The 230686-nt window shown below is 55.7% G+C and carries 199 protein-coding genes, 2 tRNA genes, 3 pseudogenes, 1 CRISPR repeat array and 1 riboswitch (2 of these 206 only partly in view); of the genes and pseudogenes, 80 read left to right on the top strand and 124 right to left on the bottom strand.

The features are described from left to right. On the bottom strand, positions 1–2001 hold the 5' portion of the coding sequence (locus SELIN_RS03845; RefSeq protein ID WP_013505384.1) for a molybdopterin oxidoreductase family protein. The gene continues 381 nt to the left of window position 1, outside the view; only the first 2001 of its 2382 coding nucleotides appear in the window; the start codon lies at positions 1999–2001; the stop codon falls past the left edge of the window. A gap of 563 nt (positions 2002–2564) precedes the next feature. Here SELIN_RS03845 and SELIN_RS14490 point away from each other — a divergent pair. The 14 genes from SELIN_RS14490 to SELIN_RS03925 all read left to right on the top strand — a co-directional run bounded on the left by SELIN_RS14490 (position 2565) and on the right by SELIN_RS03925 (position 15569). Next, entirely contained in the window at positions 2565–3098 is a 534-nt protein-coding gene (locus tag SELIN_RS14490; protein ID WP_198007118.1) for an AtpZ/AtpI family protein, read from the top strand. Continuing rightward, complete coding sequence (locus SELIN_RS03860) at positions 3064–3471, top strand: ATP synthase subunit I (protein ID WP_013505387.1); 408 nt, start codon at positions 3064–3066, stop codon at positions 3469–3471. The genes SELIN_RS14490 and SELIN_RS03860 overlap by 35 nt, the downstream gene beginning before the upstream one ends. After that, complete coding sequence (atpB, locus tag SELIN_RS03865; RefSeq protein ID WP_013505388.1) at positions 3471–4142, top strand: F0F1 ATP synthase subunit A; 672 nt, start codon at positions 3471–3473, stop codon at positions 4140–4142. Before SELIN_RS03860 ends, atpB begins: the two co-directional genes overlap by 1 nt. A 150-nt stretch (positions 4143–4292) precedes the next feature. Next, a complete protein-coding gene (gene atpE / locus SELIN_RS03870; protein ID WP_041726484.1) occupies positions 4293–4544 on the top strand; it encodes an ATP synthase F0 subunit C in 252 nt (83 codons plus the stop codon). Between the two features lie 192 nt (positions 4545–4736). Beyond that, positions 4737–5306, top strand: a complete 570-nt coding sequence (locus SELIN_RS03875; protein ID WP_198007120.1) for a redox-sensing transcriptional repressor Rex — start codon at positions 4737–4739, stop codon at positions 5304–5306. A 35-nt stretch (positions 5307–5341) separates the two neighbouring features. Beyond that, positions 5342–6307, top strand: a complete 966-nt coding sequence (locus SELIN_RS03880) for an NAD(P)H-dependent flavin oxidoreductase (protein WP_013505390.1) — start codon at positions 5342–5344, stop codon at positions 6305–6307. Positions 6308–6398: 91 nt separating this feature from the next. Next, a tRNA-Val gene (locus SELIN_RS03885) sits at positions 6399–6473 on the top strand. 433 nt (positions 6474–6906) lie between these two features. Next, positions 6907–6982, top strand: a tRNA-Phe gene (locus tag SELIN_RS03895). A 159-nt stretch (positions 6983–7141) separates the two neighbouring features. Next, positions 7142–8278 carry a succinyldiaminopimelate transaminase gene (dapC, locus tag SELIN_RS03900; protein WP_013505391.1) on the top strand — a complete coding sequence of 379 codons (1137 nt, stop codon included), beginning with the start codon at positions 7142–7144 and terminating at the stop codon, positions 8276–8278. A 134-nt stretch (positions 8279–8412) separates the two neighbouring features. Next, positions 8413–9240, top strand: a complete 828-nt coding sequence (locus SELIN_RS03905; protein ID WP_013505392.1) for a 2,3,4,5-tetrahydropyridine-2,6-dicarboxylate N-succinyltransferase — start codon at positions 8413–8415, stop codon at positions 9238–9240. Positions 9241–9268: 28 nt separating this feature from the next. Then, positions 9269–10345, top strand: coding sequence for a winged helix-turn-helix domain-containing protein (locus SELIN_RS15405; RefSeq protein ID WP_013505393.1), 1077 nt, complete (start codon positions 9269–9271; stop codon positions 10343–10345). Between the two features lie 139 nt (positions 10346–10484). Then, positions 10485–11591: a class II glutamine amidotransferase domain-containing protein gene (locus tag SELIN_RS03915; RefSeq protein WP_013505394.1), complete on the top strand. Its 1107-nt coding sequence runs from the start codon at positions 10485–10487 to the stop codon at positions 11589–11591. Beyond that, complete coding sequence (locus SELIN_RS03920; RefSeq protein ID WP_013505395.1) at positions 11579–13219, top strand: glutamate synthase-related protein; 1641 nt, start codon at positions 11579–11581, stop codon at positions 13217–13219. Before SELIN_RS03915 ends, SELIN_RS03920 begins: the two co-directional genes overlap by 13 nt. 10 nt (positions 13220–13229) lie before the next feature. Further along, the gene (locus SELIN_RS03925) at positions 13230–15569 is read left to right on the top strand and encodes an FAD-dependent oxidoreductase (protein ID WP_013505396.1); all 2340 of its coding nucleotides are present in this window, start codon (positions 13230–13232) and stop codon (positions 15567–15569) included. Positions 15570–15655: 86 nt separating this feature from the next. Here SELIN_RS03925 and SELIN_RS03930 read toward each other — a convergent pair whose 3' ends face one another. From SELIN_RS03930 to glmS, 9 genes are all read right to left on the bottom strand, one after another. After that, positions 15656–17443 carry a chloride channel protein gene (locus SELIN_RS03930; RefSeq protein ID WP_049871081.1) on the bottom strand — a complete coding sequence of 596 codons (1788 nt, stop codon included), beginning with the start codon at positions 17441–17443 and terminating at the stop codon, positions 15656–15658. 92 nt (positions 17444–17535) lie between these two features. After that, positions 17536–18891, bottom strand: coding sequence for a ComEC/Rec2 family competence protein (locus tag SELIN_RS03935; protein WP_013505398.1), 1356 nt, complete (start codon positions 18889–18891; stop codon positions 17536–17538). Between the two features lie 123 nt (positions 18892–19014). Further along, entirely contained in the window at positions 19015–19686 is a 672-nt protein-coding gene (locus tag SELIN_RS03940; RefSeq protein ID WP_013505399.1) for a tetratricopeptide repeat protein, read from the bottom strand. 21 nt (positions 19687–19707) lie between these two features. Then, complete coding sequence (rlmN, locus tag SELIN_RS03945; protein WP_013505400.1) at positions 19708–20736, bottom strand: dual-specificity RNA methyltransferase RlmN; 1029 nt, start codon at positions 20734–20736, stop codon at positions 19708–19710. Positions 20737–21739: 1003 nt separating this feature from the next. After that, positions 21740–22210: a transcription elongation factor GreA gene (gene greA / locus SELIN_RS03950; RefSeq protein ID WP_013505401.1), complete on the bottom strand. Its 471-nt coding sequence runs from the start codon at positions 22208–22210 to the stop codon at positions 21740–21742. Further along, complete coding sequence (xseA, locus tag SELIN_RS03955) at positions 22137–23546, bottom strand: exodeoxyribonuclease VII large subunit (RefSeq protein WP_013505402.1); 1410 nt, start codon at positions 23544–23546, stop codon at positions 22137–22139. The genes greA and xseA overlap by 74 nt, the downstream gene beginning before the upstream one ends. A 29-nt stretch (positions 23547–23575) precedes the next feature. Continuing rightward, entirely contained in the window at positions 23576–24961 is a 1386-nt protein-coding gene (hemG, locus tag SELIN_RS03960) for a protoporphyrinogen oxidase (protein ID WP_013505403.1), read from the bottom strand. Beyond that, positions 24954–25907, bottom strand: coding sequence for a ferrochelatase (hemH, locus tag SELIN_RS03965; RefSeq protein ID WP_013505404.1), 954 nt, complete (start codon positions 25905–25907; stop codon positions 24954–24956). The genes hemG and hemH overlap by 8 nt, the downstream gene beginning before the upstream one ends. Positions 25908–25973: 66 nt before the next feature. After that, entirely contained in the window at positions 25974–27782 is a 1809-nt protein-coding gene (glmS, locus tag SELIN_RS03970; protein WP_013505405.1) for a glutamine--fructose-6-phosphate transaminase (isomerizing), read from the bottom strand. Between the two features lie 294 nt (positions 27783–28076). Here glmS and scpC point away from each other — a divergent pair, with 294 nt between their 5' ends. Both scpC and rodA read left to right on the top strand, forming a co-directional pair. Continuing rightward, on the top strand, positions 28077–29636 hold the full coding sequence (gene scpC / locus SELIN_RS03975; RefSeq protein ID WP_013505406.1) for a succinyl-CoA:acetate CoA-transferase ScpC: 1560 nt from the start codon (positions 28077–28079) through the stop codon (positions 29634–29636). 173 nt (positions 29637–29809) lie between these two features. Continuing rightward, positions 29810–30979: a rod shape-determining protein RodA gene (gene rodA, locus SELIN_RS03980; protein WP_013505407.1), complete on the top strand. Its 1170-nt coding sequence runs from the start codon at positions 29810–29812 to the stop codon at positions 30977–30979. A gap of 57 nt (positions 30980–31036) precedes the next feature. Here the strand turns inward: rodA and SELIN_RS03985 are convergent, their stop codons facing one another. The 4 genes from SELIN_RS03985 to SELIN_RS04000 form a co-directional block, all read right to left on the bottom strand. Next, positions 31037–31807 carry a nitrilase-related carbon-nitrogen hydrolase gene (locus SELIN_RS03985; protein WP_013505408.1) on the bottom strand — a complete coding sequence of 257 codons (771 nt, stop codon included), beginning with the start codon at positions 31805–31807 and terminating at the stop codon, positions 31037–31039. Between the two features lies 1 nt (position 31808). Then, positions 31809–32468 carry a fumarylacetoacetate hydrolase family protein gene (locus tag SELIN_RS03990; RefSeq protein ID WP_013505409.1) on the bottom strand — a complete coding sequence of 220 codons (660 nt, stop codon included), beginning with the start codon at positions 32466–32468 and terminating at the stop codon, positions 31809–31811. An 86-nt stretch (positions 32469–32554) separates the two neighbouring features. After that, positions 32555–35212 carry an aconitate hydratase AcnA gene (gene acnA, locus SELIN_RS03995; protein ID WP_013505410.1) on the bottom strand — a complete coding sequence of 886 codons (2658 nt, stop codon included), beginning with the start codon at positions 35210–35212 and terminating at the stop codon, positions 32555–32557. Positions 35213–35263: 51 nt separating this feature from the next. Further along, on the bottom strand, positions 35264–35956 hold the full coding sequence (locus SELIN_RS04000) for a DUF2231 domain-containing protein (protein WP_013505411.1): 693 nt from the start codon (positions 35954–35956) through the stop codon (positions 35264–35266). 238 nt (positions 35957–36194) lie between these two features. Between SELIN_RS04000 and ppdK the strand changes: the two genes are divergently transcribed. The 3 genes from ppdK to SELIN_RS13785 are packed head-to-tail and all read left to right on the top strand — an operon-like array spanning position 36195 to position 41887. Continuing rightward, positions 36195–38819: a pyruvate, phosphate dikinase gene (gene ppdK / locus SELIN_RS04005; protein WP_013505412.1), complete on the top strand. Its 2625-nt coding sequence runs from the start codon at positions 36195–36197 to the stop codon at positions 38817–38819. 60 nt (positions 38820–38879) lie between these two features. Continuing rightward, positions 38880–39677 (top strand): tRNA pseudouridine(65) synthase TruC, encoded by a 798-nt coding sequence (locus tag SELIN_RS04010; RefSeq protein WP_041725916.1) that lies wholly within the window; start codon positions 38880–38882, stop codon positions 39675–39677. A 59-nt stretch (positions 39678–39736) separates the two neighbouring features. Continuing rightward, positions 39737–41887, top strand: a complete 2151-nt coding sequence (locus SELIN_RS13785; protein ID WP_013505414.1) for a PAS domain-containing sensor histidine kinase — start codon at positions 39737–39739, stop codon at positions 41885–41887. 48 nt (positions 41888–41935) lie between these two features. Here SELIN_RS13785 and SELIN_RS04020 read toward each other — a convergent pair whose 3' ends face one another. Next, the gene (locus SELIN_RS04020) at positions 41936–43081 is read right to left on the bottom strand and encodes a GNAT family N-acetyltransferase/peptidase C39 family protein (protein WP_013505415.1); all 1146 of its coding nucleotides are present in this window, start codon (positions 43079–43081) and stop codon (positions 41936–41938) included. 265 nt (positions 43082–43346) lie between these two features. Here SELIN_RS04020 and SELIN_RS04025 point away from each other — a divergent pair, with 265 nt between their 5' ends. Beyond that, complete coding sequence (locus SELIN_RS04025) at positions 43347–44459, top strand: glycoside hydrolase family 3 N-terminal domain-containing protein (protein WP_013505416.1); 1113 nt, start codon at positions 43347–43349, stop codon at positions 44457–44459. A gap of 378 nt (positions 44460–44837) precedes the next feature. Here SELIN_RS04025 and recJ read toward each other — a convergent pair whose 3' ends face one another. Both recJ and SELIN_RS04040 read right to left on the bottom strand, forming a co-directional pair. Beyond that, positions 44838–46514, bottom strand: coding sequence for a single-stranded-DNA-specific exonuclease RecJ (recJ, locus tag SELIN_RS04035; RefSeq protein ID WP_013505417.1), 1677 nt, complete (start codon positions 46512–46514; stop codon positions 44838–44840). After that, entirely contained in the window at positions 46511–47821 is a 1311-nt protein-coding gene (locus SELIN_RS04040) for a hypothetical protein (protein ID WP_013505418.1), read from the bottom strand. The genes recJ and SELIN_RS04040 overlap by 4 nt, the downstream gene beginning before the upstream one ends. Before the next feature lie 136 nt (positions 47822–47957). Here SELIN_RS04040 and tsaB point away from each other — a divergent pair, with 136 nt between their 5' ends. Next, positions 47958–48599: a tRNA (adenosine(37)-N6)-threonylcarbamoyltransferase complex dimerization subunit type 1 TsaB gene (gene tsaB, locus SELIN_RS04045; protein ID WP_013505419.1), complete on the top strand. Its 642-nt coding sequence runs from the start codon at positions 47958–47960 to the stop codon at positions 48597–48599. Then, a complete protein-coding gene (rimI, locus tag SELIN_RS04050; RefSeq protein WP_013505420.1) occupies positions 48596–49033 on the top strand; it encodes a ribosomal protein S18-alanine N-acetyltransferase in 438 nt (145 codons plus the stop codon). Before tsaB ends, rimI begins: the two co-directional genes overlap by 4 nt. Positions 49034–49077: 44 nt before the next feature. Here rimI and SELIN_RS15560 read toward each other — a convergent pair whose 3' ends face one another. From SELIN_RS15560 to SELIN_RS04065, 4 genes and pseudogenes are all read right to left on the bottom strand, one after another. Then, positions 49078–49404 (bottom strand): hyaluronate lyase N-terminal domain-containing protein, encoded by a 327-nt coding sequence (locus SELIN_RS15560; RefSeq protein ID WP_198007149.1) that lies wholly within the window; start codon positions 49402–49404, stop codon positions 49078–49080. Positions 49405–49539: 135 nt separating this feature from the next. Then, complete coding sequence (locus SELIN_RS04055; protein ID WP_041725906.1) at positions 49540–50385, bottom strand: IS3 family transposase; 846 nt, start codon at positions 50383–50385, stop codon at positions 49540–49542. Continuing rightward, complete coding sequence (locus tag SELIN_RS04060) at positions 50382–50699, bottom strand: transposase (protein WP_198007093.1); 318 nt, start codon at positions 50697–50699, stop codon at positions 50382–50384. Before SELIN_RS04060 ends, SELIN_RS04055 begins: the two co-directional genes overlap by 4 nt. Before the next feature lie 91 nt (positions 50700–50790). Then, a pseudogene (locus SELIN_RS04065) lies at positions 50791–50892 on the bottom strand (transposase); the annotation flags it as partial. Positions 50893–50973: 81 nt separating this feature from the next. Here SELIN_RS04065 and SELIN_RS15565 point away from each other — a divergent pair. From SELIN_RS15565 to SELIN_RS15330, 5 genes and pseudogenes are all read left to right on the top strand, one after another. Continuing rightward, positions 50974–51114: a rhodanese-like domain-containing protein gene (locus SELIN_RS15565; protein WP_425481174.1), complete on the top strand. Its 141-nt coding sequence runs from the start codon at positions 50974–50976 to the stop codon at positions 51112–51114. Between the two features lie 73 nt (positions 51115–51187). Then, a complete protein-coding gene (locus SELIN_RS04070; RefSeq protein ID WP_013505421.1) occupies positions 51188–52402 on the top strand; it encodes an ISL3 family transposase in 1215 nt (404 codons plus the stop codon). A gap of 290 nt (positions 52403–52692) precedes the next feature. Then, on the top strand, positions 52693–53010 hold the full coding sequence (locus SELIN_RS04075; protein ID WP_198007093.1) for a transposase: 318 nt from the start codon (positions 52693–52695) through the stop codon (positions 53008–53010). A 23-nt stretch (positions 53011–53033) separates the two neighbouring features. Continuing rightward, positions 53034–53852, top strand: a complete 819-nt coding sequence (locus SELIN_RS04080) for an IS3 family transposase (protein ID WP_232218762.1) — start codon at positions 53034–53036, stop codon at positions 53850–53852. Positions 53853–53912: 60 nt separating this feature from the next. Continuing rightward, positions 53913–54545, top strand: a pseudogene (locus SELIN_RS15330) (IS3 family transposase); the annotation flags it as partial. Here SELIN_RS15330 and SELIN_RS15480 read toward each other — a convergent pair. Continuing rightward, positions 54518–55096, bottom strand: a complete 579-nt coding sequence (locus tag SELIN_RS15480) for an RHS repeat-associated core domain-containing protein (protein ID WP_083805916.1) — start codon at positions 55094–55096, stop codon at positions 54518–54520. The pseudogene SELIN_RS15330 and the gene SELIN_RS15480 overlap by 28 nt on opposite strands. Positions 55097–55328: 232 nt before the next feature. Between SELIN_RS15480 and SELIN_RS04095 the strand changes: the two genes are divergently transcribed. The 6 genes from SELIN_RS04095 (at position 55329) to upp (ending at position 62332) form a co-directional block, all read left to right on the top strand. Next, entirely contained in the window at positions 55329–57686 is a 2358-nt protein-coding gene (locus SELIN_RS04095) for an endonuclease MutS2 (RefSeq protein ID WP_013505422.1), read from the top strand. 116 nt (positions 57687–57802) lie between these two features. After that, positions 57803–58552, top strand: a complete 750-nt coding sequence (locus SELIN_RS04100) for a Tim44 domain-containing protein (protein WP_013505423.1) — start codon at positions 57803–57805, stop codon at positions 58550–58552. 3 nt (positions 58553–58555) lie between these two features. Continuing rightward, positions 58556–59593 (top strand): N-acetyl-gamma-glutamyl-phosphate reductase, encoded by a 1038-nt coding sequence (gene argC / locus SELIN_RS04105; RefSeq protein ID WP_013505424.1) that lies wholly within the window; start codon positions 58556–58558, stop codon positions 59591–59593. 13 nt (positions 59594–59606) lie between these two features. Continuing rightward, complete coding sequence (locus tag SELIN_RS04110) at positions 59607–60401, top strand: septal ring lytic transglycosylase RlpA family protein (protein ID WP_013505425.1); 795 nt, start codon at positions 59607–59609, stop codon at positions 60399–60401. A gap of 84 nt (positions 60402–60485) precedes the next feature. Beyond that, positions 60486–61700, top strand: a complete 1215-nt coding sequence (locus tag SELIN_RS04115; RefSeq protein WP_041726510.1) for a solute carrier family 23 protein — start codon at positions 60486–60488, stop codon at positions 61698–61700. A 2-nt stretch (positions 61701–61702) separates the two neighbouring features. After that, positions 61703–62332: a uracil phosphoribosyltransferase gene (gene upp / locus SELIN_RS04120; protein ID WP_013505427.1), complete on the top strand. Its 630-nt coding sequence runs from the start codon at positions 61703–61705 to the stop codon at positions 62330–62332. Between the two features lie 76 nt (positions 62333–62408). Here upp and SELIN_RS04125 read toward each other — a convergent pair whose 3' ends face one another. The 4 genes from SELIN_RS04125 to SELIN_RS04140 all read right to left on the bottom strand — a co-directional run bounded on the left by SELIN_RS04125 (position 62409) and on the right by SELIN_RS04140 (position 66296). Continuing rightward, positions 62409–62984: a D-sedoheptulose-7-phosphate isomerase gene (locus tag SELIN_RS04125; RefSeq protein ID WP_013505428.1), complete on the bottom strand. Its 576-nt coding sequence runs from the start codon at positions 62982–62984 to the stop codon at positions 62409–62411. A gap of 19 nt (positions 62985–63003) precedes the next feature. Beyond that, positions 63004–63561, bottom strand: coding sequence for a TlpA family protein disulfide reductase (locus SELIN_RS04130; protein ID WP_013505429.1), 558 nt, complete (start codon positions 63559–63561; stop codon positions 63004–63006). 123 nt (positions 63562–63684) lie between these two features. Beyond that, the gene (locus SELIN_RS04135; protein WP_013505430.1) at positions 63685–64866 is read right to left on the bottom strand and encodes a cation:proton antiporter; all 1182 of its coding nucleotides are present in this window, start codon (positions 64864–64866) and stop codon (positions 63685–63687) included. Then, positions 64863–66296, bottom strand: coding sequence for an NAD-binding protein (locus SELIN_RS04140; protein ID WP_013505431.1), 1434 nt, complete (start codon positions 66294–66296; stop codon positions 64863–64865). The genes SELIN_RS04135 and SELIN_RS04140 overlap by 4 nt, the downstream gene beginning before the upstream one ends. Before the next feature lie 377 nt (positions 66297–66673). Between SELIN_RS04140 and SELIN_RS04145 the strand changes: the two genes are divergently transcribed. Next, positions 66674–68212: a cytochrome ubiquinol oxidase subunit I gene (locus SELIN_RS04145; protein ID WP_013505432.1), complete on the top strand. Its 1539-nt coding sequence runs from the start codon at positions 66674–66676 to the stop codon at positions 68210–68212. After that, complete coding sequence (gene cydB, locus SELIN_RS04150; RefSeq protein WP_013505433.1) at positions 68212–69342, top strand: cytochrome d ubiquinol oxidase subunit II; 1131 nt, start codon at positions 68212–68214, stop codon at positions 69340–69342. Before SELIN_RS04145 ends, cydB begins: the two co-directional genes overlap by 1 nt. A 255-nt stretch (positions 69343–69597) precedes the next feature. On the opposite strand, the gene SELIN_RS04155 is transcribed toward cydB, so the two are convergent. From SELIN_RS04155 to SELIN_RS04170, 4 genes are read right to left on the bottom strand one after another with little or no spacing between them, the layout of a single operon-like run. Then, positions 69598–71076 (bottom strand): flagellar assembly protein A, encoded by a 1479-nt coding sequence (locus SELIN_RS04155; protein WP_013505435.1) that lies wholly within the window; start codon positions 71074–71076, stop codon positions 69598–69600. 14 nt (positions 71077–71090) lie between these two features. Then, positions 71091–72335, bottom strand: a complete 1245-nt coding sequence (locus SELIN_RS04160) for an EAL and HDOD domain-containing protein (protein ID WP_041725921.1) — start codon at positions 72333–72335, stop codon at positions 71091–71093. Between the two features lie 56 nt (positions 72336–72391). Continuing rightward, entirely contained in the window at positions 72392–73066 is a 675-nt protein-coding gene (locus SELIN_RS13790; protein WP_013505437.1) for a LexA family transcriptional regulator, read from the bottom strand. A gap of 54 nt (positions 73067–73120) precedes the next feature. Continuing rightward, positions 73121–74350 carry a sensor histidine kinase gene (locus tag SELIN_RS04170; RefSeq protein ID WP_013505438.1) on the bottom strand — a complete coding sequence of 410 codons (1230 nt, stop codon included), beginning with the start codon at positions 74348–74350 and terminating at the stop codon, positions 73121–73123. A 359-nt stretch (positions 74351–74709) separates the two neighbouring features. Between SELIN_RS04170 and SELIN_RS04180 the strand changes: the two genes are divergently transcribed. The 5 genes from SELIN_RS04180 (at position 74710) to SELIN_RS14510 (ending at position 79859) form a co-directional block, all read left to right on the top strand. Then, positions 74710–76011 (top strand): homoserine dehydrogenase, encoded by a 1302-nt coding sequence (locus SELIN_RS04180; RefSeq protein ID WP_013505440.1) that lies wholly within the window; start codon positions 74710–74712, stop codon positions 76009–76011. A 2-nt stretch (positions 76012–76013) separates the two neighbouring features. Further along, positions 76014–77075, top strand: a complete 1062-nt coding sequence (gene thrC / locus SELIN_RS04185) for a threonine synthase (protein ID WP_013505441.1) — start codon at positions 76014–76016, stop codon at positions 77073–77075. After that, entirely contained in the window at positions 77072–78286 is a 1215-nt protein-coding gene (locus SELIN_RS04190) for a cofactor-independent phosphoglycerate mutase (RefSeq protein ID WP_013505442.1), read from the top strand. Before thrC ends, SELIN_RS04190 begins: the two co-directional genes overlap by 4 nt. After that, entirely contained in the window at positions 78287–79519 is a 1233-nt protein-coding gene (locus tag SELIN_RS04195) for an aspartate kinase (RefSeq protein ID WP_013505443.1), read from the top strand. Between the two features lie 169 nt (positions 79520–79688). After that, the gene (locus SELIN_RS14510; RefSeq protein ID WP_013505444.1) at positions 79689–79859 is read left to right on the top strand and encodes a 4Fe-4S binding protein; all 171 of its coding nucleotides are present in this window, start codon (positions 79689–79691) and stop codon (positions 79857–79859) included. 107 nt (positions 79860–79966) lie between these two features. On the opposite strand, the gene SELIN_RS04200 is transcribed toward SELIN_RS14510, so the two are convergent. The 15 genes from SELIN_RS04200 to SELIN_RS04270 form a co-directional block, all read right to left on the bottom strand. Next, the gene (locus tag SELIN_RS04200; protein ID WP_013505445.1) at positions 79967–80746 is read right to left on the bottom strand and encodes an IclR family transcriptional regulator; all 780 of its coding nucleotides are present in this window, start codon (positions 80744–80746) and stop codon (positions 79967–79969) included. A 167-nt stretch (positions 80747–80913) separates the two neighbouring features. Then, positions 80914–81561, bottom strand: a complete 648-nt coding sequence (gene fsa / locus SELIN_RS04205; RefSeq protein ID WP_013505446.1) for a fructose-6-phosphate aldolase — start codon at positions 81559–81561, stop codon at positions 80914–80916. 13 nt (positions 81562–81574) lie between these two features. Then, on the bottom strand, positions 81575–82294 hold the full coding sequence (jag, locus tag SELIN_RS04210) for an RNA-binding cell elongation regulator Jag/EloR (protein ID WP_013505447.1): 720 nt from the start codon (positions 82292–82294) through the stop codon (positions 81575–81577). Positions 82295–82320: 26 nt separating this feature from the next. Next, entirely contained in the window at positions 82321–83880 is a 1560-nt protein-coding gene (gene yidC, locus SELIN_RS04215) for a membrane protein insertase YidC (protein WP_013505448.1), read from the bottom strand. An 11-nt stretch (positions 83881–83891) separates the two neighbouring features. Then, positions 83892–84104, bottom strand: coding sequence for a membrane protein insertion efficiency factor YidD (gene yidD, locus SELIN_RS04220; protein ID WP_013505449.1), 213 nt, complete (start codon positions 84102–84104; stop codon positions 83892–83894). A 3-nt stretch (positions 84105–84107) separates the two neighbouring features. Next, positions 84108–84461, bottom strand: a complete 354-nt coding sequence (gene rnpA / locus SELIN_RS04225) for a ribonuclease P protein component (RefSeq protein ID WP_013505450.1) — start codon at positions 84459–84461, stop codon at positions 84108–84110. Continuing rightward, a complete protein-coding gene (gene rpmH, locus SELIN_RS04230; RefSeq protein ID WP_013505451.1) occupies positions 84461–84598 on the bottom strand; it encodes a 50S ribosomal protein L34 in 138 nt (45 codons plus the stop codon). Before rpmH ends, rnpA begins: the two co-directional genes overlap by 1 nt. A 117-nt stretch (positions 84599–84715) precedes the next feature. Continuing rightward, entirely contained in the window at positions 84716–85654 is a 939-nt protein-coding gene (locus tag SELIN_RS04235; protein ID WP_013505452.1) for a DHH family phosphoesterase, read from the bottom strand. 19 nt (positions 85655–85673) lie between these two features. Further along, positions 85674–85982 (bottom strand): MTH1187 family thiamine-binding protein, encoded by a 309-nt coding sequence (locus SELIN_RS04240; protein ID WP_013505453.1) that lies wholly within the window; start codon positions 85980–85982, stop codon positions 85674–85676. 22 nt (positions 85983–86004) lie between these two features. After that, positions 86005–87783, bottom strand: a complete 1779-nt coding sequence (gene aspS, locus SELIN_RS04245) for an aspartate--tRNA ligase (RefSeq protein ID WP_013505454.1) — start codon at positions 87781–87783, stop codon at positions 86005–86007. A 76-nt stretch (positions 87784–87859) separates the two neighbouring features. Further along, positions 87860–89116 (bottom strand): histidine--tRNA ligase, encoded by a 1257-nt coding sequence (gene hisS / locus SELIN_RS04250; protein WP_013505455.1) that lies wholly within the window; start codon positions 89114–89116, stop codon positions 87860–87862. Between the two features lie 20 nt (positions 89117–89136). Then, complete coding sequence (locus SELIN_RS04255) at positions 89137–89643, bottom strand: hypothetical protein (RefSeq protein WP_013505456.1); 507 nt, start codon at positions 89641–89643, stop codon at positions 89137–89139. After that, entirely contained in the window at positions 89636–90262 is a 627-nt protein-coding gene (rdgC, locus tag SELIN_RS04260) for a recombination-associated protein RdgC (protein WP_013505457.1), read from the bottom strand. The genes SELIN_RS04255 and rdgC overlap by 8 nt, the downstream gene beginning before the upstream one ends. Positions 90263–90382: 120 nt before the next feature. Further along, entirely contained in the window at positions 90383–91480 is a 1098-nt protein-coding gene (locus SELIN_RS04265) for an Mrp/NBP35 family ATP-binding protein (RefSeq protein WP_013505458.1), read from the bottom strand. Between the two features lie 60 nt (positions 91481–91540). Next, on the bottom strand, positions 91541–92332 hold the full coding sequence (locus tag SELIN_RS04270; RefSeq protein ID WP_013505459.1) for an SHOCT domain-containing protein: 792 nt from the start codon (positions 92330–92332) through the stop codon (positions 91541–91543). Between the two features lie 222 nt (positions 92333–92554). Here SELIN_RS04270 and pyrF point away from each other — a divergent pair, with 222 nt between their 5' ends. Both pyrF and SELIN_RS04280 read left to right on the top strand, forming a co-directional pair. After that, entirely contained in the window at positions 92555–93256 is a 702-nt protein-coding gene (gene pyrF, locus SELIN_RS04275) for an orotidine-5'-phosphate decarboxylase (protein WP_013505460.1), read from the top strand. A gap of 7 nt (positions 93257–93263) precedes the next feature. After that, positions 93264–93611 (top strand): hypothetical protein, encoded by a 348-nt coding sequence (locus tag SELIN_RS04280; protein ID WP_013505461.1) that lies wholly within the window; start codon positions 93264–93266, stop codon positions 93609–93611. Between the two features lie 10 nt (positions 93612–93621). Here the strand turns inward: SELIN_RS04280 and SELIN_RS04285 are convergent, their stop codons facing one another. Further along, on the bottom strand, positions 93622–94161 hold the full coding sequence (locus SELIN_RS04285; RefSeq protein ID WP_013505462.1) for a DUF192 domain-containing protein: 540 nt from the start codon (positions 94159–94161) through the stop codon (positions 93622–93624). Beyond that, positions 94140–96047 carry a c-type heme family protein gene (locus SELIN_RS04290; RefSeq protein ID WP_013505463.1) on the bottom strand — a complete coding sequence of 636 codons (1908 nt, stop codon included), beginning with the start codon at positions 96045–96047 and terminating at the stop codon, positions 94140–94142. The genes SELIN_RS04285 and SELIN_RS04290 overlap by 22 nt, the downstream gene beginning before the upstream one ends. Positions 96048–96190: 143 nt before the next feature. On the opposite strand from SELIN_RS04290, the gene msrA reads away from it, so the two are divergent. Both msrA and SELIN_RS04300 read left to right on the top strand, forming a co-directional pair. Then, positions 96191–96757 carry a peptide-methionine (S)-S-oxide reductase MsrA gene (msrA, locus tag SELIN_RS04295; protein WP_013505464.1) on the top strand — a complete coding sequence of 189 codons (567 nt, stop codon included), beginning with the start codon at positions 96191–96193 and terminating at the stop codon, positions 96755–96757. A gap of 153 nt (positions 96758–96910) precedes the next feature. Then, entirely contained in the window at positions 96911–97213 is a 303-nt protein-coding gene (locus SELIN_RS04300) for a J domain-containing protein (RefSeq protein ID WP_013505465.1), read from the top strand. Positions 97214–97215: 2 nt separating this feature from the next. Here SELIN_RS04300 and SELIN_RS04305 read toward each other — a convergent pair whose 3' ends face one another. Then, positions 97216–98931, bottom strand: coding sequence for an ABC transporter ATP-binding protein (locus SELIN_RS04305; protein ID WP_013505466.1), 1716 nt, complete (start codon positions 98929–98931; stop codon positions 97216–97218). An 83-nt stretch (positions 98932–99014) separates the two neighbouring features. On the opposite strand from SELIN_RS04305, the gene SELIN_RS04310 reads away from it, so the two are divergent. Together SELIN_RS04310 and SELIN_RS04315 are read left to right on the top strand one after the other, a co-directional pair. Continuing rightward, a complete protein-coding gene (locus tag SELIN_RS04310) occupies positions 99015–99899 on the top strand; it encodes a hypothetical protein (RefSeq protein ID WP_013505467.1) in 885 nt (294 codons plus the stop codon). A 177-nt stretch (positions 99900–100076) separates the two neighbouring features. Beyond that, entirely contained in the window at positions 100077–101807 is a 1731-nt protein-coding gene (locus SELIN_RS04315; protein WP_041726520.1) for a sulfate permease, read from the top strand. Here SELIN_RS04315 and SELIN_RS04320 read toward each other — a convergent pair. After that, on the bottom strand, positions 101769–102440 hold the full coding sequence (locus tag SELIN_RS04320; RefSeq protein ID WP_013505469.1) for a metal-dependent hydrolase: 672 nt from the start codon (positions 102438–102440) through the stop codon (positions 101769–101771). The two genes, SELIN_RS04315 and SELIN_RS04320, sit on opposite strands and share 39 nt — an antisense overlap. A gap of 801 nt (positions 102441–103241) precedes the next feature. Here SELIN_RS04320 and SELIN_RS15080 point away from each other — a divergent pair. Further along, complete coding sequence (locus tag SELIN_RS15080) at positions 103242–103442, top strand: hypothetical protein (RefSeq protein ID WP_156788018.1); 201 nt, start codon at positions 103242–103244, stop codon at positions 103440–103442. A 23-nt stretch (positions 103443–103465) separates the two neighbouring features. Further along, positions 103466–104923: a cyclic nucleotide-binding domain-containing protein gene (locus SELIN_RS04330; protein WP_013505470.1), complete on the top strand. Its 1458-nt coding sequence runs from the start codon at positions 103466–103468 to the stop codon at positions 104921–104923. A 111-nt stretch (positions 104924–105034) separates the two neighbouring features. Here the strand turns inward: SELIN_RS04330 and SELIN_RS13795 are convergent, their stop codons facing one another. Both SELIN_RS13795 and SELIN_RS04340 read right to left on the bottom strand, forming a co-directional pair. Next, a complete protein-coding gene (locus SELIN_RS13795; RefSeq protein ID WP_013505471.1) occupies positions 105035–105403 on the bottom strand; it encodes a hypothetical protein in 369 nt (122 codons plus the stop codon). A 233-nt stretch (positions 105404–105636) separates the two neighbouring features. Next, positions 105637–105831, bottom strand: coding sequence for a ferredoxin (locus tag SELIN_RS04340; protein ID WP_013505472.1), 195 nt, complete (start codon positions 105829–105831; stop codon positions 105637–105639). Positions 105832–106837: 1006 nt separating this feature from the next. On the opposite strand from SELIN_RS04340, the gene SELIN_RS15415 reads away from it, so the two are divergent. Then, a complete protein-coding gene (locus SELIN_RS15415; protein WP_013505473.1) occupies positions 106838–108328 on the top strand; it encodes a methyl-accepting chemotaxis protein in 1491 nt (496 codons plus the stop codon). 177 nt (positions 108329–108505) lie between these two features. Then, on the top strand, positions 108506–109120 hold the full coding sequence (gene folE / locus SELIN_RS04350; protein WP_013505474.1) for a GTP cyclohydrolase I FolE: 615 nt from the start codon (positions 108506–108508) through the stop codon (positions 109118–109120). Between the two features lie 9 nt (positions 109121–109129). On the opposite strand, the gene SELIN_RS04355 is transcribed toward folE, so the two are convergent. The 4 genes from SELIN_RS04355 to SELIN_RS04370 are packed head-to-tail and all read right to left on the bottom strand — an operon-like array spanning position 109130 to position 118968. Next, positions 109130–110428, bottom strand: a complete 1299-nt coding sequence (locus SELIN_RS04355; protein ID WP_013505475.1) for a 3-deoxy-D-manno-octulosonic acid transferase — start codon at positions 110426–110428, stop codon at positions 109130–109132. Between the two features lie 20 nt (positions 110429–110448). Then, positions 110449–111471 (bottom strand): pilus assembly protein PilM, encoded by a 1023-nt coding sequence (pilM, locus tag SELIN_RS04360; protein ID WP_013505476.1) that lies wholly within the window; start codon positions 111469–111471, stop codon positions 110449–110451. Next, positions 111468–114161: a [protein-PII] uridylyltransferase gene (gene glnD, locus SELIN_RS04365; protein ID WP_013505477.1), complete on the bottom strand. Its 2694-nt coding sequence runs from the start codon at positions 114159–114161 to the stop codon at positions 111468–111470. The genes pilM and glnD overlap by 4 nt, the downstream gene beginning before the upstream one ends. A gap of 1 nt (position 114162) precedes the next feature. Next, on the bottom strand, positions 114163–118968 hold the full coding sequence (locus SELIN_RS04370; RefSeq protein ID WP_013505478.1) for an NAD-glutamate dehydrogenase domain-containing protein: 4806 nt from the start codon (positions 118966–118968) through the stop codon (positions 114163–114165). Between the two features lie 382 nt (positions 118969–119350). Here SELIN_RS04370 and SELIN_RS13800 point away from each other — a divergent pair, with 382 nt between their 5' ends. Continuing rightward, a complete protein-coding gene (locus SELIN_RS13800) occupies positions 119351–120901 on the top strand; it encodes an ATP-binding protein (protein WP_013505479.1) in 1551 nt (516 codons plus the stop codon). A gap of 58 nt (positions 120902–120959) precedes the next feature. On the opposite strand, the gene SELIN_RS04380 is transcribed toward SELIN_RS13800, so the two are convergent. Further along, positions 120960–121418, bottom strand: coding sequence for a hypothetical protein (locus SELIN_RS04380; RefSeq protein ID WP_013505480.1), 459 nt, complete (start codon positions 121416–121418; stop codon positions 120960–120962). 86 nt (positions 121419–121504) lie between these two features. Then, positions 121505–123400: a motility associated factor glycosyltransferase family protein gene (locus tag SELIN_RS04385; RefSeq protein WP_013505481.1), complete on the bottom strand. Its 1896-nt coding sequence runs from the start codon at positions 123398–123400 to the stop codon at positions 121505–121507. A gap of 146 nt (positions 123401–123546) precedes the next feature. Between SELIN_RS04385 and bioB the strand changes: the two genes are divergently transcribed. Beyond that, positions 123547–124551, top strand: coding sequence for a biotin synthase BioB (gene bioB, locus SELIN_RS04390; RefSeq protein WP_013505482.1), 1005 nt, complete (start codon positions 123547–123549; stop codon positions 124549–124551). 31 nt (positions 124552–124582) lie between these two features. On the opposite strand, the gene SELIN_RS04395 is transcribed toward bioB, so the two are convergent. From SELIN_RS04395 to gdhA, 7 genes are all read right to left on the bottom strand, one after another. Then, positions 124583–127693 (bottom strand): efflux RND transporter permease subunit, encoded by a 3111-nt coding sequence (locus SELIN_RS04395; protein ID WP_013505483.1) that lies wholly within the window; start codon positions 127691–127693, stop codon positions 124583–124585. Positions 127694–127696: 3 nt separating this feature from the next. Next, positions 127697–128770, bottom strand: coding sequence for an efflux RND transporter periplasmic adaptor subunit (locus tag SELIN_RS04400; RefSeq protein WP_013505484.1), 1074 nt, complete (start codon positions 128768–128770; stop codon positions 127697–127699). 952 nt (positions 128771–129722) lie between these two features. Beyond that, positions 129723–130304: a peroxiredoxin gene (locus tag SELIN_RS04405; protein WP_013505485.1), complete on the bottom strand. Its 582-nt coding sequence runs from the start codon at positions 130302–130304 to the stop codon at positions 129723–129725. Between the two features lie 66 nt (positions 130305–130370). Further along, entirely contained in the window at positions 130371–132533 is a 2163-nt protein-coding gene (gene ptsP, locus SELIN_RS04410) for a phosphoenolpyruvate--protein phosphotransferase (RefSeq protein ID WP_013505486.1), read from the bottom strand. A 14-nt stretch (positions 132534–132547) separates the two neighbouring features. After that, positions 132548–133567, bottom strand: coding sequence for a tRNA preQ1(34) S-adenosylmethionine ribosyltransferase-isomerase QueA (gene queA, locus SELIN_RS04415; protein ID WP_013505487.1), 1020 nt, complete (start codon positions 133565–133567; stop codon positions 132548–132550). A gap of 1 nt (position 133568) precedes the next feature. Beyond that, positions 133569–134663, bottom strand: a complete 1095-nt coding sequence (locus tag SELIN_RS04420; RefSeq protein ID WP_013505488.1) for a 6-phosphofructokinase — start codon at positions 134661–134663, stop codon at positions 133569–133571. Between the two features lie 158 nt (positions 134664–134821). Continuing rightward, positions 134822–136168 carry an NADP-specific glutamate dehydrogenase gene (gene gdhA / locus SELIN_RS04425; RefSeq protein ID WP_013505489.1) on the bottom strand — a complete coding sequence of 449 codons (1347 nt, stop codon included), beginning with the start codon at positions 136166–136168 and terminating at the stop codon, positions 134822–134824. A gap of 284 nt (positions 136169–136452) precedes the next feature. Here gdhA and SELIN_RS04430 point away from each other — a divergent pair, with 284 nt between their 5' ends. From SELIN_RS04430 to aat, 3 genes are all read left to right on the top strand, one after another. Beyond that, positions 136453–139062, top strand: a complete 2610-nt coding sequence (locus tag SELIN_RS04430; protein ID WP_013505490.1) for a PEP/pyruvate-binding domain-containing protein — start codon at positions 136453–136455, stop codon at positions 139060–139062. 161 nt (positions 139063–139223) lie between these two features. After that, positions 139224–139997, top strand: a complete 774-nt coding sequence (locus tag SELIN_RS04435) for an MBL fold metallo-hydrolase (protein WP_013505491.1) — start codon at positions 139224–139226, stop codon at positions 139995–139997. Between the two features lie 28 nt (positions 139998–140025). Further along, positions 140026–140763, top strand: coding sequence for a leucyl/phenylalanyl-tRNA--protein transferase (aat, locus tag SELIN_RS04440; RefSeq protein WP_013505492.1), 738 nt, complete (start codon positions 140026–140028; stop codon positions 140761–140763). 23 nt (positions 140764–140786) lie between these two features. On the opposite strand, the gene SELIN_RS04445 is transcribed toward aat, so the two are convergent. The 25 genes and pseudogenes from SELIN_RS04445 to SELIN_RS04570 all read right to left on the bottom strand — a co-directional run bounded on the left by SELIN_RS04445 (position 140787) and on the right by SELIN_RS04570 (position 167547). After that, on the bottom strand, positions 140787–141641 hold the full coding sequence (locus tag SELIN_RS04445) for a peptidoglycan DD-metalloendopeptidase family protein (RefSeq protein ID WP_013505493.1): 855 nt from the start codon (positions 141639–141641) through the stop codon (positions 140787–140789). A 6-nt stretch (positions 141642–141647) separates the two neighbouring features. Continuing rightward, positions 141648–144575: a motility associated factor glycosyltransferase family protein gene (locus SELIN_RS04450; protein ID WP_013505494.1), complete on the bottom strand. Its 2928-nt coding sequence runs from the start codon at positions 144573–144575 to the stop codon at positions 141648–141650. A gap of 84 nt (positions 144576–144659) precedes the next feature. After that, positions 144660–145715: a pseudaminic acid synthase gene (gene pseI / locus SELIN_RS04455; protein WP_013505495.1), complete on the bottom strand. Its 1056-nt coding sequence runs from the start codon at positions 145713–145715 to the stop codon at positions 144660–144662. After that, positions 145705–147240, bottom strand: coding sequence for a UDP-2,4-diacetamido-2,4,6-trideoxy-beta-L-altropyranose hydrolase (pseG, locus tag SELIN_RS13805; RefSeq protein WP_013505496.1), 1536 nt, complete (start codon positions 147238–147240; stop codon positions 145705–145707). Before pseG ends, pseI begins: the two co-directional genes overlap by 11 nt. 2 nt (positions 147241–147242) lie before the next feature. Beyond that, on the bottom strand, positions 147243–148532 hold the full coding sequence (locus SELIN_RS04465; protein ID WP_013505497.1) for an aminotransferase class III-fold pyridoxal phosphate-dependent enzyme: 1290 nt from the start codon (positions 148530–148532) through the stop codon (positions 147243–147245). 4 nt (positions 148533–148536) lie between these two features. Continuing rightward, positions 148537–149310 (bottom strand): cytidylyltransferase domain-containing protein, encoded by a 774-nt coding sequence (locus SELIN_RS04470; protein ID WP_013505498.1) that lies wholly within the window; start codon positions 149308–149310, stop codon positions 148537–148539. A 3-nt stretch (positions 149311–149313) separates the two neighbouring features. After that, on the bottom strand, positions 149314–150204 hold the full coding sequence (locus tag SELIN_RS04475; RefSeq protein ID WP_013505499.1) for an aldo/keto reductase: 891 nt from the start codon (positions 150202–150204) through the stop codon (positions 149314–149316). Next, positions 150201–150734, bottom strand: a complete 534-nt coding sequence (locus SELIN_RS04480) for a GNAT family N-acetyltransferase (RefSeq protein ID WP_013505500.1) — start codon at positions 150732–150734, stop codon at positions 150201–150203. The genes SELIN_RS04475 and SELIN_RS04480 overlap by 4 nt, the downstream gene beginning before the upstream one ends. Beyond that, positions 150725–151435 carry a pseudaminic acid cytidylyltransferase gene (gene pseF / locus SELIN_RS04485; protein WP_013505501.1) on the bottom strand — a complete coding sequence of 237 codons (711 nt, stop codon included), beginning with the start codon at positions 151433–151435 and terminating at the stop codon, positions 150725–150727. The genes SELIN_RS04480 and pseF overlap by 10 nt, the downstream gene beginning before the upstream one ends. An 8-nt stretch (positions 151436–151443) precedes the next feature. After that, complete coding sequence (pseB, locus tag SELIN_RS04490) at positions 151444–152439, bottom strand: UDP-N-acetylglucosamine 4,6-dehydratase (inverting) (protein WP_041725924.1); 996 nt, start codon at positions 152437–152439, stop codon at positions 151444–151446. A gap of 217 nt (positions 152440–152656) precedes the next feature. Then, on the bottom strand, positions 152657–152998 hold the full coding sequence (hypA, locus tag SELIN_RS04495) for a hydrogenase maturation nickel metallochaperone HypA (protein WP_013505503.1): 342 nt from the start codon (positions 152996–152998) through the stop codon (positions 152657–152659). Positions 152999–153075: 77 nt separating this feature from the next. Then, complete coding sequence (locus SELIN_RS04500; RefSeq protein WP_013505504.1) at positions 153076–154563, bottom strand: NADH-quinone oxidoreductase subunit N; 1488 nt, start codon at positions 154561–154563, stop codon at positions 153076–153078. Further along, positions 154560–156068 carry a complex I subunit 4 family protein gene (locus SELIN_RS04505; protein ID WP_013505505.1) on the bottom strand — a complete coding sequence of 503 codons (1509 nt, stop codon included), beginning with the start codon at positions 156066–156068 and terminating at the stop codon, positions 154560–154562. Before SELIN_RS04505 ends, SELIN_RS04500 begins: the two co-directional genes overlap by 4 nt. 15 nt (positions 156069–156083) lie before the next feature. Then, positions 156084–158000: an NADH-quinone oxidoreductase subunit L gene (gene nuoL, locus SELIN_RS04510; RefSeq protein ID WP_013505506.1), complete on the bottom strand. Its 1917-nt coding sequence runs from the start codon at positions 157998–158000 to the stop codon at positions 156084–156086. Between the two features lie 31 nt (positions 158001–158031). Further along, a complete protein-coding gene (gene nuoK, locus SELIN_RS04515) occupies positions 158032–158343 on the bottom strand; it encodes an NADH-quinone oxidoreductase subunit NuoK (protein ID WP_013505507.1) in 312 nt (103 codons plus the stop codon). Next, a complete protein-coding gene (locus SELIN_RS04520; RefSeq protein ID WP_013505508.1) occupies positions 158344–158850 on the bottom strand; it encodes an NADH-quinone oxidoreductase subunit J family protein in 507 nt (168 codons plus the stop codon). It lies immediately after the preceding gene. Next, the gene (locus SELIN_RS04525) at positions 158850–159371 is read right to left on the bottom strand and encodes a NuoI/complex I 23 kDa subunit family protein (protein ID WP_013505509.1); all 522 of its coding nucleotides are present in this window, start codon (positions 159369–159371) and stop codon (positions 158850–158852) included. Before SELIN_RS04525 ends, SELIN_RS04520 begins: the two co-directional genes overlap by 1 nt. 24 nt (positions 159372–159395) lie before the next feature. After that, the gene (locus SELIN_RS04530; protein ID WP_013505510.1) at positions 159396–160682 is read right to left on the bottom strand and encodes a complex I subunit 1/NuoH family protein; all 1287 of its coding nucleotides are present in this window, start codon (positions 160680–160682) and stop codon (positions 159396–159398) included. Further along, on the bottom strand, positions 160679–162250 hold the full coding sequence (locus SELIN_RS04535) for an NADH-quinone oxidoreductase subunit G (RefSeq protein ID WP_013505511.1): 1572 nt from the start codon (positions 162248–162250) through the stop codon (positions 160679–160681). Before SELIN_RS04535 ends, SELIN_RS04530 begins: the two co-directional genes overlap by 4 nt. A 14-nt stretch (positions 162251–162264) precedes the next feature. After that, positions 162265–163551 (bottom strand): NADH-quinone oxidoreductase subunit NuoF, encoded by a 1287-nt coding sequence (nuoF, locus tag SELIN_RS04540; RefSeq protein ID WP_013505512.1) that lies wholly within the window; start codon positions 163549–163551, stop codon positions 162265–162267. A 13-nt stretch (positions 163552–163564) separates the two neighbouring features. Then, the gene (gene nuoE, locus SELIN_RS04545) at positions 163565–164050 is read right to left on the bottom strand and encodes an NADH-quinone oxidoreductase subunit NuoE (RefSeq protein ID WP_013505513.1); all 486 of its coding nucleotides are present in this window, start codon (positions 164048–164050) and stop codon (positions 163565–163567) included. Positions 164051–164070: 20 nt separating this feature from the next. After that, positions 164071–165812 (bottom strand): annotated as a pseudogene (locus SELIN_RS04550) (NADH-quinone oxidoreductase subunit D). An 8-nt stretch (positions 165813–165820) separates the two neighbouring features. After that, complete coding sequence (locus tag SELIN_RS04560; RefSeq protein ID WP_013505516.1) at positions 165821–166372, bottom strand: NADH-quinone oxidoreductase subunit B; 552 nt, start codon at positions 166370–166372, stop codon at positions 165821–165823. Continuing rightward, positions 166363–166722: an NADH-quinone oxidoreductase subunit A gene (locus tag SELIN_RS04565; protein WP_041725925.1), complete on the bottom strand. Its 360-nt coding sequence runs from the start codon at positions 166720–166722 to the stop codon at positions 166363–166365. The genes SELIN_RS04560 and SELIN_RS04565 overlap by 10 nt, the downstream gene beginning before the upstream one ends. A gap of 162 nt (positions 166723–166884) precedes the next feature. After that, a complete protein-coding gene (locus tag SELIN_RS04570; protein ID WP_013505518.1) occupies positions 166885–167547 on the bottom strand; it encodes an HAD family hydrolase in 663 nt (220 codons plus the stop codon). A gap of 151 nt (positions 167548–167698) precedes the next feature. Between SELIN_RS04570 and leuS the strand changes: the two genes are divergently transcribed. Genes leuS through SELIN_RS04615 form a run of 9 tightly spaced genes read left to right on the top strand, consistent with a single transcriptional unit; the run spans position 167699 to position 177797 of the window. Then, on the top strand, positions 167699–170167 hold the full coding sequence (gene leuS, locus SELIN_RS04575; RefSeq protein WP_013505519.1) for a leucine--tRNA ligase: 2469 nt from the start codon (positions 167699–167701) through the stop codon (positions 170165–170167). Continuing rightward, positions 170164–170628, top strand: coding sequence for a hypothetical protein (locus tag SELIN_RS04580; protein ID WP_013505520.1), 465 nt, complete (start codon positions 170164–170166; stop codon positions 170626–170628). Before leuS ends, SELIN_RS04580 begins: the two co-directional genes overlap by 4 nt. After that, a complete protein-coding gene (locus SELIN_RS04585) occupies positions 170615–171526 on the top strand; it encodes a DNA polymerase III subunit delta (protein WP_013505521.1) in 912 nt (303 codons plus the stop codon). Before SELIN_RS04580 ends, SELIN_RS04585 begins: the two co-directional genes overlap by 14 nt. A 47-nt stretch (positions 171527–171573) precedes the next feature. Then, positions 171574–172947 carry a ribosome biogenesis GTPase Der gene (gene der, locus SELIN_RS04590; RefSeq protein ID WP_013505522.1) on the top strand — a complete coding sequence of 458 codons (1374 nt, stop codon included), beginning with the start codon at positions 171574–171576 and terminating at the stop codon, positions 172945–172947. After that, positions 172922–175081 carry a LysM peptidoglycan-binding domain-containing protein gene (locus tag SELIN_RS04595; RefSeq protein ID WP_013505523.1) on the top strand — a complete coding sequence of 720 codons (2160 nt, stop codon included), beginning with the start codon at positions 172922–172924 and terminating at the stop codon, positions 175079–175081. Before der ends, SELIN_RS04595 begins: the two co-directional genes overlap by 26 nt. A 31-nt stretch (positions 175082–175112) precedes the next feature. Beyond that, positions 175113–175964, top strand: a complete 852-nt coding sequence (locus SELIN_RS04600; RefSeq protein WP_013505524.1) for a hypothetical protein — start codon at positions 175113–175115, stop codon at positions 175962–175964. A 1-nt stretch (position 175965) separates the two neighbouring features. Then, a complete protein-coding gene (locus SELIN_RS04605) occupies positions 175966–176631 on the top strand; it encodes a protein-L-isoaspartate(D-aspartate) O-methyltransferase (protein ID WP_013505525.1) in 666 nt (221 codons plus the stop codon). After that, a complete protein-coding gene (locus SELIN_RS04610; protein WP_013505526.1) occupies positions 176628–177134 on the top strand; it encodes a SixA phosphatase family protein in 507 nt (168 codons plus the stop codon). Before SELIN_RS04605 ends, SELIN_RS04610 begins: the two co-directional genes overlap by 4 nt. Before the next feature lie 21 nt (positions 177135–177155). Continuing rightward, on the top strand, positions 177156–177797 hold the full coding sequence (locus tag SELIN_RS04615) for a 3'-5' exonuclease (protein WP_013505527.1): 642 nt from the start codon (positions 177156–177158) through the stop codon (positions 177795–177797). Between the two features lie 68 nt (positions 177798–177865). Here the strand turns inward: SELIN_RS04615 and gltX are convergent, their stop codons facing one another. From gltX to rpsU, 9 genes are all read right to left on the bottom strand, one after another. Then, entirely contained in the window at positions 177866–179308 is a 1443-nt protein-coding gene (gene gltX, locus SELIN_RS04620; RefSeq protein WP_013505528.1) for a glutamate--tRNA ligase, read from the bottom strand. Positions 179309–179566: 258 nt separating this feature from the next. Next, positions 179567–180181, bottom strand: a complete 615-nt coding sequence (wrbA, locus tag SELIN_RS04625; protein WP_013505529.1) for an NAD(P)H:quinone oxidoreductase — start codon at positions 180179–180181, stop codon at positions 179567–179569. A 101-nt stretch (positions 180182–180282) separates the two neighbouring features. After that, positions 180283–180945, bottom strand: coding sequence for an ABC transporter ATP-binding protein (locus SELIN_RS04630; protein WP_013505530.1), 663 nt, complete (start codon positions 180943–180945; stop codon positions 180283–180285). Continuing rightward, the gene (locus SELIN_RS04635; protein ID WP_013505531.1) at positions 180942–182108 is read right to left on the bottom strand and encodes an ABC transporter permease; all 1167 of its coding nucleotides are present in this window, start codon (positions 182106–182108) and stop codon (positions 180942–180944) included. The genes SELIN_RS04630 and SELIN_RS04635 overlap by 4 nt, the downstream gene beginning before the upstream one ends. After that, on the bottom strand, positions 182105–182473 hold the full coding sequence (locus tag SELIN_RS04640; protein ID WP_013505532.1) for a DNA-binding protein: 369 nt from the start codon (positions 182471–182473) through the stop codon (positions 182105–182107). Before SELIN_RS04640 ends, SELIN_RS04635 begins: the two co-directional genes overlap by 4 nt. Before the next feature lie 820 nt (positions 182474–183293). Then, on the bottom strand, positions 183294–184583 hold the full coding sequence (locus tag SELIN_RS04645; protein WP_198007127.1) for a trypsin-like peptidase domain-containing protein: 1290 nt from the start codon (positions 184581–184583) through the stop codon (positions 183294–183296). A gap of 109 nt (positions 184584–184692) precedes the next feature. Next, on the bottom strand, positions 184693–185184 hold the full coding sequence (locus tag SELIN_RS04650; RefSeq protein ID WP_013505535.1) for a hypothetical protein: 492 nt from the start codon (positions 185182–185184) through the stop codon (positions 184693–184695). Between the two features lie 16 nt (positions 185185–185200). Beyond that, positions 185201–185815, bottom strand: a complete 615-nt coding sequence (yihA, locus tag SELIN_RS04655; protein ID WP_013505536.1) for a ribosome biogenesis GTP-binding protein YihA/YsxC — start codon at positions 185813–185815, stop codon at positions 185201–185203. A 262-nt stretch (positions 185816–186077) separates the two neighbouring features. Further along, a complete protein-coding gene (gene rpsU, locus SELIN_RS04660) occupies positions 186078–186290 on the bottom strand; it encodes a 30S ribosomal protein S21 (protein ID WP_013505537.1) in 213 nt (70 codons plus the stop codon). Positions 186291–186452: 162 nt separating this feature from the next. Here rpsU and SELIN_RS04665 point away from each other — a divergent pair, with 162 nt between their 5' ends. Continuing rightward, positions 186453–188945 (top strand): heavy metal translocating P-type ATPase, encoded by a 2493-nt coding sequence (locus SELIN_RS04665; protein WP_013505538.1) that lies wholly within the window; start codon positions 186453–186455, stop codon positions 188943–188945. 7 nt (positions 188946–188952) lie between these two features. Here the strand turns inward: SELIN_RS04665 and SELIN_RS04670 are convergent, their stop codons facing one another. Continuing rightward, positions 188953–189825, bottom strand: a complete 873-nt coding sequence (locus SELIN_RS04670) for a ParA family protein (protein ID WP_013505539.1) — start codon at positions 189823–189825, stop codon at positions 188953–188955. Positions 189826–190131: 306 nt separating this feature from the next. On the opposite strand from SELIN_RS04670, the gene SELIN_RS04675 reads away from it, so the two are divergent. Beyond that, positions 190132–190533: a hypothetical protein gene (locus SELIN_RS04675; RefSeq protein WP_041725926.1), complete on the top strand. Its 402-nt coding sequence runs from the start codon at positions 190132–190134 to the stop codon at positions 190531–190533. A gap of 1 nt (position 190534) precedes the next feature. Continuing rightward, positions 190535–190795 (top strand): GSU3529 family protein, encoded by a 261-nt coding sequence (locus tag SELIN_RS04680; protein ID WP_013505541.1) that lies wholly within the window; start codon positions 190535–190537, stop codon positions 190793–190795. A 186-nt stretch (positions 190796–190981) separates the two neighbouring features. On the opposite strand, the gene SELIN_RS04685 is transcribed toward SELIN_RS04680, so the two are convergent. The 3 genes from SELIN_RS04685 to SELIN_RS04695 are packed head-to-tail and all read right to left on the bottom strand — an operon-like array spanning position 190982 to position 194744. After that, positions 190982–191845 carry a UbiA-like polyprenyltransferase gene (locus tag SELIN_RS04685; RefSeq protein WP_013505542.1) on the bottom strand — a complete coding sequence of 288 codons (864 nt, stop codon included), beginning with the start codon at positions 191843–191845 and terminating at the stop codon, positions 190982–190984. After that, positions 191830–193812: an NAD-dependent DNA ligase LigA gene (gene ligA / locus SELIN_RS04690; protein WP_013505543.1), complete on the bottom strand. Its 1983-nt coding sequence runs from the start codon at positions 193810–193812 to the stop codon at positions 191830–191832. The genes SELIN_RS04685 and ligA overlap by 16 nt, the downstream gene beginning before the upstream one ends. Next, positions 193809–194744 (bottom strand): DUF2232 domain-containing protein, encoded by a 936-nt coding sequence (locus SELIN_RS04695; RefSeq protein WP_013505544.1) that lies wholly within the window; start codon positions 194742–194744, stop codon positions 193809–193811. The genes ligA and SELIN_RS04695 overlap by 4 nt, the downstream gene beginning before the upstream one ends. 370 nt (positions 194745–195114) lie before the next feature. Between SELIN_RS04695 and SELIN_RS04700 the strand changes: the two genes are divergently transcribed. The 3 genes from SELIN_RS04700 to SELIN_RS04710 are packed head-to-tail and all read left to right on the top strand — an operon-like array spanning position 195115 to position 197615. Then, a complete protein-coding gene (locus SELIN_RS04700; protein ID WP_013505545.1) occupies positions 195115–196449 on the top strand; it encodes a phenylacetate--CoA ligase family protein in 1335 nt (444 codons plus the stop codon). A gap of 3 nt (positions 196450–196452) precedes the next feature. Then, entirely contained in the window at positions 196453–196857 is a 405-nt protein-coding gene (locus tag SELIN_RS04705) for an ATP-binding protein (RefSeq protein WP_013505546.1), read from the top strand. Next, positions 196854–197615 carry a TlyA family RNA methyltransferase gene (locus SELIN_RS04710; RefSeq protein WP_013505547.1) on the top strand — a complete coding sequence of 254 codons (762 nt, stop codon included), beginning with the start codon at positions 196854–196856 and terminating at the stop codon, positions 197613–197615. Before SELIN_RS04705 ends, SELIN_RS04710 begins: the two co-directional genes overlap by 4 nt. A 134-nt stretch (positions 197616–197749) precedes the next feature. On the opposite strand, the gene SELIN_RS04715 is transcribed toward SELIN_RS04710, so the two are convergent. From SELIN_RS04715 to SELIN_RS04760, 9 genes are all read right to left on the bottom strand, one after another. Continuing rightward, on the bottom strand, positions 197750–197995 hold the full coding sequence (locus tag SELIN_RS04715) for a hypothetical protein (RefSeq protein ID WP_013505548.1): 246 nt from the start codon (positions 197993–197995) through the stop codon (positions 197750–197752). Positions 197996–199081: 1086 nt separating this feature from the next. Then, positions 199082–201389: direct repeats of the CRISPR family, unit length 28 nt; unit sequence TTTCTGAGCTGCCTATGCGGCAGTGAAC. Positions 201390–201517: 128 nt separating this feature from the next. Next, on the bottom strand, positions 201518–202066 hold the full coding sequence (gene cas6f, locus SELIN_RS04725; protein ID WP_013505549.1) for a type I-F CRISPR-associated endoribonuclease Cas6/Csy4: 549 nt from the start codon (positions 202064–202066) through the stop codon (positions 201518–201520). 10 nt (positions 202067–202076) lie between these two features. Beyond that, positions 202077–203075, bottom strand: coding sequence for a type I-F CRISPR-associated protein Csy3 (gene csy3 / locus SELIN_RS04730; protein WP_013505550.1), 999 nt, complete (start codon positions 203073–203075; stop codon positions 202077–202079). Positions 203076–203112: 37 nt separating this feature from the next. Beyond that, positions 203113–204099, bottom strand: a complete 987-nt coding sequence (gene csy2 / locus SELIN_RS04735) for a type I-F CRISPR-associated protein Csy2 (protein ID WP_013505551.1) — start codon at positions 204097–204099, stop codon at positions 203113–203115. Then, positions 204096–204293: a hypothetical protein gene (locus SELIN_RS14540; RefSeq protein WP_083805924.1), complete on the bottom strand. Its 198-nt coding sequence runs from the start codon at positions 204291–204293 to the stop codon at positions 204096–204098. The genes csy2 and SELIN_RS14540 overlap by 4 nt, the downstream gene beginning before the upstream one ends. A 104-nt stretch (positions 204294–204397) precedes the next feature. Then, positions 204398–205243 carry an IS3 family transposase gene (locus SELIN_RS04745; protein WP_041725906.1) on the bottom strand — a complete coding sequence of 282 codons (846 nt, stop codon included), beginning with the start codon at positions 205241–205243 and terminating at the stop codon, positions 204398–204400. After that, a complete protein-coding gene (locus SELIN_RS04750) occupies positions 205240–205557 on the bottom strand; it encodes a transposase (protein ID WP_198007093.1) in 318 nt (105 codons plus the stop codon). The genes SELIN_RS04745 and SELIN_RS04750 overlap by 4 nt, the downstream gene beginning before the upstream one ends. Positions 205558–205586: 29 nt before the next feature. Then, positions 205587–206750 carry a type I-F CRISPR-associated protein Csy1 gene (csy1, locus tag SELIN_RS04755; protein WP_013505553.1) on the bottom strand — a complete coding sequence of 388 codons (1164 nt, stop codon included), beginning with the start codon at positions 206748–206750 and terminating at the stop codon, positions 205587–205589. A gap of 14 nt (positions 206751–206764) precedes the next feature. Beyond that, positions 206765–207046 (bottom strand): hypothetical protein, encoded by a 282-nt coding sequence (locus SELIN_RS04760; RefSeq protein ID WP_041725928.1) that lies wholly within the window; start codon positions 207044–207046, stop codon positions 206765–206767. Between the two features lie 189 nt (positions 207047–207235). On the opposite strand from SELIN_RS04760, the gene SELIN_RS04765 reads away from it, so the two are divergent. Beyond that, positions 207236–207553 (top strand): transposase, encoded by a 318-nt coding sequence (locus SELIN_RS04765; protein ID WP_198007093.1) that lies wholly within the window; start codon positions 207236–207238, stop codon positions 207551–207553. A 23-nt stretch (positions 207554–207576) separates the two neighbouring features. Further along, a complete protein-coding gene (locus tag SELIN_RS04770) occupies positions 207577–208395 on the top strand; it encodes an IS3 family transposase (RefSeq protein WP_232218762.1) in 819 nt (272 codons plus the stop codon). 16 nt (positions 208396–208411) lie between these two features. Here SELIN_RS04770 and cas3f (SELIN_RS04775) read toward each other — a convergent pair whose 3' ends face one another. Beyond that, complete coding sequence (gene cas3f, locus SELIN_RS04775; protein ID WP_049871086.1) at positions 208412–209935, bottom strand: type I-F CRISPR-associated helicase Cas3f; 1524 nt, start codon at positions 209933–209935, stop codon at positions 208412–208414. A 71-nt stretch (positions 209936–210006) separates the two neighbouring features. Between cas3f (SELIN_RS04775) and SELIN_RS14545 the strand changes: the two genes are divergently transcribed. Then, positions 210007–210844, top strand: a protein-coding gene (locus SELIN_RS14545; protein ID WP_156788070.1) for an IS5 family transposase whose coding sequence is annotated in 2 segments (ribosomal slippage) — positions 210007–210411 and positions 210413–210844 — 837 coding nt in all. Because the reading frame shifts where the segments join, the coding sequence is not laid out codon by codon here. On the opposite strand, the gene cas3f (SELIN_RS04790) is transcribed toward SELIN_RS14545, so the two are convergent. From cas3f (SELIN_RS04790) to SELIN_RS04800, 3 genes are read right to left on the bottom strand one after another with little or no spacing between them, the layout of a single operon-like run. Next, positions 210810–212312, bottom strand: coding sequence for a type I-F CRISPR-associated helicase Cas3f (gene cas3f, locus SELIN_RS04790; RefSeq protein ID WP_049871087.1), 1503 nt, complete (start codon positions 212310–212312; stop codon positions 210810–210812). The two genes, SELIN_RS14545 and cas3f (SELIN_RS04790), sit on opposite strands and share 35 nt — an antisense overlap. Continuing rightward, positions 212309–213286: a type I-F CRISPR-associated endonuclease Cas1f gene (gene cas1f, locus SELIN_RS04795; RefSeq protein WP_013505555.1), complete on the bottom strand. Its 978-nt coding sequence runs from the start codon at positions 213284–213286 to the stop codon at positions 212309–212311. Before cas1f ends, cas3f (SELIN_RS04790) begins: the two co-directional genes overlap by 4 nt. A 1-nt stretch (position 213287) precedes the next feature. Then, positions 213288–213797, bottom strand: a complete 510-nt coding sequence (locus SELIN_RS04800; protein WP_013505556.1) for a 3'-5' exonuclease — start codon at positions 213795–213797, stop codon at positions 213288–213290. A gap of 373 nt (positions 213798–214170) precedes the next feature. Between SELIN_RS04800 and SELIN_RS04805 the strand changes: the two genes are divergently transcribed. Together SELIN_RS04805 and SELIN_RS04810 are read left to right on the top strand one after the other, a co-directional pair. After that, the gene (locus SELIN_RS04805) at positions 214171–214500 is read left to right on the top strand and encodes a winged helix-turn-helix domain-containing protein (RefSeq protein WP_013505557.1); all 330 of its coding nucleotides are present in this window, start codon (positions 214171–214173) and stop codon (positions 214498–214500) included. Beyond that, on the top strand, positions 214497–215039 hold the full coding sequence (locus tag SELIN_RS04810; protein ID WP_013505558.1) for a hypothetical protein: 543 nt from the start codon (positions 214497–214499) through the stop codon (positions 215037–215039). The genes SELIN_RS04805 and SELIN_RS04810 overlap by 4 nt, the downstream gene beginning before the upstream one ends. Before the next feature lie 235 nt (positions 215040–215274). Here the strand turns inward: SELIN_RS04810 and SELIN_RS04815 are convergent, their stop codons facing one another. After that, on the bottom strand, positions 215275–216240 hold the full coding sequence (locus SELIN_RS04815) for a helix-turn-helix transcriptional regulator (RefSeq protein ID WP_013505559.1): 966 nt from the start codon (positions 216238–216240) through the stop codon (positions 215275–215277). Between the two features lie 152 nt (positions 216241–216392). Further along, positions 216393–216496, top strand: a riboswitch (SAM riboswitch). 59 nt (positions 216497–216555) lie between these two features. On the opposite strand from SELIN_RS04815, the gene metX reads away from it, so the two are divergent. Further along, complete coding sequence (gene metX, locus SELIN_RS04820) at positions 216556–217668, top strand: homoserine O-acetyltransferase MetX (RefSeq protein WP_013505560.1); 1113 nt, start codon at positions 216556–216558, stop codon at positions 217666–217668. 106 nt (positions 217669–217774) lie between these two features. Here metX and SELIN_RS04825 read toward each other — a convergent pair whose 3' ends face one another. The 6 genes from SELIN_RS04825 to SELIN_RS04850 all read right to left on the bottom strand — a co-directional run bounded on the left by SELIN_RS04825 (position 217775) and on the right by SELIN_RS04850 (position 227086). Then, positions 217775–218587, bottom strand: coding sequence for a tRNA (5-methylaminomethyl-2-thiouridine)(34)-methyltransferase MnmD (locus SELIN_RS04825; protein WP_013505561.1), 813 nt, complete (start codon positions 218585–218587; stop codon positions 217775–217777). Positions 218588–218597: 10 nt separating this feature from the next. Next, positions 218598–218900, bottom strand: a complete 303-nt coding sequence (locus SELIN_RS04830) for a hypothetical protein (protein ID WP_013505562.1) — start codon at positions 218898–218900, stop codon at positions 218598–218600. Between the two features lie 71 nt (positions 218901–218971). Continuing rightward, entirely contained in the window at positions 218972–220357 is a 1386-nt protein-coding gene (locus SELIN_RS04835) for a sigma-54 interaction domain-containing protein (protein WP_013505563.1), read from the bottom strand. An 8-nt stretch (positions 220358–220365) separates the two neighbouring features. Next, positions 220366–222333 carry a response regulator gene (locus SELIN_RS04840; RefSeq protein WP_013505564.1) on the bottom strand — a complete coding sequence of 656 codons (1968 nt, stop codon included), beginning with the start codon at positions 222331–222333 and terminating at the stop codon, positions 220366–220368. 196 nt (positions 222334–222529) lie between these two features. Next, positions 222530–225256: a PAS domain S-box protein gene (locus SELIN_RS13810; RefSeq protein ID WP_156788021.1), complete on the bottom strand. Its 2727-nt coding sequence runs from the start codon at positions 225254–225256 to the stop codon at positions 222530–222532. Between the two features lie 165 nt (positions 225257–225421). Continuing rightward, positions 225422–227086: an ExeM/NucH family extracellular endonuclease gene (locus tag SELIN_RS04850; RefSeq protein WP_013505566.1), complete on the bottom strand. Its 1665-nt coding sequence runs from the start codon at positions 227084–227086 to the stop codon at positions 225422–225424. Between the two features lie 84 nt (positions 227087–227170). On the opposite strand from SELIN_RS04850, the gene SELIN_RS04855 reads away from it, so the two are divergent. Then, positions 227171–227515: a DUF2023 family protein gene (locus tag SELIN_RS04855; protein WP_013505567.1), complete on the top strand. Its 345-nt coding sequence runs from the start codon at positions 227171–227173 to the stop codon at positions 227513–227515. A gap of 7 nt (positions 227516–227522) precedes the next feature. Here the strand turns inward: SELIN_RS04855 and SELIN_RS04860 are convergent, their stop codons facing one another. Continuing rightward, positions 227523–227792 carry a GSU3529 family protein gene (locus SELIN_RS04860; protein WP_013505568.1) on the bottom strand — a complete coding sequence of 90 codons (270 nt, stop codon included), beginning with the start codon at positions 227790–227792 and terminating at the stop codon, positions 227523–227525. A 2-nt stretch (positions 227793–227794) separates the two neighbouring features. Next, positions 227795–228937, bottom strand: coding sequence for an aminotransferase class V-fold PLP-dependent enzyme (locus tag SELIN_RS04865; RefSeq protein ID WP_013505569.1), 1143 nt, complete (start codon positions 228935–228937; stop codon positions 227795–227797). Between the two features lie 301 nt (positions 228938–229238). Here SELIN_RS04865 and SELIN_RS04870 point away from each other — a divergent pair, with 301 nt between their 5' ends. The 3 genes from SELIN_RS04870 to SELIN_RS04880 all read left to right on the top strand — a co-directional run. Then, positions 229239–229649 (top strand): RrF2 family transcriptional regulator, encoded by a 411-nt coding sequence (locus tag SELIN_RS04870; RefSeq protein WP_013505570.1) that lies wholly within the window; start codon positions 229239–229241, stop codon positions 229647–229649. Positions 229650–229658: 9 nt separating this feature from the next. Next, positions 229659–230582, top strand: coding sequence for a cysteine synthase A (gene cysK, locus SELIN_RS04875; protein WP_013505571.1), 924 nt, complete (start codon positions 229659–229661; stop codon positions 230580–230582). Between the two features lie 100 nt (positions 230583–230682). Next, positions 230683–230686, top strand: the 5' portion of a protein-coding gene (locus SELIN_RS04880) for an AI-2E family transporter (RefSeq protein WP_013505572.1). It continues 1097 nt past the right edge of the window; 4 of the gene's 1101 nt are visible here — the first part of the coding sequence; it begins with the start codon at positions 230683–230685; its stop codon lies beyond the right edge, outside the window.

Below are 230686 nucleotides of genomic sequence, written 5' to 3' on the forward strand. Positions count from 1 at the left end.
CACCGTTCGACCGGTGGTGAAGAAGAAGGGATATTCGCGATCAGGCATTTCCGCCGCCTCCTGATAGGGGCGCACAAAGATGTTGGCCTTGCCTTCCTTGCGAGCGTCCTCATAAAAGTAGACGGTGGCTTCAGACGGGATGGTCCCTGCTTTCTGCAAACGCTCCATGTGGGGATCCATGCCCTTGACGTAGCGCTTGTAGGTGCCGGGGTGATCGATGCTGGGTACAGGCCACTGCAGGCCGGTTTTCGACTCACGCAGCCGCTGGTAGGTGGCGCCCAGGAGGGTGTGGCCAGTGTCCTTGGTTATCTGTACATAGTCATTCCAGGCCTTTTCGCCAGCTTTCATGGTGTCTGCCTCATTCCAGGGAAGCAGCTTCTCGTGGCCCATGCGTTTGGCCAGCTGGGCCACGATCCACAGATCGGCCCTGGCCTCTCCGGGAGGGTTGACCGCTTTCTCCGTGAACTGGCTGCGGCGTTCGGAGCAACCATAGACGCCGCCCTTCTCGTACAGGAAGGCCGCTGGCAGGATGACATCGGCAAACTGGGTGGTGCGGGTGGGGAAAATATCCAGCACCACCAGGAAGGCGTCATCCATGCCCTTCAGGTATTTGTTGAGGTTGGGCAGACTCTGGGCAGGGTTGGTGGTGCAGACCAGCATGGCTTTAATGGGCTTGTTCGGGTCGTTTTCTGCGCCCAGGCTTTCAAACATCTTCATGGTGGGGAAGCCGGGTTTGGGATCGATAGTGCCAGGGGGGACCTTCCACATTTTCTCCACATGGGCACGCCAGGCGTCGTTAGCCACTGGCTTGGTGCCGGGCAGCAAGTGGGAAAGGGCACCAGCTTCGCGCACACCACCACAGGCATTGGGCTGACCGGTCATGGAGAAAGGATCCGCTCCCGGCTTGCCGATATTGCCCGTCAGCAGGTGCAGGTTGTGGATCAGGTTGTTGGCCCACACGCCACGGGTGCGCTGGTTCAGGCCCATGCACCAGACTGACATGGAGGCACCACTGGTGGCAAACCACTGGGCGGCCTGGCGGATATTTTCGGCAGGGCAGCGGGTAATTTTCTCCACCGCTTCTGGATTGAACTGCTCCAGGAACTTGCCATACTCTTCTAAGGTCAGGGCCTTGCTGCCATCGGTAATGCGAGTGTGGCGCTCCACGAAGCCCTGGTCAATCCAGTTGTTCTTGATGATCTCGTGGGCCATGCTGTGGAAAACGGCCAGGTCTGTGCCCGGATCAACGGGAAGCCACAGATCGGCAATGCTGGCTGTTGAGGTCTTACGCGGCTCGCAGACAATGATTTTCACATCAGGGTTATTGCGCTTGTGGCGCATGATGCGACGAAATCCCACGGGATGGCACTCGCTCATGTTGGAGCCAACAATGAACAGGCACTTGGACTTTTCAAAGTCGGCATAGGCTCCGGCGGGCTCATCAGCTCCATAGGTACTGATGTAGCCGCCAACGGCGCTGGCCATACACAGGCGGGGATTTCCTTCTACCATGTTACTGCGGAAACCGGCTTTCCAGAGCTTGTTGAATGAGTAGGTCTCTTCGGTGGTGCACTGGCCCGAGCCGTAGTAGGCCACGGAATCCTTACCATGCTTTTCGTGGAAATATTTGAACTTGCTGGCGATCAGGTCGAGGGCCTCATTCCAGGAGGCGCGCTTGAAGTTGCCATCGCTCTGACGGATGAGGGGATGGGTCAGGCGGTCGGGATGGTACATGGACTTGTAGGCCAGGAAGCCCTTGACGCACAGGAAGCCGAAGTTGGTCTGGGCATCGGGGTTGCCCTTGATGGAGACAACCTTCTCGCCTTTGACGCCCACATAGACGCCGCAGCCGTAGCCGCAGAATCGGCACACGCCCTTGACCCACTTTTCCACGCCATCGTCCTGCATGGTCTGAGCCAAAGATGAAAAAGATACACCTGAAGCAGCAACCGCGCTGGCTGCCATGGACATCTTGAGAAAATCTCTGCGTTTCAGTGACATAGGGAACTCCTTGTAGATTTTCCTGGTGAGCGTCAGCGCAGGTAGTGGGTGCGGTGCGCCCTGTAGCTGTGAGTGGTGTGGCATGACGTGCAGTTTCGACGCTCCGGGGCGGTTGCTACCTCAGCCGGGTGACAGCCTCGGCACGACTGGACAGGTGGGCTGGATTGAAAATTCGCCTCGTCACCGTGACAGGTGGCGCAGGTGACTCCCGTCATTCCGTGGGCGCTGGTTTGCCATTCTTGTACCACCGCTGGTGAAGATTTCTCGTGGCAGCTCATGCAGTCCGTGCTGTTCATGGGGACCGGGTGCCTGGAAGGGGTGCCTTGGGCCCATGCCATGCCTGCCGCGAGCAGTACAAGGGCACAGGCCAGTCCTACAGTCTTTCTCATTATCTCCTCCTTGGAAACTGTGCATGCGCTTGGGAATGTGCATGCATTCACAGCCTGGTAGAGCATTTCTGATGCCAATTGAAGACGATACGCCCTGCCCTCGCCCATGAGGCTCTGGGAAAGCTTTCGCGATGGAAGGACCCTTGACGCTTGATGTCTGATGCGGGAGAAAATGTGGCAGGCGAGAAAAAAGGTGTCGGTGAATTTATTCACAAGACCCATCGCGTTTTTTTCTTCATTGCGCTGGGGAAATTTTGTATACTGTATACAGGTATCTTCTTAAGCTGGCCATTTAGCAGGGGTAAGAGTGCTGTGTGTGCTCTGAAAGGGCCTGTGGTGGTATTCAATGGCTCTATTATGGGGTTGACAGTTTTTTTGCGGCTATGGTACAAGCCGTATGTTTGTGAAGGAGAAGACAGGCTCTCAAAAGGTGGTTTTGTCATGAATAAAAACCATCAGGGTTCAGGTCGGGGGGCATTCGCCAGGCAAATGGCCCAGGCCAGCTCCATTGGCATTTCCTTCATACTGGCATTCGCGCTCTGTGTTTTTCTGGGGTATCAGGCAGACCTGTGGTTTGGTTGGCATCCCTGGGGGAAAATCGCGGGTGTCCTTTATGGAGTGGCCGCGGGAGTTCGCAATATGTGGGTGCTGGCAAAGCGCTATGGCGGAATGGATGATCACAAGAATGAAACTCCCAAAGACCCTTGAGGGGCAGGCGGAACTCTGGTTGTGGCTCAGTGCGCTGCCAGCTGGTGCGCTTCTTTTTTATTCGCCGCAGGCGGCCCTGAGTTTTGGTATAGGAGCCTATACCTTTACCTTCTTTTTTCGACAGATCCGGCTGCAGGTGCAGAAGGTGTTTGTCGATGAGGGGTGTGGCGCCGCCGAAGGGAAGGCCAGCCTGATCGGGGGTTTTTTGTTGCGGTACGCCCTGTTGGGGATTTTCCTGGTTGTGGTTCTTGTTACCAAGGTGGTTTCCATTGCATGGGTGCTCGCTGGCCTCTCTTTCTGTGTCGCTTTTTTGCTTTCATGGTCTGCATTGTATTTCTATAGAGAGAAAAATACGGTTAGGGGAGATGGTTAATGAAGGAATATCTCTTATTGCACAGTGAAGCTTTTCCCGCTTGGCTCAGCAAGGACGTCGTATATACATGGGCGGTTATGGTGATTGTCCTTGGGCTTTCCTGGCTTGCTACCAGAAAAATGGCGGAAGTTCCCCGTGGCATTCAGAACGTTTTTGAGACGGTTATTGAACTGCTGCAAGGAGCTGTGCGTTCCAGTATGGGTGCGCGCGGTGACTATTTCCTTCCTCTGATAGCCGGTTTTGCCTTCTATATATTCACGTCGAATATTGTTGGCCTGCTGCCGGGCTTCCATCCCCCCACGGCTGGTCTGAATACCACGGCCTCGCTTGCCATTATCGTCTTTGTTCTTACCCACTACTATGGAGTGAAAACCCAGGGCGCGTGGAATTATATCAAGCACTTTGCGGGCCCTATTCCCGCCATGGCCCCTCTTATGTTCCCCATTGAAATTGTCGGGCATCTGACCCGCCCCGTCAGCCTGAGCCTTCGTCTGTTTGGTAACATGATGGGTAAAGAAAAAGTTCTGCTGGTTTTGCTTATGCTGGTGCCCTTTTTTATACCCATGATTATCATGGGCCTTGGAGTGCTGGTAGCTGTCATTCAGACCGTTGTTTTCTGTCTGCTGGCTATGATATACATTGGCAGTGCCATGGAAGATGCCCATCACTGACAAATCAGTTTGTTATGCTTTGATCATAAAATCATTGATTATTTTTAAGGAGGACTTTTATTTATGCTGAAGCGAATTCTGTTTACCGTTGCTTTCGTAGCAATGGCCTCTTCTGCCGCCCTGGCCGGTGAAGGTGGAAGTGGAAGCGCCATGGTATTGACGGCTATCATGATTGGCGCTGGTATTGGTATGGGTCTTGGTGCACTGGGTACCGGTATCGGTATGGGTAATGCTATTCAGGGTGCGACTGAGGGTATTGCGCGCAACCCCAATGCTTCCGGTAAAATCATGACTGCCATGATCATCGGTCTGGCCATGATCGAGTCTCTGGCGATCTATACTCTGGTTATCGCCCTTATTCTCCTCTTTGCCAACCCTTACTCAGCTGCATTTTTCGGTTAATCTCTCATTTAGCCGTTTTAGTACAGGTCAGGGAAACATCAGCGACAGTGTTCACACTGTCGCTTTTTTTCTTTTGAAAATTCCCCGAACATTGTATTATTTGTGAATACATTAACCAAGAGCAGGAGGGCCGCAGCATAATGAAAATTCCCGAAGCCACCATAAGACGACTCTCCACCTATATTCGAGTCCTTGATTCTCTGGAAAAAAAAGTCAACGGAAGTCATTTCCAGTGGGGAGCTCTCGACACTGTGTGGCTACAACTCTGCCCAGATTCGCAAGGATCTTGCGTATTTCGGTGAAATGGGAGTGCGTGGCGTTGGGTACTATGTCTCCGAACTCAAGCACGAAATTGAGCACATCATGGGGCTGAAAAATATCTGGAATGTCGCCCTGATTGGCGTCGGTAATCTGGGTCACGCCCTGATTTCCTATAATGGTTTTCGGAAGTCCGGTTTCCACGTGCGGCTGGCCTATGACCGTGATGAGAACAAACTGACCGGGCTGCCCCCGGAAATTCAACCCGTGACCTGCATGGAGCAGCTGGGGGAAGCGCTTAAAAAGCAGAAAATTCAAATAGGCATTATTGCCGTTCCGCCCGACTCGGCCCAGAATGTGGCGAACCTTCTTACCAGCAATGGAATTCAGGGAATTCTGAATTTCACGCCTATGCGCATCAAGGTTCCCGAAAATGTGAAAGTCAAGTACGTCGATTTTACCATTGAGCTGGAAACCCTTGCATTTTACCTGTCAAAGAAATAGAAATATGCCGTGAATTTCTCAGTAAAGGATATCCATTGAAAACAATACCAGAACTTGTTATCGGAAAATTGCGTCCACGCTATCCCTTGCTTCAGGGTGGCATGTCGGTTCTCGTCTCGAATCCCTCGCTCGCCGCTGCTGTCAGTAATGCAGGCGGCATAGGTACACTTGGCGGGACCGGGGTCAGCCCCGAGCTTCTCTATAAAATGGTGCAGGAGACAAAAAAACTGACCAGCGGTATTGTCGCGGTCAACATCATGGTTGCAGCGAACCATTTTCTTGAGCTGGTGCAGGCCGCCATTAAAGGTGGTGTGGATATGGTGGTTGCAGGCGCAGGTATCTCCAAGCAACTGTTCCAGATCTGCCGTGAAGCCGATGTGGAAGTGGTGCCGATTGTGTCGAGCCTGCGTATTGGGCAGTTTGTGGAAAAAATGGGTGCCAGTGCCATTGTTGTGGAAAGTGTCGAAGCCGGTGGTCACCTGGGTACGGAACTGACCCTGGACGAAATGTTTGCTGAAATCAAACAGGGAATGAAGATCCCCGTTATCGCTGCCGGTGGACTAACTGATGGCAAGGATGTTGCCCGCATGTTCCGACAGGGTGCCGATGGGGTCCAGCTGGCAACCCGCTTTGTGCTCAGTGATGAATGCGACGTGCATGAAAACTATAAGAAAGTCTATCTGAATGCGCGCGAAGAGGATATTACGACGATTCTCAGCCCGGTTGGCTATCCGGGGCGGGCCATTATTACCCCCTTTGTCGAGCGTTTTCTGCGCGATGGCAAGGTACCGGTGAAATCCTGCAACCAGTGTCTCAAAAGCTGCAGTCACACATTCTGTATACGGGATGCCCTGATCAAGGCGCGCGATGGAAATATTGAGGAAGGCCTTTTCTTCGCCGGGAAAAATGTGCACCGTATCAAAGAGATCAAGCCGGTTGCCCAGATCGTCGAAGAGATAATGGGCGAAGCTCGTGATATCCTCGCTGCCGAGGCGCAGTGATTCAGAACCATTTTGGCTCTGGGGCAGCTGGCAAGCAATATTTTTGCTTTACAAAGATCTTCGTCTTTGCTAGCTTCCCTCTGTTTGCAAAGGGCGATTAACTCAGCGGGAGAGTGCTACCCCGACACGGTAGAAGTCACTGGTTCAATCCCAGTATCGCCCACCATGAAAGAAACAACCGTTCACACGTTCTGTGTGGGCGGTTTTTTTATTGCCGATACCCGAGGTTCAGCGCAAGCAAGTGCAGGCTGGAAAGCGTGTGGGTATATTTTGCACAGGTGTGCAAGGTGGAAACAGGGTGTGCAGGCGGCAGATGCGCTTTGTGGTGTGTTTTTCAGCGGTTTCGTTTTGGCACGCAGTATGCAAATCAAGCATGGTATCTCTCTCCTTCTCTTCATAGATCTCCTTTTTCCCCCTTGCCTCGGCAAGGGGGCTGTTTTTTGGCGAAGCGCACTGACTGAGGCTAACTTCTGCTGGAATAGATGTCCCTTGTGCGGAGCTCATGGCGAGCGCTTGCGAAGCCACATTGGCGGGAATTATTCCCTTGACACCCCCGTGCTGATTTGTATATAAAGTCCCCCGAACGCTTGAACCGAGCTGCCCAGATAGCTCAGTCGGTAGAGCAGAGGACTGAAAATCCTCGTGTCGGTGGTTCGATTCCGCCTCTGGGCACCATTTTCTTTTTTTCCCCTCCCGTACGATATACGCCCATCATCTTAATGTTGATCGTTGGCATGACGATATAGATCTGGCTACGGCCTTCCACACTTCTGCAAATGCGCTTACTGGACTTCAAATCAGAACAGCTGAGCAAAATGCGCCTCAGAGGAAATTTTGAATCAACAACTTCTGCAGCTCAAGCCTTATCCAATGGAAGAGCTCAATCGACGCAAACAGGAACTGCACTGCCAGGGTGTCAGGATTTTTGACTTCGGTACAGGTGATCCAACTCTTCCCACAGAGCCGTTTATTATCGATGCCCTGCGCGACGCGATTCCTCGTGTAAGCCAGTATCCTACGGTCATGGGTGAGCCTGCTCTGCTTGATGCCTGTGCTTCCTCTTTATGGCGACGTTTTGGCGTTGTGCTCAGCGTTGAACAGATTCTGCCGACCGCAGGTTCCAAGGAAGCCGTGTTTCACTTTCCCCAGGTTTTCCTCAATGTCGACAGCAGCAGGCGGCACGTTATCTATCCCACGCCTGGATATCCGGTATATGAGCGTGGCACACTCTTTGCGCAGGGCACGCCCTGGCCGGTGGTTTTGACCGAAGAAAATGGCTTCCAAATTGACTTTTCCACTCTTCCTGAAAGCGTTCTGCAGCAAACTGCCATTGTCTGGATAAACTCTCCCCATAACCCCACGGGCGCAGTGGCCAGTGGAGCTTATTTTGAAGAGATTCTTGCCTATGCGCGAAAGTATGATTTTATCGTCTGCTCCGATGAGTGTTATTGCGATATCTATACCCATGAGCCGCCAGCCAGTATTCTGCAGCATGCCACAGAGGGGGTTCTGGCATTTTTCTCACTGTCTAAGCGCAGTGGCATGACCGGTTACCGCAGTGGCTTTGTGGCGGGTGACAGCAGCCTCATTGCCAAGTACCGCAAGTTCCGGGCTTCCATGGGAGTGGCTTCACCTGTGTTTATTCAGGCGGCGGCGACGGCTGCCTGGAGTGATGATGCCCATGTGCAAAGGCGTCGGTTGATCTTCCTGGAGCGCCGCAGGCTTTTTGAGCAGTTTTTTGCTGAGCATGGCCTGCACTGTGCCAGTGGCCCGGGAACATTCTTTCTCTGGGTAAGGGTGCCAGCCGGGTACGATGGCGAGTCCTATGCTCGCCTGCTGCTGGAGCAGGGGATTGTCGTCAGTCCCGGCAGCTTTTATGGTGAGGGATCCGAGGCGTATATTCGCCTGGCAATGGTTCCTGACCTTGAGGAGTGCCAGGAGGCGCTTTCAATCTGGAAAACTATTCTGTAATTTCACGCCGCATCATGTTCCAGCAGCCCGCGCACACGCTCACTGCTGAATGATCAGCGTTTTTTATCCCCTATGCCTCGGGTTGCTTTGTGCAGCCGTGTCCCGATCCACCCTGAAGAAATAAAGGAGAAATGATGAATTTGCAGTCCATGGAAAAACTGGTTACAGAAGCCTTTGGAGATCGTCAACTGCTCAAAAAGGATGCTTACGCTCAGGCCGTGCTGGATACCATTGCTGCGCTGGACAGTGGCATGGTTCGCGTGGCTGAGCCACAGCAGGGCCAGACCCAGTGGAAAGTGAATATCTGGGCCAAACAGGCCATTCTGCTCTATTTCTCTCTGACCCAGATGGAAGTCATGGAATCAGGGCCCTTCGAGTACTACGATAAAATGCCCCTGAAAAAAGGCTATCAGGCTGCTGGAGTGCGTGTTGTTCCTCCCGCCACGGTGCGCTATGGAGCGCATATTGAATCCGGCGCCATCCTGATGCCTTCCTATGTGAATATTGGTGGTTATGTCTCCGCAGGCTCCATGGTTGACACCTGGGCCACCGTTGGCAGCTGCGCGCAGGTGGGCAAGGGGGTGCACCTTTCCGGCGGTGTTGGACTCGGTGGCGTTTTGGAGCCCCCGTCAGCACTGCCCGTGATCATTGATGATGGTGCTTTCCTGGGATCACGCTGCATTGTGGTTGAAGGAGTGCATGTGGAAAAAGAGGCAGTGCTTGGGGCAAATGTCACCATTACGGCATCAACTCCTATTATAGATGTGACTGGACCTGAGCCTGTTACCTACAAAGGTCGTGTCCCCGCACGTTCGGTCGTTATTCCCGGCAGCATGACCAAGTCTTTTCCCGCTGGTGATTTCGGAGTGACCTGTGCCCTTATCATCGGCAAGCGCAAGGAATCAACGGACCAGAAGACCAGTCTCAATGACGTGCTGCGGGAATTCAATGTTCCCGTGTGATGAGCAGTACTAACGGAAAGGTGTCAAGATGAGCACAGCCAATATCCTTATCCTTGATAGTGCCGATGCGCGACGACTTGATATGATGGTGAAGTACTTCAGCAAGTATGGCTATCATGCCCTGCCAGCTTCTTCCGCTCCCGAGGCGTGTCAGTCCCTGAAAAACAACGACAATCTGCAGATGGTCGTCTTTGTCGCGGTGTCTGATCCGGGCGATGTACGTGAGACCTACAACCTTTTCCAGGAAATTCGACCGGTACCGGTGGTGCTTCTGGAAAACCAGCCACGATCTGTCGATTTTATGTCGGAAATGGATGAAGTGGTAACAGGACCCCTCAAAATGAGTGAAGTTCTGCCAAACCTGGTGCAGAAAGTAAAAAATGTGTCTCGCAAATTGCGCTATGGTAGCCATTCCCTCATCCAGACAGCAGTAAAGGAGCGTAACGGAGCGCCAGAGGCGCTCACCCCCGTGCGTTCCGAAGAGCAACCCGCTGAACGGAAACCCCAGAACCGCAAGCAGTCAAAACAAAAGAGCGCTCCCGAAGCCAATTCCCCAAAACCGGTGTCGGCTCCTTCGGAGCTGCGTGGCGAGGGCAAGGGCAAAGGAAAAAAGGGAGCGGCGGCCCAGGTGCAGGTGGCGGAAGTGAAAAAGCCTTCATCACCGCTGTACACAAAAAACAACACGCCAGCGCCGCAATCACCGGCAGCGGCGCCAGCGCCGCAGGTTGTCGATGATAAAGCGGAAGTTCCTCGCCAGCCGGAGCCCCAGCGCAAGGAACCGAAACTGATTCTGGTGGAGCAGATGAAGTTCGGCGACATGCGTGTGACCATGGATCGGCAGACCGAGCAGATCCTTGTCAATGGGCAGGATGTCAGCTTCACCGCGTCGGAGTATATTCTCATGAAATACCTGCTGGAAAACCGCAATCGGCTGCTCAGTCGCGAAGATATAATTCAAAGCAGTAACGCCATGAGCAAGGAGACGTCAGCTCGCAGCGTGGACGCGGCCATACGAAAACTGCGCCGGAAAATTGGTGACGATGCCAAAGAGCCTGTTATCATCAAGACGATCTGGGGCAAAGGCTATATTCTTGAAGAAAACTGATGTTGCACCTGCTGGCAGCGGGTATGCACTACTGAAATCGGCTGCCATCTACCCCGCAATTCTCTCCTTCTGTTGAATAATGCTCGCAAACAAGGGCATTATGCGATTTTATCCTGTTATCTAACCTGGAGGTAATCCTGTGTGTCGAATTGGAGCTATTAAATCGAAAGACTACCTGCACCCCAGCTGGGCACTGCGACTGATGCGGTCCCAGCAAAAAGGGCATGACAACTCCGGCTTTGCCATGGTTATGCAGGATCTGGGGGGGGTGTTTGAAAACTACAAGAAATATCCCATCCTCTCCATGGCCTGCACCGAGCAGGGAATGAAAATTGCCGAAGACATCCTGCACTCCCTGGGATTCAGCCGCATTGGCCAGTGGAACCCGGAAATCCGCCCTTCTGATGACTTGAATATCGAACCCATGCCCCTCTACGTCTTTCAGCTCTTTCATTATCCCAAGCATCTGCGTAACGCCACCGATGAGGAAAAAGAAGCCCTGCTGGTGGATACCCGCATCACCTTGCGCCGCGAACTGGAAAAAACCGGTGATGGCTATGTCTACTCCTTCTGGCCCGATACCCTGACCCTGAAAGAGATCGGCGATCCCACTGATATAGGCACCTACTTTAACCTGTGGGAAGAATCTAAAGACTTCACTGCCCGTAATATCACCGCCCAATGCCGTCAGAATACCAACTATGATATCGTGCGTTACGCGGCGCACCCCTTCTTTCTCCAGGGCTATACCGTACTGGCCAATGGCGAGAATACCTTCTACGAAAAAAATCGTCATCTGCAGAAAAGCCTGAACAAAGGCTATATCGGTTTTGAATCCGACTCGCAGTGCTTTCTCTATACACTCCACTATGTGCATCGTGAGCTGAAATGGCCACTGCAGTACTACAAGCACACCATCACTCCGCTGCCCTTTGAGGAGATTCAGCAGCGTGAGGATCGCGATGTTCTGCTGCGTATCCGCTCTTCGCTGTCGCACCTGGAAATCAATGGCCCCAATACCATCATCGGCGTGCTGCCTGATGGCACCATGTTCACGTGCTGTGACTCCAAAAAACTGCGACCCGTTGTTATCGGCAAAACCGATGACATGGTGGTCATCAGCTCTGAAGTCAATGGTGTGAACGAGATCCTGCCCGATCGTGACTGGAGGCAGGATATCTATCCCCATGAGCGTGAAACCATTGTCATCCATGACAGCCTGGAGGTGAGCCGATGGCAACAATGAGAGTCAACGCCATTGCCAGGGATGACCTGTTCTGGCGCATAAACTACAAACATGATCGCTGCACCATGTGCGGCAAGTGCCTGGCCTCCTGCCCCTTTCGGGCTATCGAGGCTGGGGTGGAGAAGCGCCGCCGTGTCATCAGCGACCACCTGACCCCAAAACCCAAGGTGCTGTTTCAGACTGTGCCGGTCATCCGTCAGGTGCTCAACCACCACGAAGCGTGCCGCGGATGCGGGATCTGCGAAAAAGTCTGCCCCAACGAGGCCATTGCCCCATACTTCAACAAGGACAATCGCCTGGCCATCAAGTATCGCAGTGCCACTGCCGATGCCTACAAACGGGGTGGCCGCTCCAACCTCAATCCCATGGGCAGCACCCTGGATAAAATTACCGTGGGTCGCATCTCCCAGATGACCGACCCCTCCCTGGACGCCCAGCGCCACACCTTCGATATTCTGGCGCCCCTGGGTCGCGTATTGCCGCCCCAGAGCCTGCCCCTGAGCATCAAGGAGGGTCGTCTGGATATCACCAGACCCCTGCCGCCCCTGAACTGGATGTACCCCATCATCATCGGCGACATGTCCATAGGTGCCCTTTCCACCCGCATGTGGGAAGCCCTGAGTATTGCCACGGCGTATCTGAACGAGGAAGCGGGTATTCCCATACGCATGTGTACGGGTGAGGGCGGAATTCCCGGCCGACTGCTGCGCTCACGCTATGTGCGCTATATGATCCTGCAGATCGCTTCCGGGCACTTCGGCTGGAACCGCATCGTCAACGCCATGCCCAGGATGCAGGATGATCCGGCTGGTGTACTCATCAAGATTGGTCAGGGAGCCAAGCCCGGCGATGGTGGCATGCTGCAGGCCAAGAAAGTGGCCCGCCACATTCAGGAAATCAGGGGTGTTCCCAAGACCGACCTGCTCAGCCCCCCCAACCACCAGGGCCTCTACTCCATTGAAGAGAGTGTGCAGAAGATGTTCCTCTCCTTCAATTCAGCATTCCAGTTCCGCGTCCCCGTGGCCATCAAGGTGGCGGCCAGCGCTACCAGCGTTTCGGTATACAACAATCTGCTGCGCGATCCCTATAATATTGTTGGCGGATTTTTCCTGGATGGTATCAGTGGCGGCACCGGCGCGGCTCAGGATATCTCACTGGATCACACCGGTCACCCCATCGTATCCAAACTGCGGGACTGCTATCTGGCGGCGGTGCACCAGGGCAAGCAGGGGCAGATTCCCCTGTGGGCCGGCGGTGGCATGGGCCAGGGCTGGAATCTGGCGGCCGATGCCTTCAAAATGATCTGCCTGGGCGCCAATGGTGTTTTCACCGGCAAGCTCATGCTGCAGTTGGCAGGATGTGTGGGGCTGGATAACGGCAAATGCAATGCGTGCAATACCGGTCTGTGTCCGGTGGGCATCTGTACCCAGAACCCGATTCTGGAAAAACGCCTGGATATCGACCGCGTGGCTGAGGGAATCGTCAACTACTTCATCGCCACTGACCAGGAACTCAAGAAGCTCATGGCTCCCATCGGCAACAGCTCACTGCCTGTAGGACGTTCCGACGCCCTCATATCCACAGATACCGCTGTTGCTGAAAAACTCAACATCCCCTATTCATGCTGAGGAGTGAACCATGACACAGAATACCTCCATTGCGCGTATCGACGGCATCGTAGATGGCAAACGCATCTCCACCCAGGAGCTGCTGCAGAATATCTATCGTGAAGTTGGCCGGGGTGTGCGCTCCTTCGAAATTCACGCTTCTGGTCAATACAATATCGGCGGACCCCTGTGGTGTGAGGGCGATGACCCCATCCACTTTACCGTCATCAATCCCGGTCAGCGTCTGGGTTCCATGGGCATGAGCGGAACCACCATCGTCGTGGAAGGCTCCGCGCCTGCTGATGTGGGCTGGCTGAATGCTGGTGCCGACATCACCGTCAGGGGCGACAGTGGTGATACCACCGCTCATTGCGCCGCCACTGGCAGCATTTATATTGGCGGGCGGGTGGGAACCCGTTCCGGTGCCCTCATGAAGCACGATCCCAAGTTCTCCGCACCCCAGTTCTGGGTTCTGGAGAGCACCGGCTCCTTCTCCTTCGAATTCATGGGCGGTGGTATCGGCGTGGTGTGTGGCTACGGCTGCGAACATCTGGAGTCCGTTCTGGGCCACCGCAGCTGCGTGGGCATGGTGGGCGGAACCGTGTATGTGCGAGGGCCCGTTGCTGATGTTGCCGATGATGTCTGGATCCTCGATCTTGATGACTCCGACCGGGCTTTTCTTCAGGAGGGCCTGCCGCGATTTGCCACCAAACTGGAGCGTCCGGAGATTCTTGATCAGCTCATGGATTTTTCCCAATGGCGCAAGATTGTCGCGAAAACCTATGAGGAGCGCATTGTCCGCTCCCTGATGCCCATTGCCCGCTTTCGCCAGGAGAAATGGGTTGAAGGGGGGATTTTTGGCGCCCTTTATGAAGACGACTACTTTGTGGCTGACTATGTGGAGCGCGATGAGCTTCGCCTGCGCAGCCCCCAGTGGCTCAATGCCACCTACAGTGCACCCTGTGAACACAATTGCCCGACCTATATCCCTACCCAAAAACGCATCGCACTGTTGCGCCAGGGCAAGGTTCAGGAAGCCCTGGAAATGGTTCTGGACTACAGCCCCTTTCCGGCGTCAGTGTGCGGCCAGGTCTGCCCCAACCTCTGTATCGACGAATGCAACCGCCGCCATGTGGATATTCCCGTCAAAGTGGATGGGCTGGGCACCCTCAGCCGCCATATCAGTGTTTCCCCTCCCCGGGAGGAGCAGGAACAGCGCATAGCCGTCATCGGCAGCGGCGTGGGTGGCCTGACCGCTGCCTGGCATCTGCGCCGCAAGGGCTATGCGGTCGATGTCTTTGAGAAGGACAGCGCCATCGGTGGCAAGCTGCGCCAGGTCATTCCCGCTGAGCGCCTTGATCAGGATACCCTGGAGGCGGAACTGCAGCGTCTGCAGACCATCGGCATTGGCATTCACTGCAACAGTGCCGTCAATGCCCAGCGCTTTGCGGAAATCGTCAGTCAGTATGACGCGGTTGTCGTGGCTGTGGGGGCCCATAATCCCGTTGTGATCCCCTTCCAGGGTCATGAGCGCCTGGTCAGGGGACTGGATTTTCTCAAGGACATCAACCGGGGCAAGCAACCCGCCGTGGGTCGCAGCGTTGTCGTCATCGGAGCGGGCAATGCCGCCATGGACGTGGTGATCGGCGCCTACCAGTGCGGAGCAACTGAGGTTACTGCCATCGATATTCAGAAACCGGCCGCTTTTGACAAGGAAATCGAACATGTCACCGGGCTGGGTGCCCGAATCCTCTGGCCGGTGCATACCGAAAAAATCACGGAACAGGGCGTACACCTCAAGGATGGACGCATTCTTGAAGCAGATACCGTTATCATCGCCGTGGGCGACCGCCCCGATTTCTCCTTCCTGCCTGACGACTACCGTGACGAAAAGGGCTTTGTGAAGCTCAACGACACCCTGCAGTGCCTGGAGAACCAGAAGGTCTTCGTCATCGGCGACGCGGTCAGGCCCGGCCTCTTTACCCATGCCATCGGCGATGGACGTAAAGCCGCCCTCAATATTCTGCGGCAGCTGGCAGGTCATCCCCTGGACACCTTTGCCAAGGCGCCCATGATTCCCCAGGATCGCGTCAGGGATGAGTACTATCACCCCATGAATCCCCAGCGCGTCAGCGAGCAGGAGGCGGACGCTGAAGCAGATCGCTGCATGAGCTGTGGCTACTGTCGCGACTGTCACTTCTGTGAGGATATCTGTCCCGAGCAGGCCATCGTGCGCCGTGAGAATGGCGACGGTACCTTTGAGTACTGCAGTCTGGACGAAAAATGTATTGGCTGCGGTATCTGCGCCGGTGTCTGCCCTTGCGGCATCTGGGTCATGGAAGACAACCTGGAGAAGTACCTGGAAGACTGAGCCGGGAAATCTGATGCCGTACACAGAGCAAAAGGGGGAGCGCCATCGCATGATGGTGCTCCCCCTTCTTTATGGCTGAAAAGCCCTCACCCCTCCTGGAGGGCGATACGCTGGACTTCGTTGTTGTAGGCCTGCAGGATTTTCTGACGCGAAATCATACCGTGGAGCTTCCCTTCGTCATCAACGACAGGCAGATGGTCGAAGTCGCGGATGGTGAATTTCTCCAGGGCATCCTGCAGGTTGTCATTCACATGGACGGTGATCAGATCCGTGCTGGCAATATCACGGGCTACGATCAGGTCGTCAAGCCCCTCTTCAAAGATAACCTTGCGGATATCCTGGAAAGAGATGATGCCCACCAGTTGCCCCTGGTGGTTCAGGACGGGAAAGTCCATCTGAGCGCTCTTGGCAATCAGCATCTGTATCTGCCGGAAGGGCAGCGACTCCGGGATGGCGTCGCAGTTGCGGGTTTCCACATCCCTGACGCTGAGGCGCTGCATGATGGTCACATCCTTGCCGCCGGAGAAGCGGTACCCCTTGCGGGTCAGGGGAACCATGTCGATGGAATCCTGTTTGAGAATCTTCATCAAGGAGACGCTGATCATGCAGGCAAACATGGTTGGCAGCACGATGTTGAAGTCTCCGGTCATCTCGAAAAGCAGGAAGATAGCGGTCAGGGGAGCCTGACTGGCGGCGGCCACCATGGCACCCATGCCCACCATGGCATAGGAAGGCATATCGATGGTGCCGGGAAGCAGCATATTGGCGATGCTGGCGAAGGAGCCCCCCAGCATCAGACCGATGAACAGGGAAGGGCCGAAAACTCCACCCGAAAAGCCACTGCCCAGGGTAACCGCGGTGGCTACAATCTTCAGCAGCACCAGGCTGAGCATCAGGTACAGGGGAATGTGGCCCATGAGCGCTTCGTTCATCCACTTGTAGCCGATACCGAACACCTGTGGGAAGGCGACGCCAATGGCGCCCAGCAGCGCCGCACCTATGAGCAGCCTGACACCGATATGCACGTTCAGCCGTTCAAAACGGTCAGTAATATGATAGTACAGGCGAATATAGCCCACCGCCACCAGTCCGGCCACCAGCCCCAGCAGGCAGTACAGGTAGAACTCCTGCAGGGATACCATGGTGAAGGCGGGCAGGAAGAACTCCACCTCCTTTTCAAAAATTGCCCGGGTGGTAACGGTAGCGACGCCTGCCGAAATGACGATGGGACTGAAGCTGTATACGGCCAGATTTCCCAGAAGCATGATCTCCAGCGCGAACATGGCTCCGGCGATAGGGGCGTCGAAGGCAGCGGATATGCCACCGGCGGCCCCGCAGGCCACCAGGATGCGCATGCGGTTGCCACTGATTCTGAAGAGCTGGCCAAAGGCGGAACCGATAGCGGCGCCAATGGCGACAATGGGCCCCTCGCGACCCGCGCTGCCACCGCTGCCCAGGGTCACGGAAGTGGTGAAGGTGCGCAGCAGGATCGTCTTGGGGGCGATGACGGCGTTCTTGAAAATGACATTTTCCAGCAGTCCCGGCAGCCCGTATCCGCTGGACTCCTTCGGATAGCGGATAATGACAGGCATGATGATCAGCGCGCCGATGATGGGGATGAAAAAGAGCAGCAGGCGTCCCGGGAAGTCGTAGGAGACACCAAAGTAGTGGAAGATATCTTCAAAGAAGAGTTTTTCCATGGCGGTAATGGAGATACGGAAAAAGGCATTGCACAGGGCGCTGAAAACCCCGATGCCAGCAGCCATGAGAATCAGGAAGGTATTGTCATTCAGGTTGATGCGCTCAATGAGCTTGAGCAGGCCCATATGGCCCTTGCCCAGAATTTTCAGATAGGTGCGTTTGCTGTGTGGCATCTCAAACCCATTCTTCCCTATGCAAGTCAGTCGGAGCACCAGGTGCCTTCGGGTTACTTGTATGCCAAACTGCAGCGGGCTTCAATGCTTTCCTACTCGAAATTCGTATTCTCTGCCCGAATGTGTTGAAACCGGCTCTTTCCCGCATTGCGGATGTGCAGTTCGCCGACTTTGACTACCCCCCTCTGCAGAAGGGAGCGTTCGGCGTAGATGGTGTTCTGGGACTGATACTGTCGGTGTTCGAAGATCAGGCGATCCCTTTCGGGGTCGTACTCTATGCGGTAGTTGCGATTTTCCAGGGTGATCGCCTGAGGCGAAGCGTTCAGGGAGAAATACACCGCCACAGGGAGCAGGGCCAAGAGGGCTGGCCGATAGGGATGGACTTTTCGCCACAGTGCTGCTGTCAGCAGTCCGAATATCAGAAGCGTGGAGATGGTGCTGAAGCGCACGGGTACGACCCAGGTCACCTGATTGAGCCACCCCAGTGCCGTGTGAAGGGGGTCAATGATGAGAGCGGCGGGCAGCAGCAGGTGCAGAAAGAAACTGTAGAGCAGGGCCGAAAATACTGGTACTGCCGCAAGATTCACCAGGGCAGACAGGAGATTGACATAGCCGAAGTGCCACGCGGTGATCGGCAGGCTGGCAAAAAAACACAAAAAACAAACCCAGACGTACTGCCAGCGGCGGAACAGCCCTGCAAAGAGGATGAGGGAGCCGGTTACCAGGTAGGAGAACTGAAAACTGGCTCCCATGATGGAGCCGGGCCAGATCAGCAGAGATATGGAAGCCGTGAGAAAAAACGTCTGCAGCGCATCGCCTTTACGACGGAACAGGTAGCCACCGGCATAAATCAAGGTAAAAATCATGGCACGGGTAGCCGGAATGGGAAATCCGACCATGGCGGTATGCAGCACCACCGTGAGCGTAGCCAGACCGATGCGGATTCCCATATTCCGCGTGAAAATGCCGGTCAGCAGCCATACCATCAGGAAAATGAAACCGATATGCAGGCCGCTGATGGCCAGCAGGTGGGCCGTACCGGCATAGGCGAAACCAGCGTGGTACTGGGGCGAGTACTCGCGGAACCCCGTAAACATACTGACAAACAGGGGGGCGACATCGGGGGGAAGCGTGTAGGAGCGTTCACGGATCCACTGGAGGTAGCGCAAACGCCAGGATGGCCCTTGCAGCGCGTCTGTGCTGATATAGAAGGGGTTGATAATGCCCTGATATCCCTGGGAGGCCAGCCAGGTCACATAACCGGAGTTGTCCGCGCTCAGGCGAGGGAAGTAGACACTGCCACGCACAAAGAGCAGACCGCGATCCCCCTGACTGACCACCCGATGCATCTGTGCATTGGTGAGGTGCAGCAGATAGCGCCCGCCCTCTTCATCACGGACTTCAACCCGCCCGCCTGCGTAGCGCCAGTCCAGTTTGGTTATGTACACATGCGCTTCCAGGCTGCGCGAATAGGGCTCAGGGATGGTGAACTGGATCCACGCACACAGGGCTACCCCGGCAAAGAGTGCAGCCGCTACCAGATGGTGGCGGTACAGTTTCTGTTGGAAGGCCTATCGCTCCAGGGTTCTGAGCAAAGTACCCGCGGTGCGGTTGCCCGGGTCAATGCGAAGCACTTCCTGCAGCTGAACCCTGGCATCTTCTCGTAGATTGTTCTGGGCCAGCATACGGGCATAGGTCATGCGGTAATCCACATTGGCCGGTTCCATCTGTACGGCCCGCGCCAACGCGCCCATGGCCTCCTGGCGCTGGCCAAAGTCGTAGGCGATAACCCCGTAGCGATAAAATGCCTCGGAATTGGTCTGGTCGTATTGCAGTCCAAGCTGATAGGCTTCCATGGCATCGCGGAATTCGCCAGACTGGTCATGCTCACGGGCTTTCTGGAAGTAGGCCCGTGCCAGGGCCGGGTCATAAGCCTGTTCCAGTGGGGGTTCCTCTGGGCGCTGGGGGGGAGTGGATGGAGTTCCGCGCAGCAGGTTGCCAGGACTGAAGGTGCGCGATGATTCCGGTCGTTCCGGTGCTGCTGTTGTACCATCCCGGTAGCGCTCCGGGATTTTCATGGTGGCGATGATCTCTTCCGGGGATTTGCTCACATGGTGGTCAATGAAGGCAAAGTTCCCACCGGACAGAAAATTCTTCAGGAACTCCCATTGGGTAATAGAGACAAGGGCAGAAAAAATGAAGAAGAGCAGTGCTCCAATGATGATTTTATGTTTACGCTCCATGGTTGCCCCCTCGATAGGTTATCAGGATGATTTTCCCGCCAGTTGACCGCAGGCTGCGTCAATGTCGGAACCACCACTTTTTCTGATAAATGTCATTACTCCTTTTTCGGCTAAAATGCGTTGAAACTGGAGTACTCTTTTTTCGTCCGGAGCATGATAATCCGCATAGTCATGTGGATTGTAGACGATAAGGTTAACCTTGCAGCGTAATCCGCGCAGCAGTTGCAGAAGTTTCTTCGCATCATCAGTGCTGTCATTGAAGTCTCTGATGAGAAGGTACTCGATAGTGATAACTTTTTTGGAACTCAGGGGAAATTCCCGCAGGGTCTGCATGAGGGCGTGGAGCCCGTCAGCACGATTGACCGGCATCAGGAAGCTGCGCTGTTCGTCATTGACGGCATGCAGGCTGATGGCCAGGTTGCAGGGCAGCTCTTCACGGGACAGGCGCCGGATTCCCTTCAGAATGCCACAGGTGGAGAGGGTGACGTGGCGGTGGCTGTAGCCCATCATCTGGGGGTGTATGATGGTTTTTATGGCAGCAATACTGTTCTCATAGTTATCCAGCGGCTCACCCATGCCCATGAAGACAAAATTTCCCACTCTCTCATGGGGCTCAATGATTTCGCGGGCGGCAAAGGCCTGAGCCAGGATTTCCGAGACGGACAGATTGCGTTTGAACCCCATGGAGGCAGTGGCGCAGAAGGTGCAGCCCATCTTGCAGCCCACCTGGGTGGAAAGGCACTGGCTGAGTTTGCTGTGTACGGGAATCAGAACCGTCTCCACCGCGTGACCGTCGGGGAAGCGCAGGAGAATCTTGCGCGTGTTGTCGACGCGGGAGTGCTGGACAGACTCAATGGTATAACGGGGAAAGTGGATCGTCTCCCTCAGGAGCGAGCGCAGTTCTTTGGACACATTGGTATAGGCGTCCATGTCCAGGCATCCTTTGGCGTAAACCCATGCCAGGAACTGGTCTACACGGAATTTTGGCTGACCGAGATCGGCGAAGAGCCGCTGGACCTGCTGATAGTTCAGTGAGCAAAAATCAATCAAGGAAATGACTCCTGAAGGGTGCTGATGTTGCCATATGGTAAATTGCAAGTTGGCTCTCAACTTTCGCACCTTGTTGTCTTGAGCTAAGCTGTTATTATACTAGTGTTTATTTCGCGGAAACCGTATTGATTTTGAATGCTTGACTTATCTGGTATTCCATTTTTCGTCTCTGGATATTGTCCTTTTTGACCGCGCAAAAAGGACACAAAAACGCGCCCCCCGAACGCCCGTTTTTCCGGCTCATTGCTCGCCTGTTCTGGAGATCCGGCAGACACTGCCTCCCTGCAGTGCTGCCGGACCACTCACTTCCTGTGAGTGTCCCGTTTGGGTCTTGCCAGCCAGGCGTCGCACTCACCGGACGGGCTCAGGGGGGACTCTCTGCTGTTCCCCCGTGTGCTGGCCCAGCCAGGACGCGCCGACTGGAACGCTATGGACCCGCAGGGTTGCCGCCACGAGGGCGGCAACCGCAAACCAAAAGCCACGGAGGGCGGTTGTTTGCGGTCCCCAGTTCCAGGCAAGCGGACGGCTGAAAAGGACAGCACTGGGGGCCGCTTCCCAGCCACTTTTTGCGGGTAAAAAGTGGCAAAAGAAACTCGTATCTATGGTGAGGATAATGTCAAGCGACGCCGTCTGTGTAGAACCATTTCGGCCATTGCAGCGTGACATCAGGGTCAGCGCTGACAACCTGCCGTTTCGGGGATGCGAAACTTCAGTTAATTATTCAGCTGACAGGGATTGCGTGAATATGCCACAAAATCCCGCGCCCTGGTTCGGGTAATTTGTCGCGGTGTACATGACTTTCGCCGGAAAAAAACTGCATTTCAGCGGAAAAGACATGTCGGTAAGCTGACAATATCATAGTATTCGTGGTGAAGGATATGATCCTTCCTCCCTCCCCCAAGGGAGCAACCCCGGTGACGCAACAGGTAAACCCTCCCCTGTACGTCAGCATAACCTCCTATTGACCGTTGCCCGACCTCCCCCAAGGTCGGGCATTCTTTTTTTACTGACCGATCTTCAGGATTTCGTACTCCACGGCGCCTTTGGGCGCGTTGACGACCACTTCGTCCCCGACGCGTTTTCCGATAAGGCTCTGGGCCAGTGGGCTCGAAACGGCAATCAGATTGCTTTTATAGTCAGCTTCGTCGTCGCCGACAACCGTGTATACCACTTCGCTGTCAGTTTCCAGGTTCAGCAGAGTGACCTGTGAACCGAAGAGGACCTTGTCGCTAGCCAGGGTGGACGGGTCGATGACCTCGGCCCGCAGCACTTTGTCTTCAAGCTCAGCGATGCGCCCCTCAATAAAAGACTGCTTTTCACGGGCGGCATGGTATTCGGCGTTTTCTTTCAAGTCACCATGGGCGCGGGCAACGGCGATTTCTTCCTTCACCTGATGGCGTTCATTTTTTTTGAGGTGCTCCAGCTCTTTTCTGAGATTTTCCAGGCCGGTTTTGGTCATGGGAATTCGATCCATCAGTATCCTCCAGAATATGCGTAATCGTAAGTTTCAATGTGCCCCGGTGCAGGATACCTGTCAGGGGTTCGCCCGGATGCAGATCGCGGGCGTTATGTGCCACGGTTCCGTCGGCTTGCAGCAGCACGCTGTAGCCCCGTTGCAGGACTTTTCGTGGCGAAAGGGTTTCCAGAAGATCGCAGCAGCGCCCCAGGCGGTGCTGCGATATATCCAGCGAGGCTTGCATCCGGTTTTCCAGCCGGTGACGCAGCAGGGAACACTGGTGTTCCAGGTGTTCGACCCTGCTTTGGGGGCTCAGGCGGTGCAGGTGATTCCCCAGGTATTCCGTTTTCTGCTGCAGGTGTGTCACACGTCTCTCCAGAATTTTATCGAGTTTGGCAGACAGGGATTCCAGGCCAAATGTGCTGCGGTCCAGTGTTCTGCGCAGAGCCAGGGTGATATCGCGTTCGTGGCGCTCCAGAATCGCTGTGTTGCGGGTCAGCTGATTCTGTTGTAGCCAGGTCATGCGCTGCTGTGCTCGTCGCAGTCTCTCCTGGATCTGGCGAAATGGGGTTGCCAGCAGGTGGCCAAAAGCCGTAGGGGTTTCCACACGCAGATCTGCCACCAGATCACAGATGCTGAGGTCAGTTTCATGGCCGACAGCCGAGATGACAGGCAGCCTGCTGCGGAAAATCGCTTCGGCAATCTCCTGGCTGTTAAACGGCTGCAGGTCAAGGGCTGAGCCTCCACCACGACACAGTACCAGCAGGTCGTAGTCTGCTGACTGTGCGGCTGCGATGGCCTCGCATATTTGGCCAACCGCCACCTGTCCCTGGACGCTGACATGGTGGATGGTGATGTCCAGACAATACAAAACATCGGATGCCGTTGACAGAATATCCTGCAGCGCGGCACCCGATTCACTGGTAATTAACGCGATTCTTTGTGGGAAAGCCGGGATGGCTTTCTTATGTATCTTATCAAAGTAGCCTTTTTTTTCAAGCTCGGCTTTGAGTTTTGCAAAAGCTTCGAAGAGTCTGCCATCCCCCTGCACCTCTACGCGGCTGGCAACCATTTGAAACGTACTGTTATAGATATCCACATAGCCCTGACATTCCACCAGGTCTCCCCGGGAAATTTTTGCCAGGCCGTGGTGGTGGTTGCGGAAGTAGGCCACCTGGAGAGACTCATTGCCTTCCTTGAGGGTGATGTACAGATGACCGGCCGCTGAGCCATTGCAGGCAAACACTTCTCCCCTGACCCGTATGTTGCGGAATTCGCGCTTCAGGCCGAAGCGTACCCGGGTGAGGAAAGCGCAGACGCTGTAGACACTGGTGGATTCAACGGATGGCAGCATGGCAGAATGCACTCCTGGAGGAGCGGGCCTCAGGGAGTCCTGCCTTCGCGCAGCAGCAGCTCGCTTATGCTGCGCGCGTCCACAACGCAGTCGTTGACGGAGATACCACGGTATGAGTTACCGGTGAAGTACAGCCGAGGTGTGTGGCGACGCAGCTCTTCAATGTCACTGAGTATCTGGCTGTGGCCCATGTTATACTGGGGGATTCCGGCATCCCAGCGGAAGATTTTGCGGTAGATGGGCTCTGCGGCAATGCCCATGGTGATGCGGAGTTCGTCGCGCACCAGCTGCACCAGAGCATCGTCATCCAATAGCGCCAGCTCAGGCTGGCGGGCTCCGCCCACCATGCACTGGGTCAGGAAGGTGCCTGCCGGGGCGCGATGCTGGAAGATGGAACTGCTCCACAGGGAACCCAGCAGTTTGCGTCCTTCCCGTCCTGGCACCAGAAAGCCAAAGCCGTTGGTGTCCACGCCGGATAAGGAAGGCGTATCATAGGCCAGAGCCACAACGGAAATGGGGGACGATTGAATTGCCCTGAGCTTCCCGGCCAGCTCGGCGAAGCCGGAGTGCAGGATGTCGGCGCTGTCCCAGGCTGGCGTGGCGCATACGACGGCGTCAAAGGTCTCTTTACCGGCGGAAGTCCAGACTTCCCACTGACTGTCCTGGGAGCAGGTGAGGTTGAGCACAGGGCAGTTGGTGCGGATGGTGGCTCCACACTGCTCCTGCAGGGCTTCTATCATTTCGTAAAGTCCACCCTTGAAGGAGGTCAGCAGTCCGGCGGGCCCTGCCGGGCCGGAGGATGTTTCACCCTGCTGCTTTTTCTCTTTCTTAATGGCAAAGAGGGCGCGGGTCAGGGAACCATACTGCCGCTCCATCTGGTAGATTCTCGGGAAGCAGGATCTGACGCTCATGTGCGCGGGGTTTCCGGCATAGACACCGCTGGCCATGGGGTCGATCAGCCGCTCAAAGGCTTCGCGACCGAGCTTGCGGCAGCCGAATTCCTCCAGGGTCTCATCCTCAGCCCGTGGCTTGGGGGCAAAGTGCTCCAGGCACAGGCGCAGCTTGCCAAGGGGGCTCAGCAGCGGACTTGCCATGAACTTCAGCGGGTGAGCGTGGATTTCATTGAGCCTGGCGCTGGAATAGATAAAGCGGCGGGCGCTGTTGGCGTTGGCGGGAAGCAAGGTTGCGGTCAGTCCCAGCTCGTGGCTGAGCTGGACGATCTCCGGTCGACTGTCCAGGAAGCCGTTGGGCCCGGACTCACAGGTGAACTCCCCGCGGGATGTCTGTATCTTTCCGCCGGTTCTGGGTGCGGCTTCGAAAACGGTAATCCTGGCATCCGGTGCACCCTGATGCAGGTAATAGGCGGTACCAAGGCCGCTGAGGCCGCCGCCGATAATGGCAATACGTTCAGTCATGGTTGAGCTCCCGGCTGATCATGTGGGCAATAGCGTGGGCGAACAGGTCAGAGTCATTCAGGCACTCGACGACAGCATACTCCTTGACGCCCACCACTCCGGCCAGTTCCCGGTGCTCCATCTCAAGTTCGTAAACGGTTTCAACATTGTCACAGGTGAAGCTGACGGGCACCACCAGCATGTTTTCATGCCCCTCATCCACCAGCTCGGGCAGGCGGTGGTCGATATCCGGCTCCAGCCACTTGCCACGGGTGGCGCGGCTCTGGAAGACCACATCGTGGGCGTAGTCGGGGTAGAACTCCAGCAGCGCCTGAACCGTGCGGTAAATGTGGTCGCGATAGGGGTCGCCACTGCGGATAAGCTTTTCCGGCAGGGAGTGGGCGCAGAAGAGCAGCAGGGGCTTGTGCTGGCATTTCTGCAGCGCCTGATCGATTTTCTGACGCATGGCAGCGATATAGAAACGCTCGTCAGGGTAGGATTCCACCAGGTGGGTTTGGACGCCCTGAATGTCCTGTGTCGCCTGCTGGAAGTCTTCCACGCTGCTGCCCGTGGTGGAGAGGCTGTAGTGGGGGTACATGCTGAAACCGATTATCCGCGAGCAGCCCTTTTCCACCAGCTGCTGTACCGTTGCCGGTGTGCGGGGCTCCAGATAACGCATGCCCGCAGCCACCATGGCCTCAATGCCCAGCTGTGCCAGCTCCTGTTCCACCTTGGGGGCGAGCTTTTCCGTGTGCTCCAGCAGGGGGCTCTTGCCGCCGATGAGCTCATAGTGGCTGATGGCCGTAGGCAGGCGACGGGATATGATGTAGCTGGCCAGGGCCTTGCGCACCAGGCCATTGCGTATTCCAAGGATGCGCGGGTCGTTAAAAAGGCCGGTCAGAAAAGGCAGTACCTGCTCCAGGGAAGACGGGCCTCCCATATTCAGCAGTACGACTCCTGTTTTCATGAAGTACTCCTCGCGAAAATTTTTTGATACCAGATGCGCCACCTTTAAGGGGAGGAACGCTCAGAGTTATTCCACCGTAACCGACTTCGCCAGGTTGCGGGGCTGGTCCACGTCGCAGCCCTTGTAGTCGGCGATATGGTAGGCCAGGAACTGCATGGGAATGGCATTGACAAGCGGGCTCAGCTCTTCGTCGACTTCCGGGACCACGAAGTTCTCCACGGCTCCGCTGAGCTGGTTGTCCGGATTCGTGATGGCGATGACCAGTCCGTTGCGTGCCATGACCTCCTCTATATTGGAGATGGTCTTTTCGTAGACCTCTGACGCGGTGGCGACCACCACCACGGGCATTTCCTTGTCTATCAGGGCGATGGGCCCGTGTTTCATTTCACCGGCAGCGTATCCCTCGGCGTGGATATAGGATATCTCCTTGAGCTTCAGCGCGCCTTCCAGGGCGATAGGGAAGTTATAGGAGCGGCCGAGAAAAAGGAAGTCCTGGTGATTATGAAAGTTGCGGGCGAACTCAGTGTACCTTGGCTCGTCGCTCAACACCTGTTCCATCTGCTCGGGCAGCGCCTCGATGGCTTTAAATTTGCGTTTGATGTCCTTGGCTTTGAGATGGCCGCACTTCTGCCCCAGGAACAGTGCCAGCAGGTAGAGGGCTGCCAGTTGTGTGGTGAACGCCTTGGTGGAGGCGACGCCGATTTCCGGCCCGGCGTTGGTGTAGAGGACGCCGTGGGATTCGCGGGCAATGGAGCTGTCCACCACATTGCAGATGCAGATGACCTTGGCGCCGAGTTGCTTCGCATCCTTTAGTGCCGCCAGGGTATCGGCGGTCTCGCCGCTTTGACTGACGGGAACGACCAGGGTTGTGGGGTTGATGATTTTCGGGCGATAGCGATACTCGCTGGCAATATCAACCTCGACGGGAATCGCGGCATATTTCTCAATATAGTATTTTCCGATCATGGCGGCGTGCCAGCTGGTTCCACAGGCGACCAGCTGAATGCGCTCCACCGCGGCCAGGTCTCCATCGCTGAGGTGAATGTCACTGAGGAGTATTTCACCATCATCGTGCTTCCCCATGAGGGTGTCGCGAATGGCCCGTGGCTGCTCGTATATTTCCTTGAGCATAAAGTGCTTGTATCCACCTTTTTCCGCAGCGGATGGGCTCCAGGATACGGTTTTCACCGGCCGCTCAACCAGGACTCCGTTGTGATAAATCTGCACGGAGCCGGGAGTGACCAAAGCGATGTCTCCGTCTTCGAGGAACTGGAAATCGCGGGTGTGGGAGAGTACAGCGGGAATATCGCTGGCGATAAAGTGCTCATCTGCGCCTGTACCGATGACCAGAGGCGACTCTTTTTTGACGCAGACGATGGACTGGGGCGTCATGGTGTCCATGGCCACAATGGAAAAAGCTCCCTTGAGCTGTTTCACCGCAGCCATGACGGCTTCCAGAAAGTCGCCCTGATAGTGTTTGCGGATAAGGTGAGCGATGACTTCTGTGTCAGTCTGAGAGAGAAAGGTGTAGCCCTCTTTCTCCAGAGATGCCTTGAGTTTTTTGTGGTTTTCAATTATGCCATTATGGACCAGGTAAATGTTGTCGGACTGGTGGGGATGGGCATTGCTGACCGAAGGTTTTCCGTGGGTGGCCCAGCGGGTGTGGCCGATTCCCATGGAGCCGGGAAGGTGGCTGCTGGCCAGGAGTTTCTCCAGGTTCATCAGCTTGCCCTTTTCCTTGATGGTGGAACAGTTGCCGTCCTGCATGGTGGCGATACCGGCAGAGTCGTATCCGCGGTATTCCAGGCGCTTGAGTCCTTCCAGTATAATGGGCATGGCCGCCCGCGAGCCGGTATATCCGACGATTCCGCACATAGTGAACCTCTTTCTGGTCAGTCTGGTGCGGAGTATAGCATTACGGTGTCTTTTCAGGAACAGCAAATCTCGGGATGGTGGGTGCATGTGTCCGGAGCCGCTCCGGGACTCTGTTTGCAGGGAGGCGGGCGTGAGGAAGATTGTGTACAATGGACACTTCCAGTAGAAACCCGTTTTATTTCTTCGGGATTTCCTGTTGACAACGCAACGGTTTTCTGAGTAAATAACGAGATATTTTCGGCTTCTTCGAGTACTTATTCGAAAATATAACTTATTTTATTTTAAGGAGGCACCATGTCTGACCTGAAGTCAAGAGTGCGCGACGCGTCCCTTCATCACCTCTTCATGAAGCCCGAGGACACCATTCCCTTTTTCAAGCAAGCTGAAACCAAGCCCATGAACCTGGGTTGGTCCGGTTTTACTCCCGTTGGCTACCCCAAGGTGGTCCCCATTGCCATAGCCGAGCACGTAGAACGCAACAACCTGCAGGGGAAGTGGAAATTCAACCTGTTTATCGGTGCTTCCGTTGGTGCTGAAACCGAAGATCGCTGGGCAACCCTTGACATCATCGACCGCCGCTGGCCCTACCAGACCGGGAAAAACCTGGGCAAAGCCATCAACACCGGCAAGATCCGCATGGGTGACAAGCACCTCTCCATGTTCGCTCAGGACCTGAAGTACGGATTCTACACCAAGGATTCCGGTGGAAAGCTGGACGTGGCCATTATCGAAGCCTCCGGTATCACCGAAGAAGGTCATATCATCCTGGCCGGCTCCATCGGTGCCGCCCCTGAAATCATTGACATCGCGGAAAAGATTATCGTCGAAGTCAACACTGGCCTGCCCTCTTTTGAAGGTATGCACGATATCCTGATGACGGACCTGCCCCCCTACCGCAAAATTCTGCCTATTACTGACGTGCGTCAGCGTTGCGGCACTCCCTATGTTCCCACTGACAAGAGCAAAATCATCGCCATTGTCGAGTCAAAAATGCCTGATAACGGCCGTGCCCTGAAGGGAACCGATGAAGTTTCCCAGGCCATCGCCGATCATATCGTCGATTTCTTCCAGGCCGAAGTGAAGGCTGGACGTCTGCCCAAAAACCTGCTGCCCCTGCAGTCCGGCGTGGGTAATATCGCTAACGCCGTTGTCGGCGGCCTGACCGCTTCTCCCTTTGAAGACCTGGTGGTATTCACCGAGGTTCTCCAGGACACCTTCCTGCCCTTCCTGGACTCCGGCAAGTGCAAGTTCATCAACTGTACATCCCTGTCCCTTTCCAACGAAGGCTTCGCGGAGTGGTGGAGCAAGTACGACAAGTACAAGGAAATGGTTCTGATGCGTCCACAGCAGATATCCAACAACCCCGAGCTCATCCGTCGCCTTGGCGTTATCGGCATGAACACGCCGGTTGAGTTTGATATCTACGCCCACGCCAACTCCACCCTGGTGGGCGGAACCCGCATGATCAACGGTATCGGCGGTTCTGGTGATTTCGAGCGCAACGCGTATATCTCCATGATGCACTGCCCCTCTGTGCGCCCATCCAAGACCGACGAGTTCGGTATCTCCGGCGTGGTGCCCAAAGTACCCCACGTTGACCACACTGAGCACGATATTGACGTCCTGGTTACTGATCAGGGTCTGGCTGACCTGCGTGGGCTGGCTCCCAAGGATCGTGCCCGCGAGATCATCAACAAGTGTGCCCACCCCACGTACAAAGACTACCTCATGGAGTACCTGGAGCGCGCCGAAAAAACCACGGGCTACCACCACGAGCCCCAGCTCCTCGACGAGTGCTACAACATGCACATCAGCCTGGAGAAAAACGGAACCATGCGCTTCTGGGAAAAGTAACTCCCGCTTTGAGAACACACGGCAAGCCCCACGAAAGTGGGGCTTTTTTTATTGCATATCAGGCGTGATGTTTTCGATATGACATGGCAGCTGGATTTTCCGGGAAAAAAGAGGTAGAAAGGAGCGTTGCAGAAGCCATATCCGGGTTCGTATTTTTTTTGGTGAAGGTTTGCATGTATCTGAATGGCCAGCAGAGTATCGGGAAGCGACAGCAGTTTTTCATAGAGTTTTTTGGGCGTCTGGACTGGCTGCTGATATTTTTTACGCTCTCCCTTTGCGCCTATGGGATCCTGATGATATACACGTCATCCTATGACGCCCTGAATCAGCAGCCATCGGCGATGTTCTACAAACAGCTCACCTGGATCTGCATTGGTATTGTCGTCATGTTCGTCATGGCTTTTGTGGACTACCACTTCCTGGTGCGCTATGCCTATATCTGGTATTTGATCCTCCTGCTGATCCTCCTCTACGTTCTGATTCACGGCAGTGTTGGCATGGGTGCGCAGCGCTGGATACGCATTGGCGGGATTGGCATTCAGCCCAGTGAAATCGGCAAGCTGGTCATCGTGTTTACCATGGCCAAATATTTCTCCGATCTGCGCAAGGTTGGCAATCTCGCCCTCTTTGACCTGTGGAAGCCATTTGCCCTGGTGCTGATCCCCTTTCTGATGATCGCCAATCAGCCTGACCTGGGCACTTCCCTGATGTTTATCATGCTCTTTGCCATCATGGTTTTTGTGGCGGGCATTAACCTGAAACTGCTTTCGGCGGTGTTTGTCTTTACTCTGGCATCTCTACCGGTTTTGTGGAGCGCCATGAAACCCTATCAGAAGCGGCGTGTCCTGACGTTTCTCAACCCCGAGTCAGATCCCCATGGTGCGGGGTATCACATCATCCAGTCAAAAATTGCCATTGGTTCCGGCGGAATCTGGGGTAAAGGTTTGCTGGAAGGAACCCAGAGTCAGCTGCGCTTTTTGCCGGAGCGTCATACGGATTTCATCGGCAGCGTTATGGCGGAGGAGCTTGGGATGGTGGGTATGCTCATCTTTTTCGCGCTCTTTTTTCTGCTGATCCTGCGAGCCTTTGAGATAGCCCAGAGCTCCAAGGATCGCGAGGGGACCTTCCTGGCGGTGGGCATTATCTCTATTCTGGTGCTGCATGCGTTTGTCAATCTGGGGATGATCATGGGACTGCTGCCGGTGGTGGGAGTTCCCCTGCCCTTTATCTCCTATGGAGGCTCCAGTATGGTTGCGGTGCTGGCAGGCATCGGCATTCTGTTGAATATCCGCATCAGGCGCTTACGCCTGAATGCGGAAAGTGAAAAGTCACTGTTGATTTAGTTCAGTGAGCCCTTGTCTTCCATGGTATGGCCAAGCTCTTCTTGTATCGCACTCTTTTTACTGGTAGAGCTCAGGCTTGCGATCCCGGAAAACGGGGATCATCTGGCGCACTTCGTCGGATTTGGCGGGGTCTACCAGGCATATCAGCAACTCTTCCTGCTCTCCTGAGCCTTCAGCCAGCACCTTGCCCCAAGGGTCAACCACCAGAGAATGTCCCGCGAACTGCATCTTCTCGTGCAGGCGCCCCACATTATTGCAGCTGATGAAAAAAGCCTGGTTTTCAATGGCCCGAGCGATGCACAGGGTTCTGAAGTGATCCAGGCGCTCCATGGGCCACTGGCTCGGCAGAAATATCATGGCAGCCTTATCTACGGCCAGGGCGCGGAACATCTCGGGGAAGCGCAGGTCGTAGCAGATTCCCGCGCCATAGATGCCATTATCAGGGCTGTGTGCCAGGCCGCGGCTGTTGCCGCCGATCAGGTAGCGCTCCTCGCGCAGCAGGGTAAAGAGGTGAATCTTGTTGTATTCCAGCTCCTTGACCCCCCGGTTGTAGGAGCTCAGGTGATTATGGATGCCGGCCGGGGATTTTTTGAGCATGCTGCCGATGATGGTGCAGTTGTGTTGTCGGGAAAGTTCCGCGATCTGTTCCTCGATTTCGTCACACACCGGTGCCAGTTCCGCGAACTGTTTATTACAGAAGCCAGTGCTCCATAATTCAGGCAGCACATAGATCTGACAGTCGTTGGTGCGCAGGATGTGGCGCACCTTTTCCAGATTCTGAAAGGGTTCGGCTGTAACCACTTCCATCTGAAAGACACCAATTTTCATACTACGCCTCCTGGATGGTCAGTTGAAGATCCGCGACGCCTGCCACCGCAGCGTACACCAGGTCACCGGGCACCAGGGTGCCGACTCCGGCCGGGGTGCCGGTCAGAAGTACATCACCGGGATGCAGGGTAAAGTAGGTGCTGGCATGGGCCACCAGTTTCGCGATATCGTGAATCATCTGCTGTGTCGTCCCCTGCTGGCGGCGCTGGCCATTGACGTCCAGGATCAGTTCCAGGGGAAAGTGCGGGTTCACCTCTGCTGCGCTGACAAAAGGGGAGAGCGCGCAGGAACCATCGTAGGCCTTGGCCTTTTCCCAGGGAAGCCCAGCGGCCTTAAGTGCGCGCTGCACATCACGGGCTGTGAAATCAAGACCCACAGCATAGCCGTCAACCATGGCGAGGGCCTTATCCACGTGGACGCGTGAGCACTGGTGTCCGATTCGCACTGCCAGTTCCACTTCGTGCTGCAGGTCGTTGGTCCAGGCGGGTTTGGGTACTGCAGCCCCCGCTGGTACCAGTGCGGAGTTTGGTTTCAGGAAGAAGACGGGTTCTTCGGGCACGCCATCTCCCATCTCTTTGGCATGCTCCAGGTAATTTTTGGCAACGCAGAGGATTTTTTGCGGGATGAATGAGCGTCCGTCTTTCCAGTGGGCCGATATCATAGAAACTCCTTTCGGATAAGTATTTCAGGAAATCGAAAAAGCCCCCCGAAGCCGGGGGGCTCAGATGTACATGCACCTGTTGAGGCTTATCCCATACGGCGCAGGACATAGGTCAAAATACCGCCGGCCTGCAGATACTCTACTTCGATCTGGGTATTTACCTTGGCGATGGCCTGGAATTCCTTGCGACTTCCATCGGGACTGACGGCAACCACGGTCAGTTCTTTTCCGGGGCTCAGGCTGGATATACCCAGAACAGAGCACACTTCATCGCCCTTCAGGCCCAGGCTGCTCCAGCTCTGACCCTCTTTGAAGACCATGGGCAGCACTCCCATGCCCACCAGGTTGCTGCGGTGGATGCGTTCAAAAGACTCGGTGATGACGGCCTTGATACCCAGCAGCAGGGTGCCCTTGGCAGCCCAGTCGCGGGATGATCCAGTGCCATACTCCTTGCCACCAAGGACGATCAGGGGGATGCCTTCCCACGCGTATTCCATGGCAGCATCGTAGACATAAGCCAGCTTTCCGTCAGGGTACTTGCGGGTCCAGCTGCCCTGCTTCTCGGGAGCCAGGGCGTTTTTGATGCGCACATTGGCAAAGGTTCCGCGCATCATGACTTCGTGGTTGCCGCGCCGTGAACCGTAGGAGTTGAAGTCCTCAAAGTCCACCCCATGGCTGATAAGATATTTTCCTGCCGGGTAATCCCTGGGGATGCTGCCGGCGGGAGAAATGTGATCGGTGGTGACGGAATCTCCCAGGGCCAGCAGGATGCGGGCTCCCTCAAGGTCAGCCAGTCCCTGAGCAGCTTCACCCACATTATCAAAGAAAGTGGGTCGGCGGATGTAGGTGGACTTCTCATCCCATTGGAAGGTTTCGCCTTCTGGAACTTCCAGGGCGCGCCAGAAGTGGTCACCATCAAGAATCTGACTATACTCCTGTTCAAAAACAGCGGGGGAAACGGTGCCAGCCATGGCATCCTGGATCTCCTCGCTGGTTGGCCAGATGTCCTTGAGGTACACGGGCTGACCATTGCTGCCAGTGCCGATGGGCTCGGTGGTAATGTCCATATCCACCCGGCCGGTCAGCGCATAAACCACGACCAGAGGCGGTGAGGCGAGGAAATTGGCCTTGACGCTCTGATGGACCCGTGCTTCGAAGTTACGATTGCCAGAAAGCACGGAAGCCACCGCGAGATCCTTATCCTTGATGGCCTGCTCAATGTTCGCATCCAAGGGGCCGCTGTTGCCGATACAGGTGGTGCAGCCATAGGCAGTGACGCCAAAGCCCAGCGCTTCCAGGTGTGGCAGCAGGCCGCTGCTGCTCAGGTAGCGGGTCACTACTTTGGAACCGGGCGCCAGTGAGGTCTTGACATGGGGTTGAACCTTGAGCCCCTTTTCCACGGCTTTTTTGGCTACCAGCCCCGCGCCGATCATGACCGATGGGTTGGATGTATTGGTGCAGGAGGTAATGGCGGCGATCACCACGCTGCCATTATCTATTACCGCCTTCTTGTCCTTGACGGTGAGTTCAACTGGCTTTTTCTCGCTGCCGAACACGTCGGCAAAACGCTGGGCAACACTTTCCAGGTTTACGCGGTCCTGGGGACGGGAAGGCCCGGCCATGGAGGGGACTATGGTGTCCAGGTCCAGCTCCAGGGAAGAGCTGTACTCCGGCTGCTCATGCCCTTCATAGAAGAGCTTCTGGGTTTTCGTGTAGTACTCGGTGAGCAGAGCAGCTTCACTGCGGTTGGTGAGATGGAGGTATTCGATGGTCTTCTCGTCCACGGGGAAGAAGCCCATGGTAGCGCCGTATTCGGGGGCCATATTGGCGATGGTGGCCCGATCAACGACGGAAAGGGCTTTGACGCCAGGGCCATAAAATTCCACAAACTTCTCAACCACTTTGTGCTTGCGCAGCATTTCGGTAATGCGCAGCACCAGGTCCGTGGCAGTGACGCCTTCGCGCAGGCTGCCGTGGAGCCTGACGCCCACCACTTCGGGAATGGGCATGTAATAGGGTTGACCCAGCATGACCGCTTCCGCCTCGATGCCACCCACGCCCCAGCCCATGACGCCGATGCCGTTGATCATGGTGGTATGGGAGTCGGTGCCCACCAGGGAGTCAGGGAAAACCTCTGTCTCGCCAGCGTTGTTGGTCTTGGTCATGGCCACCCGACCCAGGTATTCCAGGTTCACCTGGTGGCAGATGCCTGAGTTGGGCGGGACGATGCGGATATTCTTGAAGGCTTTCTGGGCCCACTTCAGCAGACGGTAGCGCTCGGAGTTGCGCTCGTACTCCTTGGCAACATTTTTTTCCAGGGAGTCATCTTCACCATAGTAGTCAATCTGTACAGAGTGGTCGACGATCATCTCTACGGGAACTATGGGGTTGATCAGGGAAGGATCTTTGCCCAGGCTCTTCATGGCGTCGCGCATGGTAGCCAGGTCGACAATGCCTGGTACGCCGGTGAAATCCTGCATCAGGACGCGACCGGGGTAGTAGGCGATTTCACGCGGCGTCTCGTAAGCGGGTTTCCAGTTGACGATATCCCGCAGCGCTTCTTCGTCAATGGTCTTGCCATTATCGTAGTTGCGCAGGAGGTTTTCCACCAGAATACGAATCGAGAATGGCAGGCGATCCAGTGAGCCGATTCCGGCGGCTTCCAGATCTCTGATGCCATACATGACGTAGCTTTTGCCTTCAACCTGAAAATGTTTCTTCATGGATGCGTAGTTGATGCCCATAGTCTGACCTCCTGAGGAAAGTGTAGAGTGTGATATGCTTTCAGCGTACTGTCAGGTCCATGTCAGCTTGCCACCCTTGTAGCCGATGGCTGCGGAAAAGGGAATCTGTCCGAAGAACAGCAGCATGTAGATCCAGAAGAGTCCGTCGCGGTTCAGGGCGATGTCCGGTACGCTCAGACGCAGGAAAACCACCAGCGTGGCGAGGATAAACAGAATCGCGGTGCAGATGATTTTCACGGCGAAGATGCTGTTCCAGGCACTGTTGTAGTTGATCTTCCAGCTGAACCAGCCTGCCGCGCTGGTGGGGATAATGCTCAACACCATCACTGCCATGGCATGGAAGGCGGTGGTTTCAAAGGTGGGCTGTCCGGTGACCAGAAAGAGCAGCTGCATGAGGATGGCGAAGTTCAGCAGGCCGATAGGGAAGTGGATGAGCATAGGGTGGGGATGGTATTTCCGGTACCACTGCTGCCACTGGGCCAGGGGGTCCGCACTGCCGGAAACCGTTGATGCCGGCGGAGCTCCTTCCAGGGAGTCCACCTCCGTAAAGCGTTTCAGGACTTCGGCACCGTGGGGGGCGTTTTTCATGGCTTCGGTGAGGTCTTCTCCCGCCTTGTGGACGCGGGCGTGGACGCCGTTTTTCCACATGCGGCTTGTGCTGACGTCGTAAATTTTCCCGTCATACGCCACATAGGCCGGCTTGCCATCTTTGCCGTCATATTCCTGGAGCTTCTGTTGTTCCATTCGGTTCTCCTTGCGGGAAATAGTTCCTGATGCCGAATATACATCAGATTCCATGTCAGGTAAACGAAAGCTGTCGAAATTCCTGTTTCGGGTCAATGGTACATATTGGCGACAAATAGCAAATATCAGCTCGCCAGATGCGCAATTCTCCTTTACGTCTCCGATGAAAAGTTCTAAGGTTGAGGCACGTCCTGCCAGGCGCAGGCGTGACAGACATGATTGATGCCGGGGAGGTTTCATGGCACACAAATACGTATTCTTTTTTGGTGATGGCAAAGCGGAAGGCGACGGTTCCGACAAGGGACTGCTGGGTGGCAAGGGTGCCGGGCTGGCGGAAATGACCAACCTGGGTATTCCCGTTCCTCCGGGATTTACCATCTCAACAGAGGCCTGTATCTCCTATTATACCAATAACTCACAGTATCCTGCGGGCATGTGGGATCAACTGCTGGAAGCGTTGAAGAAGCTGGAAGTGGCTACGGGAAAGGGTTTTGGCCGTGTGGAAAATCCCCTGCTGGTATCCGTGCGCTCCGGCGCCCGTGCCTCTATGCCCGGTATGATGGATACGGTTCTGAATCTGGGTCTCAACGACGAGACCGTTCTTGGTCTGGCGAAAAAGTCAGGGAATGAACGCTTTGCCTGGGATTCCTACCGCCGCTTTATCTCCATGTTCGGCGATGTGGTGCTCGACGTTGCCCACCACCACTTCGAGGCCATTCTGCGATCCATGAAAAGCGAACGCAATGTGCAGGTGGATACCGACCTGACGACAGCGGACCTCAAGGAGCTGGTGGGCAGGTACGAAGACCTTGTCAAAAAAGAGACCGGCGCCCCCTTTCCCCAGGAGCCGCTGGAACAGCTCAAATACTCTATCAATGCCGTGTTCGGTTCCTGGAACAACCCCCGTGCCAAAACCTACCGCCGTATCAATAAAATCCCCGACGACTGGGGCACCGCTGTCAATATTCAGGCTATGGTCTTTGGGAACATGGGTGATACTTCCGGCACCGGCGTCGCCTTTACCCGGAACCCCTCCACCGGTGAGAAGGCATTTTTCGGGGAGTACCTCATCAATGCCCAGGGAGAGGACGTGGTGGCCGGCATTCGCACTCCCGAACCCATTGCCAGCCTCAAGGACAAGATGCCCGAAGTCTATGGGCAGCTCGAAGAAGTCTATCTGCGTCTGGAAGCCCACTACAAAGACATGCAGGATATCGAGTTCACCGTGGAGCAGAATGTGCTCTATATGTTGCAGACCCGCACCGGAAAGCGCACGGCACGCTCTGCTATCAAGATAGCCCATGACATGTTCAACGAAGGTCTTATTGATAAGAAAACCGCCGTGCTGCGGGTGACCCCTGAACAGGTGGACCAGCTGCTGCACCCCATGATCGACCCCAACGTGCAGTATACCGCCCTGGCCAAGGGGCTGCCCGCCTCTCCCGGTGCGGCAGTTGGGAAAATAGTCTTTCAATCTGAACATGCCGAAGACTGGGCCGGGCGTGGCGAAAAAGTCATCCTCGTGCGGGTGGAAACTTCGCCCGATGATATCGGTGGCATGAACGTGGCCCAGGGCATTCTGACCGCTACCGGCGGTATGACCAGTCACGCCGCCGTGGTCGCCCGTGGCATGGGCAAGTGCTGTGTTGCCGGCTGTGGCGCGCTGCAGATTGATGCCGCGAAAAAGGAACTGCGCATCGGCGACACGGTGCTCAGGGAGGGAGATTTCATCACCATTAACGGTACCACCGGTGAAGTAATCAACGGCCAGGTGGATCTGGTGGAGCCGGAGCTCTCCAGTGAATTTGCCGATATTCTCGACTGGTCCGATGAATACCGACGCCTGGGTGTGCGCACCAATGCTGATACGCCCCATGATTCCACCGTGGCCCGTGAATTCGGAGCCGAAGGCATCGGCCTGTGTCGCACCGAGCATATGTTCTTTGAAGGAGACCGCATTGACGCTGTGCGCGAGATGATTCTGGCCGAAAGCCCCGATGCCCGTCGCCGTGCTCTGGCGAAAATCAAACCATATCAGAAGGAAGATTTCCTGGGCCTCTTCCGCGCCATGGATGGCCTGCCCGTGACCATTCGCCTGCTGGACCCCCCCCTGCACGAATTTCTGCCCCACACCGAGCAGGATATTCAGAAAGTGGCCAACGCCACAGGGCTCTCCGCAGCCCAGCTCAAGCGCAAGGCTGAGGAACTCCACGAGTTCAACCCCATGCTGGGCCACCGTGGCTGCCGCCTGGGCATCTCCCACCCCGAAGTCTATGAGATGCAGGTGGAGGCCATCATGGAAGCCGCCTGTGAGCTCAAGAAAGAGGGTCTTGACGTGAAGCCCGAAATCATGATTCCCCTGGTGGGCCATGTGAAGGAACTGGCAGAGCTGCGGGAGATGACCGTCAGCGTCAGCGATGAAATCATTGCCCGCTACGGCGTGGAAATGCAGTACCTGGTCGGTACCATGATTGAGCTGCCCCGCGCCGCCATCACGGCCGATGAAATCGCCCGCGAAGCAGACTTTTTCTCCTTTGGCACCAACGACCTCACCCAGACCACCCTGGGCATCAGTCGTGACGATTCCGGCAAGTTCCTGCCCCTCTACGTGGAGAAGAAGATCTTCCCCGAAGACCCCTTCGTTTCCATTGACGAAGCCGGTGTGGGCGTGCTGGTGCAAATGGGTGTTGACAAGGGGCGTCAGACGCGGCCCGATATCAAGACCGGCATTTGTGGTGAGCACGGCGGAGATCCTGCTTCTGTCTTTTTCTGCCATCGCATTGGCCTTGATTACGTCAGCTGTTCGCCCTACCGTATACCCATAGCGAGGTTGGCTGCGGCCCACGCGGCCTTGAGCGAATAATCAAAAATCCCCCTCCCATCGGGAGGGGGATTTTGCTTGGATCGACTCGTGAGGGAACCCATGCCCCTTGTCATTGTGTATCGCGATGATCATCTGATTGCTATCCATAAACCCGCTGGACTGCTGGTGCATCGCAGCTCCATAGATCGCCATGAAACCCGCTTTGCCATGCAGCTGCTGCGAGATCAGATCGGACAGCCGGTCTATCCGGTTCACCGCTTGGACAAGCCCACATCCGGGGTGCTGCTTTTTGCCCTGAATCCTGAGGTAGCCCGCCTGCTCGGGGCACTGTTTGTCAGTGCAGCTGTGGCAAAAACCTATCTGGCCGTGGTGCGGGGTGTGCCGCCCCGGTCCGGTATTATTGATTCCCCTTTGCGGGAGGAGCGCAACCGTTATGACGACCAGCGCACGGCTTTGGAGAAAGCACCTCAGTCCGCAGTGACCCGCTTCCAGACGCGGGCAACCGTGGAACTGCCCTTTGCTGTCGGGCCTTACCCCACCAGCCGTTACGCTTTGGTGGAAGTGCAGCCGCAAACGGGCCGCAGGCACCAGATACGCCGCCACTTCAAGCACCTGTGCCACCCCCTGATTGGTGATACAAAGTATGGCGAAGGGCGGCACAACCGGTTTTTCCGCGATCATTTCGGCTGCCAGCGCCTGCTGCTTGCCGCCGTTGAGTTGCAGCTGAATCATCCGGTCAATGGCATGCCTCTGGTTATCACGTCCCCGCTGGAAGAGAATTTTCGGGAATTAGTGACGGCCCTTGGTTGGGATGGAGCAGTGGCGTCGCCCTGCCGTGATGGCGTCGCGGCGAGTGAAAGGTGCCTGGACAACCGTCGCGATTTCTCCATACTCTGATTGGTGAGAATTTCCTGTGAGGTGCGCGGAAGAAAGGCCATGACGCGGAGGACACTGCCATGAATCTGTCTCATCTTTATCGACTGCAGCGCCGTATTCTGCTGCTGGCAACTATCGGCGTCATGATCACTGGTCTGGTGGTGGGAATTGTCACCCTGGGACATCTGCACCTGCAGAGCCGCAATTATAATGAAAATGCCATGGCCCTTCAGGTACACGGGCAGGCGCAGGCAATGGCGCAGTTGCTGGACAGATATTGCGATGTTGCCCGGCAGATCAGCAGCCGCAGCCAGATCCGGGATCAGCTTGAACGCTATAACAGCGGTACCGCCAGCCTTGACAGCGTGCGGGATTTTTCTGTCCCTCGCCTTGTGGATGCTCTGGCCTATACGCCGGATCTTGCGGGAATGCTGCGCCTGAGTCGGGGTGGCGCTGTGGTGGCTTCACTAGGCGCGGTGCCCCTGGAGGAACTCTGGCAGTCCTGGCACTTTGATCCCTCCTGGGTGCAGATCACCGGTCCATACACCTGGGAGGACACCCTGTTTGTTCTGGCAAGCAGTCCGATTGTGAATCGCGCAGGCGATGTGGTGGGTATGGATCTGGTCGCCTTTGATACCAGTGGCTTGTCGGAACTTATGGGAGCCCATGAAGCGTTTCATGATGATGACACTTTTCAATACCTTCTGCATCGTCAGGGGTCACTGCCCATGGTTCTGGGGCAGAGTTCGCGCCTTCAGGTGGCTGCGGGAGTGCCGGCGGCAGTGGAGTCGATTTCTCCCAGCTCCACTGTGCAATCCTTCCGGCTGCAGGAGGACGCTGGCCGTTTGGTGTATATTCAGCCTCTTCCCGGACAGGATCAGTGGGTGCTGGTGATCTCCATGCCTGTGCGCAGCATACATCCCCCCCTTTTTCCGCAGCTTGCGACACCGCTGCTTGCCGTGCTGCTGATGATGAGTCTTGGTGTGCTGGTCACCAGCAGTGTCATGCGTCCGCTTTTTCTGCGCAGTTCCAGGTGGTTGCAGCGTTTCGGCAGGCTTAACGAGGAACTTGACCGCTCCCACAGGCGTTTTACTGCAATACTGAACAGCCTGGATGCTGCGGTGTATGTTGCGGATATGCAGACCCATGAACTCCTCTTTGTGAACGAATATATCAAACGGCAGCTCGGGGATGTGACTGGCCAGAAGTGCTGGCAGGTCCTGCAGGGGCTGCAGGAGCCCTGTGCCTTCTGCAATAATCATCGCCTGCTGACCGAAGATGGGCGCAGCGCGGGCGTGGTGCAGTGGGAGTTTCAGAACCTGTGGACGCAGCAGTGGTTTGACTGTCGCGACAATGCCATCCAGTGGACCGATGGCCGTTTTGTGCGCATGGAAGTGGCAACGGATATCAGCGAGCGCAAGCGCATTGAGCTTGAGCTGCAGCAGACACTGGCCGGCATGCGCAGCGAAATTGAGGCGGGTATTGCCAAAGCCCGTGAGCAGGATGCCATTATCGCGGAGCAGAACCGGCGCGAATCGGTGACCCGGCTGCTGGTCAACCTGGCCCATCAGTGGCGCCAGCCACTCAATGTGGTGGGGATCATGGTGCAGAATACCGAAGAGCACATCGAAAACGGGGTCATAGACAAGACCCAGGCGCTCGCTGACCTGCGCATGGCCATGGATCAGCTGCAGGAAATTTCCAGCGTGATTACCCGCCTGACACGGCTCTATCAGTCTGAAGCCCAGGCAAATCCACTGCGTGTGCTGGAGGCCTTTCACTTTGCTGCCCACTCCGTGCGGTTTGACTATCGCAAAAGAGCACGGATAGACGCGCGTATTTCGGAGGAACTTTCTTTTGAGGCAGTGGAGAGTGACCTGATCGAAATTTTCCATGAACTGCTCAGCAACGCTTTAGCTGCTGGCTTTGCCAGAGATATGTCCGAGGTGCGCATTGAGGTGGCAGCACATCCCATGAGCCCTGACGGGCTGCAGATCTGGTGTCGGGATAATGCTGGCGGCGTTGATGCTCAGCTGTTGCCTGTGATCTTTGATCCCTATACTACCAGTGGTTTTCGTGGGCGGGGCAAGGGAATGGGGCTCTATCATATCAGGCGCCTGGTCGAGGAGCGTTATGGTGGCTCTGTCTCCCTGCAGAATGAAGAGGATGGTGTCCTGGTTATCGTCTGCCTGGCGAAGTATCGCGCCCATCCTCGCTATGGTTCGGTATGAGGAGTTGGTGTCGGTTCATGCCAGGCGCTTGCGCGTTCGCAGGGCTTGTCAGCGATCCTGCCTGGATGCTGCGGGAAACACTGCCAGTGCCGTGCGCAGCTTCTCCTGACCAAAACAGGCCATACGGGAAAATTCCAGACGAGAAACCGGTACGTGCTGGGTATCCACGCTGGTCTTCTGATCCTCTTCATCCACCTCCGGATCGTGCAGGTAGATGAACTGCTCGTCCATGGCTGTCACCACCACCCAGTGGGGGCTCTTTTCACGGCTGAAGCGCCAGGAACTGATCAGCACCAGGGGAACTCCACCCGCCTCAAGTACCTGTTGCAGGTCAAACTGGGTGACTTCTGCCAGGTGCTCCCGCACCCCGGTTGCTTCCAGCTGCTCCTTGAAGTCCTGGTGTACCATGGTCAGGACCTCTTTTTTCACGGGATTACGCACACCGTTGACGAAAAGGGGGCCCTCCACGTTCAGCCACAATTCCACATCAAAACCACGTTTCCAGGCTGACAGAGCCAGTCCGCGCGGCCCGCAGCCGCCGTGACCGGTGGTCATGAATATCGTCGTCGCCTCACGCCAGATCTGCAGTTCGTGCTGGCGCGTCATCTCTGTGCGCTCGTCCAGGGCCCGCATGGCCATCAGCAGCGATGCCGGCCCGCAGGTGAAGGGCAGGGTCTGCTGATAGTAGGGGACTTCGCGCACCTGGGTGGCAGGCGTTTTGCGCAGTCGCTTCTGAAAGCGCAGGGCATCGGTATGGTCTTCATAGTAGTCGGCATACTGGCCGAACTTGCGGTACCCCATTCGCTCATAAAGTTCGATGGCCCTGCTGTTGTCGGTACGCACTTCCAGCCGCAGGGTTGAACAGCCCTTGGACAGGGCCAGCGACTCCGCTTCCTGCATCAGGCGTTCACCAAAACCGCACCCACGCCAGGCGGGATCGACGGCGATGGAGTAGATGCGCGCCAGGGCTGTTCCCCGGTGGAAGAGCAGCAGCAGATAGGCTGCCAGGGCGGGGCTGTCCGGTGGCGTGACTTCAAGGAGCTGGATTGCCGAATGGCCCTTCTGCATCAGCCAGCGGAGCTGGCGGCGGCTGAGTTTATCGGCAGTGAAACAGCGATTTTCAAGTTCAACCAGCGCGCTCAGATCGTCCAGATCGGCACGGCGCAGATGAAACGGCGGAATTGTTTTTCCCACAAGACACCTGTATGAATGAAATGCGCAGAGGCAACCTTTGCCAGGTTCAAGAGTATGCCAAAACAAACTGCTTGTCCACGGGGAGCTGACGTGGGGGGCGTCGTGATTCCTGGTTTCTGTCAGAGTCCAGCGTATCTGTGGTACCCTTTCCTGAGAGTTCGCGCCCCGGCAACGACAGTCTGTCGGGGCCGACCCTGATGTGGTGCAGGAGTGAAGGGGTGCTGCTGAAGGCAATATCGCATTTCTACAGGAAAATGGAGACCTTATGAAACGGTGGCTTCGCTTTGGGATTATCGGACTGACACTGCTTGGTGGGGCCCCTGGCCCTGTTTCCGGCAGTGACATTTCCCTGGAACGGATGGTCGGGCAAATGGTGCTGGCTGGTTTTCGCGGACTGGAAGTGCAGCCGGACGATCCCATCATGCAGGATATCTCCCATGGCTTTGTGGGCGGGGTGATTCTGTTCGATCGGGATGTGCTCACCGGCAGTCGGGAGCGCAATGTGCGTGACCGGGAGCAGCTTTCCCGGCTGATAGCTGATCTGCAGGAACATGCCTCCACGGTTCTGTTCATCGCCATTGATCAGGAAGGGGGGCTGGTCAGCCGTCTGAAGCCGGTTCATGGTTTTGAGGCGCTGGCCTCCCACCGTGAGCTGGGCGAGGGGAGCCCGAGCAGCACCTTTGCGGCGGCCAGCGACATGGCACAGGCCCTGGCCGGGCTTGGTGTCAACCTGAACTTTGCACCGGTGGTGGATGTGAATATGAATCCGGAAAACCCGGTTATCGGCAGCCTGGGACGCAGTTTTTCCGCCGATGCTTCTGCGGTGGCGCGCCATGGGGAGCAGTTCGCCCGGGCCATGGATGCTGCTGGCGTGATTCCTGCCATCAAGCACTTTCCCGGGCACGGCAGCTCTCTGGCGGATTCCCACCTGGGGTTTACGGATATTACGCAGACCTGGAATCCCCATGAGCTCCTGCCCTTCCGGGAAATGATCGCCAATGGATTTGGCGGCATGGTGATGACCGGACACCTGTTCCACCGGGAGCTTGATGCAGAATATCCGGCAACGCTCTCCCGGGTGGTACTCCAGGATCTGCTGCGCCAGGAGCTGGGTTTTACGGGGGTGATTGTCTCCGATGATATGCAGATGAAGGCCATAACCGACCACTTCGGCTTTGAAGAGGCTCTGGAGCGGGCTGTTTATGCCGGGGTGGATATTCTGCTGCTGGGCAACAATCTGGAATATGACCCTCTGGTGGCCCGGCGGGCAGTCAAAGCCATTGTGGAGATGGTGGAGCGGGGAACTCTTCCCCGTGAGCGCATTGAAGCTTCCTACGAGCGAATTCAGGCGCTGAAACGGCAGCTGGAAAAGCCGTGAATATCCCCTGGACTCAAAACTGAAGTTTCGCACCCTCCCCCCTGAGCCCGTCCGGTGAGTGCGACGCCTGGCTGGCAAGACCCGAACGGGACACTCACAGGAAGTGAGTGGTCCGGCAGCACTGCAGGGATGCAGCGTCTGCCGGATATCCAGTCCAGGCGAGCAAACGATCCGGAAAAACGGGCGTTCGGGGGGCGCGTTTTTGGGTCCTTTTTGCGCGGTCAAAAAGGACAATATCCAGAGACGAAAAATGGAATACCAGATAAGTCAAGCATTCAAAATCAATACGCTTTCCTCGAGATAAGCGCCAGTATAATAGCGGTTTAACTCAAGGCAGCAAGGTGCGAAAGTTGAGTCAAAAGACGGATCTGCTCCTGCTCAGTGGTAGCTGTGATCTTCAATTTGCATCTCCAGGGAGTCCTTTCCCCGGAAGTGGTTCACGCGCAGTTTGAAGCAGAGCTTCACCTGTTTTCCCACTGCCGCCTGCAGATTGTTGGAGAAGGCGATGGCCTGGTGGCGTTTTCCTTCGGAGTCCTGGATGGTCAGTCGGCAGTGGCTCCCTTCGCGACCGCACTGGTAGCTGTCCAGCACGGTGAAGTCACCGGAGAATAATGGTTCCGGGTTGCCATTGCCAAAGGGCTCAAGGCGGTTGATGGCATGGGCGGTATCCATGCTGAGCAGAGGTGCTGGCAGGCAGGCGTCGACAGTGCACTTTGCCTTGAAGAGATCTTCCGGAAACCGGGAGAGGTTTTTGAGCAGGTTCTGGCGAAAGGCCTCCAGGTTGCTCTGCTGTATCTGCAGGCCAGCGGCCATGGCGTGGCCACCGAATTTTACCAGGTGGTGGGCGCACTGCTGTAGTTCGTGGTGCAGGTCGATGCCGTCAACGGAGCGGCAGCTGGCCTTGAGCGTTCCGTCTTCAAGCTGACTGTAGACGATGCAGGGCCGGTGGTAGCGGGACTTGAGGCGACCGGCCACAATGCCGATCACCCCTTCGTTCCAGCCCCTGGAGCCGACGATGATAGCCCGCTGCTCATGCAGCTTGTGGCGCTGAATCTGCTCCCGGGCCTCTTCCACCATGGATTGCTCCACTTCCTGACGCTGGCGGTTGAGGTCGTCCAGCTGTCGGGCGATGGACAGGGCCTGCTCCCGTTGCGGCTCATCCAGCAGGAACAGCTCCACGCTGTCGCGGGCGTTTTCCATACGCCCGGCGGCATTGACGCGGGGCCCCAGCTGGAATCCCAGCCCGTACACAGACATTTTGCCGGGATCAATTCCGGCCACTTCACACAGAAGCCGCAGTCCGGTGACCGCCTTGTCGGCGAAGAGGCGCAGCCCCTGCTTCACCAGTACACGGTTTTCGTGACGGATTTCCATGACATCGGCAACGGTGGCCAGGCTTGCCAGGGGCAGGTAGGGGGCCAGGCTGAGCTCAGCGCGCCCTATGGTCCGGCGCAGGGCGGTGATCAGCTTCAGCACCACGGCGGCTCCGCAGATGGCATGGGGGTAAGGGCAGTCGGGCCGATGGGGATCCACGATGGCATCGGCTGGTGGCAGCTGGTTTCCGGGCAGGTGGTGATCAGTGATGATGACCTGCTTTCCCAGGGACTTGAGGAAGGCAACTTCATCAATGGCGGTGATGCCGCAGTCCACGGAAATCAGCAGGTGGAAGTCCTGGCTTCTGCTCTCCAGGGCGGCACGGTTCAGGCCGTAGCCTTCGGTGAAGCGGCTGGGGATAAAGTAGTCAACACGGGCTCCCAGTTCACGCAGAAAGCGTACCAGCATGGCGGTTCCCACCGTGCCGTCCACATCAAAATCGCCGTAGACAAGGATGGGAAGCGACTGCTGTATGGCAGCGTCAAGAAGCTCCACCGCTTTTGCCATATCCCGCAGCAGAAAAGGATCCGCCAGATGGCTGAGGTCAGCCTGCAGGAAGAGGTTACGGTCGTCGTCGCAGCGGTCTGACAGCAGGAGCTCAAGAAGTTCCTCACTGTTGGCGGGTCTGCTGGCATGGGCTATCTGCCACTGGTATCTGGCTCCCTGAATGAGTCTGGTCACAGGTATCCCTCCACAGGTGTGCGTTGTCTCCAGCCGACCCACAGCAGCACGGCCACTTCAGCCAGTTCCCCCAGTATCAGCAGCGCCACACCCAGCAGTGCACCATTGCCCTGAATGCCCAGGCTGAGCATGGCGAGGCTGGCAAGCATGACGCAGAGGATCTTTATGGTGCTTGAAGCGCCGATTCGCAGGGTTTTGAGTTCCCGGGTGGTGGTCGCCTTCAGCAGGTGGTTGGTGCAGTAAAGGATACCATATCCTGTGGTGAGCAGCACGGGCCAGCGCAGATACTCCACCAGGTGCGCTTCTATGGCCATCCATCCGGTCAGCACCGTATGATGAAAGAGAAACTGGATGCTGAGCAGAGCCACGGAAAGCCCTGCCAGCAGGGCGATGGCAAAGAGAACGATCCGGCGCAGGGTTTCGCGGTTTTCTGCCAGGGTGATGACGGTCTGCTGCAGGCTCTGGAAGGGGCCGTAAAAAAGGAAGATAAACCCCCGGACGATGGTGAAGGCGGCCAGGCCCAGGGCGCTGTCGGAAAGCCGTGCCACCATGCCGTTGACCAGCAGGGTGCTCAGGTGCTGCATACTCATGGAGTACATGAGGGGCAGGGCGAACCCAATGAGCCGACCGTAACCCATGGGGTCACCTTCCTCAAGGCGGTTCAGCCTGCGCGCAGGCTGCCAGCAGAACAGGACAATGGCTGCAGACTCAATGGCTATGCCACCCAGGAGGCCCAGGGCTCCCACGGCGACACCGTCCAGAAAGTGCAGCAGCATTGGCAGCAGTACCAGCAGGGACCCGATGCGGATGATGACCCCTACAGTGATCAGGGTCGGTTTGCGGCTTTTGGCCAGAATACCCTGCAGGCTGCCGCGCAGCGACGTGAAGAGGGAGAGGGGAATCAGGTAGAGCATGGTATGTACAGCGTATTCGGCGATGTGCCATGGCACCTGGAAGACTTCCACAAAGAGAAAGTTCGCGATTCCCGAAATACTGATCAGACTGACGATGGCGGCAATGAAGACGCCCAGCAGTATCGAGAAGCTCAGCACTGTGCGCAGGCTCTGCCGTCCCCGCACGTAGCTGGCGGCAATATGGGAGTTTGCATAGCTCAGCGACGCGATGAACAGGTAGAGAGTGATGCCCAGGCCGAAACCGGCCAGGATCTCCACCTGGTTCTCCTGGCGTGCCAGAAAAGCGTTGATGAGCGTGTGGCTGATGCTCATGAACTGCGTGGTGAAGAGCAGGGGTATGGAGAAGAGAATGATTTCCCGATAGGATACGGTTTTTTGCGTCTGGGGATTCATGATTGTGTTATGCTGAGCGCTCCTGATTTTGTGCCGCTACGGCCAAATGTCAGCCATTGTGGAGCAAGGAAGGTTCTTTTGCAAGTCTGTGCTCTGGTCTTTTGCGGACCAGGAATTTCCCTTTGCAGGTGAATATATGATTTTTGCGCTGGATACCACGGGTGAAGTGTTCTCGGCCTGCCTGATGGAGAAAGCAGGTGGAGAGTACCTGCTGCAGGAAGTGGATACGCGCCGTAAACACGGAGAACTGCTGCCAGCTGCTCTGGAGCAGCTCCTCGCTTCGTCGCAATGCCAATGGGATGATGTCACCGCGGTAGCTCTGGTGAATGGTCCCGGCAGCTTTACCGGTGTGCGGGTGGGAGCGTCTTTTGTGAAGGGCCTGGTTTTCGGGGGTGCGAAGCCGGTATACACCTGCTCGCGCCTTGAGGCGATGCTCCACGGCCTTGATGAGCTGCCGGGGCCAGTGCTGGCTGCTGTGGACGCCAAGCGTTCCCAGGTTTACTGCCGCGGTTTGCGTATTCATGGTCTTGAGGAAGACTGCGCCCTGGATGGCGCTGAGCTGGTGAGACGGACACCCTCCGAGTTTTTTTTCTCCGGTGAGTTGCCAGCAGCATTTCCTGCGGCACTCCGGGATAAACGCATCCACCGGGTTCCCAGCGTGCCGGCTGCCCTCAATGCGGCACGGCTGGCAGTTGCCGGCCAGCTGCCCCGGTATGACGAGTCTGACAGTATTCCCCTGCACTATCTGCGCAAATCCCAGGCAGAGGAGGAGCGATGAGCCTGAAGGTTCGCCTGCTGGATCAGAGTTTTCTGCGGGATATCCATGCCATCGAAGCCTCCCGCTTTACCCACCCCTGGAGCGAGCAGCAGATTGCCGAAGAGATGCGTCACCCCAGAATCATCGCCCTCGGAGCCTTTCATGGCGAATCACTGCTGGGGTACCTGTTTGCCTACCTGCTGCCGGAAGAGCTGCAGCTCAATAATGTTGCGGTTCACAAGGAATTCAGCCGGATGGGCATCGCCACACTGCTGCTTGAGTATCTGGAGCAGCTGGGGAAGGGGGAGGGCTGCCGCGAGATCCTGCTGGAAGTCAACGAAAAGAACTCAGGCGCCATCGCTCTGTATGAGAAGCGCGGCTTCAAGGTCACGGGGCGTCGCCGCAAATACTACCGGGATGGCGGCGATGCGGTTCTCATGCAGAAGAAGCTGTGACTGCCGGCGCGAAAGTGACGTTATAACTGAAGTTTCACACCTTGTCAGCCACCTGTATCGTGGCTCTTGCCGTGTTTTTGATTCTGAATATAGCCAGATAGTTCAGTGCCTCGTTGATGTCTGCATAGTCGGAAGGCACATTCAGCGTCATGTCCTCCGCAACAAATGGTGTACCCCCCCATAGGGATACTGCCTGCCGTGGCTCCGTCACCGATGTACAGTCTCTTTGTGTCGGTTGCGTACAGGAGTTCCCCTTCAGCGGGTATTACCGCTGTCCTGTCTGCCTCAATAAGTCTTCTGTTCTGAATAAGCGATTCAGCTATCTTTATCCTCCTTAAATCAGCACCTATTTGAATAGAGCGATGACGGATATTACATGAAGAAGACGGCCGCTATGTTCCAGTATTTAAAACCTCTTGGATTTAATAAGAAAAAAAGAGAGCAGATTAAAGTGGGCCCAGTTGTCCAGACATATTTCGAGGAAGTTTAAGTTTTCTTATTGCAGCCTATGCCGCAAGCTTTTCCTCCTTTATTCTAAATACTGACATGTACATTTTGTCTGGTGTTCTGTAGTCAAGAGACTGATGAAACCTTCTGCTATTGTAGAAGGTGAAGTATCGCTTTACTCCTTCCTTGAGTTCGGTCATGTTCTCATAGCATTTGATATAGATGTTTTCGTATTTCACACTGCGCCAAAGGCGCTCTACGTAGACATTGTCAAGGGCTCTGCCTTTGCCGTCCATGCTGATTCTGATGCCGTGACTCTTGAGTCTTTGCGTAAATGCCTCTGAGCTATATTGGCTTCCCTGGTCGGTGTTGAATATCCCAGGGACTCCATAGCGTCTGATGGCTTCATCCAGTGCTTCGAGGCAAAAGCAGGTATCCATGGTGTTGGAGATGCGCCAGCTCAGTACTTTGCGGCTGAACAGATCTATGATAGCTGTCAGGTACACCGTCTTGGCGCCAAGCTTCAAGTACGTGATATCAGTGGCCCAAACCTGGTTGGGAAGCCAGATATTCAATCCTCGCAGCAAGTACGGATACTTCTTGTGCTGCTTGTTGGCCCGTGAAAGATTGGGTTTGGGGTAAATCGCACGCAGCCCATGCTTGTGCATAATGCGCCGCACCTGTTTGGAACTCACGGCCATATCATGTTCCTCATTGAGCTGTATGGCTATCTTGCGATAACCGAAGGTGGGAATGTCTTGCAGCACCCTGAGAACAACCTTCAGTATTTCAAGATCAGATTCCTCCAGCGCCGACGAACGTGACTGGTAATAGTAGGTCGAGTGGCTGATGCCAAGCAACTTGCACTGCATCCGTATGCTCAGGTTTTTATGGCCTGGCTCTATGGCATTTTTGGCTCGTGACCGTAGAGTTGCACATACTTTTTTTTTAGGAAGTCCTTCTCAACCTGAAGCATGCCAATTTGCTTGTAAAGGGCGTCAACATTGCGATCCTCTTTGTCCTTGCCCTTCTTCTTGTTGGGACGATCGAATATATCAGGCATGGCTTCCAGAGCACGCTTCTTCCACTCCTTGATCTGCTGGGGATGAACCTCATACTCCTGAGCCAGCTCCTGAACAGTCTTTTCTTCACGCAGCGCCTCAAGGGCTACCTTGGCTTTGAACTCATTGGTAAATGTCTTACGTTGCACTATAGTCACTCTCCAGGTGATGTTTGGATCAGGTCAATCTACGCCACTTCCGATGACTTTGCCAAACTTAAACCCCTGTCCGATTTACTGGGCCCATTATAGATATGCCGTGCTTGCGACATACCTCCTTCACCGGCAAACCGGATTCCACTTCCTTGAGAATAGACACTATCTGCGATTCACTGAAACGGGACTTTTTCATCTTGAGCCTCCTGGGGAATTCCAGAATACTCTAATTTCTACCTGTCGGGTATAGGGGGAAGCTTACATCATCCTTATCAGTATGCAGAGTGCGGAAGATTATGCCAAAGGACATATCCTCGGAACGATTAATATTCCTGGTGCTGATTTTTTAAACGGCGATAAGCGTCTTTTGCAGCTTCCGAAAGATAAAAAGATAACCGTTACGGCTCTTCCGTATTGAGGATACATTGACAAAAAAGTGAGCATGGTGCCACTTATCGGGATTACAACCAAATAATTCCGGGAGAAGCACCATGCTCACCAGTGTTCTTTACCATGCCTACGGCCTTGCTGGCTACGATTACATCCGCACAGAGTATTGCGGCAATACCATCAATTTCCATGTCCGGCCCCGTAAAAAGCTGATTCGCTGCCCTGCGTGCCTTGGCCGTTCTGTCATATTACGCGGCAGTAGCATTCGTCGGTTACGAGGTTTGCCTTTGGGGATCAAGTCCACTTGGTTGCACGTCCACGTTCCACGCATCCAGTGCCTTCAGTGCGGTAGTGTCAGGCGGGTGAGTCTGAAAATAGCCTCTCCACGGTGTTCCTACACCCATGCATTTGCTCGGTATGTGGTCTCCCTTGCCCAAGCTATGACCCTCATTGATGTAGCACGGCTTCTTGGTATAGGCTGGGACCTGGTCAAGTCCATTTTCAAGCAGTATCTGCATCATCACTACAGTAGCCCTTCACTTGCTGGGCTTGAGTATATCGCCATTGATGAGAAATACACAGGACGCAAACATGGCTTCATTACTCTCGTCATTGACCTTGGTTCAGCCAGGGTCGTATACGTTGGAGCAGGCAAACAGGCAGAAGCGCTTGATGGTTTCTGGAAACGCCTTGGTCGTCGCAAGTCATCTATCAAAGCCGTTGCTGCTGACATGAGTCCGGCTTACCGGTCGGCAGTGCTCGAACACCTTCCATCTGCTGCGTTGGTGTTTGATCGTTTCCATGTCGTCAAGCTTATGAATGAACGCCTTACCGATATTCGCCGCGAGCTGTACCATGAGCTCACAAGTCAGCATGACAAGAGCATTCTCAAAGGCACTCGCTGGATGCTTCTCAAAAATCCGCAGAGCATTGGCGAGCAAACCAGTGATCATGAACGCCTTGAACTTGCCCTGCAGGCCAATCGACCATTGGCGGTTGCCTATTACATGAAAGAAGATCTCCGCCAGATATGGCAACAAACTGACAAGGTAACTGCCACGGTATTCCTCGATGACTGGATCAACAGGGCTCAAGCATCAGCTATCAAAGGATTGAAGAAAATGGCCAAAACGCTGGAGAAGCACCGAGAGGGAATCCTGAACTGGTATGATCACCCCATATCAACAGGACCACTTGAGGGGATCAACAACAAAATTGATACCCTCAAAAGGCAAGCCTATGGATACAGAGATATGGAATTCTTCGAGCTCAGAATAAAGGCCCTCCATAATTCAAAGTACGCTTTAACCGGATGAACCGTTACCTGCTATCTTGGACACTACTCAAGTATGGGAGCGATGCTCCTTAACCAGATGAGTTATGAAGCCTACAGTCTTCGCTGGGGAGCATCCGGCTGGAATATAAATCTGACAGAAGATATTTCAGCTATGCTTACCGCAGGATTTGGGCTGGATGTAGAAAAACAGACTAAGGGTTAGAAAACAGGGTACATCTATAATGGGCCCAGTAAATCGGACAGGGGTTTAAGTTTGGCAAAGTCATCGGAAGTGGCGTAGATTGACCTGATCCAAACATCACCTGGAGAGTGACTATAGTGCAACGTAAGACATTTACCAATGAGTTCAAAGCCAAGGTAGCCCTTGAGGCGCTGCGTGAAGAAAAGACTGTTCAGGAGCTGGCTCAGGAGTATGAGGTTCATCCCCAGCAGATCAAGGAGTGGAAGAAGCGTGCTCTGGAAGCCATGCCTGATATATTCGATCGTCCCAACAAGAAGAAGGGCAAGGACAAAGAGGATCGCAATGTTGACGCCCTTTACAAGCAAATTGGCATGCTTCAGGTTGAGAAGGACTTCCTAAAAAAAAAGTATGTGCAACTCTACGGTCACGAGCCAAAAATGCCATAGAGCCAGGCCATAAAAACCTGAGCATACGGATGCAGTGCAAGTTGCTTGGCATCAGCCACTCGACCTACTATTACCAGTCACGTTCGTCGGCGCTGGAGGAATCTGATCTTGAAATACTGAAGGTTGTTCTCAGGGTGCTGCAAGACATTCCCACCTTCGGTTATCGCAAGATAGCCATACAGCTCAATGAGGAACATGATATGGCCGTGAGTTCCAAACAGGTGCGGCGCATTATGCACAAGCATGGGCTGCGTGCGATTTACCCCAAACCCAATCTTTCACGGGCCAACAAGCAGCACAAGAAGTATCCGTACTTGCTGCGAGGATTGAATATCTGGCTTCCCAACCAGGTTTGGGCCACTGATATCACGTACTTGAAGCTTGGCGCCAAGACGGTGTACCTGACAGCTATCATAGATCTGTTCAGCCGCAAAGTACTGAGCTGGCGCATCTCCAACACCATGGATACCTGCTTTTGCCTCGAAGCACTGGATGAAGCCATCAGACGCTATGGAGTCCCTGGGATATTCAACACCGACCAGGGAAGCCAATATAGCTCAGAGGCATTTACGCAAAGACTCAAGAGTCACGGCATCAGAATCAGCATGGACGGCAAAGGCAGAGCCCTTGACAATGTCTACGTAGAGCGCCTTTGGCGCAGTGTGAAATACGAAAACATCTATATCAAATGCTATGAGAACATGACCGAACTCAAGGAAGGAGTAAAGCGATACTTCACCTTCTACAATAGCAGAAGGTTTCATCAGTCTCTTGACTACAGAACACCAGACAAAATGTACATGTCAGTATTTAGAATAAAGGAGGAAAAGCTTGCGGCATAGGCTGCAATAAGAAAACTTAAACTTCCTCGAAATATGTCTGGACAACTGGGCCCACTTTAATCAGATGCCACGTACTATAACTGGAAATCCAAGTATGGTGGCATGCAGGCGTCAGATCTTCGTCGTATGAAGGAGCTTGAGCGAGAACTTTCCAAACTTAAGCGAATGTATGCGGATATGGCTCTTGAGAATCACGCTCTTCGTGGCTTGATCGAAAAAAGCTCTGAGGCCGAGCGCGCAGCGTGATGCTGTAGAGCACCTTATCAGCGAACACCGTCTTTCTGTGCAGCGCAGCTGTCAGTGTGTCGGTCTGTCGCGCTCGGCCTGGTATTACAAGCCCAAAGAGAAGCCCTCTGATGATGCTGTGATCGAAGCTATTCATAAGGTATTGGAAAGCAAACAACAGTGGGGGTTCTGGAAAGTATGCCAGAGTCTTCGTAGAGAACACCCCTGGAACCATAAGCGCATTTACCGCGTATATCGCCTCCTGAAGCTGAACTTTCGAAACAAGGGGAAAAAGCGTCTGCCCGCTCGTGTGAAGATGCCACTGCTTGCTCCGCCACAGCCAAATCAGACCCGTCTGCTGATTTCATGAGCGATGCGCTGTGCTCTGGACGGCGTTTTCGGACATTGAATGTCCTTGACGACTGTAACCGCGAAGTGGTTCACATCGAAATTGATACCTCAATAACTTTTCCACTCCCAAAACTTCCCCGCATCCCTTCAGCCGTATTTGTCGTGGCGTCCCACATGTAGGCATGGTTGCCAAAAAAGGGAAATCCGTCTACTTTGCGATTGCAGATAAGTACCTGTAACCCCATCGGATCAACCAGGCTCACCGGATTCCCGTTGACATACGAATACGTATTCAACCCACCCGCCAGCCCAATCGGGTCACTCTGAGTATATCTTCCAGTGGTGGCGTCATAGTAACGGTGCCAGTTGCACCACAGTCCGCTTTCCTGATCGTAGTACTGGCCAGGAAAGCCCAGATACAGCCCGCCGATCTGGTCAATCTGCACGGTGCGGTCAAAGGCCCTGTTGTCAGCTTGCCAGACCACGGCTTTGCTGTTGTTGGTCACCACTTCGGGCCGGCCCAGGTGATCGTTGTGGATGAAGGAGAGTGTACTGCCCTTGATCAAGCCGATGGGCTGGCCGTGCAGCCCGATATACTGGGTGGTGAGTGCGGTGCCGTTGGCCGACGTCTCGCCCAGCAATGCGCCATGGACAAGAAGGACAATCACCGCAAGATAGCTATATAATTTTGTTTTGAATTGCTAATGATCTGCAATCGTATTGATCTACTGCAAAATGTCAATATATATTTCATATCAGGTCGCGCTTGCTCCACGCAGACATTCTTGACTAATAGCTGCTGACACGGCATAGTTCGCAGATCGGTTCATGGAAACATATCGCTGCCGTGGCTGCCATATGTCTCCATGCTCACCAGCACGCACTCCGGAGTATCTGAATATGACCACAACCAACCACGCCCTGGCGGTGCTGGAATACGCCAGGCTCAAAGAGCTGCTCAAGGAATTCACGGTTTCCAGCCTTGGCAAGCGGGAGCTTGATCGCCTGGAGCCTGCCCATTCCTATCTGGATGTGCGTTCGCGCCATGCCATCAGTCTGGAGTTCTATCTACTGAACCGCGACCACGGCGGTATTCCCTTTGGGCCTCTTTACGATCCACTGTGGTTGTGGGAGAAGATCGGGCAGAAGGGGGAGCTGCTGGAGCCGGGTGAGCTTTTGCAGGTGGCCCGTTTTCTGCTGGTGGTAAAGGGCGTCAAGGCCTTTCTGGCGGAGCTGGCGGGCGATACCTTTGTGCGCAGTCGCGAGATGGGGGGCGATCTGCATCCCTGCGCGGATCTGAAGAGCCGCATTGAGCTGTGCATCGAAGAGGGTGGCCAGATCAGCGACAGCGCTTCCCCCAATCTCAAGCGCATTCGGCGGGAGCTGCGCACGGCGCGCTCCAGGGTCAAAAAACAGATGGAGCGCTACCTGAGCGATGCCCAGTACAAGGACATCATCATCGACCCCATTATCACCATTCGCCGCGACCGTTACGTCATTCCCCTGCGCTCCAACTTCAAGGGCAAGATTGACGGCATCGTGCAGGATCACTCGGCCAGTGGCGGCACCTTTTTTGTGGAGCCCAAGGAGAGCGTGGAGCTGAATAACCGTCTGGCGGAGCTGCAGGCGGGTGAGCGCGAAGAGGAGTACCGCATTATCCGCGAGCTGGGCGAGCTGGTGCAGTCGCGCCTGCGGGCCTTGCAGGAGAATACGGCGCTGCTGGCGCGCATGGATATGTACACGGCCTTTGCCCGCTACGCCATCCGTTACCATGGAACGTTCCTGGAGCCTTCCCAGCACAAGGGCTGCTGCCTGCCCAGGCTGCGCCATCCCTTGCTGAAAAATCCGGTTCCGGTGGACGCGTATCTGGGAGGCGAGCACCCCTCCATGCTGCTGATCACCGGCCCCAACACCGGCGGCAAGACTATCGCCCTCAAGTCCCTGGGGCTGGCGGTACTGAGCCACAACAGTGGCATGCCGGTGCTGTGCAGTGAGGTGGAAAGCTTTATGGGCTATTTTGACAGTGTCTTCGCCGATATCGGCGACGAGCAGTCCATCGAGCAGAACCTCTCCACCTTCAGCGGCCATATCGTCAACATCGCCCATGTGGCGGGCAATGCCACGGAGCGCTCCCTGGTGCTGCTGGACGAGTTGGGCAGCGGAACCGACCCTGAAGAGGGCGGCGCCCTGGCGGTGGGGATTCTGGAATACTTCCGTCAGCGCAAGTGCAGTGTGGTGGCCACCACCCACCATAATGCCGTCAAGCGCTACGCCTTCACCACGGGCGGAATCGGCAACGCCTGCATGGAGTTCGACCTGCAGACGCTGCAGCCCACCTATCGCATTCTCTATGGCTATCAGGGGGAATCCAGCGCCCTGGCCATCGCCCAGCGCCACGGCTTGCCCGGGGAAATCCTGGAAACTTCCCGAAACTTCCTGGAAAGCCAGTCCGGCGAAGAGGCCAAGACCATTGCGGCCCTGGAGCGCAAGTTGGAGAAGTTTGCCCGTCGCAGCGACCAGTTTGAGCGCGAGTCCAGGGAACTGAAGGAGAAGTTGCGCACGGTGACCCTCCAGCAGCAGAACCTGGACAGCGAGGCCCAGCACATCCTGCAGCAGGCCACCATGCAGGCGCGGGACATTCTGCGCCAGGCCCGCCGCGAGGCCGATGGCTATATCAAAAAACTCAAGGACACCTCGGTGCGCCAGCACGCCGAAGCCCAGGCTGAATTCAACCAGCTCAGCCGCCAGGTCTACGCCGAAGCGGACCGCATGGAGCGCTCTCACCTGGAAAAGCCCCTCTCACTGGAGCCGGGGCAGCGGGTCTTTGTGGCAAAGCTGCAGCGCGACGGCACCATTGTCAGCCGCAGTGGCAAGAGCGTGCAGGTGGAAGTGGGGGGCATGACCATCAAATCCCGCGCCGATGAGCTGTTTGCGCCCCGCGATACGCAAAGTCCAACGCCGGCAGCCAGTGAAGGCAGGAAGTCAGTGTCAAACTACCAGGCACCTGCCACCAGCGTGAAACCCGAACTGTTACTGGTGGGCAAGCGGGTGGAAGAAGCCCTGGACGAACTGGAAAAGTACATCAGCAGTGCCGCCGTGGCCGAGCGTGAATCAGTGCGTATCGTCCACGGGCTGGGCAGTGGACGCCTGAAGCGAGCCGTGCGGGAGTATCTGCAGCAGAGCCCCCTGGTGAAGGAGTTGCGCGACGGCGAGGCCTTTGAAGGTGGTCTGGGCGCCACGGTGGTGCAACTCACCTGATCCCGGCACGCTTGCGCGCCTTGCCTGATGCCTTTTTCCACGGCACGCTAATTCTTTACTTTTGACGGTCATGTCAGTATTCTGTGACCACAAACTTTCCCGGAGGATTCCAGCGAATGAAGCGTTTTCCCTTTGTACTCCTGCTCATCTTTGTGTTCATATATTCCATTTCCACATCCCATGCGGCACCATCCTCCAATTCCGCCACATTCAGTATTTTTGATATTCTCTTTATCGGCGCGATCATCTTCTTCATCGTGCGCGCCCTGCGCGGTCGCACTTCCCGCAACAACAACCCCAAGGACGACTGGACCCTCGGCGGCAAAGACCAGGACAGCTATTCCCCTACCGCCAGCAACGAACCGCGCACAACACCCGGTGCAGACAAGATTACCTCCCTGTATCCTGAACAGACAACCCACAAAGGACTGCGCCCCATTGAGATGAGCGACCCCAACTTCACGGAAGGTGACTTTCTGGCTGCCGCCCGCGAGGTTTTCAGCACAGTGCAGCAGGCCAAGGCCAACGAAGAGCTTGAACAGATTGAGTTCCTGATGGACAAGGCTATGCTCAACCAGCTTCAGGAGGACATTGCCACCTGGCGCAAAGAGGGCAAGCGCGTTCAGCTGGATTCCGCCACCATCCACTCGGCACTGGTGGCCGATGCCATTCAGCAGATGGGAACGGACTGCATTACGGTGAAATTTGAAGCAACCCTGGACCGCACTTTCCTGCCTGTCGATGTTGAGGGTGAACCTGAGCCGGTACACGAAACAGTCACGGAATACTGGCGCTTCATGCGCAATATCGGCGAAGCCGCCTGGCAGCTGATAGGCGTGTATGACGCCGACGAGTACGAGGAGTAAACAATGATACGGGCCGCCATTATCGGGGCTACCGGCTACACCGGCGCGGAGCTGATGCGTATTCTGCTGCTCCATCCGGAAGCAACCCTGGAAGTCGCCACCAGTCAGTCCAGCTGCACAGAGCGCGTCACCGACCACTATCCGGCCCTGCATGGCCTGTGCGATCTTCGCTTCGAAGAGAACATACCGGAGTCCATAGCCAGGCGCATCGATGTGGTCTTTCTGGCGCTGCCCCATGGCGAGGCCATGGAAGCGGCCATTGCCTACCACCAGCTGGGGGTGAGGGTTATCGACCTGAGCGCCGATTTCCGCATTGATGACGCCGGCGCCTATCGGAATATCTACGGCAAAGACCACCTGGCCCCCCAACTGTTGCGTCAGAAAGTCTATGGCCTCAGTGAGATCAATCGCACCGCCATTGCCGCCAGCTCTCTGGTGGCCAATCCCGGCTGCTATCCCACCTGCACACTGCTCTCGGTGGCTCCCTTGGCGCAGAAGGGCCTTCTCTGCAATCCCGTCATCGTCGACGCCAAAAGTGGTGTCAGTGGTGCTGGCAAGAAGCCCGGCCCCCGCACCCACTTTGTGGAAATCAACGAAGGTTTCTCTCCCTATGGCGTGGGCACCCACCGCCACCAGCCGGAGATCACCCAGGAGATGGACAAGCTGGGCACTCTGCAAAGTGACGTGATATTCACCCCCCACCTGCTCCCCCTGAGTCGTGGCATGCTGACCACCACCTACCTGGGACTGCAACCCGGCACCACGGTGGAACAGGTTGTGACTGCCTATGAACAGTTCTGCCAGCACGAACCCTTTGTGTACTTTCTGGGCCTGGACCGTTTCCCCAGTGTGCGCGACGTGCGTGGCTCCAATAACTGTTTCATCGGCATACACATCGACATTGCCCATCAGCGGGCCATCGTGATTGCTGCCATTGATAACCTGATGAAGGGTGCGTCGGGGCAGGCGGTGCAGAACATGAACATCATGTTCGGCCTTCCCGAAGACTGCGGCCTGAAGGGTATGCTTCAAGTGCTCTGACGGAGTCGTATCCATGCGCATTGTGCTCACGCTGCTGCTTCTGGCCTCCACTCTGTGGCTGACCACCGCCTGCGGACCACGGGATCCACGGGCTTCCATGCCACCCATACGCAAGGACTTCGGCACCCCCGCCGGACACGCTCCCGGCACCTTGCGATCCTATACCATCGACGGACAGACCTATCATCCCGTTGAAACTGTCTCCACGGGCTTTCGTGAGCGGGGCATCGCCTCCTGGTACGGTCACCCCTTCCACGGACGCAAGACCAGCAACGGCGAGACCTACGACATGTACAAGTTCACGGCCGCCCATAAAACCCTGCCCATGAACGTCTATGTGCAGGTGAACAATCTGGAGAACGGCAAGTCCACCATCGTGCGCATCAACGATCGTGGACCCTTCGCGCCACGCCGGATCATCGATCTTTCCAAGGCTGCGGCAGAGCGTATCGACATGGTCGGCCCCGGCACAGCTCCCGTCGAAATCATCGTGCTGGGCTACAACCTGCGCGATCCCCGCGCGCAGACGACCCGCCACCAGACCGGTGATTTTTTCCGCTCCCGGGAAATGATCCAGCAGGGTAATTTCACCCTGCAGGTGGGCGCTTTCCGCAGCCGTGAAAACGCAGAACAGCAAGCGCAACAGCTCCGTACCCAGTACCAGCACGTGAGTGTCACTCCCCATGACTCACCCCAGGGAACACTTTACCGGGTCAGGGTCGGCAGGTATACTACCCTCGCGACAGCCGAACTGGAGAGCGAGCGGCTGCAGCGCCGCGGTGTGGACAACGTCGTGGTGGCTCAGTAGCTCTGTACCAGACCAACACTGTTTATCGCCTGTAACGGGCATAGAATACTTTCTCTGGAGGAATGTTTGGAATCCCTGTCACCCATCCGGAAAACCATTACCGGCGTACAAATGCTCTTTGTCGCTTTTGGCGCCCTGGTTCTGGTTCCCCTGCTCACCGGCCTTGATCCCTCGGTCGCCCTCTTCACCGCCGGCATCGGCACCCTGCTCTTTCAGTTTATCACCAAACGCACAGTGCCCATCTTCCTGGCCAGCTCATTTGCCTACATCGCCCCCATCATCGTTGCCACAGAGCTCTATGGCCTGCCCGGCACATTGGGTGGTCTGCTGGCCGCCGGTCTGGTGCAAGTGGCCCTCTCCTTCGCCGTGCGTCTCAAAGGTGACGGTTTCATCCACAAGTATCTGCCCGCCATTGTAGTAGGGCCAGTCATCATGCTGATCGGGCTGATTCTCGCTCCAGTGGCCGTGAACATGGCCCAGGGAATGACTGGCGACGGCAGTTACCAGCTGGTGCCGCTGCCCCAGGCCATTACGGTTGCCGCTGTATCTCTGCTGACCACCATTGGAGTGACCCTGTGGGGACGAGGCATGCTGCGTTTTATTCCGATCCTGATGGGCGTCGGCAGTGGTTACGCTACTGCTTTGATTCTGGGTATCGTCAGTTTTGACCCCATTCGCGAAGCCCAGTGGTTCTCAGTACCGGCCTTCACCATGCCCGAATTCCACCTGGCTGCCATTCTCTTTATGATTCCCGTGGTCATTGCACCGACCATTGAACACATCGGCGATATGATCGCCATTTCCAAGGTCACCGGCAAAGACTATCTGAAGGAGCCGGGTCTGAAGAATACCCTGCTGGGTGACGGCCTGGCCACCTCCACAGCCGCCATGTTCGGCGGACCACCCAACACCACCTACTCTGAAGTGACCGGCGCTGTGGCCCTGCTGCGCATCTACGATACAACCATCATGACCATCGCCGCCATCACAGCCATTACCCTCGCCTTTGTGGGCAAGCTGGGAGCCATACTGGCGACGATTCCCGTGCCCGTCATGGGTGGTATCATGATCCTGCTCTTCGGCATGATCACCGCCATCGGCATTGGTTCCCTGGTACGGGCCAAGGTGGATATGGCCAACGGACGCAACATGATCATCGTCGCCGTCATTCTCGTCTTCGGCATCGGCGGTATGGCGCTGAATATCGGCCAGTTTCACCTGGGCAGCCTGGGGCTTGCCGGACTGGTGGGCGTCATTCTGAACATTGTGCTGCCACAGAACCTGGGCAAGGAGAGCTGAGCGTGCAGGATGTCTTTATTGTGGATCATCCGCTGATCCAGCATAAACTTACCTATATCAGGGACAGGAATACTTCCACCAAGATGTTCAAGGAGCTGCTGGAAGAGGTTTCCATGCTGATGGCCTATGAGATCACCCGCAACCTGGAGCTGGAAGATACTGATATCGAAACTCCCCTGGTGCCAACCAGGGGTAAGGTGCTGGGTGGCAAAAAGCTGGCGGTGGTACCCATTCTGCGGGCAGGCCTTGGTATGGTGCGCGGCATTGAAAACCTGATTCCCAATGTGCGCATTGGCCACCTGGGTATGTATCGCGATCACGATACCCTGCAACCGGTAGTCTACTACAACAAGCTGCCCCAGGATATGCACCAGCGGGATGTTATTCTGGTGGACCCCATGCTGGCGACAGGTGGCAGCGCTGTCATCGCCGTGGATGAGCTGAAAAAAGCCGGAGCACGCAGTGTCAAGTTTATGGCGCTGATCGCCGCGCCAGAGGGCATCCGTCACTTCTTCGACCATCACCCCGATGTGCCGATCTATGTGGCCGCTGTAGATGAAAAGCTCAGTGAGCAGGGCTACATTCTTCCCGGGCTCGGTGATGCGGGAGATCGCATTTTCGGGACCAGATAACGCTGATTTTCTACACACAAACGCCCCCGCAGGAGATTCCCGCAGGGGCGTTTTCTGTTATCACGAACGGGAGAAGCTACCCGAACTCCATACGTTTTTCGATCAGATCGCACAGGATGTGGATCACCATGATGTGCATCTCCTGGATACGCGGTGTATGGGGTGAGGGAATGATGATAGAGTGGTGGGTCATGGCGGCCAGCTTGCCACCATCGCGACCACTGAGGCTGATGGTGACGCCGCCTTTGCGATGGGCCTCTTCCATGGCGCTGATCACGTTGGGGGAATTGCCGGAAGTGCTGATGCCAAAGACAATATCACCTCCCTGACAGAGCCCTTCCACCTGGCGCCGGAAGACATTTTCATAGCCATAGTCATTGGCGATGGCCGTCATGGCGGCATTGTCAGCGCACAGGGCAATGGCGGGATAGGAGTGGCGCTCCAGCAGAAAGCGACCGAGCAGCTCACCGGCCATATGCATGGCATCACTGGCCGAGCCGCCATTGCCCATCAGCAGCACCTTGTGCTTGTGGCGCAGGGCGCCGGCTATCACATCGGCGATGGTGGCAATGGTGGGGATCAGCTGCTCCATCTGATCAAGCAGCTGACGGTGTTCCTTCAGCTGGCGGCTGATGATATCATAGGTATCCACTGACTTTCCTCCTGGGCACTCAGTGTGCCATAAGCCTTTCAATCAGGTCATCCATTTCGGTGCCACGGGGAATGCCCACAAAGCGGCGCACGGGATTGCCTTCCTTATCCAGGATGTCCGACGTCGGCGTTGAGGATATGCGGGTGTTTTCAATAACATAGCCCGCGCTGGTATGCACCACGGGGAAGGTGATGTTGTTCTGCTGCAGGTAACGCTCAAGCTCTGCCGCCGAAATGCGGTCCAGGTTGAAGCTGATAATGTCAAAGTCGCTGCCGTAGTGGGTGTCATAGAGCTTCTGCAGGTGTGGCAGCTCCTGCACACAGGCGGGGCAGTCCTTAGACCAGTAGTTCACCAGCAACACATTGCCTTTGTTATTGCCGATGCTCACCGAACGTCCGAAAACATCCGTGAAACTGGCCTGCTGGATGTGCGCGGAAAGGTGTACCGCTTCGGCCTGGATGGTTTGCTTGTCTCCCGAGAGGCCGATAAAGAGGATCAGGCCGACGATTATGGCCAGTGCCAGGCCGGAGCCAATCCAGAAGGTGCTGCTGCTTTTCTTCTTCGTATTTTTTGCCATGAAAAACCTCGTATTCTGTCATGAAGTCAACAAGTGAGGAAACTAGCATAAAACCCGGCGAAGCCCAAGGAGATTTCATGCCGGAAACCAGCTGCTTGCCACCAGGATCATCCGGAGCTCTGCTCAGAATTTCGGCTGGGAGGGTATCAGGAGTCGCTGCCCAATGAAACGCATCAGCGAAGGATAGACCAGAGCACAGATCATGGCCGCCAGGACGATGGTCACCGTGACGCGGTCGCTGATCATGCCAAGGCTCTGCCCCAACTGGCCAAAGGCCACCAGCAGTGTCAGGGGAAACGATGTTGCCAGGGGAATGATCATGACCTCGCGCATGTTGCGTCGGGAAAAGAAGAAGGGGAACAGCCCGAAAATGCGGATCAGCAGAAACACCAGGGAAAAGGCCAGAGCGTCCAGAACCACCTGCACCTGTGAAAGCATGGTGTGATCAAACTGGAAACCCACATAGATAAAAAAGATCGGTATCAGAAATCCATTGCCGAAGGTAGAGAAACTTTCACGGATATTCTCTTTTTCTTTGAAGATGGCCGAGAAGAGGATGCCACCGATGAAAGCGCCGATAATCGGCTCAATACCCAGGGCCATGGCAAGGGCAACAAATGAAAGCATGATGACAAAGTTACTGCGGATGCCGGACTCGCTCAGGTTGCCGGTTTTGACAAAGACAGAAATCAGCGAAGGGAACCACCAGAGCCATAGCTGTAAAAAGCGCAGAAAAAGGTAGGCGGCAAAGGAAAACAAAAACACATAGAGAATTTGCATGGCCGCCACTGGTGTAAAGCCAAACTTGTGCTGCACTACAAAAAACGTAAAGGCCAGAAGAACATAGATTTCCGCGACACTGGCGAGAATCAGTATATTCTTGCCGAACTCCCCATGCAGCAGGCGCATCTCCCGCAGCACCGGATACAGCAGGCCAATAGCCATCGTGCAGTAGAGCAGGAGAAAGAATGGCGGCTGATTCAGAAGGAGAACTGCCAGGATCGCGAAGAGAACAATGCACGCAAAATACGCGTGCATCACCACGATCTCGCGGGTTGGTAGACTCTTCATCTCCTCAAGGTCAATTTCCAGACCTGCCATGTACATGAGCACGATAAAACCAAAGCTGGCCAGAAAGCTGATGGCATCACCATCGGCAAGGGAAGAGGCGAAAAAACAGCCTATCAGAATGCCATACAGGATCTCGCCCACAGAGCCGGGGATGCGCAGAGCCCTGCTGATATTGGGCATGATAAACGCGCCCGCCACAAACAGCAGCAGGGTGAAGGCATCCTGCTGGCTCATACCCGGTCACCATGCACAACTACCAAAGTAGAGAGGTGCGTCTTGCGGGTCAGCAAAAAGGGAACATTGGGACGAAAGAAGGAGAGGGGCGACGTGGAATCGTGGGCCGTGATCAACAATCCGCTCCTGGCGTCTTTCAGTGCTGCCAGAGTCTGCAGAACAGGATTTCCCTCCAGCACCCGATAGTCAATTTTGGTCTTGTAAATATTCCCGAAGTCCGAAACCAGCTCCTGGCGCTGTTGCACCTCTTCCACCTCTTCACGACCACGCAACTCACGGGGCAGCGCGACAAAAAGCACCCTGAGAGGTATCTGCAGCATCTGCGAAAGTTCCATGCCAACTTCAAGGGCGTATACGGGCTCATTGCAGTTCAAAGATATGTAAATACTGGTGAAAGGATGCGTTCCCCTGGAAATAAAGAAGGGCTTGCGCGCCATGCGGAAAATTTCTTTGCCGGTAAAGCTCCAGAAAAACCAGCTTTGATTTCCTGGAATACTGAAGAGCCCTGTCTGCTCTCCACTCCCCACAATTTGCATGATATGCGGAATTGAGGGCTCAATAGAAAAGGAGATGTCACGGTTCTGCCGCACTTTCTCAGTGAGTTCAGAGCTTAAACGATCCCGCAATGGGTAAAAATTCAGGCGATTTGCCTTGAGGTGGCGAAAGAGGTACACCACTTCATCAACTGTGGTCGGAAAGTTTCTATCCAATGGTGCCGCAATGGCGTTTCCATACTGAACGGGAAACTGTGGAGTTCCCTGCAGGAACGTATTGGCGAGACTTTCGAGGATCTTTGGCTCCCCGAAGAGCACCACCCGATCACCAACCTGAACCACCTCCTCACCCACCGGCAGAACAATTTCGTTATTGCGGTATAAAGCCGCTATAAACCACTTTGAGGGTCGCAGGGTGCGGATCTTGCGATCGGTCAGATGGGATTTTGCCAGAACAGAGAGTTCGATAATCTCTCCGCGCTTCAGGCCAATGTCAATTGCTTTGGAGTAGTTGCGCTGCAGTTTATTGAGGATGATATTGATGGAAACGCTGAAGGGCTTGATGGGCACGACATTAAAAGGAAGGTAGGCATCTTCGTCAGAATCTTCGTAAATCAACACCATCAATGGTACTTCCAGATGGAAAAATTCCCGTACCAGACGGCAGATTTCCAGACTGATATCCGACTCCTTGACGGCGACGATAATGGAATCAATGCTGGCTAGTGGGAGTTTTTTCCAGGTCACAATACTGCTGGCATCGCCGGTAATAAACTCTGTACCGGGAAAATTGTTTGCAAGCAACCCTGTCTTGCGTTGATCAAGATCTATGACAATAGGATTCCAACCCTGGTCCAGTTCCGCCAGCAGCCGTTGTTCAAAGTAACCAAGGCCACATAATACCACACGGCGATCTGTCTCCAGCATTCGTATCATGCACCCTCCAGTAAAGTGTATCCCGGCGCTGCACCCCACTGCAGCAAAACATAACAGCAGTCTCAAGCAACGCACATTTGCGAAGCTTGCCCCGACGCTGCTGATGTGCTGTTTTACTCTATTTGCACAGAAAAACGAAGCGAAAAGCTCCAATCTGCTGCCTTGTTCACACAGCAGCGAGCTGCGTTAGAAATGAAAATTATTCTTGACTGAGTCGGTAAACAATATCATAATCGCCAATGTGATTCGGGAAAATAATCACAATTCGCCATCTGCTCTTTCTCAGTACAGTGACACGTGATAGGATGCGCCTGTCAGCTGAAATGAGAAAAGCGCAGGCACTTTAACGCGGAAAAGACTTACACAAGGAGTCGTCTATGGAGTTGGCTACCGGAATAGGGTACGTGGACTGGTCACGTCTGCAGTTCGCGGTTACCGCAATGTTTCACTTTATTTTTGTTCCGCTCACGCTCGGTCTTGCCTTTATCGTGGCTATCATGGAAACCATCTACGTCAAAACCGGTGATGAATACTGGAAGATGGTGACAAAGTTCTGGATGAAGCTCTTTGCCATCAACTTCGTGGTCGGTATTTCCACCGGGCTCATTATGGAATTTCAATTTGGCACCAACTGGTCCAACTACTCCTGGCTGGTGGGCGATATTTTTGGCGCTCCTTTGGCCGTGGAGGGTATTGTGGCCTTCTTCCTGGAGGCGACTTTCTTCGCCGTCATGTTTTTTGGCTGGGACAAGGTACGCCAGGGAACGCACCTCTTCGCCACCTGGATGGTTGCCATCGGTTCCAACCTTTCAGCATTGTGGATTCTTATCGCCAACGGCTGGATGCAGTATCCGGTGGGATCGCACTTCAATCCCGACACGGCACGCAATGAAATGCTCAACTTCTGGGAGATTCTCTTTTCGCCAGTGGCCATCACCAAATTCCTGCACACGGTAGCCAGTGGCTATGTGGTTGCCGCTCTCTTTGTGGTGGGCATCAGCGCCTGGTATCTGCTTAAAAAACGCGATGTGCAGTTCGCCAAGCGCAGTATGGCCATCGGCGCGGCCTTCGGCCTGATGATGTCCATATTCCTGGCCATGAGCGGCGATGAATCCGGCTACGAGATTGCCCAGAAGCAGCCCATGAAGCTGGCTGCCATGGAAGGTCTCTATGATGGCGAGCGTCAGGCTGGCGTCGTGGCCCTGGGGATGCTGACACCAGGAAAACGACCTGGTGACGACCGCGACCCCTTCCTCTTTGATATCCATATTCCCTATGCTCTCTCCTTCATGGGCTATCGTGATGTCAATGCCTTTGTGCCTGGCATCAATGATCTGGTCTACGGAAATTCCACCGAGGGAATTGAATCGGCCAGCACCCTGATTGAACGTGGCAAGACCGCGCAGTCAGCCCTGGCATCATACAAGCAGGCCCAGGACAACGGCGACTTTGTGGCAGCGGCACGGTACCGTGCGCTCGTGGAGCAAAACGCTCCCTACATCGGTTACGGCTACCTGGAAAACCCCACTGACATTGTTCCGCCGGTGGCTCTGACATTCTACAGCTTCCGGGTCATGGTAGGCCTTGGGGTCTTCTTCATTGCCCTCTTCGCCGGTATTTTCTTCTTCCTGCGACGAGGGACCATAGAAGACAAGCCCTGGTTCCTGCGCCTGTGCGTCTTCTCCATCCCCCTTGGCTTTATCGCCGCCCAGGCCGGCTGGCTGGTAGCTGAAATCGGGCGTCAGCCCTGGGCCATCCAGGATCTGTTGCCGGTACAGGCTGCCGCAACCTCTATTGGCGCGGGCGCGGTGCAGATCACCTTCTGGCTCTTTGTCCTGCTGTTTATCATCTTCTTCATTGCCGGTCTGCGGGTTATGCTGCAGCAGATCGTCATCGGACCACAGGGAGGCAAGTGATGTTTGGAAGCTTTGAACACCTGACACTGCAACAATACTGGTGGATCATCCTCTCACTGCTGGCGGGTCTGCTGGTCTTCATGATGTTTGTCCAGGGCGGTCAGACACTGCTGCGCACCCTGGCCAGGGACGAAGAGGAAAAGGGCCTGATGATCAATTCCCTGGGACGCAAGTGGGAGCTTGGCTTCACCACCCTGGTGCTCTTTGGTGGCGCTTTTTTTGCCGCGTTTCCGCTTTTTTATGCCACCAGCTTCGGCGGTGCCTACTTTGTGTGGATGGCGATTCTCTACTGTTTTGTCCTCCAGGCGGTATCCTATGAATTCCGCAGAAAACCGGGCAACCTTCTGGGTGCTGGCACCTACGAAACCTTCCTGCTGATCAACGGCAGCATCGGGGTCATCCTGATCGGGACTGCCGTGGGCACTCTTTTCAGTGGAGCGGCCTTCAGCCTCAATGAGTACAATCTCTCCCAGTGGCAGAACGACCTGCGCGGGCTTGAAGCGGCCTTCAACCTGTTTAATGTCTCCCTGGGCCTTGCCGTGTTCTTCCTGGGTCGCATGCTGGGTGCCATGTACTTTATGAACAATATCGACCACCAGGGGATCCGCGAACGGGGCCGCAAGTCGGTGCTCATCAACACCATCCTGTTTCTGCCGTTCTTCCTGATCTTCGCCGTGTGGCTGCTGCTGCGTGACGGCTACGCCTACGACCCTCTCAGCGGCGTTGTCTTCCTGGAGAGCTACAAGTACCTGAAGAACTTCCTGGCCATGCCCGTGGTACTGGTCATGTTCCTGGCTGGCGTGCTGCTGGTTCTCTACTCGGTATTCATCACCGTGTTTAAAAAATCCCTCAGCGGTATCTGGTTCGGTGGGCCAGGAGCAGTGCTGGTGGTCATGAGCCTGTTCCTGAATCTGGGGCTCAACAACACCGCATTCTACCCTTCCTACTACGACCTGCAAAGCTCGCTGACCATCGTCAACAGCTCTGCCAGCCACTATACGCTGACAGTAATGAGTTACGTCTCCCTGGTGGTTCCGGTGGTGCTGGGATACATTATCCTGGCCTGGCGAGCCATGGACCGTAAAAAAATCACGGCTGAAGAGATCAGCCAGAACAAAGAAGCGTATTAAGGGGGAGCATATGTCTGAACTGGTGAAATCGGCCGTCATGCTGGCCGTCTGGCCGGTGTTGATCTACGCCAGCTACCGTTTCTGCTTCTGGAGCCTGAAGAGCTATCTGAAAAAAGAGCAGTAACCGAAGGGGGAACTGTATTGCCCCTGCTGCCAAGGGCACAAAACGCACACCTCCGAAGTGTTCACACATAACAAAAGCGGCGAGGCCTGAAGGCCCGCCGCTTTTGCCTTGTTTCAGCTCTGCCTGCGTTCTCAGCGGCCCAGCTTCTCGATGATGCAGTTGTTCTCAAAGTCGTAGGTAAAGGTGCAGCGGCTGCGGGTGGAATTCAGGTATTTTTCTACTCCATACATGTCGATGACGGTATCGCGATCGCAATGGGAGAGAATGCGAATGGTACCCGGCGTACGCTGAATCATCGTCTTGATAACCTCCTTGAAGCGAACCAGCAGCTCGCGCACCTGGGCAAGGCGTTTGGCTTTCTGGGATGCGTCGGGAGGGATAAACCAGGCATGGGGATCCGTGGAGAGAATGTTGCCACCTTCGTCAAGTTTGATGGCGTATCCGGGGGGAACCAGGTGTACATTGTGACTGCGCCGGGCTTCGCCCAGCAGGGATTCGCTTTTGATGCCGATATTGGCAAAATAGCTTTCCAGCAGCTCCATTTCGAAACTGAGATTGGAGTACTGGCTGCGAAACTGGTTGATCACTTCCAGCGCGCAGGGATCATAGGCGATGATGAAGCTGGGCATATTCAGTGAGGAATTGATTTCGGAGATGACCAGTTCATCGTAAGCGGTGATGCGACTGGATATCACCGAGTTCACCATGACGTTGGTGCCAATGACTTCCGTGCGGGCGATGGACTTGATGACTACTTCGCGTTCGCTGGTTACCCTGGCGTTTTCGGCGAAATCCATTTGCGCCAGCCTGCGCGCCTTGATATTCCCGTAGCAGCCACCGTTTATCACCACACTTTCACCCTTGATGACGGCATTCTTCTCCACATGGCCTTCAATGGTGACATCTCCGGTGGCTTCGATCTCAAAGCCGGCCTTCACGGTGCCGGTAATGGTAACAGAGCCATCAAAGCGGATATTGCCCGTTGCATAATCCACATCGCCTTTCAGGGCGAATACTTCACTGACGATAATGGTCTGTTCCTGCTGCAGGACAACACCATCGCGCTGGGCAATGAACAGGGTACGTTCATTATCGGGATAGTGCTGCTCCCGCACACCGGCACCTGCCTTGAGCTTCAGGCGGTTCTCTCCATTGCGGGCGGCGATGGTTTTGCCGAAAATGGTAAAACCCTTCACTCCCTTGGTGGCCCACTGAATCTCCAGAATCGTATTGCCGGACTTGACCTCTTTGACCAGCCCCCGCTCCCGGAAGTTGATGGCACCGGTCTGTTCGTCAATTTCACCGGGGCTACGCTCCAGGTCAATGGAATAGTGGACCGATGAGTCTTCACCATGAACGGGAGGAACTCCGGTGGCAATGGTAATGCGCAGGGGAAATCCCATGGCGCTTTTGGCGTGCTCACGCTGTATCTGTCGGATCTGCTGCGTGACGTCAATCACATAGGGTTCGGCAATGTGCGCCACATCCACCGCGTCGCGCCAGACGGTATCGCTGAGGTTGCGCAGGCTGTATATCAGCAGCGTCGCTTTCAGCTTGTCATCGGATATCTCCAGGGACACGGTTCTGGTAACAGGAATCTTGCTGCTCACCGCGGCCCTCCTGTTCAGCGTTCCAGGGTTCGGATAAAGTTCTGCAGAAACTCGTAGGTATTGATGCGCATATTCTCCAGCGCATCAAGGTCAAGACCAAGCCCGGCGGCATAGCCTTCCACGGTATCCGTGGTCTGCTTTTCCATGGCCTCTACCAGCTGCAGCATGGTGCCGATACGCCCCTCATAATGAAGCACGGCCTCCGACACCACTTCACTGAGTTTCAGGCTGCTGATGATTTCAGTTTTGTCCATCTGGAAGATCACGTCCACCAGGGAGAGAATGCCCACCAGAAAGCTCTGATCTTTTTCGGCACTGGCGGAGCCGTACAGATGGGCTGCAATTTCCTCCATCAGCTTGGCGCGAAAGATGGCCGACTCAAAGACTGGCCCGCGCAGTCCACCATTCTGGGGATCAGAGTAGCAGAGCAGGAGCAGCCAGTTCTGGAGCTTGATGCGCCCCATCAGGGTGATGGCATGGTGCAGGGAGGCAATATTGCTGCGCAGGTAGAAGGCACCGGAGTTGATGTATTTGAGGAGATTGACGCTGAGTTCCGGGCAGAATTTCAGCTCGCTTTCGATTTCCTGGGACGTGCTGGTTTCCGAATTCAGCAGCTGAATGGTTTTCAGCACTGTCAGTTTCGAGGGCTCGTAGGCATGGCCTTCAATGACTTCGGTATGGGCGAAGTAATAGCCCTGGAAAAGCGAGAATCCCAGCTTGCGGCACAGTTCCACATCGCGGCGATTTTCCATTTTCTCGATAATCAGCGTGGTGTAGAACTGCCGGTAGGTGTGGGCCATGCGCACCAGTCGACGCGGGCTGTTCAGGCTGAAGTCCACCTTGATAAACTCCACCTTGTCCACCAGGTTCTTGAAGCGGGTCAGGTACTCCCGCTCGAATATCACCTCATCCAGGGCAAAACGGTATCCCTTGAATGACAGGTCGCGCACCCGCTCCACCAGCTCATCGGAAATAGTGCTGTGTTCAAGGATTTCAAAGACAATCCGGTCCTGGGGCAGAGCTTCAATGGCATCGGTCATCAGAAAACGATCATCGATGTTGACAAAGCCAAGCTTATCGCCGATGAGGTTGTTGATCCCGAAATTCATGAGAAAATTCACCAGGGTTCGCGCAGAGGCCTGAACAGAATCTTCATACACCGTAAAGTTGGCTTTTCCATGGCGGAAAAACAACTCATAGGCAACAATCTGGTTATCGGCATCCAATATGGGTTGTCTTCCGATATATATCTTGTGCATGGTGTGTACCCCAGTCGTAATTTTTTCCGTCAATGTCTCTCCACATTGCTCCAAACTCAGATACGTCCGCCTTTCCACACCACCAGACCAAAGATATCTTCAGCAGACAGCTGCTCTGGATGCACCCTCTCGGAGGGATAGGCCGGGTTATCGCTGAAAAAGCGTAAAAATCCATTCAACAGGAGCTCTACTCTTTTAATGATCAGGTTCTGTTTCGCCTGAAAAACATAAATACCATTGGTTTCAATAGCGGTACAGCTCCTGTCCACGACCATCAGATCCCCTTTGCGTATAGTCGGTTCCATGCTGTCACAATGGGCGCGCACGATGGCCATGGTCTCTGTTGAAAACCCTATGGCCTGCAGCAGCTGATCCTTGCTGTGGGGAGACACAACTGTCTCAAGGGTTCTGTCATCAATCGGGCTGTGCTCATATTCATAAAGCAGTTCATTCTCTTCGCGGGAGGGCTTACCAGAAAGAATTGCCGCTGTTTTTGCCTGAAAAGCAGATACTCCCACCATCTGCCCGTGTTCAGAGATACCGATAAGCGCATCCATGCTGACCTGATAATCCAGCGCGATCTTCAGCATCCACTCCAGAGGAAAAAATCCCCGTTTCTTGGCCCCGGAAACCGAGGCCGGGTTAATTCCCAAGGCATCCGCCAGCTCTGCCTGGGTGGACAAGCCGGTCAGCTGCTGTATTCTGCTCCATGCACCGTTAAAGGGAACCATGGCTGCTCCTGTTTGCCTGTGGGATGGGTAAACCCGGATATGCGCCGTGTGGAATCACTGCACCTCAATACTCAGGGGCAGCCGGATCGTCGTTCGCGTACCTTCGCTGGTATTTTCCACACTGATGACTCCCGCCATCTTTTCCTCTATGACAATTTTCGCCAGATACAGCTCTGTACCCGTCCCTCGCACCACTCCACTGCCAACCCCCCGCTCACGGGTAGTGAAGTAGGGGTCGAATATCCGCGCAAGAACAGACTCGTCAATACCTCCACCATTATCACTGATGGCGATAATCACTTCACCCGCTGTCTGCTCCACATGAATGAGAATCCTGCCTGGCTTGCGCGCCAGAATAATCGCATCGCGAGAGTTGCCGATAATGGACAGCAGTACCTGTTGAAACTCACGGGGGTAGCCGAACAGTGAAACATGAGAGCTGGTGTCTTCGAGGGTGATGCGGATATTGTTGTCCTTGAGCTGTGGCCAGATAAAGATCAGCACACTCTTAAGCGCCTCTTCCAGCTCAAAACGCACCTTGCTGGCATCAGGCTTGAGGATATTGCGAAAGGTGTCTATCGTGCCCGAAAGCATCTTCAGCTCATTGATAATGTCTTCGGTATACTGCTGCAACCCGGTACTGCTCAGAGTGCCTTCATCGTAGTCCATTCGCAGGCTCTCCACCAGCAAGGACACAACCGTCAGAGGCTGCCGCCAATGGTGCGCAACGGCACTGAGCATCTCGCCCATGGCGATAACACGGGTGCGCTGCAGGATAATATGCTGCTGCTGAAGACAACGCTCAGACTCCTCCTGGACACGTTTATTCAGGTAGGTATTCGCTTCACGCAAATCATCAAGGCTTTTATCCACCTGCGATTCCAGGGAAGACACCTTCTCCTCAAGACCACGAAAGCCTGAGCGCAGATGCAGCAGATTCCGCAGGCGACCCAGCAGCTCGACCTTGTCTACAGGCTTTGTAACCACATCGTTCAGGCCGGCATCGAGGGCTTCGTAGAGAGCCCACTTATCCCCTTTTTCCGTAACCAGAATGCCCACAACATGTTCTCGTCCCGGCACCTGACGGATCTGACGAAATATATCCAGCCCACTGGCTCCGGCCAGTTCGGCGTCCACCACCAGGACATCCACCGGATTCTCGACACACCAGGCGAACCCCTGAACTTCACAGGCAAATCGCTCAGCGCGACTGTGCAGCTTTTCTGCAGCGGCCTGCGTCAATTCTGCTGTGGTAATACTGCCGATGCTGACTACCGTGTTCATGGAGCACCCTCCTGCAGGTCGTACACACTATCCTCTGGAAGCAGCCACAGAGCCGGTGAGCCGGCACCTGCGACCGCCTGACATTAGCCTCTTATTAATCCATACTGTCAATATGTATACTTCAGGCTAATTTTGTCAAGGCACTTCTCCTCCGTAGCTACATTGACATTCATTATGCGACATATCGACCCATTAATTTGCACAAAGCTAATCGCGGCACTCCCGCCAGCTCCACTCCCCTGACTGCCCTTCAGGCAGAGTGCCACCCCTTCTTCTGTGCCGCTCACCATGCATGAGCCTGTTGACATAAATCATGAAATTGTCGTACATTCCCACCACTTGGAACTCAGGAGATATTCATGAAACAGGTCAATGTTGGGTTACTGGGATACGGTGTTGTCGGAAAAGGCATTGCCGATATTCTGGAGGCCAACCACCAGCTTATTGCACAGCGAACCGGGGTCGACATCCGGGTCACCAAAGCCCTGGTTAAGGATCTGGACGAAGTCCAGGAAAAACCACCCCATATAGAAATCACTGTCGACCCTTACGCCATTTTTGATGACAGCTCCATTGATATCGTCGTCGAGGTCATGGGCGGTTATGAACCGGCCCGGACCTTTTCCATAGAAGCGATGAAGCGCGGCAAGCACGTGGTCACTGCCAACAAGGCCTGCATCGCCGCCCACTACTGCGACCTGCTTGCTGCTGCCCAGGAGAATGGCGTTTCTTACCTCTTTGAAGGGTCTGTCGCCGGAGGCATTCCCATTGTCCGGGCCATCCGTGACAGCCTGACCGCGAATAATGTCCGCAGCATCAGTGGCATTATCAATGGCACCGCCAACTATATCCTCTCCAAGATGACTGACGAGAAGATCTCCTTCTACGAAGCCCTGGCCCAGGCCCAGAAACTCGGCTATGCCGAGGTTGACCCCACCTTTGATATCGAGGGCATCGACGCCAGCCACAAAATCTTCATCCTGGCCCTGCTGAGCTGGGGGGTAGAGCTCGACTTCAACGCTATCTACACCGAGGGAATTTCCAACATATCACCCATTGATATTGAACTGGCCCGCGAGTTGAATAACAAGATCAAGCTGCTGGCCATCGCCAAGGAATGCGACGGCGATATCGACATCCGCGTTCACCCCACCATGGTGGGTGAGGATCACCCTCTCTACAGCGTTGACGGCGTCTTCAACGCGGTGTACCTGGAAGGTGACTACCTGGGACCGGCCATGTTCTACGGACAGGGGGCCGGACGCTACCCCACCGGTAGTGCCGTGGTGTCTGATATTATCGAGATCGCCAGAGACATGGCCTGTGATATTGCCGGAAAGCGCATTCAACCCTTTGGCTACCATACTCTGCGCAAAGCGCGCATCGTCTCCATAGAAGAGATTCATTCAGCCTTCTATATCCGTTTCACAGTCAAGGACACCGTGGGAGTGCTGCGCGATATTTCTCGTATTCTCTCCGAACACGGTATCTCCATCGCCTCGGCCATACAAAAAGAACGCGGCATCCAGGCAGACGACAGCGTCCCCTTTGTCATCATCACCCACGAAGCCAGGGGATATGATATTCTCCTGTCAATCCGCGAAATAGAACGGCTGGACTTCTGCACCGAACCCCCTGTCATGATCCGCGTGGAGGACTAAAAATGTACCAAGGACTTATATACCGTTTTCAAGACCGCCTGCCTGTGAGCGAAAAAACCCCTATGATCAGCCTGTGCGAAGGCAACACACCCCTGATTGCCTGCAGAAATCTGGTCGAAGCCATCGGCAATCCCAACCTGGAAATATTCCTGAAGTATGAAGGCCTGAACCCCACCGGCTCCTTTAAAGACCGTGGCATGTTCCTGGCCGTAGCCAAGGCCGTAGAAGACGGAGCCAAGGCGATCATCTGCGCTTCCACCGGCAATACTTCCGCCTCGGCAGCGGCTTATGCGGCCAGGGCGGGTATCAAGGCCTATGTCCTGATCCCCGATGGAAAAATAGCTTTTGGCAAACTTTCCCAGGCGGTCATGCACGGCGCCCGCGTCATTCAGATCGACGGAAACTTCGACGATGCCCTGAACCTGGTGCGCGATATCTCCGATAAATTCCCGGTAGCACTGGTGAACAGCGTCAACCCCTATCGTATTGAGGGCCAGAAGACTGCCGCCTTTGAAATCATTGAGGCCCTTGGCGATGCTCCCGACTATCACGTCATTCCCGTCGGCAATGCCGGCAACATCACGGCTTACTGGAAAGGCTACCGCGAGTACCACCAGGCGGGCAAGTCAACACGCCTGCCAAAAATGCTCGGCTTCCAGGCTGCCGGCTCCGCTCCTATTGTACTCGGACATCCGGTCAAGGAACCGGAAACCATCGCCACGGCAATCCGCATCGGCAATCCAGCCAGCTGGAAGCAGGCGGAAGCGGCCCGCGATGAATCGGGCGGCCTGATCGACATGGTAACGGACGAGGAGATTCTGGAGGCGTACAACCTGCTGGCACGCACCGAGGGCGTCTTCTGCGAACCGGCCAGTGCGGCAACCATTGCCGGCGTCATCAAACTCAATAACGCCGGATACTTCACGGGCCGCTGCCGTCTCACCTGCACTCTGACAGGTCACGGTCTCAAAGACCCCGACACCGCCATGAAACAGAAGATCGACCTGGTGAAGTCCAGCAGTGATATGCCCAGTGTGCTGGCCGCCCTGGGACTGGAGGCATGAAACACGTTGTCTTTCTGGGCGACGGCATGAGTGACCACCCTCTGACAGCCCTTAATGGAAAGACGGCCCTGCAGGTTGCCCGCACGCCCCATATGGACGCCATGGTGGCCAGTGGTATTGGCGGCAGCACTCTCAACGCCCCCGATCACCTTCCAGTGGGCAGCGATATCTGCAACCTGGGAGTTCTCGGATACCGGCTTGACACCGGCTATACCGGACGCAGTCCCATTGAGGCTGCCGCCATGGGGGTGGAGCTATCCGATACCGATGTGGCCTTTCGCTGCAATCTGGTCAGCCTGAAAGAAGACAACGGCGTCATGGACGATTTCAGCGCAGGCCATATTTCCACGGAGGAGGCCTGCCGCTATATTCAGTACCTGAAGCAGCACCTGCAAAACGAGCAGTTCTCTTTTTTTCCGGGGGTAAGCTACCGCCACCTGGTGGTCTGGCATGGAGGCATGGAGAGGATGGTAACGACTCCGCCCCACGATATTTCCGATCAGGCCATCGCCCCTCACCTCCCCCATGGTGAAGGAGCGGAACCGGTGCGCACACTGATGGAACGGTCCATGGAAATACTGCGCGACTGCCCATTGAATCAGGAACGGGCGAGACTGGGAAAGATACCCGTCAGCGCCATCTGGCTGTGGGGCCAGGGAAAACGGCCAAGCTTTCAGCGCTTCACTGACCTCTACGGGAAAAGAGGCGCCATGATCACGGCTGTAGACCTGATGCGCGGCGTCGCCAACTGTATAGGGTTTCGCAATATTCACGTGGAGGGCGCTACCGGCTGGATAGACACCAACTATGAAGGCAAGGCCCAGGCGTGTATTGAGGCACTCGCGGATGTCGACCTCGTTTACATCCATGTGGAAAGCCCCGATGAGTCGGGCCATGCCGGCAAACTGCAGTTTAAGATTCAGGCTATTGAAGATTTCGATGCCAAGGTGGTCGGACCGGTCATGGCGCACCTGCAGTCGCGATACCATGACAGCTTTCGTGCTGTAGCGCTGCCCGACCATCCGACTCCGGTCGAGGTCAGGACCCATACACGCGACCGGGTACCCTTTGCCATGACGGGGGCGCGAATCACTCCCGACCCATGCACCAGCTACGATGAAAGTCTTCTGCAATGCGGGTCGGTACACCTGCATGACAGTACACAACTGATGAAAATGTTACTCGCAATCGATGAACAGAAAGGGAGTTAAATGGCACTCATTGTCATGAAGTTCGGCGGGACCAGTGTTGGCTCCGTCGAAAAAATCAAAAACGTGGCTCAGATTGTCTCCAACGTCAAAAATGAGGGCAACGATGTGGTCGTTGCTGTCAGCGCAATGGCTGGCGAAACCGACAAACTGGTAGGGCTTGTCAGTGAAATCGCACCAACCGCGAACCCCAGAGAGTATGATCAGGTCGTGGCCACTGGCGAACAGGTGACCATCGGCCTGCTTGCCCTGGCCCTGCAGCAAATTGGCATCGACGCCATCTCCTATTGCGGCTGGCAGATGGGCATGATCACCGACAGCGCCCACTCCAAGGCGCGCATTGAAGAAATCCGGGCCGAACGCGTTCACGCGTCCCTCAAAGAAGGAAAGGTCGTTGTCGTGGCCGGATTCCAGGGAATCACCCAGGACACCCAAGACGTGGCAACGCTCGGACGAGGCGGTTCAGACACAACTGCCGTCGCTGTGGCTGTCGGATTGAAGGCCGACCGCTGCGACATCTACACCGATGTCGATGGTGTCTATACCACAGATCCGCGCATTGTCCCGGAAGCTCGCAGGCTCCCTGTCGTCTCCTACGATGAAATGCTGGAAATGGCCAGCATGGGGGCCAAAGTCCTGCAGACCCGCAGCGTGGAATTCGCTAAAAAGTACAACATGCCTGTGCGCGTGCGCTCAACGTTCAAGCTTGATGATGAAGGAACACTGGTTACATCGGAGGAGGATACCAATATGGAAAAAGTCATGATTTCCGGCATTGCCTATAATAAAAATGAAGCCAAGATCACCCTGACCCGCATCAACGACAAACCGGGCCTGGCCAGCACTATCTTCAGCGCCATCGCCCAGAAGAACGTCAATGTTGATGTGATCATTCAGAATATCTCCCCCAGAGGAGACGGCCAGACTGACCTCTCCTTTACCGTGCCCAAAAATGAAGTACACAAGGCTCTCGAAGCTCTGGAGAGCCTGAAATCCTCACAGCAGATTGGCGATATCCTCGTCGATGAAAAGGTTGCCAAGGTTTCCATTATCGGAGCCGGAATGCAATCCCATGCCGGTGTGGCAGCCAAGATGTTTACCGCTCTGGCCAATGAAGGTATCAATATCATGATGATCTCCACTTCAGAAATCAAAATATCCTGCGTCATCGCCGAAAAGTACACCGAGCTTGCCGTGCGCGCACTCCATGAAGCCTTCGAACTGGAGAAGGAGTAACTTCGCAGAGTCATAACCCATTGCCCTGCTGAATGTTGCCAGACCACTGAAAGCGCTTCAGCAGAGCATTTTCATCGGGGAAAAAGACTTGACAACCGACCACTGCCTCGCTAGATTCTGTGCTAGGTATGTTGTATACATTCACCTGAAATTCCCCTGGAGGTCTTCCATGGCTTATGTAATTAGCGATGCGTGCGTAAACTGTGGCGCTTGCGAACCTGAGTGCCCGGTTTCCGCTATTTCTCAAGGCGATGCCATCTATGTTATTGATGCCGACACCTGCATCGACTGTGGCGCATGCGAATCCGTATGCCCTTCCGGCGCTATCTCCGCAGGCTGACCACACGAAATCATTCAGTTTGCCAACAAAAAGAGCCGCCTGGCAGAAGTCAGGCGGCTCTTTTATTGCGGAATCTACAGGAAACAGAACGCTTCACCCACGGGTGATCAGTAGGCGCCCAGTCGCCGGGAAATTTCCCGCCCGGCTTCCATGACAATGGGCAGTATCTCATTCTCAACCCGCTCAAGGGTCATGCGCTGCACCGGCCCAGTAAAACTGATACCAGCAACCGGGGTATTTGTGTAATCCTTGACACTGACTCCCACGCAAACAACTCCCTGCTGATACTCCTCGAGATCAACAGCATAGCCCCGTTTCGCGGAAAGCTGCACATCTTCCATAATTTTATCGACCGAATCAAGGGTGTTCGGGGTCCACTTCCTGAGATCACACTGGGAGAGAATACGCTCAACCTCTTCACTGCTGTCATGGGAAAGCTGAGCTTTTCCAATGGCGGTACAGTACGCCGGAACAATAGTTCCCACACGGGGAACCACCCGAACAGGATGTGAGGTTTCGACGATATCCAGATACACCACGTTAGTATCGCGCAGGACGCCCAGATAAATGGACTCGTTGCACTTGGCCACCGCCTCTTCCAGCACAGGCCGCGCCTGCTTCAGCAATCCCAGCTGACTGACAAACACCTGACCCAGCTCAAGGGAGCGATAGCCAAGCTGATAATTTCCATTGACCGGGTTCTGCTCGATATATCCTCTGGATTCGAGGGTTGCCAAAAGGCGAAAGACATTGTTCTTATGCAACCCGAGTTTCTTGGAGAGCTCGGTCACTCCCATCTCGGATTCTTCGCTCACACAGAACTCTTCCAATATATCCAGAGCGTGGGAAACGGATTGAATAATATAGTCAGTTTTTTTGCGTTCCATTGGTTGCCTACCTTCAGAGTCATAATTGCCGGACAATATAGAATGATGTTTTATAACAGTCAATAACTTTTATCGACTCCCCCTCGTGTTATTGTGATAACATTCTCAATCCCCTTGAAATGACACTATTTGTGAGGATAGTGTCATGAAAATGTCAAAATACCATTCTATTGGTTGGTTTTCTGCCAGTCAGCGAGGAAGGCATCAATTCCCCGATCGGTAAGGGGATGCTGAACCAGTTGGGAAAGGACCTTAAAGGGGATAGTTGCAATATCAGCGCCAATCAGAGCGGAATCAAGCACATGCAGGGGGCTGCGCACACTGGCGACAATGATCTGGGTGGCAAAATCGTAGTTATCATATATGGTGCGGATTTGGGAAACAAGCTCAAGTCCACCAGCAGCAATGTCATCCAGCCTCCCCACAAAGGGACTGATATAGGTAGCACCGGCTTTGGCTGCCAGCAATGCCTGATTCGCACTGAAGCACAGAGTGACGTTGGTCATGATACCTTCAGAGCACAGCGCCTTGGTAGCCTGAAGACCTTCGAGGGTCAGGGGGAGCTTAATGACAATATTATCGGCTATCTTCGCCAGCTCTCTGGCTTCGCGAAGCATCCCCTTTGCATCAAGGGCTATGACCTCGGCGCTGACCGGACCATCCACGAGAGCGCAGATATCACGGAAAAGTTCTCGCGAATCCTGCTTACCCTCTTTGGCCAGCAGGCTCGGGTTGGTGGTAACTCCGTCAATCAGACCCCAGGCACTGGCCTGAGTAATTTCCTGCAGGTTAGCGGTATCAATAAAAAACTTCATAGGTGAACTCCTTCTACTCTTCCGCAGCCTGACGAGGCCCGCTGCTGCGCCGCCTGCTGTTTGCCCCTGGGCGGCGACTGTTACTGTAAGGTCGCTCGGCGCCTTCCGGGATAATAATCACCTTGCGGCGGTGCCCTTCACCGCTGGAGGCAGTTTTAATACTTTCAATATCCTGCAGTGTGACATGGACAATTTTTCGCTCGCGCGAGTTCATGGGGCGCATGGGAATACTGCGACCGGTATCTATCGCCTTTTGAGCCAGCTCCAGCGCCTCTTCTCGCAGCGTAAGCTCAACTTCCTTCAGGTAGTTGTTGCTGTCGATCATCAGTCGCAGGTGATCTTCCGCGGACTGATTCACCATACGCGAGATAACAAAGGCAATGGCTTCCAGGGGCTCACCATTGTGATAGCGCAATACCTCGTCGTCAGTGGAGTTCACATGAAAAAGCCAGGTACCGTCGGATTGCTCGGTGCGGCTGATGGAGATGACATTAACCCCCATTCGCTCGAGGAAGAATTCAAGGTGCCGCTGAGCCATGTCCAGCTTCCCGCCTTCAGGGGTATAACTGACACGCACTCGGGTCGGTCGTGTACCCAACAGTCCAAACAGGCCCTTGGTTCCCTCTTCAAGCACCTCAATGGTCACGCTGTCGCGGCTGACGCCGCCAAGCTCTTCAAGGGCAGCGCTGACTGCCTCATCTACAGACTTGCCTTCTATTTCTATCACTTTCATGCAGCGACTCCTTACAGGTATCAGTCTCAGTCAGGTCGTTTATTAATGTAGTACTGCTGGGCGATGGACAGAACATTGTTGACTATCCAGTAAAGGATCAGGCCTGACGGGAATGTCATAAACAAAAAGGTGAACACAATGGGCAGTGAAAGCATGATCTTGCGCTGCAGCGGATCCATGGCGGTGGGAGTCATCTTCTGCTGCAGGAACATGGTGGCACCCATGATGACCGGGGTAATATAGTAGGGATCAAGGGCGCTCAAGTCATTGATCCACAGCGCAAAAGGAGCATGACGCAGCTCAATGGCATTCATCAGGGTTTTGTACAGAGCAAAAAAGACGGGAATCTGCACCAGGATAGGCAGACATCCGCTCAGGGGATTCGCCTTGTGGGTCTTATACAGTTCCATGGTTGCAGTATTGAGCTTCTGAGGGTCATTTTTGAACTTCTCTTTGAGTTTTTTCAGCTCAGGAGCCAACACGCTGATTTTCTTCATGGACTTATAAGACTTATGGCTCAGCGGGAAGAAGATGATCTTGATACATACGGTCAGCAGGATAATGGCCACACCGTAGTTGCCGGTCAGCGAGTAGAACCAGCGGATAGCCTGCATCAGCGGCGCTGCAAGAATGCTGAGGAATCCGTAGTCGATCGCCTGGGAGAGACCGACATCATAGGTATCGAGTATTCCCTTGAGTTTGGGACCAGCGAAAACGGTCACCGATGTTCCCAGTGGGCTCACCAGGGCGGCACCACGCTGGGGGATGTCCGGGAAAAGGCGAAAAGTGTCCTGTGGGCTGGGCAGAAAAGCAATCAGGAAGTACTTGTCCATCACACCACCATACCCAATGTTCCGGATATCCCGTACCGCCGAAACATCGCTGTACTTGATTTTATCCAGACCAGCATCGGCGGATCCATGAACAATCCCTTCAAAGGAGAAGGTGTCGCCTTTGACATTTGCAACAATTTCAACGGGCAGTGTGGTAACGGCAGCACAGGCTCCCGGTGCGCATTCCATATCGTAGCGGATGGAAAATTCGTAGGCGCCGGAAAGTGTATACTGCTTGCGCACATCTCTGCCATCGGGCAAAAGCGTGTGAAAGGTGACACTGTTGTCGGTCTGCTGCTCCACAGTGAAAGGCAGTCCTGCCAGGTCAATGTTGCCCGTGGGAGTTGCGATAACTGAGGTAAACGCTGGGTAGCCCGCTCGTATCATTTCCACCATGGCGCCGCCTCGGCCATCCTCCTGATGCTCCTTGAGCCGCAGAGACTGCAGATGTCCTCCGGAAGTACTGAAAGTCGCGATGATAAGATCATTTTCCAGAACCACATCTCGACCATCAACAATACGCAGGGATTGGTCGGAAAGGCCCTGATCCAGTGAGGGTGACGAGGAGAACTGGGTAGCGGGAAGCGCAGGAACCGCATCATTCTGAGCAGGTGCCTGTAGAGTGGGCTCCGCAACTTTGGCCGGAGCGCCATCAACGGGAAGGGGAGGTTCGTCCATCTCTATAAAAAAAATCTGATAGCTGAAGAGCACTATTGCCGAAAGCACGATGGCAAGCACCATCTTGTTATCCATGTAATCCTCCTTTAGTCAGGTACAGGGTCATAACCACCCTTGCAGAAAGGGTGGCAACGCAGCAGACGCCACAGCGTCAGGTAGAAGCCTTTAAAGAAACCGTGGCGAGTGAAAGCTTCCAGCGCGTAGGAGCTACAGGTGGGCGTAAACCGGCACGAAGGCGGGAGCATGGGAGAGATGATATACCGGTAGAAGCGGATAATCAGAATCATAACGTGTTTCATAGGTCAATCACATGCCGGAATGAACTTGGCCCTTTGAAGCAGATGCTCAAGTGCGCTCATCGCCTCGGGGCCCTTCAGTTCTGCAGCAGGCGGCCTGGCCGCCATAATGATATGGTACTGTCCCTGAATGTACTTTCGGTTCCGACGGAAGGCTTCACGCATCAGACGCTTTAATCGGTTCCGCACGACGGCATTTCCCACTTTCTTGCTTACCACAACTCCAACTTTCAGTTGTTCTGCCCGGAGGAACACCAGCACGAAATACTGGCTGCGCACAACCTTCCCAGCGTCGTAAACCGCCCTGAACTGGCGGTTTTTCTGTAGTCGTAGCGACGCTGGAAAACGGTTATCGTCCATCAGGCAGCGAGTACGGCTCTCCCTTTGGCACGACGACGTGCGAGTACCTTACGGCCATTCTTGGTTGCCATGCGGGCGCGGAAGCCTTGCTTTACCTTTTTGCGGCGGTTGTTGGGGCGGAATGTTCTCTGTTGCATATTATCTCCTTACATTTCCATGTTCTGTATTTCAATCTCTGCAGAAAATCTGCCTGAAGAGGCAAAACCGGCGCATTATAGAGAAGACCAGTGGGAAAAGTCAACGCCTTTCGCCCCTTATCCCTGGAGTTTCTCCACCAGCTCACGCAGAAGGCTCTCAGCATCCTGATTCCCCACCTGACAGGTACCGGCATTGGCATGGCCACCGCCCCCATATTCCAGCATCAGCTTACCTATATTGACGGTTGAAGAGCGGTCAAAAATGGATTTCCCCACCGCAAAGACCGTATTCTGTTTCTTCAGGCCCCACAGGACATGGACTGAGATAAGCGACTGGGGAAAAAGGGCATAGATCATAAAGCGATTGCCTGTATAAATGGTATCCTCTCCACGCAGATCAAGCACTGCCACGGTTCCACGCATGGTGGTGCAGCGCTTTATCTGATCCTTGAAGAGATCCTGCTGCTCAAAAAACAGCTCCACCCGCTCCTGTACGTCGGGTAAAGCCATGATCTCCTGTATGGAGTGATGTTTACAATAGTCAATCAGATCCATCATCAGCTGATAGTTGGAAACACGGAAGTTGCGGAAACGACCAAGTCCGGTGCGGGCGTCCATCAGGAAATTCAGGAGCACCCAGTCCTTGGGATCCAGAACTTCCTCACGGGTAAACTGAGCGGAATCCCCCTTGTCTACGGCAGCCATCATATCAGAGGAAATAATGCCACCGAAGCGCTCATCGCCACCAAAGTAGTTATAGACGACGCGGGCTGCCGATGGTGCCATCGCGTCGATGATATGATTTTCCTCGCGAGTGCCTCCAGCACGGATGACTTCGCTCTCATGGTGGTCAAAGGCCAGATGCACACCCGGGACATAGGGAAGGTTCGTGGTGATATCCCGCGACGTTATCTGAATTTTCTGATCCTGCATATCTTTGGGGTGCACGAAGAGAATATCGTTGATCAGGCCCATTTCTTTCAGCAACACACCGCAGACCAGACCATCAAAGTCACTGCGGGTTACGAGACGGTACATTCCTCCCAATGGAACCATGATTCACTCCTTTTTCCAGTTATCCCGAACCACCCTGGTCCAGTTTGCTTTCCACTGACTTGACCTTCTTGTACAGGGCTCCGGTGGTGCCCACCTTGTCGTCAATCTTAATGGAGGTGGAAACTCGCAGAGAGTGCTGACGCATGTTGACATGGCACTTCTGGATCAAGGAAAAGACCTCTTCCGGTTCACCCTCAACAATAGTTCCCATGGCATGCAGTTCATAGGGCAATCCACTCTGCCGTATAATCTCTATGGTTTTGGCAACATATTCCGACAAGTGCCCGTGAGCTTTGTCGATGGGGGTTATGGAAAACTCAGCCAGCATGCTCGCACCTCCGTTTCAGTGGCTATTCAATATGCGTACTCTTGATATGCAGCTCCTGCAGCTGACGCTGGTCGACCACACTGGGGGCATCGGTCAGCAGGCAGGTGGCCTTCTGGGTTTTCGGGAAAGCGATGACATCGCGGATGGAGCTGGTGCCCGAAAGAATCATGGCGATGCGGTCAACGCCGAAAGCAATACCGCCGTGGGGAGGCGCACCGAACTCCAGGGCATCCAGCAGGAAGCCAAACTTCATGCGCGCCTCTTCTTCGCCGATTCCCAACAGGGAGAACATGCGCTGCTGCAGCTCCATGGTGTGAATACGGATGGAGCCGCCGCCGATTTCCGAACCATTGAGCACCAGGTCATAGGCGCGGGCGCGGGCGGCACCGGGATCGCTCTCCAGCAGACCGAAGTCCTCTTCCAGGGGAGAGGTGAAGGGGTGGTGCATGGCCATGAAGCGCTTGCTGTCCTCATCCCACTCCAGCAGGGGGAAGTCGGTGACCCACAGGAAGTTGTACTGATTGTTGTCGATAAGGCCGAGACGCTGAGCCAGAATCAGGCGCAGCTGGCCCAGGGAGTTGGCCACGACGCTTCTGGTGTCAGCCATAAAGAAGATACAGTCGCCCGGTTTCGCACCGACGCGCTTGACGATGGCCTCCAGGGTGGCCTCGCCCAGGAATTTGGTGATGGGGCTCTGATACTCGTTTTCCCGCACCTTGATATAGGCCAGGCCTTTGGCACCGTAAACCGCCAGGTCCTTGGTGATGTCGTCAATATCCTTGCGGCTCAGGTGTTCACAGCCCACTCCATTGATGGCTTTGACCTGGCCGCCATTTTCAAGCGCGCTCTGGAAAACCTTGAAACCTGAGAAATCCAGGTCACTCAGATCCTGCAGCTCCAGTCCAAAACGGGTGTCAGGCTTGTCGGAGCCAAAGCGATCCATGGCCTCCTGGTAAGAGAGGCGGGGGAAGGGTACGGGAATTTCCCGGTCGGCGATATCGCGCCACAGCTTCTGCATCAGGCCTTCGATCAGCGCAAAGAGCTGCTCGCGATCGATGAAGCTCATCTCCATATCCAGCTGGGTGAATTCGGGTTGGCGATCGGCGCGCAGGTCCTCGTCGCGGAAGCACTTGACGATCTGGAAGTACTTGTCGTAGCCGGAAACCATCAACAGCTGCTTGAAAAGCTGGGGCGACTGAGGCAGGGCAAAGAAGCGGCCGGGATTGACCCGCGAAGGCACCAGGTAGTCCCGCGCCCCCTCGGGGGTGGATTTGGTCAGCACCGGCGTTTCGATATCCAGAAAGCCTTTTTCGTAGAGGTATTCTCGCATGGAGCGGGTCAGGCGGTGGCGGTTGATGATGTGCTTCTGGATTTCGGGACGGCGCAGATCCAGGTAGCGGTATTTCAGGCGCAGGTTTTCGCTGACATCGGTGTACTCGTCGATCATGAAGGGCGGGGTCTTGGCCACGCTGACAATGCGCAGCTCACTGACCACCACTTCGATGGCACCGGTTTTCAGCTTCTCGTTTACCGTACCTTCGGGGCGGTGGCGCACAGTGCCCACAATGGCCAGCACATATTCGGAGCGGATGGATTCACCCTTTTCGTGAACCTCCTGATTGACCTGGGGGTCCATGACCAGCTGGGTCAGTCCGTCGCGATCACGCAGATCGACAAAAATCAGGCCACCGTGGTCGCGGCGGCGGTGGGCCCAGCCCATCAGGGTAACTGATTCACCAATGTTCTCTATGCCAAGCTGGCCACATGAATGCGTTCTCTGAAGTCCCTGGATACTGTCCATAAACGATGGATCTCCTTAAGCTATAGTACAAAAATATCAGGCTACCTGTTTGGCCGTAATCCCGGAACAATCCTGGTTACGGAAGTTTCGCAAGCTCAGCCAGTGGAACCTGGCGCTGTTCTCCCGTCGCCAGCTCCTTCACCGTAAAGAAGTTGCCAGCGGCTTCATCACCACCGATCAGTACCACGTGGCGGGCACCCAGGCGATCACCGCGCTTGAAGATGTTTTTCACTGAACGCTGGCGGGTATCAAGCTCGCTGGTTTTCCCCAGCGACCGCAGGGCGCGCAGGGCCTGTAGCCCCTGTAAAGTAAAAGTATTCTCCGTGTATCCAATATAAAAATCAAGGGATAAGTCTGCCTGTAGTGAATCGAAATGCTCCACCAGCAACATGACCCGTTCCATGCCGAAGGCAAAGCCCACGGCAGCCGTGGCAGGACCACCCAGATCCTCCACCAGTCCATCGTAGCGACCACCACCACCAATGGCATTCTGGGAGCCCAGCAGGCTGGTGGTAAACTCAAATGCCGTGCCCACATAGTAATCCAGGCCTCGCACCATAAACGGGTTGCGCTGGTAAGGCACTCCGTAGGCGTCCAGATAGATCTGCAGCGCTCCATAGTGTGCGGCACAGGATTCACAGCGGTGTTCGTCAATGGTGGGAGCACTGGCCACCTGGGCCTGACACTCCGGGTTTTTGCAATCCAGCACCCGCAGGGGGTTTTTCTCAATGCGCTCCACACAGTTTTCACACAGGTGCTCGCGGCGGGCATTCAAAAATGCCACCAGAGCCTGGCGATAGCCGGGACGACACTGGGGGCAGCCGATATTGTTGATTTCAATGGTCACCCCTGCGGCAATGCCCAGTTCGACCAGCATGGTGTAACCAAGGGCGATGGTTTCGGCGTCAATGGTCGCCTCGGTTTCGCCGAACACTTCCACACCCAGCTGGTGAAACTGGCGATAACGGCCTTTCTGGGGACGCTCATAACGGAACATGGGGCCACGGTACCAGACCCGCTGGGGAGCCAGCTCGTTGTAGAGCTTATTCTCCACATAGGCCCGCACGACTCCGGCGGTGCCTTCGGGACGCAGGGTAACCGACTCGTCTGATTTGTCCGCAAAGGTGTACATCTCTTTGCCCACGATATCGGTGTTCTCTCCGATGCCGCGGCAGAAGAGTTCTGTTTTTTCCATGATGGGCAGGCGGATCTCCTGGTAACGCCAGTTTTCAAGGATCTCCTGCAGAATCTGCTCAGCCTGACTCCAGCGCCTGGCCATGGGGCTGAGCAGATCATTGAAGCCGCGTATTGCTTTAATCTGTTTTTCTGACATGTTTTTTCCTGTATGCAGACTCAGCAGGATTCGCGTTTCTGGCGAATCCACTGGACGATGCGCTCCTTGCGCTCTTTCCAGGCGTCTTTCTCCAGACGCTCACGCACAAAATCTTCGAACAGCACACTGATCAGACGATCAAGCTTTTCCAGCCAGTGCACGCGTTCAATGAATATCTCCTCGTCATTTTCCAGCAGAATCAGCGGCAATTTGATGCTTGCCAGCTGCAGCGTCGTCCCCTTGAGCGTGAACAAGGCGTTCTTCTCGGGGCCAAACTCCACCTTGATCTTGCACTCCTTGACCTTTTTCCCTTCATACAGGGCCATGGCCGCTTCCGGGCTTATGGATGGTTCACCCTTAGACAGCCGGGATTCACGGGCATCGCCAAACTGGCTCTCCAGCACGATAAAATCGTCGATCCAGATGTGAATCAGCTCGTTCTCAAAGGTGTAGCGCCCTTCCATGATTTCACTCTTGTGCCAGAGCCAGATCAGAAACTCTTTGCCCAGAAAGTCGGTATTATTCATGCTCCACCCCGAAACTTTCCGGTGCCAGCTGCTCGCGGGCCCATGCCATGGCAGAAGTCAACTCCATGTCCCCCATGCGCCAATGGGGGGTAACCAGGGAGATCTTTCGATCAAAGGTCTTGCGGAAGTACTCCACAAAGAGATCATTGGCTGCCTGAGCCGTCGAGCCAAAGAATACCCGTCCAGCCGGCACATTATAGAGCATATCCCACACCTTGGTCTGGGGATACTGCTGTTTGATGAGGAACTGCCGCGTCTGCTCCTTGATAAAGATGCGGTCATCGCGGGTCAACCGTTCTTTGCCGCTCTCGCGCTGATACTGCTGCTCGCGCTCAGGCAGCAAGGCTTTAAGCATCTGGGAGGGGACGACTTTTTTGTCAAGGCGCAGGGAGATCAGAATGTGATCTCGGGAGGGGAAGACCTCATCCTGAGTGAAGTGATTATGGAGAAAATTCCTGGCCGAGACCCACCCCATGGTACTCTCGGAAAAATCCACCTCGTCAAAGGAGACAAAGCGGTTCTGCAGCAGACTTTCAAACATCTGCTCCATATAGTCGATACCGGGTTCGCCCTGCACCGCATAGGGAGTATAGCTGATGGAGCCACTATAAAAACCCATGGATATCACCCTTTCCCATTTATCATAGAAGCGTGTCAGGGTACTACACCAGTCGCCCGCTGTAAATACGGCGTGTACCCTTCCCAGCGCTTGTCACAGGCGCGCCGGGATCTGTGCGATTTAATGGCAGCCGGATGGCTGGCGACTGACAACTGCTGCTGCGGGTTTGGTGAGATTGCGCACATCAACACTGGAGACCAGGTTTCTGGCTATTTTCGCGAAGCGCTGGCGCAGCTCATCGTTCTCATCAAGGCAAAGGAAGAATGGCTTGCCACCGTCACCGGTCTGGCGCACGCTCAACTCCAGGGGCAGGTCGCCCAGGAAGGGGAATTTCTTCTCTTCGGCATACTTACGCGCACCGCTGTCGCCAAAGATATGGCTCTTGTGGCTGCATTCCGGGCAGATGTGATAGCTCATGTTCTCCACAATACCCAGTATTTCCACCCCAGTGCTCGCAAACATGCTTACGGCTTTTCTGGCATCAAGCAGGGCCACATCCTGGGGCGTGGACACGATAACCGCTCCGGTCACCGGCAGCATATTCACCATGCTCAGCTGAATATCGCCGGTTCCCGGTGGCAGATCCAGGATAAAGTAGTCGATTTCCCCCCACTTCACCTCTTCGACAAACTGCTTCAGGGCAGCATGCACCATGGGGCCACGCCAGATCACCGGGCTGTCATCCTCCACGAAAAATCCGATACTGATGACCTTTACATCGTACGCCACCACAGGGATGATCATATCGTTATCCACGGTGGGTTTTTCTTCCGTGATGCCAAACATCTTCGGGATGGAGGGGCCATAGAAATCCATGTCCAGTACCGCAACGCGATGGCCCATGTCGGCGAGTGCCACCGCGAGATTGGCGCTGACCGTCGACTTGCCCACGCCCCCCTTCCCGCTGGCAACCGCAATAATGTTCTTTACTCCAGGCAGAGGAGTGCTCTTGGCCGTGCCTTTGCGGCTATCGCGGGCCGTCAGGTGGATATTGACCGTCCCGATGGATGGAAGCGCTGCTTTGATGGCATCGCGACAACTGTTTTCGATGGTAGACTTTAACGGGCAGGCGGCCGTGGTCAACTCCACCGTCACATCGGTGTCATTTCCGCTGACCTGAATATCCTTGATCATACCAAGCTCCAGCAGTGTCCTGCCAATTTCGGGATCCTTCACCGGAGCCAGTGCTTCACGCACCTGTTCAACTGTAATACTCATAGATATCTATCCTCATGAAAATTTTCTGTATCAGACGCAGCGCACTGCGCGGACAGTTTTCTACTGCAGGGTATCGAGCAGCCTGCTGCGGCGCTCTGTGTATTCCTGGTCAGAAATCAGGCCACTTTCGTGCAGTTCCTGTAAAAATTCCAGGCCTGTGCGCACTCGCTCGCGATGCTGCTGCACAGTACCCATTGACGGATCAGAGGACTCTGTTCCCAACGCCGATTCGTACAACAAGGAAGCATCAACTTTCACCCAGAGGGGGTACGGCTTTGCGTTGGATTGAAGCTGATGGTGCCAGTGCTCGGCATCCATGGCAAGGGTAACCAGCGAATCTGTAACCTGAAGCGGCTCCAGGATACCATCCATGGAACGGGGATTCATATTGTCAATATCCGGCAGCAGGCGGATATTGGCAAAGGCAATATTGAGCTGAGCCTGGGCATCGACAAAGAGCACCCCATCTGTGCGACGCTCCCGGAGTGCGCTGCCAGGTTCCCGAAAAAACGACGAAAAGAAGATCCGCTGGTTCTGATCAGCGGTGGACAGTGCCTGAACGAGAGCCGGTGCCAGCTGGCGGACTTCCAGCTCATGAAAAACTGGACCACCAGAGCTCACCAGAACGCCTTTTGCCCTGTAGGTCAGCTGCCCCAGCATGTCCGACAAAATACGCTCATCAAGCACCAACGGATGTCGGTAACCCTGCGTCTGCACCTTATCATCTGCAACCCGATGCTGAACCCGCACGGTATAGGCAGACTGCTCATCAACCTGGATATTCTGCCAGCGCGGCCCACCGCAACCGGCAAGCACAAACAGCGCCGTCAGAATCAATACAAGACTTCTCACTCCAACCCTCCATTATCAGCTGTATGTATATTTGAGTCGCATCACGTTAAGACCTCATGGGCGAAAACGCAAAGAAGCAGGACTGGTTATACGCTGCAACGCTGCAAAATTCAACTCTCAGCAGGAGAGTTGTCTCGGGCGCAGGAAGGGTGTATGATGCCCGAAATCATAGGTGGAGAAAAACGGTAACCTCCACGAAAATGGGAAGTAAGAGGAGAAAACATGCATTCAACCATCATTGTCGCCCTGGACACCCGTGACCGGCTGGCTGCCAAAAGCATCGTGACTGAGCTGTCACCCCACAATCCATGGTTCAAGGTGGGCAAGGCCCTCTTTGTGTCCCGAGGCACCGACATTGTGGAAGAGTTGATGAATAATGGAGCCAACATCTTTCTGGATCTGAAGTTCCACGACATACCCAATACCGTTGCCGAAGCCGTGAAGGCGGCTGCCGACATGGGTGTGCGCATGGTGAACGTACACTGCCTGGGCGGACGCAGGATGATGGAGGAGGCCGCGAACGCCGTCGCGCACCTCTCCAGCCCGCCACTGATAATCGGAGTCACAGTACTCACCAGCATGAATCAGCGCGACATCGAAGAAGTGGGAATCACAGAGCCCATTGACCAGGAAGTCCTCAAACTTTCAGCCCTGGCCAAAGACTGCGGCCTGGACGGCGTGGTCTGCTCCCCTCAGGAAATCGCACTCATCAAACAGCAGCTCGGAGCGGAGTTCATCACCGTGACACCGGGCATCCGTCCCGCATGGTCAGCCACTGACGACCAGACCCGCATCACCACCCCGGCTGAAGCAGCCACCCTGGGCACCGACTACATGGTCATCGGACGCCCCATCATCAAACACCAGCGCCCCCTGGAGGCGTACGAAAGCATTCAGCAGGAGATTCAGGCTGCTCTATCGTGACCCAAACATGGAAGTATACCGCCACCCGCAGCCCGGCACCCTGTCACGCCGCAACAGCATCCATCTGCTGCGCCACAAGGGATATCTGCACACTGGAGAACACCAGGGGCTGATTGTCGCCCGAGAGGTTCCCGCCATGTCGGTGCGTGTCAAACTGCTGTGTAGTGGTGAACTTCCTCCCGCCGATATCCACCCGCATCCATGCTCAAACTGTGTTCGCTGCATCAACCGCTGCCCGGCCAAGGTCATTGGCAGTGGCCTTGGTGGGCGACGCAGCCTCAAGTGTGCCCTCTATCGCTGGCTGCTGCGCTGCAACCAGTGCTTCGAGGCCTGCAGTCAGGTCATCAGACCCTGAACGTTTCCCCTCAATCCCACTCAAGGCAGTCGCCCACCTGGATGCCGCGGTGCGAAAAGTACCCCTGAACCACCTCCAGGGCGTAGCGGTAGGGCTGTGCTGGACGATAGGCGACGGCTTCGCGCTGGCAAAGCGAGACAGGCCCTTCAGAACACGGGAACATATCCCTGATATCGGCAATACACCTATCGGAAGCAATGTAGGCGATACTGAGGGGCAGGTGGGTGCGGTACATCCAGAAACCGCTGGTGTGATCGTGGGAGAAGATGAAGAGCATCCCGGAATTCTCCGGCATGGCAGTGCGGTACATAAGGCCCCGCTGGTGCTGGATGGTACTGCCGGCAACCTCAACCAGCAGCTCATGGCTCCCACCGGCAGCTGCATGAATGCGGAGTCGGGTTGTCTCAAAGGTGATGGGCGACTGATCCCGGGGAAGTTCAAGAACGGAGCCATTGGCGGTGACAAGCGCCTGCCGGCCATGGCTTCCTGTCGCCACCAGAAGTACCAGCAGCAGGCTGACCAGGTGGTTCAGACGCGAATATCGCCACACGGTCCACAATCCGTCGTCCCGTCGTGGGGAGGAAGCTGCAGCGTAAAGACCACGCCACCATCGGTGTTCGCCGCATATATCCTGCCGCCCATATGCCCATCGATGATGGAGCGGGCCATATAGAGCCCCGTCCCCATGCCACTTGGCCGCGTACTTACGTGCTCGCGGAAAATTTCTTCTTCCATGCCTTCCGGTATGCGCGTACCCGTGTTGAATACCTCGACAATGTACTTGCCGGACTCTTCATAGAGGCGGAGCTCGACCCGGCCCTCACCACGGGCAAGGTCGCCCTGATTGCGGAACATGACAATGGCATCCTTGGCATTGCCGACGATATTCAGTACCACCTGTTTGAATTCATTGGCGTAGCCACAGATCATCATGGGGCGGGCCAGGGTACTTTCCCCATGGCAGCGGTAGAGGACCACGGGGATCTGGTGGTGCTGCAGAAGTGGGGAGAGGATCTGCAGGACTTCCTCAGTGGCCCTGGCAATGTCAAAAGATGTCTTCTGGCGACTTGGACGCAGAAAATCACGAAAAACCCGGACGGTCTGAGTCAGAAAACGGATGTTCTCCTGACCCTTCTCCACCTGCCCAAGGAAATGTTCCGGTTCCGCAACTTCCTGAGCGTAGCGCTTCTTGATATCCTGCAGAATCAGGCTCAGCCCGGTCAGCGGCTGACCCCACTGGTGGGTTATATTGGAAAGCATCTGTCCCATGGTGGCCATTTTAGACTGCTGCACCAGTATCTGACGCTGCTCCTCCAGGCGCTTGCGCTCACGGATATCCCGCACAATGGCAACTACGACTTCCATGTGCTCCAGCTCCAGGAAACTCAGACTGATCTCCACGGCGATAAGTTCACCACTGCTGCTGCTCAGGTGGCTTTCGAGAAAGGTAGCCGATGGAGAGCGCTGGTCGAAAAACTCGCGAATACTCTGCTTCAGGGCGACGCCATGGGGCGCCGCCACCAGATTCGTGAGCCGCAGCTGCAACAGCACCTCCCGAGGGTAGCCCATCTGACGGCAGAAGGTATCGTTCACATCGGCAATGGCCAGCCTCCCCTCGGTGTCGGAGGAAAGAACCATGATGCCATCGTGGATACGATGAAACAGGTGCTGATATTTCTTCTCTGCCTCCTGCCAGCGATCCTGGACTGTTTTCATGCGACTCTGCACCCGGGAGGAAAAGGGCAGGGTCAGGAAGTACACCCCCATCAGGGCCAGAACCACCGTAATGGCAGAGGCCGCTGTCAGGAATTGGCGGTTGGAACGCAAATCATTCAGAATCGCGTCGGCGGGAACCCAGATACTGATGCCACCATGAATTTCACCGGGAACATAATTGGTATGACAGCGCACGCAGGTCGGCTCAATGGGAAGCGGGGCCATATAACGGAAAAACGGCTTACCATCACGCTTCTCATAGAGAAAGGTCTCCATCTCACCGGCGCGGAATCTTTCAATGGAAGCGGTTTCAAAGTCATCAGCCTGATTTTTCGGATTGATGGGCAGCAGTCCAGCCATTCGAAAAGCAAAGGCTCCGTGAATATTGGCCAGATCGGAAACTTCATGGGTCACCATGGCGGGAGTGCGCAGCAGATACTCATTACCGAATTCGTCGCGTATGCTGCTGCCATTGCCGAAGATTTTCTCCAGATGGGGGCTGGGGATCATCCCCTCCTGGCGCTTTACATAGATACCGCCATGCAATGAAACCCAGCGCCGCACATAGACAATCTCCTGCAGAAAGGTACGTCCACGATCAAGCAGCTGTTCATGGGAGGAACTGCTCAAATGCATCCCGAACGCGAAGAAAACCGCAAAAAGGATCAGGGTCATAAACACGTAGATGAAAATGACATATTTGCGGATAAGGTCCAGCAATGGGTACTCCAGTATAATTGCGGCGTGTGACATCAATGTGCATAAAAGAACAATGACAATTGTATAAGCAAAGGAGCTGAAAACACAAGTCCAACCGCTCCTGCCACTGTTGACTTTTTCACGTTCCCCCTCTACAAAGTGGCATGGACAATAACGCTGTGAATCAGCAGACAATTGAAACGGCAACCATGGGCGGCGGCTGCTTCTGGTGCACGGAAGCCGTTTTTGCGCTCCTGCCCGGGGTACTGAGCACTCTGCCCGGCTACAGCGGTGGCGAAACCCCGGAGCCAACTTACGAGCAGGTCTGCCGTGGCGAAACCGGCCACATCGAAGTGGTGCAGGTCGTTTTTGAACCAGCCATTCTCAGCTACCAGCACCTCCTGGATGTTTTTTTTCGCAGCCACGACCCCACTTCCCTGGATCGCCAGGGGAACGATATCGGTTCCCAGTACCGCTCGGTCATCTTTTTCCATAGCCCCGAACAGGCCCAGCAGGCACACGCCTGTATCGACAGGCTCGAGAGAGAGCACCAATTTCCTGCGCCAATTGTCACCCAGGTTCTGCCACTGGACGTGTTTTACCCTGCGGAACCCTACCATCATTGTTATTTCACGAACAACCCCTCCCAGGGGTACTGCCGGACCGTTATCGCCCCCAAAGTTTCACGTATACAGGAGAGCTTAACAGCGTGCAGGAACACCACAGATTAAACAGGTTACTGAAAGATACTCAGAGGCAAAGCGCCCGCAGGGCGAGGAGGGCAACGTACGCCCCATTCCCTGCAGCACCGCTCGACAGCGGGCCACGACACCGATGGGGATTTTTCAGTACGTTGTCAGAAATACGGTTGCCAGGAGCAGAGAATGGAGCGTGAAGACATTACTCTGCAGGACTTCCGGCACGCAGTCGAGATATTCGGCATGCCCGGTCGCTTCACTCTGGAGCGCCTGAAATCACGCTACCGTCAGCTCAGTCGCAAACATCACCCTGATTTCGGAGGGGATGCGGACACCATGGCTCAGGTGAACCGTGCCTACGGCATTCTGAGCGACTATGTGGAGCGTTACCACTTCCAGTGCAGCGATGACGAGTTTCTGCGCCAGAATCCTACCCAGAAATACTACCACCAGTTTCATCACGCGCCCCAGGCAGACAGCGACACATAAACTCAGCCAAACTGCATGGAATAGTAGCGCTGATAGGTTCCCTGGTGCCGCAGGAGCTCTTCATGGGTGCCAGCCTCCACGACACTGCCGTTTTCCAGCACCAGGATCTGATCTGCGTGAATAATTGTGGAAAGGCGGTGGGCAATCACAAAGGTCATGCGCTCACGCATCAGGTTCGTGAGAGCTTCCTGAATAAGGGCCTCGGATTCATTGTCCAGGGCGGAAGTCGCCTCATCGAGAATCAGTATGGGAGCCTCGCGCACAATGGCCCGCGCCAGGCAGATACGCTGCCGCTGACCGCCGGAAAGACGCAGCCCCCGATCCCCGATATAGGTATCAAGACCATCGGGCAGCCGGGAGACAAACTCCAGGGCGTTAGCAGCACGGAGGGCGTTGTCCAGTTGCTCTTCAGAAGCATCGGGTCGGCCATAGAGAATATTCTGGCGTATGGTATCGTTGAACAGAATCGTCTCCTGATCCACAAAGGAGATCAGGGAGGTCAGATCCTCACGCCTGATATCGCGGATATCCACTCCGTTGATGCGTATGGCCCCCTCAGTCACATCGTAGAACCTTGCCAGCAGGGAAACGATCGTGGTCTTCCCTCCACCGCTCATACCCACCAGGGCGACAACCTGATTGTCCCTGGCCTCTATATTGATGTCCCGCAGCACATACTCCTGCCCATCATAGGCAAAGCCTACCTGCTCAAAGGACACCTGCCGCACCGGCAATTCCACGCGCTGTGGCTGCTGAGGGTCTTTTATGTCCGCTTCCGTGTCGATAACCTCAAAAACCCGCTCCGCCGCGCCAAAAGACGCCTGCAAAGTGGCATGGAGTTTCAGCAATTGTTTGATGGGCTTATAGAGCATGGTCAGGGCAGCCATAAAACTGAAAAGCTCGCCGGTGGTCATGGAGCCCTCCACCACCAGTTTGCCGCCAAACCAGATGGTCAACGCAATGCCAAAGCCCGTGAAGAGTTCAATGACCGGGGTTGCCATGGCATCGCCCTTGATGGCCTTGCGGGTAAAACTGAAGTAGCGGCTGTTGCTTTCCGTGAAATACTGGCCCATCTTTCGCTCAAGGCCAAAGGCTTTGATGACCTTGATGCCGCTGAAGGTTTCCTGCAGTATCTGAGAGAGATCGGCAATTTTGGCCTGGGCGAAGCGGGTGTACTTGCGAATACGGCGGCTGATGGCACGCACGGGAAAATAGGTCAGGGGCATGACCACAAAAGCCAGTACCGCCAGCTGCCAGCTCTGGTAGAAGATCAGCGCCAGCAGAAATATGACCGTCAAGCTGTCTTTGACGATGATTATGGCAGCCTGGGCAATGGCATTGCGCATGATGTCGATGTCGTTGAGGGAACGGCTCATGAGCGAGCCGGTTGAGCGCTGCTGATAGAAGCGCATGGAGAGGCTGAGCATATGCTGGTAAAGTTCGTTGCGCAGGTCCTGCACAATACGTTGACCGACCACTTTGATGGTGTATTGTTGCCAGAACGTGCAAAAACCTTTAAAGAAAAAGAGCAGAATCAGCCCGATGGGAAGATAGATCAGCAGATCCGCCCGTTTGGCGATAAAGATGTCATCCAGTACCGGCTTTACCAGGTAGGCCGTTCCCGCATCGGCCAGTGAAACACCGATACCGAACACCACAGAGATCACAATCAGTCGGGTATAGGGAAAAACATAGCGAAAAAGGCGACGTGCTACCATGAAAAAGCCATCTCACTTTGCAGGAACGAATCTGAAAATGCCAGGCCAGAATACCCGAAATTCCGCTGAATGAAAGGAAAAAAATGAATCGCATACTCCTGCTGCTGTTACTCATCCTGGGAACGGGTTTTCCTTCCAGCGCCCATGTCATAACCTCCCTGGAAAAGCAACCATGGGCAACCCAGCTTTCCACCAGTCAAAAACTGGAAATACGCGAAACCATCAGCACAGTCATGGGTAGCGCCCAGCCACCGGACCCCACCCAGAGACAACGTTTCTGGGAACTGCTCGGATCCATGCCTCCTGCTGAATTTCAGCAGTTCACCCGGGATGTCATCCAGATACACCTGCGCCATCAGCTCCTCTGGACAAGAGACGCCTTGATTACCGCCCGCAGCGGTGTGGCCCGCAAATCCCCGGAACGGGAGACTCTGGAGCAGGCCATGATGCGCCAGGGCATCTTCTCCCGCTGGCAAGTGGAACAGATGGATACGGCCCTGACCCAGTTCGCGGCGGGAGAGGCAACCCGCCTTCCTGGGCTCATTCCCCTGGAAGCAGCAACCCTGGAGCAGACCCTGGATAATCTGGAAAAGGCGGAGGAGCACCTGGCTACGCTGTTCAGCCGCCCACTGGACATGCCTGCGGACAGTGCGCTCACCCACTTCACGACCCGCGCCTTCCAGGCCACTATCCAGTCGCGACAGGGCCCTCTGGACGTGCAGGCCGCACTGAAAATCCACTTTGCCAGCCGCAATCCTGCCACGACCATGCAGGAGCTGCGCACAGTTCAGAACCATATTGAAAGCACTGCCCGCGATGTGATTTTCACCCAGCGGGCTGAATCCGTGGAAACGCCCCAGGGCAAAGAACGCATGCTGCGTCAGCTGGCCAGGGATATCAATGCTCTCATCCACAGCGGACGCATAGAACGGGTGGAACTGCAGAGCTGGCATATCAGGGCCCCCTGATATCCATATGCACTCTCATTTCACACCTGAAGGATACAGGATATTTCCCCTTGCTTTTTTCCAAAGTGGGCGTATACCAGATGGTCTGCACAGGTCCTGCATGGCAGGCACAGAGCAGCACCGGTGCAGACTTCACTTGTCTTTCCTGCCCACAGCGACAGGGGAAAGGTCAAGAAAATGGATTTGAAGTCGTTTTTTCAGGCTGATGTTCCCAAAACCATTACCTGCCTTCGCGAAGGCTACCGCTTCAAAGTATTCACCGCCGACCTGATCGCCGGACTCACGGTCGCCATCGTCGCCCTTCCCCTGGCCATGGCCTTCGCCATCGCCTCCGGTGCCAGCCCCGCCCAGGGACTCTACACCGCGATAATCGCCGGATTCATCATCTCCGCCTTTGGGGGGAGTCGCCACCAGATCGGTGGCCCGACGGGCGCCTTTGTGGTCATCGTCTACGCCATTATCATGCGTCACGGCTACGATGGCCTGCTGCTGGCAACCCTGATGGCCGGGGCCATGCTCATCCTGATGGGGGTTTTCCGGATGGGCACGGTTATCAAGTTCATTCCCTACCCCGTCACCACCGGATTCACCGCCGGCATAGCCCTGATTATCTTCATTTCCCAGATTAAAGATTTTCTGGGATTGCCCATAGAAACACTGCCCGCCGAGTTCATCCACAAGCTGATGGTCTACGGGGGCAGCATTCACCAGATAAGTGTCCATGCCTTTGTCCTGGCCACCAGCGGTGTCATTATCATTCTGGCGTGCCGACGTTATGTACCCAGGCTGCCGGGGCCCATTGTCGTCGTCACCCTGGGAGCCCTGGCGGCATGGTTCTTTGGGTTGCCGGTGGAAACCATTGAAAGCCGCTTCGGCAGTATCCCCAACTCCCTGCCAGCGCCCTCATTGCCCCAGTGGGACTGGCAAAAGGTGCAGGCGGTCTTCCCCTCAGCCCTTACCATAGCCCTGCTGGCTGCCATTGAGTCCCTGATGAGTGCCGTGGTGGCCGATGGTATGACCGGGCGACGCCATAAATCCAATGTGGAGCTGGTGGCCCAGGGGCTGGCCAACATGGGTGCTGCACTTTTCCAGGGCATTCCCGCCACAGGCGCCATTGCCCGCACGGCAACCAACATCAAGGCCGGAGCCATGACACCCTTTGCCGGTATCTTCCACAGCCTCTTTCTGCTCCTGTTCATGCTCCTGCTGGCTCCTCTGATCGTCAAGATACCCCTGGCTTGCCTGGCGGCCATTCTCGTGGTGGTTGCCTGGAACATGAGCGAGATGAAAAGCATACGACACCTGCTCCGCGCTCCGCGCAGCGATGTGGTGGTGCTCTTCACCACCTTCGGCCTGACAGTGCTCATCGACCTGACCGTCGCGGTGCAGGTTGGAGTACTGCTGGCATCCCTGCTCTTCATCAAGCGCATTATAGATGTCAGCAACATCAGCCCGGTAAACCTGCAGGCATTTTCCGGCGAAAACGAAGAGCGGCACGACCCCGATGCCACGGAACACAAGCAGGTTCCCCATGGAGTGGAGGTCTACGAAATCAATGGCCCCTTTTTCTTTGGCGTAGCCGATCGCCTCAAGGGCGTCCTGCAGATTATCAGAAAGCCGCCACAGGTTTTCATCCTGCGCATGCGCAGCGTCCCCTTTATTGATGCCACGGGAATGCATGCCCTGGAGGAGTTTCACCAGAAATGTGAGCGCAACGGTACACAGCTTGTGCTCTCCGGCGTCAGTCCGAACCTGGAACAAAAACTGCGCAGATATGGTTTCCATGCAGCTGTTGGCGAAGCGAACATCTGCCCCCATATTGACTGTGCTCTGGCTCGCGCCCGAGCAATCCTGGAAATACCTGCGGGCTCAGTGAAAAACAGCGCCCCAGAGGGCCTGGGGCAGTGACACAATACTCTGCGGAATCGGCGGAGAGAGCAGCCACAGTGCCACCAGCACCACAAGGCACAGCAGCGTGGGAAAGGGTTCGCCGTAGAGCTTCAAAGCACTGCCAAAGGATCGCTTGAGCTTCGCGCCACTGATATTCACCGCATAGACCTCATCCATGACCAGGTGAATCAGAAACCCTGCCAGCACAAAAAGCGCCAGCCACCAGCTCTGCAGCGCACTGCTTCCCAGCAGGGTGTGACTGGCCACCGCTGTGGCGGTGGTCGCCACCAGAGCCGCCGGGATGCTGTGAATAATGCCGCGATGCACTGCAAAACGCTGCAGCACACTCTCCAGCACAACTCTCAGGCCGAGAAAACAGATTCCATAAAGCAGTGGCAGCGCCCAGAAGGGTATCGAGGAGACCAGGCGGATACAGATCAGCAGTGACAGCGCCATGGCAAATATGGACAGCATCACCCTGGTAGGCCTGGACTGGGGAGCGTCGATATCGGGGAGCACGCTGCCGAGGGTGCCTGCCAGTACCAGGCCCAGCGCCAGGCTCAGGGGAACATTCTCATGGGTAACGGCCAGGGTGGCCAGGGCACCGCTCATGACCGTGCCGGCCGCCAGGTGGGTATCAAACATCGCCATTCTTCACTCCTCGCAATTCCTTCTTCAGCAGCAACGCCCTGAGACTCTTCCGGGCAGGCAGCAAAATAACAATGACCATTGAAAAAGCAGGCCGGACAGGGTAAATACAAACTGAAGTTTCGCATCCCCGAAACGGCAGGTTGTCAGCGCTGACCCTGATGTCACGCTGCAATGGCCGAAATGGTTCTACACAGACGGCGTCGCTTGACATTATCCTCACCATGTATACAAGTTTCTTTTGCCACTTTTTACCCGCAAAAAGTGGCTGGGAAGCGGCCCCCAGTGCTGTCCTTTTCAGCCGTCCGCTTGCCTGGAACTGGGGACCGTAAACAACCGCCCTCCGTGGCTTTTGGTTTGCGGTTGCCGCCCTCGTGGCGTCAACCCTGCGAGTCTATCGCGTTATTCAGGCAATTGAAAAGCTCTCAGGTGCAAGGCGCGAGCAAGGTGAGAAGTGAGGCGTACTTCTTGTACGTCGCAACGACGAGCACTTGTGAGCAACGCCGCAGATGAGGCTTTTCAGCAGCCTGACAGTCGGCGCGTCCTGGCTGGGCCAGCCCACGGGGGAGAGGCAGAAGCAGCAGGCCGTTCCCCCCTGAGCCCGTCCGGTGAGTGCAACGCCTGGCTGGCAAGACCCAAAGGGACACTCACAGGAAGTGAGTGGTCCGGCAGCACTGCAGGGATGCAGGGGTCAGGCAACGCAAAGAGACCCAGGTGCAAGGCGCGGGCGAAGCGAGGAGCGAGGCGTACTCCCTGTACGTCGCAGCGACGAGCGATGCCCTGCAACGCAGCAGATGGGGCTCTTTGAGCAGCCTGCTGCCGGATCTCCAGAACAGGCAAGCAAACGAGCCGGAAAAACGGGCGTTCGGGGGGCGCGTTTTTGTGTCCTTTTTGCGCGGTCAAAAAGGACAATATCCGGAAACAAAAAGTGGAATACCAGATAAGTCAAGCATTCAAAATCAATACGGTTTCAGCGAGATAAACGCCAGCATAATAACAGCTTAACTCAAGACAACAAGGATATCCCCATGAGCCACCGTGATGGAGTACTGGAAGCCAACATCAAGACGACCGATGTCAAGGAGACCCTCTCCCAGGCTGCCCGCAAACACAAGGTCAGCCTTGAGGACATCAGCTTTACCATACACCAGTGCTCGGAGGCCAGGCGATCCGGCAATCACCTGTACCGGGAGTACCTCATTGACATATTCACCAAGGGCCTCTATCCCGTCGTTCTGAAGTACCATATACAACAGCGGGTCAAGGATGGCCGCAAGGAAGCCTACCTGCATATAGACGATGCCAGCGAGATCGACCTGAGCATCGCCACGCCCCTGGAGGTACTGACGGAAATCAAGAAGATCCTCGCCTATGAAGGAGTCATCTTTGGTATTATCGCCGATGAGCTTCTCTACGAGATAGCGGTTCAGGTATACAAGGCCTCCAAGGAAAACCAGCCCCTATGCCCGGAACCCTATCTGGTAGCCAGGGGACAGGCGCCAAAGTCATCGGAACTGCCAGGCCCCACCCTCTACCACTTTGATCACCAGGGAGGCGTAGCCAAGGGCAGAACAGCGGGGGAGACCTTTCTGGTACGCGAAGGCGAACTGCTGGTCACGGAGCCTGTCATCCGCGACAGCTCCCTGTTCATCACCCCCAATGGTTCCATTGTCCTCCCCGGCAACCTGCCCCCCGTAGTTTTCACGGAAACATCTTCCGGAATCCGGCGCGAAGAGTCAGCGGATGAAATCCGTTATTTCGCTGAGTCTGCCGGATACCTCTCCATTGAAAATGGCGTCCTGACCCTGCGCTCTTCCGCGAAGCCCACTCCCGGCGCCAGGCACGAGGTTCTCGAACAGGAGCAAACCCCTGCCTCCACGCCGGAGCCACCACCGGTGGACACACCAGAGCCGCAAACCGCCACTGTGGAAAAGCCTCAGGCAATCGCCGAGGAACATGCGGCACCCACCCCGGCAGCGAGAAAAGCGGAAATTGACATGCGCAAGCTCTCTGATGCCCAGAAGACGCTGCTTAAGGTCAAAAAGCTCTTTTCGCTTTTCGAAGGACTCACCAACGAAGGCTTGCTCCAGGTGACCTCAGAGGCCCGCATTATCCGTTACAAGAAGTTCGACATTGTCTTTGAACAGGGCAGTGCAGGCAAGGAAATCTACTTCATCATCAACGGGGTGGTGGATGTCATGGTTGGCACGCGCCACGATATCGGCAACCTTGAGCGCTACATCGACCACTTCACCGCTTCACGGCTTACCCAGGGATCTTTTTTTGGTGAAATGGCCCCCATCACCGGGGAGAAACGCAGTGCCCGCTGCGTCTGCTCATCCAACGAAGCAGTCCTGCTCTGCTTTAAGGTCACAGATCATATCACACCGCAAAATGCCATGCAGATGGCTATTCTCTACCAGAATTTCGTCAAGGCTCTGGCAGCCAAACTCAAAAGTTCCAACGAGGCGATCGCCCAGTCCTGATTCCGCTCTGCAGGGTTCGCAACGCAGAAAGTGCCGATTGCAAAGCAACCGGCACTTTCTCTCAAGGAAGGAGTTCTATGGTGAGAAGGAAGGGGTCTCGTCAAAAGCCTTTCAGCGGGCTTCCCGTGGAGTGAATGGGCCACGGACATAACCAGCCGGGTTCACGTGAAGAATAAACGTATTGCCACGATCATCAACTACCGTTGCCGTGTACATGGTGGCTCTGGGCGTTTCATAGGAAACGACATCCGCCACCGTAAAACCGTTGAGGTTTTTGGCAACAAATTCCTGCGCAGCCTGGGTCGCCTGCTCCTGAGTGACCGGATCTCGCTGCTCCCTTGCCTGCTGACACTGCTCGGTGTCACATCCACCAAAACAGCCCCCGCGCTTGCCACCGGGACCGCCCGGATACGCGTAAGCTGCTGTGGCAATTATGGCCATGAGGGCCAAGCCTGCCAGAAAACGGCCTTTTGTGTTCATACTACTACTCCTGAGTCAAAGTGTGAAAAGTGTGTTGTGTGTGCTGTACTTCAGGATGCTGCATGTACCATGCCAATTGTGAAAATGTTTGTTATTAGCTGTTGGCTGCCCCATGAGAGCCTTTCACCTGTTAAAGCTTTGCGCATCTGTGCAATTTCTGCACAGAAAGAGGGGTGCATCCAGGTGTCCTGCGCCTGTCCCCAGCAAAAGGATCAGGCGCAGTTACCAGGCGATCAGGTTTCTTCCCAAAAGATACAGGCTGCCGGGCAACCGTCTATGGCATCCTGAATGCTGGCTTCATCGGCGCCATCAGGGTTTGCGACAAAGGCTGTGCCCTCATCATCGCTGCCAAATACATCGGGAACACTGTCATAACAAAATCCGCAGGCAATGCAGGCGTCTGAATCAAGGCATACTTTCCTGGCCATGATATCCTCCTCAGGTGCAGGGTTAATGAATTCACTGCTTTTCCTGTGTGAAAGTATAGGCATCTGCCAGTGGTTTTCCTTGACAAATATCAACTTTGCTCCCCAGGTGTCGTTTACCAAAAACCCGTCGACACACACGCCCTTCGCCATTCACGCAATGCATATTCAACTCGGGCATCTACCTCCGCGCGCTTTGATGTTCTGCACCCCTATACCGTTTGCAGAAATACCTCAGCAATCGAAAACACTCAGATCTGAAGTTTCGCACCCCCCGAAACCGCAGGTTGTCGGCGTCGACACTGATGCCATATTGGAATGGCAGAAATGGTTCTGCACAGACGGCGTCGCTTGACATTATCCTCACCACATATGCGAGCTTCTTTTGCCACTTTGGACCCGCCCAAAGTAGCTGGGAAGCAGCCCCCAGTGCTTTCCTTAGCAGCCGTCCGCTTGCCTGGAACTGGGGACCGCAAACAACCGCCCTCCGTGGCTTTGGGTTTGCGGTTGCCGCCCGCATGGCGGCAACCCTGGTCCATCACGTTATGCAGGCAATTGAAAAGCTCTCAGGTGCGAGGCGCGAACAAGGTGAGAAGTGAGGCGTACTTCCTGTACGTTGCAGTGACGAGCGATGCCCGGCAACGCCGCAGAAGGGCCTCTTTGAGCAGCCTGCTGCCGGATCTCCAGAACAGGCGAGCAGGCGATCTGGAAAAACGGGCGTTCGGGGGGCGCGTTTTTGTGTCCTATTTGCGCGGTCAAAAAGGACAATATCCGGAGACAAAAAGTGGATTATCAGATAAGTCAAGCATGCAAAATCAATAGGGTTTTCGCGAGACAAACACAAGGATAACAACAACTTAACCCAAGACAACAAGGTACGAAAGTTGAGTCAGATGCGATAAAATCTCAACACCATGTATTTTTTCACAAATTTTCGCTGCGCAACAGTTCCACTCATGATACAGTCAACCGGTCAACGAGAAAACCTATAGGGATAGTGGAGTTTATCATGGGTCGAAATATGACGCTTCAGGCAAAGATCTACGTATTGATTGCTTTCTCCGCTCTGGGCCTCCTGGCACTCGGCTGGGTTCTGTTGAGCAACCTGCAGGATTCCATGATGGAAGACCGCAAATCAAAACTGGTCGGCGTCGTCGATGTGGCCTACAGCCTGATGGAAAATTATCACGGACGGGTTCTGGCTGGTGAGCTGGATACCGAAACCGCCCAGCAGATTGTACTCAATGCCATCCGCCCCATGCGTTATGACGGTGATGAGTATTTCTGGATCAATGACATGCATCCCCGCATGGTCATGCACCCCTTCAACCCGGCCATGGAAGGTCAGGATATCAGTGGCAACCGCGACCCCAATGGCCTTCACCTCTTCCTGGAAATGGTGCGGGTGGTACGCCAGAGTAATGCCGGCTTCGTGAATTACTTCTGGCCAAAACCCGGCCACACGGATCCTGTCGAAAAAATATCATACGTAAAAGGCTTTGAACCCTGGGGGTGGATTATCGGCAGTGGCGTCTACGTGGACGATGTCCGCGATGATGTCAATGTGGTCTTCCGCAAGAGCGCCATTCGCGGCGCACTGGCCACGGCCATTATCCTGACCATCTCCATCGCGGTTGGCTTGCTGATCGGACGCTCCATTTCCCGGCCAATTTCACGTGCTTTCCATGAAATCAACCAGTCAGGAGACCAGGTTCTGGTGGCCTCCCAGGAGATAGCCAGCAGTGCGGCCAGCCTCGCCGAAGGCGCCAGTGAACAGGCCAGCAATGTCGAAGAAGTGAACGCCACGATTCACGAGGCAAGCTCTGCCAACGAGCAGAATGCCGAAAATGCCAAGCAGGCCAATCTCCTGGCTCACGAAGCCAACCAGGCCGCAGTCACCGGCGACACCCAGGTCAAGGAACTCATGGCCTCCATGGAGGAAATAACCACGGCCAGTGAGCAGATTGCCAAGATCATCAAGACCATTGACGAGATAGCCTTCCAGACAAACCTGCTCGCCCTGAATGCTGCCGTGGAAGCCGCCCGTGCTGGTGAGCACGGGCTCGGATTTGCCGTTGTGGCTGAAGAGGTCAAGAGTCTGGCGGGCAGATCAGCCAATGCGGCCCGCGAAACAGCCACCATCATTGAACGAGCCATTGTCCGCATCAAAGAGGGCAATGCCATTGCGCTCCGCACCAATGCCGCGTTTGGCGATATTGTCGACAAGGTACGCAAGAGTTCGGAAATCATCAATGACATCTCGGCATCCATCCAGGAGCAGGTCTCTGGCATGCAGCAGATTGCCACATCCATGTCACATATTGACCACATCACCCAGCGCAACGCTGCCACCTCTGAAGAAGCAGCCGCCGCCAGCGAAGAACTCAATGCCCAGGCCCAGAACATGATGCATGTGGTGGGCGAGCTGGGGAGCATAGTGGGGATTCGCATCAGCAAGCAGGTTCAGGAGTACCTGCCCCCCGCTGACAACCGGCGCTGACAAACAACCTGCTCCTGCCTGGCACGCTCATCGCGCGCAGCGCTGTCAAAAAATGCGGATTTTTGCTATTTCCCATTGGACAGCGCTGCGGAAAAAGCGTATACATTGCCGGCAATAATACTTCCCCCGGCTCCGCCTCAGCGGGCTGGCGAAATTCCGGAAGTTCGAGGATTCTGCATGAAAACTATGGATTATGATACGAAGCAAAGCAGCTCGCTGCCAGCAATAGAGGATTCGGTCGCCACAATACTGCAGGCCATTGGCGAAGACTCGGACCGTGAGGGGCTTCTGAAGACTCCCCAGCGGGTTGCACGCATGTACCGTGAACTGACCAGCGGCTACCGCACAGATATTCATGAAATTATCAATGACGCGATCTTTGCCAGCGAAGACGAGGATATGGTGCTGGTCAAAGACATCAGCTTCTCTTCGCTGTGCGAGCACCACATGCTGCCCTTCCTGGGCAAAGCCCATGTGGCCTATATTCCCGATGGTAACATCATCGGGCTTTCAAAAATTCCGCGTATCGTCGAAATGTATGCGCGACGCCTGCAGGTACAGGAGCGCATGACGGCCCAGATCGGCAAAACGCTCTTTGACGTGCTCAAACCCAGGGGAGTGGCGGTCATGGTTGAATCGGTGCACATGTGCGCCATCATCCGGGGAGTCAAAAACCACTCCACCACCATGACAACGACATCCATGTTCGGCAGCTTCAAAGAGGACCGCCACCTGCGCAGTGAATTCATGGAGCACACAGCCAACACTTCGCGCACATCCATCCACTGGTAATTTCCGCAGTTACTTCCTGAATACCGCAGCGAATATGCGATCTACCGCCCCCTGGTTCTTGCGCAGCAGTGCCCGGGCCTGATCGCCCATGTGCCTGGCGAGGGCAGGATTTGTCAGCAATCCATTGATACTGTCAAAAAGCTCCTCTTGGTCCATAATCCAGTTACCGGCCTCCCACTGGCGCACCACCACGGCGATCTCCGTAAAGTTATCCATATAGGGGCCGAAAATCACGGGCTTGCCGACTCCGCACGCTTCCAGGATGTTGTGCCCCTGTACTTTCTGGTCAAAGCTGCCACCCACAAACACCACATTGCTCACAGCATAGGCCTTGATCAGCTCGCCTATCGTGTTGAGTACAAGGATATCCCCGGATTTGAGGCGTTTCTTTTTTGTAGGAAGTTCCGTACGCAAATAGCCCTTGAATCCGCTCTCCTCAATACGCTCCAGAAGTTGCTTCTGGCGTTCGATATGACGCGGCGCCAGGATGGAAACGATTTCCTGTCCCTCGTCGAGCAGGCGCTTATGGGTCTGCAGCACCATTTCATCTTCGCTGGGGTGAATACTGCCAAAGCACAGAACGTCCACCTCATCGGGATCCGGCAGCTTCAGGTCATCGCGGAAGTTCTCGACCCACTCGCTCTCTTCCTGATCATGCATGGCCAGATCAAATTTCACATTTCCGGCAACTTCCACCTGCGACGCATTCACCCCAATCTCCAAAAAACGCCGCTTGTCCTCGTCGGTGCGGGCAAAAATACGCTGCACCTGCCGCAGGATCGGTCCGAAAAACCAGCGCAGTGCCCGATAGCGTCCGAAGGACTTTTCCGATATGCGACCGTTGGCGATATAGACGGGAATGCCCATGCGGGTAGCCTCGCGGATAAAGTTCGGCCAGATTTCCGTCTCAATAATTATGATTTTACATGGCCTGACCACGCGCAGAAATCGCCTTACGGCGAAAGGGAAATCGAAGGGGAGATAGAGGCAGTGATACACCTGATCAATGGTCTGCCCGATCAGGTTCCCCGTATCAGTGACATTGGAGAGAATCAGGTGATAGCCGTCACTGTCAGAGTAAATTTTTTTAATCAAGGGGATAGCCGCTCTGGTTTCTCCCACACTTGCAGCATGAATCAGTACCGTTTTCTCCAGATTCTGGAGCAGAATCCGATTCTTGCGACGAAAAAATCCCAACCGCTGGAGTGTACCCTTTTGGATGCGGCTGCGGGCAAAGAATATTTTGACCAGGTGCACTGGAGCCAGCACAAGGCCGAGCAGGTGCAGCAGAATGTTGTAGAGAAACATGGATACGGGAAACTCCTTGCTTACAAGTAAAAGCTCAGGCCAACGGCCACCGCGTACTTACCCAGGCCCTGAGAAGCCAGCGGCTGCACGCGATCGGACATCTGAACCCCGGGGATGCTGGTTATACTGAGAGCCTGGGTGTCGAGGCGATCGATAATGCGATTGGCAAATGCCACACTGCTGCCAACACCACCGGCGAGAATACAGCGCTCGACAGCCATGCGGCGATATCGCTCTTTCAGGACTTTAGAAAGATTCCGAACAACCCGCTCCGCCAGCTTGAAGAATTCCTCGTTGACCATCTGGTGCACATCGCCTTCGGTATCACGGGAAAATGAACCCCGCGTCATGGCGACTGCGTCGTTGAAGGGAATGTCAAGAGTTTCCGATATATCCTGGGCCACGTGGGAACCGCCGATGGGCAGAAAGCCCTGGTAATCCGGTGTTCCGTCCACGACAATGGCGTATTCCGTGTACTCGTGCCCCACATTGATGATAATTCCAAGGCCGCTGGCGGGAGCCACCATACCGTAAAACCGCTCCAGCGCCAGGGTGCTCAGATCAATGGCGTTCACGCTCACACTGATATCGGCGAAGAGGTTCGTGTAGTTGGCCACCAGGTATTCCGGAATGGCATAGACGTCCACGCAGCTTGTGGCAGGATCACTGTGGCTCTTGTGGCCGGAAAAGGCCACGGTGACCGCGCTGGTGTCACTGCCTTCAGGCAGATACTGAATGTAATCCCAGCGGATCATTTTCATGGCGTCCTTCATGGGCGTGCCGGGATACTCAACGGTTGCCTTGTGCAAAAGGCTGCAGCAGGGAATACTCAGCACCACCTTACTGCCCGTCAGGGTGACATTGGAGAGAACCTTGCGCAGGGACTTGAACACGATTTCGTGGTTGGTGAAAGATCCACCGCTGAAGCCACCGGACTCCATGGGTTCCTCACCCACAAAGATCAGCTTGCGTTCCTTGCCTTTTATCTCGGCTGCAGCGCATTTGACACTGTATGAGCCGATGTCGATACCGACCGTTATCATAGCAATCCGCCTACCTGTTCCTTGATACCTTCGATACGCTCTTCAGACAGAACCTTATTCCCCTTCAGGTCACTGACGTAGAATACATCAACAACCTGCTCCACATTCGTGGTGATACTGGCCGAATGTATGGTCAGCCCCAATGTGTAGAGAAGCCGCGTCAGGTCGTAGAGCAGCCCAGGTTTGTCCCTGGTGAACACTTCCACCACGGTGTATTTTTCCGACTGGTCATTATGCACAAAGACCCGGGAAAAATCCTTTTTAAGGGTCTTGCGCCGTGTCCATGAACGGGAAAGCTCCAGCTGACGTTTCCCCAGCAGCACGTTCTGGATATAGCCAATGACTTCCTTCCAGTAACTGACACTGGCCCCGAGCATGCTGTCGCGATAGTATACCGTGAAGACATCGAAAATCATACCATTTTGAAATGTCTGGACCCGGCAGGAAATGATCTCAAGTTCATTGACGAGAATGGCGCCGGCGATGTTACTGAAGATTCCCGGCAGATCATAGCCCGTGATGAAGATATCCGCCGTCTGCGTCTCAGGACTGACACGGTGGGACACCAGCAGCGGCTGGGCACTGTCACGCAGACGAGCGATCAGTCGGGAATGCAGCAGGATATCTTCATCGTTGAAGAGCAGCAGGTATTCATCATCAAAGAGCTGGAGCGTGAAGGGGTCAACGCCTTTTTCCAGCAGGTGCTGGCGCATTCTGCGCACCGCCTGCACATTGTATTTCTCGGTCTGGCCAGTACGCAGGTAATGCTCCGCTGCTTCAAAAAGTGACTCCAGCAGCTGTCCTTTCCAGTCAGTCCACACCTTCGGCCCAACGGCACGGATATCGCAGCAGGTCAGCAGGTAGAGGTTCGCGAGCTTCTCCATGGAGTCAACTTCCCCGCAGAAGATCTCAACCGTACGCGGATCTGCGATATCGCGACGCTGGGATATATTTGCCATCAGCACATGATGCCGAATCAGAAACTGGATCAACTCCGTCTCCGCCTCACTGAAGCCCATGCGCTGACAGACCGGACCCGCCAGGATCGCCCCTTTGTTGCTGTGGTCACCACCCTTGCCCTTGCCCACATCGTGGAGCAGTATGGCCATATAGAGCAGATCCCGCTTGCGGGCATGGGCAATAGCCCGGCAGAAGATCTCCTTGTTGCCAAGGCAGCCCTGCTGATAGAGCAGTTCCATAAATTCCACTGCTTTCAGGGTATGTTTGTCGGTGGTGTACACATGGTAGCGATCGAACTGTACCAGGCAGTCAAGGGTGCCGAATTCCGGCAGCCATTTCCCCAGCACCCCGCACTGATGCATCTGGCGCAGGGTTCGGGAGACATTGGCGGTGTATTTCAGGATTGAGCGAAAAATGCCATTGGCGGAGAGTGAGCTCCGCAGTTTTGGCGTGAGGAAGCCAAGATTCTTCTGGATCGTCTGCTTGGCATCCGGGGGAATGTGGAGGCTCTTGCGCTGGGCCAGAGAAAAGAGCTTCAGGATGCGCAACGGATCTTCCCGAAAAAAATCATCCCGGGCCGGTATGGCAATTTCATTGCCCTTTTGGATAAAACCGTCGGGCAGCGCCCGCACCAGCAACTCGCCAAAAATCTTGCGCCGGAACTTCTGGGGTGTACACCGGTAGATAATCTGCTCGGTCGCGGCCTGGATACGTCGGGTGCACTTGTAGTAGTCGTGCATAAAGAGCTCCACGGCCAGTCGCTTGCGGCTGCGCTCGTCGCGGTAGCCGAACTTGCGGGAAATCTGCTGCTGGTTCTCAAAGGTCAGGATGTCCTGGGAGCGGTTGGCAATGAAGTGAAGCTCGTTGCGCACACGCCAGAGGAACTCTCGGGCTTTCTTCAGATCGCCGAACTCCAGCTTCTCCTCCAGGTGCGCCATGCTCATGCCCCCATAGCGCACCCGTGCGATCCAGACGCAGGTATGAATATCGCGCAGCCCGCCGACGCCCTCCTTGACGTTGGGCTCCAACAGGTAAAGGCTGCTGGACTGTTTTTCCAGGCGCTGCTTCTGTTCATTGATCTTCTGGTAGATAAAGCTGTCCGTCTGGCGATGAAAGATGCGGTAGAGCACCTGGCCGTCGAACTGCTCCCATGCGGCGCTGGAACCGCAGATAAAGCGCGCTTCCAGCAAAGCCGTTTTCACGGTGATGTCGCTCATCCACTGCAGGCACTCGTCAATGCTGCGCACCGAATGGGATATTTTCAGGCCTACGTCCCAGCTCATGTACAGCAGGTTGTTGGCCAGGGTGTCCACCGTGCTGTCGATGGCGTGGGTGCTGACGATCAGAAGATCAATGTCGCTGAAGGGGTTCAGCTCGCCACGGCCATACCCTCCCACGGCGATAATTGCCGGCACATTGCAGCCATCGGCGCGCCGCTCGCATTCGCGCTCCACCACCTCCCACATCTTCTGCACACACACATCCACCAGCACCGTATGGAAGGTCACAGTGTAATCTGCCGACACACCGCTGTCATGGAGCGTGCGCATCTGGTGGAAGCTGAAATGGTAGAATTTGCGGAAAATTTCCACAACGGCGCTGCGGCGCATCAACTCCTGATTGGGGAGCGAAGCGCCGCAGTAGTTCGGGTCCTGATTCAGTTTACGCAGGCGATTTTCCAGCAGAAAGTCAAGCCGATTCCGCAGATCAGCGTGAATGCGGTACATCATCCTAGGTGAGTCCCCTCAGGGCGATAAACAGGGGATTAAAGTTCTTCAGTCCTTTTTCCCGTACATTGTTGATAATCTGCTCATAGCCCGTGTTGTCAATCTCTCTGGATGGGTCTGCCAGCAGGCTCATGGTGTATTCCTCAAGGCGATCGGTAATGGTGCCAATGAGCGTATTGCGCGCCATGCGATCCCACACATCCAGCAGGGGCATAGTGTAAACCATCTCCTTGAAATCATCCACATGCAGTTGATCCTTGATGCGGAAATACACGTCCAGAACCTTTTCCAGGGATTCCGCCTTTTTGACCGACACATAGCAGATGGAGAGAATGTCGGCGATAAAGCGACTCTTCTCGATAAAATCGGCCACCCTGGCGTGGTGTTCATGGTGCTCGTTGCTCTTGATGGCCACGGCCAGTTTCTCCAGATACGGCTTGGGCAGGAAACCTTCCAGGCCGGCGAATATGCCGCCAAACTGCTGCAGCACATCCTCGCACATGGCGCAGTATTCCCTTTCCGCGACATTCTTCGTGACAATCCAGCGCACGCCCCGGCGCATGGCGTTCTCTATGCTGATGAGCATTTTTATCTGAACGGCGGAGGGCTTCTTGTTATCCAGGGCGAATACCGCCTGACGCAGCTGATCAACACCAAGCAGGTGCTCAAGGGTAATATAGTTGCGTGCCACATCGGCGACCGTGCTGCGCGTCGTCGACATCAGATTATAGACAAATGTGCAGCCCGCCTGGTTGACAATTTTGTTGGCAATCAGGGTACAGGCGATCTCCTTTTTCAGCTTATGGGCGGCGACTTCCTCGGGGAATCGCTCCAGCAGCTGGGGAGGGAAGTAGGAGCGGTAGAGCTGTTCAATGGCCTCATTCCACTCCAGCTCCGACCGCATCAGGGTATCGTAGATATCCATGCGGGCATAACTGGTGAGTTTGCTCAGCACGGGCGCCGGTATACCCAGCCCCCTTTGCTGCAGGGCATCCAGCTCCTCACCCACAGGAATATGCTCGGTCTCGGCATCCATCCGGCCAGTTCTGACCAGGGCGTCTATCAGCTCCTGGAAGAGTAGCATGCTCTCGGAGCTCAGCTGTACATCCAGATCGATGGAGCAGCCATTGAGATAGTTGGTCTGCAGCACATGGGCTTCCACCGCCGGCTCCATCTCCTTGAGCAGTTCGTTGCGCTGCTGGAAAGTGATCTTGCCCTGTTCCATGGCACTCTGCAGGAGTATCTTGATATTGACCTCGTGGTCAGAGGTATTGACCCCCGCCGAATTGTCGATGGCATCGGTATAGAGCATGCCACCAGCCATGGAAAGCTCGATGCGGGCTTCCTGGGTCATACCCAGATTCCCTCCCTCTCCGATAACCTTGGCGCGCACTTCCGGCGCATCAATGCGCAGATTGTCATTGGCCTTGTCGCCCACATCGGCATGGGTCTGGTGGGTCGCCTTGATGTAGGTGCCGATCCCCCCGTTCCACAGCAGCTCCACGGGAGCGCGCAGAAGAGTCTTGATCAGTTCGTCGGGAGCGAAGACAGACCTGGTTGTGCCAAGGGCCTTCGACGCCTCACGGGAGAGGGTAATCTTCTTGTCGGTGCGCGCGTACACGCCACCGCCAGCTGAGAGGAGTTTAGTGTCGTAATCGGTCCACTGGGCCCCTTTGGTGCGGAAGAGTCGCTGACGCTCCTTGAAGGAGATGGCTGGATCGGGATCGGGGTCGATGAAGATGTGCTTGTGGTTGAACGCGGCGATCAGCCGAATCTGACGGGAGAGGAGCATGCCGTTGCCAAAGACATCGCCACCCATATCGCCGATGCCCACAACGGTGAAGGGCTCGCTCTGGATATCCTTACCCATGGCGCGGAAGTGTCGCTTGACAGCTTCCCAGGCTCCCTTAGCCGTGATCCCCATGATCTTGTGGTCGTAGCCGTAGCTGCCGCCACTGGCAAAGGCGTCGCCAAGCCAGAAGTCATAGGCGTTGCTCACTTCATTGGCCACATCGGAAAGATGGGCCGTACCCTTGTCCGCCGCCACAACCAGGTAGGGGTCCTCTTCATCGTAGCAGACCACATTCTGTGGCCGCACCACCTCGCCCTTCACGATATTGTCGGTGATCTCCAGCAGGGCGCTGATATAGTTCCGGTACTGCAGATCCGCCTCTTCGCGGGCCTGTTCCGGCGAAAGCATTTTTCCGCGGATAATAAAGCCACCCTTTGATCCCGTGGGAACAATGACGCTGTTCTTGGTCATCTGCGTACTCACCAGGCCAAGAACTTCCGTGCGGAAGTCGTCGGGGCGATCTGACCAGCGCAGGCCACCACGGGCAACTTTACCACCACGCAGGTGGATGCCGCTCATGTACATGGAGTACACAAAAATCTCGAACATGGGCTTCGGCAGAGGCAAGTCCAGTACTCTCGCCGAATCAATCTTCAGAGAGAGTACGCTCCGCTGGTACTCGCCCTTATAGTAGGAGGTGCGCAGCGTGCACTCCAGGGCGTTGACAAAGCGCCGCAGCACATAGTCCTCGGCGATGGACTCCACGGCCTCGATCTTTTCCGCGATGCCCAGCAAGCGCTTCTCAAGATCCGCAAGGCGTTTTTGCTCGCTGGTCTGGCGGACGGGCGAGAATTTCAGGTCGAAGGTGTCCAGCAGATCAGCGGTAATATCACCATGATTCAGGAGCGCCTTGACCGACACCAGCTTGGTGTATTTCATGCCCACCTGATAGATATATTCCATATAGGCGCGAATGACGACGATCTTCCAGCAATCAATGCCCTGCTGCAGCGACAGGGCGTTCAGCTCGTCACTGGCAACCCGTCCGTGCAGCACCGCCAGGGTCGTCTGAATGACTGACTGGCGATTGCGCAGCAGGTTTTCAACCCCGCCGCCCGCTTCTGTCACGCGAAAGCGGTGCACGTAGCCCGGTATGCTATCACTGGGTTCAATGGTGTACAGACTCTCCTCCAGCACGCGCAGGCCCATGTTCTGAAAGAGGGGAATCAGGTCACTGAGGAAGTACTGGGCCAGGGAGTAGATCTTCACATAGGCCGACACCTCGTCTTTGCGCTGAATGTCGACCTGATCGGCATTGGCGTCCAACAGGCGCTCCAGCAGGGAAATATCGTCTGTTGCCTCCTTGGGGGTATTTTCCGCCCGGTAATTCTCGGCAAAGGCGTTGCGGTACTTGAAGCTCAATTGCTCAATATCAGCATCCGCATCGCTGAAGAAAAAGGCAATGCGTTCCAGCAGGCGACCTGTCCAGTCAATGGTCTGCTCATCAATGCGGTTTTCCAGCGCGCTGAGGTCGACTTCCTTCAGAGATTCGTCAGGCACCAGATAGATATAGACCTTGATGGCGTCGGTATCGCTGCCGAAGTGGCGATACTCAAAGAGCTGTACCCGAAAGGCATCGCGGATGATATCCAGCGCGTCGCGCAGACTGCTCTGACTGTAGTTCATGGCCGGCAGAATCAGTAAAAGGCTCTGACCACGCACGTTGAGATTCTCCAGGGGAATAATCTTCACCTTGTCAAAGGAGATGATATTCAGCAAATCGGTAACCACTTTGCTCAGCAGCGATGGCTGCATGAAAAAGAGGTCTTCCTTGGGATAGTAGTTGAGAATCTCGTAGATGCGATTGTAACTGTAGGTCTTGTAGAGGATCTTTTTGTTTTCCAGCACGCGATTGATGCGTGAGCGTAAAAAGTCGATGGAGTTCACTGCGTCGCGGGAGTACTTGGAACTGTAGAGTCCCAGGAACACATGCTCGCGGAACTCATCGTCGCTGATCTTCTGGCGAATACCGATATAGTCCATGTTCTTGCGCATGGCGTGATATACCGGGCTCAGGGAGTTGGTCTTGTCCAGCGTGATGTAACGGGAGGAAAACAGAGACTCCTGTTGGGAAGCGGTCAGTGACGCGACCTTCACCGGCTTGCGGTATTTTGAGGCCTTCTCCTCGCTGAGAATCCCCAGTCCGGACCCCTCCACTGTCTGCAGTGTTGCCTTCTTGCGATCAGCAGCGTGAAGTACGCGATACTGGCGGTATCCGAGGAAGACAAAGTTCTCCTTCTCCAGCCAGCGAAAGAACTCAATGGTATTCTCTCGCTCCGTATCGCCAATCTGTGTCGTGGTGTTCACAAAGAGTTCAATTTCCTGGACCTTTTTGAGCATGGGAGCAAAATCACGCACGGCCAACTGAGTACTGGAGAGAATCCGGCGCAAATCGCGGCAAAACACCTCCAGCTCCGCTGCCTTTTCGATAGCCTGAAACTGGATAACAATAAATGATTCCAGTTTTTTTGACACTGACGGATCGTTATAGCGGGTATCCACCGACAGGAGTTTCCCGCGTCCATCGCGCTCCGCGTTGACAATAGGGTGAATCGTCAGAAAATGGGCGATACGCCGGGACTCGAAATAGGAGTAAATGCTCTTCAGAATAAACGGCGAATCCGGCATGTTAATGAACAGAATACTTGAGTGAAGAATCCCGTAATCGAGATTATCCTCCTCGGGCGTAAAGACCTCGAGGTTGATGCTCGTGCCCTTGCGCACCCGCAGAAAATCCAGAAAGCGCTGCAGCTGGACAAAAAGCTGCTCTTCGCTGATAAAGTCCATATATTTCCGGGGTGCATTGTCGAACAGCACATCCATCAGGCTGATCAGCAGGGCCGCATCGTCACTTTCTTTCAGCGCTTCACCAATAAGCGCGCCCACGGCTTCACGTTTTTGCAGGAGCAGCTCCTGAGCGTTCTGAAACTGATTTTGTCGCAAAACAACTTTACCCATACACTCTCCCGGAAATTGAATTTTACAGAGCAGTACGCACCGAAGAACCAACGCAACCAGTGCTTTGTTACAAGTAATATATACGCCCCATGGGGGAATGCAATGGTTTTTGGGCTCCTGCTGCGCACAACTACGCTCCCGGCGCCACACCAGGACACCCGGCTGACAGCCTCACCACGTGGTATTGCCAGGGAGGGTTTTCGCGTACATGAAATGAGCTTCTTTAACAGCAATACCTTATGAAATATTTCACAACAGCCGCTTGTTTTTCCCGGCCCAAGACGCCATATTAGAACAAATAGCACTGAAGGCAAAAACACCAGCGCAGCTGTAAGGGTCAAAGACAACAGCTTCTGAAAAGTCCACCAGGGAGGGTTCTGCCATGGGAATCAGGCATACTACCGAAGGAATGACCTTGCAACGCCTGCGCTGGTGTACCGGAATAGCCATTATCCTCTGGATCACCGTGCTCCTGCTGTCACTGGCATGGAATATCCAGAGTCAGAAGCGACAGACACTGGCGCTGGCGCAAAAGGAAGCCGTGGCCAGCATGGAGCGCGACATAGCCGTACGCAATTGGCTGGCCAAGCGCGGTGGAATTTACATTCACGCAGATAAGGGCATCGCCCCGAATGAGTTCCTGCAACATCCGCAGCGAGATCTCGCCGTCAACGGGATTGCTTTAACCATGGTCAATCCCGCCTACTTCCTGCGCACCCTCATGGAAGACCCCATCCTGCAGAGCAGCGTGCGCAGCCGTATTGTCAGCACAACCCCTATCAGGCCGGAAAACACTGCTGACTCCTGGGAAAGCTACGCCCTGGAGCAGTTCCACCGCGGTGAACCAGTGGCATTTCAGCTCGTACGCGAGGAGGGGGGCAGACACCTGCGAGGCATGCAGCCCCTCATCACCAGCGATTCCTGCATGAACTGCCACACCGAGCAGGCATTTGAGCCGGGCAATGTTGGTGGAGGCATCAGCATCATCCTCGACATGGCACCCTTTCTTGCGGCCCAAAACCGCAATATCAGCCTGATCGCACTCTCACACGTCATACTCGGCAGCCTTGGCCTTTTGGGTATCACCTTCATGTATCGCCACAGCGCCAGTGGCTTGCGACAGGTTGAACACGCCATCACCACCCTGCGCAACAATGAGGAACAGCTTGAAAAACGCGTGGAAGACGAAACGCGACAGCGGCGTAAAAATGAAGAGCTGCTGGTGCACCAGTCGCGTATGGCCACCATGGGGAAAATGATCGCCGTTATCGGACATCAGTGGAAACAGCCGCTCAATGTGCTGGCAATCCTCGTTCAGGATCTTCCTGAAGCATTCAGACACGGGGAAGTAAACCAGCAGTACCTGGATACCGCCGCCACCCAGGCCATGGAACAGATTGATTTTATGGCCAGTACCATCGACGACTTCCGTAATTTTTTTGATCCAGGCAAGCAGATGGAAACCTTCAGCGTCAATGGCGCCATCTCCCTTGCCCTGAAACTCATCCAGGCCCAGTTGACGCACAATAACATTCAGGCGAATCTCGACAGCCAGTGCGAGTGCTCAGCCAGGGGGCACAAAAACGAGTTTCAACAAGTCATACTGAACGTGCTGGTCAATGCCCGCGATGCCATTTACGAAAGGCGCTGCCAGAACCCGGATCACCACGGACTCGCCGGAATCATCGACATTCGCGTCAGCTGTGATGATGGCACTGCCAGTGTGCAGATTTGTGACAATGGTACAGGTATCGCCGCAGACATCGCAGAGAGGATCTTCGATCCATACTTCTCCACAAAGCCGGGTGAGGGCTCAGGTATTGGCCTGTGGATGGCAAAGAGTATCATGGAAGAGAGCATGGGCGGCTCCATCAGGCTCGAACCAGACAGACAGGAAGGCGCCTGCTTCACCCTGTGCTTTCCAGTTGTGTAAAAGCTGAAATCCGGCAGGCCGCGGAACGAAAAAAGCCCCGCGATCGGGGGGCCCTGTGCTATTTCTTGCGGGTGCTGCTTCGCTTTGTCCGGCGCCCCTGATTCAGATCCAGAACCTGGAGTGCTTTTACCTTGCGCACTGAGAGATTCGACTTGATCTTGCGCAGATACTGCTCATAACTCAGGCTTCCCTGATCGCGAACCGTGATCCCCATTGCCGCAACAGCCGCGTCAATATCCTTTTTCAACTGAGCCACATCAATCGAGGAAAGCGACTTCGTGGTCTTGGTGCCTGACTTCTTCTTGCCCGCCACCGCATCCAGAATGGACTGCACTTCCTGATCACTCAAGGCGTACTCTTTGCGCAACAGTCCCGTCAGGCCCTTGTCATTCTGCTTCTTCGCACCTCGAGCCGTCTTGGGCTTTACCGCACTCAAGTAACTGCTGATCAGCTCCGACAGGGTAAGGATTTTCGCCAGCTCATCACTGTAGCGTTTAATAACATCAATATTCTGCATTGAAAGTCTCCCAGGTTCGCGGTTATAAAAAAAGACTTTCCTCTTATAATATACATTGGTGATTGATTCAACAATTCCCGAAAATTCTACTGAATTTTCTCCCGCATGCCATTCAGTTGAGCTCCAGCTCTCCGCAAAACCTTTTCCACCGAAATCGTGTGTTTTCTGCATTCATCAATCCACTGTGGAAATCTCGCAATAATGTTAATCTTCGCCATATGTGGCGCCTGATACTTGAAAGCCAATTCCTTTTCACGGATAAGTTCATCCAGCACATAGGATTGAAATACATGCATAATCAGGCACTCGTAGGTCGCGCCGCCACTTTCAACAATCCCCTGTTTACGTTTCAGCAGCGTGTCGTACACCTCATCCACCCGCGCAGGAGGAATATCGTCGATCTGCTGCTGCAAAAGGGCATTGACTTCACCCTGGATAAATGGCGCTATTTCACCGGACGCCTGTTCGCAGGCCTCAAGAACACGCTGGCACTCAGAAATTCCTTGCATAATGCGCTGGGAAAGCTGCTGGTATACCGCTTCACTGGGAAGAAGCCGATGCTCCAGCACATGCGCCTCCATGACATTGCGGAAGTCATGATCATGAAGTGTAAGCCCGGCTATAACTTCCTCAAGTGGTTTCACCGTCGTTCCGCCTATGCGCACACCGCGCAGGGTCGTGTTAATCGTTGTGGCCCTGGAGCGGGCAATATCCACCTCGTAGGACTTCACACAGCTGTACCATATCTGATGGGTCAGCACCGGCGTTCCCCGGTTTGAAGGGACCGCGAACTTCTGCCGCGATTTTTCAATGGCAATGGCATCTTCCATGGCAAAATTCGCGGCATGGGTAGAACCACTGTCGCCATAACTCAAGTCCTGACCCACCAGAATAATCGGATCGCACCCCATATAATCCGCGATCACATAAGCCATATTAGCCACCGATGATTTAATATCAAGCATACCCCGTTCAATGCCAATCCAGTCAAAGTGCTTCACATTCCGATAGGTAATAATTTTCTTTCCGCTGAAACTTTCAAAAGTGTGGCGGTTCTGCAGGGGCGGAGCGCACAGGAATGTGCGCGAGGCATCAAAGGTCGCGAAAAATTTAGAAATAAGGGGCTTGCGCTCTACCGATGTTACCAGCTGAAAGTCAACACCCGCCTCGACCAGCGGGCGCACAGAGGCATCGCAGGCAAAGACCAGGCCACGATGCGCGGCGTCTTTCAGATGGGGCAGCGCTTCGTCGAGAGATGGCCCGGTGGCGACAATAAAGGCCGGCACGCCGGCAAAGGCCCCCTTGAAGCAGTTCACGCCCGGGTTTTCGACAATGATATCCAGGTTGTCGAACATGTTTTCAATGCCGATCAGGGAGTCGTGGGGATCATTGCCATAGTAGATACGCCCTTCATACAAGCCACTGCGAACCTCCTCCAGGTACTTCTGGAAAAAGGGCATACTGCGCTGCATCCTCACCTGGGAGCCCAGCAGCTGTACCGCCCGGCAAAGCGCCAGCAGGTGCGGCTGGGCAATACAGCGATTGCGCAGTTCAACGGCGAGATTCCATTCCCCTGCGCCTTTGAGCACAATCAGCATGGAGCCGCTGAGCAGACTGCGGCTGATGTCAAAAAACCGCAGGAACTTGCGCAGGGAGGCCAGCGAGTCTTCCAGAAGGATCAGCAGGCGTATCTTCGAGATATCGGCACCCTGGTTGCGAACCAGGAAGTCTGTCAGCGTGTCACTGCCAGTAACCACGGTAATGGATTCAACATCGGTGCGCACAGGTTCAAATAAAACACCGTCAGCCACCTGATCATCCGCAGACGAAGGAGATTCCAGCGCCAGGGCAAGAGCTGGCAGAACTTTCCTGAGAGCGCTGACATTCAGGTTCCATGTCTGTGTATCCCCCAAAGGAGCTCCCCCGGGTCGCTGGGCGTTCTGCTTTTTCCTGGGGACTTTTTTTCGGATTTTTTTCGGCATGGTTTTTCCTCCCTTCCCACAAGATTACACTTCAATAATGAGCAGGGAAAGGGTAAAGTATAAATGTAAACGCACGCGCATGGCAAGGTTCACAATGAACCCTTTCACCGTGACATCGCCTGCGCAAGCACATGAAAGGAGTACCAGTGAGCACGATTTCCGACACTTCCCGATACTGGCAGCAATGGGCAGACAATGTCCTGGAAGGCCAGCAGCTGCCCGATGCCATCGCCCTTGAAATTCTCCACAGCGACAATGAGTCTCTCCTGCCTCTGCTTCAGGCCGCCTATACCATACGACGGCGATTCTTCGGACGCGGCGTCTGGCTCCACGTCATCCGCAGCGCCAAAAGCGGTCTGTGCCCCGAAGACTGTTCCTACTGCAGCCAGTCTGCCAGCGCCTCCAGCGACATCACCACCTATCCTCTGGAAACCGTTGCCTCCATTGTGGAGGGAGCCCGGGAGGCCCAGTCCAGACAGGCTATACGCTACTGTATTGTCACCAGCGGGCGCATGCCCGTGGAGCACGATCTCGAAGTTATCTGCGATGCCGTCAGCCAGATCAAGGCCACCATGCCGCTGCAGATCTGTACTTCCCTCGGAATGCTGGACGCCGCCAAGGTGAAACGCCTCAAAGAAGCCGGAGTCGACCGCTATAATCACAACCTGGAAACCTCGGCCGCACACTATGGCAACATCTGCTCAACCCACTCCTATGAGGATCGCCTGCGCACAGCACGCATGGTCAAGGACGCTGGCATGGAACTGTGCAGCGGCGGGCTGCTTGGCATGGGGGAGAGCCTGCAGGACAGGGTGGAACTGGCCAGCAGCCTCCGGGAGCTCGACACTGACTCTGTCCCTCTGAATTTCCTGCATCCACGGCAGGGAACACAGCTGGAAAACCTTCAGCCCATGGCAGCTCCCGATGCCCTGCGCGCCCTGGCGATGTTTCGTTTTATGCTGCCCTCAAAGGAGCTGCGCATTGCCGGAGGGCGCGAACTGATTCTCGGTCCGCTGCAGGCGCTGGGCCTCTACCCTGCCAACTCCATCTTCACCAAAGGATACCTGACAACCGACGGGCAGGGATTTGAAGAGGATAAACGAATGATAGAAAGCGCGGGTTTCCACATCGCTGAAATCGTTGACGCATAGGGGGCGGCTGAAAACCGCAGAGAAGCATGGCTCAGGCCCGCGGTTTTTCTCCCTTCAGAACAAACATCAGCAGGCAGGGAATAACCAGGATGGTAAACACCGTGGACAGGGCCATGCCCCCCACGATAACGCTGCCCAGCCCCCGGTACAGTTCACTGCCGGGCCCTGGAGCCACCACCAGGGGCAGCATGCCGAAAATGGACGTCAGGGTGCTCATGAAGATCGGACGCAGGCGGTTGCGGGTGGCATCGAGCACCGCGCCCGCCATCTCCATGGAGTGGTAGCGGATGTTATTCAGGGTCTGGTGTACGATGAGGATAGCATTATTGACCACGACCCCGATCAGGATAATAAAGCCCAGCATGGTCAGTATGTCCAGCGCCTGGGGCGCGATCAGCGCGTTGGTCAGGCGCAGGCCCGCAAAGCCCCCCGCTGTGGCCAGGGGGACAGTGAACATGACCACCAGTGGATACACGAAATTGCCGAAAAGTGCTGACATGAGCAGGTAGATAATCGCCGAGGCCAGCACAAAGTTCATGGCGAGCAGCGCCACGGTTTCCAGCAGCTTGTCTGCGGTTCCGCTGAGCTGCACCTGAATCTGGGGGGGGATTTTCCCCTCCTGTTTCAGGGAAGGCACAATGCGTTCCTGCACAATCTCCATGGCCTCCTGAATGGTGATATGATCCGGCGGCGTCACCTGGAGCGTGATAGTACGGCGCCCTTCATAGTGGCGTATCTCCGTGATGCCGTAGCGTTGCTCCATGCGCACCAGGTTGGACAGGGGCACCAGCTGCCCTCCGGGAGCCGCGATCTGTGTCCGGAAGAGATCCTCGGGACTGGAAACACGGGACTGGGGAGCAGTCAGAACGAGGTCGATCTTTTTCTGCCCCTCCTGCTTGAACTCACCCACTTTGCGGCCCTCCATCAGCACATCAACAGCGGTCCCCACAGACGCGGCATTCATATTGACTGCCCGCACCATATCACGGTCGGGAATCAGGGCCACTTCGGGATAAAGCAGTTCCAGTGATGGAACCGGGCGCACCTGAGCGCCCGCGATGGACTGCCCTACCGCCGCGAAAAGGTGGGAAGCTGCTGCGACGATTTCATCCAGGTCATCGCCCACCACATCCACGTCAATGGTGCGCCCCTTGCCCAGCCCCTGCTGAAAGATGCCAATCTGGTTGGATATGCCGAAAATACCGGGGAAGGAGTTGAGAACCGGGCGCATCATGGGAATCAGTTCGCGGCCGCGCTGCTCATCGGTACTGCTGGTCCCCAGGAGCATGATATTGGCCGTGGCCACGTAGAAGGCATTCTCAATACCGGGTTTCTCATCAACTTCTGTGCGATAGAAGGGCCAGATGGCAGCAAAGATCTTCTGACCGATATCCTCCTGTTCTGCCACACTGAGGCCGGGGGGAGGAATGAGAATATTCACGACAAAATTCTGGTTGCCGTGGGGCAGGTATTCCATTTTGGGAAAGAGCACCCAGGCGACTCCGATGGAAAAAACCACCAGGCCAGCCACCGTCGCAATCCGACTGGTGACGGTGCGGCTGGCGCGCTCCACCACCATCATGATCAGATCCACCGCCATGTGGCCCGCGCGCACCGAGGGACGCTCAGGTCCCGGCGCCGTGGTACTTCCACCGCTGCGGCGAAATATCTGGGCACTGAGCATGGGAATAACGGAAATCGAGACAAAGAGGGAAAAGGTGACAGCAGAGGTCACCGCCAGCGCGATATCGCGAAACAGCTGACCCGCCTCGCCTTCCAGGAAGACAATGGGCAGGAAAACCGCGATGGTGGTCAGGCTGGAGGCGATAATCGCCCCCCAGACCTCCCGGGTACCATCGTAACAGGAGTGAAAGGTGGATTTTCCCAGCTTGCGATGGCGGTCAATATTTTCCAGTACCACGATGGCGCTGTCCACCAGCATACCTACGGCAAAGGAGATTCCCGCCAGCGAAACGATATTCAGGGAGCGCCCCAGGGCATTCATGATGATAAAGGTACCGATAATACTGATGGGGATGGCAACAGCGACAATACCAGTGGATGAGGCGCTGCGCAGGAAGCTCACCAGAATGACGATTGCCAGGACGCCGCCGATCAGAATATTCTGCTGGACCAGTTTGACGGCACCCATGATGTACCCTCGCTGATCCCGTACCCAGCGCAGATGCAGATCCCGAGGGTGCAGCAGTTCGTCGTTAAGGCGGTTGACCACCTCCTCCAGGGTATTGGTCAGCTCCACCACGTTGGTACCCGACTCGGCACGCACTCCCACCACCATCCCCGGCTCTCCCATCAGCATGATGGATGCCGTCTTGCGGGCGTAGGCAAAGTCCACTTCCCCCACATCACCCAGGCGCAGCCGATGCTGCCCATCGGAGCGAATAATGATATCCCGTATCTCCTGGGGACTTTCAAATTCGGCTACCGTCCTGATGCGATAGCTGCGCCGGCCCATATCCATCTGACCGGCAGAAATGTTGATATTTTCCCGCTGCACCACACTGATGATCTCGTCATAGGTCAGTCCGAAGGCAGCCATGCGCTCGGGATCGAGGAGAATATGCATCTCCAGATTGCGGCCACCACCGAAGAAGAGATCCGAGACGCCATCCACTCGCTCGATATGCTGACGGACCTCGTTCTCGAAAAAATTCCGATAGGTGTCTATATGGTTGGGATTGTTTTCACGGGCCTGCATCATCATCCAGACCACTGGGCTGGAGGTATCACCGGAAGCGTTCACGGAAGGTCGTTCGACTCCCTCAGGATAACTGCGTACCTCTCCAAGCTTATTGGAAACATCCAGCAGGGCGCGGTCCATGGGAGTGCCGATCTTGAAACGCAGGGTAATGGTTCCCATGTTATTGCGGCTTGAACTCTCGTACTCCACGAGATTGGGAATACTCTTCAGGTAGTTCTCCTGAACTTCTACCACATCGCGTTCAATCTCGTAAGGTGACGCACCGGGCCAGGTGGTGCGAACCGTAATCTCCGGTTCCGACACCTCTGGAGTCAACTGGTAAGGCATATTGCCCAGGGAGATGAGTCCAAAGAGAAGAATCAGGATAACCCCGACAATCACGGTGACGGGTTTTTCTATGGAAAATCGGATAAAGTCCATGGCTCAGTTATCTTTCACAGAGGTTGTGGCACCGATGATCTGAACAGCCTGCTGCGGGAAAATGCGCTCATTACCCTTGACAACCACCAGGTGTCCCTCCTGCAGTCCGGCCACCCGGACCCCCACCTGCAGTTGATCATAGGCGATGATTTCCACCGGCTTCATTTCCGCCTTGCCATCCACCACCACAAAGAGCACATCCTGACCAAAGCGACGGATGACACTGTCACGGGAGACCAGCAGAACATCAACCTGATCATTGCCGGCAAACATCACCTGAGCCCGCATTCCTTCCATCAACTGGCCGGAATGCTCCACCCGTACTTTTACCGGAAAGGTGCGCGTGGCGATGTCGGCCTGAGGAATAACCGCATCCACAACGCCAGCATGGAGCTTTTCCTGAACACGTATCTGCACTGGCTTACCCACCTGTATCACGTCCACATCTGCCTGGGAGACGTTGACGATCACCTGCATGGATCCGTGTGCTGCCAGATTGACCACCGGTGCCCCAGGCATCACCCACTCTCCCGCCTCAGCCAGTCGTTGCAGAACCACGCCGTCAAAAGGGGCAAGGATACGTTTATGAGCCAGCTCCAGCTCCAGGGCACGCAGATTATGCTCCTGGGCCACCAGGCGAAACTTGAGCTCCTCCAGGGCATAGTGCGCGTCATCGTAGGCCTGTTGAGAGCTGAGATTCTGCCGGAAGAGGTTCTCGGCGCGCTTGAAATTCTGCCGGGCGCGCTCAATCTGCACCCGCAGCTCATCAGCCTGGGCCCTGGCGGCCAGGAGCCTCTGGCCCAGAATATCTGAACCCAGGCGCACCAGGGTATCACCACGGTTCACCCGCTGCCCTTCACGAACCTGAACCTCTTCGACCCGCCCGCTGACCTCACTGGTCACACGGGCAGTGCGGTCAAAAAAAACCGTCCCCTGATAGACAAGCGGCTGCGAGAGCACGCCCTGTCTCACCGCTTCAACCTCCACCGGAGCAGGAGGGCGTTCCTGCTGAGCCCAGACTCCCTCCGCACCGGCCAGCATCAGGCAGAGCACCATAAGACGCGCAATAGTATTCATGAACATACACCTGTTGTTTTTCGTTTCTCACCGCTTCCTGAAATACCTCGAACTGAAGTTTCGCATCCCCGAAACGACAGGTTGTCAGCGCTGACCCTGATGTCACGCTGCAATGGCCGAAATGGTTCTACACAGACTGCGTCGTTTGACATTATCCTCACCATATATACGAGTTTCTTTTGCCACTTTTTACCCGCAAAAAGTGGCGCAAAAGCGGCCCCCAGTGCTGTCCTTTTCAGCCGTCCGCTTGCCTGGAACTGGGGACCGCAAACAACCGCCTTCCCTGGCTTTTGGTTTGCGGTTGCCGCCGTCGTGGCGTCAACCCTGCGGGTCCATAGCGTTCCAGTCGGCGCGTCCTGGCTGGGCCAGCACACGGGGGAGAGGCAGAAGCAGGCCGTTCCCCCCTGAGCCCGTCCGGTGAGTGCGACGCCTGGCTGGCAAGACCCGAACGGGACACCTGCAGGAAGCAGGTGGTCCGGCAGCACTGCAGGGAGGCAGTGTCTGCCGGATCTCCAGAACAGGCGAGCAGGCGATCCGGAAAAACGGGCGTTCGGGGGGCGCGTTTTTGTGTCCTTTTTGCGCGGTCAAAAAGGACAATATCCGGAGACGAAAAATGGAATACCAGATAAGTCAAGCATTCAAAATCAATACGGTTTCCGCGAGATAAGTGCCAGTATAATAACAGCTTAACTCAAGACAACAAGGTGCGAAAGTTGAGCTCGAACATGCAGGCAGCTGAAAACCCACAAGTATAAGGCGCCCGCAGAGCGGCGAAATGAAGCGGACTTCCTGCACCTTGCCCCACGCGAACATCCAGCGGACAGCGCCGCAGATATTTTTTCAGCAGCCTGTTGAAGAAGCACTACACATACTTGATTTCCGTGTAACTGTAAACCTGCCACCAAAAAAAGGCCCGCAGACTACGTCTGCGGGCCCTGAAAGTCATCCTGCTTCAGTTATTATTTTTGAAAAATTCCTTGGATCTGCTTACATCTGGGACAATGGTGTCCTTGCCGGGAGTCCAGCCAGCCGGGCACACTTCACCATGCTTCTTGGTGTACTGCAGGGCATCAATACTGCGCAGGATCTCATCAACATTGCGGCCGATGCCCAGGTCATGAACCAGCTCAAACTGAACCACCCCTTCGGGATCAATGATATACGTGGCCCTCAGAGCCATGCCACCGGGCAGGAGAATGCCATAGTCGGAGCTGATCTGCTTGGTGAAATCAGCAATCAGCGGATACTCTATCTTTCCGAGTCCGCCTTCGGAGCGCGGCTGCTGCTCCCAGGCCAGATGGGAAAACTTACTGTCAGTGGAAACGCCCAGTACTTCGACACCACGCTGCTTAAACTCACCAACACGGTCGGAAATGGCCGTGATCTCGGTGGGACAGACAAAGGTGAAGTCAAGGGGGTAGAAAAAGAGCATCACCCACTTGCCACGGTAGCTTTCCAGGTTGACTTTGGTGAATTCCATATTCGAAACGGCTTCGGCACTGAAGACAGGGGCCTGCTTGCTTACAAGGCTCATATATACCTCCAAAAAAGATGTTATAGTGTTAATGATACTGATTATCGATTGACTGTCAAGAGAAAGTTACTTCACCGGCGCATACTCGCGCTGGACAAATCGCTTCAACCCATTGATGACGTAGGGGTTGACACTGAAGGTGCGAAAGCCAAGATCAATAAGGTGACGCAGCATGGCGCGGTCCGTGGCGATCTCCCCACAGATTTCCACGGGAATATTCAGGCGCTGCGTCGCGGTAACGATCATCTCCAGCAGGCGGAGAAACGCCTGGCTGTTAGGGTCATAAAAACTGCTGACCTTTGGGTCTGTGCGATCAAGGGCAAAGAAATACTGGAAGAGGTCGTTGGTGCCGATACTGAAATAGTCGGCCCGGGTAGCCAGCTCATCCATGCAGAATACAGCGGACGGGATCTCCAGCATGACTCCGACGCGCGGCACCTCCAGTTCCATGGTGCGGCACTGAGCCTCGATCACATCCCGTATACGGAAAAACTCCGATGGCTCGGAAATAAAGGGAACGAGAATATTAATATCCCGGGGCTCATGTTCGCGGCGATACTCAGCAATAACGTGGAGCAGAGCCTTAACCTGCTCCAGCAGAAAATCGGGCTCTCCCAGCAGCAGCCGCGCACCACGATAACCGAGGGCCGGGTTGTCCTCTTTGATTTCACGGGTGCTCTTTTTATCAGAACCGATGTCGAAGAGACGGAAGATCACCGGCCCCCGCGAGTAGATATTGACGATCTGACGATACACTTCCACCTGCTGCTCATATTTCCAGTCGCCATCATGCTGCAGATAAAATATTTCCGTACGCACCAGACCGATACCACTGGCGTGATCCTGCTCCGCCCGCTGGGCATCCAGCACACTGGAGACATTGGCGTAAAATATGATTTCATCGCCATCCGGAAGGAGAATGGGCCCCAGGGGAGTCTCACGACGACTGTCGCGGTCACGGCGGCGCTGGCTCGACTGCTGCTGGCGAGTGTACTGCTCCACGGTCGCGGGCTGGGGATTGACGATTACCAGACCCTGATACCCATCCACGATCAACTGGCGCGCGTACTCCGTCGCTTCAAAGAGCTTCGGAATCCCGGTAACCGCAGGGATCTGGCGGTTCTTCGCCAGTATGGCCGTATGGGAAGTGGCACCATCCTTCTCGGTGACAAAGGCTTCGACTTTTTCCAGGTCAAGGGAAGCCGTCTCCCCAGGGGTCAGCCGGTCGGAAATAATAATGCTGTCCGCCTGCAGCTGCGCTTTTCGGCTGAGCACCCCCAGGTGAGTCATCAGGCGCTGGCAGATATCCTCAATATCAGCAGCCCGCTCGCGCAGGTACGGATCCTGGAATGAGGTGAACTTTTCAATCAGCTTATCGGCCACATGGCGCACGGAGAAAGCCGCGCTCTTGCCATGCTCATTGATATGACGCTGCACTTCTTTTTTAAAGCTGCTGTCTTCAAGCATCAGCAGGTGGGTGTGGAATATCTCCGACTCCGCCGCCGCGCCGCGCTTTTCCATTTTTTCCGCCAGCTCCCTCAGGTCATCGGCTGTCTTGACACTGGCTTTCTCGAACGCCTGCAGCTCCACCACCGGATCAACCTTGCCCACGGCGCTTTCAATGAAGCGGTAGATAATGCGAACCGGGTGGCCGATGGCAATGCCCTCGGCCAGGGGAACGCCCTGTAAAAGCACTTCCTGATGGGGATCTTTTCCTTCGTCTGCCTGGGCAGAGCCCTCCACCATGTAGTGACGCAGCACCAGGCCGGAAACCTGGGCGGCAATGGCCGTCAACAGCTTCTCCTGTATCCTGGTGTTGTTTTTGCGATTTTTGAACTGAAAGACCAGGACGCCAAACGTGTTCAACCTGCTTTTCAGCGGAATGCCGATAAAGGTGCGGAAAGGCTCTTCACCAATACCGGGGAAGTACTTGAACTGGGGGTGGTGGGAAGCGTCACGGATAAAGGTATAGGTGTTGCTGCGGAAGGCGAGGCCCGTCAGACCTTCATCGGCAGCCATGCTGACCTGCCCCACCGCCTCCTGACGCAGACCCTCGGTGGCAGCCAGCGTCAGAATGCTCTCACTGGAACGACTCTGGAGATATATGGAACAGACGTCGCTTTTGAGTTCGCGTTTCAGATAAGTTGTTATCTCGGAAAGGGCGTTCTCGTGGCAGGATGAATCGAGAATAATATTGCTGACATCGAGGAGTATTTCAATCTTGTTCACAGGTGGCCCACCCACTACGGCAGAAAGAGCATGCCGTCACCATAACTGAAAAAACGGTAACGCTGGCTCACGGCATACTGATAGATCTGCTGGATATTTTCACGCCCGTAAAATGCACTGACCAGAAGGATCAGGGTGGAGTCAGGCAGATGAAAGTTTGTTACCATACCATCAATCACGGCAAATGAGTAGCCCGGACGGATAAAAATATCGGTGGAGCCCCCTGTTCGCAACGGAGTATGGCCAAAGCAGCTTTCCAGCGCGCGCACCACTGTTGTTCCCACGGCAATGACACGACCACCTGAGCGACGGGTGTCCGCAACCAGATCCAGGGTCTGCGCCGGCACGTGAAAGTGTTCGGAGTGCATGCGATGTTCGTCAATGCGCTCACTTTTCACAGGCAAAAAGGTGCCCAGCCCCACGTGCAGCGTGATGGTGGCAGTGCGCACCCCACGCTGGCGCAGCCCCTCCACAATGGCAGACGTAAAGTGCAGTGATGCCGTAGGGGCCGCTACCGCCCCATCGCGGGCGGCAAAGACTGACTGATAACGCTGGTTGTCACGGCTGTCGGCTTCTCGCTTGATGTAAGGTGGCAGGGGAATGGCCCCGCAGGCAAACAATTCCTGATCATCAACACTGAAGCGGGCGACGGCCATCTCCCCATCCCGCTCCTCAATCACCGCCTCAACCCCATCGCCAATATGAACCAGGGTACCTGGAACCAGTTTTTTCCCCCTGGTCAGGACACGCCAGCACCGGGGAGCGCAGGGCTCAACCAGAAAAATCTCCACCGCCCCGCCAGTTGATTTCCGGCCCTTCAAGCGTGCCGGAATCACTCGGGTATCGTTAAAGACCAGCAGGTCGCCGGGCCGCAGATACTCGGACAGCCGGCTGAACGTACTTTCACCGACGATGGCTGGCGCCAGTGCACGGGACAGCACCAGCAGGCGGCTGGCATCACGCTGCGCCAAGGGCTCCTGGGCAATCAGCTCGGCGGGAATATCCACATGGTAATCGCACAGGTATTCGGACACCTCAGCGTCCCAGGCAGACGCCGATCTCCTCAGCAGCGCGTACCAGCTGCCCGTCGGGATCAACGAACTTCAGATTCTCTATGGCCTCCTCAAAGGTCACATCGCAGATTTCCGTTCCACGCAGGGTCACCATGCGACCGAAGTTCCCCTCGTGGATCAGATCGGCTGCCGCCACCCCGAAGCGAGTAGAAAGTACCCTGTCGTAGGCCGTCGGCGCCCCCCCCCGCTGCACATGGCCAAGCACGGTGGTGCGCACTTCAGCTCCGGTAAAGTGCTCTATTTCCTCGGCCACCTTATAGGCGACGCCTCCCAGGCGCTCCACCGCGCCCTGACCACCCTCATGGAGGACCGAGTGACTTCCCCCAACCGGCTTGGCCCCTTCAGCCACCACGACGATGGAAAAGCCTTCGCGCTTCATGCGCTGCCGGATCACATCGCAGACACGTTCTATATTATAGGGAATCTCGGGGATGAGAATCACTTCAGCCCCACCAGCAATACCGCTGTGCAGGGCAATCCAGCCCGCATAGCGGCCCATCAGCTCAACGACCATCACCCGGTGATGGCTGGCTGCCGTTGTCTGCAGGCGATCCAGAGCATCGGTGGCAATGGCCACCGCCGTATCAAAACCAAAGGTGACATCGGTGGAAAGCAGGTCGTTATCAATGGTCTTCGGCACTCCCACGATGGGTATACCCTTCTTGTACAACTGATTCATGATCAGCATGGTGCCATCGCCACCGATACCGACCACGGCGTCTATATGCTCCCGGCGGATATTTTCCACGACCGCGTCGCTGATATCCACCGTCTGCATGCGGCCATCTATTTCCTGTTTGATTTCAAAAGGGTTTCCACGGTTGGTGGTGCCCAGAACCGTGCCGCCTTTCTGCAGAAAACCCGCCACATTATGGCGATTCAGGGGAATCAGCTTGGTGGTCGTATCCATGACGCCCTGCAGGCCATCCTTGATACCGACAACTTCCCAGCCATATTTGATGTTTGCGGTTCGCACCACAGCCCTGATAACCGCGTTCAGCCCCGGACAGTCCCCCCCGCCCGTGGAAATGGCAATTTTCCTGATTTCGATAGCCATAGAGCAACCTCCTGTGAAACCCGAGAGTTCGATCACAAAACAGAAACACTCTAGCAAAAAGCGACAAGGCATTCACCAAGAATATGGAACCAGAAGGGATAAAGACAGAAGCCACCCCGCAGGGTGGCTTCTGAAAAGCTGCATGGAAATGGCAAGGCTCAGACAACGCCCAGCGCCATCATGGAATCGGCAACACGGATGAAACCAGCCACATTGGCACCCATGACATAGTTGCCGGGCTCGCCGAATTCTTCGGCAGTTTCAAAACAGTCACGGTGAATGTTCTTCATAATCTGCTGCAGGCGCTCTTCCGTGTACTCAAAGGTCCAGGAATCGCGGCTGGCGTTCTGCTGCATTTCCAGCGCGGAAGTGGCAACACCACCGGCGTTTGCCGCCTTGCCTGGGCCGTAGAGAATTTTCGCGTCCTGGAAGACCTTGATACCACCAGGGGAGGTGGGCATATTCGCCCCTTCACCTATGGCGATGCAGCCGTTTTTCACCAGGGTCTTGGCATCCTTGGTGTTGATCTCGTTCTGAGTTGCGCAGGGCAGGGCGATATCACAGGGGACATCCCAGATATTACCCTTCTCGATATAGCGGGCATCAGTTTCGTACTTGGTGTAGTCCTTGATGCGACGACGCTCCACCTCTTTCAGCTGTTGCACAAGCTCCAGGTTGATACCTTTTTCGTCAATAATGACACCATTGGAGTCGGAGCAGGCAATAACCTTGCCCCCCAGCTCGTGAACCTTCTCGGTAGCGTAGATGGCCACGTTGCCGGAGCCGGAAACCAGTACCCTCTTCCCTTCAAAGCCATCCTTATGGGCCTTGAGCATTTCATCCACAAAGAAGACCGTGCCATACCCCGTCGCCTCGGTACGCACCTGAGAACCACCGTAGCACATACCCTTGCCCGTCAGTACCCCCGACTCATAACGGTTGGTAATGCGCTTGTACTGACCGAACATATACCCAATTTCACGGCCACCCACGCCGATATCACCAGCAGGCACGTCGGTGTACTGCCCGATATGGCGATAGAGCTCTGTCATGAAGCTCTGGCAGAAGCGCATGATCTCTCCATCGGAGCGTCCCTTGGGATCAAAGTCGGAGCCACCTTTGCCGCCGCCGATGGGCAAACCCGTCAGAGCGTTCTTGAAGATCTGCTCAAATCCGAGAAACTTGATAATTCCAAGATACACGGAAGGGTGGAAACGCAGCCCTCCCTTATAGGGCCCAAGGGCGCTGTTGAATTCGACGCGGAAGCCGCGGTTGATGTGAATGTCGCCCTTGTCATCGGTCCAGGGAACGCGGAAGATGATCTGGCGCTCAGGTTCGCAGATGCGTTCGATGATGCGCTGATCGGCGTACTCCGGATACTTGACCAATACAACTGACAGGGACTCCAGAACCTCATTTACCGCCTGGTGAAACTCCGTTTCCCCTGGATTGCGGGTAATGACCTGCTGGTAAATTGTCTCAATGGTTTCTCGAACATCGGGCATAAATGACTCCTCCTGGAAGTGAGATGTCGTGTCTGAAGAGAAAAGCCCTTCCCCGCTGGCACAGAATCGGAGGCGCAGATACGGACCGGGGCAAATGAACTTTCCCGCAGCCGGTAATTGGGGTAAAGTGGACAGGATAACTGCCTGCAATGGTCACTTTCCTGACACGAAGGATATGATTGTATACAATCATCACAAGACTTGCAATGGAAATGTAATAAGTGTCAAAAGTGTCCGTTTTGTCATTATGACAAATACACCATATCTTAAACCGGAGCACAATAATGAGTTACGCACTTCGTGAGAAAATATCTACTGGCAATAATGGACTTGACCTTATTCTTGATCACCTGCGCCTCGGTGACAATGTTGTCTGGAAGGTCGACGAACTCAGCAGTTATCGCCACTTCGTGGGGCAATTTGTCGAACGCTCCCGCCAACAGGGGCGCAAAATTGTCTACATGCGCTTTGGCAGCGGAGAGCTCCTGATTGAGCCCTGCACGGATGTGGAGATAGTGGAACTCAACCCCAGGCTGGGTTTTGAGCCCTTTGCCACGGAAGTGCACCGGGTGCTCACCTCACGGGGACGGGGTGTCATCTATGTCTTCGACTGCCTCTCAGACCTCATATCCGCCTGGGCAACAGACTATATGGTAGGAAACTTCTTCCAGATCACCTGCCCCTACCTGCTCTCCCTGGACACCGTAGCCTACTTCGCCGTACGCAGCCAGAGCCACAGCCTTGACACCATGCAGCGCATCCGCAAAACCACTCAGGTCTTCCTGAACCTGTACAACCATCAGGGGAGCCACTATGTTCACCCCCTGAAAGTCTGGCAGCGACACTCGCCGACCATGTTCCTGCCCCACCGCGACCAGGGCGGCGAGTTTGTCCCCCTGGCCCGCAGTTACGAAGCCACCTCCCTCATGAGCCGCGTCCTGGAAGGAACACGGGACGTCACCCGCCAGCTGGATCACTGGCAACTGCTCTTCCTGAAAGCGGAAGAACTTCTGAGCAACGGTGGACCCGAAGAAGAGCAGAAGCGCATGGTCGTTCACCTGTGCCGCCATCTCATGGGTAAAGACGAACGCGTGCTTCAGCTGGCCCACCAGTACTTTTCACTGGCCGACCTGCTGGCGTTTAAACGTCGCATGATTGGAACCGGCTTTATCGGCGGCAAAACCACAGGCATGCTGCTGGCCAGCAACATACTTACTCAAAGCGATCCAGACTACTGGCAGCATGCCCTTGAACCCCATGATTCGTACTTTATCGGCTCCAACCTTTACTACTGGTACCTCATCCACAACGACTGCTGGAGCCTCTTCATGGAGCATAAGGAGCACGAGGACCACAACAGTCCGGCCGCGCAGCAGCTGCGTGCCCGCATCATGCACGGAAAATTCCCCACGGCGATTCGCCAGGAATTTGAAACCATGCTCGAATACTATGGACAATACCCCATTATCGTGCGCTCTTCGAGTCTCCTGGAAGATGGCTTCGGCAACGCCTTCGCTGGAAAGTATGACAGCTTTTTCCTCGCCAACCAGGAGATATCTCCGGAAGAGCGCCTTGAACATTTCGAGGATATTGTCAGGCGCATCTACTCCAGCACCATCGGCGGCGATGCCCTTGTCTACAGGCGCAAACGCGGGCTGATTGAGCAGGATGAGCAGATGGGACTGCTGGTGCAGCGGGTTATCGGCTCCTACCAAGGGCATTACTATTTCCCTGATGCCGCCGGCGTAGGCATTTCCTACAACACCTTCGTCTGGGACAGCGCCATGGATCCCCAGGCCGGTATGCTGCGCCTGGTGGCGGGACTGGGGACCAGGGCCGTTGATCGCGCTGAAGGCGACTACGCGCGCCTAGTCGCCCTGGACCACCCCGGCAAGAAGCCGTATCATGAAGGCGAGGACACCCGTCGCTACGCCCAGAAGGATGTGGATGTCCTTGATCTCAACGCCAATGACCTGCGCACGGTGCCCTTCCAGTCCCTGACCCAGAAGCAGATGGAGCATGCCCTCGAGAAGATCGCCCTGCGTGAACGGCGCACCATCTCACGCAAGGGCAAGCTCTCCCAGCCCCACATCAACTGGATACCCACCTTTGACCCCATGCTGGCAGACACCGACTTCGCTGAGCGCATGCAGAAGGCCATGCAGACCCTGGAGAAGGTGTATCAGTACCCCGTGGATATTGAGTTCACTGTCAACTTCCGCGCCGATGGCAGCTACTGCCTGAATATCGTCCAGTGCCGACCTCTGCAGACACGGCGCCTGGGGCAACGCATCGATATTCCCAGGGACATCCCCGACTCCCACATCTTCCTGCGCCAGCAGGGCAACTTCGTGGGTGGCAGTATCTGCTGTGACATCAAGCGCATCATCATCGTCTATCCCCAGGCATATCATGAACTTTCCCTGGCCCAGAAACACGAACTGTCGAAAATAGTCGGCGAAATCAATGCCGTCACCAGCCGCACGGAAGAGCCCACACTGCTGCTGGGACCAGGACGCTGGGGCACCACCACCCCCTCCCTGGGCGTACCCGTAAGCTTCTCCGAGATCAGCAACATGGCGATTCTTGCTGAGGTCGGCTGGGAACGGGGCGGCTTCATACCCGAGCTATCCTTTGGGACCCATTTCTTTCAGGATCTGGTGGAGAGTGAAATTTTTTACGTGGCCATCTTCCCCGAACGCAAAGAAGTAACTTTCCGTGAACAGTGGATTGACACCCTGCCCAATGAACTGGACCAGTTTACGTCTCTGGCCTCGGACTTTGAGCACGCCATCAAAGTCTGCACGGCTCCCACATCCCTGTGCCTGCTGGCCGATGTACTCTCCCAGCAGCTGATGTGCTTTTCCGCAGAACCGGTCGGCGACAATGCCTGAGTCAGTCCGGCAAATTCAGCGGAAGATCCAGTGTCAATTTTCGGATACTTTTACCTGAAGTGACATTTCCTCCTGTTTCCGCCATATTATCCTTGACCTCACAACGGAAATAGGCAATAACGGAAGAATGCCGCAAAACCAGGAAGCAAAGGGAGATAGATATGCAGATTGAGATTCTGGGGATGCACGACTCCATCGCCCCCGGGAAAAGTGGAATGTGCCTGCTGCTGAACCAAACCATTGCCCTGGACGCGGGCGCCCTCACTGACAGTCTGCCCCTGGAACGACAGAAAAAGATCGAACATATCATCCTCACCCATTGTCACTTTGACCACATCAAAGGGCTGCCGTTTTTTGCCGACGGGCTTGCCATGACCTACGGTTCCCACAGCAGCAAACCCGCCCGAGTACACAGCCCGGCCAACGTCATCGACGACCTGCGCAGACACATCTTCAACAATGTCATCTGGCCGGATTTCACGGCTATCCCACCCAAAAACCCGGTACTGGCATACCATGAAGCACCGGAAACCTTCAGCATAGATACCTGCCGCTTCCGTTTTATCCCAGTCACCCACGGTGTCCCCACCTACGCCATCCATATCTGCTGCGAAAACAGGCATGTGCTCTACGTCACTGACACTGGCCCAACCATGCAACTGTGGAACTATCTCAATGACCTGCCCCATGCCATAGACGCCATGTTCATCGACGTGGCCTTCCCCAATCGCCTGGAAGAGCTGGCCATACTCAGCGGCCACCTGACTCCGGGGCTGCTGGCCCGGGAGCTGGAGAAAACCTCGAACCTCCCCGCCATGCTCTACCCCATACACATGAAGTCGCCTTATCGGGATGTCATCGGCGATGAGCTCGCCCAGACCCTGAAGGCCGGCTCCTACCACATCCCCGAACCCCTGGATATCATCACCTTCTGAGTTCCTCTGAAGGTGCTTGAGGTACCCCATGATCCTCGTACACGCTGAACCACCAGTATACTACCTGAACCCGCAGCACGTGGCGTTCCCGGACCCGCTGCAGGGAGCTGGCGATGAACCCATCGCCATTGGCGGAAGCCTCTTGCCACACTGGCTGCTGCACGCCTACCGAAGCGGGATCTTCCCCTGGTTCAGCGAAGACGGACTGCCCTATTGGTACTCTCCGGACCCACGCATGATCCTGCCCCTGACTGAGCTCAGCATATCGCGCTCAACCCGGAAATTTCTGCGCAGATCAACATGGGAAATCCGCTTCGATACGCACTTCATTCAGATCATCAGCCAGTGCGCCAATACCCTGCGCCCCGGACAAAAAGGCACCTGGATCAGCGAGGACTTCATAGACGCCTACTCCCGGCTCCATGACATGGGCTATGGACATTGTGTGGGAGTCTACGAAAACGGCTTGCTCATCGGCGGGCTCTACGGATTATCCCTGGGAAAGGTCTTCTTTGGAGAATCCATGTTCAGCCAGCGGGATAACGCCTCGAAAACCGCCATGATCGCCCTGGTGAAGCACCTTCGCGCATGGGGCTTCGACTTTGTGGACTGCCAGATACCATCGGAGCACCTGAAGCATCTTGGCGCACAGGAGGTGAGCCGCCGCCAGTACTTCAGGCTTCTGGAGCAGTCTCTGGAAGAAGTGGATCGAGTCGGAAAATGGAATGTCATCTGCCATGCCAGCGAACTGATCACGGGCCTGTAGAACATTTAACAGGAACAAGCGGACTACGGATCAGAGACCCCAATCCTTCCCAGATCACGGGAATTCAGAAAGAGCAGCGGCTCAACCCGCACATCGCCCAAGCTGACAGTCCAGTGCAGATGGGGACCCGTGGCGCGGCCCGTGCGCCCGACAGTTCCAATGACCTCTTCGCGCGCCACCTGTTGTCCCGTGCTCACGTGAATCTCGTGCAGATGGCAGTACATGGTCACCAGCCCATGGCCATGATCAATGAACACCGTCTTGCCGTTGAAAAAGTAATCCCCCACTTCCACCACCATGCCAGCAGCGGCCGCAACCACCGGGGTACCCTGGGCGGCCGCAATATCAATGCCGCTGTGGGGGCTGCGCGGCTCGCCATTGAAATAGCGGCGCAGGCCAAAGGGGCTGGAAAAACGGCCCGCGACGGGCAGGCTCAGCGAGGGCTCACTCACATGCCATGTGTCAGTGCGCGTTGCAAAGGCCGCCAGAATCTGTGGCCGCTCCCGATGAAAGCGGGCCAGATCCTCCTCGGAGAGGCGTACTGTGCGATCATCGGGCAAGGTGATGCGCTGAGCGGGATACTCCTTGGGCAGAATTTCAAAAAAATAGGAGCGGGCGCGCCCGTCGTCCATTGTCACCACGACGCGGTGCTCCCCCGGATTTGCGTCCAGGGGAATACCCACCACGGCTCGCAGTTCGCCATCAAAGAAGCTGGCCAGCACCGGCCGATCGCCAAAAAGGATCTGGACGGCCCTTTCGCTCTCTGCGGAAAGGGGAACCAGGGCCACGCCTCCGGGAACCGGATCGTGACGGACAAAGGCCTGGGCACTGCCCACCAGCAGCAGCGCCAAGAGAAGAAGCGGCAGGATTCTGCTCATGAATGACTACTCCGCCGCAACCGAACTCTGGGGCATCCAGAAGCCAGGGCGGGTGCCAAGGGGCTGACTGACAAAGCCCTCTGCCTGCCAGTCCCACAGGAAGACATCGCCGCCATAGCACTGGCCCACGAGGAGCTGTTTACGGCCATTACCGAGAAACGCCCCGCTGCCCTCCACTCTCAGGTCGTCACCCAGGACTCCAGTGCTCACTCTGGCATCACTACCCACAGCGATCAGTTGCACCTCGCCAGTTTCGCTGTCACGCACAACCAGTTCATCCCGGCCAGTGCCGCGCACATCGGCGATAGCGATAACCTGAGACCGGGCCGGAAGCTCCGCCAGAACCATCTCGCTAAACACGCCTTCAGCGCGATCAAGCACATACCCCATGACATCACCGCCACCCAGGCTCTCCTCGGCCAACCGGGCAGATTCCAGATAACCGGGTGCGATTTTCCAGGCACTCAGCTCGTGGCTGCGGGTACAGCGCCAGAGTATCTCTTCCACTCCGTCGCCATCCACATCACCGGTTCCCAGCAGCTCAAGCTCAGGTGCCACTTCACCCAGCTGAACAATGCGGGACAGTTTCCCTGCCTCCAGAATCCAGAGCAGCACGGCGTTATCCTTATGGCTGCGGATAAGAATATCATCGGAAGCAGGCCGCAGGCGCACAACTTCAATCTGCCACTCCCGACCCAGTCCTGCCAGTTTGCAGGGCTTGTCGTGCTCAGGATGGTTGGTCAGCAGCAGGTGCAGCTCCTGGGCAAAGATGTTGCGGTTGCGCAGCAGGATTCCGGTATAGCCATCAAAGGTCCCCGCACCCTCTTCGTAAAGACTGCCACCAATGCGATAGGCTGGTGTCAGAGCACGCACTTCTGCGTGAGCGGAAAAGCGCCACAGGCACAGCTCATTGTCGAAGTGCTGGCGCCACAGCAGTGAGGCATCAGGCTTTTCCGCACTCTCCGGTGGCAGCACTACCGCTGTCGGACGTTCCATGGCATCTTTCGTCTCCTGCAGGGTGCGCCGGGCGATATTGGCCAGGTGGATGGCGTTGAGGAAGTAGTCCTCACAGGTGAGCACTGCTGTCAGCTGCCCCTCGGCCGGGTTATCATAGGCTGCCGGCATGTTGCTGTACTGGGACTCATAGTTGATCAGGTAGGGTTGCAGCACGTGAAGAACCAGAGCCACATAATCCTCGTTTTTGGTATAGCGGGCTTTGATGCGCAGCTGCTCAAGGTCGTAGTAATCCTTGCGTATCTCTGCGGCGTCCAGGTCTTCCACCTGTACCCTTTCGTACACATAGTCCGCGTATTTCTCAATCACCTTCCGGGTATAATCAAGACCCTCCAGCAACTCGTGAATATTCTTTTCCGCCAGGCCGATGGCGCGGGTGAGTTTGGCGTGAATGCGCTGCTTTTCGCGGTCAACATCAACGGAAAACTTGTCGCGCAGGCGCAGGATTTTGTCGTTAATGCGCTCAGGCTGCCGTTTTGCCACATAGGTGCTGATGGCATCGGCAAAGGGAATATGCACCGCCCCGTCAATGGAAGCTCCGCCCTCGGTGGCGTTGATGGTGATGATGCCCTTGGTATTGCCCTCGGCCACGTCGGTAATATAGTGGTTGCGGAACATCTGCCAGACCCAGGTGCTGTCCACTTCGCCCCCGTAGTAACCGGGCAGCTTCACCAGGTTCGCCTTGTCCACCTTCTGTTCGGCGATATGGATGGTGCCTTCAGCGTGGGTGCGGTAGTCCTCGCCATAGGCGTGGTCCTGCCCGATGACGATGATGGGGTTACAGCCAAAGGCCGTGGCCAGGTTGTAACACATGTTCCCCGCCGAGCCCTTGATCCACAGAATACCGCGATCAACCCCCAGCCAGCGGAAGTGGTGAAAGCCCCGGTAGCCGATGAACATGCTGCCGTTACAGGCATCGAAGACTTCGGGGACAACAACGGGAACCGGTACATAGTGCATGTCGTCGCCGAAATCAAAGGGGCTGACCAGTTTCTCGACACCGGGTACCCGTTCCAGGGAGGTGACGAAGTTGGGGCGGATACCGGCATCGGTTAGAGCGCGCAGCGAAGCCTCGGGGGCCAGAATCAGCACCTTGCCCTGGATCTCCTTCAGCAGGGGCAGCTGTTTTTTCAGACTCGGCCCAGTGGATGCCACCACCGCCGGCATATTCTTGAACTTGTTGAAGAACAGGTTCACGCCGGGGAGCTGAATAATGCTCTTGAGGTTGAGGAACATGTGTTCAATACCCAGCAGCGAGTCATAGGGGTCGTTGCCGAAGAAGATAAAGCTCTGGTAGAGGGCGTGGATGAGATTCTTCGCCACTGCCGAGTAGTAGTCCTTCTCGTGCTCATACAGGGCATCGTTGAGGATCACACAGGTGGAACGGGCATGGAGCACAATCCACTGCTTCTCCATAAAATAGCGCCAGAGCTTCGAGTAACTCTCGTCCTGCCGCAGCCCCACGAAAAAATGGGCATTCTGGTTGCGAAACAGGAAAGCTATATTGGAAATGCCCAGGGATATCTTGAAAAGTTCAATGTCCTTTTCCACAAAGATGGTGGAAAAGGTCTCCGCCTTTTCCTCACTCTGAAAAAATCCGTTGGCATGGTAGGAGAGCCCGATACCCAGGAAGACCAGGTTTTTGCTGTGGGGCTTGAACTGCTCCTGAAAACTCTTGATGGCAAACTCTTCAGGATGGCCGGAACCATACAGGGGCGAATACTCCTTGCCCTTGCGGACATGCAGATTGGGCCAGCGATTTTTATACAGCGACACACCGTACCTGTCAGTGATTCGCGTACGCTTCACCTGCTCATAGAGCTCGGGATAGCGGAGCTTCAAGGCATCCATATTGGCCTTGAGGACATTCTGGTCAAATCCGACTTTATTGGCAGGAACAATTTTTGGTGTTGCAGACAAGGAAGCCTCCCGTTACTACTGACTGTTATTGCGTATACTTATACAGCTACTGTACCACTGGTGCCATGAAATAGAAAGTCTTGCTCAGTCACCACTTACCATGTGCCAATCCAGAGCCGAACCGCGGACAATGGCCTGCGTGGCCCTTCGCCCAAGCACCTGCTCAAAGTATTTTGGGGCAAGGCCGTAACCGGGCCGAATGCGCCTGATATTCTCAGGGGAAAACTCCTCACCAGCCTGAATATCCCTCACCGCATAGATGGAGCGACGAAACTTCACATTTGCCTCTTCCGCCGTTTTGCGCTCGTAACCCGCCTTTCCCAGGGCCAGCCATGCCTGACGGGAGGCATGGCAAAGCTCCCTGAGCTCAGAGGGTTCCAGGGAGAATTCCGAATCGGGCCCTTTGTCGGCCCGGCTGAGGGTGAAGTGTTTTTCAATGAAGCAGGCTCCCTGGGCCACCGCCGCGATGGCGACCGTTGTTCCCAGGGTGTGGTCAGACAGGCCTGCCACCACACCAAAGCGCTCGGCCATATCCGCAATGGTGCGCAGATTGGACTGCTCCACCGGAGCGGGGTAAGAGCTGATGCAGTGGAGCAGGATCAGCTCTGTGCATCCACCACTGCGGGCGGCTTCCACGGCTTCGCCAATCTCCGCTTCGTCGGCCATGCCCGTGGAGATGATCATGGGTTTACCCGTTCTGGCCACATAGCGGATCAGGGGAATATCCACCGCTTCAAAGGAAGCGATCTTGTACGCCGGTGCCTGCAGGTGCTCAAGCAGATCCACCGCCGACTCGTCAAAGGGCGTGCTGAAAAGGGTTACGCCCTTGCTGGCGGCGAAATCAAACATCTTCTGATGCCACTCGAAGGGCGTCTGAGCCCACTGGTACAATTTATAAAGGGTATAGCCGTCCCACAGCCCACCCTGGATACGAAAATCCGGCAGATCGCAGTCGATCGTCAGGGTGTCGGGGGTGTAGGTCTGAATCTTCACCGCATCCACACCACAGTCGGCGGCGGCGGCAATGGTCTGCAGTGCCCGTTCAAGGTTGCCGTTATGGTTGGCCGAAACCTCCGCCACCACATAGGGTGGGCTGTCGGGGCCAATGGGTCGACCGTTGATATGCACGTTATTTGTCATGACGGGCCTCGCGAAGGTAATGGGTTTCGTCCGTCTGCCGATAGCCGCACCGGGAAAACAGTTTCACGGAAGCAGCATTTTCGGGTTTGATATGGGCCAGCAGCGAAAGCTGCGCAAAAGCGCGGTTGATGGCAACCAGTGCCTGCTGGGCAAACCCCTGACCATAGTGGTCAGGATCAAGGGAAATGGAGGTTTCATACAGATCCTTGCCGCTATCCACCAGGTCAATGCGCACCGTGCCTACGGGCAGCCCAGACTGTTCTATCAGGTACATGAAACTCGAGGGGCTGTGCAGCCTGGCCTTCAGCCACTCACAGTGCTCCTGCCAGGTCGGCGGAGCGCTGTTGCGGGAATGGCGACGAGTCTGGGGGTGGATCTGCCACTCATACAGCTGTCGCGCGTCGCTCCATTGCACTCTGCGCAGTACCACATCCTGGCGCTCACAGGGCACCGGCACAAGATGGTCAGCAACGCGACTCACCCCGAGCTGATCGCAGACCTCCCGTGCCCGCAGGCTCAGATTTTCACGCCGTGCCACTGCCTCCATCAGAACCGTGCACAGCGAGTCCAGGGAACGCATCTCCAGCATGGCGCCATGCTCTCCCAGCTGTGCCAGAATTTCCCGTTGATTTACCGCCGATCCATACACCACACTCGGCACCCCCAGACAGCAGCGCTCCCAGGTGGTACTGCCCGCCGCCCCAATACACAGGTCACTGCCTGCCAGAAGCTCAGCCATGTTGCCCACGCCACAGCGTACCTCGGTCTGCCATGGCAGGTTCGCGGCATGACGGCGAACCTCGTCGACATGGGGCGAGCCGTGGCCGAGGATAACCGTGATTTTCAGATCAGGCGGGAGCTCGCACCCCCGCAGGGCTGTCAGAACCAGACTGGTATGGTTGGCAGCGTCAACACCACCCATGGTGACCAGCAGGTGCCGGAACTCTTCGCCGGTTCGTCGCTTGAGACTATACGCCCGCCATCTGGCAAATTCCGCCCGCAGCAGGGCGTACTGGCTGCCCAGCAGGAACACGGCGTGCTCCGGCACCAAAGGACCATATTGCTCTTCGCAGCGTCCATAGGTCTGATCCAGCAGCAGGTCGCAATCATGATGGCGATTGGCCAGATCGTCAATGACCAGAATCTTTGCCGTATGCGGACGCAGCAGCTGCTCCCAGTGCTCATCGATGGCGTAGTGATCCACGATGAGCCATGCCACTTCCATGCCCTGCAGAGCTTCCATGGTCTGGCGCGCGTCCTCCCCGGCGGGAGCGCCCAGCCAGGTGGCGTAATCATCGGCATCGAAGGGCATCACCGGGGGCGGCAGGAGCGTCAACGCAAATCCCCGCGCACGGATGACTTCGCCCATGTGGCCGGGGTGGGCGCGACAGAGAAAGTGGACATTCGCGCCGCGCTGGCGCAGTTCTTCGGCCAGGGTCAGGCAACGCATGACATGCCCGGTGCCAATGCCGGTGGAGGCGTCGGCACGGATGGCGATACACGGTGATCCTGCCCTGGTTTCCATGACTACCGCACCCGGAAGAGGGGTTCCAGGACGCGGCCCTCTATCTTCTGCGCCAGGTTTTTGCTGGCGACACCTTCCACCACGGCGGGAATGACCTGCCGGTATGCTGCCAGCAACCGGTCGATGTCCTCTTCACTGTGGGCGGCACTGATGTTATGGGTACCCAGGGTGAGTATGCCCCGGGCATGCATCTCCTGCATCAGGAAGGTCTTGACCTGCCACATGCTGGCACCTTCGGTGTCCCTGATATTCAGGAAGCTCCAGGCGGGATGCCCGCTGAGGCTGAAGATATGGCTGGCATCATGCTGGTCAATCACCAGCTGCAACTGCTCCAGCAGGTGCTTGCCAAGATGGTGCATGTGCTGCAGCAGCGGCTGGGTACGCAGTTTATGAAGCACTGCCCTGGCAGCTGCCAGGGAGATGGTCTCGCCGCCGAAGGTACCGGAGAAGAAGATTTCTTCCATGAGCTTCATGATCTCCCGACGACCGACCACGGCGGAGAGGGGATAGCCATTGGCAAGCCCTTTGCCGAAGGTTGCCAGGTCGGGCGTCACGCCAAAGAGTTCCTGGGCGCCCCCCAGGCTGAAGCGAAAGCCGGTGATGGTCTCGTCAAAAATCAGCAGGGCACCATGCTGCCGGGCCACGCGCGCCACAGCTTCCAGGTAGCCTTCACGGGGCCACTGGACGTTCATGGGCTCCATGATGACCGCGGCCACCTTGCCCTGATGCGCCTCCAGGATGCATTCCAGGCTCTGTATATCGTTGTAGACAAAAGTGTGGGTCAGATCCCGCACACATTGGGGTACTCCCAGGTTGCGGGCGGTGGAGCCAATGTACCAGTCCTGCCAGCCGTGATAGCCGCAGACGGCCACGTGCTCGCGCCCGGTATAGGCCCTGGCCAGACGAATGGCACCGGAGGTGGCGTCGCTGCCGTTCTTGGCAAAGCGCACGGACTCCGCGCAGGGAATGATTTCTATCAAGGACTCCGCCACTTCCATTTCCAGCCGGTGGGGCAGGGAGAAGATCACCCCGCTCTTCATCTGCTCCTGCACCGCCGCGTCCACTTCAGGATCACCATATCCCAGGCTCACGCACAGCAGGGCATTGACAAAGTCGATATACTCGTTGCCATCCACATCCCAGACCCGGCTGCCTCTGCCTCGTTCCAGGAAATAGGGTGAAACGCCGTAGGGCAGTGCCGTGCGGCTTTTACTGAATGTCTGGCTGCCCAGGGGAATGGACTGTTCGGCCCGCTGCAGCAGCTCTTCGGATTTCTGATAACGCGTTCCCACGGCACTACTCCTTGTCATTCAGGAGAGGTTTGTCCTTCTCCAGTGATTTTGCATATCCTTCATTGCGCTGGAATTTCCGATTGTGCTGTGAAAGCTCCGGTTGGCGCTTCAGCAGGTTCAGCACTTCATCCATGCCAAAGGCGGGATTGACTGGGTATAACTGCGCATAAACGCTTTGTACAAAAGCGAAATCTTCCGGTTCATCCACGGTCCAGCGCAAGCCAGACAGATCGTCGACCTGCCTGTGGTTGCCCTGCCGGTAGCGATGTGGCTGGGAGTGTATGAATGGGGTCACGTGCTCGCGCTCTGAGGGGAGGGTCGCTTCGCGCCAGGCCTCTTCCAGGCAGGCGAAGCGCACCACTTCCACATCGAGCCCATCGGGGAATGTGGGGGGAAAGCAGTTGGAGGTGTAGTCGTAGTCTCCATCAAGGTGCAGGGCGATGACGTCGTCCATGACCTCCGGGTCGGTCAGGGGGCAATCGCCGGTCAGCCGGACCACATGCTCAGGCTGATATTTCCGCGCGGCCTGGCAGAAGCGATCCAGCACGTCTTCCAGGCTGCCCCGGTACACGCTTACTCCATGTTCCTCCAGGGTAGCGGCCAGCAGATCATCGCTGGCATCACTGCTGGTGGCCACCACCAGCTTTTCCAGCCGGCTGCTGCGCTCCAGACGCCAGATCTGATGCAGCAGCATGGGAAAGCCCTGCAAGGGTTTCAGCACCTTGCCCGGCAAACGGGTCGATGAATAGCGCGCCTGCAATACTCCCAACACCTTCATCATCTACTCCTTCCAGCGTCTGGGGTCGATAAACTCCTCCAGTGACGCAGCAACTCCAAAATCCAGAATCTCCCGTGGAGCTCCGGCAGCACGCTCCCAGGCTTCGGCAATCTCCCGCAGCTGCTCAAGGCTGTTGACGCCCACCACCGCGCGGGAGACTTCCGGCAACTGACGGAGAAAGGCCAGTGCCCCTTCCAGCGGGTTCAGGCCCTTTGCGGTCAGCCACTGGTGGTAGCCGCGCAGATGGGGCACAAGAGGTGCCAGGGTGCCCGGAATTCGTGAAGGCTCCATCAGCAGCAGCCCCTGCAGAAAGACCGACCTGACGTGGATTTCCACCCCGCGCCGGGCCAGCATGGACAGGTGACTGCTGCGCAGCAGGCGCTGGTCGAGAACATTCAGGGGCAGCTGCACAAAATCCATGGTGTAGCGAGCCAGGAGCTCCTCAATCTGCTGGGCATCGTACAGGGAAAACCCGATGCGCTCCGTCAGCCCTTCACGCTTCAACTGCTCCATTTCGCGGTAAATGGCTTCGCCACCAACCTGCAGACAGTCGTCGGCGTGATGGACCAGCAGCCCGTACAGCCGGGACTGGCCGGTACGCTGCAGGCTCTGCTGGCAGGACTGGCGCACCAGGGGGCCAAAGTCGGCGGCACGCTCCTGTGCGCCCATGCGAGGCACCTTACTGACCACAGCAAACTGGCCACTCAGCGGCAGGCAGCGCCCCAGGACGCTTTCGCTCTCACCATAGGCGGGAGCGGTATCCAGCATATCGATTCCCTGTGCGGCGGCACACTCCAGAATGGCACGCACCTCATCCAGGGGAGTCTGCCCCATGCCGTTGCTGATGCCATAATCCAGGCCAAACTGCACAGTGCCAAGAGCCAGCTGTGTCATGGCCGAAACTCTTCGCGCAACAGCTCCATCAGGAGCACATCCACATAGGAGCCACCCACAAAGACGTGCTGCCGCCAAGTGCCCACCTGGCGAAACCCGTTTTTCTCGAAGCTGCGCAAGGAACCCATATTGGGCTGATAGAGTCCGGCGGTCACCTTATGGAGGTTCAGGCACTCAAAAGCGGCCCGGCAGCACAGCCGGATCGCTTCCGTACCAATGCCCTTACCGTGGCACTGCCGGTCGCCAATGAGCAGGCCGATATCCCCGTAGCGATACACCGGATGAATGCCTCCCAGCTTGATATTACCGATGTGGCGGCCACTGGCGCTCTCAAACATGCCGAAGAGAAAATTGGCCCGACCATCGTTGACACTGGCGATATAGGATCGCACGTCGTCAACGGTGTAGTGCTTCCAGCGCGACTCAAGATACTGGTTCACCAGCGGGTCATTCAGCCAGGCAGCATATTCGCTGCTGGCGTCATCGGGGCACAGGAGTCGCAGATAAATCTGATTTCCTTCTAGGCGCATGGTTCACCTGCCTGCTGAAGCTGACGTACCCGGTAGAGGTATTCCACCGCCTGCCAGTCTTCCTCGTCATTGATATCCTGGGCCGCAAAGCGGTCAACACGCAGTGCCCGTGTACTGGGGCCAAACAGCTCCGTGTGCTCCAGGAAAGCCCTGATGTTGAACCAGTAGAAAAGTCCCGCGTCATAGCAGGCCAGCGGAGCGTTCTTGTCATAGGCATCGAAATGCTGCGGAAAAAGTTTCTGCAGCCCACCACGATCATCCAGAGCAAAACCGCGATAGGGATGAAAGGAGTAGGTTACCACGGGAACCACAGCAGAAGCTTTCTCCCGCTGCAACAGGTCAAGGGCTTCGCGGATCATCGATGCCTGCAGCAAGGGGGCAGTGGCAAACACACAGCAGACCTCCTGAGGTTCCTGCCCCAGAGAGTGCAGCCAGTGGATCGCGTGACGCACTGGCTCCAGCATGGAGGTGTGGTCGTCTGCCAGGTGCGCCGGCCGCAGAAAGGGGACATCGGCCCCCCACTGCTGCGCCACGGCGGCAATTCGGGGACAGTCCGTGGAGACCATGACCTGCTCAAAGAGCCCCGACTGGCGGGTAGCTTCTATGGAGTAGCTGATCATGGGACGGCCGCAGAATTCGCGGATGTTCTTGCCCGGAATCCGCTTGCTGCCGCCTCTGGCGGGTATTATCGCTACGCGCACACAGGCTCCTAAAGACTGGCGTTCATCTGGCGCAGTTCATCAATACTCATAAATACCGGATTGGTGCCGGAGTTATATTCGAATCCCTGAGGCACAGGAGTTCCCGTTTCCCCCAGCTGATTTTTTTCGTAGTGAAAGTCCTTATCCACAAACTTGATGGTCGGCTGCAGCACGTAGTGGTCGTGAAACTCCAGGGTCAGGTGGGAGTCATCAGCGGGGCACATGATCTCGTGGAGTTTTTCGCCGGGCCTGATGCCGATGATTTTCGCTGGCATATCCGGCGCCATGGCGCTGGCCAGATCGGTGATACGCATGGAGGGAATCTTGGGGACGAAAATCTCGCCGCCGTACATGCGCTGAAAGTTTTTCAGTACGAAGTCCACGCCCTGCTGCAGGGTAATCCAGAAACGGGTCATGCGCTCGTCGGTTATGGGGAGGGCGTCGGCGCCTTCGGCGATGAGTTTTTTGAAAAAGGGGACCACGGAGCCGCGCGACCCGACGACATTGCCGTAGCGCACGACAGCAAAGCGGGTGCGATGGCGGCCAGCGATGTTATTGGCGGCCACAAAGAGTTTATCGGAAGCCAGTTTGGTGGCTCCGTAGAGGTTGATGGGGTTGGCGGCCTTGTCGGTGGAAAGGGCAATGACCTTCTCCACATTATTCTGCAGGGCAGCCTTGATGACGTTCTCGGCGCCGTGGATGTTGGTCTTGATACACTCCATGGGGTTGTATTCCGCTGCCGGAACCTGCTTGAGCGCGGCGGCGTGAATGACGTAATCAATGCCGTTCATGGCCTGTTTCAGGCGCTCCTGGTCGCGCACATCACCAATGAAATAGCGCAGGGCAGGGGAGTCAAACACCTGCTGCATCTCGAACTGCTTGAGCTCATCGCGGGAATAGATGACCAGGCGACGTGGCTGGTAACGCTCCAGAATCGTCTGGGTGTATTTTCTGCCGAAGGAGCCTGTGCCACCAGTGATCAGAATGGATTTGTCGTTGAACATGGCAGACCTTCCATGGGCAGGCTGCTGAAAAACCCCCATCCACGGACGTCCTGCACCTGTGGGTTTTTCAATTGCCTGCCTGAATGTAACGTGTTCCAGCAAGCTGCTGTGTGTTGGCTACAGCACATTCATTTTCCTTGCCAGAACACTTTACCCACTCTGAAAAAACCATTTACACCCCACCAGGCACCTGGGGCTATGGAAAATTTTACCGCTGCTATTCCATCTCAAGGCGCATCAGCAGGATATCCTCACCCTTTTCCACCCGCACACTTGTGCTGCCGCACTGCTGGCAGGAATAGCGGGGCTCATGAAGGGACGTCAGTGAAGCGCATTGCAGGCAAAAGAGTTCAAGGGGCTGCCAGTGGATTTCCAGCTCGGCATCGCTACAGACGGTCTGCTGGCGGAACGTGTCATAGGCGCGTTTGAACAGTTCCGGTTCCACACCAGCCATCATGCCGATACTGACATGTATGGCCAGTACCTTGTGCGATCCTGCCTGCTCGGCGTGGTATTCACACTGCTGCAGAAGATTCTGAATCAGGGAAAATTCGTGCACATTCTCTCTCCGTCAAAAAGAAAAAAGGCTCTGCGCCATGGTTGACGCAGAGCCTTTGTACTGTATTTCGGTGGCGCTTACAACAGCAGCGACTGAATACTCAGCCGGGCAGCTTCCAGCAGACTTTCCGCACCGGGGAAAATCACAAGGGTCATGCCGCCTATACCGCCCCAGATCGCTGCCAGCGCGGCGATCCCCGCTCCGACCTTGGCATAGACCGGAACCTGTACCTCGAACTCATCTTCAGCGGTACGGAAGTACATGGCGATGATGATACGCAGGTAGTAGTAAAGGGATATGATGCTGTTGATGATACCGATCACCGCCAGGGACACAAAGCCTGCCTCCACGGCGCTGGTGAAGAGGTAGAATTTGCCGATAAAGCCGATCAGCGGCGGCAGGCCAACAAAGGACAGCATGAACAGCGAAATCACCGCCGCGATAAACGGATGCTTGCGGGCCATTCCGTTGAAATCGCTGAAGTTGATGCGCTTTTCGCCCTTGCCCGCCACATAGCTCAGAGCGGCAAAGAGGCCCAGGGTGCTGACCGCGTAAGAGACCAGGTAGAACATGATGGCCGGCGCAGCTGCCGCAGACGCACCCAGAGCCGTCATGCCGATGAGCAGGTAGCCGGTATGCACGATACCGGAAGCCGCCACCATGCGCTTGACGTTATTCTGGGCTATGGCCAGGAAGTTCCCGGCGAACATGGTGAAGATGGCTGCCCAGAACATTATCGGCGTCCACACTTCCTCGATGGCCATGAAGTTGGTCATGAACATGCGCAGCACGATGGCAAAGGTCGCCGCCTTCACCGCCGTCGCCATGAAGCCGGTTACCGGATAGGGCGCGCCGTCATAGACATCGGGAGACCAGGCGTGAAAAGGGAAGGCCGCAATCTTGAAGAAGATGGCGATCAGCAGCATGGTCAGACCACCGATGAACACGGGAGTGTGCACGGCACCTTCCTCCAGCGCAACGGAGATATGGGAGAGGATAGTGCTGCCAGTGGCGCCATAGATAAAGGCCGTTCCCATGACAAAGAAGGCTCCCGCAAAGGCACCCAGGACAATGTACTTCAGCGTTGCCTCTGAAGCGCGCAGGCTGTTGCGGTTGAAGCCGACCATGACATAGATGGACATGGACATGATCTCCAGGGCAATGAACATGGTGATCAGTTCACCAGCCATGGCCATGATGATGATGCCGAACACAGAGAACAGCAGCAGCGCGTCAAACTCCACCCGGTGGAACTGATTCTCCTCGAAGTAGGAAGAACAGGTCAGGGTGGTCATGATCCCACAGGCCAGGGCCAGCAGGATAATAAAGCCGGAAAAGGTATCCCCGATGAGCATGCCGTTAAACAGGCCACCCATGGTGCCATAGCTGTACACGGTTCCCATCTGGAGGAGCTGGATAACCCCCGCCACGGCCATAATGGCGATGGACAGAGCCGACGATCCACGTACGCCCAGCTTGTTGGACGCGCCGAAGATCATCATCACCGTGGCCCCGAGGCCGACAATAATGCCCGGAAGCATCAGTTGGATGTTATCGGTGATCATCGTTTTACCCCCCCGTCAATACGTACTTCAGCCTTGGAAGCTTCCTGCTGAATCAGTTGAATGTAGTTTTCCACTGTAGGCTCAATCTTGTCGATAAACGGCTTGGGATAAATCCCCATGAAGATAATCAGCACCACAATGGGAGCGAGGCCGAGAATTTCACGGGTATTCAGATCCTTGAAGCCTTCGGTCAGCGTGTTGGTTTTCTGGAAAATTACCCGCTGGTACATCCACAGGATGTAGGTCACACCCACGATAACCGTCGTGGCCGCCACAACCCCCAGCCAGGTGTTGTACTTGAAGGTTCCCAGGATAATCAGGAATTCACCGATAAAGCCATTGGTCCCTGGCAGGCCACAGCTGGCCAGCATGGCGATGGCGAAGAAGGTGGCATACACGGGCGCCACCTTGGCGATACCGCCCAGGGAGTCGATTTCACGGGTTCCCAGCCGTTGCTCCAGCAGTCCAACCAGGAGGAAGAGCATGCCCGTCGCCATGGCGTGGGCCACGATCTGGTACACACTGCCCACCATGGCCTGGGTGTTCATGGCAAAGATACCCACGGCGATCAGCCCCAGGTGCGAAGCCGAAGAGTAGGCCAGCATGCGCTTGGCATCCTTCTGCTGAATGGCGGCAATGCCGCAGTAGATCATGCCGATCAGTCCCAGTACCAGCAGAACACCGGCGTACATGATGTACTCCTGAGGGTAGACGGGCAGGACAAAGCGGATAACCGCGTAGACACCGATTTTGGCCATAATGGCGGAAAGCACGAAGGTAGCCGCGGTGGGCGCTTCAGTATAGGCATCGGGCAGCCAGGTGTGCAGTGGAAAGAGCGGAATCTTGATGGCGAAAGCCAGCATGAAGGCCGCGAAAATCCAGAACGCCGCCGAACCACTCAGAGTGACCTGGGTCAGATCGGCCAGAGCGAAGCTCCACTGTCCAAACTGACTGTAGTAGCTGAATGCCAGGGCGAGAATGGCCACAAACATCAGCAGTGAGCCCGCCATGGTATAGATGGTGATCTTGATGGTAGCGGCAATGCGATCCTTACCGCCATACAGACCCATCATAAAGAAGATGGGGATCAGCATCAGCTCCCAGAAAACGTAGAACAGGATCAGATCGGCGGCACTGACGGCACCGATCAGGGCACCCTGGACCAGCAGCAGGTTCCCCCAGAAGCCTTTGGTCTTGCCCTCCCACTGCAGCAGGAAGAGCATGGGAAAGAGCACGGTAATGATCATGACCAGCATCAGGCTGATGCCATCAAGGCCCAGGCTGTAGTAGACGCCGTATTCGGCGATCCAGCTGTACTTTTCCGTGAATTGCATATTTCCGGTGGCAGCAAAGTTCCCAAAGAGCATCAGCCCGAGCAGCAACTGCACCAGAATGACTACCATCCCCAGTGTCCGGGCCGCAGTCACTGCCATGGGCGCAGCCAGCAGAACAAACCCGGCCAGGATGGGGAGGAATATCATGATGGAAAGCATGGAATTAAGCATTCTGTCCTTCCTCCCTTAGACCTGTCGCAGCATGAACAGGCAGATAATTGATATGCCGACCACCATGTAGAAAGCGTAGAAGCGCAGCTTTCCGGTCTGCGAAACCGCAAACATGGAACCCGTAACCTGATAAACCAGTCGACTGCCTCGAACCAGGGCATCGATGATGCCATTGTCGAAGAACTTCCAGATGATGGTGCTCAATGCCCGCAGGGGACGAACGAAGAAGGCGTCGTAGGCTTCGTCCACAAAGAACTTGTTGTGCACCAGGTTACGCCAGCCATGGGAGTAGACCGGTTCTTTGGCACCATGGAAGAAGAGCTTGTAGGCAATGGAGATACCAATCACGGCGACACCCACACTCAGCGCCATCAACCCGTATTCGACAGCAGCCGAGGGGTGGGAGACGTAAATGGCCGGTGATGTCTCGCCGATCCACTTATGGAACCAGGCATTGCCGCCAAGAACCTTGGGGATGCCCAGCCAGCCGGCGCCAACGGCACCGATGGACAGGATCATCAGCGGACCCGTCATGGAAATGGGAGCCTCATGGGCATGGTCATACACATACTTGTCACGGGGCTCTCCGTGGAACGTCAGGAAGAACATGCGGAACATGTAGTAGGCCGTCAGTCCTGCAGTCAGGATACCCATGGCCCACATGAGGTAATGGCCGTGGGAGAAGGCGCTGAGCAGGATTTCATCCTTACTGAAGAAGCCGGCAAAGGGCGGGATACCCGCGATGGCTATACAGCCCAGCAGCATGGTGATGTAGGTGATGGGGAGTTTTTTGCGCAATCCCCCCATTTTCCACACGTCCTGCTGGTGATGCAGGGCGTAGATGACCGCGCCAGCACCCAGGAAGAGCAGGGCCTTGAAGAAGGCGTGGGTGAAGACGTGGAAGATACCGGCAGAGTAGGCACCCAGACCCACGCCGACGAACATGTATCCCAGCTGACTCACGGTGGAGTACGCCAGAATTTTCTTGATATCACTCTGCTGCGTGGCAATAACCGCCGCCAGCAGCGCGGTCAGGATACCGATCCAGGCAATGAACAGGCCCACATCGGGAACCGAGGTGTACACGAAGCTGAAGCGGGCGACCATGTAGACACCAGCGGTAACCATGGTTGCCGCGTGAATCAGTGCGGAAACCGGAGTCGGGCCAGCCATGGCGTCAGGCAACCACACATAGAGGGGAATCTGAGCCGATTTTCCGGTTGCGCCCACAAAGAGCAGCAGGGCAATGGCCGTGGCCATGCCGGCACTCAGCATCCCGGAATGCGCCTCCAGAGCCACAAAGCTGAACCCGCCGAAGCCGATGGCCCAGAAGAGCAGCGCCATGCCGATGAGGAAGCCGAAGTCACCGACGCGGTTGACGATAAACGCCTTGTTGCCGGCCACCACATTATCCTTGTCGCTGTAGTAGAAGCTGATCAGCAGATAGGAGCACAGGCCCACGCCTTCCCAGCCCACAAAGAGCAGGACAGGGTTGTCAGCCAGCACCAGGATGAGCATGCACCCCAGGAACAGGTTCAGGTAAGCAAAAAACTTTCCGAAAGCCTCGTCATCACCCATATACCCCGTGGAGTAGATGTGAATCAGGGTTCCGATAAAGGTGACAAACAGAATCATCATTCCCGAGAGGGTGTCCCCCAGGAATCCGATATTCAGCGTCAGCGTGCCCACGGCAATCCATTCAAAAGCCGTGTACGTCAGCATGCGGCTGTCGGCGGGCATCGCCATCAATTGAGAGAAAACCATGACTGCAGCAACAAAACTGGCCGCCGGTCCTGCAACAGCGATAATACCGTACAGGGCATTGGGCAGGCGGGTTTTATTGCACGTAGCCATGTACATCAGGCCGATAACCAGGGCTCCCACAAGGGGAAAGAGCGGTATCAGTCCAAGCAGTACTGCTTCGTTTTGCATAAACTTCCCTTTCCTGTATCAGATGTTGTGGTCATCCCCGAAGGATACGGAAGAAGTCCGTATCCAGGGAGCCCCTGTTGCGGAATATCAGAACCACGACGGCCAGGGCCAGCGCGGCCTCCGCAGCAGCCACCGCCATAACCATGGTCGCGACTATATGCCCTTCCATGCCTTCCCAGAAGCGACTGTAGGAGACAAACGCCAGGTTGCCGGCGTTGAGCATCAGTTCAACAGACATAAACACCGTAAAGACATTGCGTCGTGCGATCACGCCGAGTATCCCCATGAGAAAGAGGATGACGCTGAGGGCAAGATATGCCTGAACACCAATAAATATATCCATTTATATCCTCCTCTTGGCCAGGACAACGCCGCCGACCAGCGCTACCAGCAGCAGGGCTGAAACGACTTCAAAGGGCAGAATCCAGTCCGTGAAGAGCATCATGCCAAACTGGTGAATACCCCCGAACCCGTCACCCACTATGGCCGTGGAGACGTAGGGCAGAGCGAAGATCGCTTTCAGCAGAATCCAGGCAATGGGCACCAGGAAGACGCATCCCCCTGCCATCAGGAAGATTCGGTTTGACTCATCGGGCAGATCCTCATCACGCACGTTGATAAACATGATGATGAAGAGGATCAGCGACATGATCGCCCCGGCGTAGACGATAATCTGGAAAGCGAACAGAACCTTGGCTGAAAGCAGCGCGTAGAGTCCTGCCAGCGAAATCAGCGTGATGATGAAGCTCACCGCGCAGTTCAGCGGGTGCCGGAAGAGAATCAGCCCGGCAGCACCGGCGATGGAAAGCGTCGCGAAGGCCAGAAACAGCAGTGCGGCAACAATTCCCATTAGTTCTCCTCCTTCGTGGGTTCGCAGCCAGGCATTCCTGGTGTCTGCATGAGTTGCTCCTTGGTGACAACCATGTCAGCGCGGTTGTCGGTGACCACAGAGAAAATTCCCGTATCCATGCGGATAGCATCCACGGGGCACGCCTCCACACAGAAGCCGCAGTAAATGCACTCCAGCAGATCGATATCAAAGCGCGCGGGCATCTTTTCCGTCACCCCGTCTTCACGCTCCGTCGCCTCGATGAAGATACACTTGGCCGGGCAGTTGGTGGCGCACATGAAGCACGCAACACACTTGATGCTGCCATCCTCACGGGTTGTCAGGCGGTGACGTCCGCGCCAGCGAGGCGGAATCTCCACCTTCTGCTCCGGATAGTCGCGCACGATAATATTCTTGCTGTCATGAAGGTTGCGCAGGAAGTGCCGCAGGGTAATGCCCATCCCCTTGATAATCTCCGGGAGATAGAGCCTTTCCATCAGCGTGGATCCTGCCCTTTCAACAGTTCGTACTTTGATTGCCATAATTCCTTACCTCTTCCCTAATTCCTATTGCAGGCTCAGCACCACAACAGCGGTGACGATAATGTTGACAAGGGCGATTGGAAGCAGAATCTTCCAGCCTAACAGTTGCAGCGTATCATAGCGGAAACGGGGAAGAGTCCAGCGGATCCACACATAGAGGAAGCCAACCAGGAAGGTTTTCAGAATGAAAACAATGATCTGGATGATCATGGTGAGGATCTGGGCACCCATTTCTCCAAGCCCCATGGAAAGCGCCAGCAGCAGAACAAGCTCAATGGCAGCAGCCAGGCCGATGAACACCACAGTCAGCACATTGGCTTCGCGCACCCGTGGGTCATTGGGCCGGTCGTAATGACAGCGGCTGTTTTTGCGCATCCACAGAATGAACATGGCAAAGAACAGCGGCACCAGTACGAGCAGCGTCTGGGCCACCGTGGTGGCGTTCTCCCGCAGGGTTTCGGTATTGAGCCAGGGAATATGGTAGCCACCAAAGTAGAGGGTGACGATGATAGCACTGGAGACAAACATGGCCACATACTCGCCCATGAAGAAGAGAGCGAATTTCATGGAGCTGTATTCCGTGAAGTAGCCGGCAACGATCTCACTCTCGCCTTCCGCTATATCAAAGGGAGTCCGGTTGGCCTCGGCCACCGCCGTGATCATGAAGAGCAGGAAACCGATGGGCTGCACCACAATGCCCCAGGCGGGAACAAAGCCCCACAGCAGTTCACCCTGATAGCGAACCATGTCATTGAGGTGAACGCTGCCATAGACCCCCAGCAAAGCGATAACGGCCAGGGCCAGAGGGATCTCATAGCTGATGACCTGAGCCGTGGCGCGCAGGCCGCCCAGCATGGCAAACTTGTTATGGGAGGACCAGCCCGCCAGAATGATGCCGTACACCGCAAAGCCGGCAATACCCAGGAACCACAGGATACCCACGTCCATGGGAATGCCCTGCATCATGTAGGTCTTGTCGCCAATGGTGATGTCGTCGGCAAAAGGCACCACGGCAAAAGTCAGCAGCGCGGCCGCGAAGACAATGGCCGGCGCCAGCATGAAATAGAATTTGTTTCTGATATGTCCGGGCGTCAGATCTTCCTTGAAGATCAGTTTCACCGCGTCCGCAACGGGCTGCACCAGGCCGCCCAGGGTGAAACCACCCACATTGGCGCGGTTCGGGCCGCTGCGATCCTGAATATAAGAGGCCCCACGCCGTTCCATCCAGACAAAGATGACAATAAATGTCAGTGGCACCAGGATGGCGAAAGCCAGACGCAGGACCACCATGAGAATATCAACACCACTCATGCATGTGCCTCCTTCTTGTCAAGGGCGACTCCACTGGCAGGGAAACTGCTCCAGGGAGCATCGGCAAGCGCTGCCACCTTCCCGGACAGCTCTTCCCGTATGGCAGCCAGGTCACTGTTCCAGGCATTCCCGGAAAGCTCCCCCATCAGTACTTCAGCGGCCACGGGACCATTCTCGTTGCATACCGCCGCATCAATCTGCTGAAGGATACCGTCGCAGTTGATCAGCGTGCCGGCGTACTCCGTGAAAGAGGCGCAGGGCAGAAGCATATCGGCAATGCGGCTGCTCTCGGTAAGATGGGAGTCCACGAGAAGAACCTTCTTGCCTTCCAGCTCCTGGCGCAGCTCCTGAACCTGCTCATCGCTTCTGCCAGCCAGAATGTCGCTGCCCAGCAGGACGATGACTTCGCTTTCGCGCAGGTAGCGGGTAAAGTGCGCCTTGTCCTGGGAAATCCCCAGCAGCTCCAGGGAAGCGCGGTTGGCCGCCTTGTCGTCCTGAATCAGGATTCCATCGGCATCGCCTTCCACCACGGTCCCGGTGCTGTACCCGGAGATTTTGCCGTGATAATGGGCAGCCAGCTTTTTGGCACTGTACATCTGCTCAGTGGTCCAGCTCGGGCTGACCACAAAGAAGACGCTGCCGTCAGCTGCAGCCAGGATACGGGCAGCAGCAGCCACAACGCTGGCAGTGCTTTCAGGGCTTCCGGCGATCTTGGCACTCTTCAGACGGTTTTCGTTTTCCCGCTGGTAGCTCAATCTCCCGGCGTCACACATGAAGTGACCATTAATCTTATCGTTGGGGCGGGGACGGAAGCGGTAGACCTTGTCTTCCTTGTATTTTTCCTGATTGTGGTCAACAAAGATGCTGCATCCCTTGGAGCAGCCATGGCAGACGCTGTTGGCCGTCTGCATGAACCAGACCCGCTGCCTGAAGCGGAAGTCGGAACTGGTCATGGCGCCTACGGGGCAGATATCCACGATATTCATGGCATACCTGTTATTGATGGGCTTGTCGGGGAAAGTCGTCACCCGGGCCAGCTCGCCACGGTTGGTGATACCAAGCTCAGCGGTCTTGGTATATTGACGCAGGAAGCGTACGCAGCGGGCACACAGCACACAGCGCTCCTGGTCGTGCACCACGTTGCACCCGAAATCGAACTTCTTGCCCTTGGGAACCTTCTTGTCGTAGTCCATGCGGCTCTCGTAGGGGCCAAGCTCCATGTAGTAATCCTGCAGCTTGCACTCCCCGGCCTGATCACAGATGGGACAGTCCAGAGGGTGGTTGATCAGGGTGAACTCCAGGGTACGGCGACGCAGGTTCTTGGAGGACTCCCGCTCGAGATATACCTCCATATCTTCCTGTACCACCGTGTTACATGCTATCTGTGGCCCCCGGGCACCTTCTATCTCCACCAGGCACAGGCGGCAGTTGCCGTCAAATCCCAATGCCGGGTGATAGCAGAAGTGGGGGATATTGATTCCCACAGTTGCCAGTGCATCGATGAGGTTCTTACCCTTCTCAACCTCAACGGTCTGGCCATCCACTTTTATTTTTACCAGATTCGCCATCGAATACACCTCGCTCATTTGGGAAAGGGGCATTTGCCCAATTTGATGTGTTCTTCAAATTCCTGGCGGAACTTCAGAATGTGACTTCTGCACGGCATGGCCGCAGCACCAGAGAGAACACAGACCGTCTTGCCTTCCATGTTGTCACAGATTTCGAGGAGCAGATCCAGGTCTTCCATCTTCCCTTTGCCATCCTCAATATCGCTGACAATCTTGTAGATCCAGCCCGTTCCCTCACGGCAGGGCGTACACTGGCCGCAGGATTCGTGCTGGTAGAAGTACAGGAGGTTTTTCAGGTTGCGCACCATGCAGGTCTGATCATCGGAGACGATCATGCCACCGGAACCAAGCATGCTGCCATTTTCCACCAGTGACTCGTAGTCAAGGGTGCACTTCTCCACGTCCTCGGCATTGAGCACGGGGCAGGAGGAACCGCCGGGAATAACCGCCTTGAGCTTACGCCCTTTCCAGATACCACCGGCCATCTTGTCGATGAACTCTTTCATGGAGACACCCAGCTCCGTCTCATAGACGCCGGGTTTTTCCACATGGCCACTGATGCCGAAGAGGAAGGTTCCGGGGCTCTTCTCGGTACCGAACTGACGGTAACCGGCAGCGCCATGCTCAATGATATAGGGCACGGACGCGATGGTCTGAACGTTGTTGATGATGGTGGGAGCACCATACAGGCCCACCAGGGCAGGGAAGGGAGGCTTGACGCGGGGTTGACCCTTTTTCCCTTCGATGGATTCCAGCAGAGCCATCTCTTCACCACAGATGTAGGCGCCGGCACCACGGTGTACGGTGACATCCACCCGGTAGCCCTTGCCACAGGCGTTTTCGCCCAGCAGGCCAGCCGCGTAGGCTTCATCGATGGCGCGCTGCAGGCCTTCAGCCTGGCGCACGTACTCACCGCGGATGTAGATGTACGCATCGTGGGACTTGATGGCGTAGCAGGTGATGATAATGCCCTCGATGAGCATATGGGGATCTTTTTCGAGAATCTGGCGGTCCTTGAAGGTTCCCGGCTCGGATTCATCGGAGTTCACCGCCAGGTAGATGGGCTTGTCCGTCTCCTTGGGCAGGAAGCTCCACTTCATGCCCGCCGGAAAGCCTGCGCCACCACGGCCGCGCAGGCCGCTCTGCTTGACCTCTTCCACAATCTGATCAGGGCTCATGGAAAAGGCTTTGTCGATCTGGGCGTAGCCGCCGTGCTGACGGGCCACATCCAGAGTGAAGGAATTGGCTATGCCGTACTTGGCACTGAGGACTTTTACTTCTTTGAGTTCTTTTGCTGTCATCTGCTCCACCTCCTCACGGCAACTGGTCGAGAATCTGATCGACCCGCTGGGGAGTCAGGTTCTCATGGTAGTCGTCATTGAGCTGCATCATGGGTCCGGAGCCGCAGGAACCAAGGCATTCCACCTGCACCAGGCTGAAACGTCCATCAGCCGTCGTATGACCAGGTGTAATTCCAATCTTGCCGACAATGTGACGCAGAATTTCCTCCTTGCCACGCAGATCACAAGAGAGGGTGCGACACAGCTGAATATGGTATTTGCCAACCGGGTGAAGATTATACATGGTGTAAAACGTCGCCACCTCATACACATCGGTGACCGGTATTTCCAGGCGCTGGGCTATGTACTCCATAGCCTCTTGTGAAACCCATCCCTCCTGGCGTTGAGCCATCCACAGGCAGGGAAGGTTGAGGGACTTTTTGATGGGGTAGCGCTTCAGGAGTTCCTGAAACTGCCGCTCCGTCTCCTCATTAAAGGCAAAGGGCTTGTCAGCCCGCATGGCTTTTCTTTCTGCTGCACTCATCGGTCCAACTCACCTGCTATGATGTTTAGGCTTCCAAGGTTGATAACTGCATCGGCCACCATGCCCCCTTCAATCATGTGGGGATAGGCCTGCATCATATAGAAGCATGGTGGACGAACTTTGATCTTGTAAGGGCGACCGCCGCCATCGGAAACAATGTAAAAGCCCAGTTCTCCGTTGGCCGCTTCCGTGGAGTCGTACATCTCGCCAACGGGAGACTTGATGCCTTCGAAAATCAGCTTGAAGTGATTCATCAGGGACTCGATGTTGTCATAGACTTCGCTTTTCTTCGGCAGGAAGAACCGCCCGTCTTCAACATTCACCGGGCCTCCCGGAATGCGTTTAACCGCCTGGCGGATGATCTTCATGCTCTCGAAGCACTCCTCGTAGCGAACCATGATGCGGTCGTAGATATCGCCATGGCTGCCCACGGGAATATCGAAGTCGAACTCGTCGTAGCCGTAGTAGGGAGCGTCCTTGCGCAGGTCATAGGCCACGCCGGTGGAGCGCAGGCACGGGCCGGTAAATCCGTAGGAGAGGGCGTCCTCAGCGGAAATGGCGCAGACACCCATGGTGCGGTCGTGCACAATGCGGTTGGTCTTCACCAGACCCATGGAGTCCAGGATACCCTGCTCGCACTTGCTCACCACATCTTCCAGGTCAGCTTCCCAGCCTTCATAGAAGTCGTGATACATGCCGCCAACCCGGGTGAAGGAGTTGGTCAGACGTGCGCCGGTCAGTTTGGCCAGAAAATCGTAGACAAATTCGCGCTGGTTGTAGAGGTACCAGTAGTTGGTCAGAGCGCCCATATCAACGAAGTTGGCCGCGTTACAGACCAGGTGGTCGATGATGCGCGAGAGCTCACTGAGGATGATGCGCATGTAACGGCAACGCTCAGTGATCTCGATGCCCATGAACCCTTCGATGGCCTTGGCCAGGCCAACGTTGTTCATGATGGCAGAGCAGTAGTTCAGACGGTCGGTATAGGGAATACCCTGGTTCCAGGTTCCCGCCTCAACGCTTTTCTCAAAGCCACGATGCAGATATCCGATCTCCGAAACACCAGCCACGATGCTCTCGCCATCCATAGCCACCAAGGTACGCAGGGTACCGTGGGAAGCTGGGTGCGATGGTCCCAGGTTCAGGTACATCAGGTCGGTTTTCAGGAACGAGTGCATATCGGCTTGTTCTATTGTTTGGCTCATCAGTGAACCCCCTTGATTTGCAGACGCTGATTCATTTCATCCATCAGGTCGTCAGGTTCCGTGCACAGATGACGGCGGGTGATGGGATAGTCTTTGCGCAGCGGGTGCCCAATGAATTCCTTGTGATTGAGCAGACGCTTGAGCATGGGGTGACCGCTGAAATGCACGCCATACTGGTCGTAGGCTTCGCGCTCGGCCCAGTTGGCAGATTTCCAAAGACCGGTAACCGAGGGAACACCCTTCTGGGGGTCGGCCACATAGGTCTTCACCACCAGCAGCTTGTTGGTCTCCCAGCTGCGCAGCATATAGACAACGGCAAACCGTGCCTCTTTGCGCTGCGGGTAGAGCAGATAGTCAACCACTGTGATATCCAGCAGAAACTGAAAATTGAGTTCCGGGTCATTTTTCAAAAGGGCAAGCACATCGACAATAGCGTCAGAGTCGACCACAACGGTCTTCTGGCCGCGATATTCCGTGACCTCTTTGATATGCGAGGAAAAGCTTGACTGGAGTCTGGAAATTACCTCTTGCATGCTTCCTCCTAGTCCCTGGCCTTCACCTGGTCGTCCAGGTGATCCAGTATTCCCGTAAAGCCGTTTGGCTTCCGGTTGATGAGAACAGTCTCTTCCTTCAGCTTCTTCTGGATCAGGAAAAGAGCATCCAGGATGGCTTCAGGGCGTGGAGGGCAGCCAGAGATATACGCATCGACCGGGATAACCTGGTCAATACCCTGCAGGGTGCAGTAATTGTCATAAAATCCGCCGGAGCACGCGCAGGCGCCCATGCTGATCACCCATTTGGGGTCAGGCATCTGCTCGTAAATTCTTTTCAGGACCGGAGCCTGTTTCATACTGATGGTTCCTGCCACCAGCAGCAAATCGGCCTGGCGGGGGGAGAACCGGATAACCTCTGCTCCAAAACGGGAAAGATCGTGCTGACTGGCTGCGGCACTCATGAACTCAATGGCACAGCAGGCTGTGCCGAATGTCATCGGCCACAGGGAATACTGTCTTGCCCAGTTGACTACAGCATCCATCGTCGTGGTGATAACGCTGTCGCCAAATGTGGCTTCTACGCCTACGCCTACTCCCACTTCAATGCTCCTTTCCTGATGACATAGATCAACCCTTCAAAGAGGGTCAGCATGAAAATAAGCATGACAATAAAGCCGTACCATCCCAGTTCACGCAGGTTGACTGCCCACGGGTACATGAATACCGCCTCAATGTCGAAGATGATGAAGAGAATGGCAACCAGGTAATACTTGACGCTGAACCGCTGGGTCGCCGTCCCCACCATGGTGGAAACCCCAGCCTCATAAACGTCGTTTTTGATGTTGCCACCGCTTCTTGGCCCGATAAATTTCGTCAATAGAAATATGACGGGGAACAGAAGCGCAATGCCAATGAAAAGCACCGCTGCAAGTACCAGTTCTGCAGACATAGGCCTCCCCTTGAGGAAAGAATTGTCGGAATGCATGGCGCTACGATTGTGATCGTATACGGTATACAATTCCATAAAACAGTGTATCAAAAAAAAGAACGAAAGAAAAGCCACATGTTATTTTTTTAACAACCGATGGCAGGAACACGTCTTGCGGCTTTATCAGCCCCCTGACAGGACTTTGCGCCGGGCAAACCGACAGGCGTCAAGGGCATGGTCGAAGATGTGGGCAGCATGACAGCGCAGCTGCTCCTCCGCTTCATAACCGCTGGTAACCGCCAATGGCGTCACACAGGCTCCCAGGGCACTCTGGACGTCCATGGACGTATCACCCACCATGAAAACCCGTTCTGAAGCAACGCAACCTATGCGTTGCAGTGCCGTCAGCACCGGTTCAGGATGAGGTTTCACATTGACAACGTCCTCGTACCCCACCAGCACTTCAAAATAATCCATAATCCCCAGGTGCTCAAGGATCACCCGCGAATAGCTACCGGTCTTGGTCGTCACCACCCCAAGGCGCGCAAAACCCGCCGCCTCTTCAACGGCCTCCCGGGCAAAGGGCAGCAGACTGGTTTTCGCGGTGGCAACCGTGCGGTAGTGGGTTTTGTAGGCGGCGACATGCTCTTCCAGACGCCCCTGATGGACACCAAGCCGCGCAAACATCACCAGCAGCGGGTGGCCGATAAGGGCAGTGACTTCATCCGCCGGAGGACAAAGCGAACCACAGCAATGGAACGCTGTTTCAAACGACTCCACGATAGCTGGAGTGGAGTCAATCAGAGTGCCGTCGAGATCAAAGAGAACAATCGGGAAATCGTGCATGGGATTCTCACATCAGAAGGTCTTCAGCTTGTGTTCAGGGGAAAAATACGATAAAAGTTTCAGGTTATGGCGAAACCTGATCCGGGGAAAACATCAGGCACCTGCCCGCGGTTCGCCCAGCAGTTGAATTTCTTACGGGAGTATATGTTGTATGTCAGCACAGAAGCAATATCAATTCGGCGACATTGAACCAAAGTGGCAGGACTCATGGAACAGCGTCGGGGCCTTTCGCGCCCTTGTTGATACCTCCCGGCCCAAGTTCTACTGCCTGGAGATGCTTCCGTATCCCTCCGGCCGCATTCACATGGGCCATGTGCGCAACTACGCCATCGGCGATGCCATCGCCCGCTATAAAAAGATGCGCGGCTACAACGTCCTGCACCCCATGGGCTGGGACGCCTTCGGCCTGCCCGCTGAAAATGCCGCCATCGCCCACAACATGGACCCAGGCGAGTGGACCTGGAGCAATATCGCCTACATGAAGCAGCAACTGCAGAAGCTCGGTTTCAGTTATGACTGGGAGCGCGAGCTGGCCACCTGCTCCGAAGAGTACGCCGCCTTTGAACAGCAACTCTTCATCGAATTGTACAAAAAAGGTCTGATTTACCGGAAAAAGGCCGAAGTCAACTGGTGCGACCACTGCAAGACTGTGCTGGCCAACGAGCAGGTGGAAGAGGGGCGCTGCTGGCGCGATGGTTCAGAAGTACTGAAGAAAGAGCTGGAGCAGTGGTTCTTCCGTATTACCGCCTACGCCGATGAACTGCTTGAGGGTCTGGACACCCTCACGGATGGCTGGCCCGAGCGCGTCCTGACCATGCAGCGCAACTGGATCGGCAAGTCCATCGGAGCCGAAATCGTCTTTGAGATACCGGAAATATCCGAAAGCATAACCGTCTTCACCACCCGCCCCGACACCCTGTTCGGCGCTACCTTCATGACGCTGGCCCCAGAGCATCCCCTGGCACTGCGCCTGTGCGCCGGCAAGGAAACGGAAGCCGGCGTGAAGGCCTTTATCGAAAAAGTCCGCAGACAGGACACCATCACCCGCACCAGCGACAAGGAAAAAGAAGGTGTCTTCACTGGCGCCTCTGCCATCAACCCCGTCAACGGGCAGTCCATCCCCGTCTACCTGGGCAACTTTGTTCTCATGGGCTATGGCACGGGCGCTGTCATGGCCGTACCCGCCCACGATCAGCGCGACTTCGCCTTTGCCCGCAAGTACCAGCTCCCCATCACCGAAGTCATCCAGTCGGAACAGGGCGTTGCCGGGGAAGCCTGGACCGGCCCCGGCACCCTGATCAACTCCGGCCGGTTCAACGGCATGGACAACGAGACCGCCAAAAAGGCCATTATTGACCATCTGCAGCAGCAGGGCAAAGGCACCGCATCCATCAACTTCCGACTGCGCGACTGGGGCATCTCCCGCCAGCGCTACTGGGGCAACCCCATCCCCATGATTCACTGCAGCCAGTGCGGCGTGGTTCCCGTCCCCGCTGACCAGCTACCAGTCAAACTTCCCAAGGGCGTTACCCTGCAGGGAAGCGAAGAGTCGCCCCTTGCCACCGTTCCGGAATTTGTCAACGTCAGCTGCCCCACCTGCGCCGGCCCGGCCAGAAGAGAGACGGACACCATGGATACCTTCGTGGAGTCCAGCTGGTACTTCCACCGCTACGCCTGCCAGGAGGACAAAACCCAGCCCATCAACCGTCAGGCCATGGACTACTGGATGGACGTGGACCAGTATATCGGCGGTGTCGAGCACGCGGTCATGCACCTGCTGTACGCCCGCTTCTTCCACAAGGCTCTGCGCGACCTCGGCTATGTCGGCAGCGACGAACCCTTCACCCGTCTGCTCACCCAGGGCATGGTGCTGCTGGGCGGCAAGAAAATGAGTAAATCCCTGGGCAACATCGTCGACCCCGACGAGATGATTCAACGCTACGGCGCTGACACCGTGCGCCTTTTCACCCTTTTTGCCTCGCCACCGGAAAAGGATCTGGAGTGGAACGAATCGGGCGTCGAAGGCGCCTTCCGTTTCCTGGGCCGCCTGTGGAGGCTGGTCCATGAAGACACCACCCGCTACGGGCGCTCCGCTGAAAGCCCGGGCGAACTCAGCGATGATGCGCGCAAACTCCAGCAGAAGCTCCACCAGACCATCAAGCGGGTTACCCAGAACATGGAAGGCCACTACCACTTCAACACCGCCATTGCCGCGACCATGGAACTGGTCAACGAAATGACCCCCTTCAGCGACACTTCCCCCAGCGGTAAAGCCCTGTTTCAGGAAGCGCTGGAAGCCCTGTGCAGACTCCTCGCCCCCTTTGTACCTCACATCTGTGAAGAGCTGTGGCAGGATCTGGGACACCGCAGTCTGCTGATCAACGAGCCCTGGCCGGCATTCGACCCCGAGCTGGCCAGCGCCGACGAAATCACCCTGGTCGTGCAGGTCAACGGCAAGGTGCGCGCCAAAATCGAAGTGGACGCGGGTATCGACAAAGCGCAGATGCAGCAGCTGGCTCTGGAGCATGAGCGCATTCTGCCATACCTGGAAAACGTAGAGATAAAACAGGTTATCGTAGTTCCCGGCAAACTGGTCAACATCGTGGTTAAACCAAAATGAAAACCCTCCTGTTGCTCATGATTCTGCTCGCTTTCCTGTCAGGATCGTGCAGCCACTACTCGGTGACACCGCCATCGGCCGTCATGCAACGCTGCGCCGAAGGCATCGGTGTCCCACCAGTGCGTAACGACAGCCAGTACCACGAACAGAGCCCCCGCCTGCGCGACGCCCTGATCGGTCAGCTGAACCGCCAGCCGGGCATGCGCTACTCCAGCAATGCCCGTTGTCAGCTCCAGTGCGTCCTGCTGGGAACATCCCAGCACGTCAGTCGCCGTGACGCCTACGGCACCGCCCTTTCCGAGGATGCCCAGTTCTCCATTGAGTGCGAACTGGTTGAAGATGGCCTGGTATCGCTGTCCAGACACCAGGTCGCCTTTACCGATGACACCTTCATCCAGACCGATGCCCGCAGCCGCTACGAAAACATGGCTGAAAGCGTGATCAACCGTGTCCTCCGCTAACGGCATCCTGCTGATCAGCCCGTCACTGGAAGATGTGCAGGCACACCTGGAAGGACGCTCCTGCGAAGTACTCGACTCCCGGGGCCACGGCATCCTCAGCGAACTGGAGTCCCTGCTGGAACCAACCTTCTTCGGCCCTGGAGCCGAAGCAGTTCTTATCCACAGCATGGAACAGATCGGCGCCCGCCAGGCACTGCAGATCGTGGAGATGGCTCCGAACTATCCGGAAACCTTCTGGGCCTTTCACATCAGCGAACTGAACCCGCCCAAACGCCAGAAAAAATTTGAAAAAGTCCTCCAGGAAAGATATCCGAAGAAAGCCCTGCGACCGCCATCCATCAGCCAGTTGCGCGACGAATGCCTGCAGAATGCCGCCCGCCTGGGCGTCACCATCAACCACACCTGCGTGGAACTGCTCATCCAGTGGTTGGGGGCAGATCGCAAGCTGCTGCAGCTGGAGCTGGAGAAGTTCGCCCATCTGGACAGGCCGGTGGAAATGGATGATATCCTGCAGTCCTACGCCCCCCAGGGCAAGCGCGATCTGTTCTCCCTGCCGCGCAGACTGCTGAATGGTGAAAAAGAAGCCGTGCTCAGGGACATCCGTTCCATGGAGCCCTTTGAAGACGTTTTCAGCGTCGCCAACGCCTTTGTACATGAACTGAGCAAGATTTACCTGGTCAAGCTCCTGGGCAGCAAGGCCCGCTTTACCAATACCGGCATCAGCGATTATTTTATCGGCCAGTACCGCAGCGCCTGCCAGCAGCTCAGCGCCGAGCATGCCGATGAACTCATGGAACTGGCTGCCACGGTCGATTACGAACTCAAGACAACATCGCTGGGCTATGAGCAGGTCTACGCCCTGATAGAACGCATAGACCTGCTGCGCAAAACCCCATAACATTTTCACCATTTGTCCTGAGGGACACAGACAAGGAAACGCCCACCATGAAGAAGAAGCCCATTGTATGTATAATCGGACGACCAAATGTCGGGAAGTCCACCCTGTTCAACCGCATCGCCAAAAAGCGCATCGCCATCGTGGAGGACATTCCCGGAGTCACCCGCGACCGCAACTACCACGATGTGGAATGGGAGGACAAGGAATTCACCATCGTCGATACCGGTGGCTTTGAATCGGAAACCGGCAAAGGCAGCCTGGAAGCTTCCATGGTGGAGCAGACAGGCATAGCGGCAGCCGAAGCTGACCGGGTCATTTTCCTGCTCGATGGACAGACTGGCCCCATCGCCGACGACTTTGCCATCATGGACATGCTGCGCCGCCATGAAAAGCCCGTCTATATCGCCGTCAACAAAATCGATGCCCCGTCCCACGAAAAGATCCTGCTCGATTTCTACCAGCTGGGCGTGGACGAAGTCTTCCCCGTCTCGGCCGCCCATGGACGTGGTGTCGACGACCTGCTGGACACCGTCACCGAGGGCTTCGCCAGCACTGCCCACCAGGACTCTCCGGAAGAGATCGATGAAGACAGCATCCCCATAAAAGTCGCCATCGTCGGACGACCCAACGTCGGGAAATCCAGCCTGGTCAACAAGATCTGTGGCGAAAACCGCGTGGTGGCCTCAGAAGTGCCCGGTACCACCCGCGACACCATTCACACCCCCGTGCGCCGCGAAGGGCGGGATTTCATCCTGCTGGATACCGCCGGCATTCGCCGCAAATCCAAAGCGTACAGCGAAAACCTGGAGCGCTACAGTGTCTTTCGCAGCATCACCGCCATCGAAGAGGCCCATGTGGTCATCCTGATGCTGGACGCCACCGAAGGTATCACCGACCAGGATCTCAAGGTCGCCTCCTACGCCTGGGAAGCCGGAAAGCCCATCATTATCGCGGTCAACAAGTGGGATCTCGTCGCCAAGGAAACCATGACCTACCGTGAGTTTGAAAAGGACATCGAGCATCGCTTCAAATTTTCCACCAAGCCGATTATCCTCTTTATCTCAGCGCTCAGCGGTCAAAGAGTGGTCAAGCTCTTTGACCTGGCCCGCAGCCTCTATGAGAAAACCCGTTTCCGGGTCAACACCAACGAACTCAACGAGCTCATCCAGAGCGCCACGGCCAAACACGCACCACCCGCCGCTCATACCGGGGGCAAACGCCTGAAATTCTACTACGTGACCCAGATATCGCGGCACCCGTTTATTATTGTAATTTTCTGTAATTACCCTGACTCCGTGCACTTTAGTTACAAACGCTATTTGACAAATGTTGTCAGAGAGGCATATTCTCTTTATAATGTGCCTGTTATACTAAAATTCCGAAAGAGGGCCTCCAGTGACCGAGAACAAACTGAAAAGTAGGCTGCTGGCAGCAGGCATGCTCTCCGCTCTGTACCTGAGCGGCTGCGCCATGTCTGCCCGCAATACCGTCACCCCAGAATCTCTGCCCGCCAGCGATACCCTTTACCGGGCGTGGACAGCGGACAAGCAGCCACCAGACCTCTTCGCCAGGAACCTGCTGGGCTCATACCGCAAAGAATACAACGGTCTCTTCCGTGAGGAAGATATGGCCTCAGCCCCCATCCTTCCCGACCCGCTGCCGCTGCAGACAGACTCATTCGCTATACCGGTCACCGTGGACTACAGCCACGATGAACTGCAGTTTGGCTACACCATCCCCGTCGTCATCAACGATCGTGTCAACCAGTACATCAATTTCTACTCCGTACGATACAAGCAGGGCTTCCAGAATCAGCTGCAGCGGGCGAACTACTACCTGCCCATGATTCGCAAAATCTTCCGCGAAGAAGGCGTCCCCGAGGACCTGGCCTATGTGGCACTGGTGGAAAGCGGCTTCCGCCCCACCGCCCGCTCCCACGCAGGCGCCGTGGGTATCTGGCAGTTTATCCGCCCCACCGGTCAGCGCTACGGCCTCGAAGTGAACTGGTGGCTTGATGAGCGGCGCGATCCCATCAAAAGTACCCGTGCCGCCGCCCGCTACCTCAATGACCTGTATGGAATATTCGGCGACTGGCATCTGGCACTGGCCGGATATAACTGCGGAGAAAACCGCGTCCTTCGGGAAATGCGCAACTCTGGAGCCGACAGCTTCTGGGAGCTCAGCCGACTGCCCCGCGAAACCCGCGAGTACGTCCCCGCTATCCTGGCGGCCATTGTCCTGGCCAATAACACCGAAAAGTACAGCATTGTGGTCCCCCCCAACGAGGAAACCTACAATCCCGACCTCGTCCCCATCAGCCACCCAACCAGCCTCAATGTCATCGCCAATATCACCGGCATATCCATTGACCGCATCAAAGCGCTGAATCCAGAGCTCAACGGCTACGTGACCCCCCCCAGCAGTTCCTATCGCCTCAAGCTCTTCCCCGGCTACGGAGCGCCCGTGGAAACAGCGCTGCGCGAAATTCCCAAGGGGCAGCGCGTCTCCTGGATCAAGCACCAGGTGCGCTCCGGTGAAAGCCTCTATGTCCTGAGCCGACGCTACAACATCTCCATTGAAGAGATTCGCCGCGCCAACCAGCTCTCCGGCAATCTGCTGCGCGTGAACCAGGTTCTGCTGATACCCTCCCTGCAGCACCCACCCAGCAGCTCATCGGAGAGAATGATCGCCGGCGTTATCCAGCACCGGGTTTCCCCCGGCGAAAGTCTGTCGGTCATCAGTGAACGCTATCGCGTCTCCATGAACGAAATCCGCCGCAACAACAACATCAGCGGCGATACCATCCGGGCCGGTCAGACCCTGCTCATCCCCGTGGGCGAACCGCTGACCAGTGCCACGACCGCCAGCGCGTCATCACCGGGCGGCATGCTGCGGCACGTGGTCCGTAATGGCGAAAGCCTCTCCACCATCAGCAGCCGCTACAACGTCACCATTGCGCAACTGCGGCAAGCCAACAATATCCGAGGCGATATCATCCAGGCTGGTCAGACCCTCAATATTCCTGCCGCTCAGCGCACCATCACCCAGAGTCAGAATACCCGCATGGTACGTCACGAAGTGCGCGCCGGTGAAAGCCTCTCCGTACTCAGCGACCGCTACAATACCCCCATCGTGGAAATCCGGCGCGCCAACAACCTGCGCGGCGACCTGCTGCGGGTAGGACAGGTGCTGCAGGTACCGGTACGCCAGCAGGCCAGCACACCCGCCGGTGGGCAGCAGATCGCCGGCGGCATTCAGCATCGCGTCCGCGAAGGAGAGAGCCTTTCCGTGCTCAGTGACCGCTACAATGTCCCCATCCGGGACATCCGCCAGGCCAACGGCCTGCGCGGTGACCTGCTCCGGGCAGGACAGGTGCTGATTATCCCCAACCGCTCATCGGCATCCAATATCGTGGACTATGAAGTGCGAAATGGCGACTCCCTCTCGGTGATCGCCCAGAACTTTGATACCACCGTCGCTCAACTGGTCCGCCTGAATAACCTTGAACACCCGGAGATGATTCGCCCGGGGCAGGTGCTGCGCATTGCCCGCTGAATCCCCCTCCGTACCATAGGCAGGCACACCCATGCGGAAGCTGAATTTTCTTGATAACTACCAGAAGGGCTACTATGACATCATTGAAGATGCCATTGAAAAGCCACCTGCCTTCTGGACGCGAGCAGGCCTGAAGTACTACCTGCTGACCCCGTACTGGCAGGAGTTTCTGGAAGCTGATTTCAGGAAAAAACTCACCATGCTTCGGGGCCTGACCCGCGAACAGAAATTCCGGCTCATGGCAGCTTCAGCCATCGTGGGCATCCTGGTCGGCATTCTCTTTGCGCCGGGCAAAAAAGTTCCTGAACTGCCCCACGATGTGACCCAGCAGATGGTCGACCGCGCCCGCATGCACGAAATCGTCCTCGGTCAGCAGGGTGTTCCCGTGGGCAGCTTTACCCTGAGGCAGATCACCAGTCCTTACCTTCCCGCACAGCAGGATCCGCAGCAGCCCAAAGCCGGGCGCTTGCAGATCTACTACTCCTTTGAAGCGGAGCGTGCCCAGGCCGTTGTCGCTGAGATCTCCCGTACCCTCGGCTGGAACCTGCAGGTGGAAGAAGGTGTCACCGACCGCTTTGGCTTCCGCGTTATCGTCGAGGGCTACGGCACCATGCAGATGGCCGAATCCCTGCGCCGCGAACTGAAGCTCGACCATGTGGTGCGCCGTGAAGACAAGTACTACCCCGCCAGCGGAATCTTTTTCAACAAGGCCAGTGCCGAGGAGCTGGCGGAAAACATCCGCTACCACCGGGCCATGATCGTCTCCGACTTTGACAAGACCGTCGTATACTCGGTGCTCACCCCACCCCTGGAGCAGGATCAGATTACCCCTGTCGTCGAACGCCTGCGGCTGCTGGGATATCGCCCCATCAGGATCACCTGATATGCTCGAAACCGCCCGCCACATGATGGTAGAGAAGTACCTGCGCAACCGCATAGAAGATGAACGGGTACTGAGTGTCATCGGAGAGCTTCCGCGCCATCTCTTCGTCGAGGATGCCCTGCAGGGACGCGCCTACAGTAATGACGCCCTGCCTATCGGATTCGGCCAGACCATTTCCCAGCCCTTTATTGTCGCCCTCATGACCCAGGAGCTGGAACTTTCCGGCCAGGAGACCGTCCTGGAAATCGGTACCGGCAGTGGCTACCAGGCTGCCGTGCTCTCCCACCTCGCCCGGGAAGTGCACAGTGTCGAACGCATTCCGCAGCTGGCGCAGCGCGCCGCTAAAGTCCTTCAGTCCATGCATATTGACAATGTCTGCGTGCATATCGCCGACGGCACTGCCATATCCGGTGACCAGCATCCCCTGCCGGCAAAATTCGACCGCATTATCGTCACTGCCGGCGGCAATCGTCAGCCAAGCTCACTTTTGCGCCAGCTGCATATCGGCGGCATTCTGCTCATTCCCATTGGCGACAGCCAGCAGCAAAGCCTTTTCAAATATCGCCGCATCAGCGAAGAGCGCTGGGAGCGGCAGAATCTCCACCAGTGCAGCTTTGTCAAACTGGTGGGCAAAGAGGGCTGGAGCCCTGGGGAGGATGCACCGTGAAACCGTACCTGCTCTATGTCACCCGCCACGCCAAATCCAGCTGGGATGACCCCGCCAGCCGGGATTTCGACCGCACCCTGAACCAGCGTGGCCTGGCCAACGCGCCACAGACAGGGCAGCAGCTCCTGGCCCGAGGGATACACCTGGACTCCATCGTCTCCAGCCCGGCAGTGCGGGCCAAGGCCACAGCCCAGCTCATCGCCCATGCAATGGACTATTCACCGGAAAACATTCTCTTCCAGCAGCGCATTTATGAAGCCAGCAGCAGCGACCTCGCCTCGGTGGTGGCACAACTGGACCCGGCGTGGTATAGTGTGCTCCTGTGTGGCCACAATCCCGGCCTCACCGACTTTATTACCAAGTACAGCGACCTCAACCTGGACAACCTGCCCACCGCAGCAGTCGCCGCCTTGCAATTTGAGCTGCCATGGAAGGACATCCATCGGCAAAAGGGCAAATGCCTGTTTTTCTACTCTCCACGGCAAGGCTTTATCGAACCATAGGAAAAAAGTGATACGAGAGCCATGAACCTGCACGCCCCCCGTTCCCTGGAACAGGACGCCATCTGCAAAGAGCACATTAACCAGCTGCCCCTGCTGGATTTCACAGGAAATATTGAACTGATCACCACGGAAGAACAATGCCACGAAGCACTGCCCGCCCTGCAGCAGTGCCCGGTGCTGGGCTTTGATACGGAAACACGTCCCACCTTCCGCAAGGGGCAGTTCTTCCTGCCCTCGCTGATACAGCTGGCAACCCATAACCACGTCTACCTCTTCCAGATCAGCCGCTTCAACCTGCCCGCCGGGCTGCTGGAGATATTCTCCAGCCAGCACATCGTCAAGGTCGGAGCCGGCCTGAACTATGATGTCAAGCAGCTCCAGCAGATTGCCGCCTTTGATGAACAGAGCTTTGTTGACATTGCCCACCTGGCGACCCGCCTCGGCATCAAACAGACCGGCCTGCGCACCCTGTGCGCCCTGCTCTTTGGCAAACGCCTTTCCAAAAAGGCCCGTTGCTCCGACTGGAGCCGCAAACACCTCTCCGCTGAGCAGATCAAGTATGCCGCCGCTGACGCCTGGATCAGCCGTGAACTCTATATGGCCCTCAACAGCCTTCTGGAAAAGCAGAACGCCTCTGCTGAACCCATGGTTTCAGGGAAGTAGAACCCCACAAAAGAACAGCCCGCGCCGCAAAAGCGGCGCGGGCTGTGGATTTCATGATTCCATTCCCCTCAATTCATCTGCTCCAGTGCCCAGCGCAGACGCCGGCAGACCACGGACTGGCCCAGCACCGGTACCAGCAGATCAAGCTCCGGACCACGGCACTTGCCGGTCAAAGCCACCCGCAGGGTCATAAAGAGATTCTTCCCCTTCACACCCACGACCTTGCCCGCTTCCTTGACCATATCCTTATACACTTCCCCATCAAGAGCCTGGGAGAGAGCTTCCACACGCTTCAACACCTCCTCGACCAGGGGACGGCTGGTTTCCAGCTGCAAAAACGCGCGGCCATCTTCCTCCAGGAGTGGATCGCGGTCGAGGAAAATGGGGTAATAGGTGCTCACATCTGCCAGCACCGTACAGTTGCCCCGGATAATATCAATCTCAAGCTGCAGCTGATTCTCGTCCTTGGCACCATCTATGAGACCTGTCTGCATCAGGTACGGTTTCATCAGCGCCGTGATGCGCGGCAGGTCGGCTTCGCGGATGTAGTGGGCGTTCATCCAGTCCAGCTTGGCGTTGTCGAAGACAGCGGCGGCGCGGTTGATGCGCTCCAGGCTGAACAGCTCGATGATGCGCTCCACGCTGAACAACTCCTCTTCGCTGCCACTGCTCCAGCCCAGCAGGCTCAGGTAGTTGACCATAGCTTCAGGCAGGTAGCCCTTTTCCTGGTACTGGCCCACGCTGGTGGCACCGTGGCGCTTGCTGAGCTTGGAGCGATCCTCGCCCAGAATCAGACTGACATGGGCGTAACGGGGGGGCTCCACGCCCAGGGCTTCGCAGATCATCATCTGGCGCAGGGTATTGCTGAGGTGCTCCTCAGCGCGGATGACGTGGGTGATCTCCATGAGGACATCGTCAATGCTGACACAGAAATTATAGACGGGCATGCCGTCGGAACGCATGATGATGAAGTCGCCGATCATGCCATCCTTGAAGGTGACGTCGCCGCGGATGATGTCGTTGAGGACATAGTCCCGCAGGGGCGCGCGAAAGCGCACGGTGGGCCTGCGTCCCTCTTTTTCAAAGGCGGCAGCCTGCTCCGGGCTGAGATTTCGGCAGCGGCCATTGTAGTGGGGGGTGATCTTCAGGCGGGTGGCTTCCTCACGGGAGGCTTCCAGCTCTGCATCAGTGCAGTAGCAGTGGTAAGCCTTGTCAGCCTCCAGCAGTTTGCGGGCGTATTCCAGGTAGATTCCGGTGCGTTCGGACTGGCGATAGGGGCCGTAATCGCCACCCACATCGGGGCCTTCATCCCACTGAACACCGAGCCAGCGCAGATCTTCCAGCACCATGGCTTCACTTTCACGGGTGCTGCGGGCCTGATCCGTGTCCTCCACCCGCAGGATGAGCCTGCCCCCCTGGGCTTTGGCATAAAAGTAATTGAACAGCGCAGTTCGCGCGCCACCCACGTGCAGGTGACCAGTGGGGCTTGGGGCAAATCGGACTCGTACCATCTTTATCTCCAGGGAGTATAATTTAACAGGCTGCTGAAAAACCCTCATCTGCGGCGTTGCTCGCTGTCGCTCGTCATTGCAACGTAGGGGGAGTGCGCTTCACTCCTCGCTCTGGGAGCGCCTTGCACCTGAGTATTTTTCAATTGCCTGCGAAGTTTAAGGGTTTTTCAGCAGCCTGCCAACAAAGCGAAAGGATGCCACAGCGGTGGCATCCCTTCAACAAAATTATCGGTCAGAAACCTGAGCGAAACGGCTTCTTCAGCAGCAGGTCAGCTTGCGGGCAATTCCTGCCACATACTCGCCCTGGAAGCGGGCGCCATCCAGTTCGTTCTGGCTGGGCTGCCGTGAGCCATCGCCAGCGGCAATGGTGGAAGCGCCGTAGGGTGAGCAGCCGGTGATTTCGTCCACCCGGGTCTGCCCCTGGAAGGCGTAGGGCAGTCCGGCCACCACCATACCGTGGTGCAGCAGGGTGATGTGGAAACTCAGCAGGGTGGATTCCTGACCGCCGTGCTGGGTGGCGGTGCTGGTGAAGACGCTGCCCACCTTGCCCACCAGGGAACCCGATGCCCACAGCTGGCCGGTGGCATCCAGGAACTGACGCATCTGGCCACACATATTGCCAAAGCGGGTGGGAGTGCCGAAAATAATGGCATCGGCCCACTCCAGGTCCTCAACGGTCGCGGTGGGAATGTGGGCAAAGCTCTTGCGGGCTTCCACGGCGCCCATCTTTTCCAGCACTTCAACGGGAAGGGTTTCGGGAACCTGCAGAAGCTTCACCTCTGCCCCCTCAACCTTTTTCGCACCCTCGGCAATTGCCTGGGCCATCTGATACACGTGACCATACATGGAGTAAAAGACAATGGCTATCTTCATGGCACACCTCGTTCACTGTTCACGGTTTTCAAAACATGCGGCACTGGCATCAAGAATATCCGATTCGACGCTTTCGGCAAAGGGCTATTTCTCCACGCAGCTCACTGCCTGCTGCAGATCTTTCCATCACGCAGGCGGATCACCCGTTGCGCCCGCTGCGCCAGCTCGTCGTTATGGGTGATCATGACCACGGTGATGCCCCGCTCGTGCAGAGAGCGCAGCAGTCCGAAAATCTTTTCGCTGTTCTCGCTGTCCAGATTGCCCGTGGGCTCATCGGCCAGGATGATTTCGGGGTTGTTCACCAGGGCACGCGCCACCGCCACCCGCTGCATTTCGCCACCACTGAGCTGTGAAGGGCTGTGGTTGATGCGATCTCCAAGGCCCACGGTTGCCGCCAGTTCTCGGATGACGGCGGGGTCGGCCTTCTTGCGTGAGAACAGCAGGGGCAAGGCGATGTTATCGAAGACGCTGAGGCCGGGAATCAGGTAAAACTGCTGAAAGATAAAGCCGATTTTCTCGCGGCGCAGGGCCACCAGCTGAGATTCACCCATGGTGTCCACCCGTGCGCCGTCAAAGTGCATCTGACCTTTGGTGGGCAGATCCAGGCAGCCGAGAATGTGCAGCAGGGTGGTCTTGCCGGCGCCGGAGGGGCCGACAACGGCAATCAGCTCACCAGCAGCGATTTCCAGATCGATTCCTGCCAGGGCGTGCACGTTTTCCACGCCACGCCGATACGATTTTTCTATTCCTTTGAGTTGTATCATCCTTTGATCGCCTCGATTGGGTTGATTTTCGATGCCTTCCAGGCCGGATAGAGGCCGGAGAGCAGGCCGACAACAAAGATAAAGGCAACGCTGCCAAGGGCTACCGACAGCTCAAAGCGCACCAGGTCTCCACTGGGCACGTAGGGCATCACACTGCGCACAAAGCTTTCAATACCACGGGAACCCAGCACGGCGATGATAATACCCACCACCCCGCCAGCCAGGGAGAGAATGGTGGTCTCCTTGAGAATCATGCGGAAGACATCAAAGCGTGAAGCACCAATGGCCCGCATCATGCCAAGCTCCTGTGTGCGCTCGAAAACCGCCATGAGGATGGAGTTCATGACACCGACGGCACTGATCATCACGGCGATCAGGGCGATGGAGATGCTCAGGGACTTGGCAGAAGCCGCCAGGTTGGAGATGCTGTTCATCACCTGCCCCATGGTCACGATCTGAATGCCGGGAACGGCTTTTTCCAGCGCCTCGGTAACCAGGCCCAGCCGTTCAGGATTGTCCACCTTTACACCAATGGCCGTGGCACCACCGGGGCTCTCCATCAGACGCTGAGCCGTGGCGATGGGGAAGTAGACAAAAGCGTCATCGGCAGAAGTGGTGTTGCCGATGACACCGGCAACATGGAAGAGCTCGTCCATCTGGGGGTAGCGGAAACTGTCGCCGGCCTTGAGACCCGTGTGCTGCGCCACCTCGTATCCCAGCAGAATTTCATGTGCACTGCGTGGAATGGAGCCTGTGATATCCCAGTCGGGTTTGATCTCCTCCAGCACCTTCATATCGACACCATAGATCAGGTCAATGCGCTTCTGGGCGGGGTTGGGCAGCTGGGCCACCAGAATGGGGGTTGCCAGCGCCACACCTTCGGTGGCGAGAACATGTTCCATGACACCATCGTCAATGTAGCGGGGAATCACGTTGCCATGGAGCACCAGGGAAGCCACCTCATGGGCACAGCCCGAGGGAACCACCATGAAGTGCAGCCCCGTCTGATCCAGCTGCTGGGCAAGACTCTGTTCAAAGCCGCGATTAAAGGAAAAGACCGCAAAGAGCACACCGACGGAAGCCGCGATGCCCAGCATGGTCAAAGCACTGCGCGTGCGGTGACGCAGGAGGTTCTGAAAAGCCAGATGCAGGGAACTTGTCATTTGAGTACCACCCCACTGGCAACCAGCAAGAGGTTGTTATTATAGGTCGTCAGCGTGCCCGTCGCGCGGGCATCGTGTCCAAGACGCGCAGGCAGAGAGAAGCTGTGACGGGAGAGGTCCACAAAGATCTGCCCGGTATCGTCCTTCAGCATGAACCAGCAGCCATTGGAGGTGCACTGGGTCTGTATAAAACCTTCCATGGTCACCTCGGTTTCCAGGAGATCCTTGTTAAAGAAGGCATCCTGAACCGTAATCACCGGAGCGGCGGGATTCACCCCTGATCCGTACACCTCTTCCTTGGTGCCACAGGCAACCAGCAGAAGGGAAATGGCAACCAGTGCCAGCAAGAGAGAAATTCGGTACATAGAAACTCCTTAAAATCAATTTACATACTCAGGAAAGGCAAGTGCCGCCTTTCACGTGCAATATTCAAGCCAGTAGAACAGCAAACTTAACTTTAGCACCCCCGAAACGGCAGGTTGTCGGTGCCGACCCTGATGCCATGCTGGAATGGCTGAAATGGTTGCATCTTTTGACATTCCGTTTCCATTTTTCCTTGCCACTTTTGGGTCGCCAAAAGTGGCGCAAAAGCGCCCCCCAGTGCTGCCCTTATCAGCCGTCCGCTTGCCTGGAACTGGGGACCGCAAACAACCGCCCTCCATGGCTTTTGGTTTGCGGTTGCCGCCCTCGTGGCGGCAACCCTGCGGGTCCATAGCGTTCCAGTCGGCGCGTTCTGGCTGGGCCAGCACACGGGGGAGAGGCAGAAGCAGGCCGTCCCCCCCTGAGCCCGTCCGGTGAGTGCGACGCCTGGCTGGCAAGACCCGAACGGGACACTCACAGGAAGTGAGTGGTCCGGCAGCACTGCAGGGATGCAGTGTCTGCTGGATCTCCAGAACAGGCGAGCAGGCGAGCCGGAAAAAACGGGCGTTCGGGGGGCGCGTTTTTCCGTCCTTTTTGCGCGGTCAAAAAGGACAATACCCGGAAAACGAAAAGTGGGATACAGATGAATCAAGCATGCAAAATCAATACGGTTTCCGCGCGGTAAATGCCAGAGAAATAATACCATAACCCAGGGCGACAAGGTGCGAAACTTCAGATCAACGCAACTCTTTCGCATACGGCTCTCACCCCGCAGCGCGGTGCGCAGCCCCTGCCCACCTGCGCAGGAATTGCGCAGGTGGGCATTCAAAACTGAATACGCGTCGTCTGTCGCCCGCGCGCCACTTCCATCACGCCCCCCTCTTTGGCACGAACCAGCACAATGGCTTCAGCCAGCAGCTGGGGAGAGTTGATGGGAATATCGTCTATGGTGAGAACGCGATCGCCGGGACGAAAGCCTGCCCGCTGCGCCCAGCTTCCACTGTGGACCCGCGCCACCTCCATACCACGCTGACCGGAGGTGGCCTTCAGCTCAACGCCCAGCCAGCGGGCCAGCACCAGAATGCCGTAGGTGTCAGGTGCCCTGCGGGCCTGCACCCTGGTATGAAAAACGCGGTTTTCCCGCCACACTGTCAGGTCGATCACATCATCGGCCGTGTAGTCGTGAATACCCATCACATAATCAGCGGCCCCGGTCACCGGCATGTTCCCCACCGCCAGAATCACATCCTGGGGCTGCAATGCCTCGCCGCGAAACAGGGAGGGATTCGCCACTTCGGTAACAGCCACGCCACGATTCCTGGGCAGCTGTGACCCTATGGCGGAACGCAGCTGCGAAGAGAGCTCCTGCACCTCCACCCCGATCCAGGCGCGATCAAGGGTGCCATGGCGCAGAATGTACTCGTAAATGCGCATGGCCCTGTTCACCGGTATACTGAAACCAATACCCTGGGCGCGCCGGTACATGGCCGTGTTGATGCCGATGACATCTCCATGGATATTCAGCAGCGGCCCGCCACTGTTACCGGGGTTAATCATGGTGTCCGTCTGGATGAGGTTGTGGAACACCACTCCATCTCCACGAATGGAGCGGCCAACCGCAGAGATGATTCCCGTGGTAACCGTATTGGAAAAACCAAAGGGGTTGCCAATGGCGATTACCGGTTCACCGATAAACAGCTCATCGGAGTTACCCACCCTGGCGCAGCCCAGATCGTGGGGCGGATTTTCCACCGCCAGTACCGCGATATCGCTGCGGGAGTCGCTTCCCAGAATACGCGCCTTGAATTCACGGTGATCGCCAGTGAAAATCGTGATATCCGTAGCCCCCGCTACCACATGGGCATTGGTGAGAATATGCCCATCGCAGCTGATAAGTACCCCCGAACCCAGAGAACGGGTGGTGTAGGAGCGACGAAAGCCCTGAAAGAAATCGCGAAAGAACTCATCGAAAAACGGATCGTTCATCACAAAGGGCGTTGCCGCAGTCTCCTTCACCGAGAGGGTGGAAATATTCACCACAGCCGCGCTGACCTGTTCCACCGCGCGCACCACCGGCGTGCGCCGCAGATCATCGGCAGCCAGGGGAAATGGCACCGCCAGAAAGAGCGGCACCCAAAGGAGCAGCGCAAGCTGACGCCAGCCTCTGGGGCACCAATAAAAAAAGGCAGTAGAAACTACTGCCTGAATATTTCTCAAAGGGAAATCAGTCTTTTTTGTTCTCATCGGCAGTCACCGGCGTCTCAATACGCCCTGAAATAGCGACATCATCGGCGTGGTACTCCTCAGGGCTGTCGCCAGGCTGTTCCGCCTGCTCCTCCTGAGCAGGATTGCTTTCGCGGGGAGGCTCATCGGGAGTGAACTCACTGAGGTCACTGGCCAGGTTCAGCTCTTCCAGCAGCGCCTGATGCACGGAGATTTCGGCGTCGATCTTTTCGATCTCCTCAATCAGGGAAAGGAAGTTTTCATCAAACTGCAGATTACCACTCTTCAACAGATCGTAGGTCAGAGTGCCAAGCTCCTCAAGCTTGTTGGACTTCTTGCGCTGCGCGTTGATGATATCGAGCTTGATCTTGCCCATCTTGGTCAGTTTGACAGCTTCGACCTTGCTCTTGTTAATGCCCTTGATAATACTCTCGTACACTTTGTCCAGCGATGAACGGGAACCGTCCCTGGCCTTGGCGTCTTTGCCTTCCATATCCTGAACCTCCACGTTATTCGGGTTTGCTGTTGGAGACCACTATTCCGCGGCGGGTAATCTCCTGCCAGAACTCCTCTATACCATACTTTGCCGTTGAAGAAAACGGCAAGACACCCGCCTCTTTGCCATAGACTTTTTTCAGCCCGGCCACCTGCTTCTGCAGCTGATTCTTTGTCAGCTTGTCCGCTTTGGTAGCCACAATGAACACGGGAACCTCCAGCTCCTGCAGCAGGCTGAACATGCGCAGATCGTTTTTCTGCGCCTCGTGACGAGCGTCCACAATCATGATAGCCAGAGCGATATTCTCGCGCCTCTCCAGGTACTCGTACAGGCTGCGGTTCCATTCATCGCGCATGCCCGTAGGCACACGGGCAAACCCGTAACCGGGAAGATCCACACAGTAAAGATCGCCATTGACATCAAAGTAGTTGATCAGGCGCGTACGCCCCGGTGTCTTGCTGGTGATGGCAATATTTCTGCGACCGGTCACCGCATTGATCAGGCTCGATTTTCCCACATTACTGCGCCCCAGGAAGACGATTTCCGGGCGATCTGGCACCGGGCACTTGGCCAGGGATGGCGCCGAGGTGATGAACTGCACCTGGTGGGGCGTATAGGACTGGGGCATGGCAGCTCCTCTCACGGAAAGTTAACGGATGGGGAGGGGTTCAGCAGCCAGCTAACAGCCACTGAAATACCTCAAACCAGGCAGGCAATTGAAAAACCCTCAGGTGTCAGGCGCTCGCGGAGCGAGGAATGAAGCGTACTCCCCGTACGTTGCAATGACGAGCGACAGCGGGCAACGCCGCAGATGAGGGTTTTTCAATGGCCTGCTAAGGAAAAGGGGAACCTTTCGGTTCCCCTTCATGTCAAATGAATACAATGGGTGATCAGCCTTGGAGCCGACGCATTTTGTTCAGAAGCTTCAGCTGCTTGCGCTTGGCTTTGAGTTTTTTGCGCCTGCGGGCTTCCGTGGGTTTTTCGTAGAAGGTGTACTTCTTCATTTCGCGAATCAGGCCTTCGCGTTCAACTTTCCGTTTGAACGCCTTCAGCGCGTCATTGACCTCTTCTCCATCAACCCGGACGTAAGCATTAATCGGCACGGTACAATCACCCCATTTCTCTTAAGAATTTTTCGAAACTGCATATATACAGAAAACACAAGGACCTGTCAATGAATTTCACTGTGGGGTTTTCCTGTGAGCCGAAAAGCAGTATGCTGCAAATTAGATTACTCTATTTTACTCTCTGAATTGGAGGTCCACATGGATTCCCAGCAGCTTACCATAGGTATCCGCGGCATGACCTGCGCCGGCTGTGCCGGTCGGGCGGAAAAAGCCCTGCAGGCCGTATCCGGTGTCACCAGCGCCACGGTCAATCTGGCCACCGAACAGGCCAGCGTCACCTTTGACAGCAGCGCCACCACGACCAGCGCCATCGTTAACGCCCTTGAACAGACCAACTACAAACCCATTACCGAACAGCTGAGCTTCGCGGTCCAGGGAATGAGCTGCGCCACCTGCGCCGGGAAAGTGGAAAGGGCGCTCATGGGACTCAGCGGCGTTGCCGACGCCAGCGTCAACCTGGCAACGTCCCAGGCCACCGTCACCTATGTGCCCGCCAGCGTCACCCCTGACCAGCTGCGCGAATCCGTGCGTAAGGCGGGCTATCAGGTGGAACAGGTCCAGACAGCCGACGCCACACCTCAGATTGACCGCATTCAGCAGCAGCGCCATGAAGAATCCGGTGAACTGCGCCGCAGCCTGCTGCTGGCAGCGATCCTCACCATACCCATCTTCGTGCTGGATATGTTCCCCATGTGGATACCGGCCCTGGAGCAGTGGCTCTTCCAGCAGATATCCCCGCGTACTCTTCACTTCCTCTTCTTCGTCCTGGCCTCCATTGTCCAGTTCGGCCCCGGCTGGCGCTTCTACCAGAAGGGCTGGCCCGCCCTGCGCAGCGCCGCCCCCGATATGAACTCCCTGGTCATGCTGGGCACCAGCGCCGCCTATGGCTACTCCGTCATCGCCACCTTCCTGCCCGGCATTCTGCCCGCTGGCACTGTGCACGTGTACTACGAAGCATCCACCGTCATCATCACCCTCATTCTGCTGGGTCGCTACCTGGAGGCTCGCGCCAAAGGGAAAACCAGCCAGGCCATCCAGAAACTCATCGGCCTGCAGCCCCGCACGGCCCGCGTGGAGCGTGATGGCCGCGAACTGGATCTGGACACGGCCCAGGTAGTGCGCGACGACACCGTCATCGTGCGCCCCGGCGAGCGCATCCCCGTTGATGGCATGGTAGTGGATGGCAGCTCCTATGTGGATGAGTCCATGATCAGCGGAGAGCCGCTGCCCGTTCACAAGGAAACCGGCAGCGAAGTCATCGGCGGCACCGTCAACACCACCGGCAGCTTCCGCATCAAGGCCACCAAGGTCGGCGCGGATACCGTGCTGGCCCAGATTGTGCGCATGGTGGAGCAGGCCCAGGGCTCCAAACTGCCCATCCAGGCCCTGGTAGACCGGGTCGTCCTCTACTTTGTGCCCGCCGTGCTGGCCGCCGCCGCCTTCACCTTCTTCATCTGGCTGCTGATCGGCCCGGCCCCGGCCCTCACCTTCGCCCTGGTGAACATGGTCGCCGTACTCATCATCGCCTGCCCCTGCGCCATGGGCCTGGCTACCCCCACATCCATCATGGTGGGCACTGGCAAAGCCGCTGAAACCGGCATCCTCTTCCGTAACGGCATCGCCCTGCAGCACCTGCGTGAAGCCACGGTGATCGCCCTGGATAAAACCGGCACCATCACCCAGGGTCAGCCGCAGCTGACCGATATCCACATCGCCGAGAGCTTCGAGAAAACCGACGTCCTGCGCCTGGTAGCCTCGGCGGAAAGCAAGAGTGAGCACCCCGTCGCCCAGGCCATCTGTCAGTACGCGCAGCAGCAGGGAGCAGCCCTGACGGATGCCGCCAGTTTCCGCGCCCTGCCAGGGCTTGGCGTAGAGGCCACCATTGACGGCCAGCTGGTTCAGGTGGGTGCCGACCGCTATATGCAGCAGCTGGGGCTCGACCTGTCCCCATTCGCCGCCATCGTGACCCAGCTGTCCGATGCCGGCAAGACTCCGCTCTACGCCGCCATTGACGGCACCCTGGCCGCCACCATCAGCGTCTCGGACCCCGTCAAACCCTCCAGTGCCACAGCCATTCAGGCCCTCCACGCCATGGGCCTGCGGACCGTTATGATAACCGGCGACAACCAGCGCACCGCCCAGGCCATCGCCAGGACCCTGGGTATTGACGACGTGCTGGCGGAAATCATGCCCGACGGCAAAGCGGACGCCGTCCGCCAGCTGCAGGACAACGGCAGCAAGGTCGCCTTTGTGGGCGACGGCATCAACGACGCTCCTGCCCTGGCCCAGTCCGACGTTGGCCTGGCCATCGGCACCGGCACCGACATCGCCATTGAATCCGCCGATGTGGTCCTCATGTCCGGCGACCTGCGCAATGTGGCCAACGCCATCGCCCTCTCGCGGGCAACCCTGCGCAATATCAAGCAGAACCTCTTCTGGGCCTTTGCCTACAACACCAGCCTCATTCCCGTCGCCGCCGGCATTCTCTATCCTGTGGCGGGCATCCTGCTCTCACCCATGCTGGCAGCCCTGGCCATGGGACTCTCCAGCGTGTGCGTCCTCAGCAATGCCCTGCGCCTGCGTCACTTCCGTCCACCAGTGCGAATGCAGGCCACACCCTCGAACCCGTGACACCCGCTCACGGGTTTCGCCCCAGCCGCTCCAGAATCTCCAGGCACAGCTTTTCATAGAGCTGTGCTATCTGGGGCGAGTACTTCTGGCGAAAATCGAGATGGGCCATCTCCGGTTCAGCCGATTCGGCTATCTTGGTCGCGTTGGGAATCACCGTGAAAAACGGCTCCGGCAGAACATCCAGGGGAGCCTGCCGCTGAGCGGCATGGATGACGATCTTCTTGTGCAGCGATACCTGCACCCGGTACATGGACCACAGCGTCCCCAGGGGCTGAATCCGATGGCGCGCCTGACGAATGCGATCCATCAGCGCAAAGGCGCCCCGTACCGCCAGGCGATCCGGCACACAGGGAATCACATAGCTGTCGGCCACGGACATCAGGGTGCGCACCTGCAGTGCCATACTGGGTGGGCAGTCAATCAGGGTATAGTCGAAACTCTCATCCAGCCATTTGCGCAAATAGGCCTTGCGCTTTGCGAGCTGCCCATGGAATGCCGCCGTGTCGTGGTACCCTTTTTTGGCCTTGGCCATATTGGTACTGAAATCCTCAATACGGCTTGAGCACGGCAACACCATCAGCGTTGGCGGCTCGCCTTCCACCATGGGAGCGCTTACGGCCGGTTGCAAAAAGGCGTTGAACTGGCGGGCGGAAAACTCGTCATCCAGCATGGCGGCCAGCAGATCGTGCAGCGTCGTGCGACGCTTCTCGCTGCGCATCTGCCCTTCCTCCCCCAGCAGCAGCTCACCCGCCATGCACTGATGGTCCGCGTCTATCAGCAGCGTGCGCTTGCCCATACTGGCCAGACACTCGGCAACCGCCACCGCGTTGGTTGTTTTTGCAACGCCTCCTTTGAGATTGATAAACAGAATCACCGCCATGTCATTTCCTCCTGCGCGTATCTGCCACAACATACCACACAAAGCACCGAGGTTTCTCCGTGTACCCTGAAAGAAAAAATTCCTCCCCACAAGTTAATAGAAGCACTTGCGAATAAATCATTTAATGTGAATCTTCAAATGCCCGCCATTTGTCGCAAAAAAATCTCAAACCAGTGTGGTGACTTTTGTCACAGAAAAATGCTAAGAATAGAAGTGTCAGAAAAATGACAGAAGCTACCGCATTGTAGAGAGCAGAGAGTCAGAACTATGAGTCAGCCTTCTTCGCGCCCGGTTTTGCAATCGATCATGAAACAGATTCATCATTCCTACCTGAACGGCCCTGCGGAACGCCCGGAAATCGGCGAACTGTTGAGCCGGTATCAGGATATCTCCCAGCACCAGCGCATTCTCCTGCTGGCAGGCTACCTGGAAATCCTCAATATTATTCACCAGGAGCAACTGGGCGTCCCCGTCCAAACTCTTCAAAAAATACTCACCTCCATGCAACAACACCTGGGCCCCTGGGAAAGCACCCTGGGCGAGCTGCTCGGCAACGGCATGCTGCAGCACGCTATCCAGCAGGCCGATGAAAATGCCCCGGCCCTTGAGGTGCTCAGCGTCACGGAGCAAGGGTACGCGCTCATAGAAAACATCGTGGTGGAAGCCAATTTCAGCACCAATAACATACAGAAGGTTGAGGAGCAGTAGCATGGATTTTTTTCGTGACCTGGAGAAGCAGACCCGTATCGCTCAGAAAGAGCGCGATTTCCCCGATTTCCTGACATGTCACATAGAAACCATTCTGCAAAAACCTGAAGAGTACGCCCACAAGGAAGATGAAATCATCCTGCTGACCGAGCAGATCGCCCTCTATGAAACCTATGCCCAGACCGGATACCTGGGACGCGGCATGACTGCCGGAAATATCAAGGAAACCCTGAAGACCATCTTCGAAGTAAACAAGCTCTGAGGGGCGATGCTCCCAGGTGCACGCAACGGCGGGAAACCCCAAAGGGCGTTTTCTTCGCCAGGAAGCGCAGAACGCGGAGCCGGGAAAGCAACCAGCAGAACAACACACGACAAAAAAGCGCCCAGCCACTCAGAAAGAGCAGCTGGGCGCTTTGCGTTCACGGGCACCGCGCACGGAAAAAACCGCCTACCAGAAGAAGATCGCGTCCAGGCAGGTTGCCACAAAAATGACGATGGAAATGTAGCTGTTGACGGTGAAGAAGGCGCGGTCAATATCGGCGGGATCTTTGGCCCGCCAGGCCAGCAGGTGTTCGTACACCAGCATAACGCCCACCACGCCCACGCCGGCCAGGTATATCCCTCCCAGGTACTCCAGCAGCATGGAGCTCAGGAGCAGCAGGGCAAAGGCCACCCCGTGGAAGAGTGCCGCCACCTGCAGCGCCCGGCGCTGGCCAAGCCAGGCGGGAATGCTGAACAGCTTCTGGGAGCGGTCGAATTCGATATCCTGGGTGGCATAGATAATGTCAAAGGCTGCCGACCACAGCAGCACAAACCCGCCCAACAAAAGGCTGTACAGGGTAATCTCTCCGGCAACAGCGATGGTGGCCCCGATGGGTGCCATGGCCAGAGTCAGGCCCAGCACGATGTGGGCCGCAACGCTGAAGCGCTTCATAAAAGGGTAGAGCACCAGAAAACCCACCGCCACAAAGCTCAGCTTGAAAGCCAGGGGGTTGAGCGCCCAGGCCGCCACTTCAAAGAGCACAAAGGAGGCTGCCACCAGCAGCCAGGCCTCTCGGCGGGAGACCACGCCGGCGGGGATGTGGCGTTCCGCGGTACGGGGATTACGCCGGTCGATTTCCGCATCGAGGATGCGATTGAGGGTCATGCCCATGGTTCGGGCCCCCACCATGGCCATCACGATCCAGAAGATGGTCCAGAAACCAGGCAGGCCACGGGCCGCTGTCAGCATGCCGATCAGGGCAAAGGGCAGGGCGAAGAGGGTGTGGGAAAACTTGATCATTTCCAGCAGGATGGTTATTCGGCTGAGCATAGGCGTACAAACTCCTCTTCATCGATAATGGCAACACCCAGTTTGCGGGCCTTGTCCAGTTTGCTGCCGGCATCTTCGCCGCACACCAGGTAATCAAGACTGCCCGATACGCCCGAGAGCACGCGGGCACCGCCCAGCTGGGCCATTTCTTCGTATTCCTTACGGGGCCGCGACAGCTTGCCGGTAAACACCACCGACCTGCCGCTCAGGCCGGAAGCCACCTGAGCGCGCGGCGCGGAGCTTTCCATGTTCAGTCCGCTGCGTTTCAGGGCTTCAACCAGCGCCACGCTGGCGGGCTCGCGCAGAAAGCTATAGATGGAGCGGGCCACAATTTCGCCCACCTCCTCCACCGCCGTCAGCTCCTCAATGCTCGCCTGCATCAGACGCTCCATGGAGCCAAAGTGACGGGCCAGCAGCTGGGCGGTCTTTTTGCCCACGTGGCGAATGCCCAGGGCAAAGAGAACCCGCTCCAGGGGATGGGCCTTGGAAGCTTCAACGGATGCCTGCAGATTCAGGGCGCTCTTGACCCCGAAGCCATCCAGGCTGGCGACGCGCTCATAGACCAGATGGTAGATGTCGGGAATATCCGTAAGGATACCCTCGTCGAGGAAGCGCTGCACGACCTTTTCCCCCATGCCGGCAATATCCATGGCATCGCGGGAGACAAAATGCAGAAGAGCGCCCAGGCGCTGGGCCGGACACAGGGGGTTCTGACAGTACAGGTGCACACCATTGTCGCTCCAGTGCAGGGGGCTGCCGCACTCCGGACAGTTTTCCGGGGGAACCACCTCCGACGCGTCCGCCGAACGCAGGGCCATGATGGGCTTGACCACCTTGGGGATCACATCGCCGCCCTTCTCGATGAGCACCTGGTCGCCAATGCGGATATCCTTGCGGCGCAGCTCTTCGAAATTGTGCAACGTGGCGCGGGAGATGGTGCTGCCCGCCAGCAGCACCGGATCAAGCTCGGCCACCGGAGTAATCACTCCGGTGCGCCCCACCTGGAAGGTGATATCCCGCAGGCGGGTGCTGACCTGCTGAGCCTCGTACTTGTAGGCGATGGCATAGCGGGGAATTTTGGCCGTTGTGCCCAGTTCCTCGTGCAGGTGCAGCTGATCCACCTTGATGACCGCGCCATCAATATCAAAGGGCAGCAGTTCACGCTGCTGACGAATATGCTGCACCGCGTCCCACACCTCGGCATCGCTGGCGCACTGGCGAACCAGGTCACTGACGGGAAAGCCCCAGTCCCTGAGTGTCTGCAAACATTGAAAATGGGAGTCGTGAGGGAACCCCTGCAGGGAGTAGCAGAATATCTGCAGCCCACGGCGGCTGCTCTGGGCGGGGTCAAGCAGTTTCAGAGAACCAGCGGCCAGGTTACGTGGATTGGCATAGAGACTTTCCCCCTGCTCCAGACGCTGCTGATTGATGCGCTCAAAGGCCTGACGGGGGATATACACTTCACCGCGAATCTCCATGGCACCCGCAGCCGGAATCTCCAGCGGCAGGCTGCGGATGGTGCGGATATTATGGCTGATCTCCTCACCCTGCAGCCCGTCGCCACGGGTAGCCGCCACGCTGAATACGCCGTCACGGTAGTGCAGACTGACCGCCACCCCGTCAATTTTGGGCTCCACGGTAAAGCGCACATGGTCGCCGCTGTCGCGACGCACCTTGCGCAGAAAGTCTTCCAGCTCCGCCTGCTCATAGGTATTGCCCAGGGAGAGCATGGGCACCGAGTGCACAAAGGCGCGACTGCCCCCTTCCAGACGCTCGCCAATGCGACGGGTGGGGGAATCGGCGTGGACATACTGGGGGAAACGGGCCTCCAGGGCACGCAACTCGCGATAGAGCCCGTCGTACTCGCCATCGCCCATAATGGGGTCGGCAAGGGTGTAGTACGCTTCATCGGCCTTCTGCAGCAAAGCCGTCAACTGGTCGATGCGCTCCCGTTCCGCAGCACTCATCGGGAGGGGCGTCCCTGCATCATCTTCTCGCGCAGGCCAAGCAAGGTCTCCAGAATCCCAAGGAAGGCGATCATCAGCGCCAGCCCCGGTTGAAGAATAATAATCCCGTACACCAGTACCTGGAAAAACAGCGGCGTTTTGCGATGACGAAAGAAGAAGGACATGGTCAGAAAGCCCTGCAGGGCATAGAGAATGGTCAGGAAGAACAGCAGGCTGGCCGCCCCCATGAAGACGATGTGATGCTGGGCCGCCATACCCGTCAGCCCCGCCAGCAGGAGGATCAGGAAGTAGGGCGGAATCTTGGCGCTGAAGTAGGAACCCAGCACACCGATGTGCTTGCCATCGGCGCCGCGTCGCATAATCAATCCCAGGGAGCAGATCAGGGAGAAGAACACCCCGGTCATGAAAAAGCCAAAGGCGATATTATAGGCCACATGCATGATCAGTTCCACATTCTGCGCCAGCCCCGAACCGGAAGCCCCCTGCTCAATGGCAGCCCGCGTCGCCTCCAGCAGCTGCCACAGGGGATCCTCCCCCCGCACCGCCACAAAGGGAATGTAGAGCACAAACAGCGTGATACCGGTAATCAGCGTCGAGTACACCGTGCTCGCCATGGGGTGACAGGCCAGACGCAGAAAGAGAATCAGGATCAGCGACGGGATAAAGGTTTCCATGGAATACATGATTGCCAGAGGCGGGTGAAAAGCCACCAGAAAGAGCGCCGAGAGAGCGCCCACCACAAAACCACCACGCCAGCCATGGTGAAAAATCGTATGCAGTATCGGAAAGGGCATGAAAAGGCCGGCAAAGATTCCCAGCAGGGGAATCGTCGAAGTAATGGAGAGCAGGACAATACTGATGGCACTGTTACGTAACACCAGCGCGCGTTCAGACATGGGGTGGGATGAGTTATCAGCCGGTGGTGTGTTCAAGTGCTCGGTACTCCTGAAAAAAACTGCGGACCAGACTCTTCACGAGATGCCCGATGGCCCGTCAAACACCCAGCTCATATACCTGATACAGGGTAATTTTGCAACAAAGGCATCATGTTTGGTTGCCATTGAAGCAATATTCATAGTATTCTCAGAAAATTCGGAGGGTATGCGGCAAAATACCGGCAACCCTGCTGAGAAAAACCGGACAGCTTCCTGAAATACTTCAAATTCAGACAGGCAATGGAAAAACCCACAGGTGCAGGGCGCCAGCGGAGCGAGAAATGAAGCGCACTCCCCGTGAATCACGACAGCGGGCAACGCCGCAGATGGGGGTTTCCAGCAGCCTGCTATAAGGATTAACACCGTTATGCCATCAACCAACCTTACCCTGATGTGGGAACCCCAACTCGAATCCATGGAACGCTCTGAACTGGAATCACTCCAGCTGCAGCGCCTGAGCGAAACCGTCCAACGAGCGTACCACCAGGTCCCCCACTACCGTAACCTCTTTGAAGAAAACGCCATAGCCCCGGATTCCATCCAGTCCATCCAGGATATACGCAAGCTTCCCTTCACCGTGAAAGACCACTTCCGCCAGAACTACCCCTACGGCATGTTTGCCGTACCCATGCGCGATATCGTGCGTATACACTCCTCCAGCGGCACCACCGGCAAACCCACCGTAGTGGGCTACACCCGCCGCGACCTGGACACCTGGAGTACATTAATCGCCCGGCTGCTCAGCGCCAGCAACGTCACCGCCGACGACGTCATCCAGATCGCCTTCGGCTACGGCCTCTTCACCGGCGGCTTCGGCCTGCACTATGGCGCCGAGAAAGTGGGAGCATCGGTCATCCCCATCTCCAGCGGCAACACCCAGAAGCAGCTTATGATCATGAAAGACTACCTCACCACCGCCCTCATCTGCACCCCCAGCTACGCCATGTTCCTGGCCGAAGCCATGGAGCAGGCCGGCATCCGCCGCGAAGACCTGCGCCTGCGCACCGGCCTCTTCGGCGGTGAACCCTGGACCGACCAGATGCGACGCCAGATCGAAGAGCGCTTTAACATTCACGCCACCGACAACTACGGCCTCAGCGAAGTCATGGGCCCCGGCGTCGCCTGCGAATGCCTGGAAAAAAAGGGCATGCACATCAACGAAGACCACTTCTACCCCGAAATCATCGACCCCGTCAGCGGCGAAGTGCTGCCCCTGGGAGAAATGGGAGAACTGGTGCTCACCACCCTGACCCGCGAAGCCCTGCCCGTCATCCGCTACCGCACCCGCGACATGACCCGCCTCATCCCCGAGCCCTGCGCCTGCGGACGCAGCTTCCTGCGCATGGAAAAACCCTCCGGCCGCAGCGACGACATGCTCATCATCCGCGGCGTCAACGTCTTCCCCACCCAGATCGAAGAAGTGCTGTGCAGCATTGAAGGCTGCGAGCCCCACTACAAACTCGTCGTCGATCGACAGGGCTCCCTGGACGTGCTGGAAGTGCTGGTGGAAGTCAACGAACACCTCTTCTTCGATGAAATGAAAAAGCAGAACGCCCTCGTCAAGAGAATACAACAGGAAATCCGCAGCATGGTCGGCGTCAGCGCCACCGTCAGACTCGTGGAAAAAAAGACCCTGGAACGATTTGAAGGAAAAAGCAAACGGGTAGTCGACAAACGGATCCAACACCCAGCGCAGGGGTAGCCTATGACCACAACCATGGTGTTCGCGTCAGACCTTGACGAAGTCGCCACATACGCCAAACACATCGTCGAACGCATTCCCGACGGCTACTTCACCCCGAAGAAACTCTACCGGGTGCGGCTCGCCGTTGACGAAGCCATGACCAACGCCATCATGCACGGCAACAAAAGCGACACCACCAAGAGCGTCCAGGTCAACCTCCACTGCAACTCCCACGGCATCAACATCAGCATCACCGACGAAGGCGACGGCTTCGACCAGCGCGCCGTCCCCCAGCCCACCGCAGACGAAAACCTGCTGCGCACCGGTGGACGCGGCATCTATATCGTCGCCCACTACGCCGACAGCCTCACCTATAACGACAAAGGCAATCAGGTCACCCTGGCATTCGCCCGCGACATCCCATGAATCAAAAAACACCCAGAACCCGCCTGGATAAACTCCTGGTGGACCGCGAACTCGTCAAAAGCCGCGAACGCGCCAAAGCCCTCATCATGGCCGGAGCCGTCATCGTCAATGATCACCGCATCGACAAACCCGGCACCACCGTACCCGATGACGCCACCATCCGCCTCAAAGTCAAGGATATCCCCTACGTCAGCCGTGGCGGCCTGAAACTGGAACAGGCCCTGCGCAGCTTCGCCATCGACCCCACCAGCCACACCTGCCTTGACATCGGCTCCTCCACCGGCGGATTCACCGACTGCCTCCTCCAGCACGGAGCCAGCCACGTCCACGCCGTGGACGTGGGCACCAACCAGCTCGACTGGAAACTGCGCACCCACCCCCAGGTCACCATCAGCGAACAAACCGACATCCGCGACTACCAGCCACCCATCGGAACCCGCTTTGACCTCATCGTCACCGACGTCTCCTTTATCTCCCTCACCAAAATCATTGAACCCATCACCCGGCTCGCCAGCCCCGGCACCCGCTTCATCGGGCTCGTCAAACCCCAGTTTGAACTCAGCCGGGAAAAAATCGCCCGTGGCGGCATCGTCAAGGAAGAAACCCACCGCCTGGAAGCCCTGGAGAAAGTCCTTCACGCCCTGCGGGAAAACGGACACTGGGAAATACAGCACCATGAACCCAGCCAGACCCCCGGCACCGACGGCAACATCGAATACCTGCTCCTGGCCAGGAAAATCAGCCCCGAAAACCGCTGAGGGCTGGTGTGTGAACGTGCTTTTTGCGCCCATCTGCGAAAATCCGTGGAGAAGATATCCGCTGATTACGCTGATTTACGCAGATAAAACCAAATACAGAAAAGAGCCTGATGGCACGGTCGTGTGGGTATTCCTTACTTCAGGTCGTTGTGGCCAAGGTGGCCTGTTGGCCACTTGAGTTCGTCGGGTATCAGGGGCCAGTATTCGGCGGCTTCCTCTTCCTGCCCGCGCATGTCGAGCAGCGACCAGACAAACACAGCGTTCTCTTCAGGATTGGCATCAAGTTCTTCGCGGGAGAACATGGGGGACTCCCGGTCGTATATCTGCAGGCCAATGCCGATGCGCTCCTGCTTGCTGGGGTTCAGATCAAAGACGTTCATGTGTTCACCTGTTGAATGGCTGAGTTCCATGTCACTGTGTCGGCGTTTATCGCGTTCAGCGCCCCTTGTATGCTCGGATATTCTGCAATCAAGAAAGATACCACTCCCTTCACCTTGACGGACATACCCGTTATGGCTATATATTTTTTTTCTGAGCGGGTGTGACACGGTGATATTCCCCCGGCCGTAACACATGCCGTTGGGCATGGAGTGCTATGTAGGGTTGCCACTACCTTGTGGACAGGGGGGCCCTACCTCCCGCTCTCTTTTCCTGCTTTCTTACGCCATTATCTCATTTCATCTGAAATCAATCATTGAAAGCCAATTACAAATCCACAGACTCCTTGACTGCACCACGTCATACAGCGACTTTTCAAAACCACATCAAGAGGGGTACAACTTGCACCCCTCTTGGTCGTGTCGTACCAGAGCATTTTGTCTACGGGGCTGGGAGTAGCAGCAGTGCGCGTGGCAGGAGATGGAAAAACTATGCTCTTACATTTTGCCGCAGTAACATAGCCGATGTTCGACAGACGACGCGTAATGGTCAGGTAGTGAAAAGTAAATGGTAGCTCCGGGAGGGGCTCCCGTTCCACCCTCACGCGAGCCGCCCCTTGCGGGGCGTCCTACGGCTGGGAGATTCACCGTGTTTCCAGAGCTACCAATAAGGAGAATAGAGTCATGGCTCGCGACCGTCAAGGTTGAAAGCGTAGTAACTATTCACAGGGGAGTCTCACACACAGAGACCTGTCCTCAAAGAAAGGCATTCAAACGAAAAGGCATATCTCTCGCCCGTTCGCTGCGCTCACTCAAGACGCCAGGAGCGCCAAGAAAATCGATTTGTCACCCATCTTCTTCGCGTTCTTTGCGGCTGCGAGAGGAATCCCTTTCTTGCATTCAAAAAAAAAGCGTATTGATTTCTCTGGCACCCCGTTATCGCAACAGGGGTATTCATTCCACGTGTGCGGGGAGGGTGCCTCCAATTTCCGCATGCGGAAATAATTATGCAGCTCATCCAAACATAAAGATAAAAGAAGTATTGAAGCCATATCTAATAAAGGGGCGAAGTCGTGACGTATTGTCACTCTTCTGAGCTGCCTGTGCGGCAGTGAACGAAATACTGGCACCCTGGACCGACTTTTCAATTTTCTGAGCTGCCTATGCGGCAGTGAACGTGTTTTCGCTTGACTCCACCGAATCGGGCGATTTCTGAGCTGCCTATGCGGCAGTGAACATGATCTGTAATAGCCCGCAGCGTTTCAGTGCTTTCTGAGCTGCCTATGCGGCAGTGAACCTGATCCAGTCCTGCCCCTTGCCGGTCACACGTTTCTGAGCTGCCTATGCGGCAGTGAACCACTAACGCCAATAGGCCCTGCTGTATCGTGCTTTCTGAGCTGCCTATGCGGCAGTGAACCCTCGCCCTGCGCAGCCAGCGCCGGGATATATTTTCTGAGCTGCCTATGCGGCAGTGAACGACCAACGATAGTAGGGAGCTGTTCAGCGATTTTTCTGAGCTGCCTATGCGGCAGTGAACAACGGAATCTGTAACGCTGATATAGCGCTGCATTTCTGAGCTGCCTATGCGGCAGTGAACTTTGGATGGGCAGGAGCTGCTGGATGGTTCCTTTTCTGAGCTGCCTATGCGGCAGTGAACATCCCCGAGACATTGGCCGAGGGTGCCCAGGCTTTCTGAGCTGCCTATGCGGCAGTGAACCACATTACCGACCAGGTCGGCGATACCCGCCATTTCTGAGCTGCCTATGCGGCAGTGAACGGCTCGACAATCCACGCCACAAACTACCGGCTTTTCTGAGCTGCCTATGCGGCAGTGAACAGAGGGGAGCCTGTTTTGCTGGGACTTGAACTTTTCTGAGCTGCCTATGCGGCAGTGAACGATATTACCATGGATGCTGATGATATCGAGCATTTCTGAGCTGCCTATGCGGCAGTGAACCAGTACCAAACCTCCATCGTGCAGCGTTCGCTTTTCTGAGCTGCCTATGCGGCAGTGAACGCTATCACCCGGAAGTCGCCCAGGTTCCAATCTTTCTGAGCTGCCTATGCGGCAGTGAACTGTCCGCAATGGTATACGAAACCAAGCAGCTCTTTCTGAGCTGCCTATGCGGCAGTGAACGCTAGCGGCCTGCTGTACGACGAGGATATACATTTCTGAGCTGCCTATGCGGCAGTGAACGGAGCTGCGCCGGGTGTCGAAATACATACCGATTTCTGAGCTGCCTATGCGGCAGTGAACGACAACGAGTCTTTACGATACCACAATCGGCATTTCTGAGCTGCCTATGCGGCAGTGAACTGTGCTCTCCCGCTGTCGCTGTCTCAATTCAATTTCTGAGCTGCCTATGCGGCAGTGAACAAATGCCGGGAGTGCAAGGGAAAGGGCAAGGTTTTCTGAGCTGCCTATGCGGCAGTGAACGTTACCCAGCAGACACCACCCATGTGCCATATTTTCTGAGCTGCCTATGCGGCAGTGAACTCAGCGCCGCGCCATTCTGGTACAGGACCTATTTTCTGAGCTGCCTATGCGGCAGTGAACCTATAGGGATCATTCTGGTTCTTCTGTTTCAATTTCTGAGCTGCCTATGCGGCAGTGAACCTACCGAGATACACCGGACACCTGCGCCAATTTTTCTGAGCTGCCTATGCGGCAGTGAACACTGACACTCGGATTCAGCACAAGATTTTTCATTTCTGAGCTGCCTATGCGGCAGTGAACGACGGGAAGGCCATTGACCAGTGCGATATCAATTTCTGAGCTGCCTATGCGGCAGTGAACTTCACCAGGCTGCCATACACAAGGTTCAATTCTTTCTGAGCTGCCTATGCGGCAGTGAACGGGAGGGTAGGGTGTGGCTGAACCCTCCTTATTTTCTGAGCTGCCTATGCGGCAGTGAACTCATGGCTATATGATTGCAGATGACGCAAACTTTTCTGAGCTGCCTATGCGGCAGTGAACGATCATCTGCGGCAACGTAGTCATCGCCTTCATTTCTGAGCTGCCTATGCGGCAGTGAACGATGACAGCGTACCTGGTGGCGAGTGCGTTCATTTCTGAGCTGCCTATGCGGCAGTGAACATGTACGGGGTTTCATCTACCGACCAATACCCTTTCTGAGCTGCCTATGCGGCAGTGAACTGAATCTTGGTGTGGCCAAGCTGGAGCCAATTTTTCTGAGCTGCCTATGCGGCAGTGAACTGGAGCGTCTTCCGACACTGCCAACTTCTTCCTTTCTGAGCTGCCTATGCGGCAGTGAACTTGGTATCCATCGTAAGGGTCGTGGGTGATATTTTCTGAGCTGCCTATGCGGCAGTGAACCCAATGTGGGTGATTTTTGAGCTTCAGGGGATTTTCTGAGCTGCCTATGCGGCAGTGAACTATAACTGTAGCGCAGGAAGTAACCCGTGGTAAAGATGTTCCGCCTAAAAATGGCCAGCAACCATAATTTCAGGTTGCTGGCCAAGTGGTTTAAATACTAGACGTTACCATGCATCAAGAAAAAAGGGTCAAAACCATGGGACCGTGCTTCCGCCTACACTCAACCCGTAAGCCGAATATACACTCTGCTTGCCTGCTTTCTCTGCATTTCTCTGCTCTATGAAAAGCGGAAATTTTTGTGCAGTAGATGCGCTTAACAGACGAAAAAAAGGCTGGTTAAGCTGGTCTCGAGATTGCAAAAGTTCCAGGGCTCTTTCTTCAGAGAGTGATCCTCGCTTCAGTGCTCGTCTAATTCTGGAAGCGGTCATCTTAGACTGTACACGCGCTACTTGCACATATGCTGCCTGCGCTGGCACCTGCAAGATACCTGAAGTTTGTGTATAGTCCTGAAGTCCCGTCAGCCATGAAAGTGTCATGATGCTTTCAAGGGCTGCAAGGCTCCCATGCAAGCGTAGTAAAGCGCCTGGGGTTTTACCCGCCTCTGGAAAACTGACACCTATATCACTTCTTCCCGATTCCACCAATGCGCGATGGAGTTTTGCAAAGACCGTACTCATCAGGGTAGTGGCTTCAAACTCCTGGTCAGGCAGAATACGGATCTCAATATACGAATCCATAATATGCTCCTTAGTCAGCTTTACCAAATACTCCACCGCGAATCAGGGTAGCTATGACGTAATGTTGTTGTTTAACATCGGGTGTTTTATCTTTGCCGATCCAATTATCCAGCAGATTATAAAAGTCCATTTTATCAGTAGGTTGGCGATAGGCTTTGCCACGGTTGGTGACTGAGCCATAGGGTTCAACAGCAATTGGGCCAAGGTCACCGGCATCTGGATACCAGGTGTCAATCGTGCGAAGTGCATTACCAACTTTCTGCGAGTGAAGCGCCGCCACGCCATCTACTTGATAAAGGACTTTACTCTTGTCGCCTTTACCCTTGTCAAGAATCAGTTCCTGAGAAGGAAAGACTTCTTGCCCCTGACCCAGTTTCACAAATGCATGAACGGTTAAAAGCACATAACTTTCACTGGTTAATCCCTTTTTTATGACTTCTGTCAGGGGATTAAGCCCTGAGTTGTTTGAGCTGAACTGGCGCAGGTTGAAGTCGTGGCTATCGAAAACCCATTCTTGATCCAGATGTTTAATGCGAACTTCAACTTGCTCAGCACCAACGCGGTTGCGCCAGAGAAAACGTCCATTCGCGAGATTTTCTGCATAGCGCGAAGCCAACTCACCAAATCCATGCTCCTCAATGTACTGGTTGATCTTACTTGCGAGTGCTTCTTGGTAATCGGGGTTGTTGCACGCTGAGGGAGTGCTGAGATCACCCAGAATACGCAGCGTGAAGCTGAGTTTTAGGGTGTCTTTTTCAAAGGGTAGAGCTGCAACGTCAACAATTTGTGGGTTTGGGCTTTCAATTTTTTGGTTTAATTTGGTTGGATCCTGCTCATTTGCTGTTTTAAGTCTATTGGATATGGTGCCACGAACCGCTTTTTCCTGAATTTTGATTGCTTCCCAGGAGTTGCTTTGGTCACGCTCATCCCAGTTTCCGGCATACATCAAGGCATCGGAGTTGGCGAGTTTGCGTTCAAAAGCCAGTACACTTGCTTCTAATTTTGCCATGGTGGTTTCCTTCCTTTTGGTGTTGTCAGGCTGTCTATTAAATAGGTGCTTCGGGTTGGTAGTGATTAATACCCAGATAACAGTCATCTTTTTGGTAATAACGCCAGATCAGGTATTCCAGTTTATTGATGCGGTGAGGGCTGAGCCATTGGCCAATGCCGTAGGCTGATTCAACAAAGCGAAAAGGCACTGAGGGGTCGCGTGTGTGAGCCACCTCGCCAGGTTCGTAGAGTGGTGAAATGGACTGATAGCCGGTCATAATCGGTACCAGCCAGCCTTCAGCAGGTTTGGGCTGCAGCTCCCAGATGGCTGGGGTCTTTTCCGTCAGCTCTTCAGAATCCGGGTCAGGCTGGGCCTGGTACTTTAAGGCAGCAAAGTCCAGCCAGGCATCCAGAAGCTCTGCCTCTGGATGCTGCTCTTTAAGCTGTTGGAAATGTTCTGTCAGCAGTTCGCTGCGGTCAACCAGAGCAAAACCGGGCAGTAGTTTGAGTAGCTTTTTGCGCGTCCACTTCTGTTGATCTTCAGTTGTTTCCGGCAGGGTCTCAAAACGAACCTCTTGAATGCTTTGAATGATTCCGCCTGCCAATCGAAGGGTCAGTAGTTTTTCCTGAATCTGTCGTGAAAAGAGTTCTGCATCCTCGTCTGGGTTTCCTGTGTTGAAGTTAAGCTTTTTGGGCCTGAAATCGCATTCTATCAGGAGGCTGACTTCCAGATGCATTTTGCCTTCTTCATTGAAAGGAGGGGTAGTCCACTTATCTTTATTTTTTTTGTCTTGGACTAAAGGATTGCGGGTGAGTCCGAAGACATACTCCCCTCTGCCCCCAGGTTGATAGGCCTTGACCTGATGCCAATGGCAAATCACGCCGCAGCCACCCAAAGACACTCCTTGCCTCTCTTGTGTGAAGCGAGACAGGGCATGGGTTAAGCCCAGAAAGTTGGTGATGGCGGGAAAACCCCAGGTCATACCTGAGATTGCATTGGCATTTTCTATGCGCAGGCGTTTCAATATCAGCAGGGACTTCATAGGCTGACCTCCAGGTCTTCTTTCAGGAGCTTGAGTTTTTGTTCAACCAGTTTTTTCCACTCATTGAATTCATCTTCGCCAGTTTCCAAGTTAGTCTGGAGCTTTTTGATTCGGGTCTGGTTAATGGCATGATTGAGCCAAAGCGAAAATTTTCTGGCAACGGCTTCTTGCCAAGCACCTGCTTCTCTTTCCAGGGCAAAGCCTGCATCATGTTCCGCTCTCCAGGGGTCAAGCCAGAGTAAAGTGGGCCCAGTTGTCCAGACATATTTCGAGGAAGTTTAAGTTTTCTTATTGCAGCCTATGCCGCAAGCTTTTCCTCCTTTATTCTAAATACTGACATGTACATTTTGTCTGGTGTTCTGTAGTCAAGAGACTGATGAAACCTTCTGCTATTGTAGAAGGTGAAGTATCGCTTTACTCCTTCCTTGAGTTCGGTCATGTTCTCATAGCATTTGATATAGATGTTTTCGTATTTCACACTGCGCCAAAGGCGCTCTACGTAGACATTGTCAAGGGCTCTGCCTTTGCCGTCCATGCTGATTCTGATGCCGTGACTCTTGAGTCTTTGCGTAAATGCCTCTGAGCTATATTGGCTTCCCTGGTCGGTGTTGAATATCCCAGGGACTCCATAGCGTCTGATGGCTTCATCCAGTGCTTCGAGGCAAAAGCAGGTATCCATGGTGTTGGAGATGCGCCAGCTCAGTACTTTGCGGCTGAACAGATCTATGATAGCTGTCAGGTACACCGTCTTGGCGCCAAGCTTCAAGTACGTGATATCAGTGGCCCAAACCTGGTTGGGAAGCCAGATATTCAATCCTCGCAGCAAGTACGGATACTTCTTGTGCTGCTTGTTGGCCCGTGAAAGATTGGGTTTGGGGTAAATCGCACGCAGCCCATGCTTGTGCATAATGCGCCGCACCTGTTTGGAACTCACGGCCATATCATGTTCCTCATTGAGCTGTATGGCTATCTTGCGATAACCGAAGGTGGGAATGTCTTGCAGCACCCTGAGAACAACCTTCAGTATTTCAAGATCAGATTCCTCCAGCGCCGACGAACGTGACTGGTAATAGTAGGTCGAGTGGCTGATGCCAAGCAACTTGCACTGCATCCGTATGCTCAGGTTTTTATGGCCTGGCTCTATGGCATTTTTGGCTCGTGACCGTAGAGTTGCACATACTTTTTTTTTAGGAAGTCCTTCTCAACCTGAAGCATGCCAATTTGCTTGTAAAGGGCGTCAACATTGCGATCCTCTTTGTCCTTGCCCTTCTTCTTGTTGGGACGATCGAATATATCAGGCATGGCTTCCAGAGCACGCTTCTTCCACTCCTTGATCTGCTGGGGATGAACCTCATACTCCTGAGCCAGCTCCTGAACAGTCTTTTCTTCACGCAGCGCCTCAAGGGCTACCTTGGCTTTGAACTCATTGGTAAATGTCTTACGTTGCACTATAGTCACTCTCCAGGTGATGTTTGGATCAGGTCAATCTACGCCACTTCCGATGACTTTGCCAAACTTAAACCCCTGTCCGATTTACTGGGCCCATTATAGAGCTGTTCAGCAAAAGGTAAATCAGAATCAAGGCTCCAGCCTGCGTTCTTTTTTTTGCTTTGAATTTCAGCAGCCAGTTGGAGGAGCTGGTCAATCAGGTCATCCACAAGCTGTTCTCGTTTCTGTCGAATAGCCAGCGTGCTACTGCGTTGAAAGCTGATGGCTAAATGCTTTTGCAGGCGTTTGGTCAGCGACCAGGTGCGGTGCGTCAACTCTTTCCAGAAAGCTTCCTGCCCTTTTCGGGGCAAAAAGTCTTGAGCTGTCCAAGAGGGCGGCTGGCAGGATAAAAGGTAGCCCTTACCATAGCGTTGTGTGTTGAGCTGCGAAATATTCTGAGGTTTGGTGCCACCAAAGGCCTGGACAGCCAGGTTGGGAAAAAACACTAGGGTTTGAGGGTCGTAAAGTCCTTTCTCGCGCGCTTTACGGGCTCTTTTGGTTTCATCAGAAAAGAAGGCTGAGGTGATTTTCTGATGAAGCTGATGTGCAAGGGAACTGGCATAAAGCGGGCTGATCAAGTGGTAGTTGCTATTTCCTAATGGAAAATAGACTTGCTTGGTCAACTGGCCGGACTGAACCTGTTTATCCTGAAGTGCTGCCTTGAAGCCTTCCAGCCACTCCTGGTACTGCTCATCAGTTTGACTCAAAGCTTCAAGGGTTGGGCTCTGGCCCTTGGCAATTTCATCTAGCAGCATGACTCCATTGGCTTCTAGCTTTAAAAGTATGGCGACATAAAATACTGCGGCATTGCCAACAAAGTCAACTTCTAAACCAGAGACGGAAGCTGAGGTTAGGTAGTTATTTTTTTGGAGCTTTGCTGATTCTTCTGAAAAAAGAACTCCCGAACTACGAGTGTCTGAGTGGGTGTATTTGGCTGCATGAGTCGCTCTGCTGATCTGTTTAGCTCGTTTAGATGCATCAGTAAGCCAGTTTTCAGGTTTGATCAATTTATTGCGCATGGCTTGCAATTGTTCCAGCTGGTCTTGGTCGGCTACGGCTCTGGCTTTTTCCACTTCCTTGTCGTTTAATTCCAATTTGTCACTCAGCCGGTTACTGATGTAATCAAGAACCTTATCAGCCAGTGTTGTTTCCTGCTCTTGCATGGAAGTACTCCTTGTTATTTAAGTTCTTGGTGGACACCCAGCAGAGGGTGGTAATGCCACTGCTCATCAGCTCTTAAGCGAATTTGCATAAACCTTTTGCAGATGGTAGCGACCTCCTCATCCTGCCTTTCTGCTTGCTCATTGATTAAATTCTGGGGGTCCGTCATGATCCAGGGCTGAATGCGGTCAGCCAATTGTACATCAACATGCTGAAAGCGCTGGTCTTGACTAACGGGTTCCTGTCCAGGTTGCCAGGAATGAAATTTCAACTCCTCCAGTTCGTCTTCCTGGTACAACAGCAGTAATTCATCTGGGCTGCTTTTACGAAAGGGTGTGCGACGTTGGAATTCATAGCTCCAGGTCGGATTCTTCTGCCACCAGAGGGCTGCATATTATAATGGGCCCAGTAAATCGGACAGGGGTTTAAGTTTGGCAAAGTCATCGGAAGTGGCGTAGATTGACCTGATCCAAACATCACCTGGAGAGTGACTATAGTGCAACGTAAGACATTTACCAATGAGTTCAAAGCCAAGGTAGCCCTTGAGGCGCTGCGTGAAGAAAAGACTGTTCAGGAGCTGGCTCAGGAGTATGAGGTTCATCCCCAGCAGATCAAGGAGTGGAAGAAGCGTGCTCTGGAAGCCATGCCTGATATATTCGATCGTCCCAACAAGAAGAAGGGCAAGGACAAAGAGGATCGCAATGTTGACGCCCTTTACAAGCAAATTGGCATGCTTCAGGTTGAGAAGGACTTCCTAAAAAAAAAGTATGTGCAACTCTACGGTCACGAGCCAAAAATGCCATAGAGCCAGGCCATAAAAACCTGAGCATACGGATGCAGTGCAAGTTGCTTGGCATCAGCCACTCGACCTACTATTACCAGTCACGTTCGTCGGCGCTGGAGGAATCTGATCTTGAAATACTGAAGGTTGTTCTCAGGGTGCTGCAAGACATTCCCACCTTCGGTTATCGCAAGATAGCCATACAGCTCAATGAGGAACATGATATGGCCGTGAGTTCCAAACAGGTGCGGCGCATTATGCACAAGCATGGGCTGCGTGCGATTTACCCCAAACCCAATCTTTCACGGGCCAACAAGCAGCACAAGAAGTATCCGTACTTGCTGCGAGGATTGAATATCTGGCTTCCCAACCAGGTTTGGGCCACTGATATCACGTACTTGAAGCTTGGCGCCAAGACGGTGTACCTGACAGCTATCATAGATCTGTTCAGCCGCAAAGTACTGAGCTGGCGCATCTCCAACACCATGGATACCTGCTTTTGCCTCGAAGCACTGGATGAAGCCATCAGACGCTATGGAGTCCCTGGGATATTCAACACCGACCAGGGAAGCCAATATAGCTCAGAGGCATTTACGCAAAGACTCAAGAGTCACGGCATCAGAATCAGCATGGACGGCAAAGGCAGAGCCCTTGACAATGTCTACGTAGAGCGCCTTTGGCGCAGTGTGAAATACGAAAACATCTATATCAAATGCTATGAGAACATGACCGAACTCAAGGAAGGAGTAAAGCGATACTTCACCTTCTACAATAGCAGAAGGTTTCATCAGTCTCTTGACTACAGAACACCAGACAAAATGTACATGTCAGTATTTAGAATAAAGGAGGAAAAGCTTGCGGCATAGGCTGCAATAAGAAAACTTAAACTTCCTCGAAATATGTCTGGACAACTGGGCCCACTTTATATTCAGCCTGTTTCTCTGAACCAAAGAGCTTGGCAGCCAAGTGTTCGTGCTCCAGGTCAACGAGATTACTGGCTGGAGTGTGGTTTTTTCGGCGCAAGAGCCTTGGTGTGGCATTGATATGCTTGTATTGACTTTCTTCCAGAATAACTTCCAAGTCATGAGATAACAATGGGAAGTCTTGTGATTCAAAGCCGGGTTTCGAGTAAGCCGGTTTTTTGTTTTGCAGGGCTTTAAAGTTCTTTCTGGGTATAAGCAGGTTAGGGTGCTGCGGTGCATTTTGCCGATGGCGTTGAATGCGACCTGCCAACTGGATGAGTGAGCGCATGGAGCTGGGTTCAGCAATGGCCCAGTCATAGTCATGATCACGCCCCACTTCTGTAACTGCCGAACCGAGAACAATGAAGATATGTTGGGTTTCATTGCCTTGCTTCAGGGCATCGGCAATCATCGGGTTTTCCCAGACTTTTTCAGGCTCATTGCGGTTAAGAATTTCATCCAGAAACTTTTCAATGCGTGAACGTATCAATAGCGGGTATTGGCCATGATAGACACAAAAGTGCAATCTATAGTTCTCAGGCAGAGGTTTTGCGAAGAGCTTTTGTGCTACGGCAACCAAGGGGTTGATGTTGGCCATGCGAATCAACCCAAAGGAAACCTCTTTGCCTGCAGCCTTTCCACCAGAAGGTTGCTTGTGCTGGTCATGTAATTCAAGCAGCGCCCGCTGGAAAGAATCTGCCAAACTTTGTGCCACCTTTTCCGAAGAGAGGGACTCACTGCTGACATCCAGGAGCTGACCCCAGCGCAAGGGTGCTTCTTTTTGCTGTTTTTTTACCAGTTCCTTAATTCTGCTTGTGACAAAGTCATTATGAGCTACCGCAAAATCCTGCTCATTACTTAGAGTATGGCTGGTTGAATTAAATTCATCAAACCAAGCACAGGGAATAACATTGGATTGTTCTGATGGTTCGCCCCTGGCTTGCAGATAGCTGCATCTACCTGCCTTATAGGCAGAAAACAGAGCTTCAACCAATGATGGTGGCAAAGTGGCCGAAGAAAGCAGCACACGTGAGCCTAACAGACCTGCCCAGTGAACAAGCCGACAAAGTGCAGGCAGGTCTTCCAATCCAAAATCATCCGGCTCATCCAGTACCAGGTCAGAAGTCATTAGGCGCAGCATGGGCGCAATTTGGCGCCCACCTCTTGCTCCCTCAGTTGCGGGCATGAGATAATCAATGGTACTGATCAGCACCGGCGCACTGACCAGTTGCAGGAGTTTTGGGCTGGCTTTTAACCAATTTGATACGTTTTCATCCAGCAGACCCTCATAGTGGACATGCAAGTCTGGATCAATCATGTCCTGGGCTGACTCGCTACCTGTTTTCTCCAAAACAGATATAGGTTTTTTGGGATTTTCTGGGTCATGTTTTCCCTGATCATAAAGCTCTTTTACTGCTTGGGAACCGACTAAGAGCTTGTCCATAAATAATCATTGACCATCATGATAGTTTGCTATAGAATGATTCAGTGAGAGATCATTCATGGCGGTGATTTATGTCTAAAGTGCAATCATGGGAAGTCTCAGATGCTTTCTGGCAAAGAGTTGAGCCTTTGCTGCCAATCCAGCAAAGAGATCTTGACAAGGTCTACAAGCGCAAGCCTGGTGGTGGGCGCAAGCGACTTAACCCCAGGAAGGCGTTTTCCGGCATTGTCTATGTTCTGCGCACCGGTTGTCAGTGGAAAGCGATACCCAAGGAGCAGTTTGGTTGCGCCAGTGCCGTGCACAAGTACTTCATTGAGTGGAGTAAGGCCGGTGTATTCGAAGCTATTTGGCGTCAAGGGCTGGCTGAGTACGACGAGATGGAGGGAATTGCCTGGGAGTGGCAAAGCATAGATGGCGGAATGTACAAAGCACCAATGGCTCTTGAAACCGTAGGGAAGAACCCGACGGATCGGGGAAAAAAACGGGAGCAAGCGTCATGTCCTGGTGGACGGTCGTGGCGTCCCGTTGTCCATCGTCGTAACCGGAGCGAACCGGCATGATGTGAGCCAGCTTGAAGCTGTTCTTGATGGCGTAGTCTTCGAGAAGCCTGCAGAGCAGGAGCAGCATCTTTGCGCAGATTGTGGCTACAAGGGAAAGCAGGCGCTCAGCAGCATTCTTCAGCGCGGATACATACCCCATGTAAAGCAGCGAAAAGAAGAGATCGAGGACAAGAAGCGTGACCCATCAAAGAAGGCGAGGCGCTGGATAGTGGAAGCATCTATTTCCTGGTTCAACCGTTTCAGGAAGATTCATGTGCGCTTTGAGAAGCTTGAGGTCACTCACTACGGGTTGACGTGTCTTGCGGCAGCCATAATCACATACAGGAAAATCGGCGTAATTTATGGATAAGTTCTAAGGTTGCCAGATCCTCTTTGTCTAGTCTCAGTTTTTCTTTGAAAGCATCACCTGTTTGCAGGGTAAGGGTTCTCAGTCCCAGGGCTACATTGAAGCGGCAGCCACGTTTCTCATTAGCAAGTCCATACATGATGCTTGCATTGGCAAAGGTTTTCCCACATCCCGTTGAAGCCAGATTGATACCAAAAAAACCCTGCTTTTCTGAACGAGGGCCAAGACTTTTTGCCAGATCATAGGCTTTGTCCTGCCAGCGAAAGCGGTTCAAGGTGACTCGTTTACTCAAGGCTTTAACACGGGTGATGGCAGGGAGTTGTTTGGAAAGATCAGGGAGTCGGCGTGCCAGAAGGTAAGCATGGTGAGCCACTCCCAGATTATGCTCATCCAACTTTTGCTTGAGTTGTTCTGTTTTGCGGTCTGTATTAGCATGGGCTTTATAAGATTTGTCTTGCCAAGCTGCTGTAGGCTGGCTGGCTGAATAAATATGGTCAGCCAAAGTTAACACCATTCTGGCAAGGTGACTGGTATAGAGATCGCTTAAGCCAGGATGACTTTTCAAGCTGTTGGCTTTCAGTGCTCTTTTTGCCAAACTGCAAGCCTTGCTACGCCAAATCTTACTGCGCAGAGGAGTACCATGTGGGAAGTCCCACACACCTTGCCATTCTACTGGTCCCCAGTCACTCCGATAAAGCTGGGGTGAATTCCAACCAGCATTGAAGTCATCAGTCAGCCATTCATCTATTTCATCAAGATAAGGAACAATCTGGGCGTGATCTTTAGGGAATACGGGTAGTCGATGATGGCTGACGATCAACCAGGCAACAGTTAACGCCAGAGGCTGGTGTTGAGCCAATTTCTTCAAAGGGGCTTTGGGGCGAACACTAATGTCTTTTTCAAGTTTCTCCAGCAGATCTTGTTCCATTTCAGGTGAAACCAAGTTGAGCTTTTCTAGCCACTCCATGTCTTCCAGGTCATCAATAAAGGCCATAAAGAGGCGCAAAGAAATCCATTCATGTCTTAGGGGTTCACTCAGTGGTTTTTTCTTCTTTTTGGGGTTGAGCTTGTCCTGAAAACGTTTATTGGCTTTACCAAAATCATGGAATAGTCCCGCAATAGATGCCAGTAAAGCTAAGGCATCGAGGGTGTTCCAATCATTTTCATCCTCTCTGCGCAGAATATCGCGACTGGTAATGTTTGTTGGCACTGCTCCTTCACTGTTGAACTGACTGGCATCACCGACAATCCACATAAGCTCGCTGTGATTGCGACCCCGAATCCAGTGGCAGGCAACGGCAGTATTGCGTCGGGCTTTTTTCCGCAACATGCGGCGCAGGGTCTCAAGTCCCTGCATGGTTATAGCCGTCTGCCAGGTGCGATCCCCTTTGCGCTCGGCAAACTGGTCAAGGATGCGCCGTGTCTCAACAAGCGCATTTTTGCTGCACTGGGATACAATCAAAACATTCATGTAGTTCCCTTGCCTTCTTGAGTGGCTATCATTTTGACGGTATCAATCATGAAATCGAGCGCTTCATGCTGGGTGAGTGTTTCAATACATGCCTGCCGAAATTCCTGCTCACTATGCCCCTGCATGGCAGAAAGAAAAGCCTGGGGTAATATCATGGCATCTTTAATCAAATCCGCGATATCAAATACCAATCCACCACGTCGCGTTTTTCCATGTAAAACGGCAAGGCCATGGGGAAGCCCCAATACCCAGGCTGCGGTTGCCCCCAGACCGTAGGCCAGATAGTTTCCATGATCCAGAAAACGATTGGCGGGATCACTTCCACTGCCTTTTTTTGCTCGTATAAATTCACCATAGTCTGTGGTATTGGCTGCAATTTTAAAGAGTTCCTTGGTGAGTCTTGCCTCTTGAGTCAGGAGTGAGTTTGTATCGGGGGCCTTATCAATACTTGCATCGGCCTTATCAAGAGCTCTTTTCAATGACTCTCCATCCGGTGAAAACCCAGCCTGTTCCAACTGACGATTTTTCAGCCAGTGTTTCTTTATGCGGTCAATCCTGGTGTGTTGAATTATTTTGGCTGCTTCAAGGCGTTTAGCATCATCAAACCAAAAGCTAACCCAGGCCTGAAGATACTCAGTTGGCCGATACTCGCTTTGAGGACAGAACCACGCCACTTCAATATCCATTTCATTGGCACTGAAAAGAGGGGTACCACCGCCACCGCAAAACCCGACAAGCACACCAGCCTTGGAAAGTTCACGCATCGCTGCCTGTGTGATAGACGTGCCAGTGCTCAGCAGCAGGGTTGTGGTGTTGGCAATGGGGATATTCCAGTACATGGAGCGTTTACCAGCGTCCGTCACATATTCGACTCGCCCACCGTTAACGAGAACTCGACAGTGCTCCAACAAGTAGATATTTGCCCGTTTTGAGTGAAGAATACTCTTCAAGTCTGTAGGAGAAATCTGATCCATTCTATTCCCTCCTCATCTCCTCCCACACCATAGCTGTCAGGCGAGCATCGCCCAGAGCACGGTGGAGCTGTATTTCCGGTGGCAGCTTGCCCAGCACATGCTGGGCAAGGTACTCCAGTTTATGGTTTGGGAGCCGTGGGTATTTCCTGCGGCCAAGTCTGAGGGTGCAGTGGCTGGGATTTGCCATGGACAGCCCCAGTCGCTGCAGTTCACTATGGACAAACCTCATGTCAAACGGTGCATTGTGGGCCACAATGGGGTGATGTTCAATGAACCATATAAATTGCGGCCAGATTTCCCCTGGCGCGGGTTGCCCTGCCAGCATCGCGGTGGTAATGCCATGTACGCCAGTGGTTGCGGCAGAAACTGGCACGCCAACCTGTATAAGGCTGCAGAACTCGGCAATCACTTGCCCTTGCTCCATCTTCACAGCGGCTATTTCGATCACCCGCGCCCCTCTGGCGGGTGAAAGTCCTGTGGTTTCCACATCAATGGCGACAAATGTGTTCATATGAAGATCATCCTACCACACTCACTCTGACAAAACCTGTCATACTGCTTTTTAATCCGCTATAACTCTCCACAGTATATGCAGCCAGGGATCTTCGCACCTGCTTGCGGGGCTGCCATCCCGTCGCTTCGCGCCACCCCTCCAGGGGAGGGGAATAGGGGCTTCGGTGAGGTGTTGCCTTTTCATAAATCTGCGCAAATCTACCGTCTATCTGCGGAAAAAAATACGGTTGTTTGATCTTTCCCCCTAACAGGCTGCTAAGATAACTCCAGGTCTTCAAACAGTCTGTTGCTTTCACGTATCTCAAAGAACGATTGACATATTCGGTCACATGACCGAATATGCAGGTCATATAACTTAAATTGGAGGTTATATGCTTGAAGCAATTTTTGGTGCAGCTTCCAAAGAAAAGGTACTGCTTTTCCTCCTTATCCGAAAAAGTGGTTATGCGCGGGAAATTTGTACGTTCTTCGGTTTGTCACTCAGTGCAGTTCAAAAGACACTGGAAAACCTGGAGCTTGGTGGTGTTCTGATCTCTCGTAGTGTCGGACGCACACGAGTATTTGAACTGAATCCTCGATATGCGTTTCTGAATGAGCTTGAAAACCTTCTTGCCAAAGCTTTTGAATATTACCCGGCAGCAGAACGCGAACGCCTCACAATGGTGAGAGCACGCCCAAGACGCAAAGGCAAGCCACTATGAAGCCTGTGGCAGAGATGTCTGCGCTTGAACTGAGTGCGTGGGTGTGTGATGCCCTGTATCGTCAGGGTATAGAAGTCGTACTCTCCGGTGGTGCCTGCGTGATGATTTACGCCGAAAACAAGTACATGTCGTATGATATTGACCTTATTGACTGCTATATTACCCCACGGAAGAAACTGCGTAGCGTCATGGAAAGCCTGGGATTCAGTGAACATCATCGCTATTTTGTGCACAACGAGTCACCATACCTCATCGAATTCCCTGCTGGTCCCCTGGGAATCGGGGATGAAAATATCACCGATGTGTATGCGATAGACACTCCATTGGGACAACTTCGACTTTTATCGCCCACTGATTGTGTCAAAGACCGTCTGGCCGCCTTCTACCACTGGGGTGACCTGCAAAGCCTTGAGCAAGCACTGCTGGTTGCCATGGCAAAAGAAATTGACCTTGAAAATGTGCACTATTGGTCAGCCAGAGAAGGTTGCAGTGAACAATATATACAATTTACGAATGAGCTTAAGCGTCGTCAACAGTGAAGCCACGAGTAGTTCTCGTCACAACTACTCATGGCTTTCAGCACAAAGGGATCTTCGCACCGGCTTGCGGGCCTACCACCCCGTCGCTTCGTGCCACCCCTCCAGGGGAGGGGAAGAGGGTCTGCGGTGAGATGTTGACTTATCAAAAATCTGCGCAAATCTGCGTCCATCTGAAGAAAAGAATTCGGCTTCGCTTTGGCAATAGCTTTTCCCCCTACTCACTTCCCTCTACTCGCTACTCGCTCTCACCCACCATCTTTTTTGCTTCTGCCAGGATCATGTCCCGCAGTTCCACGGGTTCAAGGACTTCCACTTCGGCTCCATAGGAGAGCACGCGCATTTTGATTTCGCGCAGGTCGGCGACGGGGAAGCTGAGTTCCACGGCTCCGCATGTTTCTTCGCGCATGGTCTGGGCGGGGTGCCACTGCTGTTCGCGTATCCAGCGGCTGGTTTCGGGGCTGAAGCGCAGGCGCACGGCAGTTGTAAGCTTGCCCTGAAAGAGTCCATAGGCGTGGTTGACCAGCGATTGCCACTGCTCGGCGGGGCGGGGCAAAAAGGTTTCAGGTTCCATGCGGGCGCTGGTCATGCGGGCCAGGTGAAACTGTCGCCACTGATGGCGCAGGCGGCACCAGGCGACGAGTATCCAGGCGCCATGGTAGTGGAAGAGGTGGTGGGGTTCGATGGTGCGGGTGGTGTGCTGGTTATCCTGGGGCGAGTGGTAGTCGATGCTCAGCGTTCGGCTCAGGAGCAGGGAGTGGGTGGCAGCGTTGAAGGTGTCGGGGTTGCAGGGGGCCAGGCTGGTGTACTGGCTGGAAAAGAGGTTGCGCAGCTGTTGGGGGTTGAGGGGGTGGATGCTGTTTTCCCGGAAGAGTCGGGTTTCAAAGGCGGCCAGGGCGCGGCTGGCGTGGCCTGCGGTGGCGGATTCCAGCATATTGCGGGCGATGAGCCAGCACAGAAGTTCGTTCTGGCTGAGCCACAGGGGCGGGAGTTGGTAGCTGTGATCGGTGTAGGAATAGCCTTTGTGCTGGTGGTCGTATTCCAGGGGCGCGCCGAAGCGGTCGCGGATGGTTTCAATGCGCCTTTGGGCGGTGCGGGTGGAAATTTCAAACTGTGCGGCCAGGGTGGTGGCGTTGGGATAGGCTCGTTGCCGGGTTTGCTGGTGAAACCAGCAGTAGTGTTCCAGTGCGCGGGTGTCGGACATGGCTGCCCCTTGCTGGTACATGGGTGAACAAAATGGGACGCGCAATACGGTTCACATTTGACCGTACTTTGCCGGAGATTGCAAGGCGGAATGTCCGTCGTTACTTCCAGGCCTTGACCTGCCCGATTTTCCCTGTTATAAACGCCCAATCATATTCATCATGAGTAGTGGAGGGAACGGGCCCTGTGAAGCTACAGCAACCTTCTTGTACGGAAAAGGTGCTAAATCCCTCAGTCACTTGACTGGAAGATGAGCTCAGCCGGTACTCAAACCTCTGACTGTCTTGCAGTCAGAGGTTTTTTTCTGGAGTTTTCCATGGATGAAAAAATACTGGTTCAGGCGCGGAATTTCCGTCTTCATCTGGGCGAAAAGGGCTTCTTTCTGGAGTCGGGGCGTATTCTGCCTGAGGTGTCCATCGCCTACGAGACCTACGGCACCCTCAATGCCGACAAGAGCAATGCCATCCTGGTCTGTCACGCGCTGACGGGAAGCGCCCACGCGGCTCACTACCACTCTCCCGACGATCAGAAGCCCGGCTGGTGGGATGACGTGATCGGTCCGGGAAAGACGCTGGACACCAATACATACTTCATCATCTGTTCCAATATCCTGGGCGGCTGCAACGGCACGACGGGCCCCCGCTCCATCAATCCCCTGACAGGCCGCCGCTATGATATCCAGTTCCCGGTGGTCACCATCAAGGACATGGTGCACGCCCAGTGGCTCTTTCTGAAGCAGTGCTTTCAGATCGAGCGTCTGCATTCGGTTATCGGGGGCTCCCTGGGGGGAATGCAGGTGCTGGAATGGGCCATCAGTTATCCGGAAAAGCTGGAGCGGGCCATCGTGATTGCCGCCACGGGGCGTATTTCCGCCCAGGCGCTGGCCATGAACAAGGTGGGCCGCCAGGCTATCATGCGCGACCCCAACTGGAAAAACGGCAACTACCCCGATGGGGCGGGGCCGGTGGACGGATTGAGTATCGCCCGCATGATGGGCCATATTTCCTACCTGAGCTATGATTCCATGCAGCGCAAATTCGGTCGGGACTTCAAGAAGAATGACGGCCTCTATGACTTTTTCGGCGAATTCCAGGTGGAGTCCTACCTGAATTACAACGGCTATAATTTTGCCAAGCGCTTCGATGCCAACAGCTACCTGTACATCACCAAGGCGATGGATCTTTTCGACGTGGGCATGGGCAACGGGTACCGGGAGATTCTCTCGCGCATCAGGGCGCGTACCCTGGTGGTTTCCATCGCCAGCGACATGCTCTTCCCTCCCTGGGAGAGCGAGGAGCTCTTCCGGGTAATGCACGAGGAGGGGGTCAGCGTGTCCTACTATGAGATGGAGTCCGATGTGGGCCACGATGGCTTCCTGGTGGACTACCATGTGCTGAATCCGGTGCTGGAGAGTTTTATCGGGAGTTGAAGGATTCTGTAACCACAAAACATACACGAAGTATGCGCGAAGAACCTGAGGCTCAGAAGCTCTTTTCCCTTCGCGCTTTTCGTGCATTGCGTGGTAAAAAAATTTCTTATCCGCTGCTGGTCTGAAACCGCTGCAGGATTTCCAGCCGGTTGCCGGTCAGGCCGGGGTCACGATAGGAGCGCGCCAGGGGGCTGCGCTCCTTTTTGCGCTCCATGTCGATGGGGGTCATGTCCTGCAGGGGGATGCGACTGGCGATGGTGCTGCGGCGAATGCCGGGCTGCTGGTTGTGGAAGTCGTAGATCAGGAATCCGTTTTCAGAAAGCCCCATGCGCACGGGGGTGGCCTGGGAGTAGGTGGTCAGCAGGCCAGTGTCCTTCATGAGCGCTGCGATCAGCGCGAAGTATTCACGGGTCCACAGTTCGGGGTTCTTGGCGGGGCTGAAGGGGTCCTGATAGACGATGTCGATACTGCCATGATCAAGTCGTGGCAGGCTCTGCAGGGCGTCGCCGGGCAGAATTTCCACCTGGCATCGCTGCGATGTATGGCACAGGGTGCGGCTGAGTTCCTCTATCAGGGGGCGGTAGTGGTTCAGGTGCTGGGGGTACGGGTGCGCGGGCAGGCTGGCGATGAGCTCGCGGTCGAACTCCGGGGCGATGATGTGCACATGGCCCTGATACTGCTGCTGCTCCAGGTACCACAGGGTGGCCAGGCTGTTGAGCCCAAGGCCAAAGCAGATGTCGAGCACCCTGATGCGCGGACGCTCCAGGGCGTGGCTCAGCTGCAGGCCGGGCAGGACATGCTTCTGCAGCGACTCCAGCCAGGCGCCGTCGCGGGTGGAGTGGTAGTGTTCGTCAAAGAAGGGGGAGTAGCGGGTGAAGGTGCCGTCCGCACTGGGGGCTGCCGTGGTGTGCTGCTGCATGGAAAAGGGGTCAGGACTGCTGGGGCTCAAATTTGCTGACGTTGAGTACCTTGAGCAGTTCCAGCTCCTGGAGCATCTGATACAGGTTGTCGTTGCCGACTTTGACGTTGATCTGCACCTTTTTCATGAAGATGAGCTTGATGAAATAGCCGATCACCGACGAAATAATCGTGGACGACTCGGGCAGTATGATGACTATTTCCTTCTGCGCCTTGACGACTTCGTCCAGAGTCGTTTTGATGGACTCATGGTCACTGATGGTTTTAATATTCCCGTATATGGTTATCTGATTGCCATTTACGTCAATGCGCATACATAATCCTTAAAGCGGCTGTACCTTATTCCATAAGGAAATCTGGTATTTTGGGAAATTACCATAATATTTCAGGGTTGAACAGCAAAACGTTTCATTTTGCGGTAAAGAGTCGATTTGTCTACTCCCAGTAACCGCGCGGCCTGGGTTTTGTTGCCACCGGCCTGCGCCAGCGCCTCCACGATGTGCTGGCGTTCGATGTTCCGGCTGCCCAGGGGCAGGCCGGCGGTGTCCGATATCTGACGGGGTGCGTCCAGAGGCGGGCGACAGGAGGCTTCTTCCACAATGCGCATTTTCTCTTCCACCCAGCTGCGCATGGCTTCGGCAGTGATGACGGCAGAAGGGGTTTCAATGAAGATCCGTTCAATGACGTTGGACAGCTCTCGCACATTACCGGGCCAGGTGTAGTTGGTCATGATGGCCATGGCTTCGCTGGATATTTCCAGCACCCGTTTGCCCATGGAGGCGTATTTCTGGTTGAGGCGGCTGATAAAGTGCCTTACCAGCAGGGGGATGTCTTCGCGGCGCTGCCGCAGGGGAGGGATATGGATGCGCAGCACGGCCAGGCGATAGAACAGGTCGGCGCGGAAGCGCTTTTCCTGGATGGCCTGTTCCAGGGGAACATTGGTGGCAGCCACGATGCGCACGTCGACGGGAAAGGTGGATTCCCCGCCAACCCGCTCCACCATGCCGTCCTCCAGAACGCGCAGCAGCTTTCCCTGGGTGTGCAGGGGCATATCGCCGATTTCATCCAGAAAGAGGGTGCCATGGTCGGCCCGCTCAAATTTTCCCCGGTGGGTGCGATGGGCGCCGGTAAAGGCTCCGCGCTCGTGGCCGAAGAGTTCCGACTCGATCAGGGTATCGCTCAGGGCGGTGCAGTTGAGGGCCACGAATTCGCCACGAAAGCGACTGAGCTGGTGAATGGCCTGGGCTACCAGTTCCTTGCCGGTTCCGGTTTCGCCGGTAATGAGGATATTGGAGTGGGTCTTGCTGTACAGTTCAATGCGCCGGAAGATGTCCACCATGGCTGAGCTTTTGCCGATAATGCCAAAAAAATCGCTGCGGTACTTGCGGGCGGTTTCGTTATAGCCGATGTGGGTAATATCGTGCAGGCGCATGATGACCAGCGGGTGGGTGTTCTCCTCGGAGGCGGCAAAGTACTGGGCCAGGACCACCAGCACCTGATCGTGGATCTGCAGGATGGTGTTGCGCTGGGACTGCTGCTGTTGGCACACTTCGCGGGCCAGGCGCAGCAGCTGGCTGGTGTCGGCGGAATCCGGCAGCACGGTACCGGGCTCCAGGATCTCTTCGTCTGCCAGGAGCTTGCGGACCCAGTTGGCGCAGACCACGACCCGCAGGCGCCGCTGATCCAGGGCTTCCAGCATGATATCAGGAATGCTGTCCACCATGGAGGAGAGTTGATTATAGGGATCGGTAAATTTCTGCAGTTCGTTCATGATTCTCTTCAGACGATGGAATTGTTCAACTCGCGGACAATTTCTATCTGGCGCTGGGCAATGTATTCCTTCAGGGTTTCACGGCTCTGGGTGTCGGACTGGAGCATGACCACCACTTTGCTGATCTTGCCTTCGCCTTCGATGCGGTAAATGCGCCCTTTGGTGGAAATCTGGCTCTCCTGGCCATCTGTGGCGCGGTGGAGCTGCACCCTGACGCTGGCATCCATGCCTTCACGCAGCCATTCGGTCTGGGAGGTGTAGAAGGCCAGGGCCGCCAGGGAGATATCGAATATCCTCTCCTGCAGCGTCTTCCCATCGTATTCCAGGCTCAGGCGCACCCGATCCGGCACCTGCACCCGCACATACTGCCGCTTTTTGGCACTGTTTTCCTCAAAGGAGAAGTCGCGCAGGACCACGCGGCTCTCGTCCTTGTTAAAGCGCTTGATCCGCGCCTGAACAGGCTTGGCAAAAAAATCGCTCTCGATGAAGGCCCGTTTTTCCGAAATGACCGCCAGAAACTGCTTCTGGGGCAGGGCAAATTCCACTTCATTTTCCGATACCAGGCTGACCCGCGCGCTGCCGGAAATGGACATGCCCTTGAAGAGGTTGAAAAAGGTCACTTCCTGATTTTTGGCCTTGACCAGGTCGAAGCTGCGAATAATCATTTCATTTTCTTTCAGGGCTTCCAGGTCGGAGCTGACCACTTCCATGGAGGGAGCGCTGACGATGGTGTTCCGGGCATGGGCACGGGCAGTATCCAGGGCATCGAAGACCTTGCGGCTGAGGGAAGCGGCGTCTTCATCGGAGCCCATCTGAGCGATGCCATAGCTGCAGGTGATGTCCTCCACAAAGGGGAAGCGGTGCCTGGCGATTATCTCGCGCAGGCGGTGGCACAGGTTCTGGACGACGGTGAGGGTGCTGTTGGGGGCGATGATCACCAGCTCTTCCTCATCCCAGCGGCCCAGGAGATCAAAGCCACGGATATTTTTCTGGATCAGTCCCGTCAGTTCCAGCAGCACCTCGTCGGAGCTTTCGCGGCCCATGGTGTTTTCCAGGTCTTCGCGGTAATCAATGGCCAGCATAACCATGGACAGTGAGGTTTTATAGCGCTTGGCGACCTGGATTTCCCGTCCCAGCAGATAGGTGCATTTGGCGCGATTGTGCAGCCCGGTGAGGGGGTCGGTGGTGGCCAGGCGCTCCAGCTCTTTGTTCTGCTGCTCGATGTCGGTCATATCGGTCATGGTCATGATAAAAAAGTTCTCCCCATAGGGAAAGCTGTTCATGCGCAGCACGAAATAGCGATCCTCACGGGTGCGACGGTCCTGCATCCTGACCTTGCAGGCTCCGTGCACTTCCTGGTGCCAGTTGGCGGTACGGGGGAAGAAGCAGCCGTCCTCTTCCAGCAGGAAGTCCCGGATACTGCCATGTTCCTGGGCGAACTCCTTGAGGCTGCCGTAGCGGAAAAACGAAAGCGCGGCCTGATTGGCGGCAATAATGCCCTTCTCCCCGGTCACGATGATCATATTGTCCTGACTGTCGATGATCTTCTGCATCAGCTTGGTCTGGTACTCGTCCTTCTCCTGCAGCAGGATAGTGTGCAGGGTGCGCCCGATGGCCTCGGAGAGCTTCTGGCGGGTGATGGGCTTGATGACAAACTGGCTGACGCCCACATCAATGGCCTTGATCAGCAGCTCGGTTTCGCTGTGGGCGGTGGTGACAATAACCTGGGCGTCGGGGTTGACCTTGCGGATCTGGCGGGTCATTTCCAGGCCATCCATCACGGGCATCTTCACGTCGGTGATGACGATGTGGGGGCGCTTGACCTTGTAGAGGTTGAGCCCCTCCTGACCATTTTCCGCGGTATAGACATTCTTAAAACGGCGCTGCAGAAACTGGGAGACGTTCTCGCGCACTACGGTCTCATCTTCCACGTAGAGGACGTTGAGCTTCGTCAGCCAGGCTTCACGATTTTCCATGTCATTCTCCTTTGGTAACTCTTCACGGGGTAACGGCACTCGCGCCAGCCTTCCTCCCAGAGACGCTCACTTTCGCCCGTGGTTCGAGTCTCTGCCGCTCGCCATCAGGCTCGCTCGCGGAACACTGGCGCTCCTGCTGAAAAACCGCTGGGTGGCCGTGAATGGCCAGCTCCTTTGAAGGGCTCGGGGCAAGCGGCTATATGGTAATGGTAAAGCGCGCTCCGCAGGCGGTATTCTCCACCCGCAGGGTTCCGTCCATGCTCTTCTCGATGATCTCCTTGGCCATATAGAGGCCGATACCGGTGCCCTGCCCCGGTGCCTTGGTGGTGAAGTAGGGTTCGAAAACCTTTTCCATGGGCTCTGCCCGGATGCCACCGCCATTGTCCTCTATGCTCAACACACATCTTCCGTTGCTTCCGGCAACCGTAACCACGATCAGGGGCTCAGCAACCTTTCGCTCCAGCAGCACATCCTTGGCGTTATTCAGAATATTCAGCAGAACCTGGGCGTACTCGTTGGGATAGCCGGAGGTACTGCACGCCGTGCCTTCTTCATGGTGGTCCATTCGTATCTGTATATTATGGTTGGCGAAACTGGCTTCCACCATACTGAGGGAGCGCTGAAGCACCTCGTAGGGACAGAAGGCCACCTTTTCGCGGTCGGGTTTGAAGAAGTTGCGGAAGTCGTCGATGGTACGGGACATGTACTCGATGGCTTCCGTCGCCTTGGCCGCCAGCTGGTCAAAGTACTCATCGCTGAGCTGCCCGAAGTCACGGGCGTCCTGGATCTCCTCAATGGTCGTCATCAGGGAGGTCAGGGGCTGGCGCCACTGGTGGGCGATATTGCCGATCATCTCCCCCATGGCGGCCTGGCGGGACTGGGCCAGCAGCATCCGGTCCTTTTCCTGCAACTCCTCATGGGAGCGTATGCGCTCTGTTATATCATAGCAGGTACCAATATAGCCCACGAAATTCCCGTTGAGGTCATAGAGGGGACGGCCAACGTCCAGGATATGCCGGTACTCGCCACTGCGGTGCAGCATGCGATACTCCAGCTTGAAGTCCGTGCGAACGGTAAACGCCTGCCAGTAGCTGCGCTGGTACTCCTCTATATCGTGGGGATGTATGACCTGCTCTATGGTGGCGCCATTCTGAAGGGTCGTTCCGGCGGGCACAAACGCAAGCCAGGTGCTGTTGAAGTAATCAAAATGGCCGCTGGCATCGGCCCGCCATACCATGGTGGGGAAATTATCCAGGATGGAGAGGTAGAAGTTGTGGGCCCGGAGCAGATCGGTCTCCACCTCCTTGCGCTCGGTGATATCCCGACTGACGGCCAGTACCGAGTCAAAACACAGGGTCTGGTCGCCGGGCAGCAACTGGCAGGCCATGTCCAGCTCCGGCGTGATACGGCACTCAAAGTACTGCAGGCCAGCTATTCCAAAGCGGCTGAATTCGACATTCACCGGGGTGCCCAGACGAAAGACTTCCATGATCGCATCTTCCAGCAGCTCACGTAACTCCACGGAATAGTCCATCTGGCCCATGGTTTTCCCCACATAATCGTCGGCCGGACGTCCAAAGGCGTACTCCACGGCTGAGTTCACGTAGAGAAAGCGACACTGCTGGTCAAAGCGCTGAATAAGATCGGGCGTGTTTTCCACCAGGGCGCGGTACTGCTGCTCCTGCCGACGCAGCTGCTGCAGGGCAATTTCGCGATCGGTGACATCCCGTACCATGGCCATGAATCCACCCCGGCCCAGCTGCGGATGCTGCATGGGGCTGACCAGGGCGCTGAAAAAGCGCGTGCCATCTTCCGTCTCCAGGGTATACTCAATAAAAGCCGGCAGGCCGTCATCGCTGAGTTTCTTCATGGCCTGCTCAACCTTGGCAACGATCCCGGAGGGCATGACATCCCGATAACTCTTTCCCAGAAAGGCTTCAGGCGGCATCAACAGCCGGGCCGAGTTGGGCGCGTGATACTCCACGATACGGCCGCGATTATCGAAGACGAAGATGAGATCCTGGATGGAGTTGATCAGGGCTGAGAGCTTGGATTCGCGTTCCTGCAGTGCCAGGCGGGCACGGCGGCGGTTGCGTCGCAGGCGAATCAGCAGCGCGATGATAAAGAGCTGAGCGACTGCCACCGCGGCAGTGGCACTGACAATGAGCGTCCACTGGCGATGAACGGTCCGGGTTGCCAGCTGGTAGTCGGTGATATCATGGGCCACGCCGAAAAAACTCTGGTTTTCCGGATCATACTGGCCATAGGAGCGAATATGCATAACTGTGCCATCGGGACGCTGCAGTTCAAAGCTCACATCGTAGTCAATGCCACGCTCCATCAGATCCCGGCGCGCCTGCTCCATGACACCGTGATACCGGGGCAGGATCATGGCCTGGATGACCGTGAAGGGCCAGACTTCGCGCTCGTCAAGCCCAAGCAGCGTGGCGGCCCCATGGGAAAAGCGATACTCCATGCGTGCCATATCCAGAGTCCAGTAACCAAAACCGGCCACCTGCTCGGCATGGCGCAGGCGCGCTTCACTTCGGGCCAGCTCCTCAAGCACGTCGGTGCGCCGCGAGGCGTCGTGGATAATGGAGAAAAGTACCGTGCGTCCGTCCAGAACCACGGGCGAGGAGTGCACCTCCACGGTGCGCACCTCTGCGCTGGCCAGGCGATGGCGGAAAAAGAAGTAGCTGCGCCGCTCACTGGCAGCCAGCTTGCGTTCCCGGCGAACTTCCTCGGCACTGAGGGTGTTGATCTGCTGGATATTCATGCGCCGCAACTGGTCGCGGCTGTAGCCATAGAAGTTCACAGCTGCGCGGTTCGCGTCCAGGATTTCACCGCTGTCGGCGTCAATCAGAAGCATGACAACGGTATGGCCCTGGAACAGCTCCGCGTCAAAGACCTTTTCCGCTGCCACAGGCCAAGACCAGAGCAGTATGAGACAAAAGGCGGCGAGCACATGCCTTATGGCACACCTGGAGAGCAGGGTATTCACGTTTCGCACTCCCGAAACAACAGATTGTCGGCGCCAACCTGAATGCCCTGCTGGAATGCAGCCAAGGCGACAGGACGCGTTCAGGCATTAATCAAAGGCGAAATCCGCCCACACCGGGTCGTGGTCGGAAGAGCGCCAGGGCTCATCGCTGCGACTGTGCTGCGGATTCTGGTAGGAGAGGAAGGGTGGCTCATCGACGTTAATATGCCAGATGCCGCCTCCCCGCGCCAGATCGTTCAGCGCAGAACTCCTGAAAATATAGTCCAGTGTGCCTGACTGACCAAAAAAAATATAGGTATAGTTTTGTGTCTGCCTGTCAAACGCCCCCAGGCTGTTGACCATGCCCGCCTCCTGCAGCAGGCGCACCGGATCTTCCCGACCATAGGCATTCAGATCGCCGGCAATCAGAAAGCGGGACTCTGCCGGACTGCCCAGCTGCTGCAACAGCATGCGGGCCTGCTGCGTCCGCTGGAGATTCCAGCACCCCTGCCCCAGATCCACATCGCCTTCGGCAGGACAGCGGGTCTTGGACTTGAAGTGCACCCCGATGACGCTGAAACGCTGATCACTTCCTCTGTCGCGAAAGTGACCCACAACGGGATGACGCTGAAAAACTCCGTCAACAAGGGAGTCGACCCCCATCAGTTCAAGGCGCTTGCGGTCATAGACCAGCACCACCTGAATGGCATCGCTGCCGGGATCGGGCCCCGCGATCACCCTATACTCCCGTGAATCGGATTGCGTACGGCTCACCCACTGCTGCCAGTCCTGCAGCGCACGGGGATGGTTCTCCATCTCCATCAGGGCAACCACATCGGCATCAAGGCCGTGGAACGCTGCCAGCAGCCTGGAGCGCTGCCGCTGCAGTTCACGCTGGTTCGAGGCGCCGCGCCGCCCCGGAGTGACAAAGTAGTTTTCCATGTTGAAGGTCGCCACCCGCAGATGTCCAGGTTCGGGGGCCGGAGGCGGGGCCGGACGCGGATTATCATCACGGAACTGTGGTTCCTGCACCGGATGCAGACGATATTCATCAAAGGCGTGGGTCAGTATTCCCTTCACCCCTTCGGGCAGCGTCGTCCCCACCCGGCGTGTGCCCAGGGCATCCAGATAGGGGACAGGGTCAGGATAGGCGCGGTAACTGCCATCATCCAATATGATACTGCGATGGTGATTGGCGTCCTCATCAATTGCAGAATGCTGCGTGGGACGAATCAGGCGACCCTCGCTGGAGAGCAGGAGGCTGCCATAGCGCAGCAGATCAAAATTACTGGTGACGGTCAGGGGGCCGGGGATATGCACCAGCAGGTCCGTATAGTCGGCGCGCTGCGCGGCAGGAAGGGGCAGGGCAAAGGGGACAGGCACCAGTTCCACCATTCCGCAGGATTGCAGCTGCTGCGGCTCAGTCAGCTGTATATTCCCCCGGAAGCGGCTGACCGTGGCCTGCAGCTGGATATGCGCACCGCGCCGGAGCAGCTGCTGCTGATCACCGCTGAGGCGCGGCGCATAGACAAAGATGCCCGCAGGCAGCTGGCCTTTGCGGGCTGATGGTTGCTGCAGATAAAATCCACCCAGCTGGTCACGACCGGTGAACACCCCGCTGACGACACCATCAACCCGCACACTGCGGTTGATGGTTTGCTCCGACTGCGCCTTTACCTCCGCCAGGGATGCGGTGGAAGGAAGCGGGCACGCCGAAGCGAATGCGTTCAGGAACAGCGCAAGGATGGCACCCCATATCACAGAAATCCGCATGAAATTCACCGCGCCTAATAAATTTATTGCAAACTTTACCGCTTTTCCGTACAGTACCGCCACACTCAATCACGGGAGGGCCATATGCAGGTATTCCATCACCATATATACGAATTCAAAAAGGGCCTGCGCAACCTGATTCTTCATACCGCGCCAGCTACCCACCGCTCATTGGTCATCAAAAAACTGGAGCACCACGGCATCGACTACCTCATCTACGACCAGGCTCCGGGAAAGATAAACATCTTTTTCGGCGATCCTTCCTGCATCCAGGTGCTGCGCCTGATCGGCAAGCAGAGCCTCAACCACTTCACCCTTGAAGAGGACTTCATGCTGGGCATCATGCTCGGTTACGACCGTAAAAAGCAGTGCGAACGATATATCACCCGCAGCGCCAAGGCCCAGGCGGTACAGGAACTGACGGGCTGACTCCGGACTACCGGGAGCCCACCGGCCCCGGATAGCCCAGCCGCTTCAGGGTTACCTTGATGTCTTCGGAATCAAAGGCGGTTTTGCAACAGCCACTCTCGGCGTAGGTTTCATATTCGTCCACCTGCATCAGCAGGGTTTCCACGATCTCTTCCCGGTCGCCATAGGTATCGGGACTCTCGGCAATGGACTTCACCGGTCCATAGAGAAAATCGGGAAACTCCCCCGCATCAGAACGGCGTTGCAGAGCTGCGCGCAAATCTTCAAACACACTCATCGTCACTCTCCTTTGTTCATTACTTGCTTCCACTGCTGCACCACCGACGGCCAGTCCACGGGCGGTGTCAGGTGACACCAGGCCAGGCGAATGGCCGTGGCGACTCGCTTTTCCGAAAGCCCCATGGCGTGCAGCACGTGGCTCGGCTCTGCCGTATGGGCGGTACAGGCCGAACCGCTGGAAATGGCGATATGCTCCTTGACGATCCGGACAGCTTCCATGGTGGGAACGCCGGGCAGGGAGATATTCAGCGTGTGGGGCAAGCAGTACTGCGGGTCGCCATTTATGTGGTACGTAAGCCCCTGCAAGCCCGCGAGAACCTGACGGCGAAATGCTTCACAGGCAGAGTGGCGCTGTTGTTCCTGGCGTACAGCCATGCTGGCGGCCGTTCCGAATCCGGCGATCAGGGGAACCGCCAGGGTTCCAGGGCGCAGGCCCTGTTCCTGGCCACCTCCAAACTGCAGGGGTTGCAGCGGCGGACAACTCCCCCCGCGCCTGCGGGCAATCAGGGCTCCAACTCCCTTGGGGCCAAATATTTTATGGGCACTGGCGCTGATCATGTCGATACGTGGGTGCTGCAGGCTCACCAGCTCTTTGCCAAAACCCTGGGCAGCGTCCACGTGGAAAAAGGCGTCATGGCCCTCCAGTACAGTGGCAATTTCTTCAACGGGTTGACGGATTCCCGTCTCATTGTTGACTTGCATGACAGAGACCAGCAGAGTGTCAGGGCGCAACGCCGCAGCTGCGTTTTGGGCGCTCACCCGTCCGCTGGAATCTGCGGGGAGAATGGTAAGAGAGAATCCCCGCGATGCCAGATATTCCATGGGCTCCAGCACCGACTTGTGCTCCAGCGCCGTGGTCACCAGGTGGCGTCTGCCCGTCGCAAGGCCATAGTCGGCGAGTCCCAGTACAGCCAGGTTATTGGCCTCCGTGGCACCGCTGGTGAAAATAACCTCATCGCGTCGCGCCCCAACCACCCGCGCCACCTGTGTCCGGCCTGTTTCCACAGCCATGCGGGCGCCTTCGCCATACTGGTGCACCGGACTGGCCGCGTTTCCGTATTCTTCCTCCATATAGCGCTGAATAACGCTCTGCACCCTGGGCTCCAGGGGGGTGGTGGCGTTGCAGTCCAGATAGACGGTCACAGGGGCCTCCTCAAGGGAAAGTCAAGTTCCGGGGTCGGGATTACCGATCCCCACTCTATCAGATTGTATGGCGATTGACAAAAGCGAAAGCAAAACTTGCCTATTGATTTACTTTACTTTATAACGTCAGCCAGCAGAGATTCTCGTTTTCGCCTGTGGCAATGGAAAACCCACAGGTGCAAGGCGCCCGCAGAGCAAGGAGTGGCGAGCACTGCCTGTACTGTCACAACGGGCGGTGGCGGGCAAGCCGCAGATGGGGATTTTTCAGCAGCCTGCTAAGACACTGAACCAGGGGGAAATAATGGCGTGTGTTTCATCCAAGGGAGCCTATGGGCTGGCGGCTATGCTTTACCTGGCGCAGCATGCTGACAAGCTTATCCAGATACGGGATATCGCCAAAAACGGCGGCATCCCCCAGAATTACCTGGAGCAGCTGCTGGTACAGCTGAAAAAGAATGGCTTTGTGGAAAGTACCCGCGGAGCAGGGGGCGGATATCGCCTGGCCATGGAGCCCAAGGATATCACCATCTATCAGATTCTCGAGGCCCTGGAGGGTGAGCTGTGCGCCAATCGTTACGATGTGGACAACAAGGCTCTGGAATTCTTCTGGGACGACATCCGTCGGAAAATCCAGGAGGTGTTCGGACAGACCCTGGCTGATCTGGTGGATCTGAGCGAAAAAATGGAATCCAACACCATGTACTACATCTAGGGGGTGGCCGTGAAAATTCACTATAATATTACAGAATTGATAGGCAATACTCCCCTGCTGAAACTCAACCGCGTCGATGGTGCCGCCAACGCCATGGTTCTGGGCAAATGCGAATTCCTCAATCCCACCGCTTCTGTCAAGGATCGCATCGGCTACAGCATGATTGACGCCGCCATTGCCAGCGGCATGATCAAAAGCAGCCGAACGACTATCATCGAGCCTACCAGCGGCAATACGGGCATCGCCCTGGCCAGCATCTGCGCCTCCATGGGGCTGAAGCTGATCCTCACCATGCCTGACTCCATGAGTCTGGAGCGGCAGAAACTGCTGCGCGCCCTGGGAGCCTCCCTGGAACTGACCCCCTCTGAACTGGGAATGAAAGGGGCAGTGGATCGCGCCATGGAGCTCAGTCGGGAAATTCCCGACGCTATCGTGCTCCAGCAGTTCAACAACAAGGCTAACCCCAAGGTTCACCGCGCCACAACTGCCGAGGAAATCTGGCGCGACACCGAGGGCAAGGTCGATATCTTCGTGTGCGGTGTCGGCACTGGCGGAACCATTTCCGGCGTGGCCGATGTGCTGAAAGCCCGCAAGCCGGATGTCCGGATCGTTGCCGTTGAGCCCCAGGGCTCAGCTGTCCTGCAGGGTGGCAAACCCGGCGCCCACAAACTTCAGGGTCTTGGTGCCGGCTTCATCCCCAAGGTGATGGACATGAGCCTGATCGATGAGGTCATCAGCGTCAGCGATGAAGACGCTCTTGCCATGACCCGCCAGCTGGCCAGTCTCGAAGGTGTACTGGTGGGAATCTCTTCGGGTGCCAATGTCCATGCTGCCCTCCAGGTTGCCCACCGCCCAGAAAATGCCGGCAAGGTCATCGTGACCATGCTCACCGATACCGGGGAGCGCTATCTCAGCGCCAACGTATTTGACTGACATTCACCCGGAAATTTCTGCACTTACCAGTGATATCGCTTTTTGCCCCCTGGCCGTTATGCTACATTGATGCTGTACGCTCATTCCGAGAGAGGGACCCATGC

Source organism: Desulfurispirillum indicum S5 (genome assembly GCF_000177635.2).
In the GTDB taxonomy this organism is placed as follows: Bacteria; Chrysiogenota; Chrysiogenetes; order Chrysiogenales; family Chrysiogenaceae; genus Desulfurispirillum; species Desulfurispirillum indicum.

What these genes read in the sequence shown, in the direction of transcription:
- SELIN_RS03860 (WP_013505387.1), top strand. Translation starts at nt 3,064, where the DNA reads ATGATCACAAGAATGAAACTCCCAAAGACCCTTGAGGGGCAGGCGGAA.
- atpB (WP_013505388.1), top strand. Translation starts at nt 3,471, where the DNA reads ATGAAGGAATATCTCTTATTGCACAGTGAAGCTTTTCCCGCTTGGCTC.
- atpE (WP_041726484.1), top strand. Translation starts at nt 4,293, where the DNA reads ATGGTATTGACGGCTATCATGATTGGCGCTGGTATTGGTATGGGTCTT.
- SELIN_RS03905 (WP_013505392.1), top strand. Translation starts at nt 8,413, where the DNA reads ATGAATTTGCAGTCCATGGAAAAACTGGTTACAGAAGCCTTTGGAGAT.
- SELIN_RS15405 (WP_013505393.1), top strand. Translation starts at nt 9,269, where the DNA reads ATGAGCACAGCCAATATCCTTATCCTTGATAGTGCCGATGCGCGACGA.
- SELIN_RS03920 (WP_013505395.1), top strand. Translation starts at nt 11,579, where the DNA reads ATGGCAACAATGAGAGTCAACGCCATTGCCAGGGATGACCTGTTCTGG.
- SELIN_RS03925 (WP_013505396.1), top strand. Translation starts at nt 13,230, where the DNA reads ATGACACAGAATACCTCCATTGCGCGTATCGACGGCATCGTAGATGGC.
- SELIN_RS03930 (WP_049871081.1), bottom strand. Translation starts at nt 17,443, where the DNA reads ATGCCACACAGCAAACGCACCTATCTGAAAATTCTGGGCAAGGGCCAT.
- SELIN_RS03940 (WP_013505399.1), bottom strand. Translation starts at nt 19,686, where the DNA reads ATGGAGCGTAAACATAAAATCATCATTGGAGCACTGCTCTTCTTCATT.
- greA (WP_013505401.1), bottom strand. Translation starts at nt 22,210, where the DNA reads ATGGATCGAATTCCCATGACCAAAACCGGCCTGGAAAATCTCAGAAAA.
- xseA (WP_013505402.1), bottom strand. Translation starts at nt 23,546, where the DNA reads ATGCTGCCATCCGTTGAATCCACCAGTGTCTACAGCGTCTGCGCTTTC.
- hemG (WP_013505403.1), bottom strand. Translation starts at nt 24,961, where the DNA reads ATGACTGAACGTATTGCCATTATCGGCGGCGGCCTCAGCGGCCTTGGT.
- hemH (WP_013505404.1), bottom strand. Translation starts at nt 25,907, where the DNA reads ATGAAAACAGGAGTCGTACTGCTGAATATGGGAGGCCCGTCTTCCCTG.
- glmS (WP_013505405.1), bottom strand. Translation starts at nt 27,782, where the DNA reads ATGTGCGGAATCGTCGGATATACCGGCTCGCGGGCGGCCATGCCCATT.
- scpC (WP_013505406.1), top strand. Translation starts at nt 28,077, where the DNA reads ATGTCTGACCTGAAGTCAAGAGTGCGCGACGCGTCCCTTCATCACCTC.
- rodA (WP_013505407.1), top strand. Translation starts at nt 29,810, where the DNA reads ATGTATCTGAATGGCCAGCAGAGTATCGGGAAGCGACAGCAGTTTTTC.
- SELIN_RS03985 (WP_013505408.1), bottom strand. Translation starts at nt 31,807, where the DNA reads ATGAAAATTGGTGTCTTTCAGATGGAAGTGGTTACAGCCGAACCCTTT.
- SELIN_RS03990 (WP_013505409.1), bottom strand. Translation starts at nt 32,468, where the DNA reads ATGATATCGGCCCACTGGAAAGACGGACGCTCATTCATCCCGCAAAAA.
- acnA (WP_013505410.1), bottom strand. Translation starts at nt 35,212, where the DNA reads ATGGGCATCAACTACGCATCCATGAAGAAACATTTTCAGGTTGAAGGC.
- SELIN_RS04000 (WP_013505411.1), bottom strand. Translation starts at nt 35,956, where the DNA reads ATGGAACAACAGAAGCTCCAGGAATATGACGGCAAAGATGGCAAGCCG.
- ppdK (WP_013505412.1), top strand. Translation starts at nt 36,195, where the DNA reads ATGGCACACAAATACGTATTCTTTTTTGGTGATGGCAAAGCGGAAGGC.
- SELIN_RS04010 (WP_041725916.1), top strand. Translation starts at nt 38,880, where the DNA reads ATGCCCCTTGTCATTGTGTATCGCGATGATCATCTGATTGCTATCCAT.
- SELIN_RS13785 (WP_013505414.1), top strand. Translation starts at nt 39,737, where the DNA reads ATGAATCTGTCTCATCTTTATCGACTGCAGCGCCGTATTCTGCTGCTG.
- SELIN_RS04025 (WP_013505416.1), top strand. Translation starts at nt 43,347, where the DNA reads ATGAAACGGTGGCTTCGCTTTGGGATTATCGGACTGACACTGCTTGGT.
- SELIN_RS04040 (WP_013505418.1), bottom strand. Translation starts at nt 47,821, where the DNA reads ATGAATCCCCAGACGCAAAAAACCGTATCCTATCGGGAAATCATTCTC.
- tsaB (WP_013505419.1), top strand. Translation starts at nt 47,958, where the DNA reads ATGATTTTTGCGCTGGATACCACGGGTGAAGTGTTCTCGGCCTGCCTG.
- rimI (WP_013505420.1), top strand. Translation starts at nt 48,596, where the DNA reads ATGAGCCTGAAGGTTCGCCTGCTGGATCAGAGTTTTCTGCGGGATATC.
- SELIN_RS15565 (WP_425481174.1), top strand. Translation starts at nt 50,974, where the DNA reads ATGCAGAGTGCGGAAGATTATGCCAAAGGACATATCCTCGGAACGATT.
- SELIN_RS04070 (WP_013505421.1), top strand. Translation starts at nt 51,188, where the DNA reads ATGCTCACCAGTGTTCTTTACCATGCCTACGGCCTTGCTGGCTACGAT.
- SELIN_RS04095 (WP_013505422.1), top strand. Translation starts at nt 55,329, where the DNA reads ATGACCACAACCAACCACGCCCTGGCGGTGCTGGAATACGCCAGGCTC.
- SELIN_RS04100 (WP_013505423.1), top strand. Translation starts at nt 57,803, where the DNA reads ATGAAGCGTTTTCCCTTTGTACTCCTGCTCATCTTTGTGTTCATATAT.
- argC (WP_013505424.1), top strand. Translation starts at nt 58,556, where the DNA reads ATGATACGGGCCGCCATTATCGGGGCTACCGGCTACACCGGCGCGGAG.
- SELIN_RS04110 (WP_013505425.1), top strand. Translation starts at nt 59,607, where the DNA reads ATGCGCATTGTGCTCACGCTGCTGCTTCTGGCCTCCACTCTGTGGCTG.
- SELIN_RS04130 (WP_013505429.1), bottom strand. Translation starts at nt 63,561, where the DNA reads ATGGCAAAAAATACGAAGAAGAAAAGCAGCAGCACCTTCTGGATTGGC.
- SELIN_RS04135 (WP_013505430.1), bottom strand. Translation starts at nt 64,866, where the DNA reads ATGAGCCAGCAGGATGCCTTCACCCTGCTGCTGTTTGTGGCGGGCGCG.
- SELIN_RS04140 (WP_013505431.1), bottom strand. Translation starts at nt 66,296, where the DNA reads ATGATACGAATGCTGGAGACAGATCGCCGTGTGGTATTATGTGGCCTT.
- SELIN_RS04145 (WP_013505432.1), top strand. Translation starts at nt 66,674, where the DNA reads ATGGAGTTGGCTACCGGAATAGGGTACGTGGACTGGTCACGTCTGCAG.
- cydB (WP_013505433.1), top strand. Translation starts at nt 68,212, where the DNA reads ATGTTTGGAAGCTTTGAACACCTGACACTGCAACAATACTGGTGGATC.
- SELIN_RS04160 (WP_041725921.1), bottom strand. Translation starts at nt 72,335, where the DNA reads ATGCACAAGATATATATCGGAAGACAACCCATATTGGATGCCGATAAC.
- SELIN_RS13790 (WP_013505437.1), bottom strand. Translation starts at nt 73,066, where the DNA reads ATGGTTCCCTTTAACGGTGCATGGAGCAGAATACAGCAGCTGACCGGC.
- SELIN_RS04170 (WP_013505438.1), bottom strand. Translation starts at nt 74,350, where the DNA reads ATGAACACGGTAGTCAGCATCGGCAGTATTACCACAGCAGAATTGACG.
- SELIN_RS04180 (WP_013505440.1), top strand. Translation starts at nt 74,710, where the DNA reads ATGAAACAGGTCAATGTTGGGTTACTGGGATACGGTGTTGTCGGAAAA.
- thrC (WP_013505441.1), top strand. Translation starts at nt 76,014, where the DNA reads ATGTACCAAGGACTTATATACCGTTTTCAAGACCGCCTGCCTGTGAGC.
- SELIN_RS04190 (WP_013505442.1), top strand. Translation starts at nt 77,072, where the DNA reads ATGAAACACGTTGTCTTTCTGGGCGACGGCATGAGTGACCACCCTCTG.
- SELIN_RS04195 (WP_013505443.1), top strand. Translation starts at nt 78,287, where the DNA reads ATGGCACTCATTGTCATGAAGTTCGGCGGGACCAGTGTTGGCTCCGTC.
- SELIN_RS14510 (WP_013505444.1), top strand. Translation starts at nt 79,689, where the DNA reads ATGGCTTATGTAATTAGCGATGCGTGCGTAAACTGTGGCGCTTGCGAA.
- SELIN_RS04200 (WP_013505445.1), bottom strand. Translation starts at nt 80,746, where the DNA reads ATGGAACGCAAAAAAACTGACTATATTATTCAATCCGTTTCCCACGCT.
- fsa (WP_013505446.1), bottom strand. Translation starts at nt 81,561, where the DNA reads ATGAAGTTTTTTATTGATACCGCTAACCTGCAGGAAATTACTCAGGCC.
- jag (WP_013505447.1), bottom strand. Translation starts at nt 82,294, where the DNA reads ATGAAAGTGATAGAAATAGAAGGCAAGTCTGTAGATGAGGCAGTCAGC.
- yidC (WP_013505448.1), bottom strand. Translation starts at nt 83,880, where the DNA reads ATGGATAACAAGATGGTGCTTGCCATCGTGCTTTCGGCAATAGTGCTC.
- yidD (WP_013505449.1), bottom strand. Translation starts at nt 84,104, where the DNA reads ATGAAACACGTTATGATTCTGATTATCCGCTTCTACCGGTATATCATC.
- rnpA (WP_013505450.1), bottom strand. Translation starts at nt 84,461, where the DNA reads ATGGACGATAACCGTTTTCCAGCGTCGCTACGACTACAGAAAAACCGC.
- rpmH (WP_013505451.1), bottom strand. Translation starts at nt 84,598, where the DNA reads ATGCAACAGAGAACATTCCGCCCCAACAACCGCCGCAAAAAGGTAAAG.
- SELIN_RS04235 (WP_013505452.1), bottom strand. Translation starts at nt 85,654, where the DNA reads ATGGTTCCATTGGGAGGAATGTACCGTCTCGTAACCCGCAGTGACTTT.
- SELIN_RS04240 (WP_013505453.1), bottom strand. Translation starts at nt 85,982, where the DNA reads ATGCTGGCTGAGTTTTCCATAACCCCCATCGACAAAGCTCACGGGCAC.
- aspS (WP_013505454.1), bottom strand. Translation starts at nt 87,783, where the DNA reads ATGGACAGTATCCAGGGACTTCAGAGAACGCATTCATGTGGCCAGCTT.
- hisS (WP_013505455.1), bottom strand. Translation starts at nt 89,116, where the DNA reads ATGTCAGAAAAACAGATTAAAGCAATACGCGGCTTCAATGATCTGCTC.
- SELIN_RS04255 (WP_013505456.1), bottom strand. Translation starts at nt 89,643, where the DNA reads ATGAATAATACCGACTTTCTGGGCAAAGAGTTTCTGATCTGGCTCTGG.
- rdgC (WP_013505457.1), bottom strand. Translation starts at nt 90,262, where the DNA reads ATGGGTTTTTATAGTGGCTCCATCAGCTATACTCCCTATGCGGTGCAG.
- SELIN_RS04265 (WP_013505458.1), bottom strand. Translation starts at nt 91,480, where the DNA reads ATGAGTATTACAGTTGAACAGGTGCGTGAAGCACTGGCTCCGGTGAAG.
- pyrF (WP_013505460.1), top strand. Translation starts at nt 92,555, where the DNA reads ATGCATTCAACCATCATTGTCGCCCTGGACACCCGTGACCGGCTGGCT.
- SELIN_RS04280 (WP_013505461.1), top strand. Translation starts at nt 93,264, where the DNA reads ATGGAAGTATACCGCCACCCGCAGCCCGGCACCCTGTCACGCCGCAAC.
- msrA (WP_013505464.1), top strand. Translation starts at nt 96,191, where the DNA reads ATGGACAATAACGCTGTGAATCAGCAGACAATTGAAACGGCAACCATG.
- SELIN_RS04300 (WP_013505465.1), top strand. Translation starts at nt 96,911, where the DNA reads ATGGAGCGTGAAGACATTACTCTGCAGGACTTCCGGCACGCAGTCGAG.
- SELIN_RS04305 (WP_013505466.1), bottom strand. Translation starts at nt 98,931, where the DNA reads ATGGTAGCACGTCGCCTTTTTCGCTATGTTTTTCCCTATACCCGACTG.
- SELIN_RS04310 (WP_013505467.1), top strand. Translation starts at nt 99,015, where the DNA reads ATGAATCGCATACTCCTGCTGCTGTTACTCATCCTGGGAACGGGTTTT.
- SELIN_RS04315 (WP_041726520.1), top strand. Translation starts at nt 100,077, where the DNA reads ATGGATTTGAAGTCGTTTTTTCAGGCTGATGTTCCCAAAACCATTACC.
- SELIN_RS04320 (WP_013505469.1), bottom strand. Translation starts at nt 102,440, where the DNA reads ATGGCGATGTTTGATACCCACCTGGCGGCCGGCACGGTCATGAGCGGT.
- SELIN_RS04330 (WP_013505470.1), top strand. Translation starts at nt 103,466, where the DNA reads ATGAGCCACCGTGATGGAGTACTGGAAGCCAACATCAAGACGACCGAT.
- SELIN_RS13795 (WP_013505471.1), bottom strand. Translation starts at nt 105,403, where the DNA reads ATGAACACAAAAGGCCGTTTTCTGGCAGGCTTGGCCCTCATGGCCATA.
- SELIN_RS04340 (WP_013505472.1), bottom strand. Translation starts at nt 105,831, where the DNA reads ATGGCCAGGAAAGTATGCCTTGATTCAGACGCCTGCATTGCCTGCGGA.
- SELIN_RS15415 (WP_013505473.1), top strand. Translation starts at nt 106,838, where the DNA reads ATGGGTCGAAATATGACGCTTCAGGCAAAGATCTACGTATTGATTGCT.
- folE (WP_013505474.1), top strand. Translation starts at nt 108,506, where the DNA reads ATGAAAACTATGGATTATGATACGAAGCAAAGCAGCTCGCTGCCAGCA.
- SELIN_RS04355 (WP_013505475.1), bottom strand. Translation starts at nt 110,428, where the DNA reads ATGTTTCTCTACAACATTCTGCTGCACCTGCTCGGCCTTGTGCTGGCT.
- pilM (WP_013505476.1), bottom strand. Translation starts at nt 111,471, where the DNA reads ATGATAACGGTCGGTATCGACATCGGCTCATACAGTGTCAAATGCGCT.
- glnD (WP_013505477.1), bottom strand. Translation starts at nt 114,161, where the DNA reads ATGATGTACCGCATTCACGCTGATCTGCGGAATCGGCTTGACTTTCTG.
- SELIN_RS04370 (WP_013505478.1), bottom strand. Translation starts at nt 118,968, where the DNA reads ATGGGTAAAGTTGTTTTGCGACAAAATCAGTTTCAGAACGCTCAGGAG.
- SELIN_RS13800 (WP_013505479.1), top strand. Translation starts at nt 119,351, where the DNA reads ATGGGAATCAGGCATACTACCGAAGGAATGACCTTGCAACGCCTGCGC.
- SELIN_RS04380 (WP_013505480.1), bottom strand. Translation starts at nt 121,418, where the DNA reads ATGCAGAATATTGATGTTATTAAACGCTACAGTGATGAGCTGGCGAAA.
- SELIN_RS04385 (WP_013505481.1), bottom strand. Translation starts at nt 123,400, where the DNA reads ATGCCGAAAAAAATCCGAAAAAAAGTCCCCAGGAAAAAGCAGAACGCC.
- SELIN_RS04395 (WP_013505483.1), bottom strand. Translation starts at nt 127,693, where the DNA reads ATGGACTTTATCCGATTTTCCATAGAAAAACCCGTCACCGTGATTGTC.
- SELIN_RS04400 (WP_013505484.1), bottom strand. Translation starts at nt 128,770, where the DNA reads ATGAATACTATTGCGCGTCTTATGGTGCTCTGCCTGATGCTGGCCGGT.
- SELIN_RS04405 (WP_013505485.1), bottom strand. Translation starts at nt 130,304, where the DNA reads ATGAGCCTTGTAAGCAAGCAGGCCCCTGTCTTCAGTGCCGAAGCCGTT.
- SELIN_RS04420 (WP_013505488.1), bottom strand. Translation starts at nt 134,663, where the DNA reads ATGGCTATCGAAATCAGGAAAATTGCCATTTCCACGGGCGGGGGGGAC.
- gdhA (WP_013505489.1), bottom strand. Translation starts at nt 136,168, where the DNA reads ATGCCCGATGTTCGAGAAACCATTGAGACAATTTACCAGCAGGTCATT.
- SELIN_RS04430 (WP_013505490.1), top strand. Translation starts at nt 136,453, where the DNA reads ATGAGTTACGCACTTCGTGAGAAAATATCTACTGGCAATAATGGACTT.
- SELIN_RS04435 (WP_013505491.1), top strand. Translation starts at nt 139,224, where the DNA reads ATGCAGATTGAGATTCTGGGGATGCACGACTCCATCGCCCCCGGGAAA.
- aat (WP_013505492.1), top strand. Translation starts at nt 140,026, where the DNA reads ATGATCCTCGTACACGCTGAACCACCAGTATACTACCTGAACCCGCAG.
- SELIN_RS04445 (WP_013505493.1), bottom strand. Translation starts at nt 141,641, where the DNA reads ATGAGCAGAATCCTGCCGCTTCTTCTCTTGGCGCTGCTGCTGGTGGGC.
- pseI (WP_013505495.1), bottom strand. Translation starts at nt 145,715, where the DNA reads ATGACAAATAACGTGCATATCAACGGTCGACCCATTGGCCCCGACAGC.
- pseG (WP_013505496.1), bottom strand. Translation starts at nt 147,240, where the DNA reads ATGGAAACCAGGGCAGGATCACCGTGTATCGCCATCCGTGCCGACGCC.
- SELIN_RS04470 (WP_013505498.1), bottom strand. Translation starts at nt 149,310, where the DNA reads ATGAAGGTGTTGGGAGTATTGCAGGCGCGCTATTCATCGACCCGTTTG.
- SELIN_RS04475 (WP_013505499.1), bottom strand. Translation starts at nt 150,204, where the DNA reads ATGACACAGCTGGCTCTTGGCACTGTGCAGTTTGGCCTGGATTATGGC.
- SELIN_RS04480 (WP_013505500.1), bottom strand. Translation starts at nt 150,734, where the DNA reads ATGCGCCTAGAAGGAAATCAGATTTATCTGCGACTCCTGTGCCCCGAT.
- pseB (WP_041725924.1), bottom strand. Translation starts at nt 152,439, where the DNA reads ATGTTCAACGACAAATCCATTCTGATCACTGGTGGCACAGGCTCCTTC.
- SELIN_RS04500 (WP_013505504.1), bottom strand. Translation starts at nt 154,563, where the DNA reads ATGATCACCGATAACATCCAACTGATGCTTCCGGGCATTATTGTCGGC.
- SELIN_RS04505 (WP_013505505.1), bottom strand. Translation starts at nt 156,068, where the DNA reads ATGCTTAATTCCATGCTTTCCATCATGATATTCCTCCCCATCCTGGCC.
- nuoL (WP_013505506.1), bottom strand. Translation starts at nt 158,000, where the DNA reads ATGCAAAACGAAGCAGTACTGCTTGGACTGATACCGCTCTTTCCCCTT.
- nuoK (WP_013505507.1), bottom strand. Translation starts at nt 158,343, where the DNA reads ATGGATATATTTATTGGTGTTCAGGCATATCTTGCCCTCAGCGTCATC.
- SELIN_RS04520 (WP_013505508.1), bottom strand. Translation starts at nt 158,850, where the DNA reads ATGGGAATTGTTGCCGCACTGCTGTTTCTGGCCTTCGCGACGCTTTCC.
- SELIN_RS04525 (WP_013505509.1), bottom strand. Translation starts at nt 159,371, where the DNA reads ATGGCAATCAAAGTACGAACTGTTGAAAGGGCAGGATCCACGCTGATG.
- SELIN_RS04530 (WP_013505510.1), bottom strand. Translation starts at nt 160,682, where the DNA reads ATGAGTGGTGTTGATATTCTCATGGTGGTCCTGCGTCTGGCTTTCGCC.
- SELIN_RS04535 (WP_013505511.1), bottom strand. Translation starts at nt 162,250, where the DNA reads ATGGCGAATCTGGTAAAAATAAAAGTGGATGGCCAGACCGTTGAGGTT.
- nuoF (WP_013505512.1), bottom strand. Translation starts at nt 163,551, where the DNA reads ATGACAGCAAAAGAACTCAAAGAAGTAAAAGTCCTCAGTGCCAAGTAC.
- nuoE (WP_013505513.1), bottom strand. Translation starts at nt 164,050, where the DNA reads ATGCGGGCTGACAAGCCCTTTGCCTTTAATGAGGAGACGGAGCGGCAG.
- SELIN_RS04565 (WP_041725925.1), bottom strand. Translation starts at nt 166,722, where the DNA reads ATGTCTGCAGAACTGGTACTTGCAGCGGTGCTTTTCATTGGCATTGCG.
- SELIN_RS04570 (WP_013505518.1), bottom strand. Translation starts at nt 167,547, where the DNA reads ATGCACGATTTCCCGATTGTTCTCTTTGATCTCGACGGCACTCTGATT.
- leuS (WP_013505519.1), top strand. Translation starts at nt 167,699, where the DNA reads ATGTCAGCACAGAAGCAATATCAATTCGGCGACATTGAACCAAAGTGG.
- SELIN_RS04580 (WP_013505520.1), top strand. Translation starts at nt 170,164, where the DNA reads ATGAAAACCCTCCTGTTGCTCATGATTCTGCTCGCTTTCCTGTCAGGA.
- der (WP_013505522.1), top strand. Translation starts at nt 171,574, where the DNA reads ATGAAGAAGAAGCCCATTGTATGTATAATCGGACGACCAAATGTCGGG.
- SELIN_RS04600 (WP_013505524.1), top strand. Translation starts at nt 175,113, where the DNA reads ATGCGGAAGCTGAATTTTCTTGATAACTACCAGAAGGGCTACTATGAC.
- SELIN_RS04605 (WP_013505525.1), top strand. Translation starts at nt 175,966, where the DNA reads ATGCTCGAAACCGCCCGCCACATGATGGTAGAGAAGTACCTGCGCAAC.
- SELIN_RS04615 (WP_013505527.1), top strand. Translation starts at nt 177,156, where the DNA reads ATGAACCTGCACGCCCCCCGTTCCCTGGAACAGGACGCCATCTGCAAA.
- gltX (WP_013505528.1), bottom strand. Translation starts at nt 179,308, where the DNA reads ATGGTACGAGTCCGATTTGCCCCAAGCCCCACTGGTCACCTGCACGTG.
- wrbA (WP_013505529.1), bottom strand. Translation starts at nt 180,181, where the DNA reads ATGAAGATAGCCATTGTCTTTTACTCCATGTATGGTCACGTGTATCAG.
- SELIN_RS04630 (WP_013505530.1), bottom strand. Translation starts at nt 180,945, where the DNA reads ATGATACAACTCAAAGGAATAGAAAAATCGTATCGGCGTGGCGTGGAA.
- SELIN_RS04635 (WP_013505531.1), bottom strand. Translation starts at nt 182,108, where the DNA reads ATGACAAGTTCCCTGCATCTGGCTTTTCAGAACCTCCTGCGTCACCGC.
- SELIN_RS04640 (WP_013505532.1), bottom strand. Translation starts at nt 182,473, where the DNA reads ATGTACCGAATTTCTCTCTTGCTGGCACTGGTTGCCATTTCCCTTCTG.
- SELIN_RS04650 (WP_013505535.1), bottom strand. Translation starts at nt 185,184, where the DNA reads ATGGAAGGCAAAGACGCCAAGGCCAGGGACGGTTCCCGTTCATCGCTG.
- yihA (WP_013505536.1), bottom strand. Translation starts at nt 185,815, where the DNA reads ATGCCCCAGTCCTATACGCCCCACCAGGTGCAGTTCATCACCTCGGCG.
- SELIN_RS04665 (WP_013505538.1), top strand. Translation starts at nt 186,453, where the DNA reads ATGGATTCCCAGCAGCTTACCATAGGTATCCGCGGCATGACCTGCGCC.
- SELIN_RS04670 (WP_013505539.1), bottom strand. Translation starts at nt 189,825, where the DNA reads ATGGCGGTGATTCTGTTTATCAATCTCAAAGGAGGCGTTGCAAAAACA.
- SELIN_RS04675 (WP_041725926.1), top strand. Translation starts at nt 190,132, where the DNA reads ATGAAACAGATTCATCATTCCTACCTGAACGGCCCTGCGGAACGCCCG.
- SELIN_RS04680 (WP_013505541.1), top strand. Translation starts at nt 190,535, where the DNA reads ATGGATTTTTTTCGTGACCTGGAGAAGCAGACCCGTATCGCTCAGAAA.
- SELIN_RS04685 (WP_013505542.1), bottom strand. Translation starts at nt 191,845, where the DNA reads ATGCTCAGCCGAATAACCATCCTGCTGGAAATGATCAAGTTTTCCCAC.
- ligA (WP_013505543.1), bottom strand. Translation starts at nt 193,812, where the DNA reads ATGAGTGCTGCGGAACGGGAGCGCATCGACCAGTTGACGGCTTTGCTG.
- SELIN_RS04700 (WP_013505545.1), top strand. Translation starts at nt 195,115, where the DNA reads ATGCCATCAACCAACCTTACCCTGATGTGGGAACCCCAACTCGAATCC.
- SELIN_RS04705 (WP_013505546.1), top strand. Translation starts at nt 196,453, where the DNA reads ATGACCACAACCATGGTGTTCGCGTCAGACCTTGACGAAGTCGCCACA.
- SELIN_RS04710 (WP_013505547.1), top strand. Translation starts at nt 196,854, where the DNA reads ATGAATCAAAAAACACCCAGAACCCGCCTGGATAAACTCCTGGTGGAC.
- SELIN_RS04715 (WP_013505548.1), bottom strand. Translation starts at nt 197,995, where the DNA reads ATGAACGTCTTTGATCTGAACCCCAGCAAGCAGGAGCGCATCGGCATT.
- cas6f (WP_013505549.1), bottom strand. Translation starts at nt 202,066, where the DNA reads ATGGATTCGTATATTGAGATCCGTATTCTGCCTGACCAGGAGTTTGAA.
- csy3 (WP_013505550.1), bottom strand. Translation starts at nt 203,075, where the DNA reads ATGGCAAAATTAGAAGCAAGTGTACTGGCTTTTGAACGCAAACTCGCC.
- csy2 (WP_013505551.1), bottom strand. Translation starts at nt 204,099, where the DNA reads ATGAAGTCCCTGCTGATATTGAAACGCCTGCGCATAGAAAATGCCAAT.
- csy1 (WP_013505553.1), bottom strand. Translation starts at nt 206,750, where the DNA reads ATGCAAGAGCAGGAAACAACACTGGCTGATAAGGTTCTTGATTACATC.
- cas3f (WP_049871086.1), bottom strand. Translation starts at nt 209,935, where the DNA reads ATGGACAAGCTCTTAGTCGGTTCCCAAGCAGTAAAAGAGCTTTATGAT.
- cas3f (WP_049871087.1), bottom strand. Translation starts at nt 212,312, where the DNA reads ATGAATGTTTTGATTGTATCCCAGTGCAGCAAAAATGCGCTTGTTGAG.
- cas1f (WP_013505555.1), bottom strand. Translation starts at nt 213,286, where the DNA reads ATGGATCAGATTTCTCCTACAGACTTGAAGAGTATTCTTCACTCAAAA.
- SELIN_RS04800 (WP_013505556.1), bottom strand. Translation starts at nt 213,797, where the DNA reads ATGAACACATTTGTCGCCATTGATGTGGAAACCACAGGACTTTCACCC.
- SELIN_RS04805 (WP_013505557.1), top strand. Translation starts at nt 214,171, where the DNA reads ATGCTTGAAGCAATTTTTGGTGCAGCTTCCAAAGAAAAGGTACTGCTT.
- SELIN_RS04810 (WP_013505558.1), top strand. Translation starts at nt 214,497, where the DNA reads ATGAAGCCTGTGGCAGAGATGTCTGCGCTTGAACTGAGTGCGTGGGTG.
- SELIN_RS04815 (WP_013505559.1), bottom strand. Translation starts at nt 216,240, where the DNA reads ATGTCCGACACCCGCGCACTGGAACACTACTGCTGGTTTCACCAGCAA.
- metX (WP_013505560.1), top strand. Translation starts at nt 216,556, where the DNA reads ATGGATGAAAAAATACTGGTTCAGGCGCGGAATTTCCGTCTTCATCTG.
- SELIN_RS04825 (WP_013505561.1), bottom strand. Translation starts at nt 218,587, where the DNA reads ATGCAGCAGCACACCACGGCAGCCCCCAGTGCGGACGGCACCTTCACC.
- SELIN_RS04830 (WP_013505562.1), bottom strand. Translation starts at nt 218,900, where the DNA reads ATGCGCATTGACGTAAATGGCAATCAGATAACCATATACGGGAATATT.
- SELIN_RS04835 (WP_013505563.1), bottom strand. Translation starts at nt 220,357, where the DNA reads ATGAACGAACTGCAGAAATTTACCGATCCCTATAATCAACTCTCCTCC.
- SELIN_RS04840 (WP_013505564.1), bottom strand. Translation starts at nt 222,333, where the DNA reads ATGGAAAATCGTGAAGCCTGGCTGACGAAGCTCAACGTCCTCTACGTG.
- SELIN_RS04850 (WP_013505566.1), bottom strand. Translation starts at nt 227,086, where the DNA reads ATGCGGATTTCTGTGATATGGGGTGCCATCCTTGCGCTGTTCCTGAAC.
- SELIN_RS04855 (WP_013505567.1), top strand. Translation starts at nt 227,171, where the DNA reads ATGCAGGTATTCCATCACCATATATACGAATTCAAAAAGGGCCTGCGC.
- SELIN_RS04860 (WP_013505568.1), bottom strand. Translation starts at nt 227,792, where the DNA reads ATGAGTGTGTTTGAAGATTTGCGCGCAGCTCTGCAACGCCGTTCTGAT.
- SELIN_RS04870 (WP_013505570.1), top strand. Translation starts at nt 229,239, where the DNA reads ATGGCGTGTGTTTCATCCAAGGGAGCCTATGGGCTGGCGGCTATGCTT.